Annotated in this window: 175 protein-coding genes and 1 tRNA gene (2 of these 176 cut by a window edge); 71 read left to right on the plus strand and 105 right to left on the minus strand. The window is 42.5% G+C overall.

Annotation, left to right across the window (positions count from 1 at the left end):
- The 10 genes from LCH52_00760 to LCH52_00805 all read right to left on the minus strand — a co-directional run.
- On the minus strand, nucleotides 1–1,195 hold the 5' portion of the coding sequence (locus LCH52_00760) for an NAD(P)/FAD-dependent oxidoreductase (GenBank protein ID MCA0387001.1). 65 nt of this gene lie to the left of the window's left edge; the window shows 1,195 of its 1,260 coding nt (coding positions 1–1,195); it begins with the start codon at nucleotides 1,193–1,195; its stop codon lies beyond the left edge, outside the window.
- Between the two features lie 155 nt (nucleotides 1,196–1,350).
- Complete coding sequence (locus tag LCH52_00765; GenBank protein ID MCA0387002.1) at nucleotides 1,351–1,971, minus strand: rubrerythrin family protein; 621 nt, start codon at nucleotides 1,969–1,971, stop codon at nucleotides 1,351–1,353.
- A 96-nt stretch (nucleotides 1,972–2,067) separates the two neighbouring features.
- Nucleotides 2,068–3,459, minus strand: coding sequence for a HAMP domain-containing protein (locus LCH52_00770; GenBank protein ID MCA0387003.1), 1,392 nt, complete (start codon nucleotides 3,457–3,459; stop codon nucleotides 2,068–2,070).
- Nucleotides 3,456–4,124 (minus strand): response regulator transcription factor, encoded by a 669-nt coding sequence (locus LCH52_00775; GenBank protein MCA0387004.1) that lies wholly within the window; start codon nucleotides 4,122–4,124, stop codon nucleotides 3,456–3,458. Before LCH52_00775 ends, LCH52_00770 begins: the two co-directional genes overlap by 4 nt.
- 42 nt (nucleotides 4,125–4,166) lie before the next feature.
- On the minus strand, nucleotides 4,167–4,658 hold the full coding sequence (locus tag LCH52_00780; protein MCA0387005.1) for a hypothetical protein: 492 nt from the start codon (nucleotides 4,656–4,658) through the stop codon (nucleotides 4,167–4,169).
- 112 nt (nucleotides 4,659–4,770) lie between these two features.
- The gene (locus LCH52_00785; GenBank protein ID MCA0387006.1) at nucleotides 4,771–5,580 is read right to left on the minus strand and encodes a protein tyrosine phosphatase; all 810 of its coding nucleotides are present in this window, start codon (nucleotides 5,578–5,580) and stop codon (nucleotides 4,771–4,773) included.
- A 159-nt stretch (nucleotides 5,581–5,739) separates the two neighbouring features.
- Nucleotides 5,740–7,029 carry a nitrate/sulfonate/bicarbonate ABC transporter ATP-binding protein gene (locus tag LCH52_00790; protein ID MCA0387007.1) on the minus strand — a complete coding sequence of 430 codons (1,290 nt, stop codon included), beginning with the start codon at nucleotides 7,027–7,029 and terminating at the stop codon, nucleotides 5,740–5,742.
- Between the two features lie 10 nt (nucleotides 7,030–7,039).
- Nucleotides 7,040–8,755 carry an ABC transporter permease subunit gene (locus LCH52_00795; GenBank protein MCA0387008.1) on the minus strand — a complete coding sequence of 572 codons (1,716 nt, stop codon included), beginning with the start codon at nucleotides 8,753–8,755 and terminating at the stop codon, nucleotides 7,040–7,042.
- Between the two features lie 109 nt (nucleotides 8,756–8,864).
- A complete protein-coding gene (locus tag LCH52_00800) occupies nucleotides 8,865–10,013 on the minus strand; it encodes a serine/threonine-protein phosphatase (protein MCA0387009.1) in 1,149 nt (382 codons plus the stop codon).
- Nucleotides 9,989–11,761, minus strand: coding sequence for a 4Fe-4S binding protein (locus tag LCH52_00805; protein MCA0387010.1), 1,773 nt, complete (start codon nucleotides 11,759–11,761; stop codon nucleotides 9,989–9,991). Before LCH52_00805 ends, LCH52_00800 begins: the two co-directional genes overlap by 25 nt.
- A 230-nt stretch (nucleotides 11,762–11,991) precedes the next feature.
- Here LCH52_00805 and LCH52_00810 point away from each other — a divergent pair, with 230 nt between their 5' ends.
- Genes LCH52_00810 through LCH52_00825 form a run of 4 tightly spaced genes read left to right on the plus strand, consistent with a single transcriptional unit; the run spans nucleotide 11,992 to nucleotide 17,033 of the window.
- Nucleotides 11,992–12,648, plus strand: coding sequence for a redox-sensing transcriptional repressor Rex (locus LCH52_00810; protein ID MCA0387011.1), 657 nt, complete (start codon nucleotides 11,992–11,994; stop codon nucleotides 12,646–12,648).
- 3 nt (nucleotides 12,649–12,651) lie between these two features.
- Entirely contained in the window at nucleotides 12,652–13,161 is a 510-nt protein-coding gene (nuoE, locus tag LCH52_00815) for an NADH-quinone oxidoreductase subunit NuoE (protein ID MCA0387012.1), read from the plus strand.
- Entirely contained in the window at nucleotides 13,154–15,046 is a 1,893-nt protein-coding gene (locus LCH52_00820; protein ID MCA0387013.1) for a 4Fe-4S binding protein, read from the plus strand. The genes nuoE and LCH52_00820 overlap by 8 nt, the downstream gene beginning before the upstream one ends.
- Nucleotide 15,047: 1 nt before the next feature.
- On the plus strand, nucleotides 15,048–17,033 hold the full coding sequence (locus LCH52_00825) for a [FeFe] hydrogenase, group A (GenBank protein ID MCA0387014.1): 1,986 nt from the start codon (nucleotides 15,048–15,050) through the stop codon (nucleotides 17,031–17,033).
- 64 nt (nucleotides 17,034–17,097) lie between these two features.
- Here LCH52_00825 and LCH52_00830 read toward each other — a convergent pair whose 3' ends face one another.
- From LCH52_00830 to LCH52_00845, 4 genes are read right to left on the minus strand one after another with little or no spacing between them, the layout of a single operon-like run.
- Nucleotides 17,098–17,628 carry a DUF1697 domain-containing protein gene (locus tag LCH52_00830; GenBank protein ID MCA0387015.1) on the minus strand — a complete coding sequence of 177 codons (531 nt, stop codon included), beginning with the start codon at nucleotides 17,626–17,628 and terminating at the stop codon, nucleotides 17,098–17,100.
- 19 nt (nucleotides 17,629–17,647) lie between these two features.
- The gene (locus LCH52_00835; GenBank protein ID MCA0387016.1) at nucleotides 17,648–17,923 is read right to left on the minus strand and encodes a thioredoxin family protein; all 276 of its coding nucleotides are present in this window, start codon (nucleotides 17,921–17,923) and stop codon (nucleotides 17,648–17,650) included.
- Nucleotides 17,923–18,195 carry a DUF2442 domain-containing protein gene (locus tag LCH52_00840; protein MCA0387017.1) on the minus strand — a complete coding sequence of 91 codons (273 nt, stop codon included), beginning with the start codon at nucleotides 18,193–18,195 and terminating at the stop codon, nucleotides 17,923–17,925. The genes LCH52_00835 and LCH52_00840 overlap by 1 nt, the downstream gene beginning before the upstream one ends.
- The gene (locus tag LCH52_00845; GenBank protein ID MCA0387018.1) at nucleotides 18,179–18,412 is read right to left on the minus strand and encodes a DUF4160 domain-containing protein; all 234 of its coding nucleotides are present in this window, start codon (nucleotides 18,410–18,412) and stop codon (nucleotides 18,179–18,181) included. The genes LCH52_00840 and LCH52_00845 overlap by 17 nt, the downstream gene beginning before the upstream one ends.
- A 193-nt stretch (nucleotides 18,413–18,605) precedes the next feature.
- Here LCH52_00845 and LCH52_00850 point away from each other — a divergent pair, with 193 nt between their 5' ends.
- The 3 genes from LCH52_00850 to LCH52_00860 all read left to right on the plus strand — a co-directional run bounded on the left by LCH52_00850 (nucleotide 18,606) and on the right by LCH52_00860 (nucleotide 22,323).
- Nucleotides 18,606–19,412, plus strand: coding sequence for a class D beta-lactamase (locus tag LCH52_00850; protein ID MCA0387019.1), 807 nt, complete (start codon nucleotides 18,606–18,608; stop codon nucleotides 19,410–19,412).
- Between the two features lie 487 nt (nucleotides 19,413–19,899).
- Nucleotides 19,900–20,601 (plus strand): SDR family oxidoreductase, encoded by a 702-nt coding sequence (locus LCH52_00855; protein MCA0387020.1) that lies wholly within the window; start codon nucleotides 19,900–19,902, stop codon nucleotides 20,599–20,601.
- A gap of 84 nt (nucleotides 20,602–20,685) precedes the next feature.
- Nucleotides 20,686–22,323, plus strand: a complete 1,638-nt coding sequence (locus LCH52_00860; GenBank protein ID MCA0387021.1) for an RNA-directed DNA polymerase — start codon at nucleotides 20,686–20,688, stop codon at nucleotides 22,321–22,323.
- 49 nt (nucleotides 22,324–22,372) lie between these two features.
- Here LCH52_00860 and LCH52_00865 read toward each other — a convergent pair whose 3' ends face one another.
- The 6 genes from LCH52_00865 to LCH52_00890 all read right to left on the minus strand — a co-directional run bounded on the left by LCH52_00865 (nucleotide 22,373) and on the right by LCH52_00890 (nucleotide 30,348).
- Entirely contained in the window at nucleotides 22,373–24,844 is a 2,472-nt protein-coding gene (locus LCH52_00865) for a glycogen/starch/alpha-glucan phosphorylase (protein MCA0387022.1), read from the minus strand.
- Nucleotides 24,845–24,846: 2 nt separating this feature from the next.
- Nucleotides 24,847–25,407 (minus strand): dTDP-4-dehydrorhamnose 3,5-epimerase, encoded by a 561-nt coding sequence (gene rfbC / locus LCH52_00870; protein ID MCA0387023.1) that lies wholly within the window; start codon nucleotides 25,405–25,407, stop codon nucleotides 24,847–24,849.
- A gap of 21 nt (nucleotides 25,408–25,428) precedes the next feature.
- Nucleotides 25,429–26,307: a glucose-1-phosphate thymidylyltransferase RfbA gene (gene rfbA / locus LCH52_00875; protein ID MCA0387024.1), complete on the minus strand. Its 879-nt coding sequence runs from the start codon at nucleotides 26,305–26,307 to the stop codon at nucleotides 25,429–25,431.
- A 277-nt stretch (nucleotides 26,308–26,584) separates the two neighbouring features.
- On the minus strand, nucleotides 26,585–27,634 hold the full coding sequence (locus LCH52_00880; GenBank protein MCA0387025.1) for a PDDEXK nuclease domain-containing protein: 1,050 nt from the start codon (nucleotides 27,632–27,634) through the stop codon (nucleotides 26,585–26,587).
- Nucleotides 27,635–27,883: 249 nt separating this feature from the next.
- Nucleotides 27,884–28,363 carry a ferritin gene (locus tag LCH52_00885; GenBank protein ID MCA0387026.1) on the minus strand — a complete coding sequence of 160 codons (480 nt, stop codon included), beginning with the start codon at nucleotides 28,361–28,363 and terminating at the stop codon, nucleotides 27,884–27,886.
- An 86-nt stretch (nucleotides 28,364–28,449) separates the two neighbouring features.
- Entirely contained in the window at nucleotides 28,450–30,348 is a 1,899-nt protein-coding gene (locus LCH52_00890; GenBank protein ID MCA0387027.1) for a metallophosphoesterase family protein, read from the minus strand.
- A 94-nt stretch (nucleotides 30,349–30,442) separates the two neighbouring features.
- Here LCH52_00890 and LCH52_00895 point away from each other — a divergent pair, with 94 nt between their 5' ends.
- Nucleotides 30,443–32,143, plus strand: a complete 1,701-nt coding sequence (locus LCH52_00895; protein MCA0387028.1) for a hypothetical protein — start codon at nucleotides 30,443–30,445, stop codon at nucleotides 32,141–32,143.
- Nucleotides 32,144–32,185: 42 nt separating this feature from the next.
- On the opposite strand, the gene LCH52_00900 is transcribed toward LCH52_00895, so the two are convergent.
- Nucleotides 32,186–33,883, minus strand: a complete 1,698-nt coding sequence (locus LCH52_00900) for a short-chain dehydrogenase (GenBank protein ID MCA0387029.1) — start codon at nucleotides 33,881–33,883, stop codon at nucleotides 32,186–32,188.
- A 380-nt stretch (nucleotides 33,884–34,263) separates the two neighbouring features.
- Between LCH52_00900 and corA the strand changes: the two genes are divergently transcribed.
- Nucleotides 34,264–35,322, plus strand: coding sequence for a magnesium/cobalt transporter CorA (gene corA / locus LCH52_00905; protein MCA0387030.1), 1,059 nt, complete (start codon nucleotides 34,264–34,266; stop codon nucleotides 35,320–35,322).
- A 122-nt stretch (nucleotides 35,323–35,444) separates the two neighbouring features.
- Here corA and LCH52_00910 read toward each other — a convergent pair whose 3' ends face one another.
- Nucleotides 35,445–36,476: a glycoside hydrolase gene (locus LCH52_00910; protein ID MCA0387031.1), complete on the minus strand. Its 1,032-nt coding sequence runs from the start codon at nucleotides 36,474–36,476 to the stop codon at nucleotides 35,445–35,447.
- A gap of 664 nt (nucleotides 36,477–37,140) precedes the next feature.
- On the opposite strand from LCH52_00910, the gene LCH52_00915 reads away from it, so the two are divergent.
- Complete coding sequence (locus LCH52_00915; GenBank protein MCA0387032.1) at nucleotides 37,141–39,918, plus strand: delta-60 repeat domain-containing protein; 2,778 nt, start codon at nucleotides 37,141–37,143, stop codon at nucleotides 39,916–39,918.
- 155 nt (nucleotides 39,919–40,073) lie between these two features.
- Here LCH52_00915 and LCH52_00920 read toward each other — a convergent pair whose 3' ends face one another.
- Nucleotides 40,074–42,725, minus strand: a complete 2,652-nt coding sequence (locus tag LCH52_00920; GenBank protein ID MCA0387033.1) for a carbohydrate binding family 9 domain-containing protein — start codon at nucleotides 42,723–42,725, stop codon at nucleotides 40,074–40,076.
- Nucleotides 42,726–43,317: 592 nt separating this feature from the next.
- On the opposite strand from LCH52_00920, the gene LCH52_00925 reads away from it, so the two are divergent.
- The 3 genes from LCH52_00925 (at nucleotide 43,318) to LCH52_00935 (ending at nucleotide 47,011) form a co-directional block, all read left to right on the plus strand.
- Entirely contained in the window at nucleotides 43,318–44,157 is an 840-nt protein-coding gene (locus LCH52_00925; GenBank protein ID MCA0387034.1) for a hypothetical protein, read from the plus strand.
- Between the two features lie 51 nt (nucleotides 44,158–44,208).
- The gene (locus LCH52_00930; protein ID MCA0387035.1) at nucleotides 44,209–44,751 is read left to right on the plus strand and encodes a hypothetical protein; all 543 of its coding nucleotides are present in this window, start codon (nucleotides 44,209–44,211) and stop codon (nucleotides 44,749–44,751) included.
- Nucleotides 44,752–44,872: 121 nt separating this feature from the next.
- A complete protein-coding gene (locus tag LCH52_00935) occupies nucleotides 44,873–47,011 on the plus strand; it encodes a hypothetical protein (protein MCA0387036.1) in 2,139 nt (712 codons plus the stop codon).
- 358 nt (nucleotides 47,012–47,369) lie between these two features.
- On the opposite strand, the gene LCH52_00940 is transcribed toward LCH52_00935, so the two are convergent.
- The 4 genes from LCH52_00940 to LCH52_00955 all read right to left on the minus strand — a co-directional run bounded on the left by LCH52_00940 (nucleotide 47,370) and on the right by LCH52_00955 (nucleotide 50,609).
- Nucleotides 47,370–48,158: a LamG domain-containing protein gene (locus tag LCH52_00940; protein ID MCA0387037.1), complete on the minus strand. Its 789-nt coding sequence runs from the start codon at nucleotides 48,156–48,158 to the stop codon at nucleotides 47,370–47,372.
- Nucleotides 48,159–48,171: 13 nt separating this feature from the next.
- Nucleotides 48,172–48,630 (minus strand): T9SS type A sorting domain-containing protein, encoded by a 459-nt coding sequence (locus LCH52_00945; protein MCA0387038.1) that lies wholly within the window; start codon nucleotides 48,628–48,630, stop codon nucleotides 48,172–48,174.
- Nucleotides 48,631–48,998: 368 nt separating this feature from the next.
- Entirely contained in the window at nucleotides 48,999–49,304 is a 306-nt protein-coding gene (locus LCH52_00950) for a hypothetical protein (GenBank protein ID MCA0387039.1), read from the minus strand.
- A 276-nt stretch (nucleotides 49,305–49,580) separates the two neighbouring features.
- Entirely contained in the window at nucleotides 49,581–50,609 is a 1,029-nt protein-coding gene (locus tag LCH52_00955; GenBank protein MCA0387040.1) for a PorV/PorQ family protein, read from the minus strand.
- Between the two features lie 240 nt (nucleotides 50,610–50,849).
- Here LCH52_00955 and LCH52_00960 point away from each other — a divergent pair, with 240 nt between their 5' ends.
- Nucleotides 50,850–52,298, plus strand: coding sequence for a putative DNA binding domain-containing protein (locus LCH52_00960; GenBank protein ID MCA0387041.1), 1,449 nt, complete (start codon nucleotides 50,850–50,852; stop codon nucleotides 52,296–52,298).
- Between the two features lie 358 nt (nucleotides 52,299–52,656).
- On the plus strand, nucleotides 52,657–53,658 hold the full coding sequence (locus LCH52_00965) for a T9SS type A sorting domain-containing protein (protein ID MCA0387042.1): 1,002 nt from the start codon (nucleotides 52,657–52,659) through the stop codon (nucleotides 53,656–53,658).
- 18 nt (nucleotides 53,659–53,676) lie between these two features.
- Here the strand turns inward: LCH52_00965 and LCH52_00970 are convergent, their stop codons facing one another.
- The 5 genes from LCH52_00970 to LCH52_00990 all read right to left on the minus strand — a co-directional run bounded on the left by LCH52_00970 (nucleotide 53,677) and on the right by LCH52_00990 (nucleotide 60,847).
- On the minus strand, nucleotides 53,677–55,683 hold the full coding sequence (locus tag LCH52_00970) for a hypothetical protein (protein MCA0387043.1): 2,007 nt from the start codon (nucleotides 55,681–55,683) through the stop codon (nucleotides 53,677–53,679).
- Nucleotides 55,684–56,092: 409 nt separating this feature from the next.
- Nucleotides 56,093–56,968: a nucleotidyl transferase AbiEii/AbiGii toxin family protein gene (locus tag LCH52_00975; protein ID MCA0387044.1), complete on the minus strand. Its 876-nt coding sequence runs from the start codon at nucleotides 56,966–56,968 to the stop codon at nucleotides 56,093–56,095.
- On the minus strand, nucleotides 56,958–57,920 hold the full coding sequence (locus LCH52_00980) for a hypothetical protein (GenBank protein MCA0387045.1): 963 nt from the start codon (nucleotides 57,918–57,920) through the stop codon (nucleotides 56,958–56,960). Before LCH52_00980 ends, LCH52_00975 begins: the two co-directional genes overlap by 11 nt.
- Before the next feature lie 135 nt (nucleotides 57,921–58,055).
- On the minus strand, nucleotides 58,056–58,958 hold the full coding sequence (locus LCH52_00985; protein MCA0387046.1) for a hypothetical protein: 903 nt from the start codon (nucleotides 58,956–58,958) through the stop codon (nucleotides 58,056–58,058).
- Nucleotides 58,958–60,847 (minus strand): DUF3696 domain-containing protein, encoded by a 1,890-nt coding sequence (locus tag LCH52_00990; GenBank protein MCA0387047.1) that lies wholly within the window; start codon nucleotides 60,845–60,847, stop codon nucleotides 58,958–58,960. Before LCH52_00990 ends, LCH52_00985 begins: the two co-directional genes overlap by 1 nt.
- 138 nt (nucleotides 60,848–60,985) lie before the next feature.
- Between LCH52_00990 and LCH52_00995 the strand changes: the two genes are divergently transcribed.
- Nucleotides 60,986–61,885 (plus strand): restriction endonuclease, encoded by a 900-nt coding sequence (locus tag LCH52_00995; GenBank protein MCA0387048.1) that lies wholly within the window; start codon nucleotides 60,986–60,988, stop codon nucleotides 61,883–61,885.
- Between the two features lie 357 nt (nucleotides 61,886–62,242).
- Here the strand turns inward: LCH52_00995 and LCH52_01000 are convergent, their stop codons facing one another.
- Genes LCH52_01000 through LCH52_01010 form a run of 3 tightly spaced genes read right to left on the minus strand, consistent with a single transcriptional unit; the run spans nucleotide 62,243 to nucleotide 64,461 of the window.
- Nucleotides 62,243–63,163 (minus strand): hypothetical protein, encoded by a 921-nt coding sequence (locus LCH52_01000; protein ID MCA0387049.1) that lies wholly within the window; start codon nucleotides 63,161–63,163, stop codon nucleotides 62,243–62,245.
- A complete protein-coding gene (locus tag LCH52_01005; GenBank protein MCA0387050.1) occupies nucleotides 63,150–64,157 on the minus strand; it encodes a hypothetical protein in 1,008 nt (335 codons plus the stop codon). The genes LCH52_01000 and LCH52_01005 overlap by 14 nt, the downstream gene beginning before the upstream one ends.
- The gene (locus LCH52_01010; GenBank protein MCA0387051.1) at nucleotides 64,150–64,461 is read right to left on the minus strand and encodes a hypothetical protein; all 312 of its coding nucleotides are present in this window, start codon (nucleotides 64,459–64,461) and stop codon (nucleotides 64,150–64,152) included. The genes LCH52_01005 and LCH52_01010 overlap by 8 nt, the downstream gene beginning before the upstream one ends.
- 61 nt (nucleotides 64,462–64,522) lie before the next feature.
- Between LCH52_01010 and LCH52_01015 the strand changes: the two genes are divergently transcribed.
- Nucleotides 64,523–64,693, plus strand: a complete 171-nt coding sequence (locus tag LCH52_01015) for a hypothetical protein (GenBank protein ID MCA0387052.1) — start codon at nucleotides 64,523–64,525, stop codon at nucleotides 64,691–64,693.
- 131 nt (nucleotides 64,694–64,824) lie between these two features.
- Nucleotides 64,825–65,874, plus strand: coding sequence for a class I fructose-bisphosphate aldolase (locus tag LCH52_01020; GenBank protein MCA0387053.1), 1,050 nt, complete (start codon nucleotides 64,825–64,827; stop codon nucleotides 65,872–65,874).
- 80 nt (nucleotides 65,875–65,954) lie between these two features.
- Here the strand turns inward: LCH52_01020 and LCH52_01025 are convergent, their stop codons facing one another.
- Nucleotides 65,955–66,917, minus strand: a complete 963-nt coding sequence (locus LCH52_01025; protein MCA0387054.1) for a hypothetical protein — start codon at nucleotides 66,915–66,917, stop codon at nucleotides 65,955–65,957.
- Nucleotides 66,918–67,011: 94 nt separating this feature from the next.
- On the minus strand, nucleotides 67,012–68,097 hold the full coding sequence (locus tag LCH52_01030; GenBank protein MCA0387055.1) for a hypothetical protein: 1,086 nt from the start codon (nucleotides 68,095–68,097) through the stop codon (nucleotides 67,012–67,014).
- Nucleotides 68,098–68,262: 165 nt separating this feature from the next.
- On the opposite strand from LCH52_01030, the gene LCH52_01035 reads away from it, so the two are divergent.
- A complete protein-coding gene (locus LCH52_01035) occupies nucleotides 68,263–68,592 on the plus strand; it encodes a hypothetical protein (protein MCA0387056.1) in 330 nt (109 codons plus the stop codon).
- An 83-nt stretch (nucleotides 68,593–68,675) separates the two neighbouring features.
- Here the strand turns inward: LCH52_01035 and LCH52_01040 are convergent, their stop codons facing one another.
- The 4 genes from LCH52_01040 to LCH52_01055 form a co-directional block, all read right to left on the minus strand.
- Nucleotides 68,676–71,738, minus strand: coding sequence for a choice-of-anchor D domain-containing protein (locus LCH52_01040; protein MCA0387057.1), 3,063 nt, complete (start codon nucleotides 71,736–71,738; stop codon nucleotides 68,676–68,678).
- A 133-nt stretch (nucleotides 71,739–71,871) separates the two neighbouring features.
- Nucleotides 71,872–73,059 carry a class I SAM-dependent rRNA methyltransferase gene (locus tag LCH52_01045; protein ID MCA0387058.1) on the minus strand — a complete coding sequence of 396 codons (1,188 nt, stop codon included), beginning with the start codon at nucleotides 73,057–73,059 and terminating at the stop codon, nucleotides 71,872–71,874.
- Between the two features lie 19 nt (nucleotides 73,060–73,078).
- On the minus strand, nucleotides 73,079–74,902 hold the full coding sequence (locus tag LCH52_01050; protein ID MCA0387059.1) for a right-handed parallel beta-helix repeat-containing protein: 1,824 nt from the start codon (nucleotides 74,900–74,902) through the stop codon (nucleotides 73,079–73,081).
- Nucleotides 74,903–74,986: 84 nt separating this feature from the next.
- Complete coding sequence (locus tag LCH52_01055) at nucleotides 74,987–75,598, minus strand: 2,3-bisphosphoglycerate-dependent phosphoglycerate mutase (protein MCA0387060.1); 612 nt, start codon at nucleotides 75,596–75,598, stop codon at nucleotides 74,987–74,989.
- Nucleotides 75,599–75,795: 197 nt separating this feature from the next.
- Here LCH52_01055 and LCH52_01060 point away from each other — a divergent pair, with 197 nt between their 5' ends.
- Entirely contained in the window at nucleotides 75,796–76,416 is a 621-nt protein-coding gene (locus LCH52_01060) for a hypothetical protein (GenBank protein MCA0387061.1), read from the plus strand.
- A gap of 122 nt (nucleotides 76,417–76,538) precedes the next feature.
- Nucleotides 76,539–76,679 (plus strand): hypothetical protein, encoded by a 141-nt coding sequence (locus LCH52_01065; GenBank protein ID MCA0387062.1) that lies wholly within the window; start codon nucleotides 76,539–76,541, stop codon nucleotides 76,677–76,679.
- Nucleotides 76,680–76,835: 156 nt separating this feature from the next.
- Here the strand turns inward: LCH52_01065 and LCH52_01070 are convergent, their stop codons facing one another.
- The 4 genes from LCH52_01070 to LCH52_01085 form a co-directional block, all read right to left on the minus strand.
- A complete protein-coding gene (locus LCH52_01070) occupies nucleotides 76,836–78,584 on the minus strand; it encodes a putative DNA binding domain-containing protein (GenBank protein MCA0387063.1) in 1,749 nt (582 codons plus the stop codon).
- A 137-nt stretch (nucleotides 78,585–78,721) separates the two neighbouring features.
- On the minus strand, nucleotides 78,722–79,078 hold the full coding sequence (locus tag LCH52_01075; protein MCA0387064.1) for a hypothetical protein: 357 nt from the start codon (nucleotides 79,076–79,078) through the stop codon (nucleotides 78,722–78,724).
- A gap of 256 nt (nucleotides 79,079–79,334) precedes the next feature.
- Nucleotides 79,335–79,907, minus strand: coding sequence for a phosphatase PAP2 family protein (locus LCH52_01080; protein ID MCA0387065.1), 573 nt, complete (start codon nucleotides 79,905–79,907; stop codon nucleotides 79,335–79,337).
- 9 nt (nucleotides 79,908–79,916) lie between these two features.
- The gene (locus LCH52_01085) at nucleotides 79,917–81,935 is read right to left on the minus strand and encodes a putative porin (GenBank protein ID MCA0387066.1); all 2,019 of its coding nucleotides are present in this window, start codon (nucleotides 81,933–81,935) and stop codon (nucleotides 79,917–79,919) included.
- A gap of 78 nt (nucleotides 81,936–82,013) precedes the next feature.
- On the opposite strand from LCH52_01085, the gene LCH52_01090 reads away from it, so the two are divergent.
- From LCH52_01090 to LCH52_01105, 4 genes are all read left to right on the plus strand, one after another.
- Nucleotides 82,014–82,724: a class I SAM-dependent methyltransferase gene (locus LCH52_01090; GenBank protein MCA0387067.1), complete on the plus strand. Its 711-nt coding sequence runs from the start codon at nucleotides 82,014–82,016 to the stop codon at nucleotides 82,722–82,724.
- Nucleotides 82,721–84,157 (plus strand): 23S rRNA (uracil(1939)-C(5))-methyltransferase RlmD, encoded by a 1,437-nt coding sequence (gene rlmD / locus LCH52_01095; protein MCA0387068.1) that lies wholly within the window; start codon nucleotides 82,721–82,723, stop codon nucleotides 84,155–84,157. Before LCH52_01090 ends, rlmD begins: the two co-directional genes overlap by 4 nt.
- Nucleotides 84,158–84,350: 193 nt before the next feature.
- Nucleotides 84,351–85,991, plus strand: a complete 1,641-nt coding sequence (locus LCH52_01100; protein ID MCA0387069.1) for a T9SS type A sorting domain-containing protein — start codon at nucleotides 84,351–84,353, stop codon at nucleotides 85,989–85,991.
- Nucleotides 85,992–86,193: 202 nt separating this feature from the next.
- A complete protein-coding gene (locus LCH52_01105) occupies nucleotides 86,194–86,793 on the plus strand; it encodes a Crp/Fnr family transcriptional regulator (protein ID MCA0387070.1) in 600 nt (199 codons plus the stop codon).
- 9 nt (nucleotides 86,794–86,802) lie between these two features.
- On the opposite strand, the gene LCH52_01110 is transcribed toward LCH52_01105, so the two are convergent.
- Nucleotides 86,803–87,807: a D-cysteine desulfhydrase family protein gene (locus LCH52_01110; GenBank protein MCA0387071.1), complete on the minus strand. Its 1,005-nt coding sequence runs from the start codon at nucleotides 87,805–87,807 to the stop codon at nucleotides 86,803–86,805.
- A gap of 181 nt (nucleotides 87,808–87,988) precedes the next feature.
- Here LCH52_01110 and LCH52_01115 point away from each other — a divergent pair, with 181 nt between their 5' ends.
- Together LCH52_01115 and LCH52_01120 are read left to right on the plus strand one after the other, a co-directional pair.
- Entirely contained in the window at nucleotides 87,989–88,705 is a 717-nt protein-coding gene (locus LCH52_01115) for a pirin family protein (GenBank protein ID MCA0387072.1), read from the plus strand.
- A gap of 43 nt (nucleotides 88,706–88,748) precedes the next feature.
- The gene (locus tag LCH52_01120) at nucleotides 88,749–89,279 is read left to right on the plus strand and encodes a YceI family protein (GenBank protein ID MCA0387073.1); all 531 of its coding nucleotides are present in this window, start codon (nucleotides 88,749–88,751) and stop codon (nucleotides 89,277–89,279) included.
- 56 nt (nucleotides 89,280–89,335) lie between these two features.
- Here the strand turns inward: LCH52_01120 and LCH52_01125 are convergent, their stop codons facing one another.
- The 16 genes from LCH52_01125 to LCH52_01200 form a co-directional block, all read right to left on the minus strand.
- Nucleotides 89,336–89,821: a DUF6328 family protein gene (locus LCH52_01125; protein ID MCA0387074.1), complete on the minus strand. Its 486-nt coding sequence runs from the start codon at nucleotides 89,819–89,821 to the stop codon at nucleotides 89,336–89,338.
- 94 nt (nucleotides 89,822–89,915) lie between these two features.
- Nucleotides 89,916–90,812, minus strand: coding sequence for a glycoside hydrolase family protein (locus tag LCH52_01130; GenBank protein MCA0387075.1), 897 nt, complete (start codon nucleotides 90,810–90,812; stop codon nucleotides 89,916–89,918).
- 30 nt (nucleotides 90,813–90,842) lie between these two features.
- Entirely contained in the window at nucleotides 90,843–94,127 is a 3,285-nt protein-coding gene (locus tag LCH52_01135) for a carbohydrate-binding protein (protein ID MCA0387076.1), read from the minus strand.
- A gap of 122 nt (nucleotides 94,128–94,249) precedes the next feature.
- Complete coding sequence (locus LCH52_01140) at nucleotides 94,250–96,238, minus strand: cellulase family glycosylhydrolase (protein MCA0387077.1); 1,989 nt, start codon at nucleotides 96,236–96,238, stop codon at nucleotides 94,250–94,252.
- A gap of 26 nt (nucleotides 96,239–96,264) precedes the next feature.
- On the minus strand, nucleotides 96,265–98,508 hold the full coding sequence (locus LCH52_01145) for a glycoside hydrolase family 3 C-terminal domain-containing protein (protein MCA0387078.1): 2,244 nt from the start codon (nucleotides 98,506–98,508) through the stop codon (nucleotides 96,265–96,267).
- A 46-nt stretch (nucleotides 98,509–98,554) separates the two neighbouring features.
- Nucleotides 98,555–100,351 (minus strand): family 16 glycosylhydrolase, encoded by a 1,797-nt coding sequence (locus LCH52_01150; GenBank protein MCA0387079.1) that lies wholly within the window; start codon nucleotides 100,349–100,351, stop codon nucleotides 98,555–98,557.
- Between the two features lie 68 nt (nucleotides 100,352–100,419).
- Nucleotides 100,420–101,448 carry a PorV/PorQ family protein gene (locus LCH52_01155; GenBank protein ID MCA0387080.1) on the minus strand — a complete coding sequence of 343 codons (1,029 nt, stop codon included), beginning with the start codon at nucleotides 101,446–101,448 and terminating at the stop codon, nucleotides 100,420–100,422.
- Between the two features lie 14 nt (nucleotides 101,449–101,462).
- Entirely contained in the window at nucleotides 101,463–104,582 is a 3,120-nt protein-coding gene (locus LCH52_01160; GenBank protein ID MCA0387081.1) for a hypothetical protein, read from the minus strand.
- A 16-nt stretch (nucleotides 104,583–104,598) separates the two neighbouring features.
- Nucleotides 104,599–107,316, minus strand: coding sequence for a TonB-dependent receptor (locus LCH52_01165; GenBank protein ID MCA0387082.1), 2,718 nt, complete (start codon nucleotides 107,314–107,316; stop codon nucleotides 104,599–104,601).
- A gap of 75 nt (nucleotides 107,317–107,391) precedes the next feature.
- Nucleotides 107,392–109,878 carry a T9SS type A sorting domain-containing protein gene (locus tag LCH52_01170; protein MCA0387083.1) on the minus strand — a complete coding sequence of 829 codons (2,487 nt, stop codon included), beginning with the start codon at nucleotides 109,876–109,878 and terminating at the stop codon, nucleotides 107,392–107,394.
- A gap of 63 nt (nucleotides 109,879–109,941) precedes the next feature.
- The gene (locus tag LCH52_01175; GenBank protein ID MCA0387084.1) at nucleotides 109,942–111,570 is read right to left on the minus strand and encodes a sodium/solute symporter; all 1,629 of its coding nucleotides are present in this window, start codon (nucleotides 111,568–111,570) and stop codon (nucleotides 109,942–109,944) included.
- Between the two features lie 609 nt (nucleotides 111,571–112,179).
- Nucleotides 112,180–113,517, minus strand: a complete 1,338-nt coding sequence (locus tag LCH52_01180; protein MCA0387085.1) for a type I restriction-modification system subunit M N-terminal domain-containing protein — start codon at nucleotides 113,515–113,517, stop codon at nucleotides 112,180–112,182.
- The gene (locus LCH52_01185) at nucleotides 113,514–119,336 is read right to left on the minus strand and encodes a DUF4433 domain-containing protein (protein MCA0387086.1); all 5,823 of its coding nucleotides are present in this window, start codon (nucleotides 119,334–119,336) and stop codon (nucleotides 113,514–113,516) included. The genes LCH52_01180 and LCH52_01185 overlap by 4 nt, the downstream gene beginning before the upstream one ends.
- A gap of 384 nt (nucleotides 119,337–119,720) precedes the next feature.
- Nucleotides 119,721–121,178 carry a sigma-54 dependent transcriptional regulator gene (locus LCH52_01190; protein ID MCA0387087.1) on the minus strand — a complete coding sequence of 486 codons (1,458 nt, stop codon included), beginning with the start codon at nucleotides 121,176–121,178 and terminating at the stop codon, nucleotides 119,721–119,723.
- A 21-nt stretch (nucleotides 121,179–121,199) separates the two neighbouring features.
- Entirely contained in the window at nucleotides 121,200–122,672 is a 1,473-nt protein-coding gene (locus tag LCH52_01195; protein ID MCA0387088.1) for an ATP-binding protein, read from the minus strand.
- Nucleotides 122,673–122,679: 7 nt separating this feature from the next.
- Complete coding sequence (locus tag LCH52_01200) at nucleotides 122,680–123,993, minus strand: extracellular solute-binding protein (protein MCA0387089.1); 1,314 nt, start codon at nucleotides 123,991–123,993, stop codon at nucleotides 122,680–122,682.
- A 251-nt stretch (nucleotides 123,994–124,244) separates the two neighbouring features.
- On the opposite strand from LCH52_01200, the gene fucP reads away from it, so the two are divergent.
- The 3 genes from fucP to LCH52_01215 are packed head-to-tail and all read left to right on the plus strand — an operon-like array spanning nucleotide 124,245 to nucleotide 128,618.
- Nucleotides 124,245–125,561, plus strand: coding sequence for an L-fucose:H+ symporter permease (gene fucP / locus LCH52_01205; GenBank protein MCA0387090.1), 1,317 nt, complete (start codon nucleotides 124,245–124,247; stop codon nucleotides 125,559–125,561).
- A gap of 9 nt (nucleotides 125,562–125,570) precedes the next feature.
- Nucleotides 125,571–126,779: a glycoside hydrolase family 5 protein gene (locus LCH52_01210; GenBank protein ID MCA0387091.1), complete on the plus strand. Its 1,209-nt coding sequence runs from the start codon at nucleotides 125,571–125,573 to the stop codon at nucleotides 126,777–126,779.
- Nucleotides 126,780–128,618: a hypothetical protein gene (locus LCH52_01215; GenBank protein MCA0387092.1), complete on the plus strand. Its 1,839-nt coding sequence runs from the start codon at nucleotides 126,780–126,782 to the stop codon at nucleotides 128,616–128,618.
- A gap of 20 nt (nucleotides 128,619–128,638) precedes the next feature.
- Here the strand turns inward: LCH52_01215 and LCH52_01220 are convergent, their stop codons facing one another.
- Complete coding sequence (locus LCH52_01220; GenBank protein ID MCA0387093.1) at nucleotides 128,639–131,020, minus strand: SpoIIE family protein phosphatase; 2,382 nt, start codon at nucleotides 131,018–131,020, stop codon at nucleotides 128,639–128,641.
- 54 nt (nucleotides 131,021–131,074) lie between these two features.
- On the minus strand, nucleotides 131,075–132,790 hold the full coding sequence (locus LCH52_01225; GenBank protein ID MCA0387094.1) for an ATP-binding protein: 1,716 nt from the start codon (nucleotides 132,788–132,790) through the stop codon (nucleotides 131,075–131,077).
- A gap of 196 nt (nucleotides 132,791–132,986) precedes the next feature.
- Between LCH52_01225 and lhgO the strand changes: the two genes are divergently transcribed.
- Nucleotides 132,987–134,177, plus strand: coding sequence for an L-2-hydroxyglutarate oxidase (gene lhgO / locus LCH52_01230; protein MCA0387095.1), 1,191 nt, complete (start codon nucleotides 132,987–132,989; stop codon nucleotides 134,175–134,177).
- A gap of 14 nt (nucleotides 134,178–134,191) precedes the next feature.
- Here lhgO and LCH52_01235 read toward each other — a convergent pair whose 3' ends face one another.
- Both LCH52_01235 and LCH52_01240 read right to left on the minus strand, forming a co-directional pair.
- Nucleotides 134,192–134,836 carry an NAD(P)H-binding protein gene (locus tag LCH52_01235; protein ID MCA0387096.1) on the minus strand — a complete coding sequence of 215 codons (645 nt, stop codon included), beginning with the start codon at nucleotides 134,834–134,836 and terminating at the stop codon, nucleotides 134,192–134,194.
- An 8-nt stretch (nucleotides 134,837–134,844) separates the two neighbouring features.
- Nucleotides 134,845–136,311: a sigma-54 dependent transcriptional regulator gene (locus LCH52_01240; protein MCA0387097.1), complete on the minus strand. Its 1,467-nt coding sequence runs from the start codon at nucleotides 136,309–136,311 to the stop codon at nucleotides 134,845–134,847.
- Between the two features lie 192 nt (nucleotides 136,312–136,503).
- Here LCH52_01240 and LCH52_01245 point away from each other — a divergent pair, with 192 nt between their 5' ends.
- The 5 genes from LCH52_01245 to LCH52_01265 all read left to right on the plus strand — a co-directional run bounded on the left by LCH52_01245 (nucleotide 136,504) and on the right by LCH52_01265 (nucleotide 141,501).
- Nucleotides 136,504–137,679: a hypothetical protein gene (locus tag LCH52_01245; protein MCA0387098.1), complete on the plus strand. Its 1,176-nt coding sequence runs from the start codon at nucleotides 136,504–136,506 to the stop codon at nucleotides 137,677–137,679.
- Entirely contained in the window at nucleotides 137,663–138,565 is a 903-nt protein-coding gene (locus LCH52_01250) for an ATP-binding protein (GenBank protein ID MCA0387099.1), read from the plus strand. Before LCH52_01245 ends, LCH52_01250 begins: the two co-directional genes overlap by 17 nt.
- Entirely contained in the window at nucleotides 138,552–139,616 is a 1,065-nt protein-coding gene (locus tag LCH52_01255) for a hypothetical protein (GenBank protein MCA0387100.1), read from the plus strand. The genes LCH52_01250 and LCH52_01255 overlap by 14 nt, the downstream gene beginning before the upstream one ends.
- Nucleotides 139,617–139,798: 182 nt before the next feature.
- Nucleotides 139,799–140,662, plus strand: a complete 864-nt coding sequence (locus tag LCH52_01260) for a hypothetical protein (protein MCA0387101.1) — start codon at nucleotides 139,799–139,801, stop codon at nucleotides 140,660–140,662.
- Entirely contained in the window at nucleotides 140,659–141,501 is an 843-nt protein-coding gene (locus LCH52_01265) for a hypothetical protein (protein ID MCA0387102.1), read from the plus strand. The genes LCH52_01260 and LCH52_01265 overlap by 4 nt, the downstream gene beginning before the upstream one ends.
- 114 nt (nucleotides 141,502–141,615) lie before the next feature.
- On the opposite strand, the gene LCH52_01270 is transcribed toward LCH52_01265, so the two are convergent.
- Nucleotides 141,616–143,169 carry a YifB family Mg chelatase-like AAA ATPase gene (locus LCH52_01270; GenBank protein MCA0387103.1) on the minus strand — a complete coding sequence of 518 codons (1,554 nt, stop codon included), beginning with the start codon at nucleotides 143,167–143,169 and terminating at the stop codon, nucleotides 141,616–141,618.
- A 138-nt stretch (nucleotides 143,170–143,307) separates the two neighbouring features.
- On the opposite strand from LCH52_01270, the gene LCH52_01275 reads away from it, so the two are divergent.
- Both LCH52_01275 and LCH52_01280 read left to right on the plus strand, forming a co-directional pair.
- Entirely contained in the window at nucleotides 143,308–144,099 is a 792-nt protein-coding gene (locus LCH52_01275; protein MCA0387104.1) for an alpha/beta hydrolase, read from the plus strand.
- The gene (locus LCH52_01280; GenBank protein MCA0387105.1) at nucleotides 144,096–144,326 is read left to right on the plus strand and encodes a DUF5522 domain-containing protein; all 231 of its coding nucleotides are present in this window, start codon (nucleotides 144,096–144,098) and stop codon (nucleotides 144,324–144,326) included. The genes LCH52_01275 and LCH52_01280 overlap by 4 nt, the downstream gene beginning before the upstream one ends.
- A gap of 65 nt (nucleotides 144,327–144,391) precedes the next feature.
- Here LCH52_01280 and LCH52_01285 read toward each other — a convergent pair whose 3' ends face one another.
- From LCH52_01285 to LCH52_01305, 5 genes are all read right to left on the minus strand, one after another.
- A complete protein-coding gene (locus LCH52_01285; protein ID MCA0387106.1) occupies nucleotides 144,392–145,111 on the minus strand; it encodes an SDR family oxidoreductase in 720 nt (239 codons plus the stop codon).
- Nucleotides 145,112–145,122: 11 nt separating this feature from the next.
- Complete coding sequence (locus LCH52_01290; protein ID MCA0387107.1) at nucleotides 145,123–146,589, minus strand: putative Ig domain-containing protein; 1,467 nt, start codon at nucleotides 146,587–146,589, stop codon at nucleotides 145,123–145,125.
- Nucleotides 146,590–146,801: 212 nt separating this feature from the next.
- Nucleotides 146,802–147,509, minus strand: a complete 708-nt coding sequence (locus tag LCH52_01295; GenBank protein ID MCA0387108.1) for a LytTR family DNA-binding domain-containing protein — start codon at nucleotides 147,507–147,509, stop codon at nucleotides 146,802–146,804.
- On the minus strand, nucleotides 147,509–149,236 hold the full coding sequence (locus LCH52_01300; protein ID MCA0387109.1) for a histidine kinase: 1,728 nt from the start codon (nucleotides 149,234–149,236) through the stop codon (nucleotides 147,509–147,511). Before LCH52_01300 ends, LCH52_01295 begins: the two co-directional genes overlap by 1 nt.
- A 12-nt stretch (nucleotides 149,237–149,248) precedes the next feature.
- Nucleotides 149,249–151,243, minus strand: coding sequence for a GAF domain-containing protein (locus LCH52_01305; GenBank protein MCA0387110.1), 1,995 nt, complete (start codon nucleotides 151,241–151,243; stop codon nucleotides 149,249–149,251).
- 240 nt (nucleotides 151,244–151,483) lie between these two features.
- Between LCH52_01305 and prfA the strand changes: the two genes are divergently transcribed.
- Entirely contained in the window at nucleotides 151,484–152,560 is a 1,077-nt protein-coding gene (gene prfA, locus LCH52_01310; GenBank protein ID MCA0387111.1) for a peptide chain release factor 1, read from the plus strand.
- A gap of 64 nt (nucleotides 152,561–152,624) precedes the next feature.
- Nucleotides 152,625–154,172 (plus strand): ATP-binding protein, encoded by a 1,548-nt coding sequence (locus tag LCH52_01315; protein MCA0387112.1) that lies wholly within the window; start codon nucleotides 152,625–152,627, stop codon nucleotides 154,170–154,172.
- 26 nt (nucleotides 154,173–154,198) lie between these two features.
- Here the strand turns inward: LCH52_01315 and LCH52_01320 are convergent, their stop codons facing one another.
- Both LCH52_01320 and LCH52_01325 read right to left on the minus strand, forming a co-directional pair.
- Nucleotides 154,199–154,741, minus strand: a complete 543-nt coding sequence (locus tag LCH52_01320; protein MCA0387113.1) for a GNAT family N-acetyltransferase — start codon at nucleotides 154,739–154,741, stop codon at nucleotides 154,199–154,201.
- Between the two features lie 12 nt (nucleotides 154,742–154,753).
- Nucleotides 154,754–157,063, minus strand: coding sequence for a TonB-dependent receptor (locus LCH52_01325; GenBank protein ID MCA0387114.1), 2,310 nt, complete (start codon nucleotides 157,061–157,063; stop codon nucleotides 154,754–154,756).
- Between the two features lie 193 nt (nucleotides 157,064–157,256).
- On the opposite strand from LCH52_01325, the gene LCH52_01330 reads away from it, so the two are divergent.
- Nucleotides 157,257–158,144, plus strand: coding sequence for a dienelactone hydrolase family protein (locus LCH52_01330; protein ID MCA0387115.1), 888 nt, complete (start codon nucleotides 157,257–157,259; stop codon nucleotides 158,142–158,144).
- Nucleotides 158,145–158,301: 157 nt separating this feature from the next.
- Here LCH52_01330 and LCH52_01335 read toward each other — a convergent pair whose 3' ends face one another.
- Nucleotides 158,302–160,491 (minus strand): RNA-binding transcriptional accessory protein, encoded by a 2,190-nt coding sequence (locus LCH52_01335; GenBank protein MCA0387116.1) that lies wholly within the window; start codon nucleotides 160,489–160,491, stop codon nucleotides 158,302–158,304.
- Nucleotides 160,492–160,693: 202 nt separating this feature from the next.
- Nucleotides 160,694–161,797, minus strand: coding sequence for an MBL fold metallo-hydrolase (locus LCH52_01340; protein ID MCA0387117.1), 1,104 nt, complete (start codon nucleotides 161,795–161,797; stop codon nucleotides 160,694–160,696).
- Between the two features lie 190 nt (nucleotides 161,798–161,987).
- Between LCH52_01340 and LCH52_01345 the strand changes: the two genes are divergently transcribed.
- Entirely contained in the window at nucleotides 161,988–162,491 is a 504-nt protein-coding gene (locus LCH52_01345; protein MCA0387118.1) for a sigma-70 family RNA polymerase sigma factor, read from the plus strand.
- Between the two features lies 1 nt (nucleotide 162,492).
- The gene (locus LCH52_01350; protein MCA0387119.1) at nucleotides 162,493–163,149 is read left to right on the plus strand and encodes a hypothetical protein; all 657 of its coding nucleotides are present in this window, start codon (nucleotides 162,493–162,495) and stop codon (nucleotides 163,147–163,149) included.
- A 56-nt stretch (nucleotides 163,150–163,205) separates the two neighbouring features.
- Here LCH52_01350 and ygiD read toward each other — a convergent pair whose 3' ends face one another.
- The 7 genes from ygiD to LCH52_01385 all read right to left on the minus strand — a co-directional run bounded on the left by ygiD (nucleotide 163,206) and on the right by LCH52_01385 (nucleotide 172,562).
- On the minus strand, nucleotides 163,206–164,033 hold the full coding sequence (ygiD, locus tag LCH52_01355) for a 4,5-DOPA dioxygenase extradiol (protein ID MCA0387120.1): 828 nt from the start codon (nucleotides 164,031–164,033) through the stop codon (nucleotides 163,206–163,208).
- Nucleotides 164,034–164,298: 265 nt separating this feature from the next.
- Nucleotides 164,299–164,562, minus strand: a complete 264-nt coding sequence (locus LCH52_01360) for a Txe/YoeB family addiction module toxin (protein MCA0387121.1) — start codon at nucleotides 164,560–164,562, stop codon at nucleotides 164,299–164,301.
- Nucleotides 164,562–164,816 carry a type II toxin-antitoxin system prevent-host-death family antitoxin gene (locus LCH52_01365; protein MCA0387122.1) on the minus strand — a complete coding sequence of 85 codons (255 nt, stop codon included), beginning with the start codon at nucleotides 164,814–164,816 and terminating at the stop codon, nucleotides 164,562–164,564. The genes LCH52_01360 and LCH52_01365 overlap by 1 nt, the downstream gene beginning before the upstream one ends.
- 68 nt (nucleotides 164,817–164,884) lie before the next feature.
- On the minus strand, nucleotides 164,885–166,177 hold the full coding sequence (locus tag LCH52_01370; protein ID MCA0387123.1) for an ATP-binding protein: 1,293 nt from the start codon (nucleotides 166,175–166,177) through the stop codon (nucleotides 164,885–164,887).
- A 187-nt stretch (nucleotides 166,178–166,364) separates the two neighbouring features.
- Nucleotides 166,365–167,375 carry a serine/threonine protein kinase gene (locus tag LCH52_01375; GenBank protein ID MCA0387124.1) on the minus strand — a complete coding sequence of 337 codons (1,011 nt, stop codon included), beginning with the start codon at nucleotides 167,373–167,375 and terminating at the stop codon, nucleotides 166,365–166,367.
- A gap of 538 nt (nucleotides 167,376–167,913) precedes the next feature.
- Entirely contained in the window at nucleotides 167,914–169,284 is a 1,371-nt protein-coding gene (locus tag LCH52_01380; GenBank protein ID MCA0387125.1) for a hypothetical protein, read from the minus strand.
- Nucleotides 169,285–169,439: 155 nt separating this feature from the next.
- Nucleotides 169,440–172,562, minus strand: coding sequence for an N-6 DNA methylase (locus tag LCH52_01385; GenBank protein MCA0387126.1), 3,123 nt, complete (start codon nucleotides 172,560–172,562; stop codon nucleotides 169,440–169,442).
- A gap of 267 nt (nucleotides 172,563–172,829) precedes the next feature.
- On the opposite strand from LCH52_01385, the gene LCH52_01390 reads away from it, so the two are divergent.
- The gene (locus tag LCH52_01390; GenBank protein ID MCA0387127.1) at nucleotides 172,830–172,997 is read left to right on the plus strand and encodes a hypothetical protein; all 168 of its coding nucleotides are present in this window, start codon (nucleotides 172,830–172,832) and stop codon (nucleotides 172,995–172,997) included.
- A gap of 405 nt (nucleotides 172,998–173,402) precedes the next feature.
- Here the strand turns inward: LCH52_01390 and LCH52_01395 are convergent, their stop codons facing one another.
- Nucleotides 173,403–173,567, minus strand: a complete 165-nt coding sequence (locus LCH52_01395; GenBank protein MCA0387128.1) for a hypothetical protein — start codon at nucleotides 173,565–173,567, stop codon at nucleotides 173,403–173,405.
- Between the two features lie 333 nt (nucleotides 173,568–173,900).
- Between LCH52_01395 and LCH52_01400 the strand changes: the two genes are divergently transcribed.
- The 6 genes from LCH52_01400 (at nucleotide 173,901) to LCH52_01425 (ending at nucleotide 182,201) form a co-directional block, all read left to right on the plus strand.
- A complete protein-coding gene (locus tag LCH52_01400; protein MCA0387129.1) occupies nucleotides 173,901–175,163 on the plus strand; it encodes a DUF1015 family protein in 1,263 nt (420 codons plus the stop codon).
- Nucleotides 175,164–175,197: 34 nt separating this feature from the next.
- On the plus strand, nucleotides 175,198–176,286 hold the full coding sequence (serC, locus tag LCH52_01405) for a 3-phosphoserine/phosphohydroxythreonine transaminase (GenBank protein MCA0387130.1): 1,089 nt from the start codon (nucleotides 175,198–175,200) through the stop codon (nucleotides 176,284–176,286).
- A gap of 87 nt (nucleotides 176,287–176,373) precedes the next feature.
- Entirely contained in the window at nucleotides 176,374–176,802 is a 429-nt protein-coding gene (locus tag LCH52_01410; protein ID MCA0387131.1) for a hypothetical protein, read from the plus strand.
- A 6-nt stretch (nucleotides 176,803–176,808) separates the two neighbouring features.
- The gene (gene alaS, locus LCH52_01415; protein MCA0387132.1) at nucleotides 176,809–179,400 is read left to right on the plus strand and encodes an alanine--tRNA ligase; all 2,592 of its coding nucleotides are present in this window, start codon (nucleotides 176,809–176,811) and stop codon (nucleotides 179,398–179,400) included.
- A gap of 274 nt (nucleotides 179,401–179,674) precedes the next feature.
- Nucleotides 179,675–179,926, plus strand: a complete 252-nt coding sequence (locus LCH52_01420; protein MCA0387133.1) for a hypothetical protein — start codon at nucleotides 179,675–179,677, stop codon at nucleotides 179,924–179,926.
- Nucleotides 179,927–180,116: 190 nt separating this feature from the next.
- Complete coding sequence (locus LCH52_01425) at nucleotides 180,117–182,201, plus strand: CHASE domain-containing protein (protein ID MCA0387134.1); 2,085 nt, start codon at nucleotides 180,117–180,119, stop codon at nucleotides 182,199–182,201.
- On the opposite strand, the gene LCH52_01430 is transcribed toward LCH52_01425, so the two are convergent.
- The 4 genes from LCH52_01430 to LCH52_01445 all read right to left on the minus strand — a co-directional run bounded on the left by LCH52_01430 (nucleotide 182,198) and on the right by LCH52_01445 (nucleotide 188,327).
- Nucleotides 182,198–183,133 carry a YitT family protein gene (locus tag LCH52_01430; protein ID MCA0387135.1) on the minus strand — a complete coding sequence of 312 codons (936 nt, stop codon included), beginning with the start codon at nucleotides 183,131–183,133 and terminating at the stop codon, nucleotides 182,198–182,200. The genes LCH52_01425 and LCH52_01430 overlap by 4 nt on opposite strands.
- Nucleotides 183,134–183,263: 130 nt before the next feature.
- Nucleotides 183,264–184,532 carry a T9SS type A sorting domain-containing protein gene (locus LCH52_01435; GenBank protein ID MCA0387136.1) on the minus strand — a complete coding sequence of 423 codons (1,269 nt, stop codon included), beginning with the start codon at nucleotides 184,530–184,532 and terminating at the stop codon, nucleotides 183,264–183,266.
- Between the two features lie 76 nt (nucleotides 184,533–184,608).
- On the minus strand, nucleotides 184,609–185,247 hold the full coding sequence (locus tag LCH52_01440; protein MCA0387137.1) for a response regulator transcription factor: 639 nt from the start codon (nucleotides 185,245–185,247) through the stop codon (nucleotides 184,609–184,611).
- A 47-nt stretch (nucleotides 185,248–185,294) separates the two neighbouring features.
- The gene (locus LCH52_01445) at nucleotides 185,295–188,327 is read right to left on the minus strand and encodes a histidine kinase (GenBank protein MCA0387138.1); all 3,033 of its coding nucleotides are present in this window, start codon (nucleotides 188,325–188,327) and stop codon (nucleotides 185,295–185,297) included.
- 254 nt (nucleotides 188,328–188,581) lie between these two features.
- On the opposite strand from LCH52_01445, the gene LCH52_01450 reads away from it, so the two are divergent.
- From LCH52_01450 to dnaB, 7 genes are all read left to right on the plus strand, one after another.
- Nucleotides 188,582–189,298 (plus strand): MerR family transcriptional regulator, encoded by a 717-nt coding sequence (locus LCH52_01450; protein MCA0387139.1) that lies wholly within the window; start codon nucleotides 188,582–188,584, stop codon nucleotides 189,296–189,298.
- Nucleotides 189,295–190,527: a DUF6051 family protein gene (locus tag LCH52_01455; GenBank protein MCA0387140.1), complete on the plus strand. Its 1,233-nt coding sequence runs from the start codon at nucleotides 189,295–189,297 to the stop codon at nucleotides 190,525–190,527. The genes LCH52_01450 and LCH52_01455 overlap by 4 nt, the downstream gene beginning before the upstream one ends.
- 238 nt (nucleotides 190,528–190,765) lie before the next feature.
- Entirely contained in the window at nucleotides 190,766–192,343 is a 1,578-nt protein-coding gene (locus LCH52_01460; GenBank protein MCA0387141.1) for a tetrathionate reductase family octaheme c-type cytochrome, read from the plus strand.
- Nucleotides 192,340–193,017 (plus strand): cytochrome b/b6 domain-containing protein, encoded by a 678-nt coding sequence (locus LCH52_01465; protein MCA0387142.1) that lies wholly within the window; start codon nucleotides 192,340–192,342, stop codon nucleotides 193,015–193,017. The genes LCH52_01460 and LCH52_01465 overlap by 4 nt, the downstream gene beginning before the upstream one ends.
- An 8-nt stretch (nucleotides 193,018–193,025) precedes the next feature.
- Nucleotides 193,026–193,556 (plus strand): YeeE/YedE family protein, encoded by a 531-nt coding sequence (locus LCH52_01470; GenBank protein ID MCA0387143.1) that lies wholly within the window; start codon nucleotides 193,026–193,028, stop codon nucleotides 193,554–193,556.
- Nucleotides 193,556–194,740, plus strand: coding sequence for a YeeE/YedE family protein (locus LCH52_01475; protein ID MCA0387144.1), 1,185 nt, complete (start codon nucleotides 193,556–193,558; stop codon nucleotides 194,738–194,740). The genes LCH52_01470 and LCH52_01475 overlap by 1 nt, the downstream gene beginning before the upstream one ends.
- Before the next feature lie 161 nt (nucleotides 194,741–194,901).
- A complete protein-coding gene (gene dnaB, locus LCH52_01480) occupies nucleotides 194,902–196,332 on the plus strand; it encodes a replicative DNA helicase (protein ID MCA0387145.1) in 1,431 nt (476 codons plus the stop codon).
- Between the two features lie 175 nt (nucleotides 196,333–196,507).
- On the opposite strand, the gene LCH52_01485 is transcribed toward dnaB, so the two are convergent.
- The 9 genes from LCH52_01485 to LCH52_01525 form a co-directional block, all read right to left on the minus strand.
- Nucleotides 196,508–197,371, minus strand: coding sequence for a deoxyribonuclease IV (locus LCH52_01485; GenBank protein MCA0387146.1), 864 nt, complete (start codon nucleotides 197,369–197,371; stop codon nucleotides 196,508–196,510).
- Between the two features lie 72 nt (nucleotides 197,372–197,443).
- Nucleotides 197,444–198,328 (minus strand): NAD(P)-dependent oxidoreductase, encoded by an 885-nt coding sequence (locus LCH52_01490; GenBank protein ID MCA0387147.1) that lies wholly within the window; start codon nucleotides 198,326–198,328, stop codon nucleotides 197,444–197,446.
- Between the two features lie 4 nt (nucleotides 198,329–198,332).
- Nucleotides 198,333–199,163 carry a hypothetical protein gene (locus LCH52_01495; GenBank protein MCA0387148.1) on the minus strand — a complete coding sequence of 277 codons (831 nt, stop codon included), beginning with the start codon at nucleotides 199,161–199,163 and terminating at the stop codon, nucleotides 198,333–198,335.
- Nucleotides 199,160–199,834 (minus strand): hypothetical protein, encoded by a 675-nt coding sequence (locus tag LCH52_01500; GenBank protein ID MCA0387149.1) that lies wholly within the window; start codon nucleotides 199,832–199,834, stop codon nucleotides 199,160–199,162. The genes LCH52_01495 and LCH52_01500 overlap by 4 nt, the downstream gene beginning before the upstream one ends.
- Nucleotides 199,831–201,969, minus strand: coding sequence for an urea transporter (locus tag LCH52_01505; GenBank protein ID MCA0387150.1), 2,139 nt, complete (start codon nucleotides 201,967–201,969; stop codon nucleotides 199,831–199,833). The genes LCH52_01500 and LCH52_01505 overlap by 4 nt, the downstream gene beginning before the upstream one ends.
- 9 nt (nucleotides 201,970–201,978) lie before the next feature.
- Nucleotides 201,979–203,340, minus strand: a complete 1,362-nt coding sequence (locus LCH52_01510; GenBank protein ID MCA0387151.1) for an alanine racemase — start codon at nucleotides 203,338–203,340, stop codon at nucleotides 201,979–201,981.
- A 1-nt stretch (nucleotide 203,341) separates the two neighbouring features.
- Nucleotides 203,342–204,376 (minus strand): ATP-grasp domain-containing protein, encoded by a 1,035-nt coding sequence (locus tag LCH52_01515; GenBank protein MCA0387152.1) that lies wholly within the window; start codon nucleotides 204,374–204,376, stop codon nucleotides 203,342–203,344.
- Nucleotides 204,373–204,627 (minus strand): PqqD family protein, encoded by a 255-nt coding sequence (locus tag LCH52_01520; protein ID MCA0387153.1) that lies wholly within the window; start codon nucleotides 204,625–204,627, stop codon nucleotides 204,373–204,375. Before LCH52_01520 ends, LCH52_01515 begins: the two co-directional genes overlap by 4 nt.
- Before the next feature lie 11 nt (nucleotides 204,628–204,638).
- Entirely contained in the window at nucleotides 204,639–205,478 is an 840-nt protein-coding gene (locus LCH52_01525; GenBank protein ID MCA0387154.1) for a T9SS type A sorting domain-containing protein, read from the minus strand.
- Between the two features lie 158 nt (nucleotides 205,479–205,636).
- Between LCH52_01525 and LCH52_01530 the strand changes: the two genes are divergently transcribed.
- From LCH52_01530 to LCH52_01550, 5 genes are all read left to right on the plus strand, one after another.
- Nucleotides 205,637–207,070, plus strand: a complete 1,434-nt coding sequence (locus LCH52_01530) for a transglutaminase domain-containing protein (protein ID MCA0387155.1) — start codon at nucleotides 205,637–205,639, stop codon at nucleotides 207,068–207,070.
- 7 nt (nucleotides 207,071–207,077) lie between these two features.
- Entirely contained in the window at nucleotides 207,078–207,845 is a 768-nt protein-coding gene (locus LCH52_01535; protein ID MCA0387156.1) for a hypothetical protein, read from the plus strand.
- Nucleotides 207,846–207,882: 37 nt separating this feature from the next.
- Entirely contained in the window at nucleotides 207,883–208,896 is a 1,014-nt protein-coding gene (gene rfbB, locus LCH52_01540; protein ID MCA0387157.1) for a dTDP-glucose 4,6-dehydratase, read from the plus strand.
- Nucleotides 208,897–208,899: 3 nt separating this feature from the next.
- Nucleotides 208,900–210,300, plus strand: coding sequence for an SLBB domain-containing protein (locus LCH52_01545; GenBank protein ID MCA0387158.1), 1,401 nt, complete (start codon nucleotides 208,900–208,902; stop codon nucleotides 210,298–210,300).
- Between the two features lie 338 nt (nucleotides 210,301–210,638).
- On the plus strand, nucleotides 210,639–212,243 hold the full coding sequence (locus tag LCH52_01550; protein ID MCA0387159.1) for an ATP-binding cassette domain-containing protein: 1,605 nt from the start codon (nucleotides 210,639–210,641) through the stop codon (nucleotides 212,241–212,243).
- Here LCH52_01550 and proC read toward each other — a convergent pair.
- Nucleotides 212,238–213,044, minus strand: a complete 807-nt coding sequence (gene proC / locus LCH52_01555; protein ID MCA0387160.1) for a pyrroline-5-carboxylate reductase — start codon at nucleotides 213,042–213,044, stop codon at nucleotides 212,238–212,240. The two genes, LCH52_01550 and proC, sit on opposite strands and share 6 nt — an antisense overlap.
- 124 nt (nucleotides 213,045–213,168) lie before the next feature.
- On the opposite strand from proC, the gene LCH52_01560 reads away from it, so the two are divergent.
- The 6 genes from LCH52_01560 to LCH52_01585 all read left to right on the plus strand — a co-directional run bounded on the left by LCH52_01560 (nucleotide 213,169) and on the right by LCH52_01585 (nucleotide 218,367).
- Nucleotides 213,169–213,987, plus strand: a complete 819-nt coding sequence (locus tag LCH52_01560; protein MCA0387161.1) for a hypothetical protein — start codon at nucleotides 213,169–213,171, stop codon at nucleotides 213,985–213,987.
- Between the two features lie 56 nt (nucleotides 213,988–214,043).
- Nucleotides 214,044–215,243, plus strand: coding sequence for an AAA family ATPase (locus LCH52_01565; protein MCA0387162.1), 1,200 nt, complete (start codon nucleotides 214,044–214,046; stop codon nucleotides 215,241–215,243).
- Nucleotides 215,237–215,773 (plus strand): DUF4276 family protein, encoded by a 537-nt coding sequence (locus tag LCH52_01570; GenBank protein MCA0387163.1) that lies wholly within the window; start codon nucleotides 215,237–215,239, stop codon nucleotides 215,771–215,773. The genes LCH52_01565 and LCH52_01570 overlap by 7 nt, the downstream gene beginning before the upstream one ends.
- Nucleotides 215,774–216,321: 548 nt before the next feature.
- Nucleotides 216,322–217,269: a hypothetical protein gene (locus tag LCH52_01575; GenBank protein ID MCA0387164.1), complete on the plus strand. Its 948-nt coding sequence runs from the start codon at nucleotides 216,322–216,324 to the stop codon at nucleotides 217,267–217,269.
- 199 nt (nucleotides 217,270–217,468) lie between these two features.
- A complete protein-coding gene (locus LCH52_01580) occupies nucleotides 217,469–218,152 on the plus strand; it encodes a hypothetical protein (protein MCA0387165.1) in 684 nt (227 codons plus the stop codon).
- Between the two features lie 123 nt (nucleotides 218,153–218,275).
- Nucleotides 218,276–218,367: transfer RNA gene (locus LCH52_01585), tRNA-Ser, on the plus strand.
- Nucleotides 218,368–218,422: 55 nt separating this feature from the next.
- On the opposite strand, the gene LCH52_01590 is transcribed toward LCH52_01585, so the two are convergent.
- The 3 genes from LCH52_01590 to LCH52_01600 all read right to left on the minus strand — a co-directional run bounded on the left by LCH52_01590 (nucleotide 218,423) and on the right by LCH52_01600 (nucleotide 222,518).
- Nucleotides 218,423–220,378 (minus strand): tetratricopeptide repeat-containing sensor histidine kinase, encoded by a 1,956-nt coding sequence (locus LCH52_01590; GenBank protein ID MCA0387166.1) that lies wholly within the window; start codon nucleotides 220,376–220,378, stop codon nucleotides 218,423–218,425.
- A gap of 72 nt (nucleotides 220,379–220,450) precedes the next feature.
- Nucleotides 220,451–221,854 carry a HAMP domain-containing histidine kinase gene (locus tag LCH52_01595; protein ID MCA0387167.1) on the minus strand — a complete coding sequence of 468 codons (1,404 nt, stop codon included), beginning with the start codon at nucleotides 221,852–221,854 and terminating at the stop codon, nucleotides 220,451–220,453.
- Nucleotides 221,847–222,518 carry a response regulator transcription factor gene (locus LCH52_01600; GenBank protein ID MCA0387168.1) on the minus strand — a complete coding sequence of 224 codons (672 nt, stop codon included), beginning with the start codon at nucleotides 222,516–222,518 and terminating at the stop codon, nucleotides 221,847–221,849. The genes LCH52_01595 and LCH52_01600 overlap by 8 nt, the downstream gene beginning before the upstream one ends.
- A 152-nt stretch (nucleotides 222,519–222,670) precedes the next feature.
- Here LCH52_01600 and LCH52_01605 point away from each other — a divergent pair, with 152 nt between their 5' ends.
- A complete protein-coding gene (locus LCH52_01605) occupies nucleotides 222,671–224,401 on the plus strand; it encodes a T9SS type A sorting domain-containing protein (GenBank protein MCA0387169.1) in 1,731 nt (576 codons plus the stop codon).
- Between the two features lie 223 nt (nucleotides 224,402–224,624).
- Here LCH52_01605 and LCH52_01610 read toward each other — a convergent pair whose 3' ends face one another.
- Nucleotides 224,625–225,578 carry a DUF4249 domain-containing protein gene (locus LCH52_01610; GenBank protein ID MCA0387170.1) on the minus strand — a complete coding sequence of 318 codons (954 nt, stop codon included), beginning with the start codon at nucleotides 225,576–225,578 and terminating at the stop codon, nucleotides 224,625–224,627.
- Nucleotides 225,575–227,806, minus strand: coding sequence for a TonB-dependent receptor (locus LCH52_01615; protein MCA0387171.1), 2,232 nt, complete (start codon nucleotides 227,804–227,806; stop codon nucleotides 225,575–225,577). The genes LCH52_01610 and LCH52_01615 overlap by 4 nt, the downstream gene beginning before the upstream one ends.
- A 142-nt stretch (nucleotides 227,807–227,948) precedes the next feature.
- Between LCH52_01615 and LCH52_01620 the strand changes: the two genes are divergently transcribed.
- Nucleotides 227,949–228,956, plus strand: coding sequence for a response regulator (locus LCH52_01620; GenBank protein ID MCA0387172.1), 1,008 nt, complete (start codon nucleotides 227,949–227,951; stop codon nucleotides 228,954–228,956).
- Here LCH52_01620 and rpiA read toward each other — a convergent pair.
- Entirely contained in the window at nucleotides 228,934–229,680 is a 747-nt protein-coding gene (rpiA, locus tag LCH52_01625; protein MCA0387173.1) for a ribose-5-phosphate isomerase RpiA, read from the minus strand. The genes LCH52_01620 and rpiA overlap by 23 nt on opposite strands.
- Before the next feature lie 83 nt (nucleotides 229,681–229,763).
- Between rpiA and LCH52_01630 the strand changes: the two genes are divergently transcribed.
- Complete coding sequence (locus LCH52_01630) at nucleotides 229,764–230,627, plus strand: lytic transglycosylase domain-containing protein (GenBank protein MCA0387174.1); 864 nt, start codon at nucleotides 229,764–229,766, stop codon at nucleotides 230,625–230,627.
- Nucleotides 230,628–230,654: 27 nt separating this feature from the next.
- On the opposite strand, the gene LCH52_01635 is transcribed toward LCH52_01630, so the two are convergent.
- Nucleotides 230,655–230,686 carry the 3' end of a PAS domain S-box protein gene (locus tag LCH52_01635; protein MCA0387175.1) on the minus strand. It continues 2,935 nt past the right edge of the window, so only the last 32 of its 2,967 coding nucleotides appear in the window; its start codon lies beyond the right edge, outside the window; its stop codon occupies nucleotides 230,655–230,657.

Genomic DNA, 230,686 nt, shown 5'->3' on the forward strand with positions numbered 1-230,686 from the left:
ACACCCATTCTGCCATTACACGGTAGCGGTTACGGAAGCCGATAAGATACATAATATGAATAAATGCCCATAAAACCCAAGCTATAAATCCGGAGAGTTTGATGTTGCCCGCCTGAAAAATTGCTTTTGCTCTTCCGATTGTTGCCATACTTCCTTTGTTGGAATAAACAAAGCCCGGAACAGTCCTGTTTTCGAGTCTGTTTTTAATCAATTTGCCGATATACCTTCCCTGCTGCATTGCCACGGGTGCAATACCGGGGAGAGACTGACCGTTTTCGATGAAGTTTGCGGCATCACCAATTACAAAAATATCTTCGCTCTCTTTTATGCTACAATTTTCCCGCACAATCGCCCTCCCCATTCTGTCTGTCTTGGTTCCGAGAGTTTTTATCAGGGGAGAGGCAGTATTTCCTGCCGCCCAGATGATATTGTGCGTTTCTATTCTCTCGTCACCCAGCGTCACGCCTTTCTCATCAATATTGGTGACCATGGTGTTAAGCCGCACTTCCACCCCCATGTTCCTGAGATTTTCGGCAGCTTTTTCGTTTAACGGGGAGTCGTATGCCCCAAGCAGCCTCCCCGAACCTTCAACGAGTATTATTTTGGTCTGACGGGTGTCGATATTTCTAAAATCGTTCCGGAGGGTCTTTGTGGCAATCTCCGCCAAAGAACCTGCAATCTCAACTCCGGTAGGACCTCCTCCGATCACAACAAATTTTACGGGAATGTTTCTCCCCGTTAAAAAAGCCTCGTTTTCAGCTTCTTCAAAAGAAACAAGCATGTTTTCCCTGATATTAAGCGCATCCTTGAGGGTTTTGAGTCCGGGGGCATTCTCCTCCCAGTTATCCTTCCCGAAATAGGAATGCCGGGAACCGGGTGCAAGGACGAGGAAATCGAAATTTACCTTTTGACCGTCAACAGTAACCGACTTGTTTAATTTGTCGATATCAGTCACTTCTCCAAGAATAACCTCGACATTCTTCTGCCGTTTAAGTATTGTACGAATTGGTGCCGAAATGTCGGCGGGTGAAAGGGCACTTACAGCAACCTGGTACAGAAGTGGCTGGAAAAGGTGGTGGTTGCTTTTGTCAATGAGGACAATTCTTAGCGGTGTGTTTTTTAATGATTTTACGAGCTGGAGTCCGGCAAAACCCGCACCCACAACTATCAGTGTTTTATTTTTATCTGTTTTCATTTCTATTCTTCTGCATTAAACAATATTGGATATATAATAGAAACAAAAAAATCCGGCTTTTAGTTTTATATAAAAAAAGCTGCCAATCCGATTGATCAGCAGCTTTCTCACGAGCCTTTTTTCTTAACTAACTGCGTCTCCGCAACAAACAGCACTTATTTTACAGTCAAGAACTTTTCTTTGGAGGTCATTGAAATTCCACATCTTGAAGGGGCATCTCCCTCATAGGTATTTCCGCAGGTCGGGCAAACGAAATACTTAGAGGTCATTGTTTTTTCTTTGCCACTGTTCAGAAGTTCAAGAGCACTTTTATATAATTTTAAATGTTTTTGTTCAGTCTTGAATGCATAGTTGAATGAAATCAAAGCAAGATTACTGTTTTCAGCTTCGGCTGTTTTAATAAAACCGGGGTACATTGTTGTCGATTCGTAACCCTCACCACTGATGGCATCCTCGAGATTTTCTTTGGTTGATTTGACTGTGTATTTTGGTGTAATTTTGTCGGTTTTTACACCTAACTGCTCCAAAACCGCCTTGTGATTGTTTGCATGGATACTTTCAGCTTTTGATGCTGCTTCGAACAGGAGGGCAATTTTGGCATAGCCTTCTTTTTTTGCTTTTTTTGCATATTCAGCATATTTTGCGGCTGCAGTGGTTTCACCTTTAAATGCTTCTTTAAGATTCCCGACGGTAGTTTTTGAAATGGAGTTGGAATTGATTGGCGCGATGAACGACAGCATAAGAGCCGCCAATGCGAAAAGCGTTTTGGTCTTCATTTGGGTAGTTCCTTTTTGTTTGAAAAATGTCAAATTGTTTAGTACCAATCTAACATGCCAATCTAAAGAGGAAATTAATGCATCCTTAAAATTAACTTAAAAGGAATGGGGGAAGATTATTGTGAAAGTGGTGCCACTGCCGGCTTCACTATCTACAGATATTTCGACCGACTGAATATCGGCGAGTTTTTTAACTATGGAGAGACCAAGCCCTTTCCCGGCAATTTTGGCATCGCGGGACTCGTCAACTCTATAGAACCTGTCAAATATTTTTGTGATGTGATCCTTCCCGATACCCTGACCAAAATCCTGTACTTTGCAAAAAGTCTTGTCTTGATAAACGCCTGTTTCGACAATCACCGTATTGTTGCTGAATGAATACTTAACTGCGTTTGAGACGATGTTGGAGATGATGATATCGCACATCGAAGGATCTGCCTCTACTGTCAGCTCCCCTTCAAAACGGGTGGTAAACTTCAGATTTTTTGCTTCCGAAGCAGATTTATATCTGTTAACAATATCAGAGACTATCCTGTTCAGATCAAATGCAATAATATCAGGTGCAAGGTTTGCCGAACCGAGACGGGCAATTTCCAGCAGACTGTCGATCAATGCAGTTATTCTGTCAACCTCATTGATAACATAGTCTATTTTTTCTCTGTAATGCTCCACTTCCCTGGGCTTTCGGTTAAGCACTTCCAAAGTTCCTTTTATTATGGAGAGGGGGGTTCGCAACTCGTGGGAAGCATCGGCGGTAAACTGTTTCTCCCTTAAAACCACATCCTCAAGGCGATCGAGAAGCCCGTTGATGGTCACTGAGAGTGAGTAAATTTCATCCTTGCGGTCAGGTAACTCTATTCTTTCATCAAGATTTTCTTTTGTTATCCTTGCTGCCGTATCAATTACTTTGTTTATAGGAGCTATAGCCCGCCCTGCAATTATTCTGGATGCAAAAAACAAAATAAGCAGCACCACGGGAAAAGCTATAAGGAGGCTGGACTTCAGATTGCTGAGAACAAGGAATGATTCTTTTAGGGAAACGGCAACAGAAATATATGCGACAACTGCCCCTGAATCGGTCAGAACAGGAGTCTGAATCTGTCGGACAGGTGAATTCGAAAGCGTATATTCGAAATATTCAGCTTCTCTTTTTCCCTTTAGAAATTTTAATCCGGAATCTTTGAGATTTCCCGTTTTTTTAATTGAGTTGCCTAAAGTATCAAAAACCTGTATGAAAGTGGGGTTTACTTCTATCTGGGAATGTTCCTTCTCGCCCCACTCGAATTTATTCGCAAAAATTAACTTGCCGTCAATTACAACAATATTGTTTGTGACCTCCTGCATTTCCGTATCGAGGTCGGTATCGAGGTGAGTGTAAACGGTGATTTGAACGACAAAATAGATAATTCCAAGGAGCAATGCAATGATAATGGCTGAAAAAGCCATATAGAGAAATGCAATTCTGTTCCGAAGGTTAAAAGTAATCACTCTTCGGTCGCCATGTATCCAACCCCCCGGATTGTTGTAATAGTTGCAGAGCCCTTGGTAAGATCCAGCTTTTTCCGAAGAAAATTCATATAAACATCAATCACAGATGTGTCATATTCAAAATGGATATCCCAGACATGCTCTATTATTCGTGTCCGGGTGCAGACTTTCCCTTTGTTTCTTATGAGAAATTCCAGCAGCGAAAATTCCTTTTGAGTGAGTTGGACAAGTGTCCCGTCATTTCTGACCTGGTGGTTCACAAGATTCATCTCTATCGGACCCAGTCTGAGGATATTGTTTTCCTCGCCTGTGTTTCTGATTTGTGCTCTTATCCTCGCCAGAAGTTCGGCAAAGGCAAACGGCTTTTTGATGTAATCGTTTGCCCCTGAATCCAAACCAAAAACGGTATCCTGAACGGTGTCCTTTGCAGTGAGAAAAATTACAGGTACATCCTTTTTCTCGTTACGAAGGCGGCGAAGCAGTTCAATACCGCTTATTCCGGGTAACATCCAGTCAAGCAATATAATGTCATACTCGTTGGAAACAGCCATTTCATAGCCTGTAATGCCATCGCCCGCAATGTCAACTGCAAATCCTTCTTCAGAGAGACCGTCTCTGATAAAGTTTGCAATTCCGGGTTCATCTTCTATAACGAGTACTCTCATCAATACAATTCAGTTTTTAAGTTTCAAAATAAAAGATTAAAACTAATCTTTATCCACATCAGCGGGAGGTGTCTCGGCTTCAGACCCGAATCCGAGATTCAGTTCAACGCCGGCCGCATGTTTGTAAACCAGTTCTCCTCCGTAATATCCTGTTCTCGCAATTGCAAGAACTGCAAGGAGAAAGAGAAAGGCTGAAACGAATTTCAATGCCCCGGCATACTTTTTCAAATAGACAATAACCACTCTGAAAAGAAATGAAATTGAGACAATTATAGCGGCGAGAAAAGCTGCATCCTCATGATTTTCCAATGCAGTCTTCAGGGCTCCTGCTTCTTCTATTCCCGAACCGGCGTTTTCGCCCGACAAATAGGCGGCAAGCACTCCGATGCTTCCGAGAACCAAAAGATATAATCCGGCTTTGTTAAAAAATTCCTTTTTTGTTATCAAGCCAGTTACATCGAATAAAAAACCGACAATTAAAAGTGCTATCGGAAAATGAACTATCATCGGGTGAATGTGACTAAGATCGAACATCTGTAAACTCTCCTTTTTTTAATACAAAAGTAAGGCAGAGTTCCTTTAAGCATCCTAAATGGACTCTTAAAATTGGCTTAAAACTGTTTTGCCGGTCAAAGCGACAACACCCCTAAAACACTTCCTTCAGCATCCTCGTCTGTTCCTTCAGATTTCCTTCCAAAGCCTCACAATTCAGGTACCTGACTCCTTTTTGCTGGCAATAAACCGAGAGAGAGCCGTCATCGGTGACAGTTGTTGCCGACTGCAGAACAACATTTATCTTTTTTCCTTTTATAAACTCGAAATCTGAACGGTCAACCACAAAGAAAAAATCATGCGGACTCATCTTCGGATTCTGGAATACCTCTTCAGCATCTCTCACCAACGAGCCCCCCTTCAAATAATCTTTGAGGGAATAGCCCCGCTTATTGTTGTGAACTGCAACTATTGTATCATATTTCGCCAGCAAATTAATTATGCTCTCAGCAAACCGGGCTACGGCGTTTACAGCATCGGGGGAGGTTTTGCTATTGGCTTTGAGTGTTTTCTCTATTCCGGCGGGGGTAAAAATTCTGTTGGGATCGAACCTGTATTTTGTTTTGTTTATCCGGAACGAGATCATTCTCTCTCCCTGTGCCTGCACCTCCAGGAATGGATCACCCGTCTCTGAAATCAGTTTTTTTGTTGCATCAACTGAAGTGTTTTCGTCATCATGAAGGTTTAAAAATACCTTGCGGGAAACAGATCCGAAATTATAAAATTTTACTTTTATCTCCGTTTCCCCCACTTTAAGAAATAGAATTGTATCCTTCAAAACCAAGGGGGTACCACTTCCCGCAGGGACATTATCTTTTAAAGATATCTCAATCTTTTCTGCCGGTGTGGAATCTGCCTTGCATCCAACGATAGTTAGAATAACAATAAGTAGAAGTAAACGCATAAAACTCAATCTAAAATGTCTGATATTCAAATATATGAACTTCCCGGGCAGTGAGCTCTGTCCAAAATCTTCCCACACCATTCCTTTTCACCCGCTATCAACAACAATTACTGCATTACTGGATTATTGCATTATTGCATTATTGCATTACTGGATTGTTTAGTTTTCCAGGAAGATACTCTCCGACTGATCGTCATAAACGAAGATCTCGGCATATCTTCCCCAGTTCATCAGAATGTCAATCTGGTCTTCAGCTTCCTGAGGTAAAAACTCGAGTTCCAGAGCTGAGAGCAGGATATTTCTTTCAATTTCATGATTTGCTGCCCGCTTCAACATGTTCAGGAGCCACTTGAAGATTGGAATTCGTTTTACTCTCGAGGCAAATATCTCTTTCCTCGCTGTAATGGAGGCTTCGGCATAGGTTTCACCGAGGGGGGTAACGGAAATGTCACCTGAAGTGATGGTTACAAAGCCGAGCAGCTCCGCTGCTTCTGTAACTTCGAGAAGTTCATCAGACTCCAGTCCGAGTTCATCCGCGAGTTTGTAGATGTCGGAGTTTTTACCCGGCATATCGATAAGATTTTCGAGAATCGAGGAGATGTTTGCAAGCGGAATGTTTGGCAGTTTACGGGTGATACCGGGTTCACCGGGAGCAGTACCATACTCGAGGTACTCGGGTTGAGTCTGACCTGCAAGAACCGAATAGACCTGATCAACCATGTGCTGAAATTCGGCATTTTTTCTGTTCCGGGGATGTGTCATCGACACCACCATTTCATTTATGATTTGACCCGGATTTTTATCCATCACAACAATCCGGTCAGCCATTAAAACAGCCTCTTCGATATTGTGGGTGACCATTAAAATCGCCTGTGTGGGGAGTTTCCCTTCAGTCCAAAGTTCAAGAAGTTCACCGCGAAGTGTCTCGGCACTTAGCACATCGAGCGCAGAAAAAGGTTCATCGAGACAGAGGAGTTCAGGTTCTGCGACTATGGCTCTGGCAAATCCCACTTTCTGCCTCATCCCTCCCGAAAGCTCTCTCGGGTATGCCATTTCATAACCGTCCATTCCCACCCTGTCAATCGCTTCGATTGCCCTTGCTGTTTTCATTTTGGCAGGGATGTCACGGTTGGCGAGCGCCAGCTCCACATTCTCGATTACATTGAACCACGGGAAAAGGGCAAATGTCTGGAATACAATTGTGGCATTCGGATTAACTCCTTCAAGTTTCTCCCCGTTATAGAGGACTGAGCCCTTTGAGGCTTTTTGTAGCCCTGTTATTATCCTCAGCAGTGTGCTCTTGCCACATCCCGAGGGTCCGACCAGAGCGACAAACTCGCCAGGATTAATCTTCAATTCGATATCGGAAAGGGCGGTAAACTTCTTTTGATCTTTGCCATAGATCTGACTGACCTTTTTTACATCAACCAGTGAAGCGTTTTTTTTCATTTCGTTCATCCTACTCTAACTTGAACCTGTCTTCAGCCAGATGGTAAAGACGGCGCCAAAAAAATCTGTTGATCAGAACCACGGTTATTACCATAACGAGTGTGGAAGCGAGGAGTTTGGGGAAATTCCCCTCCGCTGTTGCTTTTGCTATTGAAGAACCGATGCCAATTGTTGAAACCGTATTACCGCTGAAGGTTACAAACTCTGCGACCACACTTGCGTTCCAGGCACCACCTCCGGCGGCAATTGCCCCCGTAATCAAATAAGGGAAAAGTGCCGGAAGTATCAGGGTTTTCCATTTTTTTATCTGCCCGAGATGCAGAAGTCGCGCGGTATACTTCAGGTCCTGCGGAATCGCCGAGGCACCTGCTATTATATTAAAGAGAAGATACCACTGTGTCCCCATTAACATGAGAAGAATTGACGCGAGATTTACTCCAAAAGGAAGTGCAATTACGAACATCAGAACCACCGGGAAAAGGGCAGTTGCCGGGATGGATGCAAAAATCTGTACCATTGGCTGTAAAAACCTTGCCACTTTTTTGTTTGTCGCAATTAGTACCCCGACAGGTATAGTCCACATAAAAGCTATCAGCAAAGCAGCGCATACCCTGAGAAATGTAGCGAAGACACCGAGCAGAATTTCCAGCCAGTCAGCCGGACCAACTTCAACCAGCATCACACCCGCTCCTGCCAGGCCTGTCAAAATAACTCCGCCAGTAAAATAAACTGCAATCTTTGCGGCAAGATCAGAGCCTTTCGAGTGTTCAACCGGGACTACGGGTTTACTTCTCCGCGAAAAAAAGAGGTCTATCCTCCTTCCGACCGGGAATAGAATATTCTCCTTTATTGAGTACACAATGTTTGAATTTACAATTACAGAATAGAACCATGAACCGGGAGGATCATCGCCCGTCGTCATTTCAAACTTGAATTTATCCGACCATGCAAGAAGGGGGCGCCATATCACCTGATCGAGAATCACAATTATCAGGATGAGCGTCACCACTCCATACATAATCGCAGTGTAGTTTCCCTTGTCTGATGCTTCGTGCAGGAAGGAACCCAGACCCGGAAGCCGGAAATCTTTGTCGCCCACGGTGAATATCTCAGCCGCCATCAGGAAGAACCAGCCCCCCGCCCAACTCATCATGCTGTTCCAGATAAAACTGATTGTACCAAAGGGAAACTCAAGATTCCTGAAGCGTTGCCACCTGTTCAGTTTGTTTATCTCCGCAGCTTCCTGAAGGTCTTTCGGAATTGTTGTGAGTGACTGGTACCAGGCAAAAGTCATGTTCCAAGCCTGTGAAGTGAAAATAAGGATAATTGAACCTGCCTCCACGGCAATTCCCTGCGGAAGTATAGCAGTTAAGCTCAGAACCACAACAGGTAAAAACGAGAGGATTGGAACGCTTTGGAGTACATCAAGGACGGGAATTAGAAACTTTTCGGCTTTTTTGTTGTATGCTGCAACTCTGCCGTAAACAAGGGTGAAGAGAACGGAAAGGGCGTAGGCTGCAAACATCCTCATGATTGAGAAGAATGCATAAACCGGCAGCGCTGAAGGGGAATCAGAAATGGTCGGTGCTGTTATATATTCGGGAGCGTATGCGGCAAGCTGTACCCCGGCGTAAAGCAGGGAAACAATGCAAAGCACAACAAAAAGATCGACTAAACTGAATTCGCGCCGGTCGTTGAAAAAGAGGCTGTAAATGAAGTTGCGCATAATTTCCTGAAACCGTCCTGTAAATTTACGAATTTAGCAACTATCGGGAGGGAGGAAATTAAGAATTAATCGCTATTGATTTAAGTGTGGCACCCTGAATTTTGTCCGGCTAATACCGCTTTTCTACAACAAGTTTTCCCTCCTCCTTCAGCCTGGCGATGATGAGTGGAATAATTTTCTCCCTTCCCAGTATTCCCATTTGCGCAAATGAAATGTCGTCGGATGCAGGATTTTTGGCAGACCCGATGAAAAAATTGATCCTGTCCGCTGCTGTTACCAGAGAATACAGGACTGTGACAGGATTGTCGGCATCGAGCTTTCGTGAATCTTCATCCCAAATATTGTAAACCTGATTGAGAGTGACTGCCCCTTCGGTAACGAGATCGACTCCTTCAATTTCATAATCAGGCGGAGTTATCGTATCGGAGAAATCCTCATTTACTGAAAGAGGTTTATTCAAAAACCGGGCTGCAATCTTCGCAGTTGAAGCTCCACAGATTATTTTTACTCCTGAATTTGCAAAAAATGATTCAAATGCCTCATCATCCTGTGAGGGATCTGCAGGTGGACCGGTAAAGACATTGACAATTCTTCCTTTTCTTGCAAATCCGAGAGCTACAGTAACATCGTCCCCCTGTTTCTCTCCCCAGTGAGTTACTGCTTCATCCCTGACAAGATCCGGAAGATGTTTAAATGATTCTCCCTTTTTCAGAAGGTGGTTCAAGTGTGCGGTAAGTCCTCCAACTTCCCACCCGTGTGTGAAAGATTTTCCGATTCCTGCCTGAGTAACCCCGTCGGTTACTGCCAGAATTCCCTCGCCCCGGTTTAAGACACAGTTGATCTCTGTGATAAAGGCGGTTCCGTTGTTATAAATTCTTCCTTTTAATGGATATGCGGTTTTCCCTGAAAGGAATACCGGGAGTGGAGTCTCATACGACAGAATCGTGGTCAAACCATCGTTCAGAACCCTGATGATGGTAATAGCCGAGTAAGGAAGATCTGCTCTCTTGGCATCCTCCATCGTAACGACAGTATTAGTGAATGCCTTGCGGAGGGAGAAACCTGTGCCGAGTAATTCATTAAGTCGTGATGCTGCCATTTCCGCGAAAATGTTCGCCCTTACTCCGGAACCAAGCCCGTCACAAAGAATCAGGGTTGTATGTTGCTCCGTCCTGAGAATTTTGACCACATCACCACTTGGATGCCCCGGTTTTTTCGATTTCTGTGAAACCTCTATTTCGATGTGTAGATATCCCATAGCCATTTCGATTTGTTTGTTGATCCCTTTCTGCTTTCATCCTCGGTAATTTTCATCAGATTTTCAAGCAGTTCCTCGCTTTTTGCCGTTCCCTCCCCCAGAATTTTAGCGAGAAACTGTGCTGTTTTTATCTGATGCTCGAGGAGTTCCTCTGCTTTTTTCAGGGTCTCTCCCCTGAGAGCGTCAAGTTGTTTTTTCTCTGATTCGCGGGTCGTGATATCCACAAAGATGCCAACAAATGCGTTTTCGCTTAGCCTGAAAACTTTTGCTTCGGCGGTCAGACTGTATCTCGCCAGTGTTACTGTTTCTTCGATCAAATCGACACCTCCGCCAATGATTCTTTCGAAGAGGTCGGGATCCATGATATTGGAAACATGTTTCCCGATCGATGATCCGGTGCACATAAACATCTTCCGGAAAGCTTCGTTTATACTGATTATCGAAAGAGTTCTGTCTAAAACTATTATACCGTTCGGAGTTCTGTCTATAATCTGGTCAGCCCTCCTTTCGGCGAATCTCCTCATGTAAGGGATGCACATGGTGGTTTCAGCCATGCCTGCCAAAACCGCTTTTGCCTTGTCGCGACATGATTCATAGCCACAGGCTCCGCAGTTCAGTTCGTCGTCTTTTGTGTATTTCCCCGTTTGCAGCAGAATCTCTTTGATTTTTGCCTCTTCAAAATCACTGAGAAAGTTTTCTGACCTGTCGTGAAAGACAGTTGTGAGCTGCACCTGTTCTTCCACCAATGGTTCACCATGCTCCTTTTTGGATTGAGCATAAGCAAGCACATTAAGTTTCCTCTTCAGAATGTTCACTTCCGATTTAATACCGGGCCCGTTTATGCACCCCATCGAGCAAACAAGAGGCTCAATCAGGATCTTGCCACCCCTTTCCCCCGCAATGTTTAACGCCTCGAGCGTCCTTTCGAATCCGGACACAGAAACAATTTTTGTCTCTTCACTTTCTGAAGTGTTGCATACCCCGGCTGTGTCCACTATTCCTCCCGAAAGACAGTACGACTCTCCGCCGGTGTGTTTTTCCCAATCGAATCCACTTTCTTCAAGTTTGTTCAGATCGATGTTCCTCTCCTCAAACCAGTCAAAAAGCTCTTCCATGGTTATCACAGCGTCAATAAGACCTTTGTACTCCGCAGAGTCGGCTTCCATCTTCTTCGCCACACACGGTCCGATAAAAACTGTTTTGCTCCCGGGACCCCTTCTCCTTTTTATCAATTTTGCCTCGGCTATCATCGGAGATGGAACCGGAATGATGGCATCAATCAGTTCGGGACGGTATTTCTCGGTATAAGCAGTTGCAGCGGGACATGAAGCCGAGATGCATCCCCTCCCCCTGGCGACCGACCTCAACGATTCCTTTGTGGTATAATATGCACCTTCAGCAACTTCGACGACAAGTGAAAAACCAAGCAACCGGAGAGCTGAAGGAAACCTCCTGATCAGTTCAGGTGGAAGCAAACCTGCAAAGGATGGTGCAACTGCTGCCACCACTTCCTCTCCCGATTCAAATAGCTCTTTAACCTTGTCGGTGTCCTTGCGGTAATATTTCGCTCCCTGCGGACATTCGGTTATACACTCTCCGCAGAAAATACACCGTTTCTCATCCACATAAGCCTGTCCGTTGCTAACCCCGACTGCTTTTACGGGACATACCCTCACGCAGCGGTAGCAATCCTGACATTTTGCCTTATTGGTAAATATATATGAGTTTTCACTTATGGTGTTTATCATGTTAAGCCTTTGTCAATCTTTACGAATTTAATAGTGCAATTACCGTGCCGAACCTGATTTTCGGAATATTTGCACTGTTTTGTCCCGGTTTTTCTCTTTTCCATCAAAAAAAATCCCGTATTTGAAAAATTTCTCTTGACAAATATCGTAATTTTCTATATTTTAATCAGTATAAATTTCTCGATATATTTTTCTCGATATAAAATTCTCTATTTAGAAAGACTTTTACCATGATGACCAAAGAGATAAAACAAGTCCCCGAACCGGTTCTTAGAAGACTTCCACGCTATTTGCAGATACTTCACAGAATGAAAGAAGACGGTATAAGGGAAGTGTCGAGTACCAAGATTGCGGACGAACTTTCCCTCGATCCGACACAGGTAAGAAAAGATATCGAGTTTACAGGGATTGTTGGAAGACCTAAAACGGGTTTCCTGATACCGGAGCTGATTCAGGCGATTGAAAGCTTTTTAAATTGGGACAACATAAATGATGCTTTCCTCGCAGGAGCAGGTAGCCTCGGCACTGCCCTGATGGGTTACCCGAACTTCAAAAGTTACGGACTGAATATAGTGGCAGCTTTCGACAACAACCCCGGCAAGACAGACGGTTTGATCCGTGACATCCCCGTTATTCACATCGACAAACTGACGGATCTCGCCCAAAGGATGCACATCCATATCGGAATTATCACGGTTCCTGCCCCCCAGGCTAATGCGGTTGCTGCCATGATGGTCGAGGGAGGAATTAAAGCAATTTGGAACTTCGCCCCCGTGCAACTCCGGGTACCCGAGGACATTATCGTCGAGAATGTTCTGCTTCACGCAGGACTTTCCGTTCTTAAAAGAAAACTCGGACAAGTGTTAAAAGACCAGTTACAAGGATAAATTATGCAAAGCACAGAAACAGGACAAGCGGCAAGAAAATTTGCCAAAGTGTGCGAAATACTCGAAAAATATGAATATAAATCTGAAAAACTAATACCAGTACTACAGGCTGTACAGGAAGAATACCGGTATCTCCCCGAAGATGTTCTTGCTTTTATTGCCACCACCCTCGACATTTCACCGGCGCGCATCTATGGCGTCGCTACATTTTATTCACACTTTGCTCTCGCCCCAAAAGGTAAATTCGTTATCAAAGTATGCGACGGCACTGCCTGTCATGTTAAAGGTTCACTCCCTTTGATAGATGAAATAAGAAAAACTCTTAACCTGAAACCGGGAAAAGAAACAACCGATGACCTCCTCTTCACGCTGGAGACCGTGTCGTGTCTGGGTGCCTGCGGAATTGCCCCTGTGGTTGTGGTGAACGATGAAGTACACTCACTCATGACTCCGGGGAAAACAACGGCAATGATTCAGGAAATAATCGGTATGGAGAAATTAAACGATGAATAAAAGAGAATTAAACAGAATAAAAGAGGACTTCTCAAAACGGTATGCACAGGTTAGCCGGAGAATAATTATTTGTGCCGGAACAGGCTGCATGGCAAACGGCGCCCTCAAAATAAGCAACGAATTTAAACAGATTTCAGCCCTCATGGGTTTGCAGATCGAAACCGAACTAAAGCAGGAGGAGAACAAATTCAACCTCCTGACAGGAAGCGGTTGTCAGGGTTTCTGCCAGATGGGTCCTCTCGTTACGGTGGAACCCGAAGGCATCTTCTATGTAAAAGTCCAGCCGGAAGATGTGGCAGAGATTATTCAGGAGACTGTCCTTAACGGAAGACCGGTGGAAAGACTTCTCTATAAAGGGAAACCCTCTGATAAAATCTGCAAAACCATTAATGACATCAACTTCTACAAAAAACAGACCAGAAAAGTCCTCCGTGACTGTGGTAATATTAATCCCGAGGATATAGAAGAGTACATTCACAGAGGTGGATACGCTGCTGCAGAAAAAGCACTCACTGAAATGAGCAGTGAAGATGTCTGCAAAGAGATTCTCAACTCGGGACTCAGAGGCAGAGGCGGTGGCGGATTCCCGACCGGCAAAAAATGGCTCATGGCAATGGGTGAGAAAAACGAAAAGAAATATATTATCTGCAACGGTGACGAAGGCGATCCCGGTGCATTTATGGACAGAAGTGTGATGGAGGGAAATCCCCACTCGGTTATCGAAGGGATGATTATCGCAGCTTTTGCCATTGGTGCCGACGAGGGATATGTCTATGTGAGACTTGAGTATCCTCTCGCTGTTAAAAGAATAAAAAAAGCAGTTGAGACCGCCGAAAAATATGGCATCCTCGGAAAAAACATATTTGGGACAGATAAAAACTTCACGATTCATGTGATGGAGGGCGCAGGTGCTTTCGTCTGCGGTGAAGAAACCGCCCTTATCTCTTCCATTGAAGGAAAACGGGGGATGCCGGCTCCAAAGCCTCCATTTCCCGCTCAGTGTGGTCTTTTTGGGAAACCCACAATTATTAATAATGTTGAAACCCTCGCTTCCGTCCCGGGAATTATCCTGAATGGTGCCGCTGAATACCGTTCTCTCGGAACCCCCGAGTCACCCGGCACAAAAACATTTGCCCTTACGGGACATGTGGTGAACACAGGCTTGATAGAAGTGCCTTTCGGTTCAACCTTGAGGCAGATAATCTTTGACATTGGTGGAGGTGTGACAGATGATGACGGGAATCTTGATCCCGACGGATTCAAGGCTGTACAGATCGGCGGACCCTCCGGTGGATGCCTTACAAGCGAGCACCTGGACCTCCCGTTAAGTTTCGACTCGCTCCGGTCGATTGGTGCAATGGTAGGTTCAGGCGGCCTTGTTGTGATGAATAAAAATACCTGCATGGTAAAAATTGCAAAATATTTCATGCAATTCACCCAAAACGAATCGTGCGGGAAGTGTGTCCCCTGCCGTGAAGGGACGAAACAAATGCTCGCCCTCCTCGATGACATCACTGAGGGAAAAGCTGATGAGCATACTCTTGAGATTCTTGAAAATCTCGGTAGAGCAATCACGAAGGCTTCACTTTGCGGACTCGGAAAGACAGCTCCAAACCCTGTCCTCTCACTTATGACCAGTTTCAGGGAGGAAATGGAAACACATGTGATGCAGAAAAGATGCCCCGCAAAAAAATGCAAAAGTCTCCTCACTCCGGTCGTAATCGAAGAGAAGTGCAAAGGCTGTGGCCTCTGTATCAAAAAATGCCCGGTGGGTGCCATAACCGGTGAGAAGAAACAACCCCACTTTATCAATGAATCGCTTTGCATCAAATGTGGTGCGTGCGTCGAAGCATGCCGCCTCGATGCAATTGCGGAAGGAGTGTAAAATGAATAACGACAATTTTGTTCATATCAATGGACGCGAAATAAAAATAGAAGGGGAGAAAAACCTCCTCGAAGTAATAAGAAAAGCCAATATCGATCTCCCGACATTTTGCTACCATTCGGAACTGAGCGTTTATGGTGCATGCCGACTCTGTCTCATAGATGTGGAAGGAAGGGGAATCAATTCATCATGCTCGATGAAACCCGAACCGGGGATGAGGATAAAAACCCATACAAAAGAACTGAGAGATATCCGAAAAATTAACATCGAACTTCTTCTCGCCGCCCACAAGAGAGAGTGCACTTCCTGCGTAAAAAGTGACTCGTGTAAACTGCTCGATATCGCCTCCCGACTCGGAGTAGAAGATGTCAGATTCAAACAGAGCACCAAAAACCTGGGAATCGACACTTCCTCTCCTGCCCTGATGAGGGACATGGACAAATGTATCCTCTGCGGTGACTGCGTGAGAGCCTGCGATGAAATTCAGGGAATAGGTGTACTCGATTTTGCTCACAGAGGAAGTGAGGCTGTAGTGGTTCCTTCTTTCGGGAAAAACCTCGGTGAAGTGGAATGTGTCGACTGCGGACAGTGTGCGCGGGTTTGTCCGACCGCTGCGATCACCCCGAAATCTGATACGGAAGAGGTGTGGAAAGCCCTCGATGACCCCGGGAAGTATGTAGTTATCCAGATAGCCCCTGCTGTAAGAGTCTCCCTTGGCGAAATGTTTGGATACAGGGAAGGTGAGAATGTAACGGGTCAAATGATCGCTTCCCTGAAACAGCTCGGATTCAAAAAGGTGTATGATACATCCTTCGGTGCAGACCTGACAGTGATGGAGGAAGCCAATGAGTTTCTTGAAAGGATCAATTCCGGTGAAAAGCTGCCTTTGATTACTTCCTGCTGCCCGGCATGGGTGAAGTATGCAGAGCAGTATCAGCCCGAGTTTTTGGCGAATTTGAGCTCATGCAAGTCACCTCAGGGAATGGTTGGTGCCCTCATAAAAAACAGAATTCACGATAAAATGAAACCGGAAAAGAAGGACATCGTTTCAGTTTCAGTAATGCCGTGTACCGCCAAAAAGTTCGAAATCACCCGCAATTCCGGTCACGACAGGGATGTCGATTTCGTAATCACCGTCCCCGAGCTTGCAAGAATGATTCGTGAGGCAGGTATCGTGTTTGATGAACTGTCGCCTGAATCATTCGATATGCCACTCGGCTTCAAGACGGGCGCAGGTATCATTTTCGGGAACTCGGGAGGTGTCGCTGAAGCTGTCGTAAGACACCTGAGTGCAACCATAAACGGCGAAGACGCCACCATTTCCGATGTGATTGAACTTCGCGGCAGCACAGGAATAAAAAGAAAAAAAGTAACAGTAAACGGAAAAGAATTTGCAATCGCTGTTGTAAGCGGACTTAAGAATGCCAAAGCCCTCCTCGCCAAAGTGAAAAGCGGGGAAGAGCATTACGACTTCATCGAGATTATGGCATGTCCAGCAGGTTGTGCCGGTGGTGCAGGTCAGCCTGTCACCCACAGTGAGGATACTGTGGCAAAACGGGGCAAAGGACTCTACGAGACAGATAAAATGTTGCAACTGCACAATGCTCACGAAAATCCGTATATAAAGGAACTCTACAACAACTTCCTCGAAACTCCCGGCAGTCATGTTGCTCATGAGTTGCTGCACACTCACTACAAGAACCGAAAGCGGTTCGAGGGCGGGATAAGTCTGATTCAAAGTGGTGAAGAGAAAAAGAAAATTTCTGTTTGCGTGGGTACTTCCTGCTTTATAAAAGGATCTCAAAAGCTCCTTAACAGGATAGTAAGACATGTATCCGTTGAAGGACTGTCGGAGGAATTTGAGGTTTCTGCAACTTTCTGCGCAGAAAACTGTGACAAAGGACCCACAGTTGTTGTTGAAGGTGAGTTAATTCATCACTGTTCATTTGAAGAGATTAGGGCAAAGATCGACGGTCTTCGCTCCTGAATGATACACGAAACGGCATTCACTCCTCTCCCTTTCTTCCGCGGAAGGGAGCGGGGGTGGATGTTTATTTTGCCCTCTCGAACAATTTCACAACCGTGTTCATATTTCGAGTAGTCGCAACTGTTTTCAGTTTTTTCTCGATGAACGGGTTGGAAAGTTTTGTTATACCGTAACCCTCGGGACAGTGAAGGAACATCACACTCTCAAAAAACAGGTACACCTCTGAATCAGATTTCACTTTGTCCAGCTCTTCAAAAGGGATGTTCTGCGGTGCCTTCCGAAAAAATGAAATGTAGAGTTTATTCCCCTCCGCTTCCCGAAATGGATTAAATTCAATAATTCGCCCAAACTCCTCAAGCGTCCTTACCATCACCTCCACATCAAAATCATACTTTAGGGAGATCTCCTGCATGATAATTGATTCGAGTTGCACCGTATCAGTTTCTGCAGAATCGAAAACCACATTTCCACTCTGGATATAAGTTGTTACATTATTGCATCCGAGAGACCGGAAAAGTTCTTTCAAATCGGTCATTTTTATAAGTTTTTGTCCGCTGACATTTATTCCGCGAAGTAAGGCGATAAAGACAGGCATGGAAAAGATACCACTTTGATTAAAGATTAATAAAATTTTGTAATGATTTCCGCAAATACTCCCTGTTCACAACACCGTGGATCACATCTACAAGTTTACCGTCATTCACAAACAGAAGTGCCGGTGTGCTTTGGATGTCCATCCGCTCACCGACTTCAGGATGCTCTGACAAATCAACGGTTGTTAATTCGAGGCTTGGGGTTGTTTCATTCAGCACGATCGACAACTCCCTCTCCATCACTTCACAAGGCAAACATCCCGGTTTCTTGAAGAGAAGAAGCTTTTTTGGGGGCATTAAGCGGTTTTATTTAATTTCTTTGGTGATGGTGCACCCCGTAGAAATCCTTCCGTGCTCAGATCTTCGTCAAGATCGGGCCAATGGATTCCATATCCTCCACCGGCAATTTCCCAGTTCATCAATTGCTCAGGCGTAGCGTTCATCAGCGATGGATACCAGACCAAGGGTACGGAGATTATCCGTCCATCCATAAGATCCACAGTGATCAGATTCTCATCGATCTTTACATTTTTAATTCGCTCGTCAGCGACACTAGTTAAAGTACTCATACCATCGTTCCGTCATCATTTTGTGGTTATTTCTGACAATCTCCATTATTTCTCTTAATTCCCTGGCATTGAAGCCGATATTCTTTGCCATGGATAGTTCCATTAACCAGATCTTAGCTGTACAACCACCTTTATCAACATGAATATGTGGAGGTTCAAAACTTTCATGGCTGTAAAAATAAAACCTGAAGCCATTCTCCTTGTGTACTGTTGGCATTAGAATCTTTCCAAATTACTCCAATAAAAGTAACGGTTAATCTGAATATATCAAAATACAAATATTACTCTCCTGCATCACATTATTCAGGGGATATTTTTATATACCTGACAAAACTACCCGACTGATTATTTTTGAACGGACAATACAGGACATTACCGTAAACATATCAACAATTCGGATTTGTAAGCCTATGAATAAGAGATTCTTTTTGATATTTGCTTTTGCTCTTTTTTCCATTGCATCCCTCCCGGCACAGCCACAGCCGGAGTTCCAAAAATTCTTTGACGAGACCGGATTTAAAGGAAGCATAACCATCTACGATAAAAAGGCAGACAAGTGGATTTTCAGCGACTCCCTTGATGCAAAACTTGAATTATTGCCCGCATCTTCATCAAAAATTTTCAATTCCCTTGTGTTTCTTGAAGAGGGCATCCTAAAGGATGAAAATGAAATTGTGAAATGGGATGGAATAAAAAGATGGGTTGACGACTGGAATCAGGATCTCGACCTGCGGAGGGCATTCAAATTTTCAGCCGCATGGGTTTATTGTAAACTCGCTCCAAAAGTTGGCAGGGAAAAATATCTCGACTACCTCGACAAATGCAACTACGGAAACAAATTCATCGGAGCACATGTAGATTCCTTTTGGCTGGATGGTTCCTTAAGAATCTCTCCAGTGCAGCAGGTCAATTTTCTCCGGAACCTTGATGCGGAGACACTTCCTTTTTCAAAAAGAACATTTTCCATTGTCAAAAACATCATGATAGAGAATGAAGATTCTAACCATACTCTTCGTGCTAAAACAGGCTGGGGCAAAATCCCGGGAGAGGAGGATACCGGCTGGTGGGTTGGTTATCTGACACTCAAAGATAATGTTGTCTATTTCGCTACCCGTCTGCGAAAAGGCTACGACGACGAAAACCCCGCATTCCCGTCGAGCAGAAAAACAATCACAGCCAAAATACTGAAGTATTTGGGGTACGGGGAGATATTTTAAGGGTAATCGCTTTATTTTGTTACGATTTTGTACTTTAAACAGTATAAGAATGAAATAAAACACGCGAAAATCATATTAATCCAATAATTCAACCATAAAATCTGAATAACAGCAGGGGTTGGGATAAGTTAAGCAGCCCCAAACCCGCTTCCAAACTGCATAATAACTTTACCTGCAACTTCCTCGAGGAGAAGCCTGTCGTAGATGGTGTGTCTTTTTGCCTCGGTGGTAATGGTATCGTAAACCTGCCAGATGGTGTCGGCTGTTTTCGGCGATTTGATCTATCCAAGGGTTTCAGAGGCAATAGCTATATTCTGAAATTTAATCCCGGTAATAAGCGGATAATGTGGTCATTGAGCCCCATCTGCTGAACACCAAACTCAATGATATGCTCATAAATTTCACAATACTCAATAGTCACATGGTTTTCCCAAATTATGAACATACTAAAGATATCGACTGTTTATGAAAGAAAAAAGGAATCAAAATGCAAAAACACTTTGTGGTCGCCGGGTCTTCTTCCGGAATTGGAGAAGATCTTACAAAAAAACTCCTTTCTGCGGGACACAGGGTAACAGGAATAAGCCGCAGGGAAGTGTCCGGTTTTCCCGGAAATTACACACATATTCCGGCTGATCTTGCTGATGCGAATACAGTCCTCCCCAAAATTGATAATGCGCTTGACGGACTTGTTTACGCCCCCGGAAGCATCAATCTGAAACCTTTCAGGTCTCTCTCTTTAGCTGATTTTCAGAATGAACTGAACATCAACCTCCTTGGTGCAATTAAAACAATTCAACATTTTCTGCCAAATCTTAAACTTGCAGAATCATCATCCATCCTGCTCTTCAGCACCGTGGCAGTCTCTACCGGAATGCCTTATCATGCATCCATTGCTTCAGCAAAAGGAGCCGTTGAGGGACTGACACGCTCACTCGCTGCGGAACTCGCTTCCAAAATCAGGGTGAATGCCATTGCCCCGTCCCTCACGCAGACACCCCTCGCCGGAAAGCTTCTATCAACTCCCGAGAAAGTTGAAGCATCCGCTAAACGACATCCCCTTGGCAGAGTGGGAAATACCGGTGACATCGCCTCTGCCGCAGAATTTCTCCTCGGCGACACTTCAAGCTGGATAACGGGACAAATAATCCACATCGATGGTGGAATCTCTTCGGTGAAACTTATGTAAATATTCAGGGGCTCTCTTCGGAGTTTTCCGGAAAAAGATCCTTTTCTGCACTCTATTCCTGTAACAAACAAAAACCAGGAAAAAATGGACAGCAAAGAGATTTACGCAAAAATTACAGACCCGAAAAACATCGAGAGAGCTTTCGTTTATGCACGCAACGAAAGACAGAAGGATTTCTTCTTCGACCCGACTGAAATCGATTGGGCTATAGCGAACAAGGAGGCTATTATCAGTTCGATTTTGGAAGACCTGAAAGACCCCAAAGCCTACTCCCAGAAAACTTCCTTTGCGTATTTTCCTCCAAAAACCAACATCTGCCACAGAAGAATGATCTTCATTCCTTTTAAAGACCTGGTCATCAGATACGCATTTGTTACTGTTCTTGCAGATCTTCTCGATTTTCAACTCGCCGAACACTGTTTCTCGAACCGCAGAGCCAAAGGAAAAGACGGGAAGGAAAATCTTCTGCAAAACTTCGCTGTCGATTCCTGGCCCCGCTTCGTTGACTGGCAAAAAGAGATGTCGGCTAAACATAAATTTATGTTAAAAACTGATATTTCCTCTTTCTACGATTCCGTTTCACACAAATATCTTGTAAAAAAGGTTGCCGATTCGATTGGCATCAAGACAAACTCGGGTGTTATAAAACTTTTCGAAAAGATACTGAAAGTCAATGTCGCCACATATGATCACAGACCGGATTCCCAGAGAAATCCCGAAACAATGCGACAAGGGCTCGTCATCGGTTGCGGTACCGACGGGTTTCTCGCGAACATCTACCTGAAAGAAGTGGATGAACTGATGGCGACAAAAAAGGTGGTTTTCGGCAGATATACCGATGACATGAAGATTTTTGCAAACGATAAAAAAGAACTTGATGATGCAATCCTTCTTCTGCAAAAAGCTCTTCTCACTCTGGGACTCAATCTCAACTCAGGAAAGACAAAGCTGGCTTCAAGTGATAAAGAGAAAAATGAAATTTCTTCCAAATATGTGGACATCTACGACTACGCAGATGAAACAGACGAAGAACAAAATGACAGGTTCAGTGAATACCTCGATAATCATTTTTCAGATGTCAGGCAGTTTCAATCACTGAAAGAAATCGAAAATGACGGCGATGCCAAGGACTTCTGCAAATTTCTGTCAACTCAGTCGAATAAAAAGAAGAAAAAAGTCAAAATAACAGGCAGAACTCTATGGCAGGTGGAGGCTTTGGGAAATATATTCATGAATTTTGCAGGCGCATCCAAACATGCGTCATGGCTGATCGTTCAATCCTCTTTCTTCGCAGGTGTGGATGAAAAAGTATCCAAACGGGCAGTCGAAATTCTTGCAGAGACACTTCTCAATCCAAAAATGAACTCCTACACCCGTTACAGAATCCTCCATTACCTCACCAAATCTGAAAACAAAAACAACAACCACAAGCCATACATCTACAGTTTCCTCCCTCATGACCGCGACTGGTTTATCGATCTCTGCAAACAATTTCTTTCAGAACCCGCGATCGAATGTAATATTATCGCCATTCAAACATTAAAAACTCTCGGCTTTGGCAAAGATGAAATTTCACAGTTGGTCGGGAAGCATTGCATAAAACCGCTCGCTCAACCGATACAAAACGCTCTGCTACATATTTCCGAAAAAACGAAGGTTCCGGTTCCGGAAATTGTGGGTATTGATGTAACTGAAATGGAGGACTTTTCGGGGTATTTTTGAGGTACACCTTTGGAAGTGTACCTCAAAAATTATAATTAGACGGGTTGTATCAATCCACCTTTACGGTGACAGGTTTGATATTCCAGATGTTTTTGGCGTAATCTGAGATCGATCTGTCGCTGGAGAATTTTGCAATTCTCGCTGTGTTCAAGAGGGACATCTTTGTCCATCTTTCGCGGTCACGATACGCTTTTGCAACCTCTTCCTGAACTCTCACATAGTCTTCATAGTCGGCGAGCAACATATAATAGTCGCTTCCCAGAAGTGAATCGATAATCGGCTGGAATATTCCCGGTTCTGCGGGAGAGAAACTGTTTCCGGCTATCATATTGATTACACGGCGAAGTTCGGGATTTCGGTCGTAATAATCCATCGGATTGTAACCCTGTGCTCTGAGTGCCAGCACTTCGTCTGCAAGAAGACCGAAAATGAAAATGTTTTCATCTCCTACTTCTTCCCTTATCTCAATGTTTGCACCGTCCATTGTACCAATTGTAAGAGCACCGTTCAATGCGAATTTCATGTTACCCGTTCCTGATGCCTCGAGACCTGCGGTTGAAATTTGTTCCGAGAGATCGGCAGCAGGAATAATCCGTTCAGCGAGTGAAACGCCGTAATTTGCAATAAACAAAACTTTCAACTTGTCACCCACAACAGGATCGTTATTTACAACATCACCCACAGCATGAATCAGCTTGATTATCAACTTTGCCATATGGTATGCGGGAGCAGCCTTGCCGGCAAAAATCACAGTTCTTGGAGTTGCCTCATACCTCGGATTCTCTTTGATACGGTTGTAGAGAGTAATTACATGGAGGACATTCAGCAACTGCCTCTTGTACTCGTGGAATCTTTTTATATGAACATCAAAGATTGAATCGGTCGGAACTGAAATTCCGTATTCACTTTTGATAAATTTTGCAAGCAACTGTTTGTTGAACCACTTGATATGGCTCCAGTCGTTCAGGAATTCATGATCATCGGCAAATTTCTCGATCTCGGCAATTTTGTCGTTGTGGAGTATCCAGTCATCACTTATTCTGTCTGAAATCAGTGAAGAGAGGAGCGGATTTGCATGCCTGATCCATCTTCTGAAGGTGATACCGTTAGTTACATTTTTAAACTTGTCGGGGAAAATCCTGTGAAAATCGTTGAAAATCAGTTGTTTCAGGATGTTTGAGTGAAGTGCTGCCACACCATTCACCGAGTGACAGGAAACTATCGCAAGGTTTGCCATCCTGATCCGTTTCTCAGGTCCTTCCCTGATTATCGAAATTTTGCTTATCACTTCGTCAGGAACATTGAATTTTTCTCTCACATCGGTGAGGAAATTGTGGTTGATGTCGTAAACAATTTGAAGATGCCGTGGCAACAATTCCTCAAATATCGAGACAGACCATTCTTCGAGAGCTTCGGGAACGACAGTGTGGTTCGTGTAGGCGAATGTCCCCTGAGTGATCTTCCAGGCTTCATCCCATGACAAACCTTCTTCATCGATCAGAATTCGCATAAGTTCGGGAATCGCTATCACAGGGTGAGTGTCGTTCAACTGAATCGCTGTTTTCTCGGCAAATCTGTCAAAAGTACTATGGTTATACCTGTACTTCCTGATAATATCCTGAAGTGACGCGGAACTGAAGAAGTACTGCTGTCTTAGTCTGAGGAATTTTCCACCTGTGTAGCTGTCATTCGGATACAAAACTTTGGAGATGTTTTCGGAGATGTTCTTTCTTTCAACGGCTGCAACATAATTTCCATCGTTGAATTCTTTGAAACTGAACTCTTCGTTGGCTCTGGCAGCCCACAATCTGAGATTATTAACCGTGTCTGATTTGTAGCCCGGAACAGGTACATCATAGGCAGCGGCGAGTATTTCTTCAGTATCTATCCAGTTGTGTTTCATTTTCCCTTCCGGGGTTCTGACTGAAACCACCCTGCCGAAGTATTTGATCCTGAAAGTAAGCTCTCTCCTCGGAATCTCCCAGGGGCACCCGTATGCGAGCCAGTAGTCGGGCTGCTCCTGTTGCCTGCCATTCACAATTTCCTGCTTGAAAATACCAAATTCATACCTGATACCATACCCAAATGCCGGAAGTTGAAGTGTCGCCATCGAATCGAGGAAACAGGCGGCAAGTCTTCCAAGGCCACCATTTCCCAAAGCCATGTCGTGTTCAAGTTCCATGATATCTTCGAGAACATAATTGTCTTTGCGGAGTATTTGGCGGCACTCCTCGTAGTAGTCCATGTTGATGAGGGCATTTCCGAGGAGCCTTCCCATTAGAAATTCGAGAGAAAGGTAATATACTTTTTTCACATCCTGCGTGTTATATACATGCTGAGTGCGAAGCCAGTTTCTAACAAGCCTGTCACGAATCGAAAGCGACAGTGCATAATACATGTCGTTGTCGGTTACTGTCTGGCGTGTTTTAACCAGGATAAATTCGAGGTGCTCGGAAAACTGGTTTGAAAGGGTAAAACTTTCGGGCGACTCGCGGTCGGTAAAAAACAAAGAATTTTTCATTTTTATAGTCTGGTGTTGTAAACAAATTGAGTATCAAGCTGCCCGAGGGGGACGCCCTGGACATCCTTCGGAGAAACTATCCCGGTCTCCACCTTCCAATCGATCCCAAGTTGTGGATCATTGTAGAGAAGGGTTCGCTCCGAGTCTTTATTATAAAATCCTGTACACTTGTAGTGAAAAATTGCTATGTCAGAGAGTACAGAAAATCCATGGGCAAAACCAGGCGGAATCCAGATCTGATGATGATTTTCTTCCGAGAGGAGTGTCGAGTAATGCTTTCCAAAAGTCTGTGATCCTCTCCTGATATCCACCACCACATCGAGAACTGTACCGGAAATTACCTGGCACAATTTTCCCTGTTGAAACGGCGGTTGCTGAAAATGCAGACCGCGTATGGTTCCTTTTGAAGATTTTGAAAGGTTATCCTGAACAAATTCCATCGAAATTCCGGCTTCCGCCAGTTTTTCTTTGTGGAAACACTCAAAGAAAAAACCTCTGTGATCTTCAAAAACCACCGGTTTTAATAAAAGTATGCCATCAAGGTGGCTTTCTATAGCGTTCAATTTCTCCTCAGTTCAAATCTATTATCTGTTTTCTTCATATTCCTGCAATACCCGTTCGAGATACGACCGGTACATGCTCTGCGGAATGGAGTTTATGAGCGATTTAAAGCCCTCCACATCCACAAAACCTTTGCTGAACGCTATCTCTTCGAGGCATGCAACTTTAAGACCCTGTCTCTCTTCTATTACACCAAAGAAATTGGATGCCTGAAGCAGTGCCTGAGGTGTCCCGGTATCGAGCCACGCCACACCTCTGCCGACTATCTCGACTCTGAGGTTCTCCTGCTGCAGATAAACATTGTTTACATCAGTTATCTCGAGTTCCCCTCGGGCTGACGGTTTCAAATTTTTCGATATTTCCACCACACTGTTGTCGTAAATGTAAAGTCCGGGAACTGCATAATTCGATTTCGGTACTTTCGGTTTTTCTTCAATGCTCAAAACCTTACCCGAACGGTCAAAATTTACAATTCCGTATCTTTCAGGATCGGTCACGCGGTATCCGAAGATTTTTGCACCCGTTTTGTGTTCCGCTACGGCATCGTAGAAGAATTCAAGGTCACCGAAAAAGATGTTATCACCGAGTATGAGGGTCACATTGTCATCACCGATAAAATCCGCCCCGAGGATAAAGGATTCGGCTATACCCCTCGGGGCATCCTGCAGTTTGTATGATATATTCATGCCAAGATGACTGCCGTCGTCAAACAATTTCTGATAGAGAGGAATTGTCTCTTCGTTCGAAATTATCAGCACATCCTTTATTCCGGCGAGCATAAGAACCGAAAGAGGATAATAAATCAGCGGCTTGTCATAGATAACCGCAAGCTGTTTACTGTAAACTTTTGTTATTGGGTAGAGCCTTGATCCGGAACCTCCGGCAAGAATTATACCTTTCATAGACTTCCTGTTTTAAAAATTAGAATAAATCGAAAAATAAATTTAACAGATTTTTGATTTTACCGGAAATAAATTAGTATAAAAATGGTTCTCCGGTTTTTGAGAGGAGGAATTTGGGGGGAGTTAAATTTAAAACCGCAGAGGCCTCAAAGACCGCAAAGGGGTCATGGGAAAAGGAATATTAGCTTCTACAGTAGTGGATTGGTTTTTTCAAGAAGAGGTTAATAAACCGGCTCCATCCTTCATTATTTTGAACCTTTTCACTTGACAAAATCAATTAATCAGAACCACTCTCGTTAAATAGAAATCGTACCTGTTCAAGTTTTCGACTTATTGTCTCAGAATCAGGCAAATATTTTACGAAATCAGCAGGAAGATTCGTTCCAGTGGTATATGTAGATACTCCGATAGGATGATTGGAACTGCTTAATGAATACTCAACTACAGTTTTATCTTTGTTTTTACAAATAATAATCCCTATTGCATCATTCTCACCTTCTTCCTTCAGGTGTCGATTTAATGCCGTCAGATAAAATTCCATTTTACCTTTATACTCCGGCAGGAAATCTCCAACTTTTAGTTCTATGGCAATTAAAGATTTTAATTTCCTGTGATACAACAACAGGTCAATATAATATTCATTCTCCCCGACCGTTAACTTGTATTGACTTCCAACAAATGTAAACCAATGACCCATCTCCTCCAAAAACTGACGAATATTTGCCAGAAGTGCATTTTCCAACTCATATTCGCTATGTGCCTCTGATAATTCGAGGAAGTCGAAGGTATAGTTGTCTTTAATTGCCAACAAAGCCTGATTCCTGTAGTCAACTGCGATTGTTTTATCAAAATTGGTTTGGTTCAACAAATACTTTTCAAACGATTTGTTGTCTATTTGATGAACAAGAACATTTTTTGACCACCCGAATTTTTTGGTGTGAAGAAGATAAAATTCTCTTTCAGAATCTTCCTTACACTTGGAAAAAATAATCATATTGTGCGACCAGCCAATTTCTCCAACCAGTGGTTGGAGATTTGGTTTATCTTTGTACTCAAGATAAAATTGTCGCATATACCATAAATTCGATGCTGAAAAACCCTGAACACCCAGGTTGGATGCCTTCAGATCAGAACTCAATTTTTCAACGATCGACTTCCCCCATCCTTCATCCAGTTGCTTCTTAACAATGATTTTGCCCAAGTCCCAATATAGAGAGATCAGCTCATGATTTACAGTTTTTAAGGCCTTATATTTTGCCTCATTAATCCGCTCCTTAATTAAAGAAAGCAACTGTTCGTATTTTAAATTTTCGTCAAAGTCATTCATCGTCATGTTGAAATCTTAATAATTTTAACCAAAATGTTAGATTAAATTGCAAAAGCGAAAATAACTAATAACACCCGAATTTGTATTCTCTTAAAAAGATTGCATCCGGTACAACCTTTAAAAATTCAAATGGCTTTGAGCCCAGGCGGGTTCAACAAAAAAAAAGGCTGCCCCTCTTCGGAACAGCCTTAAATTCAAAGTTTAAGCCTTCAAACAATCAGCTCATAGCTCATACTTCATAGCTAACAGCTATTTAGCAGCTCTTTTTCCCATGTCTCTGTCGAAAAGATAGAGGGAATTTTTCGATTCGCCGATCATTTCGAGTTTGGTTACAACTGCGAGAGCTGATTCCTCTTCTTCGATCTGCTCTTCAACAAACCAGTTGAGGAAGGTGTTGGTCGAGTAATCCTTTAGCTCATGAGCGAGTTCAACAAGTGAGAAGATGCTTTTTGAGATATACTGTTCGTGTTCGAAAGCAGCTTTTAATCCGTCAAGTGCACCATTCCACTCGCTTTGTGGTTTTGCGATCGCTTCAAGGGTCACTTTACCGCCACGGGTGTGTACATGATCAAAGATCTTCATTGCGTGAGCATATTCCTCACTCGCCTGTACTTTGAAGTAGGCTGCAAATCCTGAAAGATTTATCGACTCATAGTAAGTGGCAAGGCTTAAATATAAATATGATGAGAACATCTCTTTATTGATCTGTTCATTTAATACTTTTTCCATTTTTTCGCTTAACACGGTTGCCTCATTTTTTTTGTTATTAAAATTCAAAAAATTGTTTTTTTATATATCAATATAGTAACAAAGAATTATTGTTTTGTGTTCAACTCAAAAGATTCAATTTCTTCAAGGGTGTCGGGATTTATGGTTTCAACTGTAACCCTGTCACCATCCACGGTGATGAACACGAGAGCATTCCGTGTAGTGAACGACTTGCAATACTCACTCCAGGGGAGTTTTTCCTTCGCATAGTAGGGTGCACCGGCAGCTCCGTTGTTGATCTGAAAGATTGTCCTGCTCAGCTTCACTTTTTTCTTCTCCCAGTTTTCAGGATACATCTTCATTTCAGGGTTTATAACAAGGTGGTTATAGTTGTGCTCGTCACCTGTGAAAACAGCTCTGGTTTTCTTCGACTGATTAACCATCAGATCGAGGAACAAGTCGCGTCTCTCGATAATGCCCGTCTCCACCTCCTTGCCGGCAATTCTCGCTCTCACGGAATTGTTGCCCGAGTACCACATATCATCGCCGGAATGCCCGCCATTCGGAAACAATGGAGTGTGAACCGATACAAAAATGTGCTTAATTCTATTGTCGGCTTCATATTCGAGCAATTTCTTCGCAAACCAGTTGTACTGATTCTCCATTATATACGCATGCGGATTTCCCGAAAGCCCCGGATTAGCCTTAACATCGGGAGAAAACCAGTAATTCGAGTTCATCACAATCATCGCACTGTTTCCAAAAGTGTAGCTGTATGCTGTTTCACTGTATGATGGAAAGTCGGTGGTTGAAGGGTTCGGATCATATTTCGATCCGTCCTCTGAGAGCAGTTCCTCGTTAAGAGGATTCACCAGCTCATCAGCAAATACAGTCTCTGCCGAGAGTGAGTCGAAGGGGAAACGGTCAACCCGCAGATACCGGGCGGCTTTAGATTCATCAATAAATCTGATGTGCTGCCCCTCGTGGTTACCCATCGTTGTGTAAATCGGGAAGTATGCTGCGAATGGTTGTACCGCATTTTTCCAGTTTCTGAACTGCAGTCTCTGCTCCTCCGGGTTGTATGAGTAACCGTTGATCAGGTCACCCGTGAACTGCATGAAATCCACGCCTTTTTGTGCAGCGAGAGCCATTATTTTCCGCATGATGTAAACATTTGAGCCAAAAAGACTCCTCTCACCACCCCCTTGGGATGCCCTCGAATCGCTTGCATACGCGAATGTAAATTTGGAATTGTCGCCCTTTTTAGGGGCAGTTTTAAACTTTTGCTCGAATACTGTGTTTCCGGCTCTTACAGTATAGATATATTCAGTGGAAGGCTGAAGTTCCGTCACCAAAAGTTCATGTTTTCTGCCGGACTCAAGCTCATATTCCCTCTTCCCTACCGTAACTGAGGGCTCGCAAACAAAATTCGTTCTTAATGAAATGATGGCAGAGTTTTCGGTCACGACATTCACAAAAGGACCGTCCACTATCGTGTTTGAGACCATAAAAGGTTCGCCTGCGACAAACTCCACCCTCCCGTCATACAACATTGCACCCGACGAACCGGTGATACGGTATCCGAGCAAACCATATCCTTTAGCCTGCCACTCGATCATGTCGTATGTGCCCGAGAGAGTCCCCTTGATATCAACGGAGCAGACTCCTTTTTCTATCGCCACACTTTTGTTAAACCAGACAGGGAGCGGATACTTCCCGTCACCCACGGGAATCAAACCGTAGTAAAGTGTCCCTTTTAGAAGTGTATCTCCAAAATTGAAGGAAAGTCCCTTTGCATCGCCCGAAATGCCAGAGATGAATTTCTCCACATCATAACGCGGATTGCCGGCTTTTTCGTATAACTTTCTTCCATCTTCCTCGAAATAATAGAGTTTTTTGCCGGTGTCATATTTGATATTTGAATACGAGGCAGGCACTTCCTGACTGAACCCGATTGAAGAGAAAAGAGTAAAAAGAACTGCTGTTGAAAAAAGAAATTTGTGCAAAACAGAATCCGATCAGGTTTCATTATGATGATTATCAATCCAAATATATTAATTTTTTCCTCAATAATAAATTTTTTCTCAAAACTGAACTTTTATGTCTCAATTTCATGGCAGCATCTCCCTGGAAGATGCCTCACTTACACTCTTTTCCGGTAATATTGAACTTACAAATCTCTCTTCAGGTCATGTTGCCCCAAATCTTTTTTTCTCGTTCGACGATGATAATAAAGGTTTTTGCGTTGCCGGAACAGGGATTTCGACTGACGGGAGAATTACGAGATTATTAACGACTGATGACTGGGGAAGAATTCTGGAAGCTGAAAAAATTTATGAAATCTCCGGTCATTTCGCAGGTATCCAATTCGATGAAAAAAAGATAGTTCTTTTCACCTGTCCCTTTGGCTTGCGAGACCTTTATCTCCTGAAAAAAGATAACCGTCTCCATTTCACCACAAATTACCACACTCTCTTTAAAATTGAAACCCCTGAGCTTAACCCCGAGGCTCTCGGAGGCAGATGGCTCCTCTATAACCAATTGGACAGTGATAGTCTTTTCGTCAATTACAAGCGACTCAGTTGCGGCGAAAAACTGGTAATTGACAGGAAATCCTTGTCAATCCGAAGTGAATTTCCATATCCTTTCCCGGCTTTGAACTCCGAAATTGCAGATGAGCCGGTCAGAAATTTTATTAACGCCATTAATTCCATCTGCTCGTTAAACAAAGGAACCGCTCATCCCATCGAATTGAGTCTCTCAGGCGGGTTGGATTCGAGAGTCCTGCTCAGTCTGCTCATCCGAAGCAAAACACCTTTTTCTGCTCACTCATTCGGAGAACCGGATAACCCCGATGTGGCGATGGCAAGGCAACTCTGCGAACGAACCGGAGTGAAATTTACAAATTACACACCCGATGAACTGACCATCGAGAGCGCTATACAGGATGTACGACTCCAGGCTCGATATTCTCTCCTTAACCATCCGGCAACCTCTCCAAATAACCTTGGCTACTACAAAAAAGTAGTGGAGAACGGATCTCCTGTCATTATCGACGGCGGTTTTGGTGAATTGTGGCGGCGGCAGTTTTTCTACAAGCTCTCTCTGATGGGTGGGAAAGCATTTTTCAGAGGAAACCGTGAGAGTCTTATCCCTTTTCTTTCACATCATAGAGCTGATATTTTTCGTGCCGAAGTATTAAACGAAATGGAAAAGGGTTGCTCCAAATCTCTGGACAGAGTATTTGCTGAAAACCCCCAACCTGAAACCATGGGAATTGACAACTGGATTGATCTCATCTCACTGCGGACACGCCTTCCGAACTATTATTCCCAGGAACAGACAATGATAGACGGAGTTGCCATTGCCATCATGCCTTTCGTTCAAAAAAATGTGCTCGATCTGCTTTTCTCGACACCTCTCGAACTGAGGAGAAACAGCTCCATGCTTAAGCGAATAGTAAGGAACATGGCTCCGGAACTCACTTCGTTGCCGCTTGTGAAGTCGGGAACAACTGTGCCGTTCAGCCTCGGCAGTCTTGGTTCACGGGTCTGGTCAAAAGTTTCCTCTGTTACGGGGAAAAAAATTTCTCCGGTTGAAGATGAAGGAACCAAAAAACTGGTTTTGTTAAAGGAGTTCGTCTGTGATCTTGCAGGTTCGGGGAAGGTGAGAAACAGCGGATTGCTCGATGAAACGAAAGTTGCGGGAATTCTGAAATTCTACGACGGCGACACTTCAAAAAAGGATGAACTCGCCTGGCTCATCTCTTTTATTGCTCTTCTGGATATAATGAAGCCATAAACAACAAAGCCGCGGGTTCCCGCGGCTTTGCACAATTTATTTTTAGTCTTTCATGCGGTTTCCTTTTTCTTCACGAATGAAGATCCAGGAAACAACCTTGCCTACATCGATTGTCTCGAAGTAGTTCCAGTATTGCTCTGTTCTCACATGCAACGAACTGGTATCATCCTTTGCAATCGCATCAGCTTCAGCAATTATTGCTTCAATTCTCGATATCCAAAGTTCCCAGTTTTTGGGTCGAAGATCGATCCAGCCGGCTTCAGCCCATTTTTCGAGATTGTCAGGAGTAATCTCCAGCTCTGTCTCCGCTCCGAAAACGGGAATTTTCATCAGGTTTCCGCGCAGCAGATCTTTGCCGTCGTTCATCAAAACGGGAATGCCCACCGAGATCGCTTCATTTCTGAACTTTTCGTTGTCGAGAATGAACCTGGTCGAGAGAGTTGTAAGCTCTTCGGGAGTTTTCTTCACAATCTCCTTCATGTTTCCACAGGTGCGTTTCAGAATTTCGATCTCGAAAAGAAGTTTCGAGAGTCTCGGTGGTCCAAGCATCTCAAAAGCCACTGATGCCACACCATGTTGCTCTTCCAGTTTGGAAAGTTTTGCCACGGCGAGATGCTGCATGTAACCTGCTCTGTACGATGGTTGCATGTTCGCATTGTCCAGGGCGTTTATGATGTCGTGTCCGGTGTTTCCTCCCATGATTTCGAAAACGGTGTTGTTTGCAATCTCTTCGGGAGTAACAAATTCCATCTGTTTTTGTGCAGTAATGGCTTCAAATTCGCCACGGGAGAAGATTCCGTTTTCACCTGTATCGATGTAAACCGATCTTAAAACACCCTGCCGTTCAAATTTTCTGCCGGTCTCCTTGTAAATCTTTCCTTCGAGCGGAATTGCGGAATCGAGCGGAATATCAAATATCTCCACTTCCTTCCCCTGTTTCCTGATGGTGCCGAACTCAATTTTTTTCCATGCAATCGCAGCAGCGGGTTTTATCTCCTTTGTGATTGCACTGTCGGGGGTCCTCGCCATAAGGAACAACAGAAGTGTATGCGCACCGGCGATTGCCGACTTGCTTAAAAGCACCCTCGAAGGTCTCTCTTCGCTGTGGGTGTAGGGGATGTTCAAACCCATGCCGCCCGTACCCGAAGTACCAATCTTCAGATATACCTGTGTCTCGAAGTGGTGCATCGAATTGTAAAGCACCTGAATATGCCTGATCAACTGCGGAATGTAGAGCACTGCTACAAGTTTTTCCGTCTCGGTAACGAGCTGATCGCGGTCTTCCGACTCATAAAGCACCTTTTTCAGATTTTTGTAAGCCGTGAAAATATCCTGATAAGCAATACCCGTTGCGGTGTTGATACAGTCGATTATGATGTCAGGTTTGTGTTCCTCCAGCAGTTTGTAAAGCGACTGAGCCTTCAACACCTCATCGGAAAGATCATCCATCACATCACTTATTATCGTACGCCTCATTTCAGGATCTGCAAGCATCTCCTGACGGCTTAAGTCTTTATATTCATCACGCACAAGCACATTTCCCCACCAGGGAACAAAGAAACCTTCGCCCGCTTCAGGGTATGTTTTTTTAAGATATTCAACTTCTTCTTTTGCTTCGCTCTCCTTCAGAGAGGTAATTATTATGCCGGCAGGTTTTTCAACCATCAGACGACGGGTTATGGCTTTTCCAACCAGACCCCAGCCGCCAAGCACCAGTACTTTTTTTCCGTATATATCCATTTTTTCTATCCTTGAATAAGAAATTTTCCCATATTCAAACATACTAATAATAATATTCAGTACAAAGAAAGTAGTTTAGCTATTAGCTATGATCTATGATCTATGAGCTTAATTTAATTATTAGTTGTGGGTTATGATTTATGTTTTTCAGCCTTCTTCTACCCATATGTCGCCACAAGGGCTCTTTTATATTTGGGTGCCATTTTCTACCCATATGACACCCTTACGGGTTTTCAGCCTTCATCCTTCGCAATTCATCCTTCCGCGAAACTCTGTTTAATCTGCGTGCATCTGCGTCCCCTCTCAAACCTCTGACTTCAAACTTCAAAAATTCCGCCTTCTTTTCTTTATATTGCATTCACTAATAATTTAATATTGCCATGCCTTCACGAAGAATAAGCCGGAAAGCCGGGAAACCGCCCGGAACCATCGAATATACCGGAGAAAACACCACCACAAAAACCGGAATCATTGCACTGAATTTTGACAGCGGTCATTTCGAGAAAGTGGTTATCGGGTCTTTTACCGAACTTGAGGACTATTTTAGAGAGAACCGCCATGGACTCACATGGTTTCGTGTAATCGGTTTTAATGAAAAAGATTTCCTTACCCTGTTTGCTGCAAAATTCAAAATCCACGAACTCACTCTGGAAGATATAATGAATGTCTATCAGAGACCGAAGATAGAGGAAACGGGTGATGCAGTATTTTGCGAAATTAACAGACTGAAGATCACAGGATCAAATAACTGCAAATCCGAGCAGGTAAGTCTTTTTATGAGGGGAGATACACTGATTACTTTTCAGGATTTCGATGATGATTTTCTCTCCATCATCGAGTCAAGGATTGAATCGGGCAAAAATCTGATTCGAAAAAGAATTGATTTTCTCTTTTATGCCGTAATCGATCTGGTTGTTGATGAGTATTATGTTGCCCTCGAGCAACTGAATGATCATATCGAAAATATCGAAGCCATGTTTTTCTCCGATGATGTCTCCGACAATTTTAAAGTTCTTCAATCGTTAAGGAGCGAACTGAGTAAAGTCCGGCAGTCAATCTGGCCCGTTCGCGACATTATGAACAAAATTCACAAGAAAGAAATCACTCTCTTCACCAAAGAGACCTTAATCTACCTTAACGACACCTATGACCATGTAAATCAGATAATAGAAATTCTTGAGAATCTCCGTGAAAGCACCCTCTCCCTGATAGATGTCTACATGTCTTACACAAGCAACCGCCTTAATGACATCATGAAAGTGCTGACCGTCATTTCAACCATCTTCATGCCGCTCACTTTTATTGCTGGTGTTTACGGAATGAATTTCCATTACATGCCCGAGATAAAGCAGGTTTGGGGTTATCCGGCAGCCCTCCTGCTTATGATTGTTGTAGCCCTCGGCTTCCTGAAATATTTCAGGAAAAAGAAATGGTTTTAATTCAGGGATTAGTTTTTAGTTATGAGTTATGAATTATGATTTATCAATGTCCTGGAAAGTCTATGCCACAACTCACAGTCAAAAAAAACTCACAACTAATAAATCATAACTCATAACTGAAATCATTCATCCTTATTATACGCTTTTCTGATGAACGCATCATAGCGGTCTTTTTTGATGATGCCGATGGGACCCGAGTAGATGCCCCCCTGCTGGAATGCGTCAAAAATTCTTACTGCAAGAATATTGGGACGGTCAGTGCGGATTAATCCTGCCGGGATTGTATAGACACGGTTCTGCATCCACTCTTCCGACTGAATATATTCAACTTTTGCATCCTTCATGTTGCCAGTCCCCCCGATCAGTCTGCCATTCAGATACACTTCATCAAAATCATCTATTTTACCAAGAAGAAGAAGGAGTTGCGACTTCAGATCATTTTTTTTATGATCGAACGAGAGACGGTACCAGCCGTACCCTTCAAACTGTGAGAGTCCCTGATTTTCGAGATAAGACGGCACAATTACATCTTTCCAGGCAGAGTCGGTAACAACATCGTCTTTGTAGATTGAAGAGTCGCCCTGAATAAACTTCCAGTTCCCTTCAAGGTCGATATCGGGAGTAATATAAGTTTCATTCTCATAAATTCCCGGATCACCCGACATGATACCCCCCTCAAGCTGGGCATCATATACCCTTACGGCGATGGTGTTTTTTGAAGTGAAATTTACAAGAGAGGCAGGAAGATAATAAATCCGGTAGGCGTTATACGCAGTTTTGTAGTCGGGAGGGAAACTTCCCGAAGTGCCGATCTTTACACCGTTGAACCACACTTCATCAACATCATCAATAAATCCGAGGTGAAGTGCAAGATTCTTTCCTGCAAGATCAGCAGAACCGGTGAACGAAAATCTGTACCAGGCATAACCGTTGTAACCGTGAAAACCCTGATTCTCCCACGAAGACGGTACTATTATTTTATCCCATGCCGAATCATTAAATTCAATCTTTGACCAGGAGGAATCGTCACCAATCTGAAATTTCCACTCCCCTGCCAGATCGACAAGCTTATCATTCCCGGGTTCAGTTAAAGCCTTCTCACAACCTGTGAAAAAAAAGAAAAAAACAACTGTTATGGCATAAATGTATCGCATCTCGTTCTTATCCGATTTTTAATGATCTCCTTTCCAAAGATAAATTTTTCGGATCGATTAAGTTTCATTTTGCCGTAAAAGGTTGTAAAATCTTGTCACACGGGAATCTCAAGTATTAAAACCGCGAAGAACGCAAAGGACGCAAAGGAAACTATGAACTATTAGCTGTGATAATTCAAACTTAGTAATTCCCCTTGGCGATCTTAGCGGTCTTTGCGGTTAATTACTCCCTTTGCGGTTTCTCTCCTTTGCGGTTTGACAAAATAATTTTCTTACCAAACTATTGACTTTAAAGAAAATATTCCGTATTATTACTTCAGGTTATGTGAGGTTTAATTAACTCGTTCCATTTCACAAAAAACGGAGGTAAATTCCTTTTTTAGAGATTCACTATTTTACTGAATAAACAGACAAAATGCCCGGCACCCTGAAGAAAATCAGGTGAGACGAGGTTTGTGTACTATTGACTGCTCGAAGTCGTCGTGGTGCTATCATTTTGAAATTTATTCACCCCCTCCAAGCATTAACCTGCTCTAAAATCCCTCTGCTAATTTCATATTTCTGATTCTTTGCGTCCTTTGCGGTTAAATAATTAGAGGTGCGGGTTCTCTGCGTTCTTTGCGGTTTATTAATCAAGATAAAACATATTGAAATCATGAAAAAAATGTTGATTCAAGCGGTCAAATTTCAAATTTTCCGGAGAAGAACAGCATCAATTGTTCTGTTATTCTCTGCGTACATGCTCAATACTGCATCAGCACAAAGCGCCAATCCAGATATGGCAGCAACAAATAATGCTGTATATGCAACACTGGTTGACGGCAACTTTACCTATATTGGCGGGGCTTTTTCAACGGTAGGGAGGTTAAGTGGCAACGGTGTAAAAATGACCACCACAAGCTCGAGTATAGACAAATTATACCCAAAAGTGAACAGCTCGATATATACATGCATCTCCGATGGAGCCGGCGGCTGGTATATTGGTGGAACTTTTACAATGGTCGGTACAACCGGCAGGAACAGATTGGCTCACATAAATTCTGACGGAACGCTTGATGCTTCCTGGAATCCGGATGTTAATGATGTAGTCTATTCACTCCTGCTAAATGGTAACGACCTTTTCATCGGTGGAAATTTTACAACAATTGGCGGACAAGCCCGCAGTCGTATCGCCAAAATTGATGTAACTACAGGACTTCCCGATGCATCCTGGAACCCGGGTGCCGATTTAACCGTCAAGGCTATTGCCCTAGGTGGTTCATCACTCTTTATTGGCGGGGATTTTGCGACTGTCGGCGGACTCTCCCGAAGCTACATCGCTAAGCTCTCGACGACGGGAACGGGTGCAGTTGATGCATCATGGAACCCCGGTTCCAGTAACCCGGTAGTTGCTTTGGCTGTTAGTGGTACTGATCTTTTCGCCGGTGGATATTTTACCACTATCGGGGGAGTGGCCCGAAACAGGATAGCAAAGCTCTCCATAAGCGGGACAGGAACAGTAGATGCATCATGGAACCCCAATGCAAACAGTTATGTGTTTTCTCTTCTGATCAGTGGTGACAACATTTTTGTCGGGGGTAGTTTCACAACAATGCAGGGAGTTGCACGAAACTGGATTGCAAAACTTTCCATTAGCGGAACCGGAATTCTTGATCCAGATTGGAACCCGAATATGAATGCAGCGGTTAATTCCCTTGCAACAGACGGGACTTCAATATTCGCCGCAGGAAATTTTACTACCGTCTCCGGAGGAGCTGTTGAATGTTATGGTATTGCAAAACTTAATGCAACGGGGGCAGGCACACCCGAAACAGGGTGGAATCCACACCTGTCCGGTTCAGGACTTTCAGTGGCAGTAAGTGGCACCGACATTTATGTGGGCGGTAACTTCAATCTGGTGAATGTTGTCCGAAGATATTATCTCGCCAGAATCAACAACACCACCGGTGAGGTCGATGCTGATTGGAATCCCAATCCGGGTGGAGCTGTTTATGCTCTGGCTGTAAGTGCTACGGATGTTTACGCAGGGGGCATTTTTGTGACAGCAGGCTCCCTCATAAGAAATCGCATCGCAAGATTTTCAAAAACAGGTTCAGGGACCGTGGACCCCCTTTGGGACCCTAATATCGGCAATGGAGCTGTTAATGCACTGGCTATAAACGGTACCGATATTTATGCCGGAGGAAGTTTTACAACTGTCAATGGTTCTGTCTCAAGAAACCGGCTTGCTAAATTCACTCTGGAGAGTTCTGCCGCTGTTGATGATCTTTGGAATCCAAGCATAAACAGCACAGTGAATGCTTTGGTTATTAACGCTTCGACTATTTATGTAGGAGGGAGTTTCACCAGTGTCAATATAACAGGTGTACCGAGAAGCAACCTGGCAAGTTTTCCTCTGTCGGGTTACGGCACCGTTGATTCCTGGAACCCGTCTATAGGTGGAGTTGTTTACGCTTTAACAATAGACGGTTCTTCTATTTATGTCGGGGGTTCATTTAATACTGTTAATTTCCCGACAGTAACAAGAAACCGCCTGGCAAGATTTCCCCTGTCAGGCACAGCAACAGTGGACACATGGAACCCGAATATTGGTGCAACTGTCTATACCCTTGCTGTAAGCGGTAGCGATATCTATGTCGGGGGGACTTTTACCACTGTCAATGGTTCCACAACAAGAAATTACCTGGCTCGAATCTCCAGCTCTTCAGGTCTGGCAGACTCGTGGAATCCTAATCCCGGTAACTCAGTAAGAAATATTTCTGTCTCAGGCAATGATGTGTATGTGGGGGGTCAGTTCGCTTCTATCGGTGGCAATCTTCAACCATACCTCGCATTGTTCACTGACCGTACCCTCCCTGTCGAGCTTGTCTCTTTTTCTGCCTCTGTAACCAAAGGTGTGGTAAACCTGAAATGGCACACCGCCACCGAAGTGGATAACTACGGCTTTGAAGTGCAGCGGACAACTGCAGGAAGCGATGACTGGAAGAATATCGGGTTCATTCAGGGACATCATACAACCAATTCACCTAAATATTACTCATTTACCGACCAGCCCTCAACAGAAGATGCATACAAATACAAGTACCGTCTGAAACAACTGGACAATTCGGGAAGTCATGAGTTTTCAAATATCATAGAAGTGAGTCTGGGTACGCCCGCCAACTTCCTTCTCGAACAGAATTATCCGAATCCCTTCAACCCGGCAACGGTCATCAGATATCAATTGCCTGTAGCAGGAATGGTAAGCATCGATCTCTACAACACGGCGGGTGAAAAGGTGGCATCGCTTCTGAACAAAGCAGAGGATGCGGGGGTTCATTCTCTTTCGTTTGATGCGGTCAAGTACGGACTTTCATCGGGTATCTATATTTACAGGATGACAGTTGTACCTGCTTCAGGTGAGGTTTTTTCTTCTGTAAGGAAGCTAAGTTTGATTAAATAAACCGCAAAGAACGCAAAGGAAGCTATGAACTATTAACTATGAACTATTAGCTGTGATAATTCAAACTTAGTAATTCTCCTTTGCGATCTTTGCGGCCTTTGCGGTTAATTACTCCCTTTGCGAACTTCGCGGCCTTTGCGGTTTATTCTCAAATCTTAAAACAATCCTGCAGCATTAAACCAGTAGGTTACTTTTGCCATGAAGATATTGTTCGACTCTGAATTTATAAGGTTCGAGAAACTTTTGCCCATTTGAAATTCACCGGGATCGTCAAAATTGGTACGGTCGTGGCTCCATACGAGGAAGAGAGTCGACCCGGGGAGGAACTCCCATCTGTAGATGATGTTCAAACGGAGCGATTTGAAATTGAAATCAGGATTACCGATTCTGAATGAATTGGCGCCTCCTCCCGGATTGATTTCATATTCACCATTCTCTTTGTCATATTTTATCGTGGTGCCTTTTGTACCGTACACTGTAAAGTCACTCGTTCTTTCTCTTTCAAATTCCTTTATGTCGGAGTATTTTCCGATTGATATGAACGGCTGTGCGAAGAGTTGCAGCGACATCGTGGGAGTAAATGTATAGTCCAGGCGAATTGTAGCAAAAAGGGTTTTTTGATCAAGGAATCCAAAGATGTGTCGTGTACCATAGGTGTTCACCGCAGCGGGGTCATCATAGTTTGCTATCCACTGACCTGCATCATAATTCCACTCGTAACCGGGATATATGGTGAGCCTTACCGCCTCGCTCGCTCTCCATGATCCGCCAAGCTGCAGACTGTAATTGTTACCTCCGAGTGCATCGCCACCGTAGTAGAAATCGCCGTCGATGGTGATGTCTTTTCTCTGATCAGTAGAGAAACCGATGGCGCCGTTGTAGCCTTCGGGCAGTTTTACGGTAGGGCCGCCTCTTGTGTGACGGGTGCTGTAAGATTCAAAGTTTACACCAAAATTGAATCTCAGACGGTGAAAATTTTTCATCCAAAGATTTCCCATCGTGAAAATACCGTCCGCTTCCTTGTCGCCATCAAAGTTGTATGACCTGAAATATCCTGCATAAATGCTTTTTGATCTGCTCCACGAGTCCTCTTTATAATCCCTGTAACCTGTTACGAGGTGCCCGTTTATGTAGCTTGTACGCCATGAAAATCCGAGATCATTCGAGTTGAATCCGGGAGAAATTGCACCGAGAGCTGCATTGAAATAGAACTCCCCTTCCTGCTTGTTGAATGTTATTCTTCCTGCCCATCCATTAAGTGAAGTGGCGTTCGTATCAAGTTTTTGATATTTTGCATCCGGACGCTGGAACGAGTGAACCGGTCTTTTCTGTAATTCTGTTATGAAATCCCTCGTACCGTTGATGTTCGACATCATGAAATAACCATTCATTACATACACTTTTGCCGAGTCGAAATTGATCCACCCGTCAATTCCACCGGTAAATGAATTGCGGCTGAAGCTGTTTTCGAGACCGGGTTCATCAAATTTTCTGATGAGTGATGTACCCATGAAACCGAGACCATATCTCGAATTATCGAATTCCTTCAGTGTTCTGAAGACAGTTGCATTTGCGAGAGGCTCCACTTCCCTTTTGGTTGTAACTCCATTGGTGTATGACTTTGCACTCATTGAATTTGTGAGGGCGTTCAGCGCATATACCGACCATCCGTCTGAGATTTTACCCGTCAGTTTTGCGGCACCGAGTATCTGTGTATTTGTGGGATACTCAACAAAATCTCCGTCAGCAGCATCGCCGTTGGGGCTTTTACCAATTCTTCTTGAATAGAAAAGGTCGGGATTTCCCCAGTTGAAGCCCCAGTTGTTGTTCGACCCGCCGTAACCGAACTGCAAGAGGTTGCTCCCCTCGATAAAGAACGGGCGCTTCTCTTCGAAAAATGTCTCAAATGCCGAGAGGTTAAGCACTGCAGGATCCACTTCCACCTGTCCAAAATCGGGATTTACCGTCATGTCAAGCGTCAGATTGCTGTTGATGCCCCACTTCAAATCCGCACCGAAAGAGGTGCCGTACTGGTTGCTTTTGTAAAAAGGATCGTTTTGGTCGTGAATGAGATATTGTGCTTTCGAAAGGAGGTAGGGCAGCACTTCAATGTTTGCGTTGTTTCCAATCTCCTGAAAACCTTTCAGTTCAGCGAATTTTTCAACAAAACCGCTCTCGTTCTTTTTCAACAGTATATAATAACTCTCCTCACCTCTCCGGGCAATATTCCTTTTGAAGTTGATGCCCCATGTCATGTCTGGTCTTTTGTTGAAACGGAGCTGCGAAAAAGGAATCCTCATTTCTACCGTCCAGCCGTCACCCGTTCTCATGGTTTTTGCTTCCCAGACGCCATTCCATGAGCTCTCGTCCCAGTCCCTGTTGAAAAGGGTTCCGTCACCTGTCGATCCGCTGGGGGTTGCATAGAAATAGTAGCCCGATCTTTTGTCGTTGTAGGGATCGAGGAAGAGCATAAAATAGTCGGATTGAACCCACTGGTCTTTTCTGGAGAGAACTGTAACAATAGAATCAGGGTCGGTGTCATAGCAGTATGCAGCCAGATAAAATGCTTCATCGTCATATGTGACTTTCAATGCAGTTTTCTGCGATGAAGGCTTCCCTTCTTCGGGGTCTCTTTGAAAAAACTCCAGTACCTGAAGGTTCTGCCACACAGGCTCATTTAACTTTCCGTCAACCTCAATATTTCCGGAGAGCTTTGATATTTGAATTTCTTTCGAGCCTTTATTGCCACCGGCAAACGAAGTGGCTGTTGCGATTAAAGCAAAACAGAGTAGAGCTAATCTTCTCATATTTGAATGATTCCTTGTTTGTTTGTCTCTTTAGACCGGGAGAGTAAAAAATAGTTGTAGCAAAATTAAGGCGAAGGCATGCCATTTTTATGAATTAGTGATGAATGGCGAAAAATCAGGGATGAAGGATAAAGGATGAAGGCTGAAAATTTGAGGGATGAAGGATGAATGTTTGAGGTTTGAAGTTTGAAAACCAATAGCCTTCGATTCAGATTGTAGGGAAAGGGGACGCGGATACACGCAGATTTAACGGATTTACGCTGATGAGCCCTTGTGGCGACATATGGGTAGAATTACAGCATACTCCAACAAAAGAGCCCTTGCGGCGACATATGGGCTAAATGCTTTAGAAGGATACCAGGTCAAAAGTTTGTAATTAAAATTCTTCTACATAAATTGAAATAGCTAATTATCAGGTTTTCTGAAATCATCAAATAGCAGAAAATTGAAACATTCAATAATCCCTTTATTATCTACACCAATCGACCCCGTTTTGAACAGGGTGGAATTGAACAGTCTAATCGAAGATTGCTTTAAACTCGCAACAGTTCAGGTCAGGTACCAGATTTCCAAAATTCACAAACCGGGAATTATGGGAGATTTGACTGCAAAAGACATTGCGATAGATGCTATTGCGCCATTATTTACACCCGGAAACGACGGACTCATACACCACCTAAGCAATTCATTTATTGATTGGTCACCACCGATTACAAATGAAGAACAAGCAAAGTTTATGCTCGTATCTGTGCTTGCCCACAGAGTGAAACAGCATCTGCACAATTTGATGAGGGAAAACGATCCATTTTTTGCCAGGATCCTCGACTCCCTGAATTATTATATTAAAAAAGAAAAACTTATTAAAATCGAAAAACTCAAGGTTTGCTATATCTCAGTAGAAAACCCGGTTTTGGGTGATTTTCGTTATCTTGATTATACTCACCTTTCCTCAGCCCCTTCAGTGTTGTTCAATGCGAAAAAATTAAATATAAAAGCAATTCTCGATGAACTTACCGGAATTAATGAAGAGGCTGTTGCAATTCCACTACTGGCCCTCGCCAGGAGGATAAAAGAAGTCAACCTCAATATAGATAGGCCTGTTATTTACTGCAATGAGACTGAAACTGAGTATGATATTGATTGTTTGACTAAAACGGCATATCACAAAGTGCTCGAAAAATTGCAAATTTCTTATGTAAGCAAGGGGAAACTTTCCAGTGATGAGGCCGGGATGATCGAAAAAGCTCTTGTGGAGATGTTATCGGATATAAAAGACGGAGGCGTAAAGCCGGGATTATTCCATTATTTTCAAATTTTTAATGAGGATATGCCTCATGAAGTTTACAAATCAAGATATCACAACATTCTTGAGTATCTTTTAAAGGTTCTTAAACTGGAACTGTCCCAAATGCTTGCCCCAAAGTCTAATTAATCCGAATTTGGAATTTTTACATCTATTAAACAGAAAGATCCAATCAACAAAATGAAATTCGTCCCTTCAATAAATGAGTATGATGTTTTTGCGTTTGTTTTTCATCCTGAAACTCTCAGCGATGAAAAAAAAGAGTACATTGAAACCGGTGCCGTATTTCAAGAGGAGCTAAATTACTTCAACATGTTATTTAATGAAACCAATAAAGATATCACTGAAAACGACAGGCAAAATCTTGCCTCCAGGATTGCTGTGTACCAACCGTCTTCAAATATCATTTATCTTTATCCCTATACACCCATGACTCCCTCTAAGGGACAAGCCAAAGTTTTATATCGTGCTGCGTCTATGGAGGCGGACGAAACTGTCTCTTCTAAAACTTTCATGGACTCATCCAAATCTTTTCTTATTAAGGTGAACACAAGTCGCAACTCGACCAGCATATACATCTTCGATTTTTCCGGTAAAGTATTAAAAAATATTAATCTTAAAATATTCCCGTCAGAAAGCACCCACCATCTCGATGATAATACGCAAGCTCTCGTTTTGCCGGGTAAAGTTGATGTGGATCATATCAGTTTGGAGCTGGAATAAACACAGATTATTCGCCCGATTTCCTCGCTCCCCTTTTTCCTGTCAACATAATAATAGTCACAGTCTTTGCAGTTAAATTTCTTTTGTTTAACTTTGGCAAGAGAATAGCATTTAATAGAAGATGGATATAAATAATACCAAAAACAATCAGAATATCTTTTATGAAATCGAAGATCAGGCAGCCCGGCTTAGGGTATTTCTTGAGCAAAACTCCTCCCGTGGATTAAGCTTATACTATATCAACAAATTCCTGTTTTCGCTGTTTTCGTACTCGAACCCGCTTTTAGTTGAAGCAAATTTTACAGAATTTTTCCCTCTTTATCTCAAATTGCTGAAATCTTTTGATCCGACAGGTCAAAAAATAGTTGCTTCCCGAATGATCCTGAAAAATGCAATAAGACTCTACAAGAGTCCCGGAAACGAGTTTAGAAGAAAAGCTCTCTGTTCATGCATTAAGGAGAAAAAACAACAAATTTCCCAAATTGAATCTACCCTTGAAGGAACAATCTCCACAGAAGTAACAAAAACGCTCCCTGTTTTCCCGGTTATTGAATCTGTTCGGGATGAGATATTGAATTTCACTTATCTTGATTCAATAACCGTTAAGCTTTCTCCTTCGAAAATCTCCATGCAATTCAAAATACATCCTACATTTAAGGAGGAGGATGAAAAAGTGCTGGAACAGGTGAAAACCTCTTTCGAATACGCTTATAATTTTGTTTTCAAGCGGGATAACAAGTCCACCTGTTTTTTTGATGTACAGGTATTTTTCAATTCAAGACTTGGCGTCTATTCAGGTGACTCATTTGGAGTACTGCTCACCCTTCTCTTCATTATTGAGCTTAAGAAACTGATTACCCCTAACCTCATTTATTCAATTGCTCCGGGACTCGCTCTAACAGGTTCAATTAATGAAAAAGGAGAAATATTACGAACAGGTAATCGCAATATCTCAAAAAAGATGGCGGCAGTATTTTATTCCGGCGTATCAAATTTCGTTGTTCCAGAGAATGATGGGCCTGCCGCTACTTTTGTTTTGGAGCAGCTAACAAAAAAGTACCCAAAGCGGAATCTAAAGGTCACTTCCGTTGAAAGCATTGAAGATATCCTTAACAGAAGGAATATCCTCATCATCTCAAAAAAACCTTACACCGCCAGAATCAAAGATTTTGCGATAAAGCATAAGTATGCATTTTTTGTTCTGATTCCCGTTTTGCTTGTTACATTTTTTGTCCTGCAATATCAGTTTGATAGTAATCCGGTTGCCTATGAATTTAAGGGAAGAGAATTACTGATTAAAAACCAGTTCGGCAATGTAATCTGGAGATGGGGTATAACACAAAGCACGACCGACCTTCAATATCCATGGCAAAAAAACAGGTGGATTAAAATTCTTGATGTCGATGGGGATAAGAGGAATGAGGTTGCATTGGTAGAAGACCTTAAAGAGGGTATTGGTTCTGAGAATGTGGGTCAGGTAACTTGTTACAAATCAGAAAACCAAATCTTGTGGTCATTTTCTTTTAGAGACACGGTATCATCTCCAAAAGAGCAAAATATCCCCGGATATTACGGGCTGCAGTTAATCGATACCGTAACTATTGGGGGAGAAAAACTTTTATACCTGAATGCAAGTAGTATACCCACTTTTCCACAGGCAGTATATGCTCTGAGCCTGCGGACAGGAGCAAGAAAACAGGGGACGCTGTGGCATGCTGGTGGATATTCATTATTTACCATTATTGATTTGGGAAACGATGGGAGCTATGAACTTGTCGCAATTGCCAGAGACAACGGCAACCTCGTAAACCGAATTTTTGCAGTCCCATTGGCTTTCAAAGATCAAATGGTTGAAACCCACCCCGATTACATGCTTTATAATAAACCCAAGGCAACTCTTCTGTTTGAAATAAGACCTCCGTCAAATGATTATACCATTTTTACTGGCACCTTGAATGGTGATATCCTTGCACCTTCTGAAAGAGAAAGAGACATTTATAACAATTCGCTCCACTTTTTAGCTCGTTATTCCAGTAATCAAAGTGCTGTCGCCTACCGTGTATTACTAAATCTCAAAACTCTCGAAATGGATTATTTCATAGAGGGAGGATTCCGCGCGCTCAGAGATTCCCTCGTCAAAGCAGGCAAACTGACACCTCCTTACACCGACACAAAAGAATACACCGACAGGTTAAAAAATGGTGTAAGATATCGAAAGGATGGTAAGTGGGTAACTTATCAGGAATATTTGAGGAAGTGATGTTTATAATCAGTAATGGTCTATGTAGAGCCAAAATTAGCGACTTTGGTATCGATGGTCTGTTCATAGCCGAAAAAAAGCCGCAGAGTGTTTCCTGCGGCTTTATGTCAATACTATTTTGCTAACTCAATCCCGTTTTTGGCCACATTTGCAGTAAAAATACCCGAATACTTTTGAAATATTAGAGTCTTTGTGAAACCAAGAGGATTCAACCCCACCTACCGCCATGAAAATGATCTTTTTCAAAAAATCTGCTTACCGAAATGAAAATGGTAAATGGCAATTATTTATCTTATACACTTTATTATGCCACTTGCGGTAAACTTTCTGCTTTTAATTTCTTAGTCAACAAGTCTAATCAATTACCGGTCTCGTGAAAAAGAGCTTGTATTTCTACATCTGATAAAACACGGTTATATATTCTCAAATCATCTAAGGCCCCATCAAATCGATCATTTCCAAGAAAAGCACCGCCACCGATGGCCACAACATGCCCACTGGTAAATTGTCCTAAAGCAGGAACATTAAAAACAGTTTTGTCTAATATTCCGTCAATAAATATTTTGACGGTGCTACCATCAAATGTAGTCAATAGATGATGCCAAACATTATCGTTTAAAAATAGAGTCTGACTCCAATTAATTGAGGGATAGCTGTAAAATGCTACTGCTCGGGGAGGTGCAGTAGAATTAAGAAACATCCCATATTTTTCGTCACTCGTGTTAGATGGGGCAACTCCAATAATTCTTGGAAAATCTACACCTTGACCTTTTATTTTTACCCAAGCACTTAATGTTACTTGTGATAAAGATAGAACTGGATTTGCAGTACCTGTAATTATGGATGTAGAATTGCTCCCATCAAAAGAATATGCTCGATTCAACTTACCAAATCTATCTGGGACCAAAGTACAATTTGTTACTGTACAATTGTTACCGTTTCCACTCTCATCGTTTGCATTTCCATTAAATGGATACCAAGCGACTAAACCTGCTTGAGATGGGCCCGTTGTCTTAAACGATATTTTCAAATCATTTGAAATCGCTTGTGAATCTACAATTGCATTGTTTTTCCAGATATAGATGTAACCTTGTCCAAATGTGCAAACCATCGAAAGTAGTATAAGATTAATTGTTAACTTCTTCATTGTAATATTCCTTTTACTTTAAGTAAATGATTTTTTTTGTCAATTTTGAATTATTGAACTGCACTGAAAACAGATATACCCCTGACGCGACTTGTGTGCTGCTTGTCCCATCCCAAGAAAAAGTATACTCACCCTGATCCTTCTCTCCCGAAAAAATCTCCTCAACCAACCTGCCATTGATATCAAAAATTCTCACTTTCACTTTCCCGGCAGAAGGAATATAACATTGGATTTTTGTTGATGGATTAAACGGGTTAGGAAAATTTTGGCTCAGAAAGAACTCCGTTGGCAGGTTTTTGCCTTGTTCATCTTTAACACCTACTGTAACATCAAAGGTTATTTCATCAATTTCAGCAAGAGAGTATCGTTTAACAATCACCCCTCCGGACTCGATAAAAATTGAATCCGATTGCGCATAGCTACTCCCATCGGTAAAAAATAGAAAAATAAAAATTAGTGCCAAGTGTCTCATTAGACCTCCAGAAAGAAAATGAATAACAACATTCGTTGCATTAGTTATTGTAAGAGAAGTTTTTAATAATACCCTGTCCGCACTATCAGACTAATATTTTCCTTAACTAGCAACGACATTGTCCGGCTATTTGACTTAGCAGAATGCCGCTTTCACATATAATAGAGAAAATTTCCATCGCTTCGGAAAGTTTTTGGAATCTTAATTACTTTTTTATTTCGGTGGTTTGTTTCTGTAGGTTATTGTAAAACAATGAGAAAATAAATAGAAAATGCGTGGCATTCACTACGCATCTTGAAATTAAGGTAAAAGAGTTGGTTTATCTGACGAATTTTTTCTATTGTTCGGGTATGCTGAAAGGGGGAGTTTTATAAATTCGCCGGAGGGGCGATTATAAAGTATACGGACATTTTTAAGGATCTGTTGAGTCCTGAAGGATTTTGCCCGTGGGGATGGTACCAGCCGAGCAGTTTCAGATAGAGAAGGAAAAATTCAGTGAAAGAGGATTCTATAAGAAGGGGGTTGTTCGTGGAAGCAAGCAGAGAGAGAAGATGATCGAAACTCGAGAGGATTAAGCCACGGGAGTGGTTTAAATTTACGACATCACGAACCTTCTCAATATAACTTTCAATTTCATCGAAATTGGGAGACCTGCTGTTGCCTGCGCTTTCCATGCCTTATTAAATTGATATTAACCTCCCCGTAATATAATAAAAAATGAATTTAATTCACAATTAATACATAAATTCGTGAAAATCTGTTAAATCAGTTTCATCCGTGTTCTGTTATTTTTCAACCTTCAAACATTCTCTATCCATATGTCGCCACAAGGGCTCTTTTGTGTTTGGGTACCGGATTCTACCCACATGCCACCCCTGCGGGGTTTTCAAACTTCATACCTCAAACTTCAAATTTCAGCCTTCAGCCCTCAGAAATTCAGCCTTCAAATTTCATCTCTTAAACTTCGGTTCCTCGAGTGTAAGGGTGATGGAGATTCTGTGTGAGTCGGGCAGTCTGTCGTCTTCAGCCATATTGAAACGGGCGAAGGAGTAGTCGATATTAAGTTTTGGGAGTTTTACACCGGCACCGATTGTGAATTGTTTTACATCGTTGTAGCCGGCTCTTACCATCACCACATTTTTGAAGCTGTATTCAAATCCGAAGTGGGGATCGATCGATACGGGACCCACATTCATCGTTGCGGCATATTTTCTGTTTTCAAATCTGACATCAAAATCGACTGCAGGAAGTAGGACACCACCGAGAATTTCAAGAGCATAAGCGGCACCGAGCTTCAGTGTCGGGGTAATGAGTTCATTTCGTCCGGTACTCCAGGCAACGAGTGTGGTGGTAACATCCTGCACGGAAGCACCGAGGAAGAGTGCGTCGGTAGCTCTGTAACTTGCGCCGATATCGAAACCGATACCCGTTGCGCCGTATTCGGCAATATCTCTGCGGATTACCTTGAAATTGGCACCGAGGGAGAGTCTGTCGTCTATTCTTTTTGCAGCGGAGAGATAAAAAGCCCAGTCCTGGTTGGAGAATTCCTTTATTTTCGAATAGTCAAGCTTGTCATTCGTTCTGATATCGAGAACACCGTCGCCATTTGCATCGTAGAGAGCTTCACGGGTATCGTAAATTCCATCCACTCCGAGGCGAAGGGCACTGATTGCGAAAGTATAGTCCTTGCCAAAAGGTATGGCTACACCTCCGTAGTTGTAATTCACGAGATTTCCGTAGCGCTGGTCGTGCATCAATGAGAGCTGTGGATAGTCCAGAGCAGCAAGTCCCGCAGGATTGTAATATGCCGCTGTAATGTCGTTAGCCACTGCGGTGAAGGCACCACCCATACCGAGGGGTCTTCCGCCGACTCCAATTGCAAGGAACTCACCGGCATACTTTCCGGCTGCGGTTTGTGAATAAACAAGGGGCGTTATTGTAAGGATAAAAAGCAGGCTTAAAAGGCTTCTTTTTGCCATTATTGATATATCTCCGATACCTTTGAAAAACTGTTTGCCTAAAGTCGAATTTGGAAAATAGCAGATTCAAATTTATCAAATATTTTTTTATAAAAAGGGGGAAAATTTGGTTGGCTCCCCGGGGAGGAGGTTTTATGTGACGGCTATGTGACTGAGATGAATAATCCGATTTAATATTGATGATTCTCGTTTGAAGTTTATTAAATTTGATTGAATAAATAGAAAGTTTCGCACTGATTTATGAATACGGAAAAAGTTATTAAAGAATTGATCAAACTGCCTCGAGAAAGTGAGTGGGTAGAGTTCAAACAGAACAATGCAGACCCATCTGAAATTGGGGAATATATTTCTGCAATTTCTAACTCGGCTGCTCTGTGGAACAAGACAATGGGATTTATCTGCTGGGGAATTGAAAATTCGTCACATATGATAACGGGGACAAACTTCAAACCAACTGAAGTTAAAATGGGTAATGAAGAATTAGAAAACTGGCTGCTTCACCAATTGAACCCAAGGACCCATTTCTCAATACATACTGAGATAATTGACGATAAAATGGTTGTTATGTTTCAGATAGCTGCAGCAACGCAAGCACCGGTTACATTTAAGAATGAAGCTTATATCAGGATTGGATCGTACAAAAAGAAACTCAAAGACCACCTTGAGAAGGAACGATTACTATGGGATATCCTTTCAAATAAGCGATATGAGGAAGAAATTGCACTTGCTGACCTTGACGAAGACAATACTATTAAACTCCTGACCTATCCTTCATTGTTTGAACTCCTGGGTCAACCGCTGCCCGATAATAAAAAAGGAATCATTGACCGTTTGGAGAAAGAGTCTTTCATAAAAAAGAATTCAAACGGTAATTATGACATCTTAAATCTAGGTGCCATTCTTTTTGCGAAAGATTTTAATCTGTTTCCACGACTTTCACGCAAAGCTATCAGAATTGTTGTTTATAAAGGGACTTCAAGGATTGAGACTGAGCGGGAATTTACCAACAATAAAGGATATGCGACATGCTTTGGTGAGGTGGTTGAACTCGTTAACAGTCAGCTTCCGCAAAATGAGTTGATCGGGACAGCTTTCAGACAAAATATCAAGATGTATCCCGAGATTGCCATTAGAGAACTAATCGCTAACGCGTTAATCCATCAGGATTTCTTTATAGCCGGAGCCGGACCCATGGTAGAAATCTTCTCAGATCGTATCGAGATTACTAATCCGGGTAAGCCATTGATTGACACACTTCGTTTTATAGATGAACCGCCTCGATCAAGAAATGATGCCATTGCAGCCTTTATGAGAAGGATAAATATCTGTGAAGAAAGAGGTAGCGGTATTGATAAAGTCATTTTTAGCGTCGAGACATTTCAATTGCCAGCCCCTGATTTTCAAGCGATTGGAGATAATACCAGAGCGATACTTTACCCACCCAAGGTCTTCAAAGAGATGTCTCGCGAAGAGAGAATCAGAGCCTGTTACCAACATTGTTGCCTTCTTTATGTATCCAACAAGGAGATGACCAATAATTCTCTCCGCCTTCGATTTAGAATCGCAGAGGAAAACTATTCGATGGTTTCAAGAGTTATTTCCGAAACAGTTAAAGCCGGATTCATTCGTCAGAAGGATTCGGAAAGCAAGTCACGCAGATTTGCAAGATATATTCCATTCTGGTCATAATATGTTTATGTGAAGGCCATGTGATTCTTATGTGACGGCTATGTGACTGACACGCAATATTTTGCATATTTAACATTCTGTTGCAACAGCTAAACGATTATCCTACAATGAGTTAGTTTATTCTGCTCTTGAAAGTTTTATGTGACTATCATGTGATTCTTATATGACTGTCATGCAATTCTTATGTGTACCCTTCAAAAAGTTCCCCTGTTTTTGTAACTCCTGTCACCCGTTATTTGTATAAATGAATTAGTTTTCAGTAACGCTTTCGAATTATTAGGAAGTCAATTCATACAACCAATAATACGGCACAAAAATGTTAACGAGTGAACAGAAAACAAGTCCGGCGTTATTTCGCATGATCCTGGCAATTTTTTTCCTTATGACCACACTTCCCGCACAGATTCAGGTTACACTTCCCGATATGCTGAAACTGTTTAATGCGGGCGACCACCACTATGGAACAAATTTTGACGGGCAAATAAATATCGGGGAGCCCGGTGCAAATAAAATTTACGATTTCTCATATATCCCACTCTCAAACGAGTTCTCTCTCAATTTGCAGACTAACGACATTCCTGTTCTCGCTGCACGGTATCCCGGATGTGTAACCTTCGGGGAAACACCTCAAACAGTCGAGAAGAATCCTGTGTTTATGTTCTCGCCCGATTCGTTCTATATTGTTGGTCAGGCATCTCTCGTTCCGCAGTGGAGGTTTTTACACCGTGAACCGTTCGATGTTTTTCCTCTTCCGGTTACCTATGGAGCCAACTGGTCGCGATACATCAAACTGACAGATTCACTTTTTACTACGGGAGGGGGCTTGCAACAGGTGGATACTTCCTCGAGCGAATACCGCTCTACAGTCGACGGGTGGGGTACACTGAAGATTGGTCAGATGCAGTTTCAGTGCCTGAGGGTAAAAAGGGAATATCTGCAGTATGGTGATAAAGACTTTGTTTATCTTACAAAAGATGGTGCGTTTATTACATTTATGACCTCTGCTCAGAATCCCGATTACGGAACAGTTACGGGAGGAGGCACTATCCTCCTCGCCGCTAATCTTGTTGGTATAAATGATGTGTCGCCACTTCCGACTGCTTTCAAACTTGACCAGAATTTCCCGAATCCTTTCAACCCTGAAACGGTAATCAGGTTTTCGTTGCCGACTGCGGACTATGCCAGACTCGAGGTGTTTAATTCCCTCGGTGAGTCAGTGGCACTCCTTGCAGAAGGTCCAACTGCAGCGGGCACGCATTCTGTACGGTTCGATGCATCAAAACTTGTCTCGGGCATCTATTTCTGCCGTCTGGCCACATCAACCGGAATTCTTACCGGTAAAATGACACTTTTGAAATGAGATTTATCGCCTTAATTCTCAGTCGATGGTAAATTTCATCAGATTAAACCAGCCGCCACCGAAGGCTGTTTTGCTGTCGATGAATTGGAGTTGATCAATTTTGTTCACGATGTTGAACAGTGTCCAGGTTTTGCCTCTGTCTTTTGTCCGATAGATAAAACTCGGCGAGAGGGGTGCTCCGTAAGCTTTCAGCAGCCAGCCGTTCAACGGATCCTGGAATTTGATTCCCTCGGTGATATCCTGTGTGTTGGAAAGAATTGAGGATTCCCACTTTTTGCCACCGTCTGAAGTTCTCCAGATTACATTCGAAGTGTCGTTCAGCGTGCTTGTGTACCACCCGTGATTTTTGTCGATGAACTGAATGTTTACCGGGTATCCCTGATCATCCAGCCAGGTATCAGACCATGTTTCCCCGCCATCAGTGGTACTTCTGAGGAATGAGACCATGCCGTTGTTTTTGGTTGCACCGGGTAACAGATTCACACCCGAAACCCATCCGTTGTTTTTATCAAGGAAAAAGAGATCGAAAAACTGTCCTTCGGGCGATGTGTCAATCTGCACTTCCTTCCAGGTTTTTCCACCGTCATCCGAGCGAACCACGCTTCGGCTCTTCTCTCCCATTGTGTAGGCATAAATTGTTTTCAAATCGACGAACGACAGACCTACCAGAAATGCCTCGTAATTAAGTTTCATGGAAGTCCAGTTTTCGCCCCCGTCAGTTGTTGAATAGAGATATACATACCCCGCATCATCGTATCCGGTAGCGACTCCCTCTTTTGAATTGAAGAATTTGATGTGGTCGAACATCATTCCTTCCACTTTCTTTATGGTGGTCCAGTTTTTCCCGCCATCAGTGGTTTTTATGAGGCTGTTTTCCCCTGACGCAAATCCGGTTTTCGTATCAAGGAAATAAAATGAGTTGAAGTGGTTCTCCTTCCCTTTTACGAGCTGGGCAAAAGTTTTACCGCCATCGGTTGTTCTGAAAATTTTTGGTTCCATAAACCAGGATCCGGGCATAAGAACCCCTGTATTCTCGTCAAAATAAGCTATTTTGTTCACACCGGTTTCATCACTGGTGTAGGTTTTTGTCCAGGTCTTGCCGCCGTCATCGGTTCTGAACACCTGATTCTCCATCGGTCCTTCCACTTCATTGGCTTTTATCACCCATCCCGTTTTGGGGGATTTGAAATAAACCACATGAGCTTCCTTATACTGATTCCCGGCAACTTCAGCAGGAAAATCAGATTGTTTCCATGATTTACCGCCGTCATTGGTGTTAAAAATCACAAGTTTGGCAGCAGGAGTTCCGGCCGTTGCTTTTGCCACTTCAGCTATTACGAAGCCGTTTTTTGCGTCAGGAAACGACATTGTGGAGAGAGTTGCACCGGCAAATTCCTTCACATCCTTCCATGTTTTGCCACCATCGACAGTTTTAACGAATCTGTCCTTTCCCGTTTTTTCATCAGTTTTTACGATTGTATACCCCTCTTTTGCCGAAGTAAAATACATTTCCATAGGGAAAAATCCGAGGGAGGAGTTTTGCAGTTTCCAGGTCTTGCCACCGTCAGAAGTCATATACATCTGATAAATGGCTTCAGTCTGATTTTCAGAGAGAATGGCAGCTCCCGCTACAATTCCGTTTTTAGCATCAAAGAACTGAACTTTGTAGAAATATGCGATTTTGTCGATCTTTTCGCTTTTCCATGTCTTTCCGCCATCGTGAGAGGAAACAAGAAATTCGTTCGGACCTGTCACCCAAATGTGATCGTTTCCGACTACCGAAATCGAGTTAAACCAGATATCCTCACCCGTTTTAAGTGTCTGCCAGGTGAGTCCCGCATCAGTTGTTTTCAGCACCGTGCCGAGAGTGGCTGCAGCAAAAGCGGTTGTTTTATCGATTACCAGCACATCTGTAATAATGTTTGCTGTGGGTGTGGGGCTTAGTACTTCAACTCCTTTTTGTGAAAGAGTCTCTCCCGATACGATTAAAAGAGCTGTTAAAAGCAGGAAAATGTTTTTAAGCATTGTTTTGCCTGTAGATTAATTGTTTGTTATTGGAGGGTTTATTTTTGTTATACTTTCGGAGTATATTTGGATGTTCCGAAAAACTGTTAAAGCGAGTCGAAAATATATATTTTTTTGTGAATTACAGAGAAATAATTTAATTAAATCCTGTTTTTATGTGGACTGTTCTTCAATTCCCGCTGGAAATATTCAGCTATTTCAGATTTTGTGACTGATTCAACACCTGCTCAATCACCACTTCCTCGGGCAAATCCTTTGACCTGTCGTAAGACCAGAATATATGCGGCGAAAACTGCGATATCTTCATTTCAAAATTCATTTATTGATGAGAAGTAATTTAGTGAATTATAAAGAAATTTTGGGGAATGAACAAGCAACACAGATTGATGAATGATTGAGGGGTTTTTCATCATTTCGCCTCGTAAATTGACTTTATCGCAGATAAGAGCTGCAAAAACGCCGCCTTCACTACCAGGTACTCCCTTTCAAAATCCCGGAAACGATTTTCTGCCGCAATGACAGTAATAAGATTTGATTTTTCATCCTCTTCAATGTTTTCTACGATCATAGAAATTACATTTGCCACCAAACTGGATGGAAATTGCGATGCAATGTCTTTACCCAACATAAAACATCCAACCAATAGTTCATCAAAAGAATCCGTACTCACTTTGTCAAATATCTCTTCATCGAAATACCGGTCAGCTTTTTGTGTAAAATAGTAGTTTGCCATAATCTCAAAGAGATCTATCGCATCTTTAGACCTGTCAGAACGCATTTTATGCCAAATCGTCAGTTTTATGATAAACAACCCAACAAGTGAACATGTTTCCACAAGAACTTCCGGACTGTGATCCACTCTCACAGTAATGTTTCTTTCTTTGACTAAGTTGTAAACTTCAATTTCCATCAAATTGCCTGACTTTGGCCATTCAATCTTCCCCATTTCCTTAAAACCATAAGGCAGAATATCCAGTTGGCGTGCATACTGTTCAAAATATATTTTATGTTCAACTTTGTCAAATTGCACACCCCCTTTTTCGATCAACCTTTGGGTGAACCTGTTGTAATCCTGCCAATTGTTTACGGCAATACAAATATCAATATCCTCTGTATATCGTGAAGTTCTTATTTCATGATAGTAGTTTAACAGAAGTTCTTTTGCGAAAGCACCGATTATAAAAAAAGTGATACTGGATTCTTTTGATATCTCATTTATAATTGTAAACAGTTTAACTGTGTTTGAATCTACTTTCCCGGACACATCAAATATCCTACTCCGCATAAAACTCTCCAGCTGCCTCCATCAATCGGGGATTTGCGGATGTGATAAGATCGAGATAAACTATAAAATCGGGAGCTGTTTTATTCTTCATGGCATCATGTTCAAAATTCCAGTATTTCCCGAACACAATCAGATTACCGGATTGGGCAGGTATCAGACGATTAATTTTGATAAAATCCTTCGGTTCGCCTTCAAGATACAACTCTGTGGTCTTTTCCTTGAGAAATCCCGTCTTCATTTCAACTGCTTTACCTGAAGTGTAGTACACTTTGCAGGTCTCGGAATGAGAATCATTCAATTGAACAGTATCCGTCATGTTATACTTACCGATGAAAAATCTGTTCTTGATTGATGGCTGATATTCTATTTTTAGTCTTTGCAGGAGTTCATTTTTTTTAACAACATTTAAATATCCATTCTCAGATTTAACAAGATATCCCGCTCCCCTTAGTTTCTTTACAAATTTCGAAACATAACCCAGCGAACAGCCTGATAATGCGGCTATATCCCTGTAGTTTTTGTTAAGAGTATCAGGACGGGAGAAGAAGGTTATCAGCAGTTTAATTCCTGATTTTTCCAATCGAAGTTTTTCAAGAGGAAGAATATTATTCATTTTCCTTTGCTTTCTGCCCCTGACATCAATGAAAAAATCCTCTCCACGGATAAACGCATTCCCGGCAGTATCAATAAAAAACATCCCTTTCGTCCTAAGAATTTCAGAGACCTTGTTTCCGATTTGTTTCGTTATCACAATCATCCTGCCGGCACCTTCAGTAAGAAATTCTGCACTTTTCACCGATAGTGATGGAAAAACTGTCACACCAAATTCCATCTTACTCGCACCTTTGCCGATTAAGAGAATTTGGTTTTCTTTGAACTCACACTTCAACGAATATTCGCTTTTCAGAATATCCAGCACTAAAGATATAAGAGAGTTGTTAGCTTGTTTCATTTTATATAATGTTTACTGACAGGAAACAATATTTAATAGTGAACAAATATACTTTAATAATACTTGAATTGCAAATGGAATTTATGCCTTTGGGTAAGATTTGAAGAATGTTGTCTGAATCAGGATTTTCAGGATCTAAGGATTCACAGGATTCAATTCCTGATTTATCGGGAATGCCTCAAAGTCTCTTTTCTCGAATCTGAGATAGAGTCCTCTTTTTTGTCTTTTGATCATCCCATGTGAATCGAGGCAATCAAGTCCTCCGGGTATATAGACTTGAACTTCATCGTAAATTATGTATCTTTCTTCATGCCCTGGAGCAAGAAAAGAAATTTCTACCACTGAACCTTCCTTCTTTACTTCTTCAATATAATTTAGCAGTTTTGAATATTTTTCCCTGTTCTTTCTTTGGGCTTCTTCAGTTGGGTAGTTTTCAGGGTCATTGCACTTGATAAAAACGGTTTCATACACGGTTCTTGAAAGTATTTGATCCAAATTCCTCATGGCACCGGGATTGAAAAGATAGGGATCGATAACTGTAATCGATTTTGAACCCTTTGCAAAAGGCTTTATAAGTTCATCCAGATTGTATACTGTATCAGGTTTTAGCAGAAAAACAGATGGTAGCGGCCTGACAATTTCAAAAAGGTTGTTTCTGCCACAAATCTTTAGTTTTTGGTTTGATGCCTGAAGGTTGGAAATCTCAGAATCCTGTTTTTCAGGAGCAATATAAATTTTGTCTTTTGATGCCTTGCAAATATTAATCTCCGAATACCCTCCTTTTATAGTTTTTGGTCGTCCTTTTTTGGTGAACAACTCCAGAAGAAAGCTTTCCAGTTGTCGTTTAACCGGTGCAGATGGATCTATCTGATCAAACGATTCCATCAGATGATTGAAGTATTCTTTTTGATCGTCGAAACAAAGGTAGTTCATGGCGATCGAATCAATCAGTTCACGGTTTCTGTTAAAGAGATTGCCAAGATGCTCCTGATAGAGATAAACCGGTAAACCCGAGGATATGGTAAGTTCCTGATTCATCAGTTCCTCCCGAGAAGAAGCTGCCTGTTCAGTTCCAGACTTTCGTCGAAAAAGCCTTTTGGTGTCTCCGTCTTGAAAAAGCCGTTGTCGTCAAGCTCCATCTCGATGGCTTTTGTGTTGCCGTCTTTGTCTTTGGCAAAATAATAAATGGAGAGGGCATCTTTGAGTTTTACATCCTCACCGGAGCAGTATCCCTCGGGCCAAAGTTGGAGTGTCTTCCCCTGTGAGACAAGTACCTGAAGTTTTTTAAGCAGGTGCTCCGAGTGGGTTTCAATTATGAGATGGGTGGGGACGGTAAGGAATTCAAGCCTGTTCCCTTTTTTGAAGGACTTCTGAAAATCATAATTCTTGTCATTAAAAGCCTTGACTTTTTCTTCCAATTCATCATCAGAGACTTCAACCAACTCCCATACTGGAGCGTTTTGTCGTCTAGTAGGAGAGAGATGTTCAATGAAATAATCAACAAGGATAGAGTGAAGTCGCGGATGTAAATGTAGTTCTGGCTGTTGAACTGAGAATAACAAATTGTTTTGATTATTAATGGTGATTAGAAACAATACGGGTAATAATTGAAGAGTACCACTACTAGCTTCGGATAAGTTGATACTTTTACTTTCGCGTTGTTTAAGTAATATTCTTTGTATCTGATCGACATTCGAAGTATAAACACCTTCTCCAAAGTCAAATTTCAACACCCAATTGTGAAAAGTTTTTGTGTGGTAGTCTTTCATCGTTTGATCGATCAAGTCATCTGTATAATCGAGATGTTGATAATATTTAAACAAACCATAATAGCTATTTTCGTTTATGGTTTCTTCAAAGAATCTGGATTTTGGGATTTCTCGAGTTGTTCCCATCAAAAGCATGGCGTCAAACTCTTTTGGCAGTTTATAGTTTTCAGAGGCAATAATTTTTGATACATAAGATGTAAGAATTTGAAGATGAGCCGCCTCTATTTCTCCGAAGGAAAGGTTAAGCAGTAAACCCAGATAAACACTAAAAATAGAGTCAGTCTTTATGACAGAAGGTTCACATACAATTTCAATAAAATTATCCTTCAGGCGCTCGTTGATTTTACTCCACTCAAACTCATTATTTGAAGGTCCCCATATATTTCTTCTAAAGAAATATTTAAATAGATTGAAAACCACTTTACCAAAAATCTCAGTGTACTTTCTATCAGAACAGCTAATATTTGAAAATTCACAATAATAACTTCTGATCTTTGAAGGATTAATTTGTCCATCAAGAATCGAGATGTTTGGTTCAAATGGTCGAACCAAGTATCTTATTGTGAATTTAATCGTATCGCTAAGGTTATAGTTAATATTGGAAAGTTGATCATCAGTGTATACAAACTCCCGGGAATCTCTATTCCTTGTTAACTTTGAATTTCCCTTTATAGTTTCTCTGCCCAAAGGGATAAATCCATTCTTTACCGATCTTTGAGGTAAATCTCCCATAAACTTATCGTCCATCTTCTCCGAATACTCATCCGTCGGATTCAGCTCAAACGGGCAGTTGTCGATATCATAGATTTCTTCCACTTCGTGGTCGTAACCCCAGGTTTCCTCTGTGATTTTGATTGAGATAGGTTTTTTAGGGTCGTTGGCGATGTGTTCCCAGCCGCCGAGATTGATGTCGTCATCGATTACATATTTGAGTTTTTTGGCAGCTTCGTGGTCGTGGTTGTGTTTGAGGAAGAGGAGAGCTTTGAAGAGGGTGCTTTTGCCGGAGCCGTTTTCACCCGTCAGAATTGTCAATGGACTGAGCGTCACCTTCACATCTTTCAGATTCCTGAAGTTTTTGATGTGAACATGATATTTCCGCATGATAACCTCGCGGTCAATCACTTTTCTCGATACGGTCTTTTTTTCGCTGTTTTCCATTTTCAATTTTTGCTTTTGTTCAAAATTGTTTAATATATGATAGAGTGCAAAATATATATTTTTTCTAAAAAACCATGTTGAAATTTTTATATTTGGACAGTTTAAGAATAATTTTTGACAAAATTTAGATACAACCCTATGGTACCTGACTTTCAAAGCCTCATGCTCCCCATCTTAAAATTGTTCAACGATGGTAACGAACATTCAACTCCAGAAATTCGAAACACACTCGCGTTAATACTTAACCTTTCAGAAGCTGATCTCGATCAGTCACTTCCAAGTGGTACACAAAAAACATTTGTAAACCGTACCGCATGGGCGATTTCATATCTGAAGAGAGGAAATCTAATAGAGAAAACTTCAAGAGGCAAGTATGTAATTACTTCAGCGGGTAAGGAGATTGTCAACTCCTCCATAGAAAAAATAAATATAAAACTACTTAGATCTCTTCCGGGATATCAGGAAATAATGGGCGAATCAAAGGGAATTCAAGAGGAAAATATAGAAAATAATTTGATTGCGACTCCTGAAGAGATACTTGAAAGTAACTACCTCGAGATTAGAAAGAATCTCGCCCTCAATCTACTTATCCGCATCAAAGAAAGCAGTCCAACATTTTTTGAAAATTTGGTTGTTGAACTCTTGGTCAAAATGGGATACGGTGGTACAATCCAGGAAGCCGGCAAATCAATTGGTAAAAGTGGTGACGAAGGAATTGACGGAATAATCAAAGAGGACAGACTCGGATTGGATATTATTTATTTACAGGCAAAAAGATGGGAGTCGATTGTTGGCAGACCGGAAATACAGAAATTTGTTGGTGCCCTCGCTGGACAAGGGGCTAAAAAAGGTGTTTTCATAACGACCTCATCTTTCAGCAATGAAGCAAAGAACTATCGACCGATGAACGATACAAAAATCGTACTGATAGATGGTCAGCAACTCGCTGAACTGATGATAGATTATGACTTGGCAGTTTCGACAATCAAAAATTATTCTCTGAAAAAAATAGATAATGATTATTTCGATTCCGAATGATTAATTCTCCAGCTTTTTTATGCTGTAAAAATTGAATTCCGTCATTGTACTGACCAAATTTGGCAAAATTTAGTCATTTGAATGACAATTTTTAGAATATTATTTTATTTCTCCTCTCTACGAACATTTATCCCTCTTCGAGGGAATTATTGGCCCGGGATATTTCCTCTCTACCAACATTTATCCCTCTCCGAGGGAATTATTGGACCGGGATATTTCCTCTCTACCAACATTTATCCCTCTTCGAGGGAATTATTGGACTGGGATTTCTCCTCTCTACCAACATTTATCCCTCTTCGAGGGAATTTCATATATATCCTTCTAATTCTTTTCAATCATGAATATCGTGTACAAACCTCACAACAACCCCCTGCCATTCTTTATTTCGAGCACGCTGGAGAGTTGTGCGGCTGATTTAATTTTCATGACATAATTGCAGCCGGTTCCGTCCCGTTTCCACATGGGACAACCGAGAAAAAACTGATCGCGAAGGCCGCCGCTTGGATCGAATTTTTCCTGCAACACAAGTTCCAGACCGTGCTCAGAACAGAAATACTTCTCAATCGTTTCAAATTTTATATCCCGCATCCTTTTCACGATATTTTGCTGCGCGGCAGGGTGCTGAATGATTGTATCCAGTTGACCGGCAGTAATCTGAAACTCTTCCCTGCCAGTGTTGGTAAACAGGCGGGCATCCGATTTCTGAAATGGTGCCGTAGCCCGGCACGCTCCCGAGTAGTAGCCGGTACAACCCCAAAACATATCTGTAAGACTCGTGTTTTTGCTTGATCTGTTCCATTGAAGGGTCATGGGTCTTCCACAGACGGAGCATCTCTTATTTGAAACGGACTGCCCCACATGAAACTGAACGATATGAATGTTGCTGCTATCAACTTCCACATCCTCATAGCCGGAAGAATTTTCGGTAAACTCACCTGCCGCTTCCATTTCATTGTACTGAATAGCTTCATCTATCAGAGTTTTTCTGCGGGCATAAAGTTGGTCGAGTTCATGTTTTTCATACTCCGAAAGCCTGCCGTCCCGTTTTCTTTTATCCTCGAGATCAACAATTCTCTCATTTATATCTTGACGGCTGTATCTGTTTTTGCGTTTTTCCTGATAACTGTTGCCGCTTTTATAATCGTTGTATGCCTGTTTTGCCACATGGTAGAGTTCAACAGCCTTCTCACCAACATAAGCGGCTACTGTGCCGATTGCATAAACGGCCGCCCCGATAAAGACACCTGCTTTTTTGAAAAATTCGCTAAAAATTCCCATTTACGCTACTCCTTTTTTGTCTGTGAAATTGAAGTATTTCTTTCAATTTGTTGATATTCTCCCTCATCATCTCTGATATTTTCCTCAGATTATTGACTCTCCTGTAATACAATCCTGCCCCGAATGCTGCGGGGAGAGCAAGAAATCCACCACCAAGAGCATATACAAAAGCACCCGTTGCGGTAGAAAAGAGTGACCTGCCAAATCTCTCCGAACCGTTTTTTATTGCCGCTTCAACCGATTGCTTTTTTGCAAACAACTTGTACCCTTCGATTGCCAGGATTATGGAAAGGGGAGCAAGCGGGTGAAAAGAGTCACCGAATTTGTCAAAAAGCCCCTCATTACCGTGATGAATCGTCGATTCTATTGTGCTTGTGAGGTGATCGTCTTCAATTCCTGAGCCTGATACCATTGTATAACCATCAGGCAAGTGATTTGCCGCTTCTTCGGTTGCAAGAATCTTGATATCGGGATATTTATGGAGTGCCTCAGAAATGTAGGAGAGGTTTTCCGTTGCCTTCAACTGGAGGTGATCGGCTACATCTCCCGATGCATCCTTAATGGCAATATCCCACCCGGGTTGGGTGAGAGATTCTGCCAATTCTGCGTGATAACCGTCAGGAAGAACCAAATCGCCGACCCGTTCGCCGTTATTTAGCTTGTCTGTTACCAGCAATTCGAAATATTTCCCCTTCGCCGAGTTTATAATTCCCGTGAGCTGATCATCAGTATAGGAACTCAGCATCGATGGATCAAAATTCGGATTGGTCATCTTAATGGCTTGGAGGGCAAGAGGGTCAGGCTCTCCATCAAAGATGTGGAGCGAAAGATTTGCAGAGGCTACAAGACTGTCGATAATCGCCATTTTTCGCTTCTTCAGATATTTTTGAAAGACCACGGAAAACGATTCGAGTGTACCTTCATGGGGAAGGAAATACTTTTTCCTCAACCCAAGAAGCCTGATTTTTACCTCATCGGGGATAAAATTATCCATCCATTCGCCTCAGGATATGGTTGAAGCCCCTTTCCGTGAACTCTTTCAATTCATCAAACTTCGCCATCAAAAGAATCACTTCATTCCTGATTATTTTCACATTTGCTTTCAGGTCAGCAAATTCCTGTGAATTTTTGGCAAATTCTGCCGATAATCCCGCAACTTTTCTCTCAAGCTCTGCACCTCCATTCTTTACGGATACAAGCTCAGTATCAAATCCGGAGAGAATTTCAGCCACCATCAGATGGTACTCATTGATTTGATCTTTTATCTTTTCGTTGGTGATTTCTGATACATTTTTCATTTTCTCTCAATGGTTGTTACCTGTTAAGAGTAACAAAAAGGCGGTTTTTCCGAAATCCGATATGAACCGCCGTATTTCAAGATTTGACGAGGCTAAATGGCTGGCTCAACATGTTTTCGATAACGGAGAAGGTTTCATTCAGGAAGTTGGGAAATTAGTCATCAATCTGTGTGAAGAAAGGGACTCCGCCTGCTACAATGTTCAGGGAGAAAGGTCGGGTTATTTAGACTGATTTACTCAGGATTCCCGTCCGGAAGAGATGGCAACGCAGGATGTTTTACCGGCAGGAATCTGTTAACATCATGATTTTTATTATATTTAGAATTGGGTTTTTAAAATTCCAAAAAACGGAGAAATATAATCATGAGTAAAATAGTTGAATTATTAGGAAATGAAGCCGACGGTCTCTTGACCCATGTGGCTAAGGTTCCAAAAGAGAGTCTGCACTTACCCGGTCCCGATTTTGTTGACAGGATATTTATCCCTTCAGACAGAAACATTAATGTATTGAGAAGCTTACAGACCATATTTGAGCATGGAAGACTTGCCGGCTCAGGCTACATGTCAATCCTTCCTGTTGATCAGGGTATCGAACACTCGGCTGGCGCATCATTTGCTCCAAATCCGATTTATTTCGATCCTGAAAACATCGTAAAGCTCGCAATCGAAGGCGGATGTAACGCAGTAGCTTCAACTTTCGGCGTTCTCGGTGCTGTTGCAAGAAAATATGCACACAAAATTCCTTTCATCCTCAAACTGAACCACAACGAACTCCTTACCTACCCGAACAAATTTGATCAGGTAATGTTCGCTTCTATTGAAGATGCCTACAACCTCGGCGCAGTTGCTGTTGGTGCCACTATCTACTTCGGTTCAGAAGAGAGCACCCGTCAGATCCAGGAAGTGTCGGCTGCATTCAAATATGCACACGAACTCGGAATGGCAACAATTCTCTGGTGCTACACAAGAAACGATGCTTTCAAAGTAAAAGGCGACAAAGATTATCATGTTTCCGCCGACCTTACAGGACAGGCAAACCACCTCGGCGTTACCATTGAAGCTGATATCATCAAACAAAAAGCCCCTGAAAACAATGGCGGTTATAATGCAGTCAACTTTGGCAAGACTCATCCCAAGGTTTATTCCGAACTTACAACCGACCACCCGATCGATCTTACCCGTTATCAGGTAATGAATTGTTACATGGGAAGAATGGGCTTGATTAACTCAGGCGGCGCTTCAGGAAGCAACGACTTCGCAGAAGCAGCGCGCACAGCAGTTATCAATAAAAGAGCCGGTGGAATGGGACTTATCCTCGGAAGAAAAGCCTTCCAGAAGCCACTCGATGAAGGTATCAAGCTGGTAAATCTTGTTCAGGATGTATATCTTGATAAAACCATCACTATCGCTTAATCAGATATCTTTTGATGCTTTTTAGTTGATGTGATTTTTTGTTGTGTTGAGGCTGAGTCATTAACTTGATTCGGCCTTTTTTATTCTATATCGAACCGCAGTCCCGCCAAGAATCTCGGCACCTCAGAGATGTACGACTCAAAAAACCAGCTCACCGCCTTCCGGGAAGTGATCGTTCCTTTCGCCTCTATGGTTACCGAGTTACCAAATTTGTAAAAATCATCTGTTAAAATTCCCCGCAAGCCAATGTTGCTGTCGGTGTGATTGAAATAGACCTTCAGATCCATGTATTTGGCGAGGTCTTCCTCAATAAATGCGAGTGGAGCTGTAGTTACTGTAAATCCAAAACTGAGACTCTCCCTCTGAGTATTGTAGAGCCCTTCGATAGCGAATTCCAGATGCTTTTTGCTCCCTTTAATCAAATCATAACGGTATTCACTCCTCAAATAGTCAGATGATGCCAGTTTCTCATATGAAAACTCAATAACAGAATTGGGGATGAAGGTTCCCGTAAACTCAAACTCAAAAAAATTGGATACAAATACCCTGTCAAAGAAATTCGGGTTGTTTATTTCGTTAATGCTGCCCCCGGCAGCTTCGAATGTACCGATACCGGTTTTTTGGTCGATCCTTAGTCCGTCCATCCAGCCGTTGCTGCCAAGTCCTGTGGAAGAAACAAATCCCTTTATCGCAGGCAGAGCCCCAAACTGCACCCTGAAATCATTGATCTTTTTCTCGAGATAAAACTGCCTCAGATTCAGGTTAAATCTCCGGTTCTCCTCTTTCTTTTTCAAATCTTTAAGAGTTTCCCACCTTGACTGGAAACTGCTTCCTGAGGATGTCAGCCCGTTGACATTGAATGCCCCGGCAATATCAATCTGAAAAGGAATTCGAAGTGAAGCCTGAATACGGTTCTGCTCGGACCCGAAGTCAATCAGATCATATCGGGTTTCCCAGATCATCGAAATCTTTTCGATTTTTTGTGCGGATATGTCGAAGCAGACTGCCATAAAGAAAGTAAGAACAGCAAATATTTTACGCATTAAAGAAGCCGAATTTAATTGGAGTTAATCTACAATTACAACCCGGGAACGGCGAATATTGTTCAACTGCAGGAACCGTACTGTCTAAATCTGATCAGTTCATCGCGTAATAGAAGGTTATACGGGGAGTAATGGCTGTCTTAAGGGATGATCCATTGGGCAGGGATTCGTAGCTTTCAATCACAATGTTTGGACTGAAAATAACTCCAACAGCAGGATACCAGTTTATGGCTATCAAATATAAATTTCTGCTGTCTCCATTCTGAGATGTGAGGGGGTCAAAATAATCATACCGGGCGGCAACTGCCACTTTTGGGGAGATATACCATGTTCCAAAAATCGATAATGCTGCAGTGTAACTGTGACCTTCCAGGTTCCTTTGCTGCTCGCCATTCTGCCTCATTCCGTAAAAAGCTTCAATTCCGGCGGACACCTTCTGCTTTTCTCGGTAACCGGCGAATATAGTAAAATTGAAATCATCATTTGGATATTCGATGTCTGTGGGCCCGGGTGTTCTTATGAGCAATGCAGGTCTCGACACATAATCGAACGAAAATGTAAAGGTGAAGCGTTTAGCGGGAGAAAACTGAAGGTGGGAATATACTCTTTTGTGTTTGTTTGTCTCGGGTGAATTTCCATTTCCGTTACCAAACATTAACCAGTAATTCAGGATGCCATTCCCCCAAAGATTTCCACGCAATGATATTCCCAGGTCGGATGAGGGGGAAATTTTCCGCAGGTCAAGCTGAGTTTTCTCAAGAAATCTGTTCTCCCAGTATGCCTCGGAAATCCCGTAGACCGGCGGTGGTTGGAGTCCGAGGACAAGGTCACTCCCGGGGAAAATTTCACTCCACTTGATATATGCATCTTTCAGAAACAGACCAAATTTATTGTTAACAGTTGTGGCATTCTCAGCCTCTAGTCGAATTCTCCCCGAAAATTCTGCGGAAATATCATGATCATAAGTGAGATATATCCTGCGGATTTGAAAGGCATTCATCTTTTCGGCGCCGGGTAGTGCCACATTATCCATTTTCGAAACATCCGGATCCCGTTGAAGATTGTAGTAGTAGTCTCCAAAGATCAAACCGGAAAGTCTTCCCTTTCCAATATCTTCCTGTGAGTAAAGGGTGAAAGATAAAATCGAAAAAATCAGGATGGCTTTGTGCATCCGCCTCATTTTGCCTCGGATTGATTGACACAGTTAACAAATAAAAAAAACGGTATTCAATTTTAACACATTCTGTTCTCTCCACAAAAGCGGAGCATTTAATATTTTATTAATACCTGCATAACATTTGCTTAACATTCATTTAAGAAATTTGGAGATTAAAAAAGGAAAATCATGATTAAAAGTCTGCTCATCTTAATGATGGCTTCATTTTCTCAGGAAGCCGACATTCGGGATACACTTCCCGCAAGAGAGTCATTTCTTGTGGAAGTGGTAACCCCGGCTGAAGAGATCTATGACGACGGTGCCTGCAGGTTGAGATATGCTCCATTTACTGTGAGTGATTCGACAGGAGTGATAGTGTTGGAAGTTGCTGCAAAATATGACAGACCCGCAGTGATATCCCTTCCCAAGGGGAAATTTCTTCTGCGAACAAAATCCCCGGAGATCATCGAAAAATTTATAACCACAGGAAATTCTTCCTCCCTCAAAATCATATTCTAAAAAGTTTTCCCAAGCCTCCAAAAAAAAGAGCCGCCCCATTTCTGAGACGGCTCTTTGCGTTCTTTGCGGTTTAATTTTATGCCTTATTTCAGCAACAATAACTTTTTGATCTCAGAGTTTTTGCCCTGAACCAGTTTATAGAAATATGTGCCTGAAGGAAGGTTTGAAGCTTCAAACCGGACATCGTATCTTCCCGGTTGTTTCACTTCGTTAACCAGGGTAACAACTTCATTTCCGAGTATGTCGTATATCTTCAACGAAACCAGACCTGCCTCTTTAATGCTGAAGTTGATCATGGTTGTAGGATTAAACGGATTCGGATAGTTCTGTCCGAGGTTAAAGCTGAGATTCATCAGATCATCTTCAATTCCTGTCGGAGTCGAGTTGATGATGAATGAATATGTTCCACCGGCGGTTACATTAAATTCATACGAAGTCTGTACAAGCATATTGATACCGGATGAGATGCCGGGACCTCTGAGAACAAAATTGTAGGTGTCCCTGATTTCCTGTGGAATCTGATTGATGATATCGAGCCAGCTAATCTTGAATGTGCCTGCCTGCTTCGCGTATACTCGGAATGACCACGATTTGTTGTTGCCATTCTGCAATGGTGCCTGAATGTTTGTTGCAAATCTTGTGGCAAAGTTTGTCCAACCCGTCTGGAAGAAGTAAGATTCAATTGCGTTGGCAGCAGGTGCAATCGGTGCTTTCACATTATCGAATTTGTTATCGAATCCGTCGGTAGCCAGTTCATTGGTTCCGAATTGGAGGTAATTGTCTTTTATACCGTTCATTTCAGAAAGGATGTTCACAAACCAGTTCGAAGGTGTTACTTCTATTTCTGGGATTACCTTTGGCTCTGATGCATCACTCAAAGCATAAATATATTTCACACTAAGGTCTGATGCAAGTGTGAAGAACCAGTGGCCGTTCCACGCATCAAGTGAAGTAACCGTGGCATACCCGGGGGTGGTGGTGTTGTTATACTTGTAGATGTTTGCCTGAACCAGATTTGCAGTAACAGCTTCATCTATTGTATATGTGGTTGACCCCTGAATAATTCTCAGGTTATTCTTTGGAGAACCACCTGCGAATGGTGAGGCTATCAGGTTCCATCCACCGGCAAGGGTCTTAGTCTGGTCGGTTAGAAGCGGAGTACCTGTCAGATTTACAGTATCTGCAGTTTCTATGCCAAGCCAGTAACCAACTGCAGGGTCGATAGTATTCGAACTCTGGTATGTACCACTTGCATACTTGTAGAGGAGGTAGGAAGGAATTCCTGCCAGCACATCAGATGCAAGATTTGAAACAGGATTCAACGGTATCGACATCAGGTTCCAGCCCGCGGCGTAGATTTTTGATGATGCGGAAGTGGTGCCGGTGCCTTTCAACTGAACCGTTTTTGTTGGTGTATCGGGGTCGTTGCTTGTAATTGTTATGGTGCCTGTAAACGATCCTGTGGTTGCAGGAGCAAATCTTACAGTTACCTGATTTGAATCATTTACGGCCACTGAAAAGGAAGCGCTGCCGCTGTAACTGAATCCCGTGCCTGATGCGACAACATTTGAAACTGCAAGAGCCGTATCGCCGGTATTGGCTACATAAAATCCGATGTCAGAGGAAGTTCCTGCCACCACATCACCAAACTTGAGAGTATCGACCCAAACCGAGATGTTTGGTGAGAGTGCCTGTCCGATACCCGTCAATTTAACAGTGTCCGAGGGTGTTGTCGGGTCATTGCTCGTAATTACCAGTTGTCCGTTAAAAGTACCGGTAGCCCGGGGTGCAAATTTAAGGGCACGGGTAGTGGACGCATTCTTTGCGAGGTATGTTGTGGTATCACCACTTATCGAATAAAAATCACCTGTAAGAGTCAGTCCTGTAAGGCGGAGTGTCTGATCCCCTGTGTTCGATATCGTGAGAGTAAACGATGAATCCTTGTCTGTTTTTATTACACCGTAATTATATGTTTTGGTGCTGAGATTGATCGTTGGGTTGGAAAGTGTTACGCCAATTATCAGTTCGAAGTTCTTCGCTGTTGCTTCACCGGCGTTCGAATATGTGTAGGTTCCTGTCCTCAGATTGGTCAGTTCATTATTCGACAAATCTTTCAGAGTGATCGCATAAGTGGATGGTACATCGGCAAATGAGGCAGCACTAATGGTAATATTACCAACCACATCGGAGTTTACGGTAAAACTCCATGTTGAAGTGGTTGAAGAAAGATCAGTATGGAACTTAAAGTCTCTTTCATATTTTGGTCCAAGAGCGGAACCCCAGTCGTTGTGAGGGAAATAAACTTCTATAAAATTACTCGGTGAAGAAGGAGGTTTGGGCAGGTCAATACCTGCATCATATCCGTTCGTTGTGTTCAAAAACATGCCTGCGAGGGCAGTGGTATCTGATACAGTGCCGTTCATTGCTTTTAGTCGGAGTGACCAGCCAAAGTTGTTTAGATTCGCAGTCGAATTTGGTGCAATTTTATCGAGAAAATTGATATTCAGGAATTTATTGTTAAAGGTTATGTTTCCCTGTGTCTGGGTGTTTGTGAACAGTCCTTCAGGAAGACCGCCTGATATCCAGGCTGATCCACCCGTCCAGTCTTCTTCAACATAGGCAACGATGCTGATCTGGTTCGGGTTGCCAATGCCTGACCTTGCTATTCTTAGTTCCCAATAGTTTGCTGTGGTATTCTTCCAGTTGTCGGTGGCAAAATCGAAATTTCCCCAGCCACCGCCATTGAATTTCCTTTTAACCTGGGTATTATCACTCGTTTTAAAAACATAATGGTAATTAGCCGAGAAAGGAAGTGACGGATTCCAAAGCCAGGCATCTCCTGATGTGGTTCCTGTTCCCAGAATAGGATTCAACTGTGGATCGCTGTCGATGTAGATGTGAATCGCACGCGAATTATCAGTCAATGAACCGTTGGGTGTTGAGCCTGAAAAAGCGATATACACATAATCTTTGTCCCATGTAACGAAAGAAGTTATCTGGGTTCTGGTAGTGTTGAATTTTTCATAAGAATTGTTGAAAGTGTTGTTACCGTCAATCGGTTCGGTTCGGAAAGTTGTATATGTTGATTGTGCCATTCCCGAAATTGAGAACAGTACAAGCAGCATAAACCCGTAGAATTTTTTCATGGGGACCTCAATAATAAGTTGAATAAATCACATAAGCATGCTTCAACCCTGTATTGAACAAGCATTTAAAAATACAAAAAAAAAGGGATGCTAAAAAGATATTTAGCATCCCTTAAACTGTATTTTTATTCTGTTACAGCGGTTTTTCTATATCAAAAACCCTGAAAGCACAGAATTTCAGATACGAGGTCTCAGGCATCGATGGAATTACAGGGTGATCTTTCGATGCACCGTTATAATGGATCATCTGAAGCTGTTTTTCCTCTTTGTAAGCAGACTCACGGATTATATCAAGCAGGTCTTCTTTCGTGATATGGAAAGAGCAGGAAGAAGTGATGAGGTAACCACCGTTGTTAATCAACCTGAGGGCACTTCTGTTCAGTTTCTGGTAGCCCTGTTTTGCCGGAATGATGTTTTTCTTCTGTTTTGCAAATGCCGGGGGATCTACTATGACCATGTCATACTTCTTCCCTTCATCAGCACAGTTTTTCAGATATTCAAACACTTCGGCAACCACAAAATTAGCTTCTGACTGGAACTTGTTGAAGCCAAAATTGATCTCTGCATGACCAATTTCTGCAGGAGATGAGTCGACGAAATCAACCGACCTTGCACCGTTCCAGGCACAGTGAAGACCAAAGCCGCCTGAATTACAGAAGGCATCCAGTACATCAAGTCCCTCGGCGAGTTCACCGGTAAATGATCTGTTGTCGCACTGGTCGAAATAGAAACCGGTCTTCTGACCTTCCTGGAAATTGACCAGATATTTTACTTTCCCGTCATCAATCTGCTGAACATCGTCAGTACCGAGTAAAATTTCATCGGTAAATTCAAGTCCCTCAAGCTGACGGAAATAAGGGGAATTGCGGGTGAAAATATTTTCAGCACCAAGATTCCTTGAAAGCACATCAACAATAAGATCGAGATTCCTCTCCATACCGACGGTGTTAACCTGCAATACATAAGTATCATTATACTTGTCGATTATCAGACCCGGGAGGAAATCACTCTCGCTGAAAACCATTCTGTAAGACTGTCTGTTGGGATACACTTTTTCTCTGAGACCCAAAGCCGAGAAAATTCTCTCAACAAACATCGTTCGAAGATCTGTGATCGGTTTTCTGTCGAGCAGCCTGATCGCAAACAGTGAATGTTTGTTGTAAAATCCTGTTCCAAGATACTGCCCGCCCGAATAATAGACATCTACTAAAGCGCCGTTTTCCGGGTTCCCTTCCACATCCTGGATTTCATTGCTGAAAACCCATTGATGCCCCGTCTTAAGCCGTCGCTCTTCGATTCTTCTTAATCTTACTTTCGTCATTTTTTTATTCCTGATACGATTACTTGTTGATAACGAATTTTTTGGTTATGGTTGTTGCATTAATATTGATTTCGTAGAAATAAACACCCGAACTTAAAGAAAGTCCTGCTGTTTTTGAATTAAATTTCACATCGTAATTCCCGGGCTCCTGAATTCCCTCGACAAGGGTTGCAACTTCTGCACCGAGTGCATCATAAATTCTCAATGCTACTCTTGCAGGTTCATTCCCGCCGACAGTATATCTGATAACGGTTTCGGGATTGAACGGGTTCGGGTAGTTTTGCCCAAGATCATGGGAGAGTACCAGTCCGGTGAATTCAGCGAATATCATCATCGAGACGCTCGTCGTACCATCGAAGTCGATCTGACGGAGCCGGTATGCGTATGTCCCTTCTTTTCCCGGTTTATCGATAAATGAATATTCGTTTTTAGAAGTGGTGGTGCCCTTTCCGGCAACAAATCCGGCATTCGTCCAATCCTGCTCTTTGCTTCCTTTTCTCTCGACAACAAATCCTGAATTATTCAGTTCGGAAGCTGTTGTCCAGTTTAGCTTTACTCCACCTTCGACAGACTGAGCTGTGAAGGATTCAAGCTCAACTGGAACGATTGATGAGTCGAGGAAAGGATTGAAAAATACCCATCCGCGTGCGGGGTCGTCAACTTTGTGAGTAATGTGGAGTTCAATTGCAGCCGAATCATAAACTGCCCAGTCGTTGTTCTGAGCATAAATGTCGTTGGTGCAGTTGTTGAAAAGGTCGTATGGCACGCCGGTCTGAAGGTTACCGTAAATTTTATTGTATCCGTTATCGGATGTATCGGCGTTTGTTATGTTTCCGAGCGATGGAGTGGGTCCGGCTGCTATGGCAGAACCGTTATATACTGTAATACCCCAAAGGTTGCCGTAAATTTTGTTACGGGAAACGATTGGTCTGTTGGTACCGTTGCCGCTGATGCTGATTCCACTTCCTGTTGTAAGAGGATCGGGATTGATATTGTTGTTGTAGATCAGGTTGTCATGAACATAGCAAGTTATTTCAGCACCCGCAAGAGCGATACCATAGCTGTTGTTGTAGATTTCATTAAATGCAATCTCGGATGAAGACGAACTCCCCGAAAGAAGAGTTGATATGCTTATGCCACCCGTTCTGTTGTATGAACCGCCGTGTACTTTGTTGTATCTGATTCTGGGTGAATTGTTGTTCTGAGTACCGAAAGTTATCTGGTTTTTCGGGCTTGTGTTCTGACTGTTGTTGTTGTAAAGTTCATTGTATTCAATTACCGGAGACGAACCTGTGGTGCCGTAAATGCCATACTCATAAGCTTCTGAAATGTAGTTATACTTGATAACGGGGCTTGAGTTTGACGACATGTAAATTGGTCTTCTGCATTTGTAGAACCGGGAGTTATATACTCTCGGACTCGAATTGAGGCATCTTACCGGATAGTAACCGTGAACAAAAACTGCATATTTTATCACAGAAGTTGTGTCGGCACCTGTATCTCGGAAATAAAATCCCTCATAAACACCCTGTGGATTTTCAGTGGTACCCTTAAAGTAAACGCTGTCACCCGGTGCACCATTTACCTCAACTGCGCCAAGAATGACAAAGCCGTTTCCGGTCGTGGAGAATGTAACAACAGAACCCTGCGGGATAATCAGTCTGTCGCCGACTGAAACCGAGCATACTGTGGCTACTGTGTAATTTGGGAACGAACCGGTTATCAAACCACCTGATCTGGCGACCAGACTGTCCATGTTCCATGTGACCCCCGTACCCGGGGTGATGAACTGAGCGTTAATTGCAATAACGCCTAAAATGAGAATCGTAACTAATTTTTTCATAGGGAACTCCTGTATTATAATTTCGAAATTTCCCCTGCAAAATAACTGCCGGAGGGAGATGCATCCCCATCCGGCAATTTAAAACTATTTTAAGTAATATTTATTCAATACTTTGCCATCTTCAAACTCATATACAAGCGGAACACCGGTTGGAATATTGAGTTCGAGCACTTCTTCACGGGTAAGCCCGTCGAGATGCATCACGAGTGAACGAAGAGAATTACCATGAGCAACCACCCAGATATTCTGTCCCGCTTTCACCATTGGTTCTATTTTTTCGATATAGTAGGGAATGGTTCTTGCGGCAGTATCTTTCAGGCTTTCGCCGTTCGGAGGGTTAATGTCGTAGCTTCTTCTCCAGAGGTGCACCTGTTCGTCGCCAAACTTTTGTGCGGTTTCGGCTTTGTTCAAGCCCTGAAGGTCACCGTAGTGGCGTTCATTCAATGCCTGGTCTCTGTCAACAGGTATTTCATCGTAACCGGCACTTCCGGCTGCCAGCTCAGCAGTCCTGATTGCTCTTTTTAGAACGGAAGTAAATAGATGATCAAATTTTAGATTTTTAGCTTTCAAAAGTTCACCGGCTTCGGTTGCTTCTTTTTCACCAAGTTCGGTGATATCAACATCAACCCAGCCTGTAAATCTGTTCTCAAGGTTCCATTGAGACTGCCCGTGCCTTAACAGAACTAAATAGTTCATTAGTCTCCTCTTTCTGTGATTTGTGAAAAGATGAGTATCAATTTACAAAATCTTTGGGTAAATATTTGTAATCTTATTATTACAGAGAAGAAATTTCAACATTTTCAATCAATTTTGTTATGAAATGGAACAATTTTTCGATATTTTGGTAAATCATTAAGAAACTTAATTTTTATAAAAACCACCATGGAAATCAGATGCGATTCTCACTCATTCTAACAGTTACACTTCTTTCACTCCTCTGGCAAGGGTGCAGTTGCCCTGTTTGTGAAATTACCGACAACAGGTACCCCAAAACCTTCAAACTGACAGGCGTGCCGGAACCCTTGAAGCTGAAAGTGGACTCGTATATCGCCGGAAAAACAGGCGAAACTTTCTTCACAAATTACATCAAACTGAACGAAACCGCATCATATTTCGACTCTGTGAAATACTTCTGGGTTTACGACATCATCATTCCGGAAAAGGAATTCGTTAAGGGTAAAATCGAACTGTTCACTGATGCAAAAGGTAACATCGACCCCCTTATGGAAGTGAGCGGCATCCCCGACTGCGAGGCGAACCCTGCAGGCTGTTCATTCGACATTACCCCGCAAAAGGCATTCGTTTTAGCAACAAAAGAGGGACTGAAACCGGGTATAAATGAGTGGAAACTAAAGTTTATATGGAGCCACAAGTTCAACCGGTATGTCTGGCAGATTATCTCCACCCTCGAAGAATCACAGGGTAGCCAGGGCTTCCGCGGTTCCGGACAGGAACTCCTCCTCGATGCATCTACAGGTACAAAACTTGAGCTTTCAGAGTGGAAGGTACGGTGACTCAGCTATTAGCTATGATCTATGATCTATGAGCTGAAATGAATTAATGTGGGTGGAGGACGCAGATACACGCAGATTTAACGAAGTTCCGCAGAGGGATGAGCCCTTTAGGGGATATATGTATGGCTAAAAAACCAATACCTGATACCTGCAAAAAAACCCGTCAGGGTGATATGTGGGTAGATAATCGTGTAATTAAAAGTTACCCGACATGTCTTCGAAAATTTAGTGACCCGGATGAAAGACTTGGGATAACTGGCTAACTCCCGGATTTCCGGAGAATTTATTTGAACTGTAACTTATTATAAATAAAACAGTTGCCATCTTTTTTTCGAATAATATGGAACTTTTCTGGAGAATTTCTGGAGAATTTTCCAGTATCGTTCTGCATCTACTCAGGTTTGGGGACCGGAAAAACTCTAAAAATCAGTAGTTTCACCTAACCGTTTCATCTCTTTGAGCCCAAGCTCTACAGCACGGTCCAATATTTTTTCGTTTTTCTCTAATTTTATGCCTGCAATATAAAATGTTGACTTCCCCTCCCCAACTCTGTCAAGTAACCCCGCTTCAACCATTTTGTTAACCGCATATTTCACTTGTGCTCTTGATAATAAATTCTTGAGAAGGAACTCAAAGTCTTTCATCCGGCCTTTTTCAAATTCTTTAATATGTTTTAACAAAATAATAGCAATCTGAATATCGCTAATGGGTTTCTGATTCGAATATTCATGTTCAGTTCCTGTAAAGATGTAATAATCTTTTGCCAGAATGAATTTTTGCGAGTTCGTTTTTCCAACTCTTTCGAGTAACCCTTCTTTTTCCATTTTTTTCAGTATCAAAGAGTCGAGATTCCTGAGATTGTCTCCTCTTCTTATACAATTCAAGGTAATAATTTCCTGAACGCTTAGCTTTTCACCATTTTTTCTGTTTTGTTGGATCTGATGGATAAATAAGGCGAAAGCCTTGTCCTGAACAATGGAAGACAACCGTAGCTCTACTTGAAAGTCGTCAGATTTTGAATAATCAGGTTCCGGCTTGGCTTCTGATAGCGATTGATAATATATTTTATCGATACCTTGCCCGCTTCTTTCAACAATTCCTGTCTTCGCCATCACATCACTAAGTAAACGATTTCGTGGTGTGCTGTTGACAGTCAGTAAGTTTTGCAAAGTTACACCCGGGGGGAAACCACCTGCATTTACGACATGCAGTTCATTCGGGAACTGTTTGATCACAGTTTCACTATTCCTCATATAGTCCCGGTGTGCAACAGCATTATTTATTGCCTCCCTTATCACTTCTTTATTAAAAAATGGTATGTCAAAAATAAACGGACCTTGTTGTATCGGGAACCTACCATTTCGCTGATTTATTGCATCCCATAATTTATCTATAGTCAAAAAATAAGATTCACTGAATATTTGACGGTTGTCAAAATTTATTTGTGTCAATGAATTTCTGTATTCGAGATTTATTTTTGATTGTGGCAGATGTTTTGCAATTGCGGACTCCTTTCCGACAAGTATCAGGGCTGCAAAAGTAATATTATTCCCATATATTAAGTCCAAATCTGAGAGTGCCTGTTCGTTTGATTGCGAAAGGAACTGAAGATTATCCTGTTTTTTAGAATACGCTTCTTTAAGTTTATGAATGGCATTCTCATCGAGATCGTTGAATGACAGTCCTGAACACACCTTTGCTGAGAAATCAGGTTCCTGCTCTTGTACTATCTTTAAATATTGCCGTTCATCCATTGGTATCAGTTCTTCACCTACCCGCATTAATGGCACATCTTCGAATTTATAAACTTTTCCAACCGGTCGGGGTGGAATGGCAATCAGTAGAACTCTTTTGCCACTTTCATCGTACAATTCCTGAATTTGTACACGAATTTTCAAATCTCTGTATATGTCCTGTTCTAATCTACCAACATTTTCAATACATTGTCGCGTCCCAACCACTTGGTGAGGATACTTGTCATTTATTCCAAAGACTAGATACCCGCCCCCCTCATTCGCAAAAGCACTTACATATCCTAAGATACATCGCCTTCGCTCCTGTGGTGTTGGTTTCGAACCACCGTTATAACTGAAATTGCCTCCTTTTGCTTCCTTAAACTCAATCTTGTGTTCAGTTTCTTTAAGTTTTATTAATTCTTCTATCCTCATTTCGATTCTCAGAATTACGATTTGATAATTGATTCAGATTTATATCTGAAATAAATAATTTAAAACAGCATTTTACTGACGAATTCTAGAAAACCCGCCGGGTATTCGATATTCCGAAACTCCGAAGTTCTCTCCCCTTACCACCCCTTGGGTTTCAAAACATTCCTTGGGGAATGTTTGAATTTTTCGATCATGTATTTTTCATTGTAGCCGGCAATGCCACAGCCGACTTTAGTGAGGAGGAATTCAAGGTCGGGATTGGTTTTTGCACATGCAAAAAAGTTTTCGACACTTTTGGTGATTTCATCATCGGTTCTCATTCCGAAATTTTCATCGAGTGTCGGGAAGGCATAACATTGACCGGTGAATCCTTCGCCGACACCAAGTTCCGCACCGAATAGTTCAAGAGCCTGTCTTGCAGCACCGCCGTAATGTTTCCCGGCGAGGTTTGATCCAAAAACAAATATTTGATTTGGTTTTAATGATTCGATCATATTGTTTTCCAATATTTAGATTCCAAAAACATTTCATTTTAATTGTTAAGCCGGCATTAATGAAAGGACAATCGAGACGATTGTCGCTCCTTTTCTGATTTCTGGAAAATTCATCCGCGAAAATCTGTCTAATCCGCGTGTATCTGCGTCCTCTACCCATATGTCGCCACAAGGGCTTTCCCCCCTCTGCGAAAATCCGTCTTATCTGCGTGTATCTGCGTCCCTTAAAAATCCGTGGTAATCTGTTTCATCCGTTTCATCCGTGTTCCATTTCCTTCTCTCCCATCTTAAAAAACTTGTTCTCAATATAGATCTGCAATTTTGCAAAGCCGTAACCGATTGCACTTCCGACGAGAGCTCCCGCGAGAGTATCCGACGGGTAATGGAGACCGAGATAAGGTCTGGAAATTGCTATCAAAGCTGCAGTTATAAACAATACCCATTTAAGATTTGGATATAACAAAGAAAAAAACATCGCAACGGCAAAATTATTAACGGCATGACTGGACGGAAACGACAATGTCCCTTCCGGACCGATTGGTGTGATCACATCTGGAAGAAAATTACAGGGTCTAACCCGGTCGAAAAGGTTTTTCAGGAAATTTGAGCTGATTTGATCACTCGTTGCAATCAGTAAAATTGCCATAACCGCAGCAATTCTTCCTCTTTTTCCCCCTTTTGTTACCAAAATTCCCAGCATAATAACATAGGTGATGTACCAACTGTTTACATCGGTTATAAGCGAGAAGAATCTGTCCAGAGGTCTGGCACTCAATGTGTGGTTGAAAAAATAGAAAATCGCTTTATCGATCTCAAAAAGAAAATCCATTGTTTCCCCTTAGTTCAGAAATTCCCATGAGATGCCAAATCTGATGTTCCTTGGCAGCACAGGGTAATATGGTGAAAGATAATATTTTGATCCGAGAAGATTTTCCCACGAAAAATAGAGTGTCGCAACCTTCTGAATTGTACCCGCAAGAGCGAAGTCAAGTTGTCCCGATGCCGGAACATCATCCATAAATGGAGTGTAGAGTACCCGGTCGGTGAAGAAATTATAAAATGTTGCCACCGAAGAGGTTCTGTAAGAATACGAAAGAGTGGTTTTCAGGTCAAGAGCATCATTGAAGAGAGTGTCTCTGAAAACTATTCCCACTTTTGAATTGAGGAGAGGGATTATGTTTTTTTCAGAGTCTTTGAGCCGTTTATGGTTGTATCTGATATCAGCAAAACAGGAGAATGGTCCAATTTTGTAATCCGCTGAGGCTGCCGCTCCAAAAGCGAGATTCTCGGGTTCAATCGCAGGTACAAACCCGATTGCGACCATCGGATCCATTGTTGGCATAAAAGTTCCGACCAAAGTTCTGTCAGAGTTTGCAGCCCAGCCGAGGAGTTTCAAGGAAAGAACCCCGTCGGCATAACCCAGCTCCCCTTCCACCCGGGTGATGGAAGTTTTGGCATTTATGTAACCGTAATCCTGATCAAAACTGTTGAGCCAGGAAACTCCGCCTCTGAATTTGAAATACTCCGCAAACTCAGCTTTCCCTTCACCACCAAAACCCGTGTAAACCTCCCCCTCATAAATAAAAAGCTTTCCGAAACCTGAGAGAGCAAATCCGCCCGCTTTACCCGTCAGAATACCCCCTGCAGAGAAGGAGTTTTTCCTTGCCGGACCTGAAGGAACGAAGGTACCACTTGAGCTGTCGAACCAGAAAGATTCCTGAGTTACGGCATCATAATTTGCATGAACATCGGCAGCGAAATATTTGGTATCGAAAGTCGTTCTGAACGATCCGCCTGTGGCTGAAAACTTTCTGTCGATCATGAACCGGTTTGGATTTGTGAATAACGAATCCTCATTCTGACGGAATTCGTTTGTATTCGTCTGGTGATACAAAGCCCCTTCGAAATACCCTTTGCCGGCAAAATATCCAAATGCCTTAAGATTTATCCTGTGCGAAGCGTTTTTTTGATATCTGTTCAGAAAATTCACGGGAGCAGCTCTGTCGTCATACAGAATGTCGTCAATGGTTCTTCCGGGAATTGAAGCTGCCAAAGTTTTTGCAGAATCGTAATTTACACCACCATTCAGACCAAGCGACTGCTGAACATAATTGTATCCTGCCGAAAGATTAAAATACTTCGAGGCGATATACTTCAGGTTTATTTTCCCTTTCCAAAGAGAGAGATCACTATTTCTGAAGCCGTCATCAACCTTTTGGTTTGTGATTTCCGTATAAAAGACCAGCCTGTTTTTAATCGTCTGATTGTACTGCACATCGATGTAACCTTCTCCAACGGGTCCCTCGAAATATTTTATCCGCGAATATGGTGCCCCCGAAACAAAATCCCGTCCCGTGATTGATACGGTAATCTGGTTGGGTCTGTTTCCGTAAAGAAATCCCATGTAGGAGGGGTAAAGGGAGAGCTTTTCGATATAGCTTTCCTGGACATCATCAAAATAGAGAGTATTTGTGGTTCGATTGTTGATTTCGATACCGTCTTCGAGAAAACTGATTCTCCCGAGTCCCTCTCCATAATATGTAATCTCGGAGGGAAGCCCAAGGAATCCCATGCTTCTGTTGTAGGCAACAGGAAACTGAGAGAAAAGTGTGGCACCGTTTCTGTAATTCAGATATCTAAGGTATTCTGAGTCATACTCATACAGAGCCCCTTGAAGAGGAATTTGATAAACCGGCACAAGAGTATCCACAACCACACTGTCACGGGGAGACCGGGGCAGGCGGGTTGTATCTCCCGGCACCGGCAGCCTGTTTTTTGATGTGTCGATCTTTGAAGGATCGAATGCCTGCGACAATATCATGGCTGAAAAGAGGACAAAAACGAACAGAAATCGCATTAAAACTTTCTGACTGATGATATCAAATAAATAATCTTTAAATTTGCTTCTTGAAAAATATTAAAAGATGGATTAAAATTGCCGGAAAATAAATCTCCCTTCCTTCCCGGAGGGGATTCACCCGTGAAATTCTTTCTGAAGGAATTCCCCGAAAGGGATTGTTCACTTCTGATTCTTGGGAATGGTTTCCCGCAACTCGTTCCTTTTTTCGTTGATGCAGGATTCTCCTCCGTAAAAGCTGCATCTGATGACAACACCGAAGTTTTCGAGTATAAGGCAAACACCCCCAAAGAGAAGCAGATCCCCTCTCTCTGTGTCGATTATGCTTCCCTCGACTATAAGGACGAATCATTCGATCATGTTTTTTGTCAGGCAACACTTACACTTTCGGGCAGAAACAAACTGATAAAGCAGATCCGAAGGGTTCTTAAACCGGGTGGCCACCTGACAACCTCGGAAATCCTCTGCAATAAAAAACCTGCACCTACATTTCTGAATGACATCTGGGCTGAGTCAGGACAGGACCCCCTCTACACCGATGAGTTTGAGCCTTACTACACTTCCCGGGGTTTTATAATAAAATCCTCTGCCGACTTCACCAATGATCTTGATGAATTTTACATAAAATCGTATAAACTTCTCGAATCGAGTCTGAAGTCACTTCCCGCTGATAAAAGGGTACAGTTCCGGAAAGATTTTGTTCAGGAGAAACACGAGATTACCTCACTCGTAAAAGGAGGAGCCTTAAAATATATGAACCTTAAAACGATGATACTGCAAAAACCATGAAATTAGTAAAAAACAGCATAATTGAACTTGAAATAGAGAGCTACGCATTCGAAGGAAAGGGCGTTGCATTCCTTAGAGATGATGAAAATCCCGAAAATGAAAGGGGTTTCGTGGTTTTTGTTCAGGGTGCATACCCGGGTGAAAGAGTAACTGCAAAGCTGATCAAAACAAAAAAGAACTATGCCGAATCTGTTGTTGTTGAAGTGCTGCAGAAATCCCCTCTGCGTGTGGAACCCCTCTGTTCTCATTTTGGCGTCTGTGGTGGTTGCAAACAGCAGGACCTGGTCTATTCAGAACAGATAAAACACAAACAACAGCAGGTAGCTGAAATATTTAAAAACATCGGCGGTATCACCGAAATTGAGCAGGAACCGATTCTTGGGGCTGAAAAGCAGTTTTATTATCGAAACAAAATGGAGTTCTCCTTCTCCCAAAAAAGATGGCTCACTTCGGATGAGGCGGGGAAACCGGATGTTACGAATCAGGGGCTTTTTCTCGGGTTGCATGTTCCCGGGGTTTATGACAAAGTGCTTGATCTGAAGGAATGCAAACTGCAGTCACCTGTCTCTGAAGAGATAGTTGGATTCACCAGAGATTACTTTACGGAGCTTGGTTTCGAGGCATATTCCACCAAAACACATACCGGCTATCTTAAAAATCTTGTGATCAGACAGTCAGCAAACATTCCCGATTTGATGATCAATCTGGTGACAGCAAGTGAGGATCAGGCTGTTACCTACAATTATGCATCAGCTCTCAAGACTAAATTTCCACAGATTACGACCATAGTAAACAACATAAATTCCTCAAAAGCACAGGTGGCAAAAGGAGAATATGAGATTGTGCTCTTCGGTGAAGGAAAAATTTATGATAAAATCGGTGAGTACACATTCGGCATAAGCGCCAATTCCTTCTTCCAGACCAACACTTCGCAGGCTGAGAAACTTTATGATACAACTCTCGAATTTGCAGGCCTCACCGGTTCCGAAATCGTTTATGATCTCTATTGTGGAGCCGGAACAATAACGATCTACATGTCGAAACACTGTAAGGAAGTTTACGGATTTGAAGCGGTTGCCGATGCAATCATGGATGCAGGAATCAATAAAGATTTGAACAAGGCACCACATCTTCATTTCTATCTCGCTGACCTCTACAAAAGTTTTCTCCCCGTTTTGGCAGCCAATGACATTCCAAAACCGGATGTGGTGATTCTTGATCCGCCGAGAAGTGGTATGCACCCGAACACCCTTGCGGACATGCTAAAAATAAAACCGGCAAAGATCGTGTATATCAGTTGCAATCCGACAACTCAGGCGAGAGATATTAAAGAACTTCTTGCAGCCGGATACAAGCTTGTGAAAATGAGAGCTGTGGATATGTTCCCTAATACATATCACATTGAAAATGTCGCTCTTTTGATTTTGGAGTGAGAGGATTCAATTATTAATTAAATAACAAGGGATTATCATTTTAATAATTTCCTGTTTGAACATACTGTATAAACCCTTTATTTTTATTGTTTTGGAGGGATTTCAGGGCATTATTCCGATTGGTACAGTTATTGATGAATAAAATTCATATTGCCTTGTGCAACCGTTTCATCTTTAATCAATTGGAGCTCCAATGAAAAAGTATGTCCTTCATTTTTTTGTAATCACAGTGCTCTCAGTAAGCACCCTCTTCGCACAGGGTCAGCCAACCCTCCCCTTCGATTTTGAAAATGGCACCCTCAACTACACATTTACTGACTTTGGCGGCGGTCTGGCTACCAGAGTTGCAAACCCGGCTCCGGGGGGAATCAATACCACAGGATTTGTCGGCAAAATGATCAAAAATGCCGGTGACCCCTGGGGTGGATCATGGATAGCAATGGCTGGCAATATCGACTTTTCTGTCAATAAAATATTCAAAGTAAAAGTTTACATGCCAAGAATTGGAGCAAGACTCCTGCTTAAAGTTGAGAACGCCACTAATGGTGGGATTGCATTCGAAATGCAGGATACCGGCACTGTCGCAAATGCATGGGAAGAACTAACCTTCGATTTCTCAACTATTAATACTGCCAACACCTACGCTAAAATGGTCTTCATTTTCGATCTTGGTACAGTTGGTGCAGGTGGTGCAGAATACACATACTACTTTGACGAAATCAGACTCGTTCAGGGTGGTGGCGGACCAACACTTACTCAAATGAATCTCCCTGTTACCTGGGATGATCCAACCGTCAACTACGGTGTTGTCGGTTTTGAAGGTGCTGAACAGTCAAGCATTATCGCCGATCCAAACAATGCTTCCAACAAAGTTGTCAAAGTCATCAAGACTGCAACCGCTCAACCCTGGGCAGGAACAACAGTTACTGCAGTTACCGGCGGACAGCAGACAGGTTTCTCTGCAAAAGTGCCTTTTACTGCAAACGAAAAAAGAATGAATGTAAGAGTTTACTCACCACACGCTCCGATTCAGGTAAGACTGAAAGTTGAAGATTATCAAAACGGTGGTGTCTCATGCGAAACTGAAGCAACCCTCTCCATCGCAAATTCATGGCAGACACTTGTTTTCGATTTTGGATACCCTGCTCCGGGAACTGCAACCCTCGATCTCAACGCCTATCTTAATAAAGCTTCCATCTTCTTCAATTTTGGAGTTAATGGCGCAACTGCGGGTGAAAAAACCTATTATTTTGATGATGTAAGATTCGGCGTCGATTTTGTACCTGTAGAACTCACTTCCTTCACCGCCAATGCAAACGGCTCCTCCGTTGATCTTAACTGGGCAACCGCAAGTGAGACCAACAACAAAGGTTTTGAAATTCAGAGAAGTGTAAACAACACTGATTTCGCTACCGTCGCTTTTGTAGAAGGAAAAGGAACATCAACCTCAACTTCAAACTATGCCTATTCAGATGCAGTTCAGCCGGGTAAATATACCTACAGACTGAAACAAATCGACTACAACGGCAGTTTTGAATATTCAAACGCAATCGAAGTTGATTTGGCTCCATCATCCTTTAGTCTCGATCAGAACTATCCAAATCCATTCAATCCTTCAACAGTTATCAGATTCAATCTCCCTGTCTCAGGATTTGTTACCCTCGCAGTTTACAACAGCATGGGCGAAATGGTCGGACAGCTCCTTAGCAAAGATCTCTCAGCCGGATCACATGATGTCTCCTTCAATGCTGCAAATCTTCCAAGCGGTACATATTTCTACCGTCTGAATTCAGGAGACTTCACTGCCACAAAGAAAATGCAATTAATTAAATAATGCAATAATCCAATAATGCAGTAATGCAATAATTTTTTTTAGATTGAGGTTGTTCGGAAACGGGCAACCTCTTTTTTAATGCAGCAATGCAATAATCCAAAAATGCAGTTATGGAATTGTAGGTTTAGTGAATTTTGTGCCGGGTTTTTCTGTTTTTTACATAATTATTCCCATTTTTGTATTGAATTTTTAGAGAAACGAGATGGATGAGATTTTAACAGCAGCACAGAAATTATTCGACGGTATAAAAAGACACTCCAATCTGACTCCCGAGTGCGAAGCCATGATAGCCTCCCGGCTGTCAAAGAAGGTTATAAAAAGGAAACAGTATTTTATTCATGAGGGACAGGTAGCCAAATCAGCGGCTTTTGTAATCAGTGGATGTCTCCGCTCTTTTTCGATTGATGAGAACGGTTTCGAGCATATCCTGCAGTTCGCTCCCCAAAACTGGTGGATAACGGACATGTACAGCTTCATTTCCGAAAAGGAAAGTTTCCTGAACATCAATGCCCTCGATGATTCCGAAGTGTTGATTCTCACCCGTCGCGACCAGATCGAGCTTTTCGATAAAGTCCCGGCTCTCGAAAGATATTTCAGAATCATCACCGAAAACTCCCTCGTAAACAGTCATCGCCGGCTGCTGGACAATCTTGCCCTCCCCGCAAAAGACAGGTACCTGAAGTTCTGTCAGGTCTACCCCACTCTCGTGAATACTCTCCCTCAAAAACAGATCGCACAATATCTCGGAATTACCCCCGAATTTTTGAGCAAAGTAAGAAGTGAAGCTTTAAGGGAGAGGTGAAGCGAGCACTCAAACCCATATCCTCCTGAAATTTTTATTATCCCCCGCCGGGACTGCTCTGGCGAATACTGCCGGCATACCACCCGAGTGAGTGAAGATTACAGGCACTTCCCTGTTCAGTTTCCCTGTGCGGGCAAGCTCGAACAATCCGTACATCGCCTTGCCCGTATATACCTGATCGAGGATCATTGCTTCGAGGTTTGCACAAACGACACTTGCTTCCTCTGCGCCTTTCACCGGAACTGCGTATCTATCGTAATACTCGTCATAAATCTGAAGTTTTGTTTCAGAGTAAGCGGGATCAATGCCAAGTAACCGGCAGCTTTCTGTCATCAATTCTCTCGTCCGCTTTTCAATAAATTCTTTGTTGTGTGAAACACTTATTCCTAGAATTTTTGCTTTTGGCATGTAAATTGCGGCACCAAGGGCAACTCCCGCATACATGCCGCACGAACTGACTGTAAGCACCACCTGAACTGGCAGGTCTCCGAACTGGTCTGCGATTTCTTTCATCGCTGCAACATACCCGATTGCTCCGAGCGGAGTGGACGCCCCCATAATTATTGTGTATGGTTTCTTCCCTGCAGCAGTGAGTTCGTCCGACCAGTTGTACATTTCGCGGTTCAGTACCTCTTCATCACAACTTCCGACGATATATCGAATATCCGCTCCATATAACGCATCCAAAAGGAGGTTCCCTTTCAGTTCATCCACATCGTCTCCACCGAGGACGAGTTTGATATCCAGTCCGGTTTTCCGGCATGCTGCCGCAGTCATCCTTGCATGATTCGACTGGGTGGCTCCAACCGTAATAACTGTATCGCACCCCACTTCAAGTGCCGCAGCAAGTTCAAATTCAAGTTTTCTTACCTTGTTTCCTCCCAGTGCAAGACCCGTCATGTCGTCTCTCTTTATGAGGAGCGATTTTAAGCCAAGGTGTTTGGCGAGTGCGGGTGCTTCTTCAAGCGGGGTTGGAAGTGTTGCCAGACTTATCCGTGGGATGTTTTCAAACATTTTCTATTTCCATTTTTAATTTGAATGCGACAAAAATAGTGAAAAACAGTGAAACACCCCCGCCGGCTTCCCAAAACACTTAATCTACATTAAGAGAATTTCATAATCCAGTTCATCGTTTCGCGGCTGTACATCTCCGTAAGTTTGTACAGTTAATTTTTGAAAACAAGGAATTAAAATCATGGCAAGCACAATTTTACATAAGTCAGCGACGCGAGGTCTTGCAAGCCACGGATGGCTTGTAAGCCGCCACACTTTTAGTTTCGCTAACTACTACGACCCCGAGAGAATGAATTTCGGTACGCTCCGTGTTCTTAATGATGATTTTGTTGCACCGGGCATGGGATTTGGTACACACCCGCACGACAACATGGAAATCATTTCCATTCCTTTGGAAGGCGATCTTGAACATAAAGACAGTATGGGAAATACCACTGTAATAAAGAACGGTGATATACAGGTTATGAGTGCCGGCACAGGTATCAGGCACAGCGAATATAACAAGAATAAAGAGGTGCCGGTAAAATTTTTACAGATTTGGGTTTTCCCGGACAAGAGAAATGTAATTCCAAGATATGATCAGATTACACTGAATGCAGAGGACAGGAAGAACCGCTTCCAGCAGATTCTTTCCCCGTCCGCCGATGATGAGGGTGTCTGGATAAATCAAAACGCCTGGTTTCACATGGCTGATCTCGAAAAAGGGACCAAAATTGAATACAATATCAAAGGCGAAGGAAACGGACTCTATGTTTTCGTTCTCAATGGAGATGTAACAGTGGAAGGTCAAGCCCTCTCAACAAGAGACGGCTACGGCTTGTGGGACACAAAAACAGTAAATTTTTCAGCAGATTCAAATACTTCCCTCCTTTTGATGGAAGTTCCAATGACAGTTTAATTATCAAAAAAAACAAACAATAAAAAAACCGGAGAAAAACACAATGGCAAAGTCAACATGGTCAATCGACCCAACACATTCCGAAATCGGATTCAAAGTAAAGCACATGATGTTCACAAATGTTTCAGGAAAATTTAATTCTTTTGAAGCAACTATTCAGAACGAAGATGACAAATTTGAAACTTCAAATATCTCTTTCAGTGCGGATGTAAATTCCATAAGCACCAACAACACCGACAGAGACAACCACCTGAGAAGCGCAGACTTCTTCGATGTGGAAAAATTCGCAAAACTTTCATTCGTTTCCACCGGCATCGTAAAAGTTGACGAAAACAACTTCAAAGTGTCAGGTGACTTCACAATCAAAGATGTAACCAAAAACATCACACTTGATGCTGAATACAGCGGATTGATGAAAGACCCGTGGGGAAACACCAAAGCCGGATTCGCTCTTGAAGGAAAAATCAACAGAAAAGATTTCGGTCTTACATGGAATGCAGCTCTTGAGACCGGTGGCGTTCTGGTAGGCGAAGATGTGAGACTGCTTATCGAAGTGCAGCTCGTTAAAAGCTAAAAATTTCTTCGGGAATACCCAAAAGGGCTGCTCTCTTAATTGAGGGCAGCCTTTTTTTACACTCTCCTCCTCAAAAAAATCGGGAATAACCACCAGACGAGGATTATTAGAATCCCGACAAAAGCGGTAACAAATATACTCGCTGTAGTCTCCATTACCTGCCAGACTACGAGCTGCGTAACGAGCACGAGTGCCAAAGAAAGGAAGACCAAACCTACAAGAATCATCCTTGTGGCAAACAGTTTAAATGTAACGCGGTGAATGAGAGGTCTGATCAGGCGGTGATGTGCTGCCGGGGCACTAAAGAATACGAGACTTGCAACAGAACACATAAAAGTGGCGATAAAAACCCATTTCTCGAAGGGATGGATTTTCCCAAAACTCTGATTAAATGGCAGTACCACGAGAAATGCAGTCAGTACCTGAGCTCCCTGCAGCAGGATTCTCAATTCCTGAAGCATGTCGTTCAGACTTCTGCCGTCAGGTGCGTTTTCATCTTCGGGTGTTCTCAGGCTTTCAAGGTCTTTTTCTGTCTCGTTCATCTATTTTTCCAGATTTGAATCCGAAAAATAAACACTTCCACACAACTTACGGTATGTATTTTGATCCCGCCACCTGCCGATAAAAAGACCTGAATCAGTTCGACCACGGAAGACTTAAATATAGCTTCCCAAGACTTGTGAGTTCACCCGGTGTCGGATTAAACAGATAGGTATATTTGTTGTCAGGGAGTCCACCCCTGCCGATAAACCACGCATATCGAAATACATCGCTTCTGCTTTCACAGATGGCTACCATCTGACGCATTTGCTCTGCCTGTTTGTCGTAGGAGTTGATGTTGGCGTTCCAGTTTGCAAGTTCTGTTATCCAGATCTGCTTGTTATATTTTTTCAACCTGTCAAGCTGTGCGGCGAGTCCGTAGTCATACCAGTGAAAAGCGAGGTAATCTATGCGGGGAACCTTGCCCGGGTTGGCAATTTTGTATGCAGCATAAAAAGCATCAAGCCACACAACGGGATCGGAATAACCTGTCATTGTCCCCCAGTTCATTGCGGGTCCGACGAGAGATATCGTTCTTCCCTGAGCTTCCAGGTCTGCTGCAACCTGCTCATACTTCAGCCAGTCAACCGCCGCCTGCTGAGGTGTTCTGTTTGCCTGATCAGTGAGATTTGGTTCATTCATAACGAGAATATATTTCACCTCGGGGTGGCTGAGCACAAAGTTTTTGATCGCGAGAATCTCGTTGTTGCTTGGAGTTCCACCCCAAATCATCGGTATAAATTCCATTTTGTATGTGGAATTGTAGCCCGATGGAGCTGTGGTCGTGTAAAACCAGTTGTACCACCATGATACCCCGCCTTTTAGAGCTTCGAGGTCTGCAGCGTTAGTGAGGTTGTATGCAATTCCCCGCTTGGGACTTTTAGTAATGGTCACAGGTGGTGGATCTCCGCCTGTTGAAACTGCATCCTGTTTGCATCCAAACAATATCATTATCAACGAGACTGCAATAAAAATCTTAACTCTGTTTTTCATATAATACATCTCAAAAAATAAATTTACGCTCTATTTTAAAAGTACAATCTTTCGAACCGAGACAAAACTTCCCGACTCCATTTTTACAAAAAAAACACCGCTTGAAAATTCCTTTGCATCGAAGACAACCGAATGAAATCCCGAATTCATCTCTTTGTTCACAAGCATCTCCACTTTTTCACCAAGTGAGTTGTAAACGGCAAGTTTAACCAATCCCGGTTCGGGAAGTGAGAAACGAATCGAAGTGGAGGGATTAAACGGATTTGGATAATTTTGTTCGAGCGAAAATTCAACGGGCTGATTTCCTTCCGTGGCAATATCCGTAAGATCCCGTTTCACATTAATATAATTAAAATTGAATTCGGGTCCCTCTGCTTCAAATCTCATGATATGAACGCCGGCTTCAAGTCTTATTCCGGTTGAAACCACATCAGTCCAGAACTGCCATCCACCCGTGACGGGGACATTTTTCTTACCTGTTACATTTATCCCGTCAATTGAGATATGATAACTTCCACCCCCGGGGACAGAAGCAACACGCGCCGATAATTCATAATATCCTGTTTCGCTCACATTGATTGTATATTCCATCCACTCTCCGGTGACAATCCAGCCGACATCGTATCCACCACCGACATCTCCGCAGCCCTCGATATCGACCCCTTCGTTTGCACGGAAAGGAACTCCCTTGTTTTGCGGGTCACTGTCGTGATAGGCAACACCTTCACCACCAAGATCGTATTCTTCTGCCTGAACAACTGCGGGAACGGTTTTTGGTGTGCCTGCATAAGGTGTGCCGTTTCCGTCAACTGTGATTACAATTTCTCCTCTGCCAACAAGGTTAAGGTTGTTTTTCACTGTCAGAACCGCCGTGTAAACACCAGGATACCTGTAGAGATGCGAGGTGTCAGCACTGAAAGCCTGGGTTGTATCTCCAAAATCCCAGTGATAAGCAGTGATGGTCCCGTTTCTGTCAAAACTGTTGCTCCCTTTGAACTTGACTGTAAGGGGAGCTTTCCCCTTTGAAATATCTGAAATCGGAACCGCAACGGGGAGACCGGCTCCCGAAGTGTCGCCGTTAAAAGAGTGCATCGAACGAGCAGGAACCGGCATCGAATAGCCGTCTGAAAAATTTACCACAACCGGGTTGTTACCCGGGTTATAAGCCACATAAGTCTTCTTCTGGTTGTTTGCCGTGAAAACCGCATATGTCGGGATGTCGGCAGTTACGGTGGTATTCAGTTTACCGATTCTCCTGAGATTTCCGAGCCAGTGATAAGTATGAGCTTTTGTCTCACCATCGAACGCTTCATAATTTGGATCGGCATAAAATTCGTTCATTGCAAATTGCGGATCGGCGAAGGCATACCACTGCCAGATTACATCTTTCCACTTGCGGGGTTTACTGCCGATTTCGTTGACCATTTCGGCGTAATTCAACCCTATATACTCGGGATTCCTTCCATGGTAAAGTGAACCACCTGTCATTGGCAGAAAATTAATTCCATGAATGAATTCAGGATCTGCACCAAACCATGTCGAGTGAACTCCCTTCCCTCCCCAAACCATTCCAAGAGCTTTCCTCGGATATGCGGCAGGGAATGTGGCATCGTTTATATCGAAGAAATATTGCTCAATTGCTGATCTTTCATTCGCATAGAGATAGATACCAAGATCACGAATTGTGTCATTCTGAGTTGCCGCGCCCCAAAGAGCAACTCCCGTTGCAAAGTTCATCGATTCGGAACTTGATTCTTCGTTGTTGCCGTCTCCAAAATCACCATGACCGGCTTCCCATGAATGACCCTCATACGGATCGAAACTTCTCAAGAAGGGGAATCGCCTGTCATTTCTGTCCCAGTTCACGCAATCTTTAATCAGCAGGTTAATCATCCCTCCCCATTGTGATTCAAGAGCCCATTGGGGATCATACTGAGCAACAGTTGCCGCTGCTATGATCAGATAACCATAATGGAAGTTGTGATCGTTAAGCTGGTTGTCAGCCCCGTATCCCGAGGGGTAAGCTGAAATGGTGTTCCAGTTCGCGATATACGACATCTCATGCCCGCCACCGACAGTAAGCCATGCTTCGAGTCTGGTTTTAATCTGCTGAAGAAAATGATCGCGGGCAGCGGTCTTACCGAGCTGATCCGCTATGTGTACCACATTTGCGAATCTGGCAATCGCCTTGCCGTTTTCATAAATCGGACCTGCGGGGAGAGTTTCGCGTGCAACCGTATCAATATATGCCGACAGGATGGAAGGATTATAAATTCCCTCATTTGGAAGTGCCGGCAGGATTCCGTTAAAATCGTGAGTCGTTGAAAATGTGCTTCCGTCAAATATCCTCATTTGTCCACGGACTGAGACATAGGAATAGCTCGTGAGTGGTGCGGTCGTATTCAGCCACTGGTGCCTGAAGAGGGCTGTAAGGGTACTGTTAAGATTTCCGGCACTGCTGTCTTTAAGAACTGTCTGAAGAGTAAAGTTTGAAACCACTTTCGCATTTTGCTTGTCGTAGTTCCACGAGACAGTACTTCCGGTTACAAATGCATAGGCTCTTTTTCTGTAAAACTCAAGTGTTGCAGGGGTGTTGTCGGGTAAAACAGCGACAGAAAGGAAATCCTTACCGTTAAGGTTCGAAACAAGTGTTGTGGTACCTGTCCATACCGAACCGGCAGGAGCGAAAATACCGTAATGTCTGCCCGCAACTGTCAGCCCGACCACACCGTTTGAATTCGACCATATAACCGGGGTCTCAGTACATACAACCTTTGCATTTCCACCTGTCATGGTAAAATATGCATAGGGAAGACCGTGTCCGATTGTCGATTTCATCGATCTGACACCATCATTCCATGAGGCTGTCACTGTCCAGTCACCGTAACTGTCGACCAGAGTTCTTGAGGCACCAAGTCCCTCAACTCCGACTGTTAGCTGTTGTTGATATGGATAGAGATAATCAACAGCAGCGTAAACGGGGTTTAAGGTGTAACCCATGCCAAGTCCGTCACTTCCCGCCTTAACAACCAAGGGAAGGACATACATCGTGTTTGAATGCTGACTGCCATAGAAAGGGAATATCAGGCTGCTCCACCAGTCATTGGTTTGAACAGGCTGATTGAAATTTGAAGAAACTTTTGGAACCACAGGAGAACCCTGGGAGGAGGATGGACCAACGGCTCCGGAAGGAAGGACGGTGCTGTAACTTCCGTTGCCAACCTGCACGGACTGGCTGTAGATAATTTCGCCCTGACAAACAAGGAGCACAACAATAAATAAAAAAGAGCTGAATTGTGATTTTTTCAGACTCATAAAGACTCCTTTTTCGGGCAAATTTATAATTATTAAAAGCGGGCACTTCCCGGAACATCAGTACTTCGGAACCCCGGAACCTCAGTACCCCCGAAGTTCTGAGGTTCCGAATCTCTGAGGTTCTACTTGAGCAGAACCATTTTTTTGGTCGAAATGAAATTTCCGGTTTCCATGCGGCACAGATAAATACCACCTGCCAGATCTTTTGCATCGAATGAAACGGTGTATTCACCCGCACTTAAATCTCCGTTTACAAGTGTTGCCACCTTCTCGCCGAGTGTGTTGAACACACTAATGTTAACAAACCCGTCCGAAGGAATCGAGTATTTTACCATAGTGGAAGGATTAAACGGATTTGGATGATTCTGATTCAGTGCAAATTCGGCAGGGGCTGCCTTTTCGTCCTTCACATCAGTGGAGATTAGAGTAAAATCAATGTTGCTCAGGTTGAATCCACCGGTGTAGAATCTGATCATGAATTTTCTGACTCCGGCAGTAAGATTCACATTTTCAAGTGTGACATATTGCCAGCTCTGCCAGCCACCTGTTGCGGGGACATTGAGAAAATTTCCAAGCCCCTGACCATCCATCAGAAGGAATATGCTGCCGCCGCCGTTCTGTGAAGCCACATTGAGTGAGATATTGTATACCCCGCTCTGCTGAATTTTCACTGTGTACGAAAGCCATTCATTGTTGTCAATCCAGCCGACATCATAGCCGTTTGAAGAAAAATCGTTACATTTTTCGATGTCCACTCCGTCATTCCGGTACTCATAACCTGAATTGTAGGTTGTTCCGTTATTGCTGTTTTGATAAGCAACATCTGAATATGCCACTCCATTTCTTCCCATGTCGTAATCGGGGGCATATATTGTCCCGGGGACAAGATTTTCAGCGTACGGTGTTGTCGCATTCGAAAAGGGCTGTTGTAAAAGAGAATGGATGTAGTCCTTGTTGTAAGTGCAAAGTTCGAGTTTTAAGGCATTTGCCTGTGCACTCAGGGCACTTTGAGCATACGATGCTGAAGGTCTGGAACCACTTCCACCCCAGTAATTCAACAGAGTCTGGTATAGAGGCGAGAGCGTAACAGAGAGGGGACCCACTGCTGATTTAATTTTTTTGTGGGGCCAGGTTGCCCAGCCGATGTTATTGTTTTTCATCAGTTCAGCCATTTCTGTCAGCCAGTGGTTTGAGTTTTCACCTGTTTCACCCAGCCAAAGAGGTCTGTTTGAACTGTTTCGGAGATCGAGCAGATACTGTATGGAACCTGTATTATTGGTATTCCAGTATTTATGAAAACTGTAAACCATATTTGCATCCCAGGGGGGTGTCAAGCCCGTAAAGTTGGTTGCAAACCAGTTACCTTCGATATAGATAATATGGTTTGTATCAACTGCCCTGATTGTGTCTGTGATCCGGATATAGAGATCCCGAAGAGGCTGGTTATTGGTTCCGAGGTCCCATTTGGGTTCATTCAGAAGGTCATAACCGCCGATCCATTGTTTGTCTTTGTATCTCTCGGCAATTTTTCGCCAGACCTTTACAGTCAGATCCCTGTTTTGGGCACTTTGCCAAAGGGAAGGAAGAGCCGAATTGTAATCACTTATCGGTTCATCGCTTTGTCCCCCTGGTGCAGCGTGCATGTCGAGGATAAGGTAAAGCTGATTTTCTTCACACCAGGAGAGGAGAGAATCGACAATATCAAATCCTTTTGTCAGAAACTGAGGCGGATTGGTATTTGTGGCAAACAAATTGTAGTGAAACGGCAACCTGATCGAATTATAACCCCAGGCTTTGATGGAATCTATGTCAATTTTTCTGACATAATTCTTTCTCCAGGTCTCATAAAATTGTTCAGTGTTCGCTTCACCAATAAGATCGACAATTTTAGCTCTTATCTGCCATTGTGCGTTGGCAAAGGCTGAAGTGTGGAGCATGTAGCCCTCCTGCAGCAACCATCCACCCAGACCGATTCCCTTAAGGAAAACTTCCTGACCGTTACCTTTAACAATCGTTTTTCCGCTTACTTTAAGAAACCCCTGGGCAGAGGGAGTAGCCGTTAACATCAAACAGAAGACTGCCCCGGGGAACAACATCAACAAAGATTTCATTTTAAAACTCTTTCGGAGATAACTCCTTATTTTAGTGTAAACTTCGCCTGAAGATTATGAACTGTAACCATAAAATCACCTTTTTCAACGATTCTTTTATTCTGAAGACCAATAAATGAAAGGTGATCTTTGTTTATGACGAATGTTACAGTTTTTGTTTCACCGGGTGAAAGTTCAATTTTTTCAAATCCTTTTAACTGTTTGTTGGGTCTGCTTACCGTACCAAACATGTCGGTCAGATAGAGCTGCACCACTTCCTTCCCTTTTCTGTCACCTGTGTTCTTAACATCAACGGTAACTTTTATTTCTCCGTTTTCAGTCATTTCAGAGGAGTTCAGTTTCAAATTCGAGTATGCGAATTTTGTGTAGCTAAGTCCATATCCGAACGGGAAAAGAGGATCATATTTATTTCCGTCAAAGAATTCGATCGGTTTGTAGTCGTAGAGAGTAATGCCGTTTGGTGATTTAGGATAGGTTATCGGAAGTTTACCACTCGGATTTGTCTTGCCGTACAAAACATCAGAAATGGCAACCCCACCCTGCATACCGGGGAGAAAAGCCACTACAATTCCGTCAACCTTGTCTGCTATTTCAGTGATTATTCTCGGTCTGCCTTCGAGCATTACGAGAACGACGGGTTTACCTGTTGCAATAATCTTTTTGGCATAGTCCAGTTGAGCCTTTGGAAGAGTCAGATCAGTAATGTTTCCCGGGGTTTCGCAGTAAGCCGGCTCACCGAGGCAGAGTACAACAACATCAGATTGCTTTGCCAGCTTAAGTGCGTTCTCTACATCAAGTTCCTTATCAAATGTGCAACCTTCGTTAAAAATTATTTTTTTGGAAGACACCTCGGAAACCATTGCGAGGGCAACTGTCTTTTTATCCTTCTGCATTAATGATTCCTCGTTACCCTGCCAGGTTACAGTCCAGCCACCGTTAAGTACTGTCAACAGGTTGGATGTGGGTCCTGTAACAAAAACCTGCTTGTCTTTATTAAGAGGCAGAACATTTTTGTCATTTTTAAGCAGTATAATCGACTCACTGGCGGCTTTAAGATTGGCTTCTGTGTTTTCAGGAGAAGCAAATTTTGGGAGAAGAGTCTTGTCCGGGTAGGGATTTTCGAAAAGCCCGGTTTTCATTTTCACATAAAGGATTCTGCTGACTGCTTCATCTATTCTCGACATCGGTACCTTGCTTTCTTTTGCAAGTTCGAGCAACAATTCATAGAAACTCAAATCAGTCGGTACCATACTCATATCCACTCCTGCCATTACAGCAAGACGGACAGCTTCCTTTGGAGAATCGGCGACTTTATCGCGGGTAAAAAGTCTCTTGATATCCTCCCAGTCGGAGACGACAAATCCCTTGAACTGCATCTCACCCTTCAAAACTTCAGTAAGGAGGTGATAGTTTGCATGACCCGGTATTCCATCTATTTCCCCTGAATTGACCATAACAGAAAGGGCACCTGCCTTTACAGCAGCTTCAAAAGGAGGGAGGAAAAATTCTCTGAGAGTTCTCTCGGACATATACGATGGGGTTCTGTCGAGTCCGTTAAACGGGAAACTGTAGCCTACATAATGTTTCAGACATGCAATAAAACGGTCTTTTGGAATCAGGTTGTTTTCCTGGGAAGCTTTTACATAGATGCTGCCGAGTTCAGATACGAGAAACGGATCTTCTCCCATCGTTTCCCAAAGTCTGGGCCACAAAGGCTGTCTGCCGACATCAAGAACGGGATTAAAATTCCACGGAATTCCCGAGGCGTATGTTTCGAGTGCAGTGATTTCAGCTCCCTTTTTTACCAGTTCACGGTTAAAAGTGGAAGCCATTCCAAGAGCCTGAGGGAAAAGAGTGGAATTTACCGTGTATGTGGCGCCATGAATCGCATCAATACCATAAATTACAGGAATGTTCAATCTGGTCTTTTTTGTGGCAATATCCTGTATCTTTGTGATAACATCGTGCCAGTATTCGATCTCATGAGCTTTATCGTAAACATTGAGAATGGAGCCGACATGATATTTTACAATCACTTCTTCAAGCTTCTGAAGGTCGAGTTCGTGATGCCGGTCCTTGTTTCCCTGTTTTTTGGAAACTGCCTGGATTGTAAGTTGTGTCATCTGACCAACTTTTTCTTCAAGAGTCATTTTCCCGACAAGTTTTTGGACTTCATCTTTAATTTCCTTGTCAGTCTTCTGAGCGAAGAGAACAACGGGAAGAAATGCCAGAAGGAATAATGTTATAATTGACAGTCTGAGAGTTTTCATGGTATTTACTGTATTTTGTTGTATATGATAAATTTGTTTTAACCGTTTAGTTTAAGAGTACAAGCTTTTTTGTTTCAAGCGAAGAGGGTGTGGCGAGAGAAAAAAAATAGATGCCACTGGCACTCAACTCCTTCCTCCCGAGGGGGAAAGAATGTGATCCTTCTTCCAGCCAGCCCAGCTCTTTTTTAATTAACTGTTCACCCGTTGGACTGAAAAGGGAAAATGTAAAAAAACCGGGTTTGTTCACAGAAAAGGAGATAACCGTTTGTCCGTTAAACGGATTGGGATAGTTCTGATTCAGGATAAATGATCCGGGAATATCGGTTGAACCTTCCTCGATACCGGAAGGCAGTTTCTCAATTACAATTCCATTAATCAATGGTTTATCGAGATGTGTAACGAAGTGAAGGTCTATCTTGCCGTCGTTAACTGCGATATTGTTAAACTCTTTGATCAATGCAGTGTTCGCCCCGGCTTCTGAAAAAATGTCGAGCTGGTTGATAACTCTGCTGTTTTCGAGGAAGACACTGAAAATTCGCTTTCCTGCCTGTGTAAAATAGTTCTCTGCGAACATCAGTTTTACCTTGTAATTTCCATTTGGAACCCTCACGGTGTAAGTGGCGAGTCCGTATTTTTCACTTCTGAAAATTTCGTCTTCATCCGTTCCGTTGATCTGGAGTCCTGCAGAAAATGAGCCGTTCGAGCCATCAAGAGAACCGTAATCAGTTGTGAAACCATAGTCACTTTCGGGGAGATATCCGAGTTGAGCGGTTCCGCCACAATTAATTTTAATGGGCCAGCTCCAGTTTCTTTCGAGAATTATCGAGATTGCCCGCGCAGCAATCGTGTTATTGAACCGGTCTTTCACATTCAGTACGATAAGGTTTCTTGCAGAGGTGAAGTCCCATCCGTCAACGGTCAATTCTACGCTTTTCAGCCCCGTGAGGATTCTGGCAGAGGTTACAGTTGAACCGGGAATGTTGAAGTTTCCAATTGTTTGTGCCGATGCTGAATCGAGCTCTTCGGAAAAGTATGCAATCACTTTGTTGTTGGTCACTCTTGCAGACAGAAAAACAGGTGATTTCACATCGGTGTACCCGAGATTAACGGCATCTGTAAGACAGAGAATCAATTTCGAATTGGTGATAACCGCATTGGAGGCAACAAAATCACAACCATTGCCATTGAATGTATGGGTTCCTTTTTCCCATCTTGCAGTATTCCAGTAGTCGAATTCATCCGACCAGGAGAGAGAAAAATTGTTACCGGTTCCGTAGTTGCCCAATCCCGGTGTATAGGTGTAATACTTCACCCAGTCATAATATGCAAAAGCGGGAAGAGCATTGGGATCGAAGACACCCGCCCAGTTGGTGTAAGTGGGATTCCAGATGTTCATCATCAGTTTTTGAGCTTTGTTCAGGGTCTGGATGTGTGCTCCTGTTTGTCTGTACACTTCGACACCGTCGACAAACCAGGCGACATAGTTTGGAGTCCATTCAAATGCGTAGGTATGAAAATCAGCACTCGGGAGGAAGTTCAAGGGGTAATGACTCTCATGATTCACCTGATTCGGGGTAATGGCGTTGAACTGGATATCATTCTCATATCTGCCGAGAATTTCGATATCGATCTCGTTCCAGTCCTGGATACCTGTGCTAAACTCGTGATAAGTAAAGAAAGAAGAAAGCATTCCTTCGCGGGCGGCAGATTTCAAAGAAACCTCGAACCTCCCGTAAAGGTATGTCTGCTTTGTTCTGAACTCGGCACCTTTATAGTCCTTTGCAGAGAGATATTCCGTGAGCAGAATGGTAAGAGCAACAAGTAGAAGCAGTTTTTTGGTCATGTTTTTATTTTCTTTTATGAGAAACAACCCGGCTCCCGCATCTGGTGAAGCAGGAGCCGGTTAAATAATTAGAATGTTACGGACATTGTAAATTTCTGAATATTGGAGAACCTTCCAAAATCCTGGTAGGCGTAATCAAATATTACAGAAACATTGTTCATAAGATGCTGTTTTATACCAAATCCGGCGGTAAATCTCTCTTCTGAATCCTGAAGGAAAGCTGATTTGTAGCCGCCGCGGATAAAGAGGAATTTATTGAAGCAATATTCAGCTCCGATGTTCAGACTTTCATAGTCATCACTCGGGTGGGTTGCATCAACAGCAACGATAAGGTTGTGCATTTCCGATTTCACGGGGGTGTACATTATGCCAACTCTGAAATTCAGAGGGAGTGACCATGCACCTGTTTCAAGATATGCAGGAATCTTTCCGTTGTTTCCGGTACTTCCCGGATCGAGATCGTGAAGCACGAGATTTGAGTTTCCGAGCAACTGAACTTTTGTCCCGAAGTTAGAGATCGACATTGCAAGCACTGCATCGTCAAATGGTGTAACATACTGCACACCCATATCGATAGCGAAAGCGGTTGCACTCATTTTCCAGATACTCTGGTAGATGAATTTCGGGTTAAATCCAATCGAAAACTTGTCCGTAAGTCTGATGGCATAAGCAAGGCTTATAGCCACATCACTCGCGGTAAAGGTCTCTCCCGTACCACCGGGATAATCGATTGTTGTCACCTTCATTTCACCTACATTGGAACTGAGGAAACTAAAACCAATCGTTCCCATGTCACCGAGATTATAGCTGGCAGCAAGGAAATTGTATTTTATATCCGCAATCCATGATGTGTGATCGAACATCATCTGAAAACCGTCTGCCTTTGTAAGACCTGCAGGATTCCAGTAGATTGAACTTACATCGTTTGAAGCACCGGAGAAGGCACTTCCCATCGCAACCGATCTTGCACCCTGACCTATGGAAAGGAAAGGGGCTGCGGTTGTTCCGCGTTTGGAGACATCAGACTTGAAACCTTGGGCAAATGCCACATTTGCGGAAATAGCAATTAACATTATGATAAATATCTTCTTTTTCATTTCAATCCGTCCGCTTATTTGATTAGAGCAAATTTGCCGATGTGTTCTCCGACATTCGGTGCATCAACATGATAAATGTAAACACCGTATGCAGCGTCCATACCGTCATCTGTAACAAGGTTCCAGGAAATGCTGCCATCAAGATAGGTCGAGTTTTTATAAAGAGTCTTTATAAGCTGACCTGTGATGGTGTAGATCCTGACCGTACATTCACTCGGAAGATTTACAAAATCGATCTTCCTGTCTCCTCTGCCGGTTGAATTGAGATTTCTTCTTTCCCATGAAGCAGCACCCAGATATGGATTTGGCACCACATCAATTTTACCAAGCTGTCCTTTGGCAAGACTGTTGTCTATACCGGCTGACTTGGTGGAGAAAAGGATTTTATCACCTTTCTTGAACGGTTTCTTTGTTGTGATCCGGTATTTGTCATTGGCAGCAGGGTAAACCAGCGGAGCATTTGGATCAGCAGGCACATCGTAGGAGAGGTTCCATGCAAATCTGATATTGGCAGGTACAGGTGAACCCTGGAATTCCAGAATCTGTATCTGATCTCCAATCGAAAGATCCTTCGAACCGTCATTGTCTTTTACGGCAACCTTGGAATACTTTTGTTCAGTGTTGTTCCAGACTTTCAAATTCAGAGGGAATTTTGTATAAAGCGGTGGTGACTGAATAAAACATGTATCCTGTGGTGTATCGTAGAAAGTGATTTCATAGTCAGCTGGCCATGCAATTCCTCTAACCGGGGTCGGATCAGGAGTTACCAGCATTGTAAGATTACTCTTTCCTGTTACCCAACCTGTCAGTGTATCTCTGAGTGAGACAACCGAATCATTCAATACGGAAATTGCAAGTCCGTCGAATGGAGGACCAATTCTCTCGGCTCCAAAATAGGAGGAATCGACTGTGAAAAGTGTATCAACAACTCCGTTGTAGGATTTTATGACTTTATAAGAAAGAGTCTTGTAAAGCGGATATGTTGTTGTCGAATTGAATTCAACATCGTATGACGCACCGTTCTTAACAGCCGAAGGATCGAGAACCGTTACATTCAGAGCACCTGAACCGATACCCTGACTGACATTCCTGATGTCTCCGGTGATGTTGGGAGGAAGATATCCGGCAGCCGGTGCATTAGGAACTATGACCGCACAATTGATATCCACAAATTGCAGATTACCGGCGAAATCTTCTGTAATGATTTTTGTGCACTCGGAGGGTTGCAATCCGGCTGTACCGAAATTCGGATCTCCCATGTCGTAGGAAACGAGAGCGTAATAGTATTTTTGTCCGTTGTTAACATCATTATCAATATAGGAATAGCGCAAACCTGAGTTGTCGCCTCTCCAGAAATGAGCTCCATTGATGCCAACGGGATCAGGACCTTTTATACTGTCTTTAAGGTCAAACTGTGCAATCGGTTTCCAGTATTTGGAAGAGCCTTTTGAATCAGTGATGACTTTAATGTCGTTAAATTCAGGTTCCTGACTTCTGTAAATGAGGTAACCTTCGAAATCCTTCTTGTATCCCTTTGTGGGATCGTTGTTCTGGAAACCAAGGAAAGGATCGCGGGACTCTTCAGCTATGTTGTCCCAGTAAAGAAATACTTTGCCATCACCCGGAACCGCAGTAAGCTTTGGTTTCAACGGAGGTTTCGAGAAGTTGTAGTTCGAGTTGTAAATCTGCTGTACTGTCTCTTTGTTGAACATGATGTCATTCAGGTCTTCGCCAAAAAGAAGAGCCATCGAGAATCTCTCTCTCAGACCCTGCTGAAGCGGGAAAGGACCGGAAGCAAAAACCATACTGATGTTTGCTCTCTGGAGCGAGGTGTCGAAGGTACCTGCCGACATCTTCAGCCACATCGATTCATCATCTTTTGGCCAGCCGCCGCCTGTTCCACCCTGACCAAGTCTGTAGAGTGAAACGGCAGTAAGACCTATCTGATCAGATTCGTCTTTGTCTGTTTTGTCGAAGTTTGGTTCGCCATCGGTAGGTATTCCGTCGCCTTCGCCTTCATCAGGTCCGGTATATTGTCTGTCATAAGGACCAACACCGTCTTTACCAACATCGTCGTTCAACGGTTCATTGTCAGCAGGATCCCATTTGCCGTTACCGTTAAGGTCGGTATATCTGACCCAGTCGCCGTCGTTATCGATATTGTCGTCTCTTTTTTCATCAGTAAGACCATCCTGGTCGTTATCGATATTGTCGTAGCCGTTTCCCGGGCTTTCGAGATAGGCATATCCGTAGTAACCCGTTTTCCAGTTGTCAGGAAGTCCAAGACCGTTGTTGTCATAGCAATATGCCATGTCAAGTTTCAGATCGAAAGAGGCGTTGTCATCTTCAGAGTCGTCTGTTCCGCCCACACCGCAGTCGGTATAGAAACCAAAGAGTGTTTTTGGATAGTTGTAATCTGAAATGTTCACAATGTCATAATGCCAGAAAATAATATCTTCTGCGAGTACATGTGACCACTGGAAGCCCCTCACTTCAACTCTTAAACCGAGACCGCCACGGTTAGTATCCACTGCAATCGGTTTAAAGAAGAAGGGATTTCTCATGAATTCCTTGTCCTTCGAATCATCCATGACGAAGAAGGTCTCGAAATCAGAGTTTAAAACTCCTCTTCCGAAATAACCGTACCAGTATCCGTCCCACTCGGGAGTAAGATTGAGAGCAGGAGGCCAGAATTTGGGCCACGAGTTCGGGTCGGTATTAATCGAAGGTTTCTTGGATGAGGAATTGTTGTAACCGGGCACGGGTTCAAATCCCCAGATTTCACCTGTTACAGGATCTTTATCCATCCATTCACGATAAGAAGTCTGGAGAGGATGCACTACCTGTCCGGTACCGGGGGCAGTTATTTCGGAAGAAATAAGCACGCTTACACCGTCGAGGTACGAGTGACCTGATCCCTTGGGCCATTCACCCGAAGGCTGATAGGGCCACTGACCAACTTCACCGTTGTTGTAGAAGAGAGTTCTTACCTGATTCCCGTCCATCACTCCTTCTCTTCTAAAGGAAATGTTGCCGTACTGATCGTTACGGTAGCGCTGGGTGGAAGGGGATACCTGTGCAAAAACCAGTTCGGTAAGGAGCACAAGGGAAATTATAAATATTTTCTTTAACATTCTGAAGCTCCGGGAATTAAAAATCGAAACCAATTCCAACTCTGATCTCTCTTGGTGTCGAGTACATCGAAGGATTGTTAATGTATTCTTCAATAGTGTTCAAACCGATCACATCGACAGCGTACTGAGTGTTCAGGTCCGCATTGGCTCTTCCGGTTGTTCCGTAAACACCAAACTCATTTTTGATGTCCAATGCGTTATAGATGGAGATATAAGTTCTTACATTGACGCCGAAAACATTGAATATCTTGTCTGCTCTTATATCAAGATTGAAATAAGTCGGTTTTATTCCACCATTTTCGAAGCGGACACCTTTTGAGATCTTTGGATCTTCTGTGTAAGGCATACCAGAACCATACTGGAATATTGCACCTACTGTCCAGTCACCCGGAACACCGACATTGACACTCAGGTTGAATGTATGTCTCTGATCCCAGCTAAGAGGAACAACCGTTTTCGATTCTTCAATCGGTGGATTAGTCTGATTCTTATTGTAAACAGCATAAGGATCAGAGGAATTACCTTCGGCAATCTGATAAGTGTAATCAAGTTTTGCGCTGAAGTAGTTTGAGAATCTCTTGTCGAGAACGAGTACGAGACCTCTTACATTTGCATAATCTCTGTTGATGAATCGTGCATATTTGAATCCTTCATAGGTATTCACGATTTCCATGCCGAGCCAGTTTCTGATGTCTCTGTAGTAAAGTGACATGTTCAAAGAAATATCCGCGAAAAGTGCCTGCTGAAGACCTATTTCATAGATGATATTCTTTTCAGCATTCAGGTCGGGATTTCCGACAACTGTATTCAGGCTGTTACCCGGTCTTACTATGAAGTCGGGGTTCTGGTAGAGATTTTCGAATGAAGGAATCTTGAAGAAATGTCCATAGGAGAATCTGATGATACCACGGTCGGTAATCGGGAAGGAAGCTCCGAGTCTCGGGCTTACCTGCCACTTTGCATCCGCATCAATCCACTGGTCTGCACCGGGGAATGAAGCGTTGCGGGTCGGATTCTGTTTGTTGACGGGCATTCTTGCATTTGATTTGAAGTAATCGAATCTGACACCTGCATTTATGATCATGATGTCATATTCCATTTTGTCCTGGATGTAAGCCGACACTTCAAGCGGTTTACGGGAGTATTCGATATTCGAACCCTGATCGGACATGGTACCTACAGCAGGATATCCCGGGGTAAAGATCACATTTCCGAGGGTGTCAATCTGACCGTCGGTCAGGTTTACGAGGTCGAGATTGTGACTGTAAATTTCATGTTGTCTTGCTTCAATTCCAAGCCCTATCTTGTGTTCTTTCGAGACCTGCGAGGAAAGGGAGTATTGAGCTACATAAGTTCTCGTGCTTCTGTCGTATCTTCCACCCTGGTTTCCACCCGAACGGAATGTGTAGCTTGAAAGGGCTATACCCTGTCTCGGGTTGACATATCTCGGATCGAAAGGATCTTCGTAAAGATAACCCTTAAACATGTAGTTGTTGACCGAGATTTTTAAAGAATGGTTTGTCGAGGATGAAAGATAATTTGTAATTTGGAAATTTTGTATCCAGTCATCTCCGTAATTCGTCATTACACCGTCAGGTGTCCATGAAAATCCGTGATCATATCCTTTGCTCTTCGTCTTGTCCCAAAATACAGAGTATGTGAAAGCTACAGTAGGGAGAGCGTATGTGAGTTTTGCATTCAACGAATATTTGGTATAGGGATTCATTGAGACATATTCACCGTCACCTGTATTTCGTGGAATCCAGAACGATTTATCGTTGGGTATAGGATAGAACGGAACATCATCAGTAACATTATAAACTCTTTTCCCGTAAAGATGTCCGATATTGTCGAAATACCTTCCTGTGACGAAGAAGTACAGATTCGGAACCGGTGTAATTGGACCGCTGAAGGTAAGTTGGAAGTTTTTCTGAGCGAGCCTGTCGATCTTGTCGAGATTTCTGAAAATATTGCTGTGTGTTGTAACAAAATTTCCGACATAGGCAGAGAAATCAGTCCGGAATTTATTCGATCCCCCCTCGGTAACAATATTGACGACACCGGAAAGAGCCTGACCATATTCTGCGTTAAATGTCCCTGTAATCACCTCCATCTGTCTGATGGATGCATTTTCCACTTCAATGTTGAACCCTCCGTTAAACGGGTCGGTAACCGAAACACCGTCAATAAGGTAGGCAACATCGTTAGATCTTCCACCTCTGAAGTGACCGTCTATGACGCCTGCCTGCAGATTTACTATCTGGCTGACATTTTCCACGGGCATCATTTTAATATCATCGGAAGAAATCGTTACCGAAGTGGAGGTAAGATCCTTCTGAACAAGCGGTCTGTCTGAAGTGATAACCACTTCCTTGTCAAGAGTGATGCCTGCATTTTTCAACTTTACATCGATATTTGTTGTAAGGTCGATTTTTACAAGCACTTTCTCCATAATGGTTTTTTGATAACCAACCGCAGTAAAAATCACCCGGTAGGTTCCCGGTGGGACATTATTGATGGCGTAGTATCCGTTTGCGTCTGCGACACCACCGAGGAATGTACCCTCGAGAACAGCCGTTGCACCAATAATTGGCTCGCCTGTTTTCTCGTCCATCACTCTGCCGGATATCTTGCCCGTCACTCCGCCGTAAGCGATACCGGAACCAATAATGCAGAGCAACAAGAACACTGCTGCATAAATATTATTATAAAAATGGTTTGTTTTTTGTCTCATCGGAATATCCAATAGTTATCTGATCAAAACGATGAGTGCAGAAGCACGGGGCTTCTGCACTCACGGGGAGAAATGCTACTTTACAAGCATCATCTTATTTATTTTCGTGAACGATCCGCTTTCAAGTTTGTAGAAATAAATTCCGCTTGAAAGGAGGGAAGCATCAAACTTAACCGAATAAACACCGGCTGCCTGATCCTGATTTACAAGACTTGCAACTTCTTTTCCAAGAAGATCGTAAACTTTAAGGGTTACGAGACCCGGTTTTTCAATCGCATACTTGATTGTGGTGCTTGGATTGAAAGGATTGGGATAGTTCTGAGCAAGAATGTAGCTGTCAGCAGTCAGTTCAAGATCGTTGATGTCTGTTGGCTCCCAAAGGTTGCCTATCCAGGTGTATATCCATCTTGAAACATCCTGATACGATTTGTCTTCATTGTATGGAGAGTAGGTCATGATACCTTCTCTTGTGTTGGTTGCATCTGCATCGTTCAAAGCGAAATCGATGGGAAGTCTGTAACCTTCTTTTGGTACAAATGTAAGGTCATTTCCGTGGAGAGCGAGATCAGCAAGGCTGATACGGCATTCAACAATGTAACCTGAAGGGAATTTCTCTTCCCAATAGTAGTTTGCACCTTTTCCAATAAGACTGTCTGTACCGGCTGATCCGTCGATAATTACACGGTTCCATGCGAATCTGAAATGATAATCAGGCTGTGCACCTCTCTGGTAGGAAGTGTGCGGCATTCCGCGCCAGTTGTAGAGACCAATATAAAGATCAGGGCAGTCATTCAGGTATGATGAACCTTGTGCGTTTGGAACAACGATATCATCATCGACATCAAATGCGATGTACATATACTGGTTGTCCATTGCAAGATAAGCTTTTGCTGAACAGTCAGCATCACCACTGATTGTAGTGTTGGTTACAAGGTGACCTGTACCGTCAGAAAGGAACATTCTGAATGGATTGATTTGCTGCCATTCAGCGAGGTTACCATCGGCAACGAAGTTCGCAGGAGCATTGAGTGAAATTGTTGGTCTTCCTTTTGCTGTATTGGTAACGGCTGAGGAGTTCTGGCTTACAACACTCTTGTTGCCTGCAAAGTCTTTACATGTTACTGCATAGTAGTATGTAACTGACTGATTTGTGTTCGGAGCGAGAAGGATGTGCTCGAAAAGCTGAGCATTCTCTGCAACACCGAGTTTCACAGCTTCAACACCGGCTGCTGTAAGATCGGTAATCGGATTCTTTGAATAATAAACATCGTAAGTTTCGCCTGTTTCACCGGGAACATCAAGCCAGGTTACGACATTCTGAAATGTTCCTGCAAAAGCTGCAACACCCTGTGGTGCGCTTGGAGCAATAACATCAAATTTAGGATTGCCTGTCCACCAGTCTGTCATCCAGATTACTCTGCCTGCAGTACCGGAAGCTTCAGCCATGATCTGAACAACATTCACCTGTGTTGAATCGAAAAATGTTGTGTTATCCTGGAAAGCCATCTCTCTTAACGGGAAGGAATAGCTGTGCCACTGATCATCACCAACAGGTGTGAAAACGGTACCTTTTTTGCCGCCGCCACCTTCAAGCTGTACTCTGAGTGGACCGGTTCCGGCAGGACATTTCAGTTTTATCTTCATACTGTCAACCATCCATGAACTTCCGAGGTTGAAGACAGGGCTTACATTAAATCCTGTACCTGTCCAGCCATTACCCCATTCATTTCCCTGGGTCCATTTTGCAGCGTTGCTGTTTGGCACAGGACCTGCACCGGTAATTACTTCAAGATTCGACTGTCCCCAGTTGAAACCAGCAAGATTTCCCATGAACTGTAAACCGTTAAAGAAAACTGCAGGAACTGATCTGTTACCAAATCTTCTGAAACCGTCAAATCTTACTGTAAGTGAATCTGCAGGAAGGTTGGTTCCGGGTGTGTAACCTGAGGTGATTGCACCAATGTTGAATCCAACGATATGATCCCAGTCAAGTTCCTGGTTATTCCAGAAATTGTTTGGTCCACCGCCCCATCCTGAAGGGAAAATAACGAAACCGGAATCTGATGGAGTCTGGCTTCCGTCTGTGCAGAGGAGTTTAATAGGTATTTTCAACTCAACCCAGTCGCTCTGAGCATCGAGAATGGTGGTATGTTCATATACCCATTCTTCGAGTGTGGCACCATCATTAGGCCTGTCTGCAATGTGAATTCTGAATACCATGTTTACCGGGATTGTTGGAGGTGTAACCACCTTTATCCACAATGCCAGTGAATCGGTAGCTGACCAGTCATAATACTGACCGACAGGAAGTCTTTTAATCAACTGTCCGTAGCTGCCCCATTCGTGCACAGCACCGATCACAAACTTGATCTCTCCCGCTGCTGCACCTTCTTTTTTGTCGGCAGTGTTGACAGTGTAGTCCATACGACTTGTGTTTCCTTCGATGGAAAACTGATAGGTCGTATCCTCTCTAAGATTATTATCAAAACTTTCGATTATCTGCGGAATTGCAGAGGTCGAGAGTCCGATAACAAAAAGAATTGATAGTACGATTCTTTTCATGTGTTTTACCTCAATAATGTGGTTTTTGGTTAATGAAATTTTGGTTTTCTTAAAATCTTTTCTCTATGACCAGATACTCCACAATCCGAGTATCATTATCAACACGATTGCAGACAGTACAAAACTGGGACTTAGGGTATGTGTCTTTATAATATTTGAAAAACCCGCCGCCATTTCCCTGCCGCTTTCCCGGAATGAATTCTTAAACTGAACTGCAAAAGGGTTTGTGTCTTTGCTCTTGCCTGTATTCAGACCCAGAATCATCGCCACACTGATAATGAAGAGAAAGAGAGAGAAATGGAGAAAATTTATCGCCAGCACAGCTTCAAAAAATGGATGAAGTGCGACTCCGTTCGTTTGGAGCAACTCGAGCACCAGTCGGCTCAGACCAAGAGACTCTGTTACTGCAAGGGTGATAATCGCTGTACGGGAATTCATCTTCCCGGAAAACAGTCCAAAGAGAAATACCGCAGTAATCGGAGGACTCACAAACGACTGCACACTCTGTAAAAAGAGGTACAATTGTGAGCTGACAATCTTTACCAAAGGAACGATAAGGATGGCAGCTATTACTGCTGTTGTGGTGGCAAGTCTGCCCACGAGCACAAGCTTCCTCTCATTTGTCTCGGGATATTTCAACCTGTAGTAATCGTTGGTAAAGAGGATTGCAATACTGTTGAAAGCTCCGGAGAGTGAAGACATGATTGCAGCCAAAAGCCCTGCAATCACCAGCCCCTTAAGTCCAACGGGGAGTATGTTTCCGTTGATTAAGGCTGAGTAGGCACCGTCACCTCTCGACTCGGGATATAAAATTGCGGCGAAAAGACCTGGGAGCACTAAAATAAAAATGGGGAGTAATTTGAAAGTTGCAGCGAGGAGAGAACCTTTTCTTGCGTCTTCGACAGATCTTGCGCTGAGCATTCTCTGTACCATGTACTGATCGGTACACCAGTACCAGAATGCTATAACGGGAGCCCCGAAAACAATGCCTGTCCAGGGATAATCGTTATCTGTGGCAGGTTTAAACATTGTAAAAAAATCGGCGGGAAGTTTTGAATATAATCCATCTATCCCGCCAACTGCTATGAAACCAAGTATTGAGAGGATTACCGCACCCGTAATGAAGATTATTCCCTGAAATGTCTGTGTTTTTATTACTGCGTGTGCACCGCCGATTACAGTATAGAGCCCTGTAATAAGAACAATCAGGATGGAGGATGCGTAAATATTGAGACCAAAAATATTGTAGAAAAGAATTCCTGCCGCAAAAAGGGAAACAAGAATCTTTGTGAGGATGTAAATTACAATCGAGAAGGCTGCAAACAGCTTCCTCATTCGTACATCGAAGTTTAACCCCAGGAATTCCGGAACTGTAAACACCCCTGATTTGAAATAGACGGGAGCCAGAAACCAGCCGGCAAAAAGCAGGGTGAAAATTGCCATCAATTCAAACTGCCCCACTGCAAGTCCCCTGAGCGATCCTGCACCGGCAAGACCAATGAAATGCTCACTCGAAATATTGGTGGCAAATATCGACAGACCTATCGCGATCCAGCCGGTATTCCGTCCCGCAAGGAAGTAACCGCTGTAGCTTTCGTCATTCTTCTTCGAATAATAGAATCCGATACTTAATACCACGATCAAGTATAGAACTATTACAAAAGCATCTAAATAGGTAAATGTGTTGGGCATATGTTAAATTGTTTGTACATGTTTGATGATGCACAAATCGTGCCAACACTAATTTGCCTGATAACAAAGGAATAATTATCAAAAGTGAGAATTCATTCCTGTCGGAAAGTGATCACTATTATTATTTTAATAAAGATATTTTATCAAAATGATAAGAAAAACCCTGATAGGAATCTTTATATACCACAGATTAGCAGGACGAAAGGGACGCGGATACACGCAGATTAAACGGAATTACGCAGAGGAGCAATATTATCAATCTCAATCCATCAGGATGCCATGTTTGTAAAAAAATTGAATCCCCCCTCTCTCAAAAAATCCGTCCGGGCGGATGTCATGTTCGTAGAAATATGATCAATCATCCCACAGCCTTTTTCCCGGCAAGGAATTGATAGCTGTAGCAAATCTTAAAACTCCAAACACCCTGATATCCCGCTCACGGGATTAAATATTCGTAGCCTAAATGTCCATCCCCAATCACTCCTACCCTGCGCTCAGGATTACATATTAGTGGCTGATCATTTGAAACTTAACTTATTATGGAATATATTAGTACGATTAATAATTTAATACGAATGATCCACAAGTGGGGACCTATACAGTAACAAATTATTGTGGTTTAGCAAGCCTTAATAAAAGTCCAAAAATCTGTAGTGAGGTATAAAACGGACTTCCCTTTTTATCTAAGTTATCAGCGAGGTCCTTGATGAGGTATTCAAATGCTGCACCTAAAAGATCATGATATAAAATGTCCTCTCTCGAAAGTCGATACTTGTTAAAATGTGCTATCAAATCAATAAGTTTCTTATCAGGGATTTTACGAGAATTACCTCTTTTGGCATTGAAGTCAATGCCGAGCAACACTCCCCCCCACTCAGAATTAGCATTTTCAAGTGCTGATAAAGCAATATTTAATTTGATTGCAATGTCAACTTTTTGTCCCATAATGGTATTCCAACGGGATTCATTTGGAACAAAGAAATGACCACTATACTGAAAAGGATACTCTTTCTGTCCATCAATAGCTTTCTCACTTAAACCTAAGTGAACATCTTTCTCAAAATAGGTGTTTTTTTCACTTTCAAATTGATCGGATAACCATTTTAGAACCAGCATCCCCAAAATGTATTGCTTATATTCGGATGAATCCATTTTCCCGCGAATAATATTCGCCGCATTCAACAAGTGATTTTCCAATTGCAATAATGTCAATTTGTCTCGATTTACGACTTTTTTATGATTTTTGGCCACTTTAAGTGCACCTGGCTTTTTTGGTAGGTCATTCCCATTTGCCAAAACGAAGCTGAATAACTTTTCTAGAGTTCTAATTGCGAGACCATCAATTTTTGATAATTGAGTAATTGTATTCACTTTTGGGTTTGAAAGTGCCAAGAGAAGTTTATCAACATAAGATCTACTTAAATGTGTTTTCTCAATTATTTGGTTTATACTCAACTGGGATAAATAAACTTTCAGTTTTTCAAAGAGTTCATCACTTGCTTTACTATCATATCGATAAATTTCTATTGGTATTACACACTTGGTTAAATACCTCTGCATAATTTCCAAAGAAACTTCAATTGGTATTTTCCCGTTTCTGGATCCAAGAATTGGAAATGCAATTGAAGTAATGCCTTTATCCTGATAAGAAGCAACAAATTTGGATAATCCTTTTTCCAGATACTCAATTTTTGAATCACCTTTCCAATCTTCCTTGGTCGGAAAATTTAATATCCAACGATCAGTTGATTTATAAAGCCATAACATGCCAACCTTAAGCTGCTTGTTTTTGCACAATTCAACATATTTAGAAAACATGTCAGGATATCTTAGTCGACACTCAAGGGCAATACCTGCTCCCATAACTCCCACGGTATTCACAGTGTTAACTATGGTTTGTGCGTTTGAGGTAAAAAGATTCCCTTTGATTATTTTAATATTACTCATTCAAAAATTGCTCGTTTTAATTTTATGTACATCATTTCATATTTGCTCGAAAAAATCAATCGTGATTCTTCAGAATGTCGGACTTTACTGCCACCGAAATATTGAAAAACATGCTCTAGATAGCTTATTCCTCCTGCATCTTCGGTATAACTACCTGCATCTACCTGATAATAGATCGTAAGTTTTTCAAAATATTCAGCTAAATCCAGGCTGAACTTATCTCTTGTTTCTAATATTACACTTTTTGCTGTATCCAAAGAATATTTACCTTGAAAATATTTTCCAAGGGGATCATCTTTAATCAGTGCTAAAAAGATAGAGTACTCCGAATCGCTAATTGGGAGTTTAGATCGAACTTCTGAAAGTAGCATCTTTGAGTGCTTATATTGATCCTCTTTATTACCTGCGATATGTGCAGGAGCCTTACCGATATCATGAAGTACTAAAAACAGGCTAAATGTCTCTCTTTCCATCGCCCCAACAATTCTAAGATTCCCAAAGTACTTTTCAAATTCGTGAAGAACTAACTCAGTATGTTGTTGGAGGGTATAGTGCCTGATGTTAGTATTGTAGTATCCCGGGAAACGGACATCAATTCCTAAGACCAGAGCAATTAGATTTTTAGTATCTGTTGAACTAGTTGAAAGAGAATCACCACCAGTGATTTGCTCTCCCCGTGCAAATACTAACCATTGCTGCTGATTGTTTAGTCCTTGGTAAAATATTTTGAGTGTGGCATTAGTTGGAGATGTAATTCTAACACGCTTGTCTGTTTCAATATAATGTGTAATTGAGCTATTTTTGACCAATATTTTGGTTTCTGCAAGCAATGTTCCTGAACTTACCTTCTCTGGAATGGCAATGGTAATTTTATCTTCCATCGTATTTATAAATACCTTCGGATTCTCTAGGTAGTAATAAGAACTATCAACTTTTATTTTATTAAAATCTACAACAAAATCCCCAATTAAAGCTAACAACGACATTTTACTGTGCTCATCAGGGCAAATAATATCATAATCTTCAATCAAAGAAAAATCCAACTCTCCTTCGATTACGAATTCCTGCTGAGATGCGTTTAGAAATTCGTATAAATCACAATCATTAATATTCGAATACAGGTTCTTAAAGTTAAACTGCTTGAGGAATTCATAAGTGTTACCGAATTGCGTAGTAGGGTAATGTCTAAGATTACCGTTACTTACATAACAAATATTCTGATGGGTTTTTAGTACTTGCTCCATTTTAAACCGGAAGAAGATCGGAACCGGACATTGTGGCAGATCTCCTAACTTAGTAGTTTTACCCAAATGTTCATTATAATATTGTGTAGGGGTTTTGGGTCTAAAATAGAAACGGGCAAAATCCTTAATGCGATTTTGAGTGGCTTGTATAAAAGAAGAACCTGCGGAATCTAGAAAATCTGCGGAATTTCTGGATTTGATTTTACTCATTTTGATAATTTTTATAGCATTTTCCAAATGAGTAAAATGATAAATGTATCCTTTCCAAGGTGAAGTCTGTGCGTTGATAAGTTCTAACAGCTTTTCATCGAATGTCTTATTTTCTCCAGTTATAAAGTATGTATTGTTCACTTTAATGATGTCTTCAACAGAAAAATCAACTAAGTTGTCAAATTCCTTGTCATACAATTTTTTGATCTCTTCAGGTTCATTTTCCTTAAATTTGGCAAGTAAATCTAAATGCTCTTGAGTAAATCCCCCCTCTCCTATGATACCTTTCAGTAGGTCTTCAACTGTCCGTTCAGTTTGTGGTACAAAGAATATCTCGCGAGTTTCACCAATTATTTTTATCGTGCTTTCTTCTCGTGCAAATATTCGTTGATCGCCAAAAGAATAATGATTGGTAATATTTTTTCGAGAGTGGCTGTTGCATTCGTAAATAGTGAAAAAGGGTGCTGTTTCTTTTTTCCATATTTTATAGTAGTCTTTATCATATTCTTTATTTTCAGTGGGTATCTCAAAAGTAATCTGATATTCAATTCCGTGTGAGCCAAGGAAGTGACTGTAATTCTCTGGTATTACCCGGAAATCACACAACAATTCATTTCGATTCTTAATAATCTGATGAATTGGCTTTAGGTTAGTGAGTATATCTTCTGATTCATCTGGATTAATGTGCCAAATTTTATGGTCTTTAAAGGATTCCTTAATTTCGTAATGTATTTTACCCGACTCATCTACATCATTAATAAAAATGCAAGGTACATTTTCTTGTGGTTCGCATACCTGATAAATCATTCTTAGACACTCAAGATTGGAGGTACCTGAGTAAAAGTCAATTTTCCTTGTCAAGGCATATAACATACTTCTTCCCAGATAACCTTTTTTCAACTCTCGTAATCCAGCTACAATATCATTAGAAATATGTGGATCTCCAAACAACAGCATCTTCCTTAAAGAGACTAAATCAGATGAATCCATATTCACACCTAGAACTTCAAGGTACCTAAGTTTCTGTTTTTTGTCACCATCGTTGAGCCAAGAGAGTACCCAATCGGGAAGAATCTCTATCTCTATCGCATAATCAGAGGGAAAAACAGTTTTTTCGGGTTCAAAGCCTAAAAAATCCATCTTCACAGCATTAAGATATTTAATTTTCTCAGTCGAATTCACATTATGTGTGGTCTCTTCGAAAGTTATCTTTTCTGTGCTATCAGCTCTGCTACTAAACTCTTCAAATAATGCTTGAAACAAATCTTGTTGAGCTAACGAATCATTTTTTAAGTCTTTCTTTACCGGGAAGCATTTATACTCGCCATTTTCCAAGATTGGCTTCATTACTACGGGAAATGATGCACTTGTAAAAACAGGCTTTTGGTAATCAATTTTTAGGAGAGCATTTATTTCCGTATAAGATTCATCTAAAATATAGTTGGGATCAATAAATGAATGAAAATTGGAGAAATATTTCCCCTTCTTGTTGAAGTTTGTCTTAACACCTAAATAATTGATAAATGAATATTTTGATACATCAATCGTAGAATCGCGATTTGTACTTAAATATAAAATTAAAAAAGCTAATTGATGTGGATCATTGAGATCTAAGCCCATTTCTCCAATTATCTCTTCTTTTGGCTTTTCTACACCAACTTTAAACAATTCTGAGAGCAATATTTTTTCTTGAAGGTCGGGGAAAGATTTTACAATATCTTCGACAATTTCAGCTGACCCAGAATACTCCGGAAGGATCCTCGAAAGAATTAACTCATATTCTGTTGTATTTTCTTCTCCGAAATTGAAAAACACTCTGTTATGACAAGAAATGTTCTTAAGTGCTATCGTAGTACCATCTTTCATCCTGATAATAATTTTCTCTTTGATATTGTACACTCCCAAGGAGATGGCTAATTCTAATATCTTGTGCTCATAAGAATTCTGATCATAGGTGGTTTCACACTGGATGAAGTATTTATCAACCATTTTAAGATACCGTTTTTGAATATCTTTACTATCCGCCTCCAAAATAACATCTAATAACGATGCATGCTCAATTGGTTCATTTAATATAGCTTCATACAAGCTATTACCATTAAGTAAGTCTGTTTTATTCGTAATAAATTCTTCAAATTCAGCTATTAAAGGTACATATTTGTTTAAGTGTTTATCTTTTACAAGATTTTTCAGAAAAGGCAACTTGTCTGAGATAAATATTTGGAGACAATTATTTGTTTTGGCTTTAACCTTATACAGTCCATTTTCTTCGGACAGCACCAGTTTTGTAAATATGGGAGCGGAGATGTTATTAAAGTATTCCAACAAAATTCTCACCTCGGCTTGTGTTAAACTTTCTGTTGCACCATTGATTCTTGAAGTGAGGGTATTAAGGAACTCGTTCGTATCTTTAAGGTGAGGGAATAAATCACCCAAAAATGAATGTATATTCCTGATCTTTGATGTATCTATTATACAAGTGAGATACCCTAATTTCTTAAACACCTCATTAACATGAATGTATTTTTCAGTCAGGGGCAACAGTTTCTGATTCGTTTGTATATCAACAACCGAGTATAGATGTCCATCCGAAAATAATAAAAATTTGATATTAGATAAATTTCTGAATAATGATGTGGTTGATCGATTTGAATCGAATTTATTTATTTGTTTATCATTTAATTCGTCGCAAAATACTTGCAACTGCTCTTTATGATTGAGAAGCCAATCATTAACTTGTGTAATATCGTCTGTCACTGATAAAAGATCTGATAGCCCGGCATTTGATACACCCAATTTTTTTAGATCCCTCGCTTGACTAACTAATTCAAGATCCTCGAAAAAGAACCATTCAAAACTTGTCACTCCAAAATCGGAGGGATTAATATTTAACTTTGTGATTTTAACTCTTATTTTATCTTTTGAGAAATAGAAGCCATTCGATGATGGGATATTGCTTTTGCAATAAGATAATAGTGGAGTGTATAAGAGATCGACGGCCCATTTTTTATTTTCAGATTCAACTTTATCAGATTGAATTATGGCACAAAAAATCTTATTATACTCCTGTTTGTCATTAGATTTTAAAGTCTCAAGATAGTTAACCAGCTTTTCACAAAAGATTCTAAGTATCTTCCTGTTACGAGGACTATCTGAATCAAGTCCAGTTCGGGAGCTCTGATTATGAAATACATTACAGTGAACAACAAAGTTTAACTGAAGGTGTTCTTCATTCATCGGAAAATATAGATACAAGTTAGGCTCAGATTTCAAAGAAACATCTTTCACATCAGTAGAATATTGAAGCATTAGCTCGATTAACTCAGGTTTATCAGCTTCATTCGCATCTGCCAATACAGTTTCGTATTCAGCTTCTACGCTTGTAATCTGAAAGACTTTTGTGTTGTATTTTGAAGTTGATTGTACAATATCGAGCGAATGAAGATATATCTTCTCTAAAATTTTGTGACCAGTTTGAGAAGCATTTAGGAAATTCAATGAACTTAAAATTGTTGATGTGGCAATATCATTGAGAATACTTTTTGTTTTCTTTGGCCCCAATTTAAGAAAGACTATCGTGCCTTCTTCCAACTTGGAATTATCGAATTTATTGGATTCAAAAATATATGTGTTGGTTAGACGGGAGAGTTGAATGAGCTCTTCTTCTGAAAATATTCGCTCTCTCATTTTGTACTCTAAATCCCTGAATTCTTCCTGATATCCAAGAGGGAAGTTTGTTAATAGTATCTTGAAAAGCCAAGGATTATTATCTGTCTCAATATATTCTTTGCCTGGGTCGCTTTTCGTGAAATTGGGAGTAGATATTGAAACATTTAAGTTGTCATGAAAAGATGCAAGTTCTTTGAGATCATCGAGTTTATTCCAGGAAAAAACAACCGGTCCAGAGTAATTATTTAATTCCTTTTGTCCATCTGACTCCCCTAGCAATCTATGAACAATTTTAAATCCAATTCCAAACTTGCCGACATTACTCTTGGACTCCTTGGTTGATTGTCCAATGTTGAGTATTGATCTAATGCCTTCAAAAGAAAATTTCTTGCCATTATTAAAAACAAACAGGTAATCTTCATTAAAAAGAAATGCGAATATTTGCGCCTCTGCATCATAGGCATTTTGTAGGAATTCATAAACAGCTTGGCTATCGGGCGCTAGATCCAAAAAAGGTTTGATAAACTTATTTATATCCTCTTTGTCGCCATGAAACAATTCAAAGAAACCGAAAATTTTTTCACCTGACTGCTCAGTGGAGTGCCCGACAAAATGTTCATCGCGATTATCTCCCTGAATTTGTTTAATCTTTTCTTTATAAAATGATCTAAAATCTTTTATCGATTTAACATGCATTACTTATTCTCCCATTTGATAATTGAGTCAATATGTAACACAGCATGCTCGCTGTGTTTTATTAGTTTTTAAAAATCAAATACATTTGGTTTAGTTTTTATCGGTTATAAATTTAATCAACATTTTAGCTCCTCCTTCTTATTAAACATCCATGTAAAACTGCAAAATCTCAATGAAATTGATTCGATGATCATCACAATTATTCCTTAGCTAATTATGCAAATTACGAGATTATCTCTCACTTGCAAAAATAAAGTTAAAATTTTGACTAAACTATAGAATTGAGTCGCAGAATTTATAGCAATTATAGTATTTCTGACAAATTTTACTCAAATTTTCACAAAGTTTTTGTAATCCCTCCAGGTGCACCCTCAACAAAAATCTTTACTTCAATCCCAGCTCCTTCATCATCCTGTAGTAATTGGGAGGGGCAAGTCCCATCTTCTTTGCAGCATCCGAGTCGGAGACCGAATGAATCCTGACAAAATTAAAGTACCGCTCTCTGAATATCCTTTCAGCGTCCTTCAGATCGAGGATTTTCTCCGCATTGAAAAGATCCTTTAAGGTGTCGTTATCCGGGAGAACATCAAACATCATCCCGAGAGCCTTTGTGGCTTCGATCGGCGAAATAACCTTGTCAGAACTGAAGAGTACCCTCTGAACCACATTTTTTAGTTCCCTCACATTACCGGGCCACTCATACCGGGTGAATATTTGCATGGTTTCAGACGGGATGTGGGGCTTCTCCCTCCCCATATCCACGCTGTTGTTGTGGAGGAAATGATGGATTAACAATGGGATGTCTTCCACTCTCTTTTTTAAGTCGGGAACAATAACAGGGAGAACATTCAATCTGTAGTAGAGGTCTTCCCTGAACCTTCTGTCCCTTACCTCCTGTTCGATGTTCCTGTTCGTAGCGGCTATCACCCTGACATCAACTTTTACTGTCTCGGTCCTGCCAATCTTTTCTATCTCACCTTCCTGAATCACCCTGAGGAGTTTTACCTGGGCGTTAAGAGGAAGTTCGGTTATTTCATCAAGGAAGATCGTTCCGTGGTTTGCGATCTCAAAAAGTCCCGGTTTTTTCTTGTCGGCTCCTGTAAAAGCCCCTTTTTCGTAGCCAAAAAGCTCACTTTCAACGAGCTGTTCGGGAAGACTTCCGCAGTTGACCACGACAAAATTCTCATATTTTCTGTCACTTCGGTAATGAATGTTGTGGGCAACAAGTTCTTTTCCCGTCCCCGAAGCACCCTTTATCAGGATGTTAATGTTGCTTTTAGCCAGCCTCAAAATGTCTTCCTTGAGCGATGTCATCAACGGGGAGTCGCCGATTATCCTCCGCTGATGAAGAATATCTTCCACATTTCGCTTGATTTTTTGCAGGGATCGCATCCTTTCCCTCTCGAGCCAGCTTTTTTCATGAGCATTAAAGATACTCAGAATGAAATCGGTCGGTTGGTAGATGTAATCATCGATGTCACCGGGATATTTGGTACAATACCAGAACGCCCCTGCCTTGATAAGTTTATTGGCAAAGTGATAATCTGTAAGATTTATTGTCATTTTGGTAATAACAATAATCTGGATCGACTGATCAACGGTCTTGATCTTATGAATCAGTTCCTCACCCATCAGTCCCCCGGAAATCTGGTAGTCCATGATTACGATATCGATCTTCCCTTTATTTGTCTCAAGGTACTCAAGTGCCGCTTTTCCGTTCGAGACATAATGAACAATCTCCATCTTGTCAGAGAAGGGCTGGACGGTCTTTTTCACCCTTCTTACATCGAATTCTTCATCCTCAATCAGAAGGATACTTATATTTTTATCTTGAAAAATCATTACACGCTCCGAATGGTGTTATCAGTGTTTTATTGTAATTGTAAATTTGCATCCTCTTTCAGGAAGGTTCTCGGCATCGAGTTCCCACCCGCAACGCCTTGTCATTTCCCAGGCGATATAGCAGCCATATCCAGAGTTTCTCAATCCCTGGGATTTTGTTGTGGTATTTTCCACAAAAATCATCTTTAATCCGTTCTCATTCAATTCGAGAAGATGAGGATCAATTCCTTTCCCGTTGTCGCGAATAATCAGTCTGGAACACTTTCCCTGTTCGTCGTGGATAGTCTGAACCGTAATGACAAGTCCCGATTCAGAACCGTGATCAATGCTGTTTTGTATCAATGGCTCAACAATTTCCCAGACGACGAACTCGTTTACATTAACTACAGGCAAATTTTGTTCCAACTCGCAAATTATCTTAAATGCATCCGATTCTGTGGAAGTTCTGCGGAAGATGTTATCCACGATGAATGTGACCACTTCGTTTAGGTTTGTTCTGAAAATCTGATTCCTGATCGTCTGGATCGGGGGTTCGTACCACTTCATGTCATAGATTACACGCGATACGAAATTGGAATATTTGGTTACCCTGTATTTTATTTCATCGCTGTTCCCTGCCTCGAGTTTCCGAAGGTCCTCCTTGATGAATCCCATTATTTTTTCGGCTTTGTGGTGGGTATGATATATCCTTTTGGTAAAAATCAGTTCGTTCTCATAGTTTATCTGCTTTTTCAGATTCTTTTCATGCTCTTCAAAAAGGAGGTTTTGTGTTTCATCCCTCTCCTTTACAGTATAGGAAGAGATAAAATACATTGCCAGCAGACCCAGCGTAATCAAAGAAAGGTATATAACAGAAGTTTCATCATAACTGCTGATAACCTGATCACTGATTGTACTGAAATCAGGTGAAATCAGCATATAGATGGCGCCAATGAACTCACCCCTGATCACAAACGGGACGAATATATGGAAGGTTTGTTTGTCCGGTATTACACTTTTTATCCTCTCGGTTGCCTTGAGTTCCCCCTCGACAGACTTGTACAGACTTATCACTCCGTTGTCTGCGGTTGATACCTTTGACGGAAATTTCTTTTCAATAAGCGCTGAATAGAGGGTTTTCCCGTCGTTGATGCTGTATATTTCACTGCCATCGTGCACGATCAGGAAAAGTTTGTCGACATTATGAGTGAGCTGTTGCTGACTGAATATGATATCGAACGACTGTATCACCTGCCTCTCCCGTTCGGGTTCGAGGTTCGTTGCCGGATTCACGGATTCAACAGCGAGTTCTATTGCTGTGGCGGTCAGATTGGCTATCTCTTCAGCCGACTCTTTCTGGTACCAGTCCTGGGTGGTATCCAAAAAATTCTTAATGGAGGACTTGTTGATAAAGGAAACTATCAACTGAAAAGAGAAGAGTATTATAAAAAGGACGGTGACATGCCTGAACTCGAAGTGATACTCTTTTATCTTGTCAGAAAACTTCTGTTTCATGAATTGCTCATTTTAATTTCAGATCTTTTTTAATCGCAGTGACTGTTGCATCTCCGCTTTTATTGTTTTTAATGGCATCGTTAAGGTGTTTAACAATAATGTCTGACAAACCGGTGTAATCTTCAAATATCGGTCTGTGTACACCCGATTCAAATAATCTGGCGTAAAATGTCAGTTCCGGATGTTGTGCTGTAAATTCTGCGTCTTCATAAACCGACCTCTTCACGGGCAGCACATTTCCTTCCTCATAATGAAATTTTTGATTTTCATCAGAAAGGAGATAATTGACAAACCTGACGACCTCTGGGATGTTATCAGAAAATTTGGAGATCATCAGATTCCAGCCCCCAAAAACATACGCTGGTTTACTACCCGAAATGTGTGGGAGTGGCACAGCCTTCATTTTACTCCGGTATTCCTCCTTCAGTGCAGCGGTCGAAGGGCTCAGAAAACCGGGCCAGCCCCTGAGGGCAAACCCTTCATTGTCGAAATAATACTGGTAGCTTTGGTTTTCTTTTAAACCAGTAACATCAACGGGTGAAATTTTTGATTTGTGAACAAGATCAACCAGGAACTGAACCGCCTCTCCGGCAACCTTGTCATTCTTGCTGATATTGTCGTTTTTCAGACTGATCTGGTTGTTCATATTTGTCATCACTTCCACGAAGCTGCACATAAGCCCTTCATATTCATCTGCCTGAAAAATGTAAAACGGTTTGTTTTTCCTGTTATTTGCAGCATCAACCAGACTTTTTAGTTCCGTGAATCTCTCCCATGTGATCGACCCGGCAAGCTCCTTTTCAAACACTTCATAACCCGGAACTTTCTTCAGAAGATCATCCCTGTAAAACATTAAAGCGATATCAAAATAGAGAGGAATTGCTACAAGTGAATCGTTGGTGTAACTTGTTGGCAGGAAATGGGGCATGATGTTGTCAACAAGATTGGAATCCAGCAATCTGTTTAACGGCAAAGCCCACCTTGAGAATCTCGGAACCCAGATGATATCTACACTAAAAAGGTCTATCCTGCTGCTCTTGCTTCTTAGATATCTCGCTAAAAGTTCTTTTCTCTCGTTCGTGCTGAATTTATCGAAAGAGAGGTCGATCGTCTCAACCCTGATTCTGCCTCGGTATTCAGCGTTAAATTTATTTATGATCTTGTGAAGCGCCGGAGAAATGTTGTCTGCGTAATAGATTACCTTCTCCGATTTCTTGAGATTTTCATCATAAGAGACCGGAGAAAATATAAAGACAATAAGGACAAAAACCGTTACGAGAACTGTACTCGCCACGATATAAAAGATCTTTTCGAGATTCATGGAATTTCCGCAAACTTTTAGTGCAAATATAGAATATTAATTTTCCTCTTTTCCCACCGATTTTATTCGTCTGTTTTCCCCGGGATTATTATTTTGATAAGTAAAAATTATCAAATTAATAAAAACTAAAGGCGGGGTGTGAAATAATAGTACAAAAATAATGCCTAAAGTTAATTAAACAAATCGGGCACAGTTATTGCGTAGATATTATCTTTGTTAAAAGTACTTTCAGTCTTTCTATTGGAGAACAAATGGCTACACTGGTTACTAATGCCGGCAAAACAAAAAGCAACGGAAGCAATAAAGGTTATCTTCCCGAACTTACTATCCTCACCTCACTCTTTTTTATGTGGGGTTTTCTGACTTGTCTTAATGATATACTCATTCCACATCTGCAGAATGTCTTTTCTCTCAACTATACCGAGTCGATGCTGGTGCAGTTCACTTTCTTCCTGGCTTATTTCCTCGTTTCCCTTCCATCAGGAAAACTTGTTGAAAAAGTCGGCTACAAAAAAGGAATCGTGCTCGGACTTCTGATTGCCGGTGTGGGTACCCTGATTTTCTACCCCGCTGCGGGTCTCAGATCGTATCCGGTTTTCCTGTTGGCATTCTTTATCCTCGCTGCTGGAATTACACTCCTTCAGGTGGCTGCCAACCCTTATGTAACCATTCTCGGAAAACCTGAGACAGCTTCATCAAGGTTGAACCTGACACAGGCTTTCAATTCTCTTGGCACAACAGTTGCTCCTTATTTTGGTTCACTACTGATTCTCTCGACCGCTGTAAAAACCGCCGAAGAGATGGCAAAGATGTCTCCTGATCAGGTTGAACTTTACAAAGCAACAGAGGCAGCAGCAGTTCAACTCCCTTATCTTGGACTCGCTGCAGTGCTTATTCTTCTTTCGGCAGTTTTCGCCATTATAAAACTGCCGCAGATAGAAGCCGACAGCGTTGAATCCGAGGATGGCAGCCGTGTCAGTTACGATGATCTTCACAAGAGTGCATGGGGATACAAACACCTGATTCTCGGAGCAGTTGGTATTTTTGTTTATGTTGGTGCCGAAGTGGCTATCGGAAGTTTTCTCGTAAAATATTTTGTTTTCCTTGATAAATCTCTTCAGGAAGTGGATGCCGGTAAACTTGTATCCTTCTACTGGGGTGGTGCCATGGTCGGCAGATTCATCGGCTCTGCTGTTCAAAGGAAAATCAATCCCGGAATGGTTTTAGGATTCAATGCCGTTGCCGCTGCAATTCTTGTTGTAGTTTCAATGCTCACAAACGGGCAGGTTGCCATGTGGTCAATCCTCCTTGTCGGACTTTTTAACTCGATCATGTTTCCGACCATCTTCTCACTCGCTATTAAAGGTTTGGGCAAACATACAGGACAGGCATCGGGTATTCTTTGCATGGCAATAGTTGGTGGAGCTCTTATCCCTGTTGTTCAGGGTGCAATTGCCGATTCGATCGGAATCCATCACGCATTTATCCTTCCTGTTATTTGTTATGCTTTCATCGCTTTTTATGGTGTGAAAGGAAGTGTTCCCACATTTGAAAAACAGGCAAAGTAGAGGCTGACGGTGAAATATTTTCTCTTTGTCCTGCTGATAATTTCTTTTGGCACTCTAAATGCCCAGGGAACGGGTTATTTTTCCACAAAAGGGAAGGAAATTGTTGACCCGCAGGGAAAGCCGGTTCTCCTGAAGGGAATCGGGCTTGGTAACTGGCTCGTTCCGGAAGGATACATGTTCAAGTTCGACAAAGTGAGTTCACCACGACTGATAACCGACCTATTCAAAGTTCTTTTGGGTGAGGTGGAGGCGGAAAAATTCTGGAACAGATTCAGAGCCGACTACATCACCCGCGAAGATATAAAATTCATAAAGGAATGCGGATTCAATTCGATCCGCATTCCCTTTAATTACCGGCTCTTTGTTACCGAAGCCCCTTATCATGAGCTGAAAGGCGTTGGTTATGCCCTTCTCGACAGTGCAGTAAATTGGTGCAGGGAGTTCGACCTCCCCGTAGTGCTCGACATGCATTGTGCCCCCGGGGGTCAAACCGGAGACAACATCGACGACAGCTACGGCTATCCTTTCCTTTTTGAATCGGAAGAAAATATCCTCCTTACAGAAAGAATCTGGGTAAAACTCGCCGAAATCTACAAAAACGAAAAAATTATTATCGGTTATGATCTTCTAAACGAACCGATTGCCCACTACTTCGACAAGGAAAAACTGAACCCCCTGCTCGAACCTTTCTTCATGCGATTGACATCGGCAATAAGAAAAGTGGACAGAAACCACATCATTTTCATTGCCGGTGCTCAGTGGAACAGTAATTTTTCTGTCTTTGGCAAACCGTTCGATGACAATCTCGTTTACACTTTTCATAAATACTGGACTCCTCCAACCAAGGATGTAATCATTGACTACATCAACTACGGTGAAAAATATAATGTGCCGATATGGCTTGGTGAGTCAGGAGAAAATACAAACGAGTGGATTAACGAATTTAGAATTGTACTTGAGAAGGAAAACATCGGCTGGTGTTTTTGGCCCTACAAAAAGATGGAAAGTCCCCGTGGAGTAGTCTCGATCTCAGCACCGGAGGGATACGATGGTGTCATCGATTTTGCCAAAAATTTTGATATCTCCTATGGGTATATTAGAGATGCAAAAATTGATTATTCAAAGATGAAAACTGTTTTCAACAAGTACCTCGAGAATATTAAACTGAAAAACTGCACAATCAATAAAGAATACCTGAAAGCACTCGGATTGAAATAAATGTTCAAATCCCTCTCCATTTTTTTATTCTGCATCGCGTTGTCCTCTGCTTTTGCTCAGGACAACTCCGTTGTCTTGTCCGAGATCGGCTCCGAAAAAATAACCGCCAGTGAATTTAAATTCAGGTATGAACTCTCTCCCTTTGTTTCCCACAAAAACGGATGGAATAAAGATTCCCTGAAAGCTGATTTTCTCTATTCCATGATTGCGGAAAAACTCTGGTATCTCGAGGCTCTCGATAGAGGACTGGATCAAACGGAAATTTTCAAATTCTATTTTAACCCCCTCAGAGACATCTATTTACGCGATGCCCTTTTCAAAAAAGAAGTGGAATCTGCGATTATCATCTCCCCTGATGATATAACCTACGGAATTTTCAAAGCAGGCAGGACACTTAAAACGACAGCGTTAGTATCGAAAGATTCATCTCTGATCAACGAATTCCACTCACTGATCTCGAAAAAAACCGTATCAGTCGATTCCATTTTGAAACTGCCGCGGTTTGCTTCAATCGCACAAAATCCTTTTGAAGTGGAACTTGGCACCCTGATGGATGAGGAAGTCGAGAACCTCCTTTTTAGTCTGAAACCGGGAGAATTTACATCCCCAATCAACAGTGAAGCTGGCAGAATAATATTTTTGATCAAAGATATCATCAGTAAACCACTGGATTTGACCAACAGCAAAACTTCACAACAGATCAAACAAAAAATCAAAGAACGGCGTGCGATGCACAGAACCCGTGACTATATGCGGGAATTGACGGCAGGAATCACAATTAATATCGACGAAAAAAGTTTTCGAAATGCCGGCGATGCAATATTTAAAGTCCTCTCGAGATCAGTTGCAGGTGGCAAACCCGCTTCTGACTCAACAAGGATACTGACTGACAGTGAATTCGCCGAGGTGAAAACAATTCTTGGTGAAGAAGGGTTGAAACAGCCCCTTTTTAGCTTAAAAACAAAAACCGTAACCGTTTGGGATTTCCTGGCAAATCTTGCATTCGAAGAACACAGGTTCAGTCCCGTGAATAAAAAAGCTCTCCTGCAAAAACTTAACAGGGTTGCAAAAGACTTTGTTCAGCAACAGATTCTCACCGCTGAAGCCGAAAAACAGGGACTGGAAGGTTTGCCCCAGGTTCAAAAGGAATTTGTATCATGGAAGCAAAACATCCTCTCACAGATGCTGAAAGTCTCCTTTCTCGACTCAACGAGGGTATCCGATCAGGAAATTGAAGAATATTACAGAAAAGATGTTCTTAAGGACAAAGATTTTCTCCTCGTAAACCTGCAGCTCATTACCGTGAATAACCTTGAGGAGATTGAAACCATACTGAACTCCACCGGCAAGGAGAAATCGTTTGATCAGATAGTCCGCGGGTACGGCAAGACCGATCCGCTTGTTGATGAGTCAGGCGAAACAGGACTGAAGCCCGCAATCTTTCTTGGAGATATTGGTATAATCGCAGCCAAACTCGATCTCAACCAGCTTTATGGACCCATTAAAAGAGGGGATGGATATTCTCTTCTGATGGTGAAGGAAAAGAAATCGATGAACGATTCACTGAAGATTGATTTTGACAACTCAAAAGAACTGCTTCGAGGCTACCTCTTCCAGAAAAAACTGAACGAATTTATCTCGAAAAAAACGGTTCAACTGTCGGCTAAATACAACGCAAAAGCTTACGAAAACCGTCTTAAGGATATCAAAACCACCGATGTTGTCATGTTTGTTCATCGCCTTATGGGATTTGGAGGCAGAATTTCAGGAGTTCCACTTCTCGACAACTGGGCAGATTTTATCGATATCAAGGAACTTAAGAGAGAGCTGATTCCTTAATCCCTGCTGAGAAGTCTCTGCTATTCCTTCTGTTTTACAACCACCAGAGTAAGATCATCTTTAAGTGCGGTTTCCCCCCTCCACTTTTCCGCAGATTCAAGGATTGCGCTCAGAATTCTTTCCGCATTTTCAGTTCCTGTATTGCATAATACGGAGTGAATCGATGTCATACCCCACATTTCATTTCCCCCGTTGAACAACTCCATCAATCCGTCACTCATAATAACCAGCACATCTCCACTCCCGAATTCAATTTCTTCCATCGAATACGGAAAATCCGAAACGGCTCCAAGTGGCATAGCCTTGATTATGTGGTTCTCCACATCACCTGATTTTTTCCTGAAAATCAGAATTGGCGGCATCCCGGCGGATGTGTAGGCGAGTACCCCATTTTTGATGTTCACGAGAGAAAGACACATCGTCAGCATCTTCAGATTCATGTTTTTAATTGCGATGTTGGCTCTTTTTATCATTTCCAGAAGTGTAGTTTTCCCCGAAAGTACATTCAATAGCCCTTTTGTGGCAATCACCATGTTACCGGCTTTCAAACCATGACCGGTGGCATCACCTACCGCAATTGTAAGCGACCTGTCTTCCTGCGGGAAGAAATCGTAATAGTCGCCCCCCACTTCTGTTGCAGTTTGCAGATAAACGGCAATTTCCAGACCCGGAACCTCCGGTATTTTTTTTGGAAGCAATGAGAGCTGAAGCTCTCTCGCCGATTCCAGTTCCTTGCTCTGCCGTGCGTTTTCAGCTTCGATTAATCGCCTCTCAAGTTCGAGTCCGGCAGCAATTCTTTCCTGTTCGAGTGCCTTTTCAGAGAGGGATTTTACATTTTCCAGTTGAGTTTTCAGATCTTTGTTCACATAGGCAAAATTGTAGGAAAGATAAAGAGACATTGCCGCAATCAGTCCGAGAACACCAAAAACATAAACCTGATTTGACCCGAAGAACTGGATATCGATAAACCGGTAGTCGAGCAAAATCTGGTATCCGACAAAAAAGACAAGTATTGCAAATCCGGCAAAGGATATCCATCCACCCTTGCGGGAAGTTTTTATGTCACTTTTTAGTATGGAATAACCAAGGTCTGTCATCGAGATGCCGAAAAATATATAGTTTGCTGTGGAAATATCACCCACGGGTCTAAGATATGCCCAAACTGCAAGACCAATAAAACCGGCAACATAGACTCTCCAGCGACCGGGAAACTTTACTCTACAAATGCTCCAGGATGAAAAAAGCCCGAAAAGAACTGCAAATGGGACGGCAATCGAATTCATGCGGTAATAGAATATCATCAAGGAAGGATCGGTTACCACCTGCTTCTCATATCCGAACCATGTTACACCCGCAAGTCCGAGAAGACTTAAGGAATAAAATAAATTTTGCCTCTGTCCCGGGTAAAAAACATATAGAAAAAAGTGAAGAAGAAACAGAATAAAAGGAACCATCGAAAAGAAAGTCTGATTGAATGTGTATCTTTTCGCATCCGAGAGGAGTTTGTTTATAGTCTCTTCAAGCGGAAACAACTTTATGATGAACCCTGCATCGAAATTCAGAGTCGTGAGGTCTTCCTGATTATGATTCTCGTAACGGACTGCAATCAGGTGCTCCCTTTTATTGTCGAGCTGCAACTCCTTTATCTCGGTCATCAGCCATGTTTCGCTTCTGCTGTCGGCTTTTGATGCCGAATTAACAGGGTGAATTAACCTTCCATTGTAATAAACATCGCTTGTCCCGAGTTGAAACATGGACAGACCAACAGTTTTTCCGTAAAGTGTGGAGTCGATGATGAAATTAAATCTGAACCAGCCGGCACCCTTCCACTCTCTTGTTTCAGAACTGTCAGGCAGAAGCATTGAATTTGCCCTTTTCCAGTTTCTGTCATCCACCCCGGGAAGTGCCCATTTTGAGTTGTCTTCAGAATTGAATTTCCCGCTGAAGTTAAGATCAACCGACCTTTTTCCGGGGAAAAATCTGGATTCCGAAAGTTTCAGAGTATCGCCCGAAAAATCATTCAACCAGCCATACAGTTTTAAATTGATTGTTGTATCTCCCTGAGGAACAAGAGGGTAATCCTGAAATGGCAGTCCGGATCTGTCTGTTGCCTCTCTCCACCAGTCACCCGCTGTAAACTTGAACCGGATTTTTTCACCCTTTACAACATCGAATGTCTTCACCCACTGGCTGTCATTCAGCCTGTCCAGCTTTATTTTTCCTGCATCCCATTCGCCAAGATACTTCGCATTTCCTGCAATATACACCTGATCATTTTTAATCGTTTCGTCAACCGTAACAACAATTTTTAGCTTTTGAAAAACCGGCTGTTCTCCACCACAGGAGGAAATATTCAGTGCCAAAAGAATTGTTGTGGTGAGAAAAATCGATTTTTGATGCATTAAAAGTTTGTTGTTGATACTTATAAATTTTGCATTATATTTGAATCCGGCAAGCTATACCTTAACCACTTCCACTTCAAATTTGCCTGAAAACAAAAGAAGATACGAGTGGAGTGTTGTGCCCTGAGTGACCTGCAAAGAGTCTCTGTATTTCATTATTTGTTCAATGCCCTCTGTCTTTATCTTCTCATACCTGGATTTTTCTGCTTTCCTTATATACTTGAATTCGAGAAGATATTCATGTTTTCCGGGATTCAGTTGTGTTTTTCTAATGATTAAATCAAGATATCCTTCATGGGTTTCGAGTTCACTCGTTGTATGAAATGCATTCGTTCCCATCAGGATTGTCATGAAAATCATTTTCAGGTTGCTTTCCCTGAAATTTTTCAGATCCCTGAATGAAATCAGCCCCATAACTTTGCGGGCATAATTCACTAATCTCTCAATTTTGCCGTCGAATGCGAGTTCCTGGATAAGCAAACCAATTTCCCTGTTATCGTAAGTGAAGTTGTTGTCTCTCTCATAAACAGAGCGAAGAAATTCCCAGTATAATTGCTTGACCACATAATTGGGAATCCGGTATGTATAAAGCGAAAAGACTGCTTTTTCGATTGTCAACAATCCGTTGTAATAGAGGAGTGATACAGCATCCATTTTTGTGTAGGGCTTTTCAAGGTTATATTGCAATGTTAGCCCCTCCTGAATTTCCTCATGAGTTAAGATATCTTCAACTATTGCATTGAAGTCCTCTTTTGGCAAAAATTGTAATATCCTGCCGATTTTTGTATAATCCGAGGTAACATTGATATCCGCCATTTCACGCGGATATGTAAAATTGTCACAAAACTTTGAAAGAAAACTTATTACCATCTGAGGGTTGTATAACTTTTCTACCGCCTCGGGAGAAAATCTGCTCCCGTTGTACCATGCTTTCATATCAGCAACAACCTGTTCAAGATCAAATTTTCCCTCTTCGTAAATCGTGGCTTTTATCATCTCTCTCAGTTCATTCTCTGTAAACCCTGCCATTTCATGAAACTTGTCGTCTAATGTTATGTTCAAAGCCACATTAAACCCGCTCGTCATGCTGTCAAGAGTAACAGGTGTTACACCTGTGGCGAAGAAACGGTCAACTGTTCCATCTCCCATATACTGCTTAATGACTTCATAAAACTTCCTTACCCATCCGTTTTGCGATACAATCTCTTTAAAATGAGTGGTGTTAAATGAAAATAATTCGTTGGTAAACTGGTCGTATTCATCGATCAATATGTAAATTTTACCATCAGGCACATTCATTTTAAAACGGGTAAAAAACTTCCTTAGGAGTTCAGGTGCCGAGAGTTCTTTTGTAAAATTTTGTTCGTCACCCTCAGAGGCAATCGAATATGTGTTGAGGAAACTTAAAATTTGTGTCACAACTTCAGTATTAAACTCTTTTTCAATAGTTTCTACCTCCTGGGTTTTTATCCCGCTGAAACTAAAATTCAAAATGTGGTAGCTGTTCCGAAGTGGTGTCGTATTTTCCGGTTTGCCGATGAAATATTCTCCGAATAATTCCTCAAACCGGTTACGATGCTGGACCCCGTAATAGTATTCAAGCGTTGAAAGAAGCGTTGATTTTCCGAACCTTCTCGGGCGAAGAAAGAAAAGATATTTGTCACTTATCGATTCGAGAATCCTGATGAAACCTGTCTTGTCAACATAATATCTGTTCTCTTGCAATAAACCGGCAAAGTTTGGTGTTTTGGATGGTATTCGCTTCTTCATTTTTTCGGCTCGCAAATTTCTCTTAATCAGAAGGGAAATATAAAAATTAGTTGGGAGTTTATAGGCATTGGCTATTGGTTACTCCAATTCACACATCTCCCCGAATCGGATGATTTATCGATGATATTTCCAGATACCGGAAATCTTTACCTAAATTTCGTTTCGATTTTTTCCAAATTACAGACTCATACTTAAAATGAACTATGACTATCTTATTATCGGCGGTGGAATTGTCGGCGCAGCCACTGCTTATTCCATCCTTAAAAAGAAACCCGGCAGCAAACTTCTTCTTATTGAAAAGGGTGATTCCCTCTCACAACATCAAACGGGGAACAACAGCGGTGTTATCCATTCGGGACTGTATTACAAACCCGGATCACTGAAAGCGCGAAATTGTACCATCGGCAGGGAAATGATGTATAAATTCTGCGAGGAGCACAACATTTACCACGAGAGATGCGGCAAAGTGGTTGTGGCAATCTCAAAAGAGGAAATTCCGCGACTAAACGACATCGAAGCACGCGGAAGAGCAAACGGACTTGAGGGAATCAAGAGACTTTCGATCGACGAGATCCGCCGGCATGAACCCCGTTGTGCCGGAATCGACGGATTGTTTGTTCCACAGACGGGAATTGTGGATTACAGAAATGTAGTCGCCAAACTTGCTGAACTGATAAGCGGTCTCGGCGGAGAAATCAAGCTGAACTGTGAATTTATTGTCCTCAAAACTTCGGGAGACGAGTTGATTTCCCAAACCACAAAAGGCGACATTTCAACCCGTTTTCTGGTGAATTGCGGAGGTCTCCATTCAGATGTGATTGCGAAACAATGTGGGGTTGACCCTGAGATAAAGATAATCCCGTTTCGTGGAGAATATTACAAACTCGCTCCCGGGAAAGAATATCTCGTCGAGAACCTTATCTATCCTGTTCCCGATCCTGCATTTCCATTTCTTGGGGTACACTTCACCCGAATGGCAAAGGGAGGAGTTGAAGCAGGACCAAATGCCGTGCCCGCTTTTAAGCGCGAAGGATACAGTTGGGCTGATTTCAGCATGAGCGACACCATCGAATTTCTCACATTCCCCGGTTATCTGAAAATGAGTGCAAAGTATGCATCAATGGGTATGAAAGAGATTTTCCGCTCATTGAATAAAACAGCTTTCACGGAGGCACTTCAAAAACTGCTGCCCGAAATTCAGGAAGAGGATCTGGTTAAAGGAGGTGCCGGAGTAAGAGCACAGGCACTCGACAGAAACGGTAAACTGCTTGATGATTTTTACTTAAAGCACACCAGGAATATGCTGCATGTACTGAATGCTCCTTCTCCTGCGGCTACGGCATCATTGAGTATTGGAGAGTATATAGCAGAAGAAGTTTTTAAGTAGTTTGCGGGGAAAAATCATCTTCCGATTATCTCCGATTCAACTATATTGATTCCATTTTTTCCTGAGAGTGTGGCATCGATCATCGCTTTTGCAACATAAGAGCCCTCAACAGGTTTGTATCTTTTCAATCTTCCGAAGAGCAGAAAGCCAAATAAATTAAACAAAAATTCAGCGACCTTTTCACCCGTTCTCGATTCACCTCTGTCTCCCAACAGAAGTGACGGTCTGAAAATGTGGACTGTCTCAAATCCCGATTTTGAAACCGCCGCTTCCATTTCTCCTTTGGTTCGCAGATAGAAATTGGAGGTGCCGGTTTTCGCTCCGACAGAGCTGACAACACAAAACTGCTTAACCCCGTTTCCGGCAGCAACGGATGCAAAATCAGCCACAAACTGGTAATCAATTTTCCGAAAAGCATCCTGTGACCCCGCTTTTTTAATTGTGGTTCCCAACGCACAAAACAGCACATCTCCCCTTAGCAGTTCTCTATATGAATGAGGCTCATCAAAATTTACGATGTGTTCCTTCAGCTTTGAATGCGATATTCTCATACCTTTTCTAACCAGAACAACAACCTCATCAAACCCGGAATTGTCCAAGAGCTGTCTGACAAGTTCTTTGCCGATGAGTCCGGTTGCACCAATAACGATTGCTTTCATATTAATTCTCAATTCTTTTTGTAATACCGTTTTACCCAGTTGTCGAGGGTTTGATGATTTTCGAATCCAAGGATTTTTGCAATCTCCTTTTTTGATTTAGCCGTCTGAAGTGCGGCTTCATACAACTTTGTGAAGAGTACCGAAATGTTTTCGTTTACATCAAGAGAATCAGGAGTGGGGGCAGTAACGCCCTCGTGTAATCCCATTTTCATGATGGAATTTGAAGCCTCCTCCTCCGAAATTACATCGGATGAAGCAAATATTATTAGTCGCTGAAGGGTATTAATCAGTTCCCTCGTGTTTCCCTGCCATGTGTGAGTCTGTAAAACCGTCATAGCTCCATGTGAGAGATTTAGCCCCGTAGCACCGAGAGCCGGAGCCAGCCTCGCAAACAATTCTTTAATTAAAAGTTGCAGATCGTCTTTCCTGTTTCGAAGAGGTGGTATTTCAAGTCTGACTACGGCAAGCCTGTAGAATAAATCTTCCCTGAAATTCCCGGAAGTAACCTGATTCATGAGAGTTTTGTGTGTGGCTGCAATTACTCTTACATCTGTCTTATGAAGTGCGGGACTCCCCACCTTTGAGAATGAGCCGTCATTCAGTATCCTGAGTATCTTCACCTGTGCCTCTGCTGGAAGATCACCAATTTCATCAAGAAACACAGTACCTCCATCTGCAACCTCGAAAAAGCCTTTTTTGTCGGTGTTGGCTCCCGTGAATGCACCTTTCACATATCCAAAAAGCTCCGATTCCACAAGATCCTTGGCAATTGCACCACAGTTAATTGTTACAAAAGGTTTTGCGCTTCTTTGGCTCTTTTTGTGAATTATTCCGGCTAAAACCTCTTTACCCGTACCCGTCTCACCTTCGATCAGCACAGGAACATCAAATTCTGATACAATGAGGGCTTTATTAAAAATATTAGTCATTGAGTCAGAGCGAAATATAACTTCGCTGAAGTCAGGGTCTCTCGAAATTTCTTCTGCTGTCAGGAATTTCCTTCGACTCCCCTCTACAAGATTTAATTCTTTGTAAAACTCCAGTGAAAGATCGAACGGAAGGTTAACGAATCGGAGTCCCTGCTCCTGTGTCGTCTCAATTAGTTGAGCTTTTACCCGGGTTTTTGAAATGAGTATCCAGACCGCATGCATTGCGGGTGTTCCGGGACTGAGATGGAAAATCAACTCTGCTTCCGGGAATTTGGACTTTTCTCTTTCAACAGTTTCCAAAACTCCCAAATAGATTTCTTCATGAAATGTAGGAGAAGTTAACCTGATTTGAACAATCTCAACCTCACTCAGGGTTAGTCTCTTCAACCTTGCAATAAAGTTGTTGACCTCCTCATCACCAAAATTGTTGAGAAGCACGATCCTGTCGGGATTTATCTTCCTGACGGCAACAGCTATCGCTGCATCTTCATCCCTCGATGCGGATACCATATCCTGTCTGCCAATCCAACTGAACAATATTTTCATATAAAAGTAAAATTTTTTACTTCTAAAGTAATAATTCTTATCTTCCCCTGCAAAACTCCATTCAAATATCACTGAAAACGATCAAAATCACTTTGGCACGCTATTTGCATAAACTATCCCCGAGGGAATAATCCTCATTATGACAAAAACTGATTAATTTACACATTCACATTTTGGAATTTTGGAGAAGAGATGGAATACACTGCTGAATTAGCTAGAAAAATAATAGAACTTTCCAAACTAGCGAGAAATGAAAATCGTTTCTTATTGAAGGATGAAGTATTAACATTCCTCAGCATACCTTATTACCATAATATAGATGGGGATCTGAAACTCGAAATTGCTAAATATTTCTATACGCTTGAGTATTTTAATGTTTATTACAGACAAACTTACAGAAATCAAGGTAGTTTGATTGAAGCAATTTTCATCGAGAAAAGTGTAGCCATCAATCTATTTTCAGAAATAATATATGAAATTCTTGACAAACGAAGAAATCCTATGGTTATTGAAGATCTTCTCGATCTTTTTACCAACAGTTTGGAGATCTATTTTGGTTTAAATGACACAATAGTTAAAGGGTGCAATATGAGTCTGCTGTACCCTATAATTGAAGCAGTCCCAGACTCATTTATAATTTACAAAAAATCCTCCCTTGAAGAAAGATCGAAACACAAAGTAGGCTTAGCTGTTTGGGATGATAAATTTAATAAAGAAATGCAGTTTGTGAGCAACATAATAAGTATTGTTCGAAATTCAGGTATAACAGAATTTCAACGCGTTTTACTTAAAGTCAATTTGCTCCCTAAAGATTTTGGAATTCCTAAACCTTACAAAAAAGAAGAAATCCTTGAGATTTTAGAGAAGTTTCCCCATATTATTCGCGTTGAAAATAATGAAATTAGAATTCACGATATAAATAAACACATGAACATCATAAGTTTTGAAAAGACTCCAATTAAGAAGTTCAAAAAGCATTTCGATGTCCCAGGTTTAATCATTGTGTCCTTCACTGGTCAAACCTTTCCAATTGCTGAAGCTAATGATTATATTAATTTGAGACCGGCCATATATTTTCATGTTGTTAATAATCTTAATAGAGAATATGATGACATACTTTACAAAAAAGAGTCCCAATTTAACAAAATATTTAGGTCGATTTTAAACAACGATGATATTCGAGACTGGATGGAAGTTAATCTATCAATCTCTTTTGTCCTAGAAGATTACGATTACCTGAAACAAAACTTCGACAAACTGATGCAGGAATACTCACCAGTGCTAAACCTCGAAAAAAACCCGGGGAATCTGTTTCGCACAATTATTGAAGAAAAAATAAGGGAACACGAGAGTGGAAAAGAATCTTGAAGACAAAATAAAAGAGCTTGAACGGGAAATCTTACTCCTTAAAATTGAACTTCAAAATACCCGTTTAAGGGAAATAGAAAAAGAAAAAAATCTAAACAGTTATGTCAGGGACCTTGACAAGGCAAAAGAATTAAACCTGAATTCCGTTTTCAGAGAACAGGAACTAAAAAACCTGGCCACCTCCTGGGAACGCATAGTTGATGAACTCGCCCACTCAATAAACACGGATGTATTCGTAGCTGTATCTGCAATGTCAAAATTTCTCGACAACCCAAAAATAAAAAAAGCGAATTATCACACCCGCCAGATTCGTGACCTTACAAATCTCCTGCTTCTTTACCTCAAACGGAATGAAATTGATTACAGTAATGAATTTGCTGATATCGATATAAAAGAGGTAATCCAAAAACAGGTAGATTTAATTAAAGATGGCATTAGTACACTGCGAATTTCTTCAGACGAGCATGAAGAATCTCTCCTAAAAATGGAAATCCCTGTAACAGTCTCCGGAGAAACCAAAATTGCCGTTATGGAAGAGTTCGCCGATGCAATTCCGTTGTTGATCAAAGACCTTGTTCGAAATGCGATGAAGCATACAACAGAGGAAAATCCAAAAGTTGAAGTTAAAATAGAAGAATTTGAATCGTTTGTTGAGTTGACAATATTTAACAATGGAGCAATTTCTGAAAAACTTGCTGACTGGTTCAATAAAAGTTCACTTGAAGACCCCGAAAACATGTCAAAATCATCAAAGGTAGGGTTGCGTGTGGTTAAAAAGTGGGTCGATCTGTTAAAGATAGATACCCGGTACCTTCGTGACGAGAAAAATGACACAACAACAGTCAGGCTTCAATTTCCAAAGAGGATAAGTTATGAAAAAAATTAGAATACTTGTGGCAGAAGACACCAAAGAAGCAAGAGACATTCTTATTGATAATTTAAAAGAATATGAACTTGATAAATACGGGAGTAGTGATGTTTTCGAGATCACTAAGGCTGAATCCTTCGTAAAGGCTTCTCAATTGATCACAGAATCAGGAAAAGCCGAAACCCCTTTTGAGGTTTTCTTCTGCGATATCGACTTTACAGAAGATAACAAAGGTGGGAAGCGAGATTCGGGATTTGAGCTGATCCGCCTCGCATTTGAAGTTTCAAATATTACAAATATCTATACATACTCCGGACAGTTCAAGGCAGCCGACCTTTGGGATGATTATGAACCTCTGGTCTCAAAGGGACTTGTAATCAAGACTTTCGACAAGTCACACACCGAAGGAGGAGAGGTTGAATGGGTAAGGAAGAATTTCGATGAACTTTTTAACAGACTCACAGCAGAAAAAATCCTTTGGGACATCTGGCACAATCATGAACTGATTAAGAAGACAATTAAATCCACATTGTTTTCTCCGGATCCGGTACAAAATCTGCTTTCTCAGAATGAAATCATTTCCAATCTTGATACAATTTTATTCCTTATGAAAAAAATGCCCGATTTTGATGCGGAAAAGGTATTTTACAAATTGATTATCCAACTCTATCACAGATGTCTGGAATCATTCTGCAAAGGGATTAAATCAGATGACGAGATAGAAAAAAGCGCAGAAGCAAACAGGAAGATGGTTGCGAAATTGATTAAAAGACAAGGTGAATGGGACCTTGGCAAGGGTATTAACGCACTCAAAACAATAATCGGCTACACATCAGCACTTCACTCCAAATACGGGTACAAAGTTAATTTTTACCGAAACAACTCCGTTCATCCGAAGGAAAATTTTGATGCAGGTTTGAGTAATGTTTTGCTTTGCGGGATAACTCTTGCTCTTTACTGCTCGAACGGTGATAAAAAGGATATCAAGACTTCTGAGATAGAGGAAAGATTAAAAAGTCTAAAAGACCGGGGTAAAACGGACCTTGAAGAGTTACTGAAACTTTTTTAATTAATCCTTTGTATAATAAATAATATTTCGCAGCATTTCCAAATTTCTTTTGCTAAAATTTGATTTATTTTAATCATATTTGGGTATTACTTTAATTTTTTTCAATCCCCATATAATTTTTCGGGGAAGCAGCCTTTTTAATTTCCCCGTCTTTTAATAATTTTTAACCAAAGGAGTGTCCAATGAGGCTCATCGTATTATTTTTAATCGCAACGGTTTCCGTTTTTTCTCAGGATTTTATTCCTAATTCCGACCAATTTCAGACTTATGTTATTGATAAAATGCGCGATAACAAAGTTAAAAGAGTCGATATTACGACTTATGAAACAGATGCTTATTTCAAACCCCTCTCTGACAAAGCCAAATATGTTTACAGTTACGACTACGACCGGAATGGTATGCTCGTTTTGGCTGATTACTACAACATTTCGCAAGACATCAGAGTTGAGACCTCTTTCGCTTACACAGATGGAGGCACACTCGAAAGTATCGTCTCCATCCAGACCGAATATGGCTCTTCAGGGAATCCGTTTGTTACAACAACAACCTGGTGGGCTACAATTACTAACGGCAGAATTGAATATATCACCAAATATGTTTCGAGCGGTTCAGACAACAATGCTAATTCAACAGTTCCCAATAAATACATCTTTACATATGATGCAAACGGAACACTCCTCACCATTCTCGATTCGGTGACTGATAAACAGTCAGGGGTCCCCAACACACTTTACGAAATGAATGTTCGCGGTGATGTACTTACCAAATCTTCTGATAACCAGGTGACCAATTATTTCTATGACAATAAAGGCAACCTGTTTCAGGAAATCATGGATATAAATGGTTCCAGATATGTAACCTCATATGACTATGACATGGATGGAAATCTTTTATCCATTGGTGTCGATGGCAGTACTGATTCGTTCTACTGGTCAGCTCAGAACGATGCCATAGGCCTTACTGTAAATGCATATTCGACATTTACCTCAAAGACAGACAAAAGCAAGATATACGAGTGGAATACATACACCTACACTTTCTATTGAAAAAAATCCTCCGGGCTTTAGTTTTCGCAGCATTTTTTATTCCCTCTCTCACGGGTCAGGATTTCATTCCTTATGATATGAAATACTCACAGAAGGAGTGGGATTATTATGCTTCAAATAAAATAGTTACAGAAAAGATTACCCGATATTCAACAGGGAAAAATTTTATTCCCGACGGCAAACCGGTGGACAGGAAGATTTTCACCTGTTCACCGGATGGCAGGCTGGTATCTGCTGTTACCATCGATTCCACAGGCGAGAGAGTGGATTCTTTTTTCTACTATGCAAAAGGGAATTTCAGAAGAATCACCACACACAAAAAAGGCACCAAAGGATTTGTCCCAACCCGGACCCTTCAGTTTATCAATCAGTCAGGCAAATCGCCGTCAGAAGTGCTGGTATTCACTCATCCCTCTGCGGATGGTCTTCCAACAGCTACTTACCTTTATGATTACAGTGAAGATAAAAGGAAGGTGAAAATCCTGACTCTCAATCTGGCAGACAGTTCTGTAACTGATACGGCATACATTGAGTTTGATAATTCGGGAAGAAAAACAAAGAAGTGGAATCGACAGGAAAGTACAGAATTCAGATATGACGCTGCCGGCAACCTGATTGAGAAAAAGGTTTTTACAAAAGCGGGAACCTCAATCACAAAATATACGCTCAACAACTCCGGAAGACCCGTGAAGACTACAGAATCATCTCCGGGACAAACCTCCACATCCGAACTCCTCTACAACATGAACGGAATCCTGATCCTGACAAAAACCAGAATTGATTCAGGGAAAAACCAACCCGAAAAATTTGAAGTCGAAATCAGGGAGATTAGCTATTAACTATGAGGTATTAACTATGAGGTATTAGCTATGAGGTATTAGCTATGAGGTATTAGCTATGAGGTATTAGCTATGAGCTTTCAGCTCATAGATCATAGCTACTACTTCATAGCTCTATTCGTTCCACAATTCTCTGTCCAATGTTCTGTATTGAATCGCTTCCGAAACATGCGATGCGGTAATATGTGGTTCCGCTTCGAGGTCTGCGATGGTACGACTCACTTTCAGGATTCTGTCATAAGCCCGCGCCGATAGCCCAAGACGCGTCATTGCGGTTTTCAGCAGACCGGCTCCTGCTTCGTCAAGGTGGCAGAAATGCCTCACTTCCCGGCTTCCCATATCGGCATTATTGAAAATGTGTTTGTAATCCTTGAATCTCTCCTGCTGAATGGCTCTTGCCCCAATAACCCTGTCCCTTATCGCATCGGAACTTTCTCCCTTGTGTACTGAAGTCAGGTCTTTGTATTTTACAGCAGGTACCTCAATGTGGATGTCGATTCTGTCGAGAAGGGGTCCCGAAATTTTGCTCATGTACTTTTGAATCTGGTTTCCGTTGCAATGGCAGTCACGGGAAGGGTCGGTATAATATCCACATGGACAGGGGTTCATGGCTGCAGCAAGCATAAAGTTCGCAGGAAACGAAAGGGTCATCTTTGATCTGCTAACGGTAACGACGGAGTCTTCAAGCGGTTGTCGCAGCACTTCGATTACATTTTTACGAAACTCGGGAAATTCATCGAGAAACAAAACGCCAAAGTGAGAAAAAGAGACTTCGCCCGGTCTGGGCACAGATCCGCCTCCGACCATCGCAGCATCTGACACAGTATGATGCGGATTACGGAAGGGTCTTTCGGTAATCAGAGCGGTTCCTTTTGGGAGTATCCCGGCGATGGAGTAAATTTTGGTGGTCTCAAGCGCTTCATCGAATGACAGAGGGGGAAGAATTGAGGGAAGCCGCTTGGCAAGCATCGTTTTCCCGCTTCCGGGAGGTCCGATCATCAGGATATTGTGTCCTCCTGCAGCTGCTACTTCGAGTGCCCGCTTTACATTTTCCTGTCCTTTTACATCCGCAAAATCAAGATTGTATTTGTTGAGAAATCCAAAAAGTTCGGAAGTGTCGGTCACAACGGGTGTCTGCGAAAGAGAACCTGTCAGAAACCTGAAGATGTCGATAAAATTCCTGAAGCCGTAAACCTCCACCCCCTCCACAATTGAGGCTTCCTTAGCAGAGTCTTCCGGCAGGATGATTCGTGTAATTCCCTTTTGGCGGGCACAAACCGCAAGAGGTAATGCCCCCTTGACTGCTCTAAGGGTGCCGTCAAGCGACAATTCTCCGAGGAAAATGGTGTTTTGAAGCTGTTGTTCAGGTACCAGTCCATCAGCGGCGAGAATACCGATGCCTATGGGCAGATCGAATGAACTCCCTTCTTTTTTGATATCGGCGGGAGCCATGTTTATGGTTATTTTTTTGCCGGGGAATTTAATTCCGCTGTTTTTGATCGCAGCGGTTACCCTCTCTCTGCTCTCCTTCACGGCATTGTCGGGCAAGCCAACAATAGTGAATGCCAGCATCGCCTTTTCAAGATGTGTCTCAATTTCAACAATAAAAGCATCGATGCCGAATGTGGCTCCCGATAATACTTTCGAAAAATTTATCCTGTCTTTCATCAGTAATTTATTCCGGAATTGTCGTCTGAACAAAAATATTCAGCCTGAGTGAACAAACAATATCTATTTTAATGTTATCTAAAATAAGTAACTATCGTTAATTTTGAAGCGACATTTCAAAAAAAAGTGAGAAATTTTATGTACCGGTTATCAGCTTCGGGAATCGCATATACCAAAACAGGCAACGGCAGGCAGACTGTCGTTTTCATTCATGGATTCATTTTCGATTCCTCTCTTTGGGACAGGCAGGTCGCGGAGTTCCAAAATGGTTATACAATCATTAACCTTGACCTCAGGGGCTTCGGTCGTTCCACCGACTGTGACGGAATGATAACCCTCGAAAACTATGTTGATGACCTCCTCGATCTGATAAAGGAACTCGGGATCAAAAAACCCGTACTCGCAGGTCTCTCTATGGGAGGGTACATCGCTCTCAGAGCAGCCGAAAGAGATCCCGGAAATGTAGCAGGACTGATTCTCTTTGATACCCGTGCCACTGCCGACAGCGATGAAGCAAAGCTAAAAAGAGCCGCCGGAATCCGGATTCTAAAGCAGGGCGGCATCAGAGTCTATGCGACAGCCCTTATGGAATCGATCTTTTCGAAATCCTTTAAGGAAAACGAGCCGGACGAATACAAAGGATTTATCGACAGGGGGGCTGCAGTAAAACCTGAAGGAGCCATTGGTGCCCTTCTTGCGATGATGGGAAGAACCAACACAACTTCATTCCTTGAATCCACAGACTTGCCTGTACTGGCAGTGTGTGGTGAATCAGACACACTTACTCCTCCCGCAGAGATGGAAGGGATGATGAAAAATGTGAAAAATGGTGAATTTCACATCGTTAAAAATGCCGGACACGGTACTCCTTTTGAAAATCCGGCAGCGTCAAATGAGCTTATCAGAGCTTTTATGAAGAGGTTTGATTGAGCATAAATAACGGCTCTGAAATTCCCGTACCTCACCCTTCAAGACTCGATCCCGAAAGATACGATTATCAAAGGATACTGGAGATACATGAAGAGGCGTGCAGAAAGGGAGAACCTGTTTATCGTGATCCTGCAACAGGTTACTCGGTGTTCACTGCTTTTTATCATTTAAAGAGGGGCACCTGCTGCAACAGTGGATGCCGGCATTGCCCCTACTTTAAAGGATGACACGATGGTTGTCCCGGAAATAAAGCAGCTTCCTGAAACCCGGATTACTGGTTTGTCATCCTTTTTTAATTTTTATTATAAATGACGGGCATCTGAAACTTCCATCTCTCCCACAGTTTTTCGTCGAAAAGCAGACTGACCATAAACGAACTCACATTTATCCGGCTGGTCTTCCCGGCTCTGAAAACAGGGCTCTGAACTGGTGACCTGTGGATTTCGAACCCGCTCTCATTCTCATCATCCACCAAAGTGTCGGGTCTGACCACTGTCCACTCAAATTTGGGATTCTCTGACCCGATTTCATTAACCAGAAATGACGCAGCTTCCACATTGTCTCTTTGGGGAGGGAGGAACCTGTAAAGCAGGGAAAGCACAACCCTGTCAGGCATGCCATATTTTTCACCAATACCACTGTTTCTGTTTGCGGTGGTGTTCATCAGAATCAGCTTTGTCTTCTCCTGTCCATTAGTCATTATGGCTTCACTGATCTTTTTCAGGGTGTCTGTCACAAGCATTTTAGGTTCTCCGAACACCCCTTTCAGAGTGATATTGTGCCCCAGACAGGAAATGACGGCATCACAGCCGGTGAAGAGGGAAATGTACCCGTCAGTTTCAAGCCCGGTTATATTGCCTGTTATACATTCGAGAAAACTGCTGTTGCGATAATTGTCAGGAATTTTTGAAGGGTCTCTTACCATTATTTTTGTTTCAATTCTTTTGTCCAGCAGTCGCTTTAAGACAAGTCTGCCTGTCGCTCCGGATGCACCTAAAACCAGAACTTTCATTTTTTACCTCATCACTGCAGAATCGTTAATTTGCGGGCAATTTTCACATCATCTCCGTTGAGCACATATATATAAACTCCGCTTGAAAGTCCTTTGGAATTGAGCACTTCCTCGTGAAAACCGGGGTCATAATATCTGTCTGAAATAACTTTTACATTTTCTCCGAGGGTACTTAGTAGACTGAGTTTGTATCTGCCGGCAACAGGGATCGAAAACTTTATTGTTGTTGAAGGATTAAACGGATTTGGATAGTTTTGATAAACATCAAATGTCCCGGGGGCTGTTTTCTCCTTTTCCTCAAGACCCGTCAAAACGACATTTAGACCGAAAAGAGTGGAAACCGATGCATTTGAATTGTCTGTAGCAGTTACTTTAATCGACAGGTTGACTGCATCGGGCGGCGTGCCTGAAAAAGTCCGTGTGAGAGGATTGAAAGACAGCCAGGAAGGGAGTGGACTGCCATTAGAGAGAGTGGCTGAAAAGGTAAGACTGCCGTTTCCGTCATCGTCCACAAATATTGAATCCGGAATTGTGAAGGAGTAACTCTCTCCCGGGACTCCGGATTGAGCAGGAATCGGGTTGTTCAGGTATGGTGCGAAGTTTGTATTCCTCAGACTGTCAATCAGATTGTCGATCCTTACCCAGTAAGTGTAGTACGAACCCCAGCTTGTACCCCCTGAAGTGAAAAAGAGATACTTCCCGTCATTTGAGATGAATTGCCCGTATTCCCAGTATGCTCCGGGTTTGTTGACAGTTGCCCCCAGGGATTTGGGATTGGTCCATTTGCCGTTTTCCTTTTTGAAGCTGATATACATATCGCTTGCACTCCCTGTCTGGGCTCTGGAGAAAATCAGATACGACTCATCATTGGCAATCCAGAAGTCATTCTCCTGCAAACTGCTGTTCAACGGAATACCCAAATCCACCAGAACCGGGTTACCGGAAATGTTTTCGACCTTGCAGATGTCGCCCACACCACCGGAATTCTCGTTATACGAAGAGGCATAGAAATTATTCAGACCGGTCTTCTGCAAATAGTGAGTGCGTAGATTTGATGAGATCATTCTGACCGGAGTACTCCATCCTGAATTTTCCCGGTGAGAGACATATGTATAAATATGATTGTCCTGTAAAAAAAGTGTACTGTCATTATCAGCAAACCGGGGAGCCATAAATCCTTCAAAGACCACAGAAGGTCCATTCCATCTGTTGTTCTCATATTTATAACACTTCAATCTAAGAGCCGTTGGTGGATATGTGTTTATTTCACCGTAATAGATTTCCTTGCCGTCCCTGCTGATTGCTATTCTTTCACAGGCTCTGTATCCGGCAGTAACCTGCAAATTGAAAACCTTTGCAATATTTCCGGGTTGAGTGTTCCCAAGGTACAGGCTGTCATTGGGAATCGACTGTGAATAAATGGTATAAACAGGTAAAAATGAAAATGCCAGGACCACGATTTTTTTAAGTGTCCGCATATACTGTCCTCCGTCGATTGTTGTTTTTCAGTTTGCCAATTCTGTAAATCAGCACAACGAAAAATAACCTGCCACATATGAGTACGGCTCTCTATTCTTGTGAAGTGCATCAGGGTTTAGTGAAGCGCACCAGACCGCCTGAAATGCATCAATACGAAAGTTATGATAAGCAGTTATTCAACCAGTCAGGTTCAGACTTTGGTACCCGGGAATTAAACTCCAAATCCAAGCGAGATTTTCAATTGTTTAACAACTTTTCGACTGACGGGCAGATTTTCCCCGGTTTGCAGGAGCACATTGTTTTTACCTCCACCGGATGTTTGCAGTGCACTTATTTTGCTTAAATCGACCAGAAATGATTTGTGAATTCGAAACCAGGTGGCGGGTAAGAGAGGTACAAGTTGCTTAATTGACTTGTCGTGAATTACACTATGTCCATCATTCAAATGAATCTCTGTGTAAATGTTTGCAGATTTGAAGTAGCTGATTTCCTCAACAGGAATGACTCTGATCCCGGTGGCGGTTTTTACCGAGAGGAATTTTACGGCATGACCATCTGCGGCATGAGACGATTTTAATCTGTCAAATGCCATTCGCAGTCTTTCTTCATTGTAAGGTTTTGGAATGAAATCGAGTACGCCATACTCGAAAGCTTCAATTGCCCTGTTCACATTTGCAGATATCACTATGGTATGAAATGACTTGCTTACAACCTGTTGAAGCAATTGAAATCCATCTCTTGAGTTTAGGTTTAAATCAAGAAGCAAAAGGTCAACCGGCTTCTCTTTCAGATAAAACAGTGCACTGTCGAGGCTGGTTTCTATGTGGATGGATGTGATTTCCTTTTTTAACATACTGTTGACAAGCAGTTGTATGTCCTCAGCGGTGGGTCGTTCATCCTCAACTATAAGAATTTTCATCAATAGCCTCTGATTACAATTTTTGTTTCCCAGCCTCCATCTGTTTGTTCAGATGAAATACTCCACTTGCCGGGATAACTTTCCTCAAGCCGGCTTTTTACATAGCGCATCCCGAATCCGGTGGAACCCTTTGTATCCTCCGTATTAAATTCGCCATCATTTGAAAGGATGAATTCGGTCGAGTCAGTCTGTTTTGTTTTTTGCAGAATAAAAGTGCCGTTGATTTTTTTCTCGAAACCATGTGTCAAGCCGTTTTCGACAAGTGTATGGAAAATCATTGGTGGCACGGTTTCAGTCCCGTCGATATTAACAGTCTCGAATTTATATTCTGCGCCCCTCCGGTAGCCCATTATTTTCAGATGTGCTTTGCATAAATCGATCTCCTGCGTCACCGGAATTTGTTTTAATGCTGAGACCTGATTGATAATCCTGAACTCCTCGGCAAGTGCTTCAATCAATTTAACTGCAGAAGCGGAATCCCGTCTTAGCCAGACAATTATTGATGTAAGCGTATTCAACACAAAATGAGGGTTGATGTTCTTTTTGAGGAGTTCGAGTTCGAGAAGTGTTGATTTTAGTTTGGCTTCCTTCTCTTCCTTTTCTTTTATTGCAAATTGCCGTGCAATTGAAAAACTGCTGCAAATCACCATGACTGATGCCAGTCCGGCAAAAGCAAAGCCAAGGAAATAGGCTCCCCACGAGAGTAAAATACCTGCGGCGATTACGACGCTTCCCTCCCTCTTCAGTATTAGTGCCCTGCCCGATATGATGCTCGCAATTGCAAGTACCGTAAATGAAAGCACAGTGAACATATTCCTCATCTCCGCAATAAAAACATATACCAGCAGAATCGCAGAAACTGTGGCTATGATTGTCCGTTTGGGAAGTGAAAATGAATAAATCAAAAATGCGGGAAAGAGGGTTGTGAACAGGAGAGTATTTACCTGATAAAACCAGTACTCAAAATGGATAAACGAAACAGACAGATCAAATAAAAACGCTGCCTGAGATACGAGATAATCAAAAATTACGGTCAGACAGAACAAACTAAAAAGGAGGTGCTCTGTTCTGCGATGCCGGGTGATGAAAAGGAACAGATTAAAGAGAAATGCTATCAGAAGTATTCCGGTCATGAAAGATGCTGTTCTGCCGGAAGTAAAAAGTGAATCCAGTACCGCCTTATACTTGCCGACCACCACATCCCCGTACAAAAATCTCCACGGCGAGACGGTATCATAATTCGATATGCGAAGAAGAACAGTATGACTTCCCGGTGTGACAAACCTGTTTGGCACGATGACATTAAAATTTGCCCTGCCTGCTGTTTCCTCCTGCCTGCTCTTTCCCCTTGTCCCATTTTGTGCCAAAAGGTCACCGTCCCAGTAAATCTCGTATGCCGTTATAATATTGAAAGAAAATATCCCAATGACATCCTGTTCGCGGAGCGTATCTGGTATGTAAAGGTTGGTTTTCAAGAGCCAGTTACCTGTCGAGTATCTCTCTGTCTCTTTTAATTCTTTTACAGATTGCCAAACCAGAGCAGGAAGGCGGGTGACCGGAGTGGAGGGGTCTTTATCTTCAGCTATTTGCCATTCCTGGAGCCGGAGAGCTGTGGTCGAAACACCAAAAATATTGAAAGTATCTCGGACAGTTGGATCATCACTACCGAATAAGGCTGATGAAGCCAAAGATAAGATGAAAAAAACCGAAATGAATGCGATTTTCACAATTCGAATGAATTAAACGGAAGATGCTGCAGCTAATTTGACAATAAATTTTGTCCCTTGATTCTTCTCACTCTCGAAGGTTACTTCCGCCGAATTGATATCACAGTATTTCTTTACGAGTGCGAGGCCAAGTCCGTTCCCTTCGAAATTTCTTCCGTAACCCTGATCTTCCTGCCTGAAAGGTGAAAACACTGTTTCACGAAATTCATTGGAGATGCCAATTCCCGAATCCGCCACTTCAACAACCAGCCTGCCATCCGGGGCAAGCGAAGAAGAAACCTTGACGGTTCCTTTGTTTGTGTATTTAATCGCATTGTCCATCAGATTGCCGAATATCTGTGTCAGGCTGTATTCATCACCAATGACATGGTGGTCACCTTCACCGAGACTGATTGCAAAATCCAGTCCTTTAAACTTGCATTTCATAAGATACTCACCGGCAAGTTTTTTAAGAACCTGTTTCAGGTCGACTTGTGTTATGTGTGGCATAAAATTCCCTGTCTGCAACTCAGCCATGTTGAGAATCAGATTCAGGGTTCTCACGATTCGTTGCCCCGAATTTTCAATGGCTGTGAATGTTGTATCCAAATTCAAGCCGCCGATTTCCTCAATCTCGTCACGGATTATATCCATGGAACCAAGAATTACATTCATCGGAGATCTTATTTCATGGGACATTTGTAAGAGGAAATCTGATTTTAACTGTGCAGCTTTCTCAGCAAGTTCCCGTGCTTTTTTCAATTCATCGATGAGTCTTTTCTTTGTAATAACTTTCCACAATTCAGTGGAATAAATCTGAAGGTCTCTTGTATCCTCAATAGTGTATTCAGTTCTTTTATTACCTACACCTACAATAAGTTTTGGGGCTCCATCCTCAAAGACAGGAACACTAAGGTGCCTTTCAACCGGGAAATGTCCCTCGGGATAACCATGTTTACCCTCCATGGTTTGATAATGGTTGTGAATTGCCGGTTTGCCTGTTCTGATGCAATCCGCCCAGACACCTGCATCTTTCATCGGGTATTTGGTCACATCGGGAATCAAACACTTCCCCTCAACACTACCGGACCAGGTGAAAAGATTTAATGCAATTTCTCCTTCAGTTTGTGTTTCAGCAAAGTGAATATAACCCACCTCACTTTTAGTCAGCCTTACCACTTCCTCCATGGCAAATTGAACAATTTCTCTTTCAGTAAGATCCTGAATATTCATCAATTCATGGAGTGAATTAAGCCTGTCGTTCTGAAGTCTGAGATTTTCTCTTGCCTCAACCACTTCCGTAATGTTGGCTGCTGTGAATGCAACATATCTTATTTCACCGGAATCCAATATAATCGGTCTGTAAGCAACCCTCCACCACATGCTTGTTCCATTAATATATTTTATTTCCACTTCCTTGCTTAGCGGGATTCCATTAAAGGCATCGTTCACATTTCTTTTAAACTCTTCGATGGAATCGATTGTAGAATAGTCGAGGATCGATTCTCCTTTTTGAGGACTCCTCCGGTAGATGCTTTCGATAATCGTTTTTACCGATTTATTAAAATATTTCATCCTGAAGTCGCGGTCAATTAGAATGACAGACTCTGCGGTATTTTCATACAATGCAATCAGAGTATGCGACAGGTCATCCAAAACCGCCTGAGCAGCCTTTTCTGCTGTGATATCTTTCACTATAACAAGGGTAGCTGTTCTGTCCTCAAAAGAGATTGTGGATGCCGAGACAGTTGCCGGAAACAAAGAACCGTCCATCCTCTTACCTGTTATTTCGTATGAGGAAGGTATAAGATCCCCGCTTTCTCTCATCTTGTTTTTAACAATTGGAAGGGTTTCAGCGGGATTGGCAGAGAAAGCCTCCAACGGTTTTCCGACTATTTCCGATTTATCTGTAATTCCGGTGAGACTGTAAAATGCCTCGTTGGCATATACAAATTTCTGTTCCTGCGTAACACAAACTGCGCTTAGGGAGTGGTCAAAAAGTTGACTCAGTGTTTCGGTGGTTATCAATTTAGATCATACTGTTCATGTTTAAGAAACTGACGAAGGTGTAAGAAATTTTCTACAATAAAAGTTCAAATTAACTAAGTTGTATAAAAAAATTATTACAGTTCTCACAACTTCTGAAAATTTTTATTTCTGATTCATTAAAATTCCACGCAACGGGTCGTTCCCGGCTCCACTTCACCACTTCTAAATGCACTCTCCTCGAAAATCGTTATATTTGCAGTTCTATTTTACAAGGAATCCATGAACTTTTTTGAAAAGCTTGCAAAAATAAAGGATAAATTCGACCGCATTAATGAACAACTTGCGGACGAAGCTGTCCTCTCTGATACCGATAAACTGATCTCTCTCAGCAAGGAGAGAAGCGACCTTATTCCAATGATGGAAGCTTTCGATAAATATTCCCGCGTAATTTCCGACCTTGCCGAATCGAAAGACATCCTTGAAAATTCGACTGACAAGGAACTCATCGAGATTGCCCAAATGGAACTCGAGGGCTTGAAGGAACAGAAAGAACTTTTGGAGGAAGAAATAAAAGTTCTTCTCCTGCCAAAAGACCCCAACGACGATAAAAGTATCATTCTCGAAATTCGTGCCGGTACAGGCGGTGACGAAGCCGGACTTTTCGCAGGTGACCTCCTCAGAATGTATATGCGTTATGCCGAGCTAAAAGGCTGGAAAACCGAGTACATCGATTTCAGCGAAGCAGGTGGTCTCGGTGGTGTAAAAGAAGCTGTTGTATCTATTTCGGGAACGGGTGTGTATGGCGAACTGAAGTGGGAGAGCGGAGTGCATCGTGTACAGAGAGTCCCTCAAACCGAAGCTCAGGGAAGGGTTCATACATCTGCGGCTTCAGTGGCAGTACTCCCTGAGGTGGAGGATGTTGCAGTCGATATCAACATGAACGATGTAAAGATTGATGTGTTCCGAAGTGGTGGCGCCGGTGGTCAGAATGTGAACAAAGTGGAGACCGCAATCCGGATGACCCACATCCCGACAGGTATTGTTGTTCAGTGCCAGGATGAAAGATCGCAGTTGAAAAACCGTGAGAAAGCCCTCAAGGTTTTGATGGCAAGACTTTATGACCTTAAAAGCAGCGAACAAAATTCCGAAATTGCCGCTCAAAGAAAACTTATGGTTAAAAGCGGCGACAGAAGCGACAAAATCCGCACCTACAATTTCCCGCAAAACCGCGTAACCGACCACAGAATCGGCTTAACTCTTTATAATCTGAGCGATGTTATTAACGGTGATTTGTTTAATTTGATTGAGCAGCTAAAAATTGCCGACCGTGCTGAAAAACTGCAGGCGGAGGTTTAGGAGAGCACAATTTTTTTGCTGAAAAGAAATTTCTTTATTAAGAATCAGATTTTATAAAACAGATATGAAAAAACTGCCCTTAGGAATCCAAACATTTTCTCAGATTATCGAAGATGATTTGGTGTATGTCGATAAAACCGGATATATAGTGGAACTTGTGGATTCCATGAAGTATGTTTTTCTGTCTCGTCCGCGAAGATTTGGTAAATCACTTCTGCTTTCCACTATCGAAGAATTTTTTACCGGAAAAAGGGAATTGTTTGCAGGTCTGAAGATTTACGATTATCCCGAATGGAAATCCCATCCCATCATCCACCTGGATTTCTCAAATATGGAAACGGGGAGTGAGGAAACCTTCCGTGAAACTTTTTTTGACAGATTAAATGAAATAGCCGGTTTTTACGGCATAGAGATTAAATCACAAATCGTTTCTCATTATTTTGGAAGATTAATAAAAGAATTATCTGAGAAGTATGGAGAAAAAACGGTCATTCTCATCGATGAATATGACAAGCCCATTACGGATCACCTTGATAATCCTGAAATTGCAGGTCGGATAAGGGAGTTTCTAAAGTCTGTTTTTGTTCGTATGAAGGGAAATGATGCGCATATCAGGTTTGCTTTGCTAACAGGTGTTAGTAAATTTTCCAAAGTTTCACTTTTTTCCGGCATGAATCAGATTACCGATATATCAATGAATGAAAACTACGCATCACTTCTGGGTTATACTCATGAGGAGTTGCAATTTTATTTTTCGGATTTCATCAATAATCTGGCAGAAAAAAAAGGCATCTCCGGGGATGAGCTGCTGCAGGAAATAAAAAGGTGGTATAATGGCTACAGTTGGGATGCAATGACCCGTCTATACAACCCATTTTCCATATTGAGTCTTTTCTCTACCCAAAGATTTGATAATTACTGGTTTAGCAGTGGTACTCCATCGTATCTTGTTAAGTTGATGAGAGAGAAGAAATACGATGTAACTATTTTAAAGAATGCAGAAGCAAATATTCTCACTTTTGATTCCGGTACTCTTGATAAAATCGACCCGATCAATCTTTTGTTCCAGACGGGTTACCTGACAGTCAGTGAAAAAAGAGATTTGTATCAAATTGAAGAGTATCTCCTGAATTTCCCGAATTTTGAAGTCGAAACTTCTTTCTACAGTCATTTAATCGGAGATATAGCAAGTACTCAACCTTATGAGGCTCTAACGCTTGCTCTGAAGTTAAGGCAGTCATTGGAAAATGGAAAAATCGAGCAGTTCGAATCAATTCTAAAAACTCTGTTTGCACAAATTCCTTCAAATTTACTTATTAAGGAGGAGAGATTCTTTCATTCACTCTTTATCATGATATCATATTTGTCGGGAATCGAAACGGATGCCGAAGTAAACACTAATATCGGCAGAATCGACGGAGTGATTGAATTCAGGAATAAAATCTACATCGTTGAATTTAAATACAATCATCCTGCATTGGAGGGTTTGGAGCAGATACTTCAGAAGAAGTACTATGAGAAGTATCTCGCAAAAGGTAAGGAGATTATTTTGTTGGGGGTAAGCTTTTCAGCGAATGAGATAAATACTATAAATATGACATTCGAACATTAAACTGTGAACAAACAGCAATTCTGAGTTTAAAGATATGTCTGCCTCTCCTCAAGTTCCTCTTTCAGCAGACCATAGACGAGGAGATCCCAGTCCTGGTCGTTTTTGTGGAAGGATTTACGGAGGGTGCCCTCCAGTTTGAATCCGTTTTTCTCGAGGACACGGGCTGAAGCTGTGTTGGGTGACGCCACTTCCGCCTGAATCTTTATAATATCGAAATATGTGAAAGCGAATGTTGTTATCTGCCGGCAAACTTCAGTTGCAATCCCTCTGTTCCAGAATTTCTCACCAAACCAGAACCCGATCTCAGCGGTCTTCTTTTGTACATCTGTTAGAAGGTGTGCACCTGCAATTCCGGCTATCTCACCGTAATATCTTACTGCGAATACTGACTGAATATTCCCCGCATTCATAAGTTTGATGAATTCTATCGCGTGCTCGACTGTATAAGGTTGCGGGAAGGAATCACGAAGGTAGAGGGCAACTTTGGGATTGTTAGCCACCTCGGCAAGCCCGTGAGCATCTTCAGGGAAAAGGGAAGTAAGTTCGATGATTTTTGATTCTGTCAGCAATCTGATTTCAATTTAAAAAGAAAACTCGAGTGCTAAGTTAAAGAATCTTTCTGTGAAAATCTGTGGCACCCGTAACGGAGAACGAATCCCGGGTATCACCTGATACCATGAATAACCCGCTATGTTGTAGTTATTAAACACATTTAGCACTTCTGCAACCACGGTAAGAAATTTTTCTTCTCCAAGCTGAAATTTTGCGGAAAGCCCCATATCCGCCCTCATGTAGAAGGGGAGCTCCCATCTTTTGTTGTAGTCGACAACCAGATAATTCTTTCCGTCCGTTCCAACTTCAACCCTTCTTGGGTGGTAGAGTGTGCCGGTAGCCACTGAAAAACGAAGGTGTGACTGCCAGTTCGGGTGTTTTTTGATTTTGTCCTGAAGAAATATCTGCAGATTGTGCGTCTGATCGAGAAGCCTCCGTTCGTACCCGCCACCGCTTCCTTTCAGCCTCTCCCCGCTGTCGAGGTATCCATAAACGAACCAACTGTTCAGCCCCTGCTGAATTTCACCCCTGAGCATAATATCGAAGCCCCGGGCATATCCTTCAAGCGAATTTGATTTCCCGTAAGACATTCTCATTCCGTCAAAATCCACAGGAATGAGGTCGTCAAGTGACTTATAAAAGAATTCCGCCCTCATCTCAAGTCCCTTTTTGAAGACATAGTGAAGTGCGGCAATGTAATGGATCGATTTTTGCGACTTAAGTGCCTGTGTTTCTTCCGGAGAAAGGTCTCGAAGCTCATAAAAGAAGGGTGGCTGATTGTAAACCCCCGCCCTTAAACTCACACTGAATTTTTCGGTAAATTTGTACTCGATACTGACTCTTGGCGACCAGAAAGTTTCGCCGTTATACCCTGTGGAGGTAAACCTTAAGCCCGCATTGATATCGAGTCTTTCATTCAGAGACATCTCATCATTCAGATAAACCGAGTAGCTGTTCAGAGTCTGTCCGATCGTGTATCTGATAATCTCAGGTGCTGCAGGAATGGATATGCCCCCCTGTTCTTTTCTCTCTTCATAGACCGAGTTGTCGAGATTGGCAAATTTGAGTTCGGCACCCGCCTTAACTTTATGAACTCCCTTTGTCCATATCAGCTCGGGTGAGAAACTGACAACAGCCAGATCGAGTGTGTTTTCCCCCTTTTCGATGGCTGATTTGAGGTATTCTCTAGTGTCGGGGTCGTACGCATCGGGAATAAGGTAGATATCCGAAGTCAGATTTCTGGTTTCCGTTTCCTTGATATTGAACCAGGATAGCGAGGCACCAAAAACGAGATCATTACCAAGTCTTATTCTCGAATTTACCCCCGCAAGTGAAGTGTTGTAGCCATAGTTCGTGGCACCCGAATAGTCTGCAGCAATTCCCTGAATCACTCCATCCAGCCGGAAGTGCCCCGTCCAGTTGGAGGGAGTGAGATCGTAATTGTTGATTGCTTTAAGGAGGAAAAAACGGGTTGAGATGTTCCTGTCGGGAACCCAGTTCACCATCAGTTGAAGGTCTTTGAAGTCGGGTCTGTAGTCTCCCGAGGTGTGCTGTTTGCTCGAGAAAATTTTGGGATAGCTCCACCGCCCCGCAAGAGATGCCGAGAGCCCCTCCGAAACATGGTGAAGTGCAAGTCCGGCTGAGAGGAGTCCAGCCCTGAGTATGCCGCTGAAAGAGGGTCCCGCACCCCTTCCGTAATTAATCTGAAGCGCAGAAGCCATTTTATCGCCAAAAACCGCCGGGAATGCACCCCCGAAAAAGGAGAGGTCTTTCACCAGATCCTGATTTACAAGCGACTGGTTTTCCTCGATTCCCTGCCTCAAAAGAAAGGGTCTGTAAATTTCAAAACCGTTCAGGTAGATGAGATTCTCATCAAAACTTCCCCCTCTGACATTGTAACCTGAGGTCATTTCGTTGTTCATCTTCACACCCGGAAGAATCCTTACAGTCTGCAGCACTTCCCCGTTCAAAGTGGGAATGTTTGCTATTGTCTCGGCTTCCAGGGTCTCCTTCTCCATCCCCTTTCTTTCACCAACTACTACAAATTCCTCCTCCTGATATGAGGTATGCGAAAGAACAACAAGTATGGAATCATTCCTTTTCGAAGAAATTTCCACCTGTATGGATGTGTCGGTATATGCGATGTGTCTTGCTCGAAGAGTATAGGTGCCGGGAAGAAGATCGAAACTGAATTTACCGTCTGTTGATGTGATTACACCAAGGGGTGTCTTTTGAATGAACACGGCACAGCCGGGCAACGGCTCACCGGTGGGGGTTACAACTTTCCCGGACAATGTGACTTGTGTGAAAATCGGCACTGTAACGAGGACTAAAACCAATAATATATACTTCAGACAGCTCACGGCATTCTTTGTGAAATTGCAAAATGGTAAAAAAGTTACGCCGCCGAATCCTCCGGGTTTTTAATAAAATGACCAGTCAATATACCCTTCTCGAACTTTTTTAACAATTGCAAAGTTTATCTCTATGCAGGGTAAAAGATTTTAAATCACTTCCAAGGAACATATCAACATGAGAAAACTTTTTGTCATTCTGACATTCGCCATCCTGACCACGGGTGCCTATGCTCAGGAAAGCTGTTGCAGCCCGTCAGGGAAACAGGATAAAGCCACCACTTCAACTAAAACAGGCGATGCTGTGGCAATGTTTGCAAGCAATGCAGACGATCCAAATTTCGTAGCTGCCCACCTCGCTCCAAAACCGGTAGCTCCTGTTAACGGTCGCGGTGCAATGATCGAACTTACTCTTGCAGACAGATCAAAAGCACAGGCTTATTTCGTGAGAGCAAATTCAAAATCGAATAAATGGCTGATCGTTTTTCACGAATGGTGGGGATTGAATGACTATATTAAAAATGAAGCGGAAAAATATGCCGATGCCTTCCCGAATTTGAATGTACTCGCTCTCGATTTGTATGACGGACAGGTTACAGCCAGCCCCGATACGGCTGCAATGCTGATAAAAGAAGTAAAAACTGAAAGGTCGATGAAAATAATAGAAGCCGCAAAGAAACATGTGGGTGGTGCCGCTGAAGTGGCAACCCTGGGATGGTGTTTCGGTGGCGCAATGTCGATGCAGGCAGCCATAATTTTTGGGAAACAGGCTAAAGCCTGCGTAATGTATTACGGTATGCCGGAGATGGACGCAAAGAAATTAAAAAATCTGACCGCACCGCTTCTTGGTATCTTTGCGGAGAAAGATACATGGATCAACAGGGATGTGATCAACGGATTCGACAAGGTTTACAGAACATTCAAACGCAAATATGAAATTAAATGGTTTGATGCAGTTCATGCATTTGCCAATCCGAGCAATCCCGAGCACAACAGTGCCATGGCTGCGGAAGCAGAAGAATTAACCATGAAGTTTATCAATACCCATTTAATGGGTAAAAAGTAAACTCCATCTTAAACACGAAGTTAAGAAGGAAAGAAGCAGGAAAAGACCGGTTAAGCCAACGATTTGTGCCGGGGCACCGGTATGAGGCTCATACCATCAGGCTTGAATCTTCTTCGCTTCTTTTCTTCGTGTTAAAATTTCTTTTGGGGAATTTTAATTAGTCGACTAAACTAAGTGAAATTCTTTTCCTGTCAAGATCAACTTCAGTGATTGTTACATCAAGTACATCACCTGCATTGACAACTTCACTTGGATTTTTAACAAATCCTTTTTTCATTTTCGAAATATGAAGAAGACCATCCTGCTTTACGCCGATGTCAACAAAAGCACCGAAATCAACTACATTTCTTACGGTTCCTTTGACTTTCATTCCTGGTCTGAGTTCTTCCATTTTCATAATGTTGCTCCTTAGTATTGGTGGGGGTAATTCTTCTCTCGGATCACGCCCCGGTTTTTTGATGTTTTCGATTATATCCTGAAGAGTAATTTCACCGACATTTATTTCCTGCGAAATTTTCTTCAAGCCAATCTTGTTTAAATAAAAATCTATTACTCCACCCGTCTCCTTAATCTCTTCAGGCTTTATATTCACCATCTGAAGCAGTTTTTTAGCTGCATCGTAAGATTCAGGGTGGATCGATGTATTGTCAAGCGGTTCTTCACCATCGGGAATCTTTAGAAACCCGGCACATTGTTCATAAACTTTGTCTCCAACACCACGCACACCGAGCAGTTCGCTTCTTCTTTTGAATTTGCCTTTGCTTTCTCTGTGTTTCACTATCCCCTCGGCGAGTCTTTTATTGAGTCCCGATACATAAGTAAGAAGTGAAGTGGATGCGGTATTGAGATCGACTCCCACATAGTTAACGCAACTGACGACAACATCGTCAAGCTTCTTTGCGAGGAGTTTTTGATCGACATCGTGCTGATACAGACCAACACCTATCGATTTGGGATCTATTTTCACGAGTTCGGCAAGCGGGTCAAGCAATCTTCTTGCTATCGAAATGTTGCCTCTCTGTGATGCTTCGAGATCCGGAAATTCTCTTTTTGCCACCTCTGACGCGGAATAAACCGATGCACCCGCCTCGTTCACAACGATATATTTGCAATCGAGCGAGTTTTTGTTGATCAGTTCCGAAACAAATATTTCAGTTTCGAGACTTGCAGTACCGTTGCCGATGGCGATTACATCAACTTCGAATTTTTTGATCAAAGCGGTGATTATCTTTTCAGCTTCTGCGGTTCTGTTCTGCGGTGGATGCGGGTAGATTGTAGCCCCGTCGATATACTTCCCTGTTTCATCAATTATCGCCACTTTGGTGCCTGAGGCAAAACCGGGATCAAGTCCCATTATTATCTTGCCGGCAAGTGGTGGTTGAAGGAGAATGTTGTGGAGGTTTTCGGCAAATACTTCGATTGCGTGCAAGCCTGCCTGGTAAACCAGTTCGTTGCGGACTTCCCGGTCGATCGAAGGGAAAATCAGTCTCTTGAATGAATCTTCAACTGTTTTATCAAAAAACTCTTCAAAATTTGAGGTTTTGAATTTGAAGAAACTCTCTTTAATCTTTAAGTTGGCTGCAGCAGGTTCCACGGTGAAGTGGACTTTAAGGAATTTCTCCCTTTCGCCTCTGTCCAAAGCCATAACCTGATAAGGTTTTAATTTTGTAATGTCTATCTGAAAATCGTAGTAGGTTCTGTAAACATCCTGCTCACCTTTTGCACGGAGTTTAAGGTTTTTCTCATCCTGCTCGGGTGCATCTGAAGATTTTTCAGATTTAACAAGTGCCTCGTTGGAAACATGTTCACGGACAACTTTTCTTACTTCCGCATCCTCGCTGATCATCTCGGCTATTATATCGCTTGCGCCTTTTATAGCCTCTTCTACAGTAAGAACACCCAGCTCCTCGTTGATAAACGGGGTTGCGAGCTCTTCAAGTGATTGAATTTCATCGGGGTTCGAGAGAAGGTGAAGTGCCAGCGGCTCAAGACCCTTTGCCTTGGCTACAGTTCCGCGGGTTTTTCTCTTTGGTTTGTAGGGAAGATATAAATCTTCAAGTTCCTGAAGTTTAAGCGAGCCCTCAATCTTAATTCGAAGTTCATCCGTCAGCTTCCCCTGTTCCTCAATACTGTTCAGAATAACAGCTTTTCTCTCCTCAAGCATATTGAGGTATGAAAGCCTGTCTTCAATGGTTCTGAGCTGATCCTCATCGAGTCCGCCTGTCCGCTCTTTTCTGTACCGGGCAATAAAGGGAATTGTAGCTCCCTCTGCCAGAAGTGCCAGAACGGTATTTACCTGATCTCTGCGTAAGCCAAGCTCTTTTGTAATTTGATCGGGTATATTCATGCTAATTCGATTGGATTAATTCTTCTAATTCGGTTGGAATACTTCTTAGGCGTGGAATAACTTTATGGAATAAACTAAAATAAATGTCAACAATTCGGGGGACTACTACTGCTTCTGCTTAAAAAATTGATTTCAATGGGTCAATGTAAGCAATTAATTTAATATGCAAGCGAAAAATTTCATTTTTCTTCTTTTTTTTCAATTATTTTTTCTCAAATTTGATTATTTCACCCGGATTGGGGATTAATAGCCTGAATTTGTACTTCCTTTTGTTGTATTCTCTGATTATCGTCCGTTGAGGATCACCAATCGGTTCATCCCCCATTGCGAAGGTTCCGTAGTGCATCGGGATTAAATTTTTGGTTTTCATCTCCCTTGCACCCCTCAGTGCCTGAAGTGGTGAAGTGTGATTTGGATGCATAAACCATCTCGGTTTGTATGCCCCGATTCCTATCATCGCGATATCCACCTCGCCGAAGAGCTCGCCGACCTCCTTAAAATGACTTCCGTATCCTGAATCGCCGCCGAAGTAAATCTTTGTCTCTCCCGATTTTATCAGATATGCACCCCAAAGCCGGAGGTTTCTGTCGAATGGTCCCCTTTGGCTCCAGTGCCTCGAAGGGAGAAAAATTACCGACAACTCCTTCAAACCGAGTGAATATTCCTGATACCAGCCCGCTTCCATCACCCTCACTCCGGGAAGCCATTCAAGCAACAGGGGAGTTGTACGAAGTCCGGTAAGTATGGTCACATCCGGATTTTGTTTGTAGATCAGTTTCAGGCTCTCCTCATCCATGTGGTCACGATGGTCGTGCGAAAGGAAGATGTAATCAATCCCGCGCAGATCTTCTGTTTTAAACGGGAGGGGGCTGTATCTGATGTGAAAAGCAGTCGGTGCTGTAAGTACAGGATCTGTCAAAATTGTTTTACCGCCAATCCTTATCAAAAATGATGCATGCCCGACCAGAACCACCCCCTCTTCCCTGTTTTTCAGGAACTGTGTGGCATCCACCGTTTTCATCCTGAATGTATCTTTTTTCTTTGCTTCAGCTTCGGGATTTCCCCATGCCTGCCAGAGGAAAAATCTGTTGAAATCCTGATCAGCCGGAAACTCATGATTCTGAAATCTGCCGCTTTCATCCACGGGTGTACCCTTCCAGCCCGGCTTTACCGTTTTAAGGGTGTCAATCTTCATCGTCATTGTCGTTCGGTCGAAATCATTCAGGGATACACATCCGCTGAAAACAATTGCAGGAACGATTGTCAGAATCAGGCTTAATGCGAGTTTCGGGTGGAGTTTATTCATATTGGTTTAAATCTGATTGCGGGGTGAAAAGGTTCCAAAAACCCAAAGTGTGATTTTTATTCAACTCATGCGAATAATGTAACAGTAAATATCTAAATTTTGGAAATGAATTCAATGAATATAAATCCGTGCACCTGTTTGCACTTCAATTCCTTTGGCTACAGTGCAACAGCAGCAAAGAAAATAACAAATGATTAAGAACGAATCAGCTTTTGAAAAGTTACTCGAACAAAATTACGGCATCATCCGGAAGATTTCCAATCTCTATGGACAATCACCCGATGACAAGGCTGATCTGTCCCAGGAGATTTCGATTCAACTTTGGCATGCGTTTCCAAAGTTCGACGAAAATCAAAAATTTTCAACATGGATGTACAGAATAGCTCTTAATGTCGCCATTTCACATTACAGGAAAAACCGGACGAAGGGAAATTTCTTCACACAATACGATGAAAATCTTCACAATATCCCGGCTTCCGGAGAAGAAAACCGCGAAAACAAACTGGCTCTGCTCGAAAAGTTTATTTCCGAACTAAAGGAACTCGACAAGGCTTTGATGCTGCTTTACCTTGAAAAAAAGAAGCACGAGGAGATTGCCGATATACTTGGTATTTCTGTCTCAAATGCCGGCACAAAAATCGGCAGAATAAAACAACTATTAAAACAAAAATTCGACAGCTATAAAGGAGAATAATATGGAAGACAAGGCACTCAACGAACTGATGGCGGAATTCGACAAACAACTTGATTCGGGTGGAAATCCTGCAATAACCGGGAAAGTTAAAGGAATAAATCGAAAAAACGGCATGCGTTACTACTTCATTCGCACATGCTTCGAACTTTTTATCGGACTGATTACCCTGAACTTCCTGGTGAGCTTTCTGTTAAACAATCTGTCTTCTCCTTCTATCGTAATATCAGCCTCATTGATTGCGGTTTTTTCCGTAGCGATTATTTTCGCATCAGTGCGACAGTTGCTCCTCATTCTGAAATTTGATTTCAACAGGGATGTTGTAACCAATCAGAGCATTCTCACGGAACTGCAGACCCGCTTTCTCTTTTGGCTGAGAATTTCAATTCTGCAGATCCCCTTTTTCCTGGTTTACATCATTCTCGGATTTGCTCTCTTTTTTAATGTGGACATCTGGGTACACGGCGACAAAACCTGGCTTTACTGCAATATCATTCTCGGAGCAGTCCTTCTAATACCTGTAGTCTGGCTCTTCACAAAACTCACACCGGAAAATGTCGAAGTGCCATGGGTAAGAAAAGTGGTTATGCTGGCAGGCGGAGACCACCTGATTCAGTCGATGGAATACCTGGAACAGTTGAAATCGTTCAAAAACAGCTAACCGTCCGTCCCCGGTATCCATCAAGTCCGGGTTATAATGCTCAGTTGTTCGCGGGATTATCCGATCATCAACGACGACATCGATATGGAGCCGAGAACCAGTTTGTCGTTAAACCATGAGATTTTTTCTTCCTCTTCCTTTAAGCCAAGAGTGTAGAGGAGAGGAAGGAAATGCTCCGGTGTCGGAACTGCGAGATTCATCTCTCTCCCAAATTTTGAATAATCGAAGAGGCTTTTGTAATCACCGTTTCCGATTGTTTTTTTCAACTGAGAATCAGCTTCATATGCCCAGTCGTAGCCATACTCACTTTCGTTCATCCTGTCCCATGCAATTACACGAAGATTGTGAACCATGTTGCCGCTCCCGACAATCAGAACCCCTTTACGACGCAGAAATGAGAGCTCCTTTGCAAGTTCATAATGATATTCGGGACCCTGCCGCCGGTCGAGACTGAGCTGAACCACCGGCACATCCGCATTCGGGTACATATGTTTTATCACGCTCCACGCACCATGATCCAGACCCCACTTCTCATCGAGCCCCACTTCCGTGGATTTTACCCCGTCTTTTATTTCATTTGCCAGCTCGGGACTTCCCGGAGCCGGATACTGAACCGCAAACAGCTCCTTCGGGAATCCGTAAAAATCATGGATTGTTTCCGGCTTCGGTACCGCAGTCACATATGTGCCGTAAGTCTCCCAGTGCGCCGACACACAAAGGATCATCGAGGGTTTCGGAAGTGTCTCTCCCGCCTTTCTCCACCCTGCTGAAAACTCATTCTCCTCTATCGCATTCATCGGGCTCCCGTGTCCCACAAACAATACAGGCATCTTATCCGTCGACTTGTGCGTGTTTTGGATGTTCTTGATGTCATTCAGGTTCATTTTTCTCTCCGTGTTAGTAATTATATGTTATAACATATATTTTTGGAGGATGGTTCAATTTGGGGGGGAGGATTGAAAATGGTAAGGAAGTTAATCTCAGTGTTTTCCAAATTTCACTCTGATCAGACAACATAATTCACTTTCCGACATTAATGTCGGGAACATGCCTGTTTTTCGGACTAACTGATTAAAATTCAATTAAATGCAGGTAGAACATCTTCGCAACAACTTTATTAACTCGTTTTGTATAAACAAAAACTAGGATCTATAATAAATCGTAGTGAAACTTACAGGCCAAAATAAATATCTTATCATCCACGACTTTATATACAAGTCTGTGTTCTTGAGTAATCCTTCGCGACCACAAACCCGCCAATTCATAACGAAGAGCCTCAGGTTTTCCGGTTCCCTCATAAGGTGTTCGTTGAATTTCTCTAATCAGATCATTTATTTTTTTGAGTACTTTTCTATCTTCTGTCTGCCAATCGGTGTAATCTTCCCAGGCTTTTTTAGAAAAGACTATTTCCATTAATCAATTAACTCCGTTACAGTCACAACATCACCAGATTCAATTTGAGCCAAAGACTCCAGAATTCGAGCAGTAGTCTTTCTCGATTTTAATAAATGGAGCGTTTCCATAATTGAATTATATTCCTCTATGGACATGACAACCGATCCTTTACCTGTTGCTCTCTTAAGGAATAAAATTTCGTTGTCGTTCTCAACACTGTCCAGGTAGTTTTTCAGGTTGGACCTGAACTCACTAAAATTTGCAAGTATCATTGTTTTCTCATTTATTTACATTAATAAGTACAAATATAAGTACTTTTTTGAGAATATCAAATGTATTTTTAACGACTATGTTTGCCAAAAAAATCGCTCATTTCTGCCAAATACGGGATTGCACCATATCGCCCTTCCAGATACTCCTTTTCGAACCTGTCGTTCTTGCGAACCTGTATATCTGAAAGCGAATACAATTTTGCCGCTCCGAAAAGATCTTTTTCTATGAACCAAACCTGATCCCGTCTTAAAAGTTTTGAACTGAGAATGTTACTGCCATGAGTATTAAATATTAATTGTGCTCCGGTGACATTTCCAATCGAATTAAATAGTTCAACGATTTTTTCAGTTAAATTGGGGTGTAAACCGGAGTCAAGTTCATCCACCACCAGAGTGTTTCCGTCTGCCAATGCCTCAACAATCGGATAGGCGAGAGAGAAAAATTTCCTGGTACCACCCGACTCGTCATTTATCATTGAGAATTCTATCTCCTCTGCAGAACCATTCTTCTCATCGAACTTCAGGTGAGTTGTAGTTACCCCTTCCAAAACTGAAGGAAGGCTATTCACTTTTACAAAACCGGACGGCTCAATTGTCGGGTCGAAATCATCAGTTTTATCCAGCGACAAATTCTTTATATTGAAATTCACGATACCGATGTCTGCTGATATCAGAAATTGAAGTATCTTCTTTTTAACTTCGGGATTCATTGAATTAGAAACAGTCATTTTCTCCTGGAAACTTGAATCAATACCGGACAGAATCCTCAACTTTCTAAACCACTGCATTATTTTTTCGACATTAACATCATTCGCTTGCGCAGCGCTGGAAAGCAGAAGACAATTTGAACGGATTAATGGCTTAAAAAATTCATTCCTGAATATCTTAAACAAGGCCGGATGAGCATTAACCTCTTCACCATCACGGTTAAATATCATAACCTCTTTCCGATTCTCTCTTTTCCACAACCATTCTTTAACAACTCTAACCGTATCGACTTCAAATCCATATCGATAAATCGTATCATCCTGGAGGAAAACCAACTCAAATCCGGATGGCTTTTTTGAGGTCTCCTTACTAAGCAGATGCTGATTTACTTGTATCGGGTCACCATTCTTTAGCGACTGGAACGAATTCAAAGCAAACCAACGAACAAACGACAGTGCTTCAACAAACTTGCTCTTACCAGAGGCATTAGCACCAAATATCGCTGCACTCTTTAGTATCCTAAGTTTGAACTTGTCGTCATATCGGACATTCTCCGATTCTCTTTCTGACTTATCGTAATTGGAGGCTATCATACTAAAAACAACCTCATCCTTAAAAGTACGATAGTTCCTGACTCTAAACTCAAGCAACATAAATAATAAAACCTGTTTTTGTAAGTAATATGCAAAAATGTATTTTATTTTTGAAAAACCAAATTATTTTTTACATTTTTTGGGAATTGTTTGCAATAGAGTGATGTTTTAGGTATTTAGAGGTAACTTTGGTGTCTGGACAAGAAGCTCTAAGTGTTGAAGTAAATTAGAAGATAAAACCGATAGATTAGTTGAATGTTGTTTCGGCGACATAATTTTGAAGGTATGCAATTGCTTTGCCCAGGTCATCAAATGATTGGCATAGAGCTAAAATTCGGCGATTATTTTTTTTAATTTGTACTGTATATTGACACCCAGTCTGAATTACTTCCGCAGTGATTAATCCTTTTTCAGGAAGTTCACCTGTCCATTTATCAATGGTGATTCTATGCCATTCGATATCGGGTTTAAGCGATTCAAGAGCATTTCTGAATTGAGAGGCAGATAAAAATCTCTTATTCACCTCAAGATTTGTTGCCTTTCGAATAATGGCCTTCATTTTCTTTGGAATGTAACTTTCGTATCCCAATGTTTCTAATAGAGTTCCGCTTTTTAACCTTTCTCCTATATCACCAATTTGATTTATTCTTTCTCTCCAATTCGCAATATTATTCAGCGCTCGAAATAATGATACTCCCACAGCATAAATATCTGACTGAAGAGTCGTTGTTCCATTAACTATTATTTCAGGAGCTAGATGGGTGGTGTAACCAACTATTGAATTTAAAGTTTTAGTAGCTAGAATAGTTGCTAATCCAAAATCCGATAGCTTGGCGTAGTTCTTATCTATCATTATATTGGCAGGTTTAACATCGCGGTGCAATATACTTTTTGAATGAGCGAACTCAAGGCCGAATAGTATATCTATGAATATTTTCCTGACCTCTTTAATCGAAACAAACGTATTTGCTAATTGACATTCTAAGGAACCACCCCCTATGAATTCCATATCAATAATTACTACCTTTCGACCTTCCGATTCATATACATCTGCTTCATTTATCTTAACAATATGTTTATGTTTGCACTTGTTCAGCAATCTTGCTTCATTCAAGACCGATGTTATTTGTTCATCAGAATCGATGTTTATCACTTTTATTGCTTTTTCTTGCTCGATTGCACGATCGAATGCTTTGAATACTTGGCCGAACTGCCCTTCTCCAAGCGAACAGATTATCTGATACTTACCAATTTCCATTTAATCAACCCTCAATTTTATAGGCACAACCATGCAGATAGTAAAGCGTTTTTTTGATTATCGTCCCAATACGGTGGATGACATCCAAAATGATCATCGCAATAATCGAACATATTTAGTCCCTTTGGTAACCCAAATTTCGTTGAGGTGAAATTCTGTTTTACATACTCTATACAACTGATCCCTTCCTGATAGCTGATGTTATTAAGAAGTGCTGCAGGAAAAATTAGATTGTGAATTTGCTCTTTGTTTGGTCCTAACGAAAGGCGATATCCAATCTTTGAAGGTGAGTGAGCCTTTATTATCTGTCTAAATATCGAATCAAATCTGTCCATGTATTCAGGAATACAAGGAGTTGGATTTATTATCACTCTTTCTTTTAAGACAAGTTTTGGACTTGATTTAGAACCTTCAAGAAGACAAAACCTAATGTTGCCTTTTTGAAAATCGAATCCTAATGATCTCACAAATACCTCCATAATAGTGTTTTTGATGTAAGTTTTTTGTCTGCTATTTTTTCCGTTTGTAAATAGCTGGTTTAAGTACCCTCTAAGTTTTGTTGTTTAGGCATATTATCATATAATTTTAATAATCCCAATTCATTCAGAGCTGAATGGAAAATATTCTTTGGTGGAAAAGAAATTGAATTATAATCATCACAGTCACTATTGCAGTCTGGATAAGTATATATATCTAAAAAATTCTTATCACGTTTGGCGATTCTTTCCACATCCAGACTCTCCAAAATTTCATATGTTGCCAATAGTAAACAGGTAAATTCTAATGAATTACTCTTTCGATTAAAATCTGAAAGTGATTTATTCATTAATATTATTGGAAGAGGAAATTTTTCAAGGATATCAAAAAAAGACTTGTTAAAATTATCGATATCTATATGATTTTGAGAATTCGTTTCAAGAAATGGACGAATAAAATAGAAAGGGTCTGTTTGTCTCAATAAAAGTGCCTTCTCGAAAATGTCACAAAAGTAACCCGTAGCCTCCACGATTTTAGACCTCCCTTGTGATTTTGCTTCATTCTTAAATCTTTTAATATAGTTCACTATTTCGATACTGACAAGTTTCAAGCTTGCATCTTTTCTTAAAAAAATTTCTGGGTCTTTCCTGAACACATTCTCTCCAACCGTTTTTATTCCTTCAAGTATACTTATAAAAGAATCTGCGGGATTCTTAGAATTTAGTGCAGTATATGTTATTAATATTTTTTCTATTATAGTGGGTCGGAATTCGAGATAATAATTTAGGAAAGCTTCAAGACATCTATACGGATAGTATGGTCGATTTAAAAGGAATTCAGAGGTAAGAGTTGATAGATCTTGACTAAAAAAATACTCATCAATTGCAGTACAAAAGAATTCATCTAATGCTCCAAATGTCAAATAAAATGAATCACGCTCGTAACAATCAGAAATGTGAACTTTTATCCTAGTTGTTGTCCCAATTCTCTTTATGCCATTTATTTTGAATTTGTTATCTTTTCGAATTCGCTCGATTTTTGTTATTTTAAAGCTTGGAAAGTTTTTCCCGAATCTTTTCGCAAGATCCCTATCAATATCATCCTCTTTCAAAAATTTACAAACATCTTTCCAATAGCGAACATCATCGTAGGTTAATTTATGTTTGTTGCTATTTATTGGGAAAGCGTTAATACCCAGAACTGAGGCCATTCGAGTAATTATTCTAAACCTGTCAAAAAAGTTAATGCTAAATTGTCGAACTCCGGCACAAGTTGAAAGATTAATCAAATAATGATAATACTCATGAAAGATTGGGGCATGTTTCTTCTTGAATCCAATATCCCGATTTAATGATCGAATATCTTTTGTTTTCACCCCATCAAGACCTGCGTAAAACCGATCAGGAAAATATCTAATTTCATTGTAATTCATAAAACTTCCTTTTTTTATAAATAATACCTAATCATATCTGAAAATACTATTAAACTTCATCCTTTTAGCTAAAGAGCATGCAAAGTCTAGCATTCCGTGTGAATCTACTTTACAATCTTAATACAAAAACAATATCGCAAATAAAGTCAAAGTTTCTAAACCTCAAACACTTCATCTATCTCCTTCATAAGTCTGTCTGTCTCTGTCAAGGCGACTATAATTTTCTGATAGTGAAAGATATCTTCAAAGTTTAGAATTCTGCTCTTCCGGTCTTTTAGCCATTTTTGAGCAGGCTGATATCCACCGATATAAAATTCCCAGGCTGTTTGTGGCACACCCTCAAAATATTGAGTTTTATTAATAAAAACCTTTTGATCCTGATAAGTTATCTTTTCGACTTCGTTGTCTCCCTCAATAGGATAACGGGTGATATATTGACTGACTGTTGGACTCTCAAGCAGATGAATCTGTCTCAGTTCGCCGCCAAGTTTAACCATTTCCCAAAATGATTCCGCATCGGTCGGATAGGGCACTCTTGGGAAATCTATTCTTAAAAATTCTTTGTATTTTGTTCTGTATTTTGGAGAGTGCAAAACTGCGTATATATAATCAAGTATGTCGATCGGGGCAAAGGTACCTTCGGTTTCCTCTTTCTCCGGAGTGAAGGTTAGTCTAAGTTTGTCCGCAATTTGTGAAACGATTACCAAATTTAGATTCGGTTGTCTATAGCACCTCTCTGTTTCATTGAATTTAATTTTTGTAGTTGAATCGGTATGGTTATCATAAATGTAAAGTGGGAAAACATATCCCGTCTCTTTAGTCTGAAGGGAAACTGTACATCTTTCCGTAATTGTATTACTAACCAGAATATGTTGAAAATCAAAAGTGCTTTGCTGCCTACATGAAGTCAGAGCCAAATTATTCTCTTCAAAATGTTTCATAGTCGCAAAACTGGGACGCCTTAGAACAGTAGGATTATAGTACAGACTCCTCAAGTCGAATGGCCGATAGAGTACCCTTTTAATGTGTTCTTTCCCAAAATTTGTTTTTTTTATATTTTCAATCATTGGGAAATTACTATTGTTCTTTATATCATATTTTTGTATCAATTTTGGGTCGTCCAGATTTCGATAAACAAATTCCACTCTTTCAGCTAATTCCTTTTTGTCAAAATCAATAAAAAGGGAATCCCTGCCGGACTCAATCCCGGTATTGTAATTTTCAAATATCTTGTTTAAGGGAAAAAATAACTGGTAATCTGACATCTCCATATAGTTTACTGGCGTGAAAAAATGGTTACTATCACCTATTGGGATGAGTTGCCAATTTAGCTCAGGAAGACTGATACCCAATAGTTGAGCATATTTAATATCCCTAATACCGAAAATTTCAGAATGCAAAATTTGCCCATATTTCCCTATTTTCTTACCTGTTTTAATAAAAAGATTGATGCTAACGCCCTGCATAATATCAAAAACATTTTCATCCTTTGAACCGTCAGGAGCTTTTTCTTTTTTCTTGGCATTGCCGTGAAGATCGAGAATGTAAATCTTGTCAAAACTTTGAAGTAGCGATTCTCTCATTTTTCTGTGGATTAGTCCATCTATAAAACTGTTGTTGGTGATGAACGCTAAAATCCCTTCCCCGTTCTTGTCGATCAGATGTTGACCAAATCTAATGAACTTGATATAATCATCGGAAAGCGGTTGAATATTTCTTTCATTCAGTTCTCTTTTGTAATCAGCAACGAGCCGTTCTATCCATGCTCCCTTGTTACTACTGCTTACGGAATATGGAGGATTTCCGATAACCACCATAACGGGAGTGTCTCTTTTGATGAAGTTTGCTTCATTTGCTTCACTGCTCAACCATTTTGCAAAAAGAGTCCCTGTGTCGGGGTGATACTCCTCGAGGCTGTTCGTGAGATAGACACGATACCTTTGCTCTTTTGTTGGCTTGAAACCTGTTTCCTTTAGTAGAATATCCAGTTTCAGATGTGCCATGGCATAACTTGCCATCAAAATTTCGAAGCCGTTTAATCTGGGAATAAGATGATTCTCGACATAGTTGCTCCATACTCCCTTTTGCCCTTCAAATTTTTTATGAATGTGCTTAATCACTTCAGCGAGAAATGTAACCGTGCCGGCAGCAGGATCGAGAATTTGAACTTTGTGAACCTCCTGTTCAACTTTTTTCCCTTGAAAATCCACTTTAATCTTTGTTTTGGATGTATCTGAAAGCCCTTCATTAAGTCCAAATTCTGTTTTAAGGATATCATCAACCGCACGAACAATAAAGTTGACCACGGGAGCAGGTGTGTACCAGACTCCTCTGGCTTTCCGAAGTGAGGGATCATATTCCGCAAGAAAATTCTCGTAAAAATGGATAACGGGGTCTTCTTTTTTATCAACTTTACCAAAATCTTTCATGAGCTCCTGTACATCGGTGGCTCGAAAAACATCGGCGAGAGATTCCACTATCCATTTAATTCTGTCATCTATATCAGGTCCCGCAATATAATTGAACAGTTTTCTAAGAAACGGGTTGGTTTTAGGGATAAGTTCAGCAGCTTCCTGCCGTGAAAAATTTTCAAGGGTGGGGTCGTGATATCGTGCAGCAAACATACCATACGCAATGGTCTGAGCATAAATATCGGCAAATTCCTTGTTCCCAATATCATGAATCAACACTTCCTTAAAACCGTTCATTTGATCTTTGAGGGATGAGTCCTCATTTTCCAGATCATCATTTTCAAGAGACCTTTCCAGAACATCTGATAACATCCTTGCTTTTGATGCCATCATTTCAGCAAGTTGTTTGGAACTGGTGATTGTCTGGCCTGTTTTCAGGCAGAAATTGGTGATCAAGTCGGTAAACCGGGAGAAGTTTTCTCTCAGAACAACAATTTTCCCGTCGTGCAAATCGGCAAGTTTAACCGAACTGACAAATTTTCCATTTATATAATAATGAAAGTCGAGGTAGTCAGTGAAAATGAGATTATTGAGTGAGTTGCGATATCTGTCGAATTGTTCTTTAAGATTTTTGTGGGAGAGATCAATACCAATATCCTTTGCTTCAATGAAACCAACAGGGATATTTTCTCTTGTGATGATGTAATCAGGTGCACCACATTTAATTCTTGCAGGTTCATTTGTCACGAGTACATCAGGCACCATGCTCTCAAGAAGCAGTTGAAGATCACCACGATAGGCATGCTCTCGTGAGATACCGGTTTTATAACGCTTTGAGATGTTTTCCAGATACTCTTTAATCGTCATTTTGTATAATTTTTCAGTATTAAACATTGAAAAGAAAAAAATAAGGAAATCATCATTTTAATGATTTTTCCCTCCGGTAAATTTACAAAAGATATTCGTTTTAACAAAAAACGGTTGCTTTACCTGCCCATATGTCGCCCGGAGGGCTTTCTTGGGATTTGGTCGCTGTTTTTCTACCCATATGTCGCCCGAAGGGCTTTCTTGGGAGTAGTCGCTGTTGTTTCTACCAACATTCATCCCTCTTCGAGGGAAGCGGTGTGGGGGGGTATGCATTATTTCTACCAACATTCATCCCTCTTCGAGGGAAGCGGTATGGAGGGCATGGATTATATCTACCAACATTCATCCCTCTTCGAGGGAAGCGGTGGTGGTGTGGGATGTTTCATCTATTTTACGAACATGGCACTCGCCCGGGCGAGTTTTCCCATTTTATAAATTTGTCGGCAGGACAATCGAGACGATTGTCGCTCCTTTTCCGAAATCATAATATCTTATCTGCGAAAATCCGTCTAATCCGCGTGTATCTGCGTCCCCTGCCCATATGTCGCCCGAAGGGCTTTCTTGGGATTTGGTCGCTGTGTTCTACCCATATGTCGCCCGGAGGGCTATTTGGGGAATTTGCGCTCCGTTTCTCTACCAACATTCATCCCTCTTCGAGGGAAGCGGTGTGTGGGGGGGTATGCATTATTTCTACCAACATTCATCCCTCTTCGAGGGAAAAGGTGTGGGGGTATGCATTATTTCTACAAACATTTATCCCTCTTCGAGGGAAGCGGTGGTAGTGTGGGATGTTTCATCTATTTAACGAACATGGCACTTGAGCGGGCGAGTTTTCCCATATTATAAATTTGTCGGCAGGACAATCGAGACGATTGTCGCTCCTTTTCCGAAATCATAATATCTCATCTGCGAAAATCCGTCCATTCCGCGCGTATCTGCGTCCCCTGCCCATATGTCGCCCGAAGGGCTATTTGGGGAATTTGCGCTCCGTTTCTCTACCAACATTCATCCCTCTTCGAGGGAAGCGGTGTGGGGGGGGTATGCATTATTTCTACAAACATTTATCCCTCTTCGAGGGAAGCGGTGTGGGGGGGGATGTTTCATCTATTTTACGAACATGGCACTTGACCGGGCGAGTTTTCCCATATTATAAATTTGTTGGCAGGACAATCGGGACGATTGTCGCTCCTTTTCCGAAACTGGAGGTTTCAACCAGCTCATAGATCATAGATAGTAGTTCATAACTATTTCTCCGCTCCTCCTGAAAATTATTACAATTCATAAAAATTTTGTTATTTAGAGGTTCCATTAATATATTTTTTAAAGGAGTTATACGAAATGGCGGTCATAAGACCATTCAGGGCATTGAGACCCGAAAAAGGAGTAGCCGAGCAGGTAGCAAGCGTACCTTACGATGTAGTAAGCACTGACGAAGCAAGGAACCTTGCGGAAGGAAATCCACTCAGTTTTTTGAGAATTACACGGTCGGAACTTGAATTCCCGAATTCACAGGATCCGTATGCAACAGAGATATACACAAAAGCAAAAGAAAATCTTGCAAACATAACAGCTTCCGCCCCTCTGATTGAGGAGAAGGACGCTTCGTTTTATCTCTATCGCCTGACGATGGATGGACGGAGCCAGACGGGAATTGCAGCTACATTTTCTGTTGATGACTATGACAACGACATAATCCTGAAGCATGAAAAAACACGCAAGGTTAAAGAAGACGACAGAACGAACCACATTATTACCACCGGTGCCCAAACCGGAGTGGTTTTCCTTACCTGCAAAGGTGTGCAAAGCGTCAATTCACTTGTGGCTGATATCATCAGATTGACCGCACCGCTGTATGATTTTACCGCTCCCGATGGAATCCGTCATGAAGTGTGGCAGATACCCCTTGAAAACAACGGAAAGATCGTCGAAGAGATAAGAAAAGTAAAAAATCTCTACATTGCCGACGGTCACCACAGAGCCGCGTCAGCTTCGAGAGCAAGAGCGGTTGCGAAAGAGAACAATCCCGCTCACAGAGGTTCGGAAGATTATAACTTCTTTATTGCCGTCCTTTTCCCTGCTGAGGAATTGAAAATACTCCCTTACAACCGTGTCGTGATTGATTTGAATGGCAACTCCGTTTCAGATTTCTTCACAAAAATCCAGCAGAATTTTGAAGTGACGGATAACGGTATCCCTTCACCTGCGAAAAAAGGTGAATTCAGCATGTACCTCGACGGAAAGTGGTACGGACTCAAACTTACCGGTGACCATTATGCTGATGGAGTGCTGAAGGGCGCAACTTCAGTGGGTGATACACTCGATGTAAGCATCCTGCAAAACTTTCTTCTCGAACCCGTGCTTGGAGTGGATGACCCGAGAACGAGCAAAAGAATCGATTTTATCGGCGGCATCCGTGGAACTGCAGAACTTGAAAAATTAGTGGACTCGGGTAAATTCGGCGTGGCTTTCTCTCTCTACCCTGTAACCGTTGAAGATTTGATGAAAATCTCCGATGCAGGCGAAGTGATGCCCCCTAAATCAACCTGGTTCGAACCAAAATTGAGAGACGGACTCCTTACCCACCTCATCGAAGTGGAATAGGAACGGATTAAAAAAACAACAAAGGAATACGGATATGGAAAAAAGAATATATAACTTCAGTGCAGGTCCCGCAATTCTGCCAGAGCCTGTAATTAAAAAAGCCCAGGAAGACCTCTTTATGCTTCCCGGAGTTGGCATGTCCATTCTCGAGATCAGCCACAGATCAAAAACTTTTGAAGCCATTCTTGCATCTGCAAAGGACGGTTTGCGAAAACTACTCGATATACCCGAAAATTATGATATTCTCTTCCTCCAAGGGGGTGCAAGCCTTCAGTTTTCGATGGTACCAATGAACTTAATGCCCCCTGTAAACAAGGCTGATTACATTGTGACCGGTGTTTGGGCTAAAAAAGCCGTGAAAGAAGCCAAAAGAGTGGGAACCGTTAATATATCCTATACTGCCGAGGCTTCAAACTTTAATCATGTCCCGAAACAATCCGACATCGTGCTCGATCCTGAGGCAGCTTTCGTTCACTACACTTCCAACAATACCATTTACGGTACCCAGTTCGATTATATCCCCGAAACCGGGGGTGTACCTCTGGTTTGCGACATGTCTTCGGATATCCTGTATAAAAAAATCGATGTAAGTAAATTCGCTCTCATTTATGCGGGTGCACAGAAAAATATCGGACCTTCGGGCGTTACCCTGGTAATCATCAGAAAAGACCTGCTCGAAAGATCACAGGACTCTCTGCCAACCATGCTGAATTATAAGACACACACCGAAAACGACTCGATGTTTAACACTCCGAACACCTTCGGAATTTACATTATCGACCTGGTTGCAAAATATCTCCTGGAAAATGGCGGACTCGATGCAATGTATGAGACCAACAAGAAAAAAGCTGCATTGCTTTATGATTGTTTCGACAGCAGCAATGGGTTTTACAGGGCTCACGCTCTCCCCGGCAGCAGATCGTTAATGAATGTCACCTTTAATCTTCCGACCCCCGAACTCGAGAAACAGCTTATCGCTGAGGCTACTGCTGCGGGATTCGACGGACTTAAAGGTCACCGTTCGGTTGGCGGTTTAAGAGCTTCCATTTACAACGCATTCCCGTTACAGGGTGTTGTGGATCTGGTCGCTTTCCTCAACGATTACAAGAAAAAAAACGCATAAAAAGCCGTTTTAATCATTTTAATGAACGGAATGTGAGAAACTTTATTTTTCTCCATTCCGTTTGTTTATAAAAAAGGATGTGTCAGAATGAAAAAACTTCATTTTATTATTCCGTTGTTTGCCTCTTTAATTCTGATTTCAGGGTGCAAAAGTGAAGAAAGGGTTTTTGCCATTGTAAAAACCGAAGTGTATCCGATGCTTATTGACAGCACTGCCCAGCAATGGGAGATCAATATCCCCGTGATAGTGAAGGGACATACAGAAAATCCCGATGGAGAGAAATTCAAACGGGAAGTTCTGTTCTCGGTTGACCTTATCGCTCCCGATGGTAAAAAACTGGATACCTTCGAAGAACTCGATTTCGGTACCGAGGACGAAAGCAAACCCGACACCAAAATGGATGTGCAGTTTTACATTCAACCTGCTGATTCGGGTGAGTACACGGCAAAAATCAGAATAACAGACAAATTCACTAAGAAGACAATTACAAAAGACCAGAAATTTAAACTTAAATAAAGAAATATGACATCTCAAGAGATCAGACAGCAGTTTTTAGACTTTTTCGCTTCAAAACAACACAGAATCGTTTCGGGCGCCCCAGTGGTTCCTTACGATGACCCGACACTTCTTTTCGCCAACGCAGGTATGAACCAGTTTAAGGATGTTTTCCTCGGAACAGGTAAAAGGGAATATACCCGTGCTGCTGATACTCAGAAGTGTATCCGCGTTTCGGGCAAGCACAACGACCTCGAAGAAGTGGGGCACGACACCTATCACCACACCCTCTTTGAAATGCTCGGCAACTGGTCATTTGGCGACTATTACAAAAAAGAAGCGATCGCCTGGGCTTGGGAACTTCTGACCGATGTCTGGAAACTCCCGAAAGAAAGACTTTATGCGACAGTTTACAGAACTGATGACGAGGCTCTTGAGATATGGAAAACAGTGACTGACATTAACCCCTCCCACATCCTGAAATTTGACGAAAAAGACAATTTCTGGGAGATGGGTGAAACGGGTCCGTGCGGTCCCTGTTCCGAAATCCACATTAACCTGAGTGACAACTATGAAGATGCCTCCCTGGTTAATGCGGGTTCACCGGAATGTATTGAAATCTGGAACCTCGTGTTTATTCAGTTTAACAGGGATGAAAACGGTGTCCTGCACGAACTCCCCGCAAAACATGTGGATACAGGTATGGGTTTTGAGCGACTTGTAGCTGTAATTCAGGGGAAGAGATCAAACTACGACTCCGATGTTTTCCAGCCACTCATTAAAGAGATCGAAAATATTTCCGGCGCAAGCTATGCGTCCAAAGATGACATTGTACCGATCAGAGTAATAGCTGACCACATCAGAACCCTTTCATTTGCGATAGCAGACGGCGCCGTCCCCAGCAACGAGGGAAGAGGTTATGTTCTTAGGAGGATCCTCAGAAGAGCCGCAAGGTATGGAAGAAAAATTAATCTTAACAACCCCTTCCTTTTCAAACTTGTGGATACACTTGCCGCACAGATGGGGCACCAGTTTCCTGAAATCGTGGAAAACAAAGAGTTTGTTAAGAAAATCATAAAAAGCGAAGAGGAAAGTTTCAACAAAACCCTCGACAGAGGCATCCATCACTTTGAGGAAATCGCTGCACATCTTTCGAAACAGGGAATCAAAGAGATCCCCGGTGCTGATGCCTTCAAACTTTATGACACTTACGGCTTCCCAGTCGATCTCACAAGAGTAATCGCTTCGGAGCAGGGTTTTACGGTAGATGAAGCAGGTTTCGAGAAGCACATGGCTGAGCAGAGGGAAAGAGCCCGTGAAGCAACAAAAACCAAAATCGGCACTGTAAACATCATCGCAGGCGGACTCGACAACTTCGAGACCATCAGTAACGACAACACAGCTTTTACAGGTTACGAATCGCTGTCGGATATTGCTACCATTACGGGATTAAAACGGGAAGGCGATGCTGAACTGGTAATCCTCGACAAAACACCGTTTTATGTGGAAGCCGGTGGTCAGATTGATGACACGGGTATCATTCGCATTGGAGAGAACAGCCTTGCAGTGGAGGATGTCCTCAAAAACGAAGGAAAAGTTATTCATGTGGTTGACAACAAATCGGGTGTTCTCGTTGATACAGGAATGGAAGTAATCGCTGAAGTTGACCGCAAAAGAAGATGGGATATCATGCGTAATCACTCTGCAACCCACTTCATGCACTCGGCTCTCAGGAAAACGCTCGGCTCACATGTCCAGCAGGCGGGTTCCTATGTGGGTCCCGACAGACTAAGATTCGATTTCTCCCATTTTGGGAAGGTAACCAAAGAAGAGCTCGCCGACATCGAAGCACAGGTAAATGAAGTTTTGAGGGAGAACATCCCTCTGACACACCACAGAAACATGCCTATAGAGAAAGCAAAAGGAATGGGTGCTCTCATGTTCTTCGGCGACAAATATGGCGATCTGGTGAATGTGGTTCAGTTTGGTGACAAATCAATTGAATTCTGCGGCGGAACACATGTTCGGAATTCATCCGAAATTGGAATTTTCAAAATCATCTCCGAGTCCTCCATATCAAGCGGTGTAAGAAGAATCGAAGCTGTAACCGGTGCGGGAGTTGAACGGTTCATCAACTCGCAATTCGAGAAAATTCACGAGGCAAACGATTCGATCGCCAAACTTCTTGATGAGAAACGAAAACTTGAAAAAGAAATAGCTGATTTCAAACTCTCACTCAAGAAACAGCAGATTTCAAAAGTTGTTGCCAATCCTGTAAGTTTTGAGGGAATAAGCCTTTACAGTGCGAAGATAGAAGCTGAGAGCAACGAGGAATTGAAGCAGCTCGGTGACGATCTGAGAGACCATATGAAATCGGGTGTCGGGCTACTCCTCTCGGTGTTCGATGGTAAAGTCGGACTCGTTTGTGTGGTTACCGATGACCTTGTGAAAGGAAAAAACCTCTCCGCCGGTAAGATTGTCGGCGATGTAGCGCGGATTCTCGGTGGCGGAGGAGGCGGAAGACCCCAGTCAGCCACAGCAGGCGGAAAGGATATCGAAAAAGTGGATGAGGCTCTGAAAGAGTTCAGGAACATCACCGGCAAATATCTGTCGAACTGATAAATCGCTTGGTTTATAGCCGGTATTCAGAATTAAAAATGAAAATTTCACAATTATTTAATTTTTTTCTTTGAAATAAGAACAGATTTCGTATTTTGCAGGGAGGAAAATCGATAAACTTAATTACATTATTTTATATTAATGCGGCATGGTTTATCGGTTGTTAAATGTGTCTTGAGAGAGTGTTCGAATCGAGGAACATCCGTGAAACGGGGACAGTTCTTTTGCCGCATACATCTCCGGGTATTTATCAAGTTATCAAGGAAGAAGTGCAATGAAAATAACAAGGTTTTCACTGACAAACGGATCAACCAACACCAAAGCTCATTTTGACATTGAGACTTCTGATGGCATCATACTAAAAGGTTTTCAGGTTGTTGAAGGAAGAGAAAGTCTTTTTGTAAGGCCTCCAAAAGAAAGAGGAAAAGACAATCAGTGGTATGACAGAGTTATTCTGCCTGAACCCATGAAAAGTGACCTGGAAGAGATGGCTGTCAACGAGTATAACAACAGACGCGATCAATAACTAAATTCAAACAGGTTTTTTTGCCCCTCAGGGCAACTCTTGAGGGGTTTTACTTTCAAAACCCGATTCAAATCACTTTCGTGATTTTACATGGTTGGCGCTTTGCACACGCTGCCAGAAAATAAAAATGACGCAACCGGAGAATTCTGCATTATTGTTGCAAGTTAAGCGTTCGAGCTTTCGGACTGCGTTGACTATTGTCCTCGCCGGATTGGTGATCACCACGGCAATTGCCCTCTATATAAATCACTCCAACAATTTGAGTCTTGCAACCCGGTTCCATGATGCTGCTCGTGACAGGGTGGAGAGAATCACCGAAAAACTTCTGATTGACATCGATGAACTGAACGATATCAGGAAATTTTTTGAGGCAAGTGATAAAATTACGCAGTCGGAATTCACTAAATATACCTCTTCCATAATACAAAACAATCACTTTTGGATCATCTCATGGGCGGATATGCTCAACCAGGATGAACTTGGAAATGCCGCTCCTAAAAGATTTCAGAAAGATTCCCTTGTTACTTCCAACGAAAAGAAAAAGTCTTATTTCCTTATAAAAACCATTGAGCCTTATTCTCAGTTTCTCCACTTTATCGACTGGGATGTTTCAACCGACAATTTTATTAAAAGTTCAATCGACAGTTCCCTCTCCGATCAGTCGCTTTACATCTCCGAACCACCTTCGACACATTTCAGTGATACCACTGCCAATTTCCGGCTTATTCTCACACCTGTATTCAAAAATAAGTCGGGCAGGAACGAGCTCGATGGAGTACTCGTGGCTGTTTACCCGATCGATTCAATTGTTCGCGCTCTTTCAATTGCCGAGCAACCGAAAGGACTAAGTTTCACCCTTTTCGAAGGGGATACAACGGGAAAAATGAGGAAAATATACCATCTCCCTCCAAGGGTTGGAGCAGAGGAAGTGGTGAATGACCCCGACCTTCTCTACACTTCATATTTCTCAATCGCCGGCAAGAGTTTTATGGTTGAAGTCAAACCTAATGATTATTTTATCAGGAATAACCATGTTGCGAGTCTCTTCGGAGTTTTATTTTCCGGGTATTTGTTAACATTTTCCCTCGGTTTTTTCATTTACCGGTATTTGACAGGCAGACGGTTTAAGAAACTGGTAGCGGGAATAGCCGAAGAAGCCCGAAAGAAAAATTTCTCCATTATAACAGAGTTCCTGAACAGTTCTGTCGACATGATTGGATTGAAAACGACGAGAGGCACTCCGGTTTCGTTCAACAAAGTTTTTGCCGAGTTTGCCTCGGGTCAGAAATTCGACAAACTCCCGGCAGCAGGTGATTTGAATATCATTCCCGAATTGAATGTACATTTGAGCACTCTTGACGATAAAATTCTGCCTGACTCCGAAGTAGTGCTCTATCAATTTGAATTCAAGGATTTTGTATATGATGTACGGAAATTCCCCGTCATACTGGATGATGACGAGTATTATATCGGTTTCATAATCCGGGATATAACCACGGAGATAAACCAGCTAAACGAGATTCTAGGTTATTCAAAAAAACTCGAAGACAACAACAGAACCAAAAATAAGTTCTTCTCAATCATTGCTCACGATCTTAGAAGTCCATTTCAGGGAATACTCGGTTTTTTGGAAGTCATTCTGGATGAATTTGAGGAGATCGATGATTCTGAGAAGAAGAAACTGCTCACACAGATTTTTGCCAGTACACAAAACATCTACGACCTGCTCGACAACCTGCTGGAATGGTCACGAACACAAACCGACCGCATCCCCTGCCAGCCGGAAAAAGTCGTGATAACTGATGTATTGGATGTGATTACCGGATTGTACGGCACCGCCGCAGAGAAAAAGAAAATTAAATTAGAAAACAAAATTACTGAACCTGTGTCGGTTTTTGCAGACAGAAACATGGTTCGTACCATTTTCCGTAATCTGGTTTCAAACGCGATAAAATTCACACCCGCAGGTGGAAAGATAACACTTGATGCCCGTTTCGTTCCCGCGGCAGCACATTCACTGCCTCATATCGTCTTTAGTGTCTCGGATACAGGAGTGGGTATCGACGCCGGGACGATTGACAAGATTTTCAGGCTTGATGAAAAAACCGTGACCCGCGGGACCGACAACGAAAAAGGGACAGGTCTGGGCTTGATCCTATGCAAGGAATTCGTCGAGAAGAACGGGGGCGAAATCTGGATAGAAAGCACCCCCGGCAAAGGCAGTTCGTTCTACTTTACATTGCCGGTCGGCGAATGTGAACTTGTAGTTTCCTAAATCCTCCTCCTGAAGCCATCTCCGAGAATCTCATGTACATTATTGATAATCATAAATGCCGTTGGATCGACTTTATGCACTATTTCGGTCAGGACGGGCAATTCCTTGTTTGTTACCACGGTATAAATGACTTCCCGATCCACATTTCTGTAGAGACCCCTCGACTTTAGAGCTGTTGCGCCACGGCTCAGTTCATTCATTATCGCTTCACCCACTTCATTGTGTTTATCGGTTATTATCAAAGCGGCTTTTGCATAATCAAACCCGTCGATGATAAAATCGATCAACTGTGACGAAACGAACAGAAGAAAAATTGCATAAAGTGTGAGAGAAAGAGCAGGTTTTTCGGGACTGAGACCCTTCTGGTCGATGATAAACCCCGCAAGAAGTATCACAAAAATGTCGATCATTATGATGGCGGTTCCGGGCTTGATTCCGTATTTCTTTTTCAGAATTGCAGCCACTATATCAGATCCCGCTGTTGTTCCTCCAAACTTAAAGATTATCCCGAGCCCCGTTCCAAGAAGAACTGAACCGATTAGTATCAGAAAGAGGAAGTCGTTTTGGAGCAGATCCTTCACTGTTTGCGTATCCTGAAGTCTGATAAACGGGACTCCGGGGAAATCGCCCCGTAACAGATCGATAAAGAATGAGTTTAGTGTAAATCCATAAAAAGTCCTGATTCCGAACGATTTTCCAAGTTCTTTCAGTCCCCATATGTAAAGCGGCACATTCAATATCCAGATAGCCACACCAACTGGCAATGCCCCGTTCGTAAAATAGTAAAGCGCCATCGAAAGTCCGCTGACTCCACCCGGCACCACCTTTGCATCTATAAGGAAGATGCTGATTCCGAGTGCCATCACAAAAGCACCAAAAGCAATCAGTATATATTCAAGAATTATTTTTTTCTTCGATTTAAGTATTTCCATGGTTTCTCTTTTTTCAAAAATTCAAACCGTAAAAATACCCAATATATGGATGGGAATAAAATTGATTTAAATGGAAACCGGCAGACCCCCGTGAGAGCAGTCTGCCGGAACAACCCAAAAACGCCGGTCGTTATTTTAGAAGTGTAAGTTTTTTTGAAGCTGAAATGTTTTTGCCGTCAGCGCCCGTATAGTTCAGTCTGTACAGATAAACTCCGGAACTGAGACCCATTTTGGTAAAATCGACAATTCTGGAGTGATTTCCTGCTGTGAGGTACTCAGAGATGAGTGTGGCGATCTTTTCTCCCTGCATGTTGTAGAGCACCAGTTCGGTTTGACCGTCACTCTGCAGAGTAAATGAAAAGGTTGTCGAGGGGTTGAAGGGATTGGGGAAGTTCTGATTCAGAGCAAAATCAACCGGGATTCCGTTTTCTTCCTCTACCGAAGTTGTGCCCGATAATTTGTAGATCGCGCTTTTATCGCCAACTGCCCAGCCGGTTCCGTTTGGAGTGAACATAACCGATCGGAAGTTTTCAAACATCGGTACAGGGTTTGTTGTCTGAGCAGTCCAGGTTGTGCCACCATCTGTTGTCTTGTAAATTCCATGATTACCGAGAAAAAACATCGTTCTGCCAACAACATAACCCGTGTTAACATCGGTAAAATGAACGCCATGGAAGTAGTAGGGCCCCGTTGTAATTGTGGTTGTGGCTTGCCAGGTTGCACCCCCGTCGGTGGTTTTATGAACGAGATTGTCCTGTCCCCAGGTATCCGAGACAAATCCTGTATTGGCATCAAGAAAATGGATGTCGCGAACCTCTGCAAAATGGTTTACCTGTGTCCAGGTTGTGCCACCATCTGTCGTCCTTAAGAATTTGGAACCACCACCAATCCAGCCGATATTGCTGTTATAAAATTTAATTGATTCAAAACCCGAAGTTACATTCGTGGGTACTGTCTGCCAGTTCGTTCCTCCGTTGGTGGTCTTCAACAAGAGTCCGTCAGTTCCGGCAGCCCAACCGTTATTTTGATCATGGAAAAATACGGCGTCAATGCTCGAGAGGTTTGGTGCCCCGGTGGTCTGGGCAACCCATGTAGTCCCGCCGTCTGTTGTCTTACTTATCTTTCCGAAGGTGCCGCAAATCCAGGCGGTAGTGGTTGAGATTGCATAAAATCCCCTGGTATCGTTAATATTGGTGTTTGCCTGACTCCATGTATTGCCTGCGTCAGAGGTACGAAGCACTTTTGATTCAGCAGCGATCCATCCATTTGAGTCGTCGAGGAACTGCACCTTTACGAATTTCATATCAGAAACAGGTGAAGAGACCGCTGTCCATTGGGCTGAAACAGTGAGGGTAATAAAGAAGCCGAGCAGCGTTATATTAAATAGAATTTTTATCATTTCGATTACCTTAAATTGTTAATTGTTTAATCGCAATTTAAGGTGGGCCCACATCAGGGTCAATAACGCAAATGCGTCATTTTACAAGGTTTTCCCGCAATGCTTTTGCAACTGCCTGAGCTTTGGAGGTGACCTGAAGTTTGCCGTAAATGTTACGGAGGTGGTTCCTCACAGTTTCGTAACTGATGAAAAGATTGTTCGCTATCGTATGAGAATCCGTGCCGTCAACCAGACAGACAAGAATTTCATTCTCTCTTTGGGTCAGTTTATAATCATTGTTTGCAGGACTTCCCGTTTTGAAGAAATCCACAACCTTCCGTGCGATGTAAGGTGACATCGGGGCACCACCTGATACCACTTCTTCTATAGACGATATTATCCTGCCCGGTGGGGTATTTTTCAGAAGATATCCATCGGCTCCTGCCTGCATTGCATTAAATATGTTTTCGGAATCGTCGAAAATCGTCATCATGATTATTTTCAGGTCGGGATTCAGGTCTTTCAGAAGTGGAATTGCCTCGATACCCGATTTCCCGGGGAGGTTAATATCCAGCAGCACCACTTCAAACCCTGTCGGCGACTCAAGTGCACTTTCGACAGAGGGAAATGCAGCAACACACCTGAAGCCGGGTGAAAAACCGAGAAAACTCACTAATCCTTCGCGGAAGTCACGGTGGTCTTCGACTATGGCGATTTTTATTTCGTGCTTTTCCATGTGCTAAAATCGTGAAATTTTGCCGTTGATGAAATAGTCCAAACGGGTCATTTCTTCATCTCCCGATGGATCTCGATTATAGTGCCTTTTCCCTCCCCGGTTGAAATTTTTACTTCCGCACCGATCTCTTCACACCGCTTTCGGATATTTTTAATACCGTTTCCGCCGAGTTTTTCAGCCTGCGACTCCATCCTGAAACCCCTGCCGTTGTCACAAATTACAATCGAAATACCGGTTGCCTCACCACTGATCGAAATCGAGATGAGGTCAGCCCCCGAGTGTTTTACTGAATTGATCACTGCCTCTTTTACTGACAGGTACATGTTTCGTCTGATTTCGTCCTGCAGTATCATGGATGTGTTGCCCATTTTTGAAAATTCGAATCTTATTCCGGCTGCCTCACACAATTCACCCGCCAGCAACCTTATTCTAAGCACAAGATTATCGACCGAATCGTTCTCGGGAGAAACCGACCATACAATATCCCTCATTGCCTGCTCTGCCTCCTGAATAAGAGAAGCCGACTTCCCGATCATTGTTTTTGCTGCCTCTTTATTCTCTCCCAGTATGCCGTTTGCCGACTGAATGTAGAGCCCGGCACTGCTAACAGTGGAAGCGAGATCGTCATGAAGATCACGGGCGATTCTGTCGCGTGTCTTTGCCCTCTCCTCCATTATCAGATTCTGCTTCTCCAGAGTTTCAATCTTTTTTCTCATTTTTCTTCTGACGATCGAGACCGGAATCGATACGGCAATCGAAAGTGCAATGATTGATGCGAGAACCGTAAACCAGACTGTTTTCCAGAACGGCGGGACTACAACAATCTTTGCAAGAAGGGTTTCCTCGCTCCACACCCCTTCCCGGTTTGAAGCTTTTACTTTTAACCTGTACTTGCCGGGAGGAATGTTTGAGAGATCAACTGTCCTCCTGTTTCCTGAACTCACCCACTCATCCGTCAGGCCTTCAAGTTTCCACATATATCCGTTGTAAGCGGGATTCTCAAAATTCAGTGCCGCCATTTCAAAAGAAAAGAAGTTCTCGTCATAATTTAACTCCACTTCACCGTTGATTATTCGGTCAAGAGAAGGTTTATTAAATATTCTGAAATCGGTCAATGCCACCTTTGGTTTTAGAGTGTCGGGAATCATCTCCCCGGGATTGAATACGGTGATGCCATCTGTCCCGCCAAAATAGAATTTCCCGTCACTTCCCATTAAATATGAATTCTGATTGAAACCGCTTGAAGCCAGTCCGTCACTTTTTGTGTAATTTCTTGATTTGAGAGTAAGGGGGTTTATTTTGGAGATTCCATTGTTTGACGAAACCCAAATGTTGCCTGAAGAGTCTTCGAGAATCCCGTAAATTGTGTTATTGGCGAGCCCGCCGGCGGTCGTAATTGTTCTTACAGATTTCAGGTCAGCCCCAAGGATATTCACACCACCCCCCATTGTGGCTAACCAGATGTTTCCATTTATGTCTTTATGAATCGCCATTATCTTGTCATTGTTCAGCTTGAGAGGGCTGGGTGCCTGTGTGCTGTAGCGGGTGTGGGTCATGTCCCGGGTATTTATTCTGAGCAACCCTTCGGAATTTGTACCCGCCCAAAGATATCCATTGTCATGGGACAGTGAAAGGATGTAGGTGTCTCCCTCCTGTCCAAAGTCAGCATGGTAATTGAATATTTTGTAGTCGCCTGAAACTGGGCTGTATCTGATTATCCCGTGGGTACTCCCGATCCAGAGATGTCCTTCTGTGTCTCCGGTTATTGAAATAATTTTGTTGATCCACTCATCGACCGACGGATTTGACTTGAAAAGAATTGTGGATGAACTCAAGTAGTCACCTGTAAACCGCAGTTTCAGCAGTCCCTTTTTGGTACCAGCCCAAATATCCTCCTTACTGTCTCTGAACAACCGGTACACCGGCACATTCTCAAAACCGTCAGGTAAATTTTGATTTTTAGTGAATTTCCCTGTTTTCAGGTCCAGTGTGTAAAGTCCACCGGTGGTACCTGTCAGGATTTTGGAACCGGGTAGCTCAATCATTGAAGTTATCCGGTCAGCCTGCGGGTTGATTCCTGAATTACCATCCCCGGGGTAATTCATAAACCTGCCACCCCGTTTCTCCAACTTGATCAATCCTGAGTGGGTACCCGTCCAGATATTGCCCGCGTAATCTTCCGAGATGGTATAAACACGCCCGTCAATCTTTATTTTCTCTTCATTTTCTCCCGGTATAAGCTCTCTGGAAACCCTCCTTTCTTTATCCAGACTGAAAAATCCTTCCGAAGTGGCAATTCTGATCACACCCTTGCCATCGATGTGAAGTTTGTACCCGTCAAAGGATGCCGGAGAGGCTACATTCAACAGTCTGACCACTTTCTTAAACTCTCCCTTGAGAACATTGTATTCGTGCAATTCTCCATATTTCGAGAGAAGCAGCATTGCGCCGTCTTTCATTTCAGAAATCATAACCACATCGAAACCCGCCGATACTCTTGTTACCCTTTGTAACCTGTCCACTAGAAGAAGGTCTTTTCCGGAATAAAAAACAGCCGCCACTTCAGCCTTTTGAGACTTTGGCTCATTATTCCTTACCTCCACCGGCTTTACAGAATTGAGATCGGAAATCCGGGTCAGAATTATCCCGTCCGGAGAAAGGAAGACCATGTGGTCACGATCGAATTTAACAGGGAACCCGTTGTAAACAGCGGTAAGAGGCTTCCCTTTGCTGTCCCTGAGCAACGAAAATTTATTTGTCCTCCTGTCCAGAAGATTGATTTCACCACTCACCGCAGTAACCCAGGGTCTGTCATTACCGTCAATTGCAACATTCACAAGGTTGTTGTTGGAGAGGGAATTTTTGTCACCGGGAGAGTGATTGAAGTTTCTGAATTCGTGTCCGTCATACCGGTAAAGACCGTCCCAGGTCGCAATCCACAGGAAACCTGCCGGGTCCTGTTGAATTGATCTGACAGCAGACGACGACAGACCCTGCTCAACTCCGATGAAAACAGGTCTGTACTGGCAGAAAATGTTTTGCCAAAGAATAAAGGTCAGGATCAGATAAAGAAACCGCATCTTTTCTCCTTGTCTTTACGGTAATTTCCATGGTTAATTCCGGGAACTGTGGATTCCTTCATGTCTGTTTGGTGATTTTTCAAATTTTTGAACGGGAAACTGCAAAGATACCCAATAGTAAAATTCTATAAAATCGATAAAAAACATCATTTATGAGTCAAAATTCATTTTAAATTTTGTTTTTAACTTTTAAACTGTATATTAGTATTCGTTCACTGTCATCTTTTTTATTAACTATACGCATAGGTACATGTTTGGATGAAATTTTTACCCGGGACGAGCTTGCTGAAAAGCTCGACATCTCGAAAAGAATTCTGGCAGAGTGGGAAAAAGAAGAGCTTGTAAAGCATTCCGGTATCTCCGACGACGGCACTGAACTCTATTTCCTCTATCAGCTTGAAAGATGCCGCCACCTTAAAAAACTGCACGATGTCGGCTATGGTATCGAGGCGATCAAAAAGATCATCAAGAAAGTCGGGCTTCCCAAATTGCCCGTTGACAGCGAGAGATACGGACTGAATGTCACTTTTCTGACCGTTGGTCAACTCGCTGAAAATGTAAAAGTGAGCCCCAGAACAATTAAACACTGGGAGGAGATGGGAATAATAGAGCCCGAGATGCGAAGTGAAGGAGGATACAGACTGTATGCCCCCAATTATATTTTCATTTGCAATCTCATAAAGGATCTGCAGTTGTTCGGTTACTCACTTGAGGAGATAAAAAGGGTGGCTGACAAATTCAAGGTTTTTCTTGGCTTGAATCAAAATCTCGAATCCCGTCCCTTTGAAGAAGCAGAGGAACAACTTGAAGACCTGCTTTCCGCTGTCGATGGACTTTTTGCAAAAATGGAACTCTTCAAAGAAGGCATTACCCGCTGGGAGGACATTTTACGCAAAAAAAGAAAAGAGATAGTCGCATTGAAGCAAAGAAATTCAAAAAGAGCAGCAGGATCAAAAGGGAAAACACCATGAGATACTCAAAATTGTACCCTGTCATCAAAGAGAAATATTCGCTGGATTATGATTCGCTGACCGTCGACGAACTTGATATTAAAATCTCCAATCTTGAGTTCAACAGTGATATAACAGGTCTTTATCCCGAGGGTGATGAATATTCTGAAATCAATCCTTTGGTGAAGGCTCTTATGAAATATTATCTGTCGCAGAATCAGTTTTCCGACCGTTACCTCCTCAAAATGCTCGATGTTCCTGACAGTGAAGTAGAGGAAAACAACCGATTTCGTTATTCGATCCTGTCGGATTCAAAATCTGCAAATGCCGGTTCCGCCATAATTCTTTTGCACGGACTCAATGAAAGAGGCTGGGAAAAATACCTGACATGGGCATCGTCCCTGCTGAAAAAGACAGGGAAACCTGTGATACTCTTTCCCAATGCCTTCCACATGAACAGGGCTCCAAAAAACTGGTCCAACTTCCGTCTGATGAACGAGATTTCGAGCGAACGAAAAAATCTGCTTCCGGGAGTTGCACTCTCAAGTCCGGTAAATGCCGCCATTTCCACACGACTTCAATTCGTTCCACAAAGATTCGTCTATTCAGGTATTCAGACTATTCGAGATATAATATCCCTTGCAACAGAAATTAGAGAAGGATTAGTCAGCGGACTTGCAAAAGGCACAACAGTCGATTTCTTTGGTTACTCAATCGGGGCGTTTATATCTGAGATTTTAATGATGAGTAATCCCTACGGGCTTTTCAACAATTCGAGATGTGTACTTTTTTGCGGCGGGACAACCCTGAACAAAATGGCACCCGTCAATAAATATATCCTCGACAGTGAAGCTGCCGATGCCATACAAAATTTTTATGTCCATAAATTTGAACAAAACCTTACTGTGGACGACAGGCTCCGGTCCCTCTTCGGTTCGGAATCGGAGGAGGCATTTTTGTTCAAGGCAATGCTCGGACACGATGAAAACCTTCCCGTCAGAAAACGCTATCTTGCAAAAATCAGAGACAGGGTATTTGCCATGGGTATGGCGAAGGATACAGTCATTCCTGCCGCATCGATTCAAGAGGCTTTGATTTCGGATCACCCTAAAAAAATCAGATTCGAACTGATCGATCCGGGTTACAATTATACACATGAGAATCCATTCCCCCTCCTCTTAAAAACAGAAAATGAGGTTGAAGAGTGTTTCGACCGGGTTTTTTCGAAAGCAGCAACCTTTTTGAATTAACCGGGGAAGAACAGTTTTGTAATCCCGGTCTCAAGGTGACGCCTTCGGAATGCACCTTTGGACGGGTGGTGCCGACCCGGTTTTGGATTATTACAATAATTTGGAATAATTATCGAATTACATTATTATACGAAACTATTTTATAAATATTGACATTTTTTCTTGTTTGTAATTCAGAAGAAATTTATTTTAGGGTATAAAGTAATTTTAAATTCTGAATTAGAACAAGATACTCAAAATGAAAAAAATAGTCATAATTCTGCTGGTGTTTTTTCTGACAATCGTGAGTGTGATACTTTTCCTTCGTCCCAAGGAAGTGGCACAGGACATGACTGTCAAACTGAAGGAAAAATACTCCAAGAAGCATGTCCCGTCGGTGGATCACTCAAAGTTTGCAGTACTTCAAAAGAAATTCAACCGCCCTCAGGAAATAACTGAAGCCTGCATTTCATGCCACACCGAAAGACATAAAGAGGTGATGAAATCGAGTCACTGGAACTGGGAGCGGGAAGAGTATGTGAGGGGTCGCGGTATCATTCACATCGGAAAACACAATGCGATAAACAACTTCTGTATCGGTGTCGAAGGGAACGAACAAAGTTGTGCAAAATGCCATATCGGATTTGGCATGACGGATGCACTGAAGGGGTACACGGATTCCACAAACATCGATTGCCTTATCTGCCATGACAATTCGGAGACCTACGCAAAAGGTTCTGAAATGGGTGGAGCCCCCGATCCAAAACTTGATCTGAACAAGGTGGCTCAAAGTGTGGGTCAACCCAAAAGAACGAACTGTGGAGTATGCCATTTCTTTGGCGGTGGAGGAAACAATGTAAAACATGGCGACCTCGATAAAGCTATGTTTGACGGTTCAAAAGATATCGATGTTCACATGGGTACCGATGGTGCCAACATGTCGTGCGTCGATTGTCACACCTCACAGAACCACCTGATGAAGGGAAAGGTTTATTCACTTTCTTCGATGAACCGTGACAGATCAACATGCGAACAGTGCCATACTGAGAACCCGCATGAAGCCGCAATTCTAAACGAACACACCCTGAAAGTTGCATGCCAGACCTGCCACATCCCTGTCTATGCCAAAGTAAACGCTACAAAAATGGAGTGGGACTGGTCGACAGCAGGCAAGCTAAAAGACGGCAAACCTTTTGAAATTGACGATAAAGACGGAAACCACACTTACCTTTCAATTAAAGGCAGCTTCACCTGGGGAACCAATGTAAAGCCTGATTATGTCTGGTTTAACGGTACTGCCGACCACTATTTGATAGGAGATACAGTATCCGACACAACAAAACCGCTTCAGGTAAACACACTTAACGGCTCCTATTCCGATCCCGAGTCGAAAATTACCCCCGTTAAAATTCACAAGGCAAGACAACCATATGATCCTGTCAATAAAATGCTGATCCAGCCTAAACTTTTCGCCGACAAAAAAGGTGAAGGAGCTCTCTGGAAAGATTTTGACTGGGTGCGCGCCTCGAGGATTGGAATGGAGGAAGTGGGCTTGCCATTCAGCGGTCAGCTCTCATTTATAAGAACCGAGATGACATGGCCCGTTAATCACATGGTTTCCACTAAAGAGAAGACGGTTTCGTGCTCAGAGTGCCACAGCCGCAATGAGAGCAGACTCGCCGGGTTGAACGACTTTTACATGCCTGCCAGAGACCATTCACCCGTGATCGACACAGCCGGTAAATGGATTATTTTCCTGAGCATCCTCGGTATCTTTGCTCACGGCTCCCTGAGAATATTCTCGAACCGTAAACAGAGAAAGGAAGGCTCAAAATGAAAAAACAGGTTTATATCTACAGATCATTCGAAAGATTCTGGCACTGGACTCAGGCTTTCCTCATATTTTTCCTCGCAGCAACAGGATTTGAGGTGCATGGATCATTCAAGTTCTTCGGGTATCAAAATGCGGTAGAATACCACAACATTGCAGCTTATGCTTTCATAATCCTTATTGTCTTCGCTATTTTCTGGCATTTCTCTACAGGTGAGTGGAAACAGTATCTCCCCACCTTCACAAACATGAAGGCACAGATCAATTTCTATCTGACCGGTATTTTCAAAAATGCACCGCATCCTACAAAGAAAACGGTTCTCAGCAAACTGAATCCACTCCAGCGACTGGTTTATCTGGGACTTAAACTTCTCGTCATTCCTGTCATGGTGGCTTCAGGGCTGCTCTATATGTTCTACCGTTACCCGCAAAAAGGGACGATTGTCGGATTGAACATCGACACCATTGAGCCAATCGCCCTCTTCCATACAGCCGGAGCTTTCGCTCTGATCGCTTTTATTGTGGTTCACCTTTATCTGATTACCACGGGTCATAAACCGACTACAAATCTGAAAGCAATGATTACCGGGTATGAAGAACTTGATGACGAAGCCGGGGAAGAAAACAGAAAAAAAGAGGTTGAGCCTGTCGAAGATTCAGCCGTAAAAATTGAGAATTGAGGTTTGACATGAACGAAACAAAATATATGAATCCCTATCTTGCAGGCTTTTTCCTTGGTCTGCTGTTGCTCGTAACAATTTTTGTGACCGGAAGGGGTCTGGGTGCAAGTGGTGCAGTCAAGAGCGGAGTGGTCGCAACTGTAAGCAGTGTGGCACCCACACATGCTCAGGAATCGAAATTCTATAAGGAATATCTCGATGAACACGAGAACAACCCTTTAAAAAACTGGCTCGTTTTCGAAGTGCTTGGAGTAATTGTCGGTGCCTTTATTTCGGGGCTTGTATCCAACCGGCTAAATTTTACTCTTGAAAAAATCCCGACCGTTACCACCAAAACGAGGGTGATTACCGCATTTATTGGCGGGGCACTCTTCGGACTGGGCTCACAACTCGGAAGAGGCTGCACCAGTGGTTCCGCACTTAGCGGTATGGCGGTTATGTCAACAGGCGGGCTGATAACAATGTTCGCAATTTTTGGAGCTGCTTATGCCTTTGCATGGTTCTTCAGGAAATTGTGGCTTGTGGAAGGAGGTAAATAATGGGACCTTTAGTACCCGATTTTATCGGAAATGAACTGAATTTTGTTGTCGCAATCCTTATTGGCATCGCCTTTGGATATATCCTCGAACAGGCGGGCTTCTCGACTTCCAAGAAGCTGGTAGGCTTGTTTTATGGATACGATTTTACCGTCTTGCGTGTCTTTTTTACCGCCGGCATTACAGCGATGATTGGAGTTGTCATCCTTGGACATTACGGACTCCTCGACCTTAGCCTTATCTATGTTAATCCGACTTTTCTTTGGTCAGCGATTGTTGGCGGACTCATCATGGGACTCGGATTTGTTATCGGAGGTTTTTGCCCCGGCACGAGTGTTTGCGCTGCCGCAATCGGTAAAATTGATGCAATGATCTTTGTGGTCGGCGGTGCCTTTGGTGTACTCTTTTTTGCCGAGGGATACCCCTGGTTTGAAGAGCTGTACAAAGCCGAAAACTGGGGAAATGTAACCATGTTTGATACACTGGGAATATCTCAGGGCATCTTTGCATTCGGCATGACTGCAATGGCGGTGGGCGCTTTCTGGTTCACAACATGGGTCGAAAAGAAAGTGAATAAATCTGAGAATCCCGAACTGCAGCCTAAAAAACTCTATCTCGGACTTGGACTCACCCTATTTGTTCTCGGAATTATTACCTTATTCATGCCGGAAAGAAGGACAGAGCTTCTCGCAGATGCAGCGACAGCCGCCACCTCCGAAAAAATAAACACCGTATCAGTGGATGAACTCGCCTTCAGGTTGCTCGACAACGACAAAAAACTTCAGATAATCGACCTTCGTCCCGCAAAAATGTTCGGTCAGTTCAGCCTGCCCGGCTCCGTAAACATGACATTTGAAGAACTCTTCGGCAAGGATGCATTCAAAATTCTCGCTCTCAAAGAGAAAAAAATCCTCTTCATCGCCAACACCGAAGCCGATGAAAAGAAAGCAGCATTTATTGCCGATGAACTGGGATACAAAAACTTCTCGATCCTCGAAGGCGGTCTCGACGCATTCAAAAAGGAAATCCTTGAATACGCTCCAAAATCCGAACCCGTCACCCGTCAGGAAAAAGACACCCACAGATTTCGCACCAGAGCAGTAAAAGAACTTCCCGTTCTCATCCAGAACGCCAAGAAAAGCGCCGCTCCGAAGAAGAAATCCACAAGAGTGATAGGGGGATGCTGATTAATCCAATAATGCAATAATCCAATAATGCAGTAATATCCTGTAAAAAAGTTCACTTACAATCAAAAACTGATGGTTGAATAATTATTGGATTATTGCATTACTGCATTATTGCATTATCTCTATCTTTCCATTCCTGATTTTTTATTTTTTTGAGAGAAATGAGCAAGCAAGAGATTAAAGAGAATGCTTTAAATATTGCCGGATTTATGCCGGCAACATTGAGACCTCCGCATTCGATCGAGATTGAGCAATTTGTTTTGGGTGCACTTCTGATCGACCCTGAATCGATAAACAAAGCGGTTGCTGTTATCGACAAGGATGCATTTTACAAACCCGCACACCAGATGATATTCACCGCAATGATTTCCCTCTACAACGAGCGGGAACCGGTGGATGTCTCCACCGTTTTTAACGAATTGATGAGGCTTAAAAAACTTGAAGATGTGGGTGGTCTCGGTTATCTCTCTGAACTCGGAAACAATATTTCATCCGCTGCAAATGTCGAATATCATCTCAAAATTCTTGTTGAGAAGAAGATTCTCCGCGACCTTATTTCAGTTTCACACGGAATTGCAGGCAAGGCATATCAGGCGGAAGATACGGCACTTAAAATTCTTGACGATGCAGAATCCAGGATTTTTCAAATATCTGAAACACGGTCGAGGAAAACCTACATCGACATGAAGCGGGCTGTTACGCAGACGATGGAATATATCGAGATTGTCCATACCCGAAATGCTGCCGGAGTTGTGGGCGTGCCAACAGGATTCTACGATCTTGATGAAATGCTCGGTGGCTTCCAGAATTCCGATCTCATCATCCTTGCGGCAAGACCCTCGATGGGAAAAACCGCTCTCGCCCTCTCATTTGCAAGAAATGCGGCTGTTGATTTCAAACTACCCGTGGCAGTATTCTCACTTGAGATGGCGACAACTCAGCTTGTTACCCGTTTGATCTGCGGTGAAGCAAAAATTTCAGGTCAGGCGATCAGAAAGGGAAGAATGAGTGCGGAAGAGAGTTCCAGACTTGCAAGATATGGTGCCAAACTCGCTGACGCTCCCATGTATATTGATGACATGCCGGGTCAAACAGTGCTTGAAATTAGAGCGAAATCGAGAAGGTTGAAGGCTGAATACGGAATTAAACTTATTGTGATCGATTATCTCCAGCTCATGCAGGGACACACAGACACCGAAAGCCGCGAACGGGAAATTTCGATGATCTCCCGCTCTCTTAAAGGACTGGCAAAAGACCTCGACATTCCCATTATTGCGCTCTCCCAGTTAAACCGTGAATCGGAAAAAAGAGTCGATAAAAAGCCGATGCTCTCCGATCTTCGTGAATCGGGTTCGATTGAACAGGATGCGGATGTGGTAATGTTTATCCACAGACCCGAATATTACGGCAAGGAAGTGGACAGCGATGGTAACTCTCTGAAAGGGATTGCGGAAGTGATCATCGCCAAACACAGAAACGGTCCCGTGGGAGATGTGAAATTGAAATTTTTACACGAATATACCAAGTTTGAAAACCTTGCACATTTCAATCCTTATGCAGCACTACCTGAGGATGGAAAAAGCCCGATGTAGATTGTTCTTAGGTATCAGGTTTTAGGTAGCAGGTATTATTTTTTGATATAAAATATCTTTCGCCACAAAAGTATCTCTGGTCGGCAGGACAATCGAGACGATTGTCGCTCCTTTTCCGAAATCAAATTATCCCCTCTGCGAAAATCCGTCAAACCTGCGTGTATCTGCGTCCCCTTCAGCCTTCAATCAAACTTCTGAGTCTGGCGAGGTTTTCCAGGTCTTCCAACTGTTCTTTCCCTTTTGGGGTTTCGAGGATTTTGGGGATGTGGAGCAGTCTTTTATCATTCAGCAGATTACGGAAGCCTTCGAGACCGATGAACCCGTCGCCGATGTTTTCGTGGCGGTCGACCCTGCTGCCGAGGGGTTTTTTGCTGTCGTTGAAGTGGAAAGCCTGCAGGCGGTCGAGTCCGATGATTCTGTCGAATTCTGCGATTACAGCTTCATAGTTTGCGGGATCTTTTATGTCGTAGCCTGCAGCGAAGATGTGTGCGGTATCGATGCAAACCGACATTCTGTCCTGTTCCTTAACGAGAGCAATGATATCACGGGCGTGTTCAAATTTATATCCGATGGCAGTCCCCTGTCCCGCAGTCAGTTCGATCATGCTTTTAACTTTGAAGCCGGGTGTCCGGTCGTGGATAATATCCAGAGCAGAGGCAATTCTTTTTACGCCGAAGTCCTCACCCTCACCGAGGTGTGCACCCGGATGGAAATTGAGCTGCGGGATACCGAGCATTTCACATCTTTCGAGTTCATCGACCATGGCGTCCACCGATTTATTAAACATTTCATCGGCAGGGGCACCGAGATTGATCAGATAGGAATCGTGTGCCATCACAAATTTGATGCTGCTTTTTGAGATTCCCGACTTAAAAACCTCGGCATCTTCCGGTTTTAGTGGCGGAGCGACCCATCTGTTGTTGTTTTTTGTGAAAATCTGCATTGCAGTAAATCCGAGATTTTCTGCGAGAGGTATGGCAGCGTTCACTCCACCCTGAATTGAAGTGTGGGCTCCGAGCAACTGATCATGTGGATTCATTTAATTTCCTTTTAAGTATCAAATATGGGAACAGCAAAAAGTTTTATTCTGACTCGTGAATGCGGAGAGCGGCTAAGGTAATTCTTTCACGATTTCATCTATTGAATCATCAACCGGCAAAGGGGTAATACCCAGAGACAGAAGCCTTGATATATCCAAAGAAACATCCACCACACGGGGAAGGTTCGGAAAATCATCGAGAGATTTGAAAACGAGAAATCTTCCATCCAGCCCCGCCTTTTTGGCAAAACGGCTAAAAAGATCAGCCCTTGATGTCCTTTCAGGCGCCCCAAAGTTGAGAAATTTCTCTTCGATTTCTTCATTCACAAGATCAGAAAGCATTCTTGCGCCGTCTATTACCGAGAGTGACGATCTGAACTGGTCATGAAACAGCACCACTTCCAGCCCTGACTTCACTTTATTGTAAGCTTCCTGAAAAAATGCCTTGAGCTTCCCTTTTGAAAATCCGTACATCAGTGCAACACGGAGAATCAGGAAATCTTCGGTGTTATCAATTACTGCCCTTTCCCCTTCCAGTTTTGCTGAGGCATAAAGAGAGAGTGGATTTAGCCTTCCCTCTTCTTTCACCATACCGCCCTCATCTCCCGAATAAACCAGATCGGTTGAGGTGTAGATAATCTTTGCCGAATACTCTTTTGCGAGTCGTGCGAGTGTGCCTGAAGCGGTTACATTTATCGCCTTCACATCCTCTTCGGTGATTGCAAGAGCGTGGGAGACTGCTGTTATTCCCGCAAGATGAACCACAAGTTCCGGTTGGAATTTCTTGAAAAGTGCCAAAAGGGCGTATTCATTCCTGATGTCTGCAATGGTAAAATCGCAGTCAGGGTTTTGATAAGGAGTGCTGTGAAAAAGGGAGTGTACCTGGTGTTCTCCTGCAAGCAAAGGTACAAGCCTTTGCCCGAGAAAACCACCGGCACCTGTTACTAAAATTTTGATTTGGCTACCAGCTTATTTTTACACCTGCAATTAAATAATTTACATCGTAACCATCAAATTTATTATACTGATAACTGATATTTATAACGGTTCGCCAGGTGGCATACCAGTCTATTCCCGCCGAGAGCATCATTTCCTGATTTTCATCCTGATTGTAAATGGTGTAGAGGTCGTTGTCATAGTAGTAAGCCCTCTTCCCGAAAGAACCGCCGAGTTTGCCAACCCATCCGGGAGTAAGGAGATAATTGAATTTTAACGCAACCGACAGGAGATTTCTCTTGTTTTTACTCCCCATGCTCGAAACGGAATTATCGGTTGTCAGCATCGTATAAACCGGTCTGACGGAGAGGTACCATGTGTATCCGCCGTAATAGTCAACCCTTGCAGTCACCTGATTAATATTCCTTTTCTCAAAACCGTTCAGGTACATATGGTTGATGCCGGCTCCGAAATAAAAAGATTTTTCTCTTAACAGAACTTCAGCACTGTAAATATTCAGGTAATCGTACGATATATAGCCGGTAGTATCGTCATATTTCCCGTTGATATGTCCGTACGAGAATTTTGCATAAAAGGGATCGAAATTCAGCGTGACTCCCGCAGTTCCGAACTGTTGTTTATATCCCCATATGCCGCCATCTTTGTAAAGATAATCATACCCGATGGTGAGGTGGTGCCTGTAGTTAAGACCTGTTGTAAGAAAAACGGAACCGCTTTTTGAATTGGTGCCATCTGAATAGGTGCCGTAACTGCCGAAAACTGAGGAGTAAACCTGCAAAGAATCCGCCATTACCCCCGTGGAAATGAGAATGACCAGTAACAGAATTTTTCTCATTTAATAAGTCTCAACCCTTTTATGGCGAGTGTGTCTCCCTTGCTGACTAAAAGCACATTGTTAAAGCTTTCTCTTGCTTTGTCGTTGTAGCCGAGGGCAAACATTGTATATCCATAGGCAAGCCCGGCTTCGTAGTCGCTTGGCCAGGGATTCAGCACTTTTTCGAGATATGCTTTCGACTTCTCCCAGTCAGGTTTGGCTTTTACGAATGATTCGTTGAATTTGGTGAGGCCCTTGTAGTAATAAATCTGTCCAAGACGAAGATTCGCTTCCTTGTTGTTGGGGTCAAGTTTAATTATCTGGTTGTAAAGTTCTTCAACTTTTGCCCACTCGTTGTTCTTTGCATAAGGCAGTCTGAGACCAAGCCTGGCTTCTATGCTTGCGGGTTTTAGTTTTACGGCTGTTTCGTAGTAAGCGGTTGATTTTGTGAAAGCCGAGTCATAATAATTCAAGTATCCCAACCGGAGATTCAGGAGATAACTGGATTTATTTGCGGCATAAAATTCGTCGAGAACAGCAATCGCCTCCTTTATTTTCCCCTCTTTTTCGAGGTCTATCGACTGGTTGAAAGCCCAGGTCAGGTCTTTGTTTACCTGAGATGCAATATCGACGGCAAAGAAACCGATAACAATAACAATTGCCGTGATGCTGAGAGCAGCGAATTTTTTCATTTATCTTCATCCTCATTTATAATACTTTTGACAAAAATCATATCTTTCCCCTGCTGATCGAAACTGAAAGACTCGATCTGCCCGTCATCATTAATCACCACCTCTGTTTTGTAATGACGGTTAAACCAGGCAAAAAGGAAATTACCCGCAAGTGATATTTCACCCTTTAGCCTCATCTCTTTTTCATCTTCATTTTTGTGATATTTGAAATTTCCTTTGGAATGGATATAAGTACCAAAAAAGATAAAAAACTCGGAAAGGAAGCGGACAAAACCGACAGGGAGTTCGGAAATGCTGTAGGAATCTTCCCAGATCAATCCTTCGTGATAACTTAACGGCGCCTGCATGGCAGCAAGATAGAACCAGTAGAGCGCAGAGTCGCGGTTACCCGAGAAACTGCTAAAATAGAAAACTTTTCCCGATGTGTAAATATAAGCAACCGCACCGGCAGATGATTCAATAAATTTGGTACTGGTGATGTCAATCCCGATTTTCCATTCCTCAACCTTTGTCTCACCTTTATGGTGAAATTCAAATTTAAAAGTTTCACCAAATCTGAAATCAAAGGCTTTTGCGAGGGTTTTGTGCTTTTCCAGATTCTGAACCATGGAATTAACCTTCGGATAATCGAATGATTTCAGAGCCAGCTCCCCTTCACTTTTTTCGAGATAAAATGCGAACGGGAACTTGTGCGTGTGTCCTCCGATGGTGTCATCAATCTGGAACTGAAAGTGAAGGTGCGGATAGGGTGATCTTCCGCTGTTTCCACATGCAGCGATTATATCCCCTTTATCGACGATTTGACCTTCCTCCACTTTTATCGACCCCGGTTTAAGGTGTGAGAGGGCTGAATAAAGGCCTTCGCTGTGGTCGATTACAATGGTGTTTCCCCAGTTTTTTGCAATGTTCGATTCACCAATTACATTATCAGGAATTCCGTCAACCACTTTTACAACCTTGCCGTGCAAGGGGGCACATACCGGAAGTCCGTAGCAAAAATAGTCTTCCACCACATCGCCCTCGTTCTCATACTGCTTGCCGTCCTCTGTGAGAATGAAATCCCATGCATATCTCCATTTGTCCTTGTGGGTATATTCACCAGCGAACGCCTGAGAGACGGTCCACTCACCCCAAACTGGGAGTTCAGGGAAGAAAAGCTTAAAATTGTCGAATCTTGCTTTTCTGTTCTGATGGTAATAGAGATTCTCTTCAGGTGAACCCGGTTTGAAGTAGAGCAACACAAGATCAGTCTGGTCTTTTCTGAATTTCAGACTGTAGATGGTGGCAAGTGTTACAAAATTAAAGGGGAGCACAAGCACAGGCAATCCGTAACCTGTCAGGAGAATCGAGAAAAAACCTGTCATAAGAACGATCACCGCAGTCGCAAAAAGAGTCAGCATAAAACTCTTCCCCGAGGGGAGGACGAGACTTCCGCCAAGGGCAAAAGAGGTAATAATGGCGTTAAATCCGACAATTATTGCAAGACTTTCAGACTGTCCCGGAAGGAGCAACTGAAGCACCAGACCGGAGAGGAAAAAGGAGGTGATACTGAGAACGAACAAAGCCCTGGAGAAAGCAAGAATCGCCAGTGCAATGATCACACCGGTAATGATGTTCGGTTGAAAGTAAATCAGGGCAAGCGACTTGAAATAATTTTTCACCAAAAGAGGTAAAAACGGGAAATAATTGGCATCCGTCCCGTTTTGAGCGAGTTGAATGTCTGAATAATTCCCCAGAAATATGATATAAATAAAAACCGTAATCACAAAAGGGAGACTTAGCCCCGGCAGATTAAAAGTAACCGCAAGATGATTCTCGAGTACAGCAGATATAAGAAACGAAATAACCACGAATAGCGGAATGAGGAGAAGGAACAAAGGGGTAAGTTCGTAATAGAATACGGTTGCTGCCCCGAAGAGAATTCCGTTGAACCCGTAGAATCCCGATTCTATCTTTGCCGGTTCAAACCGGAGCAGGTAAGCAGTATAATTGCTCAGAATCACCCCAAGGAGCGACATAAGAGCGATTTTGGGGGATGCGAAAGTTGCCATGAGCACAACAGCCCCCAGCCACCTCCTGTTGGAAAACAGAATCTGGCTGTAGCTGAAGAAAACTGAATTCAGAAAGAATTGCACAGAAAACCTTTACAGTTTGAAGTTCTTAAGTTTTTCAGGGATTCTTTCGTTTGTCATCAAATAGTCAATCGTCTCTGCTTCTCTGATCAGTTCGACTGTTTTATCTTCCATGATCATGACCACATTCGGTCTCATCTGGATAAACTGCATCCATTGGGTCATATCGTATGCACCGACATAATCTATAACCAGTTGATCACCTTTTTTCATTACAGGAAGTGTAATGCTCTCCGCAATGCAGTCGATATTCATACAAAGGGGTCCGTAGATGGCAGTATCCTCGGTCATCATTCCACTGTCCTGAGCGGGAGTAATCTGATGTTTATACCAGAATCGTGTGAAGAGGAGATTCACACCTGCATCAATGATCATGGCTCTTCTGCCGTCTGAAAGCCGTTTCATGGCAAGAACAGTGGAGAGAAGATGTGCTGTGTCGTCAATCAGGGCTCTGCCCGTTTCAAGAACGAGCATCGGCAATTCATCTTTTGCATAAGGGAGCTCCAACAGGGAAGTGGTGATTGCATCTGCAAACTGCTCGATCGAAGGCAAAATCTGTTCTGCGGGAAGATACTGGCCGTTCAGTGTGTTGTTCGAGGGGAATCCACCACCAAGATCGATGTAGTCGAGAAGATGGTTGTATTCCTTTTTGAGCCAGGAAGCAAGTTCAACCATTTTATCGCCTGCAATTTTGTAAGCGTCAGCGCTCATCATATAGGTGCCGATGTGGGTGTGCAGACCGACAAGATTCAATCCGGAGGATGTAATAATTCTCCGAAGAGCCTGTTTTGCTTCGCCGTTCTCATAGTTAAAGCCGAATCTGTCCCACTTTGGATAAATTCCGGTATCCATGTTTACCCTGATAGCCACCTGGGCTTTTTTCCCCGTTTCCTCTGCAAGCTCAATTATGTCATAAAGCTCGTCAAAGTGGTCGATATGTATCTTTGCACCTTCGTTAATGGCTCTTTTGAGTGATACTTTGTCCTTATCAGGACCGTTGAAGAGGATTCGTTCCCCTTTCACACCAAGACGGCGTGCTTTGTCATATTCAAATCCTGACACCACTTCCGCCCATGAGCCTTCCTGGTGGAAGACGGAGCAGACTGCATTCAGGTAGTTTGTTTTGTATGACCAGGCGAACTGCACTTTTGGGTAGCGGGTTTTAAAAATTCTGTTTGCCTTTTTTTGATTTTCCCTGATTTTCCTTTCAGAGATAACGAAAAGAGGAGAGCCGTATTTTGTTGTGAGCTCGCTTACAGCAACCCCATCAATATTTGTTTTTGGTGTGTTTACGGGTCTTGAACCAAATTTATTCATAAATCCCGAAAACTGTTTCAGCACTACGGGGCGTTCGTATCTTTTTTTATCTGCCATTTTAAATAACTCCTAAGGTGGAAATTTGAGCAAGTCTGGAGACATCTGCGAGCAGGTCCCAAGAGCATCTTACAAACATTTTGCCTACTGTGTAATTTGTGAAAGGGGTAACCTTCTCACCGTTTGCCATTCTAACCATGGCACCGGGAAGGTTCTGACCCGCTCCGGGTGCAAGATAAACCCATGCAGGGAATCTCGGGTTAATTTCAAGGAGATAATATTCTCCCGTTGTTTCTGATTTCATAAACTCGAGTTCCATGCCACTCTTCCATTTGATTTTCGAGATTACTTTCCTCGAAATTTCAAGAAGTGCCGGCTCGGTGATCGTAACTCCTGACCATCCCTTTCCTTTGTCGGTAATATAGAGTTTTTTCATCGGCACCGCTCCGGTCATTCCGCCTTCACCGTCACCGAGAGCAACCACATTATATTCAGAACCTTTTACAAACTCCTGAATGATAATCGGATAGCCCCATTTATTCGCAAGTTTTTTGAAGTGGGCGGTTGCCTCTTCAAAATTGTTTGCAATGTAAGCCTCGTAGAATATTCCCTTTATCACCACCGGATAGCTGAACTCGGAGGGGATCGAGTAGAGGTCCTGTATCGTTGTTGCGAGGGTGTTTTTTGGCACCGCAATACCGTTGGCTTTGCAAAAACCGAACAACTTGTCTTTCCCTCTTATGTTGAGCTGCTCCACAGTTGGCAGAAATGTCCTGATGCCGAGTGCGTTCAGTCTCGGTTCGAGTTTTACAAATCCGTAGAGCTCACTGTCGAGTGTGGGGATTATCATATCGATTTTTTCGATACTGTGGATATAAGCTATCCTGTCGTAAAGAGCATCCAATCCGGATGAAGGATATGGAATCTGGTAGCACTTGTCTGCAGCATTGTCCATATAAATTCCCGGTTCAAGGGAATCGTAGATGAAGCCTATTAACTTAAGGTCGGGAATACCGGCTTCCTGCAGGCTTCGCATTACCGGAATGCCGGGACCGGGATTATCTGTGGCGTTTAAGCCGGTTACTGCTATTTTCATATCTCTTTTACAAGTCCAAAAGATAATAATCGATTAATGTAATCTTCGAAATCCCTTTCAAAGGTTTGTTTGTCAACTTCATAATTTTGAAGAATGTAGGTGAATATCTCATCGGTATTGTGGTTCCGGTGGATCATTTCATATATCTCTTTCGCAATCTCATTCATATTAAAGGTTTCACCGGTATTTCCAAGGAACACAAAACCTGTATCACTTACAGCCGCATATCCGGGCACTTCAAACTGACGCATATATATTTCTCCTATTTAAGAATGATCATTTTTTTTGTTTGGGAAGTGTTGCCCGTCGTGAGTGTGTACATGTAAACGCCGGTAGGCACCCGTATGCCGGAATCGTTTGAACCGTCCCAATGAACACTCTGCAGACCTGCAGGCATTTCATTTTGGAGCAATGTTTTTACTTTGGCTCCGTTCAAATCATAAACCACGAGCGAAACGGGTGATGCCTTTTCGAGGCTGAATTCTATTTTTGTCTCGGGATTAAAGGGGTTTGGATAGTTTTGCATCAATTTGAAACCGTATTCCATTTTTCCGTCGGCACCAACTCCGGTTGCTCCCGTTGAATAGATTTCATAGAAAAAATTGGCAAAAAGAGGATATTCATACTTTACAACTATCAACTCGAGCAAGCCGTCGTTGTTTATGTCTGCAACACTGGGATAGTTGTAATAGTAGTTCGGGTCATTCTTTTCCATGAGCACATCACCTGATGCCAGATCGACTATTTTAAAGGACTGTCTGTAATTGGTGGAAACTCCGTTGTAAGCGAGAATGTATGCATCTACAAAGTTATTCCCGTTCAAATCCTGCTGGAGTGAATACAACTGTGCCCCTGCAAGTCTCTCGGGATTGCTAAAAATGTATGAGTACTGCACAGTGGTTGAAAAGCCGGTTTGCATTATATCGAACCGTGTGCTGTCTATGGTATAAATTCTTTTTAACCAGTTGTCTCCCTGTTTCTCAAAGTTCATCCAACCCGAAAGCTTTGAGTAGGGAAGCCCCGAAGAAGTCCATTGTAATTGAAACTGTGGCAGAAGTGTGAATGAAAAAAGTGCAAATGAAAGCAGCAAATATTTTTTCATTTTAATAGCCTTTTATTAAATCGTATTTTTGTTATTTAAAGTAGTTTTTTTAATGATGCAAAGTTATTACATCAAGTTGTTTAATTTTGTGTCTGTATGACAGAAAGTTACAGAACAAGGTTTAAACTGAATAAAGTCACCCATTTTTTTGGTACCAAATGAAAATTTTAACAGCGGTCTTTTTTTTGATGCTACTCTCAATTGAATCGTTTCCACAATCAGGTTTCAAAAATGTTGATGATCTGTTTAAAAACGGAGAGTTTAAGAAAGCTGCTTCAGAAATTTACAGCCTTCTTTCCGACAATAAACTCTCGCCCGCTCAGGTCTATGACCTGAGGTTCACGCTCGACCTTATGGAAAGGATAAAAAAAGATTTTACCAAATCGAGAGAGGAAGTTAAAGCTTTTCTCATTAAATATTATCCTGCCGTTACTGATGAACAGTTGGATGCATGGGAAGCAAAAAGGGCTCTCGAAGTGAAGCTGATTGATGGTGAGAAAAAATACTTCAAACTCGCAGCGAGAAACCTTTTCAGAATTGACAGGGATGCAAAAAAAAGGTGGGAGGAAGTTGAAGGGAAATCACCCGATCTGCTCGATGAGTTCCTGCTGGATCTGCTCCCCGATGTGATAAAAGAGAGCAAAAAAAGGGAGACCAGACTCGTTAATCCCGTAACGATAAAGGTAAAATATACCCTGACTGTTAAGCCAAATGCAGTGCCACCGGGTGAAATTGTGCGTTGCTGGCTCCCCTATCCCGCCGAGGTTCGTGACAGACAGACGGGTGTTGAATTTATCTCGGCAAATTATGAAAATTTTGTGATCGCCCCTTATACAGCGACACACCGGTCGATCTATCTGGAGGCTCCCGCTGAAAAAGACAGCCCTCTGGTTTTTGAAGTGGAGTATAAATTTAAGTCCTACTCGGAGTTTAACAACATCGATTTTACGAAAAAATACACAATCGACACCACTTCCGACCTTTATGACATTTATACTGCCGAAAGACTGCCGCATATCCCGTTCACGGATGAGTTGAAGGCTCTGTCCGGGAGGATTATCGGAACTGAAACCGAACCTGTAAAGAAATTTAAATTGATCTATGAGTGGATCAACGACAATATCCCGTGGGCAGGGGCTCTCGAATACTCGACTATTCCCGATATCGCGTCCTATTGCCACCAAAACATGCATGGCGACTGCGGAATTCAGTCCCTCCTCTTCATAACACTCTGCAGAATGAACGGAATTCCTGCGAAATGGCAGAGTGGCTGGATGCTCCACCCTCCGGAGGTGAACCTTCACGATTGGGCAGAGGTTTACTTTAATGAGACAGGATGGATTCCCGTTGATCAATCGTTCAAACTGAAACCTTCAGATGATCCTGTTGTCAGATATTACTATCTTGGAAATACTGATAACTACCATTTTATAGTGAATGACGATTTTTCGGGAGAATTCTTCCCGGCAAAAATCCACCCGCGAAGTGAAACAGTCGATTTCCAGCGGGGTGAAGTTGAATGGAGAGGTGGTAACCTCTACTTCGACAAGTGGAATTACAACATTTATTTAGATTATACATCAGAAAACTGAGGCATTTGTGTTAAAGAAATTATTACTCCTCCTTTTTATTTCACTTGGCGTTGTTTGGGCTCAAAATACGGATGATGACGACTACGAACCGATCGAGAGAGCCCCTGCATTCGATGCACCGTTCGGTGGAGGTGGTGGTTACTTCGGTGGTATAATGTTCACCGATCTCGCAAAACTGAACAGTGCACTCGCCGGATTTGGCACACCCGACCTCTCACAATCGTCATATTTTTCAGGCGGAGGCGGATTTGTCTATATCGGGGTCGTAAAACACCTTCGACTCGGTGGCATCGGAATGACCTCGGGCACCACTTCAAAAGGTACGGTAAACGGATTCGAAAAAGAAACCCGCTATTCAAATTCTTTTGCAGGTGTCACGCTCGAATATTCACTCCCATTCATAAGGAACTGGGCGCTTTCCATTGGCGGAATAGTTGGAATTGGTGGTCAGGAAATTGATATTTACAGACACAAGGGAGCTGTTGACTGGAACACCGACCTCACAACTTTCAAAGACGACCCCCTTGGCACCACCCAAAGCCTCGGGAGAAAATATACCAACACCTACATGGTTTTGGCTCCCACTCTAAACGCAGACATCCTTCTTCACCCGCTGATCTCGTTAAGAGTAGGGGCTGGTTACTCATTCTCCCTTTTTGGCGAGACATGGAAGGCTGACAATGGAGTGGCGGTTAATAATTTTCCCGCAAATGATGTGAAGGGCAATTCCTTCTTTATTCAGGTTGGTGTACTCGCCGGTCTTTTCTTTTATTGATTTTTTAATTATCTAAATTTCAAGGATTATTCTTAGTATGAAAAACATTCTGGTTACAGGAGCCGCAGGATTTATCGGCAGCAATTTTGTTAATGCACTTTTGAAAAAAAGAGATGACATTTTTATAGTAAATCTCGATAAACTGACTTACGCAGGCAACCTCGAAAATCTTAAAGCTTCTGAAAATCATAAAAATTACAGATTTGTCAAAGGTGACATTGCAAATCCAGAACTGGTTGAATATGTCTTTCAGAAGTATAACATAAAATTCGTCGTCAATTTCGCTGCAGAATCACATGTCGACAGAAGCATCCTCGGTTCAAAAGTGTTTTATGAAACCAATGTAATCGGAACCAATGTACTGCTCGAAACTGCCCGCAGATTTGAAGTGGAGAGATTCCTTCAGGTTTCCACCGATGAGGTGTACGGCTCACTTGGAGCTACCGGTTACTTCACCGAAACCACACCAATCTCACCAAACAGCCCTTATTCTTCGAGCAAAGCTGCCGCCGATATGATGGTTCAGGCATTTTACCACACTTACGGCATGCCCGTGCTCACAACCAGATGCTCCAACAACTACGGACCTTTCCAGTTCCCCGAAAAACTTATCCCCCTTATGATCATAAACACCCTCAACGGCAAGAAACTTCCCGTTTACGGCGACGGTCTGAATGTGAGAGACTGGATTTATGTTCTCGACCACAACTACGCAATTGAGACTGTCCTCGAAAAAGGCAAACCCGGCGAGGTCTATAATATCGGTGCAAAAAATGAAATGACCAACATAGAAATCGTTAAACTCATTCTTAATCATCTCGGCAAAGGCGAAGAGATGATCGAGTATGTGAAGGACAGACCCGGACACGACCGCCGTTATGCCATCGACAACACAAAAATTGAAACCGAACTCGGCTGGACTCCTGAATTTTCCTTTGAAACCGCCATCGGTGAAACTATTGACTGGTATCTGAACAACAAGGAATGGTGGCAACGGATCATCTCAGGCGAATATGAAAAATATTATTCACAACTCTATGGAAAGAGGTAGTTGATGAAGCAATTTCTGTTGTTGCTCTTCCTGCTGTCGCCTCTTCTAATGGCGCAAAAGGATAAAACCCCTATGGGAGTTAACGAGGGGAAGCTGAGCGTCAGCATCGTTGGGAATCCTCAGCTTGCAGGTTCTTTTCCCGCAGCGCCCGGTGAGAGAGTCGACCAGTTCCTCACCAGAGTAATGTATAATGCTGCTGTGGAAAAAGCCACCATCTGCCTCCGAAATATAAAATTGAAGAGGGAAACGGGTGAGATTCTCACAATTGACATTCAAAAATTCCGGATTAATGGTGATGTCAACCAGAACCCCTACCTTAAAAACGATGATGTGATCATCCTTCCGATTGCCGATTTTAAGGCAATCTATTACGAGATTGAGGGGGCTGTAAACAACGCGGGCAGGTACCACTTCGTTGAAGGTGACAATCTGCAGGATGCCATCTATTACGCACTCGGAAACAGCTCCGCTTTTCAGGGTTACGACTCCACTACCATCTACAGGTTGAGTTACGACAGAACCAAAATGGAAAAAATACGAGTTGCAACCAATTCAAACATTAAACTGCAAAACCGTGACCGAATTGTGGTTGGTGATGAACAACCATTTATGGATGACTTTAAAATCCTTGTTATTGGTGAGGTAAACCGACCCGGTTATGTCCCTTTTGGAAGAAAACAGCAGACCCTCAAGGATGCACTCGAACTCGCAGGGGGACTGACTCCAACGGCTTCTCTTAATAACATCCGTCTCCTTAAAAGCAAAAACCTCCCCTCAAGCGTTATCCGCGCATACTATGGTGTAGATGCTCCAAGAGAAAAGGTGGATATGCAGGAGGATAAAAATGTCGTGGATATTCAAAAATTTATGGCTGAGCTGAGTTCTCTCGATTTTCTCAATCTTTACAGACTCTCGGGTCTGAACGAGAGGGATACCTCATACCTCAAACTCGAAGCTCAATTGAATTTTTACAACAACAGCCAGTTGATAGATTTGACCGTCAAAAATGACACCCTGAGGACTTTCTATGAAAATTATCGTGTCCAGATGGGTGACATCATTGTGGTCTCCAGTCTTCCGATTGGAATAAACATGGTCGGGCAGGTTCCATATCCCGGTTGGATTCCATACTCCCCGGGAATGGATTTTCAGTATTACATCCGTCAGGCAGGGGGATTGAACGACTATGCGAATCCTGATGACATCATGGTAATCAAAGGGAACACCAAACAATGGCACGCTGCAAAAGATTTTAGAGGGACTCTGGAACCGGGTGACTATATCTATGTTCCAAAAGAGCCTCAGCGTTCCTTCTGGTCCTACCTTACTGATACGGCTCTCGTGCTGGGAATCATAGGAAACATTGCCACACTCGCCATTCTCTTCATCAATGTGATGAAATGATTTTTGTAAGGGGAGCGAAAAAAATTCCGTTCCCCTCTGCAACCTTTTTCAAGTTGTACTGGTCTAAAAACATGTAGTCAATAACAAGCATGAGACCACGGCAATGAAAACAGTATTACTCACAATCGCACTTATTTTAATAGCTATCATCCTCTTTTTTACAACCGTTAGCGCCGCCGGTTGATAAATTATTCCTTTCAACCGAAAATTTTTCAGATTTTTGTTTTAAAATCTTAATTTTGCAATTGTAATCATTTCCAAAAAGGACATAAAGTGAAAATATAACTCCCCGTCACCGCTAAACACAATTAACAATTCATGTTAGCAATGGAGTTATTATGTCCCGAATCTCATTATCAAACATTTCGCTTGTTTTCCCAAACGGTTTCACCCTTTTATCCGATATTTCCGTCTCCTTCAATCCCGGCGTAACGGGTCTTGTCGGCAGCAACGGCTCAGGGAAATCCACGCTTGCCAAAATTGCCACCGGTTCAATCGTTCCCACTTCGGGAAGTGTAACCCGTCCGGATAATCTCATATACCTTGAACAGGAGTTTTTCGAATCCTCAGGTGATACCATAGCCTCACTCCTGGGTGTCGAGCTCAAGTATCTTTCTTATCTCAGGATCACCGCGGGATACGGAACGGAGGCGGATTTTGTTGCACTTGACGATGACTGGGAAATTGAGGAAAAAATTCAAAAGGCACTTGCAAAGACCGGATTAACCGGTTTTTCGGGTGATTCTCCGGTCTCCACTCTTAGCGGAGGTGAGATCATAAAAGCCCGCCTCGCCTCCCTCTTCATGCATGATTACGATTTTATAATCCTCGATGAGCCGACAAATCACCTCGACAAAAATGGACGGAATGCCGTTTTCTCATTTATCGAAGAATTCCCCAAAAATAAAGGACTGATTGTTATTTCACACGACAGGGAATTGCTGAGAAGGGTCGACAGAATCGTTGAAATCTCGGAAGCAGGTATCACGATTTTTGGCGGGAATTACGACTTGTACAAGGAAATTACTGACACGGAAAAAGAAGCCGCAATCAGAATGTTTGAGGAGAAAAAGCGGAAATTGAACAATGACATTTCCAGGGCAGAGGCTGTAATTCACGACCAGGCGGCAAAAAGCAAACGGGCGGGAGATTCGAAAAAAAATTCGGGGATCCCTAAAATTATGCTCGGCAAAATGAAAGAGACCGGTGAAAAAACCCTTAAAAAGAAAATTGAGGCTCATACTGCCAAAATCGAGAGAGCGAAAGAAGATATTGCCGGAGCAGAAAAGAGAATAAGGAAAGAGAAAAAAACCGCCTTCGATTTTTCATCAGGTGGTAAAAAATCATCGGTTGTATTTGGCTGTACCGGGTTAAATATCAATTTTGGTGAGAAGGTACTTTGGAATTTTCCTCTGAACCTGACAATTTCCCGCGGTGAGAGAATCCGGATAACGGGATCGAACGGTTCGGGGAAATCCTCTTTTTGTAAAGTGCTCACCCGTGATATAACGAATGTCATCGGGGATATACACATTCTTCCCGCAAACACGGTTTATCTCGACCAGAAGCTTTCCTTCCTCGACAGGTCAAAAACGATACTCGAGAATGCAGCCTCGGGAAATAAAGGCAAATTTAACGAGACCGAAACGCGAATAAGACTCGGACGACTCGGATTTTATGGCGACGACTGTCACAAACTGACTGGTTCTCTAAGCGGGGGTGAGCTAATCAGGGCAGCAGTGGGGGTTCTTGTTTCTCTTAACGAACCCCCTGACCTTCTGATACTGGATGAACCGACAAACAATCTCGACCTGACCGGAATCGAAATGCTGCAGAGAGCCATCGGTTCATATCCCGGTACTCTTGCAGTTATCACTCACGATGATGATTTTGCCGTCGGGTGTGACCTTACAATGGTTGTCGATATGGACGAACTCTTATGAGTAGAGTTTTTCAGCTTTTTCTGCTGATATAACAATACCTTTAATAAGCGAGGAACTGAATCCCGAGTGTTCCATTTGGTTCAGTCCGGCTATGGTACAGCCACGGGGAGTGGTTACCTTATCCACTTCACCTTCGGGGTGGGTTCCCTTCTGAAGAAGAAGCGAGGCTGCTCCCTTGGCTGTCTGGGCTGCCATAAAGAGTGCATCCTCGGCGTGAAATCCGATCTCGATTCCACCCTGTGATGCCGCCCTAACCGCCCTTAGGAAAAATGCTATCCCGCAGGCACACAGGGCGGTTGCAGGTACCATAAGGTCTTCTCTGATTACAATGGCTGCTCCCAATGGTTCAAACAGTTTTACCGCCCTCTCCAGTGCATCCTTATCGTCGGCATCGCCGCACAGGCAGGTCATCGATTCCCTTATCGCAACTGCAGTGTTGGGCATGGCGCGAATAACGGGCACCCTTTTGGTCAGATGCGACTTCATATCCCTGACCGAGGCGCCGGAGACAATCGATATCACTTCGTGTTTCCCCTCGACGAGTGCAGAATCGATCTCTTCAAGAATTCCGTTCAACTCCTTGGGTGTAACCGCCACCACTACCAGATCAGCCATCGCAACAGCTTTTTTGTTGTCGATTGTTACCGTCATGCCAATCTCTTCAAACTTTTTCAAACCGTCAAGGCTCCGTCTGGTGACGATGATGTCTTCACTTTTTATCAGTTTCGACTCATTTATGCCCAATGCAATCGCGGAACCGATGTTCCCCGCTCCAATTATTGCGACTTTTCTGTTGTTCAATGTTTTGCCTTTTTGTTAATATTTTGACCGCAAATAAAAGAAATTATTGATTAACTGCTCCATTTTCTTTAAACTTTCATTTCCCTGTAACGGTCTAACTTTCATAAAAAAGATCGAGAGAATAATGTCAAAACCCAACATAACCGCCCTGATTTTCCACTCACTCATAATATTTTCAACATTCCTTTTTACCTCCTGTTCCTCTGCAGTCGAAGTGATGAGCAAACAAACCGACAGCCCTGTTCAGGTGAATGGTGAGCGAAGCGACTGGACCGGCAATCTGACTCAAGTGGATGACGGAAAAATGGCATTCGGATTCAAAAATGATGCACAGTCACTTTACATCCTTGTTGTTACTCCCGACCGCGCAAATGCGATGAAAATTTTAATGCAGGGACTTACACTTTGGATAAAGAGTGATGACGGCGAAGAACTTGGGATTAAATATCCGATGAAACCACTTACCGAGGACTTGAGGGAAATCCGCGGTGCCGGCAACAAAAAAGAACTACCCGAGCTCCCTGAATTTGTCTCAGCCCTGAAGAGAATCAACGACCAGATTCAGGTAATCACAAAAGATCAATATCCAATCTACACTTCAGAAGCATCAAAAGGAAAGTATTTGAGAGGCAGTTTTGGGATGAACCAGGGCCAGTTTGTTGTCGAAATGCAGATCCCTCTCGCGGGTGATGATATCTCACAAAGGCTCTTCTCCAAAACACCATCCAACATTTCCCTTAAATTTGAAACAGGAAAATTCGAAATGGAGGGCATTCGTCCCGGTGGCGGCATGGGAGGTGACGGCGGTGAAGGAAGACCCGGTGGCGGTGGCATGGGTCGCGGCGGCGGAAAAGGAAACCACGGCGGCACCCGTCCCGGTGGTGGTGAAAGACCGAACTTCGAACCGCTGAAATACTCGTTTAAGGTTGTGTTGGGCAAGTAGGGCAGATTTTTGTAATTTTGGGTGTCTTAATAAACAATTTCACGAGAGAAATAGAGATGCTTAAGCAGATCCGGTTACAAAATTTTTTAAGCTTTAAAGATTTGACTATTGATTTTAATTCCGGACTCAATATTTTGGTGGGAATTAACGGAGCCGGGAAATCAAATCTTTTCCGGGCTCTCGATCTGCTCAAAGAAGGGGTATCCGGCAAACGGTTAAAAGATTTTGTTTTTAACAAGATGGGAGGCATGGATAACATCTTATTCAAAGCTGCAAATGCGAATCTTCCTGATTACTCTACAACATTAAAATTTGTGTTCGATGGTAAAGTGGCTGGTGAAAAAGGATTTAAGTTCGTAGATGACATTGTTTACACAATTACACTCAAAAAACTCCCCTCTTCCTCCAATTATTATGTTCTTGAGAGGGTCGAATCTTCATCGGGGTTTGTTTGGTTGGATTTTGAGGCAGGAAGTGGTGTCTTAAGCGAAGGTGTGGAAAATAACGGGCAAAAGACAAAACCGGTCAAATATCACGATTTTGTTTCAGGTCAGGAACTGGCACTCTCATCAATTTTTGATACCGATAGATACTCAGCTCTCTCAACGATAAGAAGTGCCATTGCCGATATGGAGGTCTACCACTATTTTGATACCACCTCTACAAGTCTGATAAGGAAACCAACTCTTCCCACCTCGGAGGAAAGACTTCTTCCAACCGGTACGAATCTTCCTCAAATACTAAATACTTTGAAGATAAACAGCAAGAGTAGCTTCAACAGAATCATCAATTTGCTCAAAGATATAAACCCCGCTTTCACTGAAATTGACTTTAACTTTATTGGTGGAAACATTGAATTGATGCTCGGAGAGGAGAATCTTGAGGGCTCCATCCATGTAACCAACATCAGTGATGGTACACTTCATTATTTATGCCTGCTCGCAATTCTACTCAATAACAACAGGGGAAAAGTAGTATGTATTGACGAACCTGAACTGGGTTTACACCCTGATATGATCAGCGGCATTTCACGGTTATTGGAGGAAAAATCACCGGAGACACAGTTTATAATATCAACTCACTCCGAGAATTTACTTGACAACTTCGACCTCAGGGATATCTTGATATTTGAGAAGGACAAAGCGAATTCAACTACTGTAAAAAGATATTCCGACGATGACTTTAAAGGATGGTACCAACAGTTTTCACCAGGAAAGATGTGGCGAACAGGAGACCTTGGGGGGAACAGATGGTAGAAAGATTAATTATTGAGGGAACAGCAGACACTAAAAACGGTAACTTGAGAGAGGGCTTTAACAAATTACTAAGGAAGAAACTTGGCAGAAATATGCCCCGAATTGTGATGGGAGACGGGAAATCACAGGCAATTGACAAGTTCCTTAACAGCAGTAATTCAGTTTTGCTTTGTGATCTTGATGGACCGGATGAAACCCGGGAAAAAGACATTCAGATGCACAGGTTTGAAGAATATAGAGATAGCATTTATTATATGGTACAGGAAATGGAAGCCTGGTTTATTTCCCAACCCGATATTCTCGATAAATTCTATCAAGCCGATCTCACAAAAAAAATCCCAAAGAAACACGCAAGCGAATTTGAAAATCCCGATGAAAAATTACAGGAGTGGACACGGGACTCGAAAAAGGGCAAGTACCACAAAGTGAGACACGGGACAGCTCTCCTTGAAATGCTCGATGCTGATAAATTGACGGAAGATTTTCCCGATTTTAAGGGACTGATTAAAGCTCTGAGGGAGAGTGATTAAGTCCTTTCGGCTCCACATTGGATATATGTTCCTTTTTTTTGTGTATTAGCCCCAAACAAGTCGAAATTCGGTTTTTTTTGCAATAAACGCAATTTTTTCTTGCGTTTATCACCCGATATTATAGAAATGTAAAAACAACTTCGCTTGGTATGACGGGACATTTTGGGAAGGAGTATTGGAACAGTTGTGTTAGCTCTTTTTCCAAAGCCATGGTCGGAAGATGCTTAGTTCTTAAAAGATCAATAATTGAAAATTTACTATTCAGAAATTAATGATTTTCCCCGACTTTACCTCAACCAGGATGTTTTTTGTTTTGGCAAAGTAATTTATGCTTGATTAATTCCCACATCTGCGTTTTTCCCTCTAATCTGTGTGTATCGGCGTTCCTACACACATGTCGCCACAAGGGCTCAAAATCCTCTCTGCGTTCTTCCGTCCATTCCGCGTGTATCTGCGTCCTCTAAAAAAATCCTCCCGTTTCACCCTTTTTTCCGATAAATTTATTAAGTTACGGGCGACCTAACTTAAACTTGTTCGAGGAGTGAAACATGAAAAGGTTGTTACTGTTTTCGTTCATGATTCTGGTCGCGTTTAATAGTGTTTCAAGTGCCGGGTCAAAGGGTCCGACACTTACCACCGTCACAGAATCCATACTCAATTTTATGGATGACGGCAGATGGTATCCCAAGACTGTATGGAATATTCTCGGGATGCAGAGCGGGGAAGAACTAAAAACTACCATCAAAGATATGAATGGTAAGATCGTTGCAGATGCAACATGGCAGTTTACCGCCAACTATGACGGTGAATGGGCAAAAGTAACAGATTGTCTTAAATTCTCACCAACAGGTCACCCAACCACAGCTTTCGACAAGCTGCCCGTCTTCGCACCGGCAAACTATAAACTTGAAATCTACGCCGGCGGGAAACTGATCTGGGAAACTCCTTTCGAAATCACTAAAACCGTGAAAGCCGGAAAGGCAAGGTATGCCTGCACCGGTCCCTGGCAGGACATTGCATACATCTATGAAGATGACGGTTCAAACGGAGGTATTGTGTCATTCTGGTTTGCAGGTCCAACCGATGTGAAGTGGTTCTGGGAAAACAATGACGGATACGAGCGAACCATGGAGCTGAGATCGGAAGTGATCAAAAATGGTGAGGTACTGGTTACAAAAGGTCCTGAACAGTACGATCATTTTACCAGCTACCCGGGTCAAACAAGAAAATTCGGAAAATCGGTTGCCTACACAATGGATTTCAAACCGAAAGTAATGGCCAAGGACGGCGAGTACAGAATTGTGATCTATGCAAGCGACCAGTATAAAAACCAGTGGAATCCGATTGTCGATTTTACCTTCCCGGTTGTCAACGGTAAAATTCCGATAAACGAGGAGCTCTCGGGGGAGAAGTCAGACCCTCTCCACAGGTGCATTACATCGTCTGCTTATTATAAAAAAGGAGCCGTGAAGAACACCGTACCAAACTATCGTTAACAGGCTGAAAACTTGGAATAAGGGCGGTCTCTAAGGCGGCTGCCCTTTTCTGTTTTCTATTTGACAGGTCACCCGATTTAAGCAAGGGAACAGCATTAAACCGTTTGCGCATCTCCCGTCACAGCCAATATTTAATACTTTACATTTAAAATCTAATCTGTTATATTAAATTTAATTTAAAAACATTTTTGAGCCATATATGAAAAAATTCATTTTACTCGTTTTGATCGCATTTCCGGTTTATTCGCAAATGATAATATCCGGTGGTCCTGATTTCTTTTTCACCAAATCTTCGGGGCTTGATGGATTCGTTGAGAGGTACAACACCACCCGTTCTTCGATCCTGACAAAGAAGATGGAATCACTCGGAACAATGACTGGATGGAACATCAATCTTGGATTCGCCATGGGAATAGCGTTCGATATTGGTTACTCGTCCCACAAAGGTCAATTGAGGGCTGAAACTGATCCATTAAGGACCACAGGTGGTGGCACCTTTAGAGAAGTGGATATCAGTGTAGGCAATTTCATGATCGGCACGGGAGTAGTGGTCGCCTCTGAAAAGAATTTCGGGCTCATTTTTCCATATGTTGAGGCGAATCTTCAGACCATGAGTTTCGAGACACGCACCAACACTCAATCAAAATCGGGAGATGTGGGTATGATCGGCAATATGGGAATCGGAGGGAAGATTGCGATCGGCATTGGAAGTTCGTTTGCGCTGCTTATTCATCCGTCCTATAACTTCGGTCTTCTTGATGCCAATTTCAGCGATATCTATGATGCCACCAATACATCTTACGACTCTTTCTCTGACCAGACCAAGGGTTCTTTCGGCGGTTTTCATCTCAGAATCGGTCTGGCTCTTTTGATACAAGACTGAAAAAAAAGTGTTAAATCACCGGTTATTGATCATTTAAAGATTGGTAAAATCGGGCGACCAACTTTCCATTTTTCTTTTTGACAGAAAAGACATATATTTGTGGTCTAACTTTATCCTGTTTCCGGAGGGGTGGGAGAGTGGCTTAATCCAACGGTTTGCTAAACCGTCGTAGGGATTATACCTTACCGCGGGTTCGAATCCCGCCCCCTCCGCCAGTTTTGTCCCCTGAAACGGGGACTTTTTTATTTTAAAGAGCCTGCAGGAATCTGCTCACAAAGGTACGGCAAGAGTAAATTTGCTGCCTCTTCCCGGTTCCGATTCGACAGATATTTTGCATTTGTGAATATCAGCGAGTTCTTTAACCAGTTTTAAGCCAAGACCCGTTCCCTTTTCGTTTCCGGTCCCCGAGGTTGACTCGTTCAGACTGTTATCGAAAAGTGACTGTCGAACATTTTCGTCCATTCCTGTCCCGTGGTCAAGAACAGAGAGCTCCAGGGAGTCAGATTTTTTTGTCGCTTCCATTTGGATGGAACTGTCGGGATATGAAAATTTTATGGCATTATTGAGCAGATTACCCAGAATTGTCTCCAAAATATATCTGTCGCCTGTAAAACCAACATCCTCCGGCAATTTAATCATCACTTTAATATTCTTGGCACTTGCAGAAGATTCAAATGATTCCATAACAGTGGAAAATATATCAGAGACTTTCAACTCGACGGGGTTGACCACAAGCTCTCCCCTCTGAGCCCTTGCCCATGTAAGAAGGTTGTTCAGCAGTTGAGAAAGATGTCCCGATGTTTTGTTAATCGACTTTGCCATGTCCTTTCTTTCTTCATCGTCCATCTCCTCATAATCATCGTGCAAAATTTCGGCAAGATTTTTTACCGCAAAGAAGGGGTTTTTAAGATCGTGAGCCAGAATGGAAAAGAACCTGTCTTTTGAAGAGTTTAATTCCACCAAAAGAAGTTTGGCTTTTTTCTCCGATTTGTAACGAAGAATCATCAGGAGAATTCCGCCGATGACGAGGATGGAAACAATGATCAGGAAAGAGGTTGTCACCTTCTGGTATTCGACATCTTTTCTAAGCACTTCATTTTCCCGGTCTTTTCTTTCGGTCATGAAAGCAGTCTGGAGGTCTGCTATTTTGTTCAATGTAGTTTGACTGAATATTTTGTCCTTCAGAAGTGCATGTTCTCTCAGAGCGATATAAGCCTGTTTGTAGTCACCCTGCATCACAGCAAGGTCGGTCAGGTATTCGTAAACGACGAGCAGTTGATCCAGATGACCCGTTTTTTCAGATTCTGATTTTGCAAAATCGAGGGATTTTTGTGCGGCAACCAGATCTCCAAGCTCCATGTAAATTTTTGCCATTATGTTGGTGTTTATTATCTCCCCGTACTTGTTTTCAATTTTTATGTCGATTTCAATCGATTTCCGGGAATATTCAAGAGCGGTTTTGAGTTCTCTCTTTTTAAAGTATACCTCACTCATACCGCGGAGCGCCTGGCTGACGCCTTTTAGATAGTTTATCGCTTTGCTGTTTTCAATTGCCTTTAAAAAAGATTCTTTGGCTTTGTCGAGTTCTCCGAGCTGTGTATAGGCATTTGCGATGTTAATGAGGGATTTTGCATAACCTCTTTTGTCGTCTCTCTCGAGCCTGAGAGCTGCAGATCTTTTAAAGTAATCGAGAGCTTTTGCATAGTCCTGTTGTATCAGATACACCTCACCGATGTCGTTGAGGGCATAAGCCATTCCTTGCTTGTCACCGATATTTTCGAAAATATGAAAAGCATGCATCATGTTTTCGAGAGCGGCAGAGTAGAGTGCATTTTTGAAAAAATAGTCACCAAGATTGTTGTAGGAGTAGGCTATCTGAGTAGAGTCGCCGACCAGTTTTGCATACTTGAACGACTCATTGTAATAGTAGTAGGCAGAGTCCAGATTCCCAGTTTCCGAATGAATTACACCGAAATAGTCGAGTATCAAACCTTTGTTTTTCGAATCACCGAGCTTTTCGTAAATACCGAGAGCCTCCCAGCCGAATTTCAGGGCGAGTGAGGGGTTATTGGTTCTGTTGTCCCAGCAGATGCGGGAGAGAATACCTGCTTTGGAAGTGTCGTCGAGGGCCTGTATTGATTTAAGAACGCTGTCCAATTTGGGCTGGGCAAGAATCAGCGGAGTAAACAGCAGAAGAAGTAGAGCGGAAATTTTCAGCTTGCTCAATAAATCATATATTTTCATATAATTAACTTACAAAATTTTCAATCGATAATAAAACCGGATAAACAAAAATTATTAATCCTGTTCCACATTAATCGCAGGGAAAGTAACAGTAATTTTTGTTCCTTTGGGAGAATTGTCGGTAAGTGAAATATTGCCATCAAACCCGCTTATAATCGTTTTAGCGAGGGATAAGCCAAGTCCATACCCGTTAATGCCATATTTTTCAGCATTGGTAGCCCGATAGAAACTTGTGAAGACCTTTTCCCTCTCTTCTTCGGGGATTCCAATTCCGTTATCCTCGACAATAATGGATGCGGTACCGTTTACCCGCTTTAGAGCGAGTACAACTTTTTCATTTTCATCCGAATATTTCAGACCGTTCTCGACCAGATTCCCGACAACCATCGCAATGAGGTCTGCATCGCCTTTCACAAACACTGAGTGTTCGATTTCAGATAAAATTCTTTTATTGTCTTTTCCTGCGGAATCTTCAACGATTTTCGACAGATTGATAATCGAGCCGTTTTTCTCTCCCTCCATTTTAATTTTTGAGAGGGTGAGAAGTTTTTTAACAATGGCAATCATTTTTTCCGTTTGAGAATCGAGAACCCTGAAAGCATCCATGTATTCCTGTTTGGTTCTCTCCCGCCGCATTGCAAATTCAATTTCTGTTTTCATGGCAGTAAGGGGATTCATCAACTGATGCGAGGCATTGTTGTTGAAGCCGCTTATTTGTGAGAACTCAAATTCGAGCCGGTTGAACAACTGGTTCAGAGTGTCGCGGAGTCCGCCGATGGGGTCTTCGGGTTCAGCCTGGTTTTCGATTCTGCCGTTCAGATTGTTTGCAGAAATCGACTTTGCAACATTCACAATCTCCTTAACCGGACGAAAAGTTCTTCGCGAGATGTAAACAGAGACCGGAATTATAACCAGAATAGTGATAAAAATCAGGAGTGCATGGTACTTGATCGATTCGTCAAGCCTTCTAAAAAGTTCGTTGTTAAGTGTCGAGAGTTGCAGAATTGCTTTTTTGCCCTCCCTGGAATTGATTGCGGAGTAATATACCCGGAGATTGTTTTCACCGATTTCCACATCATCGTAGAGGGGAAGTTCCAACGGATCGGCAAGGGGCTTTTCGATTTGATTGAATTTACCGATGTTTTCGCTTAAAAGAAGGTTTTTACCGTTCAAATCATAAATTTGAAGCAGGAAGGGGTGCTGTGTGATTTCGTGAAAATCCCTTTCGGCAAGCTCTACATTGCTTACAATCCTGATGGAATCGTTTTCGTAAGAGAGGGTGTTCAGAAGTTTTTCAGTTTCGTGCCTTAAGCTGTTGTCCACCGAGTTTTGCAAAATTTTTCTGATCGAAAAAATCGAAAAGACGGAAAAAATCATGAAAAAGGAGATGAAAAGGAAGAGTATCCAAAAAAAGATGTTTCTGACAGAAAAAGTAAAGACGCTTCTGATTTTATTCATCAACCGAGAAAAAATAGCCTTCACCATAGACATTTTTTATAAATTTCTTTTCAGAAAACTCTGCGAGTCTTTTTCTGATGTTTTTTATTGAAGCTTCTACAAAGTTGGTTTGGGGAATGAAATCGAGCCCCCAGACCCCTTTGATAATGTTTTCTTTTGAAACGAGTTTGTTTCTGTTCTCGAGAAAGAATTTAAGGATATCAAATTCTTTTTCGGTGAGTTTTATATTCCCGGCACTACACTCAAGTGTGCGGGCAAGAAGATCGAGAGAGAAAACATCGAAATGGATCACCTCGTTTGTCTTGTCGTATCTTCTGCTGACAGCCATCACCCTTGCAATCAGTTCTTCAAATGAGAAGGGTTTTGTGATGTAGTCGTCTGCACCGTGGTTGAGGCCCTCGACAACATTTGAGACATTTCCCATTGCGGTCAGAAGAATAATGGGGGTCGAGATGCCTTCCTTCCGGATTCTGCGACAGAGATCGATGCCGTTCAGTTTTGGCATCACCCAGTCGAGAATAATGATATCAAACTTGAGGTTTTGCAGCAATTCCCACCCTCTTTCGCCGTCAAAAGCGATGGTTGCATTATGCCCTTCCTCCTGAAAAAGTTTCTTCAGGGAGAGGGTAAGTTGTTCTTCATCATCAACGATAAGGATGTTCATTTAATAATTTTCAGTTATTGACACAAAAACATATTTAATAACGATGAGAATAAAAAATGAATATTTTTTCATATTTGTTTATAATGCAGATATCTTAAAAAGAGTTAAGTTTGAATTGAAAGCGATCAATTTCTCATAAAGAGGTAAAAATAATGAAAAGAATCCTAACCCTGTTGCTGGTTGCACTCACTTTTGCAGCCAATGCACAAAATTATGTTGGAGTACAATCCTGCCAGATGTGTCATCAGGGAACGCTCCGTACTTTCCCCGGCTTCAATTCGTGGAAAGCGACATTACACTCTAAAATCCATCTTCTCCCTTCGACTGAGACCATGAAAGGTGACTATTCACAAACCGTCTCGATGGGTGCTGCATATGGAAACGCTACCGTTACTTTCCGCACCTCCGGAGCAGATTATTTTATACAATTAAATCCTGTTGGCGGCTCACAAGTTGAATACAAAGTTGACTACACTTACGGTGGTGGCTGGAAACAGAGATACCTCGTAAAAATTGGCTTAAGCTATTATATTCCACCCGTACAGTGGAACCTCAAGAAATATCTTGACAACTCCACCGGAAACTGGGCGGCTTACAATCCGCAGAACTGGTTTACATCAACCGGTGCCTTGAAACCTCAGGACAATGTATTCCGTGCAAAATCATGGGATAAAAACTGTGCCGGATGCCATGTCGTTCCGGGTAACAACACCAATACAGTTACTGTAAATGTAAGTGGCACCGACACATCATGGACTTACGGCTGGGCAAACAGCAGCAGCGCTGACAATATAGTTGTTGGTTGCGAATCATGCCACGGACATCCTTCTGCATTCGCAGGACCGGGCCATGTCAACAAACTTACCGACCTTTCATACGACAGAAAACTTGATGTTTGCGGTCAGTGCCATTTCAGAGGAACCAGCAAGGGTAAAGTCTTCGAATATCCGTATGATGAAGTAACCGGTAAAACCTATCCTGTTGGCGAAGATCTCGCTGGATATGTAACTTACAAAGGCGGCTTGTGGCCCGATGGAAAAACATCGAAACAACACCACCAGCAGTCGATGGATTTCAAATACGCCAAACACTTTAACTCCAATTTTGGAATTACCTGCGTTACCTGCCATGATCCTCATCAGGAAACAGCTCAGTCGCATCAGTTGAAACAGGATTTCAACTCCCTTACACCGGGTATCGGTTGCGTTTCATGCCACGCTGACAAAGCTGCTGAAACTGGCGGTATCAACAACCACACAAAACATTCACAGTCAATCAGCCAGTGCGTTAACTGCCACATGACTCAGAATGCCACCACTGCAAGAGCTTATGACATTTCAAACCACAGCTTCATGCCAATCAGACCAAACCTGACCATTACTTATGCTAATGTCACCGGCGGTCAGATTAACACCTGTGCGGTTTCATGCCATAGAAACGGTCAGGGAACAAGAGGTACAGGTTATGCTTTCGGTATCACTGATGCAACTCTTACAGACTGGTCAGAATCAACAGATATCGCTCTCGCAGATACACTCTGGAGATATTATCAGGCAATGTGGGGAATCGTTGGTCTTGAAAAAGAAGAATCAGGAGTTCCAACAGAGTTCGCTCTAAACCAGAACTTCCCGAATCCTTTTAACCCGACTACAACGATTTCATTCAATGTAGCAAAAACAGCCAACATGCGTCTTGAAATCTTCAACGCAGCAGGCGAACTCGTGAACATCCTTGTAAATCAGGAACTTGCTCCCGGAACATATAAATATCAGTGGGACAGCAGAGCCGCCGCCGGTTATACAGTACCAAGCGGAATCTACTTCTACAGACTCGTTTCCGACAATGTAAATCTTGCTACCAAGAAAATGATCTTAATGAAGTAATGCAATAATGCAGTAATCCAATAATGCAGTAATGCAGTAATATTTTGGAATTTGAGGCTGTTCATGAAAGTGGGCAGCCTCTTTTTTTATGGCTGAGGGTTGAAGGATGATAGCTGAATAATTTCAAACTTTCAGCCTTCTCTCTTCAGCCCTCTGCCTTCTCTCTTCAGCCCTCTGCCTTCTCTCTTCAGCCCTCTGCCTTCTCTCTTCAGCCTTCAAAAATTCATCTCACTCTGTAACCGAATGAGTCGACATAATCGAGGTCAAACAACAATATCTCTCTGGTAAGCATATAGGAACCGAAGACTCCCAGACCGCCTTTCACATTTGTAAAGACATTTTCATCGAGTCTGACTGAATAGGGATCGAGATATCCGTTTACACTTGAGTAGTATTTTGCCAAATTTGTATCATAAACCAGAAGTCTCAGTTCAGCCCTAAGAACCCTGAACATCCCTTTGAAATCGTAGCCCGCAGATATCTTCTCCATTGTCGAGTCGATTGCACGGTAATCAAACGAGATCCATCTGTTGGTGTTGAATGTTGGATAGACGATTTGAAGTTGTTTATTTACGGTAAGGTAGTCAGTCGGTACCTCGATTGAGAAAACCCCCGGCTTATCATCACGCATGTAAAATATCTCCATTTTGGGGACATACAAATAGAGGTCCTGAGTTCTCCATTGCAGTGTATATCTTCCCGCAATTGAATTCTTACGGTCGTAACCGATTGCAAAAACCGATTTTTCCACATACACCTGCGGCGGGACAACAGTGACAGCCTCCAGCACCTTCCCCTCAGGAGTGACAATTTTTGCGGTAACCGGTTTTTCCGCCTGCGGTTTAAATTCAGTGGATACATATGCGGGCATTTTCTTCCCGTAACGATTGGAATCCGACCTGTCAATGAGCGTATCGCGGAACCGGTATGTGGCTCCATCCTGTGTAACCTCCACAAGACACCCGGCTATCTCGGGGGATATTGTATTCGAGGAGGGATTAAAATTTGAAACATCGTAGCTTTTTGCGACTACAATTATCTGCTTTGTCGAGTCTCCCTTAAGCGAAGAATATACAAACAGCTTCTCTTCAAACGGGAGTTTAGGAGCAAACTCCTCATCACAGGAGAGGTTTAAGAGAGAAATCAGGACAATAAAGATCAGTCCGGTGATTTTCATATTTCAATCCTTATGCTAGCTGACGGGAGGAAGGGGAGCATATCCACTCTTTCACCCGTGTCACGAATAAAATAAAAGATGTTCCTTCTGTCATAGACATTCAGAAGACTTACATCAAGATCAATTTTTGCAAAGAACAATTTGAACGATTTTGACAGACTCAGGTCAAGTCTGTGATATGAAGGGAGCCTCTGTGCGTTTCTTGCACCATAGAGGTATGAAGGGTCGTAAATCCCCTGAGCATACCACGAACTCCACGGATCCATAATGTTCCACTTGTCGTAGAAACCTGCAATACCTGTATATGGAAGACCGGAGGAGAATCGCCAGACTGCATTAAACTGCCATCCTTCCCAGAATATCCAGCCGATTTGCAGATTAACAGTATGCCTTGTGTCATATCTTGGGTTGAACTCGATCCCGTTTTTCTTTTTAAAAGAATAGCCAAGCGAATAGGAGCCTTTAAAGAAAAAGGTCTGAAACGAAACATCGAAACTGAAATCGAGGCCGTATGATCTTCCGTCTGCCTGAACAAAATCGGGATCAAGATTTGTATATTTCAATTCATTTATATCGACGAGATTATCGATGTCCTTGTAATATCCCTCAACCGAGAGCTTGCACCACTCGGTCAGATAGTAGTCAATACCACCGATCAGGTGGGTTGCCTGAGCGGGTTTAAGATAGTCGGGCACAACCACCCACGGTTCAAAAATCGAGATGAGCTCTTCCTCGTTTGAGAGGGTCACGAGATTCTGCGAAAACCTGCCGACACCGAGTCGAAAGGCAAGAATTGGAAGTGGCACCCAGGTAACATTAAGCCTCGGCTCGAGAAAGAACGGACTCTTCTCCGATGCCGATACAACATTAAGCCGCATTCCGGCGTCCACTCTAAAAGTTTCATAGCGGAGAAGTTTGTATTTTACATACGCTACCATGTCAAGTCCGCGCTGCCTGAGTTCGGTCTTGCTGCCAAACAGATTGGTAAGTTTCAACTCGGTAGTGAGAATTTTATTGTGAAAACCTGCCCACAGCTCATCCCTGCTGTCAAAGATATAAGTAAAATCCCAGTTGCTTGTGAAATCGGCAATGATGTTTTTTCGCGGTTTCGAAGTTGTCAGATTCGGTACCACCTCCCCCTCGAAAGTGGTGTAAGTGAACGACATATTGGAGTAGAGAGGGGAAGCCCAAACCTGGTACCAGTTCAAACCAAAACTTGAATTGTTGAAGTAATAGTCCTCTTTTGCCAGATTTTTGTTCTCAATTTTGTCATCGCTGAAGAAGCCGTGCACTGTAAACCAGCCGTTTTCATAAAATTCGGGATTTGAATAGTTAACCTTAAAGGAGAGATCGTAAAACTCAAAAGGTGCAGCCCTGTTGTTCAGGAATTTCTGTACAGCTTCCGGTCTGTAACTTTTTCTGCCGGTAAAAAGGAATGAACCGCCCGGAATCGGGCCCTCAAATGACATTTTCCCCGACATGGTGCTCGCTGCCGCAGTGCCGACAAATCTGTTTTTATTCCCGTCACGGGTTACTACATTCAGAATCGAGGAGAGTCTGCCGCCATATTCGGAGGTGAAGCCCCCTTTGTAAAACTCGAGCATCTTGATCATCTCCGGATCGATTACAGAAAACAATCCAAGGGCATGAAACGGGTTATAAAGCACCGATCCGTTAATTACAACGGCATTTTGATCACTTCCACCTCCTCTGACATAGTACCGTGCAGTAATGTCCCCGGTGGATGTAACCCCGGGCGATACTTTTAGTGCCCTGAGCATGTCGGCTTCGACTCCTGCGGGAACCGACTTGATCTGCTGGAGCGGTATCTGCTCTATGCTTATGGAGGGGTCGTTAAGTTCGGGTCTTCGAGTCCCCGTGATCGAAACTTCATCAAGAGTGATTGCTGACGGCATCAGGGCGATGTTCAGTTGAGTAATCGTGTTTTTGATTATCCTCACTTCAACTTCACGGGTAATATATCCGATATTTGAAATTCTTATGGTATGCTTCCCTGTAGAGATACCGGGGATAAAATAATATCCCTGCAAATCGGTTGATGCCCCGCGGCTTGCGCCGACAAGAATTACATTTGCAGAAATAATGGAGTTACCGTTCGTTGAATCTGTTACAAAACCTCTTAGAGTACCTGTGCTTTGTGAGAAGAGGAGAGTCTGAAGAATCAAGGAGGCAAAAACCAGTTGCTTGAGTGAGATGTTCTTTGTCAAAAGGGAGACTTGTTTTGTTAATTTTAATAGTTTTGTTATCAAATTTAATCATTTTTACCCTTTTTTAAGAGAATGGTAAAAATTTAGTGTTAATCGTCCGATTTTATTTATTTTTGCCTGATACATTCTACGAGAGATTGAAATGAAGAGAATTCTGGTTGTTGATGATGAAGAATCGAATATTCTGATACTAAAAACAGTGCTTGCTGATTGCGGCTATCAGATTTTCAAGGCGAATAACGGGGAAGAGGCTCTCAGGCTTCATCAGGCAGAACCTTTTGATATGATAATTACCGACTGGATGATGCCCCTAATGGACGGGATTATTCTCACCTCGACCATCAGGCTTCATCGTATCGGGAGCCCGGTTATCATTCTGATTACTTCACTCGCGATTGAAGGAGCCCGGGAGAGGGCAATGATGTGTGGCGCCGACTTCTATCTTCAGAAGCCGCTGGTTCCTGATGTGGTAAGGAACATGGTCAGCAACGGATTCAAAAGACAGGAATCGGGAAATGTAAAAATCAGGATACCCGAAGCGACGGCGATCAGACAGTCTGTCCCTTTTTCTGCAGTCGGAATTGCAGCCAGTACCGGTGGTCCCGCTGTTCTCGTGGAGTTTATGAAAACCCTCACTCTGGACAGCAGATTAAGCTATTTCATTGTTCAGCACGGACCTGACTGGATGATTGAGACTTTTGCAAAAAGCCTTGCGAATCTTACGAAGCATGAAATAATTTTGCCCGATGAGAGACAACCGGTGAAGCCGGGGAAAATCTACCTCGCTCCCGGTGACTTCCACCTGACAATCGAAAGCAACAGCCTCACTTTCCGGCTCGAAGACACTCCACTGATAAATTTCGTAAGACCTTCGGCTGACCCTCTGTTTTATTCGATTGCCAATTCGTTCGGCATTAAATCGATGGGTGTGGTTTTGTCGGGTATGGGGTGCGACGGATCAGCAGGTGCAGCGAAAATAAAATCAGTCGGCGGACAGGTATTTGTGCAGGACCCTGCCGAGGCAGTCGTGCCATCGATGCCACAGGCAACTCTGGACCTGGAGGCAGGCATAAGGAGTTATAAAGCAGGCGAAATAAACGATCAGATTAGAAACAGGTTACGGCAAATCAGTTCGATCGCATATACTTGAGAGCCTTAAACAAGCTGTCAAATTTATGAATTTCACCGAACCTGATTTCATTCACACCCACTTCAGATGCAACAATTATAACATCTGCCAGGTTATGAAATATGCCATGACCTGCAATCCCGGCTCTTGAGTCAAGAAGTTTCGAGAGTTTGTTTGCATCCGGTATCTCACCAAAATTTGTATCCAGTATATAGTTGCCGTTATCGGTTATATAGGGGTCGCCGGAAGCGTCAAGTCTTAATTGTGATACAGCATTCAGGGTTTTAAGGTATTCAGCCTCTACTGCTGCTGCCATCGGGAAAACCTCAAGCGGCACAGCCCATCTTTCTCCAATTTTCTCGGAAAGTTTTGATTCGTCAACGATGATTACCCTGAGTCCTGAGTTCTGTGCAACAATTTTTTCCCTTATGAGTGCTCCGCCTCCTCCTTTTATCATGTCGAATGCACCGTCGACTTCGTCAGCACCGTCGATATAGATATCAAGAGTGGTAACCCGTGAAAAAGTAATCAGGGGAATTCCAAGTTCAGTAGCGATTTTTTCGGTAGCACTTGAGGTCGCAATGCCCTCAATATTCTTTAGTGTACCGTTTTTTAGGTTGTTTGCCAGGTGTTCAAGAGCGAATTTTACAGTGGAGCCTGTGCCCAAACCAACCTTGTAGCCGCTTTTCACATATTTCAGTGAAGCGAGGGCTGCCAGTTCTTTGAGAGTATCAGTTTTGGTCATAGTAACCGGTTACTTAAATTTTCAACAATGATTTCTAAAAATACGGAATTACCCGTTTACATATTTAAATTCTGTGAGTAAAAATGCAAAAAATTCTTAACTTTTCTACACTTCTTCTTATCGCTTTGTTCCTGTCGGGATCAAAGATAACTGACACCCCGAAACCGTGGGTTTTTAATCCGGTTCTGCCTTCCGAAATTACTGTTTTTGGTGAAAGAGTTCCCCTTGAAGACCCTGAGGTGAGGGAGAGAGTTGAGAACGAAATCATACTTATGAGCAGACAGGAGCACCTGATGCTTCGCTATTTTAAGAGATCGGGGAAGTGGTTCAAAAAATTTGATGAAATCCTCACCCGCGAGGGTGTCCCCACAGATTTTAAATATCTTGCTGTTGTCGAAAGCGGACTTGACAACCTTGTTTCATCAGCAAAAGCTGCAGGATTCTGGCAGTTCCTCGACGAGACTGGTCGTCAGTTTGGATTGAAAATAAATCAGGAGATCGACGAGAGATATGACCCTGAAAAATCTGCCATGGCAGCGGTAAGATACCTGAAAATGGCAAAGGGTAAATTTGGTACATGGGCAGCGGCTGCCGGTTCGTATAACTGTGGAATGGGTGGCATGGAGACGAGAATCGCTTCCCAAAAAACGAGGGGATATTACGATCTCCTCCTTCCCGATGAGACAATGAAGTATGTCCCCAGAATTGCCGCCATGAAACTGATTTTTGAAGATCCTGCAAAATATGGCTACATCGTGAACGAGAACGACTACTGGAAACCGAACGCAGGCAGGGAAATACAAATAACCGAGACCATCAGTGACCTCGCAGCATACGCAGTCCAGAATGGTACAACATACAAAACCTTGCGCTACCTGAATCCATGGATCAGAGGCACGAAACTGACCGCTGCAAAAGGTTCGCCGGTTACCATCAAACTCCCGTAGGTTGAAAAGGAGTCAAACTTCAAATATTCAATTCTGGTCGCCGGAATCGTGAGAAAAAA

The organism is Bacteroidota bacterium (assembly GCA_020161395.1).
In the GTDB taxonomy this organism is placed as follows: Bacteria; Bacteroidota; Ignavibacteria; order Ignavibacteriales; family Ignavibacteriaceae; genus UTCHB3.

Coding starts and splice junctions, on each gene's coding strand:
- LCH52_01515 (MCA0387152.1), bottom strand. CDS start 204,376: ATGAAAATAGCAGTAACCGGCTTAAACGCCACAGATAATCCCGGTCCC.
- LCH52_01510 (MCA0387151.1), bottom strand. CDS start 203,340: ATGGCAGATAAAAAAAGATACGAACGCCCCGTAGTGCTGAAACAGTTT.
- LCH52_00940 (MCA0387037.1), bottom strand. CDS start 48,158: ATGAAGAAGTTAACAATTAATCTTATACTACTTTCGATGGTTTGCACA.
- LCH52_01010 (MCA0387051.1), bottom strand. CDS start 64,461: ATGAAAAATGTATCAGAAATCACCAACGAAAAGATAAAAGATCAAATC.
- LCH52_01135 (MCA0387076.1), bottom strand. CDS start 94,127: ATGAGTCTGAAAAAATCACAATTCAGCTCTTTTTTATTTATTGTTGTG.
- LCH52_01160 (MCA0387081.1), bottom strand. CDS start 104,582: ATGTTAAAGAAAATATTTATAATTTCCCTTGTGCTCCTTACCGAACTG.
- LCH52_01170 (MCA0387083.1), bottom strand. CDS start 109,878: ATGAAAAGAATCGTACTATCAATTCTTTTTGTTATCGGACTCTCGACC.
- LCH52_00955 (MCA0387040.1), bottom strand. CDS start 50,609: ATGGCAAAAAGAAGCCTTTTAAGCCTGCTTTTTATCCTTACAATAACG.
- LCH52_01070 (MCA0387063.1), bottom strand. CDS start 78,584: ATGAGGATAGAAGAATTAATAAAACTTAAAGAAACTGAACACAAGATT.
- LCH52_01525 (MCA0387154.1), bottom strand. CDS start 205,478: ATGAAAAAATATTTGCTGCTTTCATTTGCACTTTTTTCATTCACACTT.
- LCH52_01410 (MCA0387131.1), top strand. CDS start 176,374: ATGAAAAAACTTCATTTTATTATTCCGTTGTTTGCCTCTTTAATTCTG.
- rpiA (MCA0387173.1), bottom strand. CDS start 229,680: ATGACCAAAACTGATACTCTCAAAGAACTGGCAGCCCTCGCTTCACTG.
- LCH52_01255 (MCA0387100.1), top strand. CDS start 138,552: ATGAAAAAAATTAGAATACTTGTGGCAGAAGACACCAAAGAAGCAAGA.
- LCH52_01060 (MCA0387061.1), top strand. CDS start 75,796: ATGCGATTCTCACTCATTCTAACAGTTACACTTCTTTCACTCCTCTGG.
- LCH52_01365 (MCA0387122.1), bottom strand. CDS start 164,816: ATGATACTTGCAAATTTTAGTGAGTTCAGGTCCAACCTGAAAAACTAC.
- LCH52_01610 (MCA0387170.1), bottom strand. CDS start 225,578: ATGAAAATCACCGGACTGATCTTTATTGTCCTGATTTCTCTCTTAAAC.
- corA (MCA0387030.1), top strand. CDS start 34,264: ATGCCTTCACGAAGAATAAGCCGGAAAGCCGGGAAACCGCCCGGAACC.
- LCH52_01620 (MCA0387172.1), top strand. CDS start 227,949: ATGAAGAGAATTCTGGTTGTTGATGATGAAGAATCGAATATTCTGATA.
- LCH52_01020 (MCA0387053.1), top strand. CDS start 64,825: ATGAGTAAAATAGTTGAATTATTAGGAAATGAAGCCGACGGTCTCTTG.
- LCH52_01290 (MCA0387107.1), bottom strand. CDS start 146,589: ATGCGGACACTTAAAAAAATCGTGGTCCTGGCATTTTCATTTTTACCT.
- LCH52_01445 (MCA0387138.1), bottom strand. CDS start 188,327: ATGCGGTTTCTTTATCTGATCCTGACCTTTATTCTTTGGCAAAACATT.
- LCH52_01575 (MCA0387164.1), top strand. CDS start 216,322: ATGAAAAGGTTGTTACTGTTTTCGTTCATGATTCTGGTCGCGTTTAAT.
- LCH52_00785 (MCA0387006.1), bottom strand. CDS start 5,580: ATGCGTTTACTTCTACTTATTGTTATTCTAACTATCGTTGGATGCAAG.
- LCH52_00790 (MCA0387007.1), bottom strand. CDS start 7,029: ATGAAAAAAAACGCTTCACTGGTTGATGTAAAAAAGGTCAGTCAGATC.
- LCH52_01500 (MCA0387149.1), bottom strand. CDS start 199,834: ATGAAAAAATTCGCTGCTCTCAGCATCACGGCAATTGTTATTGTTATC.
- LCH52_01120 (MCA0387073.1), top strand. CDS start 88,749: ATGGCAAAGTCAACATGGTCAATCGACCCAACACATTCCGAAATCGGA.
- prfA (MCA0387111.1), top strand. CDS start 151,484: ATGAACTTTTTTGAAAAGCTTGCAAAAATAAAGGATAAATTCGACCGC.
- LCH52_01600 (MCA0387168.1), bottom strand. CDS start 222,518: ATGAACATCCTTATCGTTGATGATGAAGAACAACTTACCCTCTCCCTG.
- LCH52_01180 (MCA0387085.1), bottom strand. CDS start 113,517: ATGAGTAATATTAAAATAATCAAAGGGAATCTTTTTACCTCAAACGCA.
- LCH52_00860 (MCA0387021.1), top strand. CDS start 20,686: ATGGACAGCAAAGAGATTTACGCAAAAATTACAGACCCGAAAAACATC.
- LCH52_01520 (MCA0387153.1), bottom strand. CDS start 204,627: ATGCGTCAGTTTGAAGTGCCCGGATATGCGGCTGTAAGTGATACAGGT.
- LCH52_01235 (MCA0387096.1), bottom strand. CDS start 134,836: ATGAAAGCAATCGTTATTGGTGCAACCGGACTCATCGGCAAAGAACTT.
- LCH52_01165 (MCA0387082.1), bottom strand. CDS start 107,316: ATGAGACAAAAAACAAACCATTTTTATAATAATATTTATGCAGCAGTG.
- LCH52_01605 (MCA0387169.1), top strand. CDS start 222,671: ATGAAAAGAATCCTAACCCTGTTGCTGGTTGCACTCACTTTTGCAGCC.
- LCH52_01035 (MCA0387056.1), top strand. CDS start 68,263: ATGATTAAAAGTCTGCTCATCTTAATGATGGCTTCATTTTCTCAGGAA.
- LCH52_01545 (MCA0387158.1), top strand. CDS start 208,900: ATGAAGCAATTTCTGTTGTTGCTCTTCCTGCTGTCGCCTCTTCTAATG.
- LCH52_01580 (MCA0387165.1), top strand. CDS start 217,469: ATGAAAAAATTCATTTTACTCGTTTTGATCGCATTTCCGGTTTATTCG.
- LCH52_00850 (MCA0387019.1), top strand. CDS start 18,606: ATGAATAAGAGATTCTTTTTGATATTTGCTTTTGCTCTTTTTTCCATT.
- LCH52_01390 (MCA0387127.1), top strand. CDS start 172,830: ATGCATTATTTCTACCAACATTCATCCCTCTTCGAGGGAAGCGGTATG.
- LCH52_00935 (MCA0387036.1), top strand. CDS start 44,873: ATGGATATAAATAATACCAAAAACAATCAGAATATCTTTTATGAAATC.
- LCH52_00835 (MCA0387016.1), bottom strand. CDS start 17,923: ATGCCCCCAAAAAAGCTTCTTCTCTTCAAGAAACCGGGATGTTTGCCT.
- LCH52_01110 (MCA0387071.1), bottom strand. CDS start 87,807: ATGTTTGAAAACATCCCACGGATAAGTCTGGCAACACTTCCAACCCCG.
- LCH52_01260 (MCA0387101.1), top strand. CDS start 139,799: ATGAGGCTCATCGTATTATTTTTAATCGCAACGGTTTCCGTTTTTTCT.
- LCH52_01150 (MCA0387079.1), bottom strand. CDS start 100,351: ATGACCAAAAAACTGCTTCTACTTGTTGCTCTTACCATTCTGCTCACG.
- ygiD (MCA0387120.1), bottom strand. CDS start 164,033: ATGAACCTGAATGACATCAAGAACATCCAAAACACGCACAAGTCGACG.
- LCH52_01295 (MCA0387108.1), bottom strand. CDS start 147,509: ATGAAAATTCTTATAGTTGAGGATGAACGACCCACCGCTGAGGACATA.
- LCH52_01285 (MCA0387106.1), bottom strand. CDS start 145,111: ATGAAAGTTCTGGTTTTAGGTGCATCCGGAGCGACAGGCAGACTTGTC.
- LCH52_01270 (MCA0387103.1), bottom strand. CDS start 143,169: ATGAAAGACAGGATAAATTTTTCGAAAGTATTATCGGGAGCCACATTC.
- LCH52_01115 (MCA0387072.1), top strand. CDS start 87,989: ATGGCAAGCACAATTTTACATAAGTCAGCGACGCGAGGTCTTGCAAGC.
- LCH52_00805 (MCA0387010.1), bottom strand. CDS start 11,761: ATGATAAACACCATAAGTGAAAACTCATATATATTTACCAATAAGGCA.
- LCH52_01315 (MCA0387112.1), top strand. CDS start 152,625: ATGAAAAAACTGCCCTTAGGAATCCAAACATTTTCTCAGATTATCGAA.
- LCH52_01560 (MCA0387161.1), top strand. CDS start 213,169: ATGTCAAAACCCAACATAACCGCCCTGATTTTCCACTCACTCATAATA.
- LCH52_01175 (MCA0387084.1), bottom strand. CDS start 111,570: ATGCCCAACACATTTACCTATTTAGATGCTTTTGTAATAGTTCTATAC.
- LCH52_00950 (MCA0387039.1), bottom strand. CDS start 49,304: ATGGAAAGCGCAGGCAACAGCAGGTCTCCCAATTTCGATGAAATTGAA.
- dnaB (MCA0387145.1), top strand. CDS start 194,902: ATGAGCAAGCAAGAGATTAAAGAGAATGCTTTAAATATTGCCGGATTT.
- LCH52_01215 (MCA0387092.1), top strand. CDS start 126,780: ATGTTCAAATCCCTCTCCATTTTTTTATTCTGCATCGCGTTGTCCTCT.
- LCH52_01335 (MCA0387116.1), bottom strand. CDS start 160,491: ATGAATATACCCGATCAAATTACAAAAGAGCTTGGCTTACGCAGAGAT.
- LCH52_00885 (MCA0387026.1), bottom strand. CDS start 28,363: ATGGAAAAAGTATTAAATGAACAGATCAATAAAGAGATGTTCTCATCA.
- LCH52_00980 (MCA0387045.1), bottom strand. CDS start 57,920: ATGAAACAAGCTAACAACTCTCTTATATCTTTAGTGCTGGATATTCTG.
- LCH52_01005 (MCA0387050.1), bottom strand. CDS start 64,157: ATGGATAATTTTATCCCCGATGAGGTAAAAATCAGGCTTCTTGGGTTG.
- LCH52_01595 (MCA0387167.1), bottom strand. CDS start 221,854: ATGAATAAAATCAGAAGCGTCTTTACTTTTTCTGTCAGAAACATCTTT.
- LCH52_01475 (MCA0387144.1), top strand. CDS start 193,556: ATGGGACCTTTAGTACCCGATTTTATCGGAAATGAACTGAATTTTGTT.
- LCH52_01185 (MCA0387086.1), bottom strand. CDS start 119,336: ATGCATGTTAAATCGATAAAAGATTTTAGATCATTTTATAAAGAAAAG.
- LCH52_01200 (MCA0387089.1), bottom strand. CDS start 123,993: ATGAATCTCGAAAAGATCTTTTATATCGTGGCGAGTACAGTTCTCGTA.
- LCH52_01040 (MCA0387057.1), bottom strand. CDS start 71,738: ATGAAAAAATTCTACGGGTTTATGCTGCTTGTACTGTTCTCAATTTCG.
- LCH52_01275 (MCA0387104.1), top strand. CDS start 143,308: ATGTACCGGTTATCAGCTTCGGGAATCGCATATACCAAAACAGGCAAC.
- LCH52_01370 (MCA0387123.1), bottom strand. CDS start 166,177: ATGTTGCTTGAGTTTAGAGTCAGGAACTATCGTACTTTTAAGGATGAG.
- LCH52_01420 (MCA0387133.1), top strand. CDS start 179,675: ATGAAAATAACAAGGTTTTCACTGACAAACGGATCAACCAACACCAAA.
- LCH52_00915 (MCA0387032.1), top strand. CDS start 37,141: ATGTTGATTCAAGCGGTCAAATTTCAAATTTTCCGGAGAAGAACAGCA.
- LCH52_00990 (MCA0387047.1), bottom strand. CDS start 60,847: ATGGAAAACAGCGAAAAAAAGACCGTATCGAGAAAAGTGATTGACCGC.
- LCH52_01015 (MCA0387052.1), top strand. CDS start 64,523: ATGAACCGCCGTATTTCAAGATTTGACGAGGCTAAATGGCTGGCTCAA.
- LCH52_01145 (MCA0387078.1), bottom strand. CDS start 98,508: ATGAAAACTCTCAGACTGTCAATTATAACATTATTCCTTCTGGCATTT.
- LCH52_01000 (MCA0387049.1), bottom strand. CDS start 63,163: ATGGGAATTTTTAGCGAATTTTTCAAAAAAGCAGGTGTCTTTATCGGG.
- LCH52_01125 (MCA0387074.1), bottom strand. CDS start 89,821: ATGAACGAGACAGAAAAAGACCTTGAAAGCCTGAGAACACCCGAAGAT.
- LCH52_00855 (MCA0387020.1), top strand. CDS start 19,900: ATGCAAAAACACTTTGTGGTCGCCGGGTCTTCTTCCGGAATTGGAGAA.
- LCH52_01100 (MCA0387069.1), top strand. CDS start 84,351: ATGAAAAAGTATGTCCTTCATTTTTTTGTAATCACAGTGCTCTCAGTA.
- LCH52_00925 (MCA0387034.1), top strand. CDS start 43,318: ATGGGAGATTTGACTGCAAAAGACATTGCGATAGATGCTATTGCGCCA.
- LCH52_01155 (MCA0387080.1), bottom strand. CDS start 101,448: ATGAAAAAGAAGATATTTATCATAATGTTAATTGCTATTTCCGCAAAT.
- LCH52_01055 (MCA0387060.1), bottom strand. CDS start 75,598: ATGAACTATTTAGTTCTGTTAAGGCACGGGCAGTCTCAATGGAACCTT.
- LCH52_00945 (MCA0387038.1), bottom strand. CDS start 48,630: ATGAGACACTTGGCACTAATTTTTATTTTTCTATTTTTTACCGATGGG.
- LCH52_01375 (MCA0387124.1), bottom strand. CDS start 167,375: ATGGAAATTGGTAAGTATCAGATAATCTGTTCGCTTGGAGAAGGGCAG.
- LCH52_01140 (MCA0387077.1), bottom strand. CDS start 96,238: ATGAAATCTTTGTTGATGTTGTTCCCCGGGGCAGTCTTCTGTTTGATG.
- LCH52_00765 (MCA0387002.1), bottom strand. CDS start 1,971: ATGAAGACCAAAACGCTTTTCGCATTGGCGGCTCTTATGCTGTCGTTC.
- LCH52_00780 (MCA0387005.1), bottom strand. CDS start 4,658: ATGTTCGATCTTAGTCACATTCACCCGATGATAGTTCATTTTCCGATA.
- LCH52_00800 (MCA0387009.1), bottom strand. CDS start 10,013: ATGGGATATCTACACATCGAAATAGAGGTTTCACAGAAATCGAAAAAA.
- LCH52_01485 (MCA0387146.1), bottom strand. CDS start 197,371: ATGAATCCACATGATCAGTTGCTCGGAGCCCACACTTCAATTCAGGGT.
- LCH52_01350 (MCA0387119.1), top strand. CDS start 162,493: ATGGAAGACAAGGCACTCAACGAACTGATGGCGGAATTCGACAAACAA.
- LCH52_01050 (MCA0387059.1), bottom strand. CDS start 74,902: ATGAAAAAATTAGTTACGATTCTCATTTTAGGCGTTATTGCAATTAAC.
- LCH52_01065 (MCA0387062.1), top strand. CDS start 76,539: ATGGCTAAAAAACCAATACCTGATACCTGCAAAAAAACCCGTCAGGGT.
- LCH52_00775 (MCA0387004.1), bottom strand. CDS start 4,124: ATGAGAGTACTCGTTATAGAAGATGAACCCGGAATTGCAAACTTTATC.
- LCH52_00965 (MCA0387042.1), top strand. CDS start 52,657: ATGATCCTGGCAATTTTTTTCCTTATGACCACACTTCCCGCACAGATT.
- LCH52_01220 (MCA0387093.1), bottom strand. CDS start 131,020: ATGCATCAAAAATCGATTTTTCTCACCACAACAATTCTTTTGGCACTG.
- LCH52_01190 (MCA0387087.1), bottom strand. CDS start 121,178: ATGATTTTTCAAGATAAAAATATAAGTATCCTTCTGATTGAGGATGAA.
- rfbB (MCA0387157.1), top strand. CDS start 207,883: ATGAAAAACATTCTGGTTACAGGAGCCGCAGGATTTATCGGCAGCAAT.
- LCH52_01345 (MCA0387118.1), top strand. CDS start 161,988: ATGATTAAGAACGAATCAGCTTTTGAAAAGTTACTCGAACAAAATTAC.
- LCH52_00960 (MCA0387041.1), top strand. CDS start 50,850: ATGAATACGGAAAAAGTTATTAAAGAATTGATCAAACTGCCTCGAGAA.
- LCH52_01430 (MCA0387135.1), bottom strand. CDS start 183,133: ATGGAAATACTTAAATCGAAGAAAAAAATAATTCTTGAATATATACTG.
- LCH52_01465 (MCA0387142.1), top strand. CDS start 192,340: ATGAAAAAACAGGTTTATATCTACAGATCATTCGAAAGATTCTGGCAC.
- LCH52_00840 (MCA0387017.1), bottom strand. CDS start 18,195: ATGAGTACTTTAACTAGTGTCGCTGACGAGCGAATTAAAAATGTAAAG.
- LCH52_01195 (MCA0387088.1), bottom strand. CDS start 122,672: ATGAAACAGAAGTTTTCTGACAAGATAAAAGAGTATCACTTCGAGTTC.
- LCH52_00810 (MCA0387011.1), top strand. CDS start 11,992: ATGATGACCAAAGAGATAAAACAAGTCCCCGAACCGGTTCTTAGAAGA.
- LCH52_01240 (MCA0387097.1), bottom strand. CDS start 136,311: ATGAAAATATTGTTCAGTTGGATTGGCAGACAGGATATGGTATCCGCA.
- LCH52_00985 (MCA0387046.1), bottom strand. CDS start 58,958: ATGAATCAGGAACTTACCATATCCTCGGGTTTACCGGTTTATCTCTAT.
- LCH52_01530 (MCA0387155.1), top strand. CDS start 205,637: ATGAAAATTTTAACAGCGGTCTTTTTTTTGATGCTACTCTCAATTGAA.
- LCH52_01130 (MCA0387075.1), bottom strand. CDS start 90,812: ATGAAAAACAGAGTTAAGATTTTTATTGCAGTCTCGTTGATAATGATA.
- LCH52_00920 (MCA0387033.1), bottom strand. CDS start 42,725: ATGAGAAGATTAGCTCTACTCTGTTTTGCTTTAATCGCAACAGCCACT.
- LCH52_01565 (MCA0387162.1), top strand. CDS start 214,044: ATGCTTAAGCAGATCCGGTTACAAAATTTTTTAAGCTTTAAAGATTTG.
- LCH52_01570 (MCA0387163.1), top strand. CDS start 215,237: ATGGTAGAAAGATTAATTATTGAGGGAACAGCAGACACTAAAAACGGT.
- LCH52_01460 (MCA0387141.1), top strand. CDS start 190,766: ATGAAAAAAATAGTCATAATTCTGCTGGTGTTTTTTCTGACAATCGTG.
- nuoE (MCA0387012.1), top strand. CDS start 12,652: ATGCAAAGCACAGAAACAGGACAAGCGGCAAGAAAATTTGCCAAAGTG.
- rlmD (MCA0387068.1), top strand. CDS start 82,721: ATGAAATTAGTAAAAAACAGCATAATTGAACTTGAAATAGAGAGCTAC.
- LCH52_00830 (MCA0387015.1), bottom strand. CDS start 17,628: ATGCCTGTCTTTATCGCCTTACTTCGCGGAATAAATGTCAGCGGACAA.
- LCH52_00895 (MCA0387028.1), top strand. CDS start 30,443: ATGTCTCAATTTCATGGCAGCATCTCCCTGGAAGATGCCTCACTTACA.
- LCH52_01025 (MCA0387054.1), bottom strand. CDS start 66,917: ATGCGTAAAATATTTGCTGTTCTTACTTTCTTTATGGCAGTCTGCTTC.
- serC (MCA0387130.1), top strand. CDS start 175,198: ATGGAAAAAAGAATATATAACTTCAGTGCAGGTCCCGCAATTCTGCCA.
- LCH52_01105 (MCA0387070.1), top strand. CDS start 86,194: ATGGATGAGATTTTAACAGCAGCACAGAAATTATTCGACGGTATAAAA.
- LCH52_00970 (MCA0387043.1), bottom strand. CDS start 55,683: ATGCTTAAAAACATTTTCCTGCTTTTAACAGCTCTTTTAATCGTATCG.
- LCH52_01340 (MCA0387117.1), bottom strand. CDS start 161,797: ATGAATAAACTCCACCCGAAACTCGCATTAAGCCTGATTCTGACAATC.
- LCH52_01030 (MCA0387055.1), bottom strand. CDS start 68,097: ATGAGGCGGATGCACAAAGCCATCCTGATTTTTTCGATTTTATCTTTC.
- LCH52_00900 (MCA0387029.1), bottom strand. CDS start 33,883: ATGGATATATACGGAAAAAAAGTACTGGTGCTTGGCGGCTGGGGTCTG.
- LCH52_01330 (MCA0387115.1), top strand. CDS start 157,257: ATGAGAAAACTTTTTGTCATTCTGACATTCGCCATCCTGACCACGGGT.
- LCH52_00825 (MCA0387014.1), top strand. CDS start 15,048: ATGAATAACGACAATTTTGTTCATATCAATGGACGCGAAATAAAAATA.
- LCH52_01045 (MCA0387058.1), bottom strand. CDS start 73,059: ATGACGAAAGTAAGATTAAGAAGAATCGAAGAGCGACGGCTTAAGACG.
- alaS (MCA0387132.1), top strand. CDS start 176,809: ATGACATCTCAAGAGATCAGACAGCAGTTTTTAGACTTTTTCGCTTCA.
- LCH52_00845 (MCA0387018.1), bottom strand. CDS start 18,412: ATGCCAACAGTACACAAGGAGAATGGCTTCAGGTTTTATTTTTACAGC.
- LCH52_00995 (MCA0387048.1), top strand. CDS start 60,986: ATGGTACCTGACTTTCAAAGCCTCATGCTCCCCATCTTAAAATTGTTC.
- LCH52_01550 (MCA0387159.1), top strand. CDS start 210,639: ATGTCCCGAATCTCATTATCAAACATTTCGCTTGTTTTCCCAAACGGT.
- LCH52_01245 (MCA0387098.1), top strand. CDS start 136,504: ATGGAATACACTGCTGAATTAGCTAGAAAAATAATAGAACTTTCCAAA.
- LCH52_01455 (MCA0387140.1), top strand. CDS start 189,295: ATGAGATACTCAAAATTGTACCCTGTCATCAAAGAGAAATATTCGCTG.
- LCH52_00795 (MCA0387008.1), bottom strand. CDS start 8,755: ATGCGCAACTTCATTTACAGCCTCTTTTTCAACGACCGGCGCGAATTC.
- LCH52_01630 (MCA0387174.1), top strand. CDS start 229,764: ATGCAAAAAATTCTTAACTTTTCTACACTTCTTCTTATCGCTTTGTTC.
- LCH52_01360 (MCA0387121.1), bottom strand. CDS start 164,562: ATGGAAATAGTCTTTTCTAAAAAAGCCTGGGAAGATTACACCGATTGG.
- LCH52_00930 (MCA0387035.1), top strand. CDS start 44,209: ATGAAATTCGTCCCTTCAATAAATGAGTATGATGTTTTTGCGTTTGTT.
- LCH52_01470 (MCA0387143.1), top strand. CDS start 193,026: ATGAACGAAACAAAATATATGAATCCCTATCTTGCAGGCTTTTTCCTT.
- LCH52_01495 (MCA0387148.1), bottom strand. CDS start 199,163: ATGAGAAAAATTCTGTTACTGGTCATTCTCATTTCCACGGGGGTAATG.
- LCH52_01400 (MCA0387129.1), top strand. CDS start 173,901: ATGGCGGTCATAAGACCATTCAGGGCATTGAGACCCGAAAAAGGAGTA.
- LCH52_01075 (MCA0387064.1), bottom strand. CDS start 79,078: ATGATCGAATCATTAAAACCAAATCAAATATTTGTTTTTGGATCAAAC.
- LCH52_01440 (MCA0387137.1), bottom strand. CDS start 185,247: ATGGAAAAGCACGAAATAAAAATCGCCATAGTCGAAGACCACCGTGAC.
- LCH52_00865 (MCA0387022.1), bottom strand. CDS start 24,844: ATGAAAAATTCTTTGTTTTTTACCGACCGCGAGTCGCCCGAAAGTTTT.
- LCH52_00880 (MCA0387025.1), bottom strand. CDS start 27,634: ATGAATGACTTTGACGAAAATTTAAAATACGAACAGTTGCTTTCTTTA.
- LCH52_01435 (MCA0387136.1), bottom strand. CDS start 184,532: ATGATAAAAATTCTATTTAATATAACGCTGCTCGGCTTCTTTATTACC.
- LCH52_00975 (MCA0387044.1), bottom strand. CDS start 56,968: ATGCGGAGTAGGATATTTGATGTGTCCGGGAAAGTAGATTCAAACACA.
- LCH52_01395 (MCA0387128.1), bottom strand. CDS start 173,567: ATGTTGGTAGAGAAACGGAGCGCAAATTCCCCAAATAGCCCTTCGGGC.
- lhgO (MCA0387095.1), top strand. CDS start 132,987: ATGAACTATGACTATCTTATTATCGGCGGTGGAATTGTCGGCGCAGCC.
- LCH52_01380 (MCA0387125.1), bottom strand. CDS start 169,284: ATGAATTACAATGAAATTAGATATTTTCCTGATCGGTTTTACGCAGGT.
- LCH52_00820 (MCA0387013.1), top strand. CDS start 13,154: ATGAATAAAAGAGAATTAAACAGAATAAAAGAGGACTTCTCAAAACGG.
- LCH52_00910 (MCA0387031.1), bottom strand. CDS start 36,476: ATGCGATACATTTATGCCATAACAGTTGTTTTTTTCTTTTTTTTCACA.
- LCH52_01385 (MCA0387126.1), bottom strand. CDS start 172,562: ATGACGATTAAAGAGTATCTGGAAAACATCTCAAAGCGTTATAAAACC.
- LCH52_01225 (MCA0387094.1), bottom strand. CDS start 132,790: ATGAAGAAGCGAATACCATCCAAAACACCAAACTTTGCCGGTTTATTG.
- rfbA (MCA0387024.1), bottom strand. CDS start 26,307: ATGAAAGGTATAATTCTTGCCGGAGGTTCCGGATCAAGGCTCTACCCA.
- LCH52_01080 (MCA0387065.1), bottom strand. CDS start 79,907: ATGGATTTTCTTTTTGAGATCGATAAAGCGATTTTCTATTTTTTCAAC.
- fucP (MCA0387090.1), top strand. CDS start 124,245: ATGGCTACACTGGTTACTAATGCCGGCAAAACAAAAAGCAACGGAAGC.
- LCH52_01085 (MCA0387066.1), bottom strand. CDS start 81,935: ATGCGATTTCTGTTCGTTTTTGTCCTCTTTTCAGCCATGATATTGTCG.